Source organism: Nitrospira lenta (assembly GCF_900403705.1).
Lineage (GTDB): Bacteria > Nitrospirota > Nitrospiria > Nitrospirales > Nitrospiraceae > Nitrospira_D > Nitrospira_D lenta.
The window spans coordinates 171637-402322 of the sequence record NZ_OUNR01000012.1 but is presented as its reverse complement, the minus strand read 5'-3'; the positions used below and the strand labels follow the sequence as shown (position 1 = coordinate 402322).

The 230686-nt window shown below is 58.0% G+C and carries 216 protein-coding genes, 1 tRNA gene and 6 pseudogenes (2 of these 223 running past the window's edge); 84 read left to right on the top strand and 139 right to left on the bottom strand.

Annotation, left to right across the window (positions count from 1 at the left end; genetic code table 11):
* The 22 genes from fabG to NITLEN_RS08140 all read right to left on the bottom strand — a co-directional run.
* A protein-coding gene (fabG, locus tag NITLEN_RS08250; RefSeq protein WP_121989399.1) for a 3-oxoacyl-ACP reductase FabG crosses the window boundary here: on the bottom strand, positions 1 to 603 show its 5' portion. 123 nt of this gene lie to the left of the window's left edge; 603 of the gene's 726 nt are visible here — the first part of the coding sequence; it begins with the start codon at positions 601 to 603; the stop codon falls past the left edge of the window.
* Positions 603 to 989 (bottom strand): hotdog family protein, encoded by a 387-nt coding sequence (locus NITLEN_RS08245; protein ID WP_121989118.1) that lies wholly within the window; start codon positions 987 to 989, stop codon positions 603 to 605. Before NITLEN_RS08245 ends, fabG begins: the two co-directional genes overlap by 1 nt.
* 41 nt (positions 990 to 1030) lie before the next feature.
* Positions 1031 to 1831 (bottom strand): beta-ketoacyl synthase chain length factor, encoded by an 801-nt coding sequence (locus NITLEN_RS08240; protein WP_121989117.1) that lies wholly within the window; start codon positions 1829 to 1831, stop codon positions 1031 to 1033.
* Positions 1831 to 3042 (bottom strand): beta-ketoacyl-[acyl-carrier-protein] synthase family protein, encoded by a 1212-nt coding sequence (locus tag NITLEN_RS08235; protein WP_219999414.1) that lies wholly within the window; start codon positions 3040 to 3042, stop codon positions 1831 to 1833. The genes NITLEN_RS08240 and NITLEN_RS08235 overlap by 1 nt, the downstream gene beginning before the upstream one ends.
* Before the next feature lie 119 nt (positions 3043 to 3161).
* Positions 3162 to 5495, bottom strand: coding sequence for an MMPL family transporter (locus NITLEN_RS08230; RefSeq protein ID WP_121989116.1), 2334 nt, complete (start codon positions 5493 to 5495; stop codon positions 3162 to 3164).
* On the bottom strand, positions 5492 to 6112 hold the full coding sequence (locus NITLEN_RS08225; RefSeq protein ID WP_121989115.1) for a LolA-related protein: 621 nt from the start codon (positions 6110 to 6112) through the stop codon (positions 5492 to 5494). The genes NITLEN_RS08230 and NITLEN_RS08225 overlap by 4 nt, the downstream gene beginning before the upstream one ends.
* Entirely contained in the window at positions 6087 to 6983 is an 897-nt protein-coding gene (locus NITLEN_RS08220; protein ID WP_121989114.1) for a lysophospholipid acyltransferase family protein, read from the bottom strand. The genes NITLEN_RS08225 and NITLEN_RS08220 overlap by 26 nt, the downstream gene beginning before the upstream one ends.
* Positions 6980 to 7306 carry an ApeI family dehydratase gene (locus NITLEN_RS08215; protein ID WP_121989113.1) on the bottom strand — a complete coding sequence of 109 codons (327 nt, stop codon included), beginning with the start codon at positions 7304 to 7306 and terminating at the stop codon, positions 6980 to 6982. Before NITLEN_RS08215 ends, NITLEN_RS08220 begins: the two co-directional genes overlap by 4 nt.
* Entirely contained in the window at positions 7296 to 8642 is a 1347-nt protein-coding gene (locus NITLEN_RS08210) for an AMP-binding protein (protein WP_121989112.1), read from the bottom strand. Before NITLEN_RS08210 ends, NITLEN_RS08215 begins: the two co-directional genes overlap by 11 nt.
* Before the next feature lie 183 nt (positions 8643 to 8825).
* Positions 8826 to 9098: a phosphopantetheine-binding protein gene (locus NITLEN_RS08200; protein ID WP_121989110.1), complete on the bottom strand. Its 273-nt coding sequence runs from the start codon at positions 9096 to 9098 to the stop codon at positions 8826 to 8828.
* A complete protein-coding gene (locus NITLEN_RS08195) occupies positions 9095 to 9898 on the bottom strand; it encodes a class I SAM-dependent methyltransferase (protein ID WP_121989109.1) in 804 nt (267 codons plus the stop codon). Before NITLEN_RS08195 ends, NITLEN_RS08200 begins: the two co-directional genes overlap by 4 nt.
* Before the next feature lie 79 nt (positions 9899 to 9977).
* On the bottom strand, positions 9978 to 11930 hold the full coding sequence (locus NITLEN_RS08190; RefSeq protein ID WP_484192426.1) for an Lnb N-terminal periplasmic domain-containing protein: 1953 nt from the start codon (positions 11928 to 11930) through the stop codon (positions 9978 to 9980).
* Positions 11931 to 11941: 11 nt separating this feature from the next.
* Complete coding sequence (locus NITLEN_RS08185) at positions 11942 to 12454, bottom strand: DUF3015 domain-containing protein (protein ID WP_121989108.1); 513 nt, start codon at positions 12452 to 12454, stop codon at positions 11942 to 11944.
* Positions 12455 to 12705: 251 nt separating this feature from the next.
* Positions 12706 to 13377 (bottom strand): outer membrane beta-barrel protein, encoded by a 672-nt coding sequence (locus NITLEN_RS08180; RefSeq protein ID WP_121989107.1) that lies wholly within the window; start codon positions 13375 to 13377, stop codon positions 12706 to 12708.
* A 185-nt stretch (positions 13378 to 13562) separates the two neighbouring features.
* Positions 13563 to 13904 (bottom strand): TRL-like family protein, encoded by a 342-nt coding sequence (locus tag NITLEN_RS08175; RefSeq protein ID WP_121989106.1) that lies wholly within the window; start codon positions 13902 to 13904, stop codon positions 13563 to 13565.
* A 129-nt stretch (positions 13905 to 14033) separates the two neighbouring features.
* On the bottom strand, positions 14034 to 15179 hold the full coding sequence (locus tag NITLEN_RS08170; RefSeq protein WP_121989105.1) for a M48 family metallopeptidase: 1146 nt from the start codon (positions 15177 to 15179) through the stop codon (positions 14034 to 14036).
* A 201-nt stretch (positions 15180 to 15380) separates the two neighbouring features.
* Complete coding sequence (locus NITLEN_RS08165) at positions 15381 to 16064, bottom strand: TIGR00266 family protein (RefSeq protein WP_121989104.1); 684 nt, start codon at positions 16062 to 16064, stop codon at positions 15381 to 15383.
* Between the two features lie 113 nt (positions 16065 to 16177).
* The gene (locus tag NITLEN_RS08160; RefSeq protein WP_121989103.1) at positions 16178 to 16708 is read right to left on the bottom strand and encodes a DUF3106 domain-containing protein; all 531 of its coding nucleotides are present in this window, start codon (positions 16706 to 16708) and stop codon (positions 16178 to 16180) included.
* A complete protein-coding gene (locus NITLEN_RS08155; RefSeq protein ID WP_146216139.1) occupies positions 16705 to 17043 on the bottom strand; it encodes a hypothetical protein in 339 nt (112 codons plus the stop codon). Before NITLEN_RS08155 ends, NITLEN_RS08160 begins: the two co-directional genes overlap by 4 nt.
* The gene (locus NITLEN_RS08150) at positions 17027 to 17380 is read right to left on the bottom strand and encodes a hypothetical protein (protein ID WP_121989101.1); all 354 of its coding nucleotides are present in this window, start codon (positions 17378 to 17380) and stop codon (positions 17027 to 17029) included. The genes NITLEN_RS08155 and NITLEN_RS08150 overlap by 17 nt, the downstream gene beginning before the upstream one ends.
* Positions 17377 to 17988 (bottom strand): RNA polymerase sigma factor, encoded by a 612-nt coding sequence (locus tag NITLEN_RS08145; RefSeq protein ID WP_121989100.1) that lies wholly within the window; start codon positions 17986 to 17988, stop codon positions 17377 to 17379. The genes NITLEN_RS08150 and NITLEN_RS08145 overlap by 4 nt, the downstream gene beginning before the upstream one ends.
* 227 nt (positions 17989 to 18215) lie before the next feature.
* Positions 18216 to 23207: a hypothetical protein gene (locus tag NITLEN_RS08140; RefSeq protein ID WP_121989099.1), complete on the bottom strand. Its 4992-nt coding sequence runs from the start codon at positions 23205 to 23207 to the stop codon at positions 18216 to 18218.
* A 486-nt stretch (positions 23208 to 23693) separates the two neighbouring features.
* Here NITLEN_RS08140 and NITLEN_RS08135 point away from each other — a divergent pair, with 486 nt between their 5' ends.
* The 3 genes from NITLEN_RS08135 to NITLEN_RS08125 are packed head-to-tail and all read left to right on the top strand — an operon-like array spanning position 23694 to position 25827.
* The gene (locus NITLEN_RS08135) at positions 23694 to 24029 is read left to right on the top strand and encodes a hypothetical protein (protein WP_146216138.1); all 336 of its coding nucleotides are present in this window, start codon (positions 23694 to 23696) and stop codon (positions 24027 to 24029) included.
* On the top strand, positions 24026 to 24862 hold the full coding sequence (locus tag NITLEN_RS08130) for an HDOD domain-containing protein (protein WP_121989097.1): 837 nt from the start codon (positions 24026 to 24028) through the stop codon (positions 24860 to 24862). Before NITLEN_RS08135 ends, NITLEN_RS08130 begins: the two co-directional genes overlap by 4 nt.
* Complete coding sequence (locus NITLEN_RS08125; RefSeq protein ID WP_121989096.1) at positions 24859 to 25827, top strand: GGDEF domain-containing protein; 969 nt, start codon at positions 24859 to 24861, stop codon at positions 25825 to 25827. The genes NITLEN_RS08130 and NITLEN_RS08125 overlap by 4 nt, the downstream gene beginning before the upstream one ends.
* A gap of 80 nt (positions 25828 to 25907) precedes the next feature.
* Here NITLEN_RS08125 and NITLEN_RS08120 read toward each other — a convergent pair whose 3' ends face one another.
* Positions 25908 to 26297, bottom strand: a complete 390-nt coding sequence (locus NITLEN_RS08120; RefSeq protein WP_121989095.1) for a hypothetical protein — start codon at positions 26295 to 26297, stop codon at positions 25908 to 25910.
* Positions 26298 to 26903: 606 nt separating this feature from the next.
* Here NITLEN_RS08120 and NITLEN_RS08110 point away from each other — a divergent pair.
* The 5 genes from NITLEN_RS08110 (at position 26904) to NITLEN_RS08090 (ending at position 34769) form a co-directional block, all read left to right on the top strand.
* On the top strand, positions 26904 to 27644 hold the full coding sequence (locus NITLEN_RS08110; protein ID WP_121989093.1) for a hypothetical protein: 741 nt from the start codon (positions 26904 to 26906) through the stop codon (positions 27642 to 27644).
* Positions 27645 to 27844: 200 nt separating this feature from the next.
* Positions 27845 to 29404, top strand: coding sequence for a secretin N-terminal domain-containing protein (locus tag NITLEN_RS08105; protein ID WP_121989092.1), 1560 nt, complete (start codon positions 27845 to 27847; stop codon positions 29402 to 29404).
* Between the two features lie 89 nt (positions 29405 to 29493).
* A complete protein-coding gene (locus tag NITLEN_RS08100; RefSeq protein ID WP_181416723.1) occupies positions 29494 to 29841 on the top strand; it encodes a PilZ domain-containing protein in 348 nt (115 codons plus the stop codon).
* 112 nt (positions 29842 to 29953) lie between these two features.
* Positions 29954 to 32635, top strand: coding sequence for an MGH1-like glycoside hydrolase domain-containing protein (locus tag NITLEN_RS08095; protein ID WP_121989090.1), 2682 nt, complete (start codon positions 29954 to 29956; stop codon positions 32633 to 32635).
* 25 nt (positions 32636 to 32660) lie between these two features.
* On the top strand, positions 32661 to 34769 hold the full coding sequence (locus NITLEN_RS08090; protein ID WP_121989089.1) for an amylo-alpha-1,6-glucosidase: 2109 nt from the start codon (positions 32661 to 32663) through the stop codon (positions 34767 to 34769).
* A gap of 113 nt (positions 34770 to 34882) precedes the next feature.
* Here NITLEN_RS08090 and NITLEN_RS08085 read toward each other — a convergent pair whose 3' ends face one another.
* From NITLEN_RS08085 to NITLEN_RS08070, 4 genes are all read right to left on the bottom strand, one after another.
* Complete coding sequence (locus tag NITLEN_RS08085) at positions 34883 to 35161, bottom strand: hypothetical protein (RefSeq protein ID WP_121989088.1); 279 nt, start codon at positions 35159 to 35161, stop codon at positions 34883 to 34885.
* A 201-nt stretch (positions 35162 to 35362) separates the two neighbouring features.
* Positions 35363 to 35728 carry a hypothetical protein gene (locus NITLEN_RS08080; RefSeq protein WP_121989087.1) on the bottom strand — a complete coding sequence of 122 codons (366 nt, stop codon included), beginning with the start codon at positions 35726 to 35728 and terminating at the stop codon, positions 35363 to 35365.
* A gap of 290 nt (positions 35729 to 36018) precedes the next feature.
* Positions 36019 to 36564, bottom strand: coding sequence for a hypothetical protein (locus tag NITLEN_RS08075; protein ID WP_121989086.1), 546 nt, complete (start codon positions 36562 to 36564; stop codon positions 36019 to 36021).
* A gap of 170 nt (positions 36565 to 36734) precedes the next feature.
* Positions 36735 to 37088 (bottom strand): hypothetical protein, encoded by a 354-nt coding sequence (locus NITLEN_RS08070; RefSeq protein WP_121989085.1) that lies wholly within the window; start codon positions 37086 to 37088, stop codon positions 36735 to 36737.
* Positions 37089 to 37482: 394 nt separating this feature from the next.
* Between NITLEN_RS08070 and NITLEN_RS17880 the strand changes: the two genes are divergently transcribed.
* From NITLEN_RS17880 to NITLEN_RS08050, 4 genes are all read left to right on the top strand, one after another.
* A complete protein-coding gene (locus tag NITLEN_RS17880) occupies positions 37483 to 37914 on the top strand; it encodes a TSCPD domain-containing protein (protein WP_146216137.1) in 432 nt (143 codons plus the stop codon).
* Positions 37911 to 38498 carry a terminase small subunit gene (locus NITLEN_RS08060; protein ID WP_181416722.1) on the top strand — a complete coding sequence of 196 codons (588 nt, stop codon included), beginning with the start codon at positions 37911 to 37913 and terminating at the stop codon, positions 38496 to 38498. The genes NITLEN_RS17880 and NITLEN_RS08060 overlap by 4 nt, the downstream gene beginning before the upstream one ends.
* 66 nt (positions 38499 to 38564) lie before the next feature.
* Positions 38565 to 39005 carry a hypothetical protein gene (locus NITLEN_RS08055; RefSeq protein WP_121989082.1) on the top strand — a complete coding sequence of 147 codons (441 nt, stop codon included), beginning with the start codon at positions 38565 to 38567 and terminating at the stop codon, positions 39003 to 39005.
* 27 nt (positions 39006 to 39032) lie between these two features.
* A complete protein-coding gene (locus NITLEN_RS08050; RefSeq protein WP_121989081.1) occupies positions 39033 to 39473 on the top strand; it encodes a hypothetical protein in 441 nt (146 codons plus the stop codon).
* A 132-nt stretch (positions 39474 to 39605) separates the two neighbouring features.
* Here the strand turns inward: NITLEN_RS08050 and NITLEN_RS08045 are convergent, their stop codons facing one another.
* The 10 genes from NITLEN_RS08045 to NITLEN_RS18095 all read right to left on the bottom strand — a co-directional run bounded on the left by NITLEN_RS08045 (position 39606) and on the right by NITLEN_RS18095 (position 46799).
* Complete coding sequence (locus tag NITLEN_RS08045) at positions 39606 to 40235, bottom strand: hypothetical protein (protein ID WP_121989080.1); 630 nt, start codon at positions 40233 to 40235, stop codon at positions 39606 to 39608.
* A gap of 186 nt (positions 40236 to 40421) precedes the next feature.
* A complete protein-coding gene (locus tag NITLEN_RS18100) occupies positions 40422 to 40562 on the bottom strand; it encodes a hypothetical protein (RefSeq protein WP_181416721.1) in 141 nt (46 codons plus the stop codon).
* Positions 40563 to 41136: 574 nt separating this feature from the next.
* Positions 41137 to 42051 carry a HEPN domain-containing protein gene (locus NITLEN_RS08035; RefSeq protein ID WP_121989078.1) on the bottom strand — a complete coding sequence of 305 codons (915 nt, stop codon included), beginning with the start codon at positions 42049 to 42051 and terminating at the stop codon, positions 41137 to 41139.
* 6 nt (positions 42052 to 42057) lie between these two features.
* Entirely contained in the window at positions 42058 to 42759 is a 702-nt protein-coding gene (locus tag NITLEN_RS08030) for a thermonuclease family protein (RefSeq protein ID WP_181416720.1), read from the bottom strand.
* A gap of 44 nt (positions 42760 to 42803) precedes the next feature.
* Positions 42804 to 43214, bottom strand: coding sequence for a hypothetical protein (locus NITLEN_RS08025; RefSeq protein WP_121989076.1), 411 nt, complete (start codon positions 43212 to 43214; stop codon positions 42804 to 42806).
* Between the two features lie 228 nt (positions 43215 to 43442).
* Positions 43443 to 44147: an Abi-alpha family protein gene (locus tag NITLEN_RS08020; protein WP_121989075.1), complete on the bottom strand. Its 705-nt coding sequence runs from the start codon at positions 44145 to 44147 to the stop codon at positions 43443 to 43445.
* A 29-nt stretch (positions 44148 to 44176) separates the two neighbouring features.
* Positions 44177 to 45445 carry a Y-family DNA polymerase gene (locus NITLEN_RS08015; RefSeq protein ID WP_121989074.1) on the bottom strand — a complete coding sequence of 423 codons (1269 nt, stop codon included), beginning with the start codon at positions 45443 to 45445 and terminating at the stop codon, positions 44177 to 44179.
* Between the two features lie 9 nt (positions 45446 to 45454).
* Entirely contained in the window at positions 45455 to 45880 is a 426-nt protein-coding gene (locus NITLEN_RS08010; RefSeq protein WP_121989073.1) for a LexA family protein, read from the bottom strand.
* A 39-nt stretch (positions 45881 to 45919) separates the two neighbouring features.
* Positions 45920 to 46594 (bottom strand): SOS response-associated peptidase, encoded by a 675-nt coding sequence (locus tag NITLEN_RS08005; protein ID WP_121989072.1) that lies wholly within the window; start codon positions 46592 to 46594, stop codon positions 45920 to 45922.
* Between the two features lie 37 nt (positions 46595 to 46631).
* Positions 46632 to 46799 carry a hypothetical protein gene (locus tag NITLEN_RS18095; RefSeq protein WP_181416765.1) on the bottom strand — a complete coding sequence of 56 codons (168 nt, stop codon included), beginning with the start codon at positions 46797 to 46799 and terminating at the stop codon, positions 46632 to 46634.
* 614 nt (positions 46800 to 47413) lie between these two features.
* Here NITLEN_RS18095 and NITLEN_RS08000 point away from each other — a divergent pair.
* From NITLEN_RS08000 to NITLEN_RS18845, 7 genes and pseudogenes are all read left to right on the top strand, one after another.
* Entirely contained in the window at positions 47414 to 48043 is a 630-nt protein-coding gene (locus NITLEN_RS08000; protein ID WP_121989071.1) for a recombinase family protein, read from the top strand.
* A 139-nt stretch (positions 48044 to 48182) separates the two neighbouring features.
* Positions 48183 to 48908 (top strand): hypothetical protein, encoded by a 726-nt coding sequence (locus NITLEN_RS07995; RefSeq protein ID WP_121989070.1) that lies wholly within the window; start codon positions 48183 to 48185, stop codon positions 48906 to 48908.
* A 187-nt stretch (positions 48909 to 49095) separates the two neighbouring features.
* The gene (locus NITLEN_RS18855; RefSeq protein WP_121989069.1) at positions 49096 to 49323 is read left to right on the top strand and encodes a MerR family transcriptional regulator; all 228 of its coding nucleotides are present in this window, start codon (positions 49096 to 49098) and stop codon (positions 49321 to 49323) included.
* 302 nt (positions 49324 to 49625) lie between these two features.
* Positions 49626 to 50582 (top strand): hypothetical protein, encoded by a 957-nt coding sequence (locus NITLEN_RS07980; RefSeq protein ID WP_121989067.1) that lies wholly within the window; start codon positions 49626 to 49628, stop codon positions 50580 to 50582.
* Positions 50569 to 51888, top strand: coding sequence for a replicative DNA helicase (dnaB, locus tag NITLEN_RS07975; RefSeq protein WP_121989066.1), 1320 nt, complete (start codon positions 50569 to 50571; stop codon positions 51886 to 51888). Before NITLEN_RS07980 ends, dnaB begins: the two co-directional genes overlap by 14 nt.
* Positions 51885 to 52154: a helix-turn-helix domain-containing protein gene (locus tag NITLEN_RS18850; RefSeq protein WP_121989065.1), complete on the top strand. Its 270-nt coding sequence runs from the start codon at positions 51885 to 51887 to the stop codon at positions 52152 to 52154. The genes dnaB and NITLEN_RS18850 overlap by 4 nt, the downstream gene beginning before the upstream one ends.
* Positions 52155 to 52177: 23 nt before the next feature.
* Positions 52178 to 53182, top strand: a pseudogene (locus tag NITLEN_RS18845) (tyrosine-type recombinase/integrase); the annotation flags it as partial.
* A 221-nt stretch (positions 53183 to 53403) separates the two neighbouring features.
* On the opposite strand, the gene NITLEN_RS07960 reads toward NITLEN_RS18845, so the two are convergent.
* A tRNA-His gene (locus NITLEN_RS07960) sits at positions 53404 to 53480 on the bottom strand.
* Positions 53481 to 53562: 82 nt separating this feature from the next.
* Positions 53563 to 54276 carry an orotidine-5'-phosphate decarboxylase gene (pyrF, locus tag NITLEN_RS07955; RefSeq protein ID WP_121989064.1) on the bottom strand — a complete coding sequence of 238 codons (714 nt, stop codon included), beginning with the start codon at positions 54274 to 54276 and terminating at the stop codon, positions 53563 to 53565.
* Between the two features lie 88 nt (positions 54277 to 54364).
* Between pyrF and rpsT the strand changes: the two genes are divergently transcribed.
* Complete coding sequence (rpsT, locus tag NITLEN_RS07950; protein WP_121989063.1) at positions 54365 to 54643, top strand: 30S ribosomal protein S20; 279 nt, start codon at positions 54365 to 54367, stop codon at positions 54641 to 54643.
* On the opposite strand, the gene holA is transcribed toward rpsT, so the two are convergent.
* From holA to NITLEN_RS07930, 4 genes are all read right to left on the bottom strand, one after another.
* On the bottom strand, positions 54615 to 55724 hold the full coding sequence (holA, locus tag NITLEN_RS07945) for a DNA polymerase III subunit delta (RefSeq protein WP_121989062.1): 1110 nt from the start codon (positions 55722 to 55724) through the stop codon (positions 54615 to 54617). The genes rpsT and holA overlap by 29 nt on opposite strands.
* Positions 55725 to 55742: 18 nt before the next feature.
* Complete coding sequence (gene lptE, locus NITLEN_RS07940) at positions 55743 to 56363, bottom strand: LPS assembly lipoprotein LptE (protein WP_181416719.1); 621 nt, start codon at positions 56361 to 56363, stop codon at positions 55743 to 55745.
* A 29-nt stretch (positions 56364 to 56392) separates the two neighbouring features.
* Positions 56393 to 58828, bottom strand: a complete 2436-nt coding sequence (leuS, locus tag NITLEN_RS07935; protein WP_121989060.1) for a leucine--tRNA ligase — start codon at positions 58826 to 58828, stop codon at positions 56393 to 56395.
* A gap of 127 nt (positions 58829 to 58955) precedes the next feature.
* Positions 58956 to 59684: an outer membrane beta-barrel protein gene (locus NITLEN_RS07930; protein WP_121989059.1), complete on the bottom strand. Its 729-nt coding sequence runs from the start codon at positions 59682 to 59684 to the stop codon at positions 58956 to 58958.
* A 144-nt stretch (positions 59685 to 59828) separates the two neighbouring features.
* On the opposite strand from NITLEN_RS07930, the gene NITLEN_RS07925 reads away from it, so the two are divergent.
* The gene (locus NITLEN_RS07925; RefSeq protein WP_219999413.1) at positions 59829 to 60476 is read left to right on the top strand and encodes a class I SAM-dependent methyltransferase; all 648 of its coding nucleotides are present in this window, start codon (positions 59829 to 59831) and stop codon (positions 60474 to 60476) included.
* On the opposite strand, the gene NITLEN_RS07920 is transcribed toward NITLEN_RS07925, so the two are convergent.
* Positions 60466 to 61152 (bottom strand): HAD family hydrolase, encoded by a 687-nt coding sequence (locus NITLEN_RS07920; protein ID WP_121989058.1) that lies wholly within the window; start codon positions 61150 to 61152, stop codon positions 60466 to 60468. The two genes, NITLEN_RS07925 and NITLEN_RS07920, sit on opposite strands and share 11 nt — an antisense overlap.
* A gap of 74 nt (positions 61153 to 61226) precedes the next feature.
* Here NITLEN_RS07920 and der point away from each other — a divergent pair, with 74 nt between their 5' ends.
* The 5 genes from der to NITLEN_RS07895 all read left to right on the top strand — a co-directional run bounded on the left by der (position 61227) and on the right by NITLEN_RS07895 (position 66623).
* Positions 61227 to 62594, top strand: a complete 1368-nt coding sequence (gene der, locus NITLEN_RS07915; RefSeq protein ID WP_245924409.1) for a ribosome biogenesis GTPase Der — start codon at positions 61227 to 61229, stop codon at positions 62592 to 62594.
* 155 nt (positions 62595 to 62749) lie between these two features.
* Complete coding sequence (locus tag NITLEN_RS07910) at positions 62750 to 63721, top strand: hypothetical protein (protein ID WP_146216136.1); 972 nt, start codon at positions 62750 to 62752, stop codon at positions 63719 to 63721.
* Positions 63722 to 63785: 64 nt separating this feature from the next.
* The gene (locus NITLEN_RS07905) at positions 63786 to 64427 is read left to right on the top strand and encodes an RNA polymerase sigma factor (RefSeq protein WP_121989056.1); all 642 of its coding nucleotides are present in this window, start codon (positions 63786 to 63788) and stop codon (positions 64425 to 64427) included.
* 2 nt (positions 64428 to 64429) lie between these two features.
* Positions 64430 to 64729: an anti-sigma factor family protein gene (locus NITLEN_RS07900; protein WP_121989055.1), complete on the top strand. Its 300-nt coding sequence runs from the start codon at positions 64430 to 64432 to the stop codon at positions 64727 to 64729.
* A 172-nt stretch (positions 64730 to 64901) separates the two neighbouring features.
* Positions 64902 to 66623 (top strand): tetratricopeptide repeat protein, encoded by a 1722-nt coding sequence (locus NITLEN_RS07895; protein ID WP_121989054.1) that lies wholly within the window; start codon positions 64902 to 64904, stop codon positions 66621 to 66623.
* 201 nt (positions 66624 to 66824) lie between these two features.
* Here NITLEN_RS07895 and NITLEN_RS07890 read toward each other — a convergent pair whose 3' ends face one another.
* Entirely contained in the window at positions 66825 to 68195 is a 1371-nt protein-coding gene (locus NITLEN_RS07890; protein ID WP_121989053.1) for a M20/M25/M40 family metallo-hydrolase, read from the bottom strand.
* 105 nt (positions 68196 to 68300) lie between these two features.
* Between NITLEN_RS07890 and NITLEN_RS07885 the strand changes: the two genes are divergently transcribed.
* The 5 genes from NITLEN_RS07885 to NITLEN_RS07865 all read left to right on the top strand — a co-directional run bounded on the left by NITLEN_RS07885 (position 68301) and on the right by NITLEN_RS07865 (position 72929).
* Positions 68301 to 68765: a hypothetical protein gene (locus NITLEN_RS07885; RefSeq protein ID WP_121989052.1), complete on the top strand. Its 465-nt coding sequence runs from the start codon at positions 68301 to 68303 to the stop codon at positions 68763 to 68765.
* 124 nt (positions 68766 to 68889) lie between these two features.
* Positions 68890 to 69453 (top strand): LemA family protein, encoded by a 564-nt coding sequence (locus tag NITLEN_RS07880; RefSeq protein WP_121989051.1) that lies wholly within the window; start codon positions 68890 to 68892, stop codon positions 69451 to 69453.
* Between the two features lie 32 nt (positions 69454 to 69485).
* Positions 69486 to 71249: a DUF2207 domain-containing protein gene (locus NITLEN_RS07875; protein WP_121989050.1), complete on the top strand. Its 1764-nt coding sequence runs from the start codon at positions 69486 to 69488 to the stop codon at positions 71247 to 71249.
* Positions 71250 to 71268: 19 nt separating this feature from the next.
* The gene (locus NITLEN_RS07870) at positions 71269 to 72198 is read left to right on the top strand and encodes an NAD(P)-dependent oxidoreductase (RefSeq protein WP_121989049.1); all 930 of its coding nucleotides are present in this window, start codon (positions 71269 to 71271) and stop codon (positions 72196 to 72198) included.
* Positions 72195 to 72929: a hypothetical protein gene (locus NITLEN_RS07865; RefSeq protein WP_121989048.1), complete on the top strand. Its 735-nt coding sequence runs from the start codon at positions 72195 to 72197 to the stop codon at positions 72927 to 72929. Before NITLEN_RS07870 ends, NITLEN_RS07865 begins: the two co-directional genes overlap by 4 nt.
* A gap of 206 nt (positions 72930 to 73135) precedes the next feature.
* Here NITLEN_RS07865 and NITLEN_RS07860 read toward each other — a convergent pair whose 3' ends face one another.
* Positions 73136 to 74344: an outer membrane beta-barrel protein gene (locus tag NITLEN_RS07860; RefSeq protein ID WP_121989047.1), complete on the bottom strand. Its 1209-nt coding sequence runs from the start codon at positions 74342 to 74344 to the stop codon at positions 73136 to 73138.
* 407 nt (positions 74345 to 74751) lie between these two features.
* Positions 74752 to 75237, bottom strand: coding sequence for an Lcl C-terminal domain-containing protein (locus tag NITLEN_RS07855; protein ID WP_121989046.1), 486 nt, complete (start codon positions 75235 to 75237; stop codon positions 74752 to 74754).
* Positions 75238 to 75397: 160 nt separating this feature from the next.
* Between NITLEN_RS07855 and NITLEN_RS07850 the strand changes: the two genes are divergently transcribed.
* A complete protein-coding gene (locus NITLEN_RS07850; RefSeq protein ID WP_181416718.1) occupies positions 75398 to 75997 on the top strand; it encodes an acetate uptake transporter in 600 nt (199 codons plus the stop codon).
* 46 nt (positions 75998 to 76043) lie between these two features.
* On the opposite strand, the gene NITLEN_RS07845 is transcribed toward NITLEN_RS07850, so the two are convergent.
* From NITLEN_RS07845 to NITLEN_RS07815, 7 genes are all read right to left on the bottom strand, one after another.
* Positions 76044 to 76796, bottom strand: coding sequence for a zinc ribbon domain-containing protein (locus NITLEN_RS07845; protein WP_146216135.1), 753 nt, complete (start codon positions 76794 to 76796; stop codon positions 76044 to 76046).
* An 87-nt stretch (positions 76797 to 76883) separates the two neighbouring features.
* On the bottom strand, positions 76884 to 77810 hold the full coding sequence (locus NITLEN_RS07840; RefSeq protein ID WP_121989043.1) for a site-2 protease family protein: 927 nt from the start codon (positions 77808 to 77810) through the stop codon (positions 76884 to 76886).
* A 177-nt stretch (positions 77811 to 77987) separates the two neighbouring features.
* On the bottom strand, positions 77988 to 78833 hold the full coding sequence (locus NITLEN_RS07835; protein ID WP_181416717.1) for an MBL fold metallo-hydrolase: 846 nt from the start codon (positions 78831 to 78833) through the stop codon (positions 77988 to 77990).
* A 118-nt stretch (positions 78834 to 78951) separates the two neighbouring features.
* Positions 78952 to 80427: a M16 family metallopeptidase gene (locus NITLEN_RS07830; RefSeq protein ID WP_121989041.1), complete on the bottom strand. Its 1476-nt coding sequence runs from the start codon at positions 80425 to 80427 to the stop codon at positions 78952 to 78954.
* Positions 80424 to 82022, bottom strand: a complete 1599-nt coding sequence (locus NITLEN_RS07825; protein WP_121989040.1) for a M16 family metallopeptidase — start codon at positions 82020 to 82022, stop codon at positions 80424 to 80426. Before NITLEN_RS07825 ends, NITLEN_RS07830 begins: the two co-directional genes overlap by 4 nt.
* Positions 82019 to 82666: an HAD family hydrolase gene (locus tag NITLEN_RS07820; RefSeq protein WP_121989039.1), complete on the bottom strand. Its 648-nt coding sequence runs from the start codon at positions 82664 to 82666 to the stop codon at positions 82019 to 82021. Before NITLEN_RS07820 ends, NITLEN_RS07825 begins: the two co-directional genes overlap by 4 nt.
* The gene (locus tag NITLEN_RS07815) at positions 82663 to 83277 is read right to left on the bottom strand and encodes a hypothetical protein (RefSeq protein WP_121989038.1); all 615 of its coding nucleotides are present in this window, start codon (positions 83275 to 83277) and stop codon (positions 82663 to 82665) included. The genes NITLEN_RS07820 and NITLEN_RS07815 overlap by 4 nt, the downstream gene beginning before the upstream one ends.
* A gap of 225 nt (positions 83278 to 83502) precedes the next feature.
* Between NITLEN_RS07815 and NITLEN_RS07810 the strand changes: the two genes are divergently transcribed.
* Genes NITLEN_RS07810 through NITLEN_RS07800 form a run of 3 tightly spaced genes read left to right on the top strand, consistent with a single transcriptional unit; the run spans position 83503 to position 84881 of the window.
* Positions 83503 to 83913: a guanyl-specific ribonuclease gene (locus tag NITLEN_RS07810; RefSeq protein ID WP_121989037.1), complete on the top strand. Its 411-nt coding sequence runs from the start codon at positions 83503 to 83505 to the stop codon at positions 83911 to 83913.
* Between the two features lie 15 nt (positions 83914 to 83928).
* A complete protein-coding gene (locus NITLEN_RS07805; protein ID WP_121989036.1) occupies positions 83929 to 84483 on the top strand; it encodes a barstar family protein in 555 nt (184 codons plus the stop codon).
* Positions 84480 to 84881, top strand: coding sequence for a YidB family protein (locus tag NITLEN_RS07800; RefSeq protein ID WP_121989035.1), 402 nt, complete (start codon positions 84480 to 84482; stop codon positions 84879 to 84881). The genes NITLEN_RS07805 and NITLEN_RS07800 overlap by 4 nt, the downstream gene beginning before the upstream one ends.
* Before the next feature lie 31 nt (positions 84882 to 84912).
* On the opposite strand, the gene NITLEN_RS07795 is transcribed toward NITLEN_RS07800, so the two are convergent.
* Entirely contained in the window at positions 84913 to 85176 is a 264-nt protein-coding gene (locus tag NITLEN_RS07795; protein ID WP_121989034.1) for a hypothetical protein, read from the bottom strand.
* Positions 85177 to 85440: 264 nt separating this feature from the next.
* Here NITLEN_RS07795 and hemL point away from each other — a divergent pair, with 264 nt between their 5' ends.
* Positions 85441 to 86724: a glutamate-1-semialdehyde 2,1-aminomutase gene (gene hemL, locus NITLEN_RS07790; RefSeq protein ID WP_121989033.1), complete on the top strand. Its 1284-nt coding sequence runs from the start codon at positions 85441 to 85443 to the stop codon at positions 86722 to 86724.
* A 219-nt stretch (positions 86725 to 86943) separates the two neighbouring features.
* Here hemL and NITLEN_RS07785 read toward each other — a convergent pair whose 3' ends face one another.
* Positions 86944 to 87174, bottom strand: a complete 231-nt coding sequence (locus tag NITLEN_RS07785) for a hypothetical protein (RefSeq protein ID WP_146216134.1) — start codon at positions 87172 to 87174, stop codon at positions 86944 to 86946.
* 136 nt (positions 87175 to 87310) lie between these two features.
* On the opposite strand from NITLEN_RS07785, the gene NITLEN_RS07780 reads away from it, so the two are divergent.
* Together NITLEN_RS07780 and NITLEN_RS07775 are read left to right on the top strand one after the other, a co-directional pair.
* Positions 87311 to 87853: a thermonuclease family protein gene (locus NITLEN_RS07780; protein WP_181416716.1), complete on the top strand. Its 543-nt coding sequence runs from the start codon at positions 87311 to 87313 to the stop codon at positions 87851 to 87853.
* 251 nt (positions 87854 to 88104) lie between these two features.
* Positions 88105 to 88755, top strand: coding sequence for a multidrug transporter (locus NITLEN_RS07775; protein WP_146216133.1), 651 nt, complete (start codon positions 88105 to 88107; stop codon positions 88753 to 88755).
* Positions 88756 to 88996: 241 nt separating this feature from the next.
* On the opposite strand, the gene NITLEN_RS07770 is transcribed toward NITLEN_RS07775, so the two are convergent.
* Together NITLEN_RS07770 and NITLEN_RS07765 are read right to left on the bottom strand one after the other, a co-directional pair.
* Positions 88997 to 89410: an acyl-CoA thioesterase gene (locus NITLEN_RS07770; protein WP_121989029.1), complete on the bottom strand. Its 414-nt coding sequence runs from the start codon at positions 89408 to 89410 to the stop codon at positions 88997 to 88999.
* A gap of 5 nt (positions 89411 to 89415) precedes the next feature.
* Positions 89416 to 90672, bottom strand: coding sequence for a TIGR02710 family CRISPR-associated CARF protein (locus tag NITLEN_RS07765; RefSeq protein WP_121989028.1), 1257 nt, complete (start codon positions 90670 to 90672; stop codon positions 89416 to 89418).
* Positions 90673 to 90821: 149 nt separating this feature from the next.
* Between NITLEN_RS07765 and NITLEN_RS07760 the strand changes: the two genes are divergently transcribed.
* The 5 genes from NITLEN_RS07760 to NITLEN_RS07740 are packed head-to-tail and all read left to right on the top strand — an operon-like array spanning position 90822 to position 94569.
* Positions 90822 to 91256: an NfeD family protein gene (locus tag NITLEN_RS07760; RefSeq protein ID WP_121989027.1), complete on the top strand. Its 435-nt coding sequence runs from the start codon at positions 90822 to 90824 to the stop codon at positions 91254 to 91256.
* 40 nt (positions 91257 to 91296) lie between these two features.
* Positions 91297 to 92235, top strand: coding sequence for an SPFH domain-containing protein (locus tag NITLEN_RS07755; protein WP_219999429.1), 939 nt, complete (start codon positions 91297 to 91299; stop codon positions 92233 to 92235).
* Positions 92236 to 92289: 54 nt separating this feature from the next.
* On the top strand, positions 92290 to 92868 hold the full coding sequence (locus NITLEN_RS07750) for a D-sedoheptulose-7-phosphate isomerase (protein WP_121989025.1): 579 nt from the start codon (positions 92290 to 92292) through the stop codon (positions 92866 to 92868).
* A complete protein-coding gene (locus tag NITLEN_RS07745) occupies positions 92852 to 93844 on the top strand; it encodes a GSU2086 family protein (protein WP_219999412.1) in 993 nt (330 codons plus the stop codon). The genes NITLEN_RS07750 and NITLEN_RS07745 overlap by 17 nt, the downstream gene beginning before the upstream one ends.
* A 56-nt stretch (positions 93845 to 93900) precedes the next feature.
* The gene (locus tag NITLEN_RS07740; RefSeq protein ID WP_121989023.1) at positions 93901 to 94569 is read left to right on the top strand and encodes a SprT-like domain-containing protein; all 669 of its coding nucleotides are present in this window, start codon (positions 93901 to 93903) and stop codon (positions 94567 to 94569) included.
* Here the strand turns inward: NITLEN_RS07740 and NITLEN_RS07735 are convergent.
* Together NITLEN_RS07735 and NITLEN_RS07730 are read right to left on the bottom strand one after the other, a co-directional pair.
* Positions 94566 to 97247: a PAS domain S-box protein gene (locus NITLEN_RS07735; RefSeq protein WP_121989022.1), complete on the bottom strand. Its 2682-nt coding sequence runs from the start codon at positions 97245 to 97247 to the stop codon at positions 94566 to 94568. The two genes, NITLEN_RS07740 and NITLEN_RS07735, sit on opposite strands and share 4 nt — an antisense overlap.
* Complete coding sequence (locus NITLEN_RS07730; protein WP_121989021.1) at positions 97247 to 101599, bottom strand: response regulator; 4353 nt, start codon at positions 101597 to 101599, stop codon at positions 97247 to 97249. The genes NITLEN_RS07735 and NITLEN_RS07730 overlap by 1 nt, the downstream gene beginning before the upstream one ends.
* A gap of 168 nt (positions 101600 to 101767) precedes the next feature.
* Between NITLEN_RS07730 and rfaE2 the strand changes: the two genes are divergently transcribed.
* From rfaE2 to NITLEN_RS07710, 4 genes are all read left to right on the top strand, one after another.
* A complete protein-coding gene (rfaE2, locus tag NITLEN_RS07725) occupies positions 101768 to 102250 on the top strand; it encodes a D-glycero-beta-D-manno-heptose 1-phosphate adenylyltransferase (RefSeq protein WP_121989020.1) in 483 nt (160 codons plus the stop codon).
* Positions 102251 to 102298: 48 nt separating this feature from the next.
* Entirely contained in the window at positions 102299 to 105727 is a 3429-nt protein-coding gene (gene mfd / locus NITLEN_RS07720) for a transcription-repair coupling factor (RefSeq protein ID WP_121989019.1), read from the top strand.
* A gap of 43 nt (positions 105728 to 105770) precedes the next feature.
* Complete coding sequence (locus NITLEN_RS07715) at positions 105771 to 106640, top strand: peptidylprolyl isomerase (RefSeq protein WP_181416715.1); 870 nt, start codon at positions 105771 to 105773, stop codon at positions 106638 to 106640.
* A gap of 82 nt (positions 106641 to 106722) precedes the next feature.
* Positions 106723 to 107688, top strand: coding sequence for a peptidylprolyl isomerase (locus tag NITLEN_RS07710; RefSeq protein WP_181416714.1), 966 nt, complete (start codon positions 106723 to 106725; stop codon positions 107686 to 107688).
* On the opposite strand, the gene yihA is transcribed toward NITLEN_RS07710, so the two are convergent.
* Positions 107678 to 108280: a ribosome biogenesis GTP-binding protein YihA/YsxC gene (yihA, locus tag NITLEN_RS07705; RefSeq protein WP_121989016.1), complete on the bottom strand. Its 603-nt coding sequence runs from the start codon at positions 108278 to 108280 to the stop codon at positions 107678 to 107680. The genes NITLEN_RS07710 and yihA overlap by 11 nt on opposite strands.
* Before the next feature lie 81 nt (positions 108281 to 108361).
* Between yihA and mtgA the strand changes: the two genes are divergently transcribed.
* Positions 108362 to 109096 carry a monofunctional biosynthetic peptidoglycan transglycosylase gene (mtgA, locus tag NITLEN_RS07700; RefSeq protein WP_121989015.1) on the top strand — a complete coding sequence of 245 codons (735 nt, stop codon included), beginning with the start codon at positions 108362 to 108364 and terminating at the stop codon, positions 109094 to 109096.
* A gap of 34 nt (positions 109097 to 109130) precedes the next feature.
* On the opposite strand, the gene NITLEN_RS07695 is transcribed toward mtgA, so the two are convergent.
* From NITLEN_RS07695 to NITLEN_RS07655, 9 genes are all read right to left on the bottom strand, one after another.
* Positions 109131 to 109562 (bottom strand): VOC family protein, encoded by a 432-nt coding sequence (locus NITLEN_RS07695; protein ID WP_121989014.1) that lies wholly within the window; start codon positions 109560 to 109562, stop codon positions 109131 to 109133.
* On the bottom strand, positions 109559 to 110440 hold the full coding sequence (locus NITLEN_RS07690) for an isoaspartyl peptidase/L-asparaginase family protein (RefSeq protein ID WP_121989013.1): 882 nt from the start codon (positions 110438 to 110440) through the stop codon (positions 109559 to 109561). Before NITLEN_RS07690 ends, NITLEN_RS07695 begins: the two co-directional genes overlap by 4 nt.
* Before the next feature lie 50 nt (positions 110441 to 110490).
* Positions 110491 to 111057, bottom strand: a complete 567-nt coding sequence (locus tag NITLEN_RS07685; protein ID WP_121989012.1) for a hypothetical protein — start codon at positions 111055 to 111057, stop codon at positions 110491 to 110493.
* Positions 111058 to 111173: 116 nt separating this feature from the next.
* Positions 111174 to 111626: a D-aminoacyl-tRNA deacylase gene (gene dtd / locus NITLEN_RS07680; RefSeq protein ID WP_121989011.1), complete on the bottom strand. Its 453-nt coding sequence runs from the start codon at positions 111624 to 111626 to the stop codon at positions 111174 to 111176.
* Positions 111627 to 111629: 3 nt separating this feature from the next.
* The gene (locus tag NITLEN_RS07675; protein ID WP_181416713.1) at positions 111630 to 112154 is read right to left on the bottom strand and encodes a methylated-DNA--[protein]-cysteine S-methyltransferase; all 525 of its coding nucleotides are present in this window, start codon (positions 112152 to 112154) and stop codon (positions 111630 to 111632) included.
* Positions 112155 to 112162: 8 nt separating this feature from the next.
* Positions 112163 to 113779, bottom strand: a complete 1617-nt coding sequence (gene murJ, locus NITLEN_RS07670; protein WP_181416712.1) for a murein biosynthesis integral membrane protein MurJ — start codon at positions 113777 to 113779, stop codon at positions 112163 to 112165.
* A gap of 37 nt (positions 113780 to 113816) precedes the next feature.
* Positions 113817 to 114491, bottom strand: coding sequence for a TPM domain-containing protein (locus NITLEN_RS07665; RefSeq protein ID WP_121989008.1), 675 nt, complete (start codon positions 114489 to 114491; stop codon positions 113817 to 113819).
* On the bottom strand, positions 114478 to 115368 hold the full coding sequence (locus tag NITLEN_RS07660; RefSeq protein ID WP_219999411.1) for a TPM domain-containing protein: 891 nt from the start codon (positions 115366 to 115368) through the stop codon (positions 114478 to 114480). Before NITLEN_RS07660 ends, NITLEN_RS07665 begins: the two co-directional genes overlap by 14 nt.
* A gap of 14 nt (positions 115369 to 115382) precedes the next feature.
* The gene (locus NITLEN_RS07655) at positions 115383 to 115988 is read right to left on the bottom strand and encodes a LemA family protein (protein ID WP_121989007.1); all 606 of its coding nucleotides are present in this window, start codon (positions 115986 to 115988) and stop codon (positions 115383 to 115385) included.
* Positions 115989 to 116087: 99 nt separating this feature from the next.
* Between NITLEN_RS07655 and NITLEN_RS07650 the strand changes: the two genes are divergently transcribed.
* Positions 116088 to 116393 (top strand): hypothetical protein, encoded by a 306-nt coding sequence (locus NITLEN_RS07650; protein WP_121989006.1) that lies wholly within the window; start codon positions 116088 to 116090, stop codon positions 116391 to 116393.
* A gap of 56 nt (positions 116394 to 116449) precedes the next feature.
* Here the strand turns inward: NITLEN_RS07650 and NITLEN_RS07645 are convergent, their stop codons facing one another.
* Positions 116450 to 116974, bottom strand: coding sequence for a PilZ domain-containing protein (locus NITLEN_RS07645; RefSeq protein WP_121989005.1), 525 nt, complete (start codon positions 116972 to 116974; stop codon positions 116450 to 116452).
* Positions 116975 to 117222: 248 nt separating this feature from the next.
* Here NITLEN_RS07645 and NITLEN_RS07640 point away from each other — a divergent pair, with 248 nt between their 5' ends.
* The gene (locus NITLEN_RS07640; protein ID WP_121989004.1) at positions 117223 to 118143 is read left to right on the top strand and encodes a tetratricopeptide repeat protein; all 921 of its coding nucleotides are present in this window, start codon (positions 117223 to 117225) and stop codon (positions 118141 to 118143) included.
* 72 nt (positions 118144 to 118215) lie between these two features.
* Here the strand turns inward: NITLEN_RS07640 and NITLEN_RS07635 are convergent, their stop codons facing one another.
* The 33 genes and pseudogenes from NITLEN_RS07635 to NITLEN_RS18400 all read right to left on the bottom strand — a co-directional run bounded on the left by NITLEN_RS07635 (position 118216) and on the right by NITLEN_RS18400 (position 158613).
* Complete coding sequence (locus tag NITLEN_RS07635) at positions 118216 to 119475, bottom strand: BaiN/RdsA family NAD(P)/FAD-dependent oxidoreductase (RefSeq protein WP_121989003.1); 1260 nt, start codon at positions 119473 to 119475, stop codon at positions 118216 to 118218.
* Positions 119476 to 119654: 179 nt separating this feature from the next.
* Entirely contained in the window at positions 119655 to 120110 is a 456-nt protein-coding gene (locus NITLEN_RS07630; protein WP_121989002.1) for an arsenate reductase ArsC, read from the bottom strand.
* A 5-nt stretch (positions 120111 to 120115) separates the two neighbouring features.
* Positions 120116 to 120583: an ArsI/CadI family heavy metal resistance metalloenzyme gene (locus NITLEN_RS07625; RefSeq protein ID WP_121989001.1), complete on the bottom strand. Its 468-nt coding sequence runs from the start codon at positions 120581 to 120583 to the stop codon at positions 120116 to 120118.
* 38 nt (positions 120584 to 120621) lie between these two features.
* Positions 120622 to 121734: an ACR3 family arsenite efflux transporter gene (gene arsB, locus NITLEN_RS07620; RefSeq protein ID WP_245924408.1), complete on the bottom strand. Its 1113-nt coding sequence runs from the start codon at positions 121732 to 121734 to the stop codon at positions 120622 to 120624.
* A 57-nt stretch (positions 121735 to 121791) separates the two neighbouring features.
* Complete coding sequence (locus tag NITLEN_RS07615; RefSeq protein ID WP_121989393.1) at positions 121792 to 122106, bottom strand: ArsR/SmtB family transcription factor; 315 nt, start codon at positions 122104 to 122106, stop codon at positions 121792 to 121794.
* 1022 nt (positions 122107 to 123128) lie between these two features.
* Positions 123129 to 124353: pseudogene (locus tag NITLEN_RS07610) on the bottom strand (BaiN/RdsA family NAD(P)/FAD-dependent oxidoreductase).
* A 263-nt stretch (positions 124354 to 124616) separates the two neighbouring features.
* The gene (locus NITLEN_RS07605) at positions 124617 to 125984 is read right to left on the bottom strand and encodes a deoxyguanosinetriphosphate triphosphohydrolase (RefSeq protein WP_219999409.1); all 1368 of its coding nucleotides are present in this window, start codon (positions 125982 to 125984) and stop codon (positions 124617 to 124619) included.
* A 50-nt stretch (positions 125985 to 126034) separates the two neighbouring features.
* Positions 126035 to 126496 (bottom strand): hypothetical protein, encoded by a 462-nt coding sequence (locus tag NITLEN_RS07600; protein ID WP_121988998.1) that lies wholly within the window; start codon positions 126494 to 126496, stop codon positions 126035 to 126037.
* A 39-nt stretch (positions 126497 to 126535) separates the two neighbouring features.
* A complete protein-coding gene (gene brxL / locus NITLEN_RS07595) occupies positions 126536 to 128584 on the bottom strand; it encodes a protease Lon-related BREX system protein BrxL (RefSeq protein ID WP_181416710.1) in 2049 nt (682 codons plus the stop codon).
* Positions 128574 to 131204, bottom strand: coding sequence for a BREX-1 system phosphatase PglZ type A (gene pglZ / locus NITLEN_RS07590; RefSeq protein WP_121988997.1), 2631 nt, complete (start codon positions 131202 to 131204; stop codon positions 128574 to 128576). The genes brxL and pglZ overlap by 11 nt, the downstream gene beginning before the upstream one ends.
* The gene (gene pglX, locus NITLEN_RS07585) at positions 131204 to 134737 is read right to left on the bottom strand and encodes a BREX-1 system adenine-specific DNA-methyltransferase PglX (RefSeq protein WP_121988996.1); all 3534 of its coding nucleotides are present in this window, start codon (positions 134735 to 134737) and stop codon (positions 131204 to 131206) included. Before pglX ends, pglZ begins: the two co-directional genes overlap by 1 nt.
* Positions 134738 to 134760: 23 nt before the next feature.
* Positions 134761 to 138342 carry a BREX system P-loop protein BrxC gene (gene brxC / locus NITLEN_RS07580; RefSeq protein WP_121988995.1) on the bottom strand — a complete coding sequence of 1194 codons (3582 nt, stop codon included), beginning with the start codon at positions 138340 to 138342 and terminating at the stop codon, positions 134761 to 134763.
* 12 nt (positions 138343 to 138354) lie between these two features.
* Entirely contained in the window at positions 138355 to 138969 is a 615-nt protein-coding gene (locus NITLEN_RS07575; RefSeq protein WP_121988994.1) for a DUF1788 domain-containing protein, read from the bottom strand.
* On the bottom strand, positions 138966 to 139580 hold the full coding sequence (locus NITLEN_RS07570; protein ID WP_219999408.1) for a DUF1819 family protein: 615 nt from the start codon (positions 139578 to 139580) through the stop codon (positions 138966 to 138968). Before NITLEN_RS07570 ends, NITLEN_RS07575 begins: the two co-directional genes overlap by 4 nt.
* Positions 139581 to 139764: 184 nt before the next feature.
* Positions 139765 to 143178, bottom strand: coding sequence for a TM0106 family RecB-like putative nuclease (locus NITLEN_RS07565; RefSeq protein WP_121988993.1), 3414 nt, complete (start codon positions 143176 to 143178; stop codon positions 139765 to 139767).
* Positions 143179 to 143234: 56 nt separating this feature from the next.
* Positions 143235 to 143657 carry a hypothetical protein gene (locus tag NITLEN_RS07560; protein ID WP_121988992.1) on the bottom strand — a complete coding sequence of 141 codons (423 nt, stop codon included), beginning with the start codon at positions 143655 to 143657 and terminating at the stop codon, positions 143235 to 143237.
* Positions 143658 to 143694: 37 nt separating this feature from the next.
* Entirely contained in the window at positions 143695 to 144174 is a 480-nt protein-coding gene (locus NITLEN_RS07555) for a protein-tyrosine phosphatase family protein (RefSeq protein WP_121988991.1), read from the bottom strand.
* Between the two features lie 54 nt (positions 144175 to 144228).
* Positions 144229 to 144453, bottom strand: a complete 225-nt coding sequence (locus tag NITLEN_RS07550; protein ID WP_121988990.1) for a hypothetical protein — start codon at positions 144451 to 144453, stop codon at positions 144229 to 144231.
* 23 nt (positions 144454 to 144476) lie between these two features.
* On the bottom strand, positions 144477 to 144908 hold the full coding sequence (locus NITLEN_RS07545; protein ID WP_219999407.1) for a hypothetical protein: 432 nt from the start codon (positions 144906 to 144908) through the stop codon (positions 144477 to 144479).
* A 20-nt stretch (positions 144909 to 144928) separates the two neighbouring features.
* Positions 144929 to 145618 carry a vWA domain-containing protein gene (locus tag NITLEN_RS07540; protein WP_121988989.1) on the bottom strand — a complete coding sequence of 230 codons (690 nt, stop codon included), beginning with the start codon at positions 145616 to 145618 and terminating at the stop codon, positions 144929 to 144931.
* A gap of 172 nt (positions 145619 to 145790) precedes the next feature.
* A complete protein-coding gene (locus NITLEN_RS07535) occupies positions 145791 to 146774 on the bottom strand; it encodes a helix-turn-helix transcriptional regulator (RefSeq protein WP_121988988.1) in 984 nt (327 codons plus the stop codon).
* A 64-nt stretch (positions 146775 to 146838) separates the two neighbouring features.
* The gene (locus NITLEN_RS07530) at positions 146839 to 147972 is read right to left on the bottom strand and encodes a hypothetical protein (RefSeq protein ID WP_121988987.1); all 1134 of its coding nucleotides are present in this window, start codon (positions 147970 to 147972) and stop codon (positions 146839 to 146841) included.
* Positions 147973 to 148408: 436 nt separating this feature from the next.
* Complete coding sequence (locus NITLEN_RS18840) at positions 148409 to 148690, bottom strand: antitoxin Xre/MbcA/ParS toxin-binding domain-containing protein (protein WP_425464143.1); 282 nt, start codon at positions 148688 to 148690, stop codon at positions 148409 to 148411.
* Between the two features lie 460 nt (positions 148691 to 149150).
* Positions 149151 to 149792 carry a TnsD family Tn7-like transposition protein gene (locus NITLEN_RS07520; RefSeq protein WP_121988985.1) on the bottom strand — a complete coding sequence of 214 codons (642 nt, stop codon included), beginning with the start codon at positions 149790 to 149792 and terminating at the stop codon, positions 149151 to 149153.
* An 11-nt stretch (positions 149793 to 149803) separates the two neighbouring features.
* Positions 149804 to 150085: a hypothetical protein gene (locus NITLEN_RS17875; protein ID WP_146216132.1), complete on the bottom strand. Its 282-nt coding sequence runs from the start codon at positions 150083 to 150085 to the stop codon at positions 149804 to 149806.
* Between the two features lie 45 nt (positions 150086 to 150130).
* Complete coding sequence (locus NITLEN_RS07515) at positions 150131 to 151429, bottom strand: TnsD family Tn7-like transposition protein (protein ID WP_245924407.1); 1299 nt, start codon at positions 151427 to 151429, stop codon at positions 150131 to 150133.
* A 132-nt stretch (positions 151430 to 151561) separates the two neighbouring features.
* A pseudogene (locus NITLEN_RS18835) lies at positions 151562 to 152005 on the bottom strand (TniQ family protein); the annotation flags it as partial.
* 13 nt (positions 152006 to 152018) lie between these two features.
* Positions 152019 to 153335 carry a TnsD family Tn7-like transposition protein gene (locus NITLEN_RS07510; protein WP_245924406.1) on the bottom strand — a complete coding sequence of 439 codons (1317 nt, stop codon included), beginning with the start codon at positions 153333 to 153335 and terminating at the stop codon, positions 152019 to 152021.
* Positions 153336 to 153485: 150 nt separating this feature from the next.
* Positions 153486 to 153950 (bottom strand): annotated as a pseudogene (locus NITLEN_RS18830) (TniQ family protein); the annotation flags it as partial.
* Between the two features lie 165 nt (positions 153951 to 154115).
* Complete coding sequence (locus NITLEN_RS18085) at positions 154116 to 154268, bottom strand: hypothetical protein (RefSeq protein WP_181416708.1); 153 nt, start codon at positions 154266 to 154268, stop codon at positions 154116 to 154118.
* Positions 154265 to 155848: an ATP-binding protein gene (locus tag NITLEN_RS07505; protein WP_121988982.1), complete on the bottom strand. Its 1584-nt coding sequence runs from the start codon at positions 155846 to 155848 to the stop codon at positions 154265 to 154267. The genes NITLEN_RS18085 and NITLEN_RS07505 overlap by 4 nt, the downstream gene beginning before the upstream one ends.
* Positions 155826 to 158048 (bottom strand): DDE-type integrase/transposase/recombinase, encoded by a 2223-nt coding sequence (locus NITLEN_RS07500; protein ID WP_121988981.1) that lies wholly within the window; start codon positions 158046 to 158048, stop codon positions 155826 to 155828. Before NITLEN_RS07500 ends, NITLEN_RS07505 begins: the two co-directional genes overlap by 23 nt.
* Positions 158049 to 158064: 16 nt before the next feature.
* Entirely contained in the window at positions 158065 to 158613 is a 549-nt protein-coding gene (locus NITLEN_RS18400) for a TnsA endonuclease C-terminal domain-containing protein (RefSeq protein WP_425464142.1), read from the bottom strand.
* Between NITLEN_RS18400 and NITLEN_RS18395 the strand changes: the two genes are divergently transcribed.
* Positions 158587 to 158775, top strand: a complete 189-nt coding sequence (locus NITLEN_RS18395) for a hypothetical protein (RefSeq protein ID WP_245924428.1) — start codon at positions 158587 to 158589, stop codon at positions 158773 to 158775. The two genes, NITLEN_RS18400 and NITLEN_RS18395, sit on opposite strands and share 27 nt — an antisense overlap.
* A gap of 450 nt (positions 158776 to 159225) precedes the next feature.
* A complete protein-coding gene (locus tag NITLEN_RS07490; RefSeq protein WP_121988979.1) occupies positions 159226 to 159750 on the top strand; it encodes a helix-turn-helix domain-containing protein in 525 nt (174 codons plus the stop codon).
* Between the two features lie 214 nt (positions 159751 to 159964).
* Here the strand turns inward: NITLEN_RS07490 and NITLEN_RS07485 are convergent, their stop codons facing one another.
* Positions 159965 to 161560, bottom strand: a complete 1596-nt coding sequence (locus tag NITLEN_RS07485; protein WP_121988978.1) for a GmrSD restriction endonuclease domain-containing protein — start codon at positions 161558 to 161560, stop codon at positions 159965 to 159967.
* 848 nt (positions 161561 to 162408) lie between these two features.
* On the opposite strand from NITLEN_RS07485, the gene NITLEN_RS18080 reads away from it, so the two are divergent.
* Entirely contained in the window at positions 162409 to 162579 is a 171-nt protein-coding gene (locus NITLEN_RS18080; RefSeq protein WP_181416706.1) for a hypothetical protein, read from the top strand.
* Between the two features lie 88 nt (positions 162580 to 162667).
* On the opposite strand, the gene xth is transcribed toward NITLEN_RS18080, so the two are convergent.
* From xth to NITLEN_RS07470, 3 genes are all read right to left on the bottom strand, one after another.
* On the bottom strand, positions 162668 to 163441 hold the full coding sequence (xth, locus tag NITLEN_RS07480; RefSeq protein WP_121988977.1) for an exodeoxyribonuclease III: 774 nt from the start codon (positions 163439 to 163441) through the stop codon (positions 162668 to 162670).
* A 174-nt stretch (positions 163442 to 163615) separates the two neighbouring features.
* A complete protein-coding gene (locus tag NITLEN_RS07475; RefSeq protein ID WP_121988976.1) occupies positions 163616 to 164008 on the bottom strand; it encodes a hypothetical protein in 393 nt (130 codons plus the stop codon).
* Between the two features lie 150 nt (positions 164009 to 164158).
* Positions 164159 to 164992: a mechanosensitive ion channel family protein gene (locus NITLEN_RS07470; protein WP_181416705.1), complete on the bottom strand. Its 834-nt coding sequence runs from the start codon at positions 164990 to 164992 to the stop codon at positions 164159 to 164161.
* A gap of 90 nt (positions 164993 to 165082) precedes the next feature.
* Here NITLEN_RS07470 and NITLEN_RS07465 point away from each other — a divergent pair, with 90 nt between their 5' ends.
* Positions 165083 to 166630 (top strand): HDOD domain-containing protein, encoded by a 1548-nt coding sequence (locus NITLEN_RS07465; protein WP_181416704.1) that lies wholly within the window; start codon positions 165083 to 165085, stop codon positions 166628 to 166630.
* A gap of 21 nt (positions 166631 to 166651) precedes the next feature.
* Here NITLEN_RS07465 and NITLEN_RS07460 read toward each other — a convergent pair whose 3' ends face one another.
* Genes NITLEN_RS07460 through NITLEN_RS07445 form a run of 4 tightly spaced genes read right to left on the bottom strand, consistent with a single transcriptional unit; the run spans position 166652 to position 169426 of the window.
* Positions 166652 to 167083 (bottom strand): hypothetical protein, encoded by a 432-nt coding sequence (locus tag NITLEN_RS07460; RefSeq protein ID WP_121988973.1) that lies wholly within the window; start codon positions 167081 to 167083, stop codon positions 166652 to 166654.
* A complete protein-coding gene (locus NITLEN_RS07455) occupies positions 167080 to 167316 on the bottom strand; it encodes a hypothetical protein (protein ID WP_181416703.1) in 237 nt (78 codons plus the stop codon). Before NITLEN_RS07455 ends, NITLEN_RS07460 begins: the two co-directional genes overlap by 4 nt.
* 32 nt (positions 167317 to 167348) lie before the next feature.
* Complete coding sequence (locus NITLEN_RS07450; protein WP_121988971.1) at positions 167349 to 168038, bottom strand: tetratricopeptide repeat protein; 690 nt, start codon at positions 168036 to 168038, stop codon at positions 167349 to 167351.
* The gene (locus tag NITLEN_RS07445; RefSeq protein WP_121988970.1) at positions 168035 to 169426 is read right to left on the bottom strand and encodes a dihydrolipoyl dehydrogenase family protein; all 1392 of its coding nucleotides are present in this window, start codon (positions 169424 to 169426) and stop codon (positions 168035 to 168037) included. Before NITLEN_RS07445 ends, NITLEN_RS07450 begins: the two co-directional genes overlap by 4 nt.
* A gap of 39 nt (positions 169427 to 169465) precedes the next feature.
* On the opposite strand from NITLEN_RS07445, the pseudogene NITLEN_RS18655 reads away from it, so the two are divergent.
* Together NITLEN_RS18655 and NITLEN_RS07435 are read left to right on the top strand one after the other, a co-directional pair.
* Positions 169466 to 169666: pseudogene (locus tag NITLEN_RS18655) on the top strand (DUF1653 domain-containing protein); the annotation flags it as partial.
* 133 nt (positions 169667 to 169799) lie between these two features.
* Positions 169800 to 170414 (top strand): CBS domain-containing protein, encoded by a 615-nt coding sequence (locus tag NITLEN_RS07435; protein ID WP_121988968.1) that lies wholly within the window; start codon positions 169800 to 169802, stop codon positions 170412 to 170414.
* 81 nt (positions 170415 to 170495) lie between these two features.
* On the opposite strand, the gene NITLEN_RS07430 is transcribed toward NITLEN_RS07435, so the two are convergent.
* Positions 170496 to 170966, bottom strand: a complete 471-nt coding sequence (locus tag NITLEN_RS07430) for an MEKHLA domain-containing protein (protein WP_121988967.1) — start codon at positions 170964 to 170966, stop codon at positions 170496 to 170498.
* 403 nt (positions 170967 to 171369) lie between these two features.
* Between NITLEN_RS07430 and leuC the strand changes: the two genes are divergently transcribed.
* The 3 genes from leuC to NITLEN_RS07415 are packed head-to-tail and all read left to right on the top strand — an operon-like array spanning position 171370 to position 173778.
* On the top strand, positions 171370 to 172773 hold the full coding sequence (gene leuC, locus NITLEN_RS07425) for a 3-isopropylmalate dehydratase large subunit (protein ID WP_121988966.1): 1404 nt from the start codon (positions 171370 to 171372) through the stop codon (positions 172771 to 172773).
* Positions 172774 to 172781: 8 nt separating this feature from the next.
* Positions 172782 to 173405, top strand: a complete 624-nt coding sequence (leuD, locus tag NITLEN_RS07420; RefSeq protein WP_121988965.1) for a 3-isopropylmalate dehydratase small subunit — start codon at positions 172782 to 172784, stop codon at positions 173403 to 173405.
* A gap of 16 nt (positions 173406 to 173421) precedes the next feature.
* On the top strand, positions 173422 to 173778 hold the full coding sequence (locus NITLEN_RS07415) for a hypothetical protein (protein WP_121988964.1): 357 nt from the start codon (positions 173422 to 173424) through the stop codon (positions 173776 to 173778).
* Positions 173779 to 173793: 15 nt separating this feature from the next.
* Here NITLEN_RS07415 and corA read toward each other — a convergent pair whose 3' ends face one another.
* Positions 173794 to 174849, bottom strand: coding sequence for a magnesium/cobalt transporter CorA (gene corA / locus NITLEN_RS07410; RefSeq protein ID WP_121988963.1), 1056 nt, complete (start codon positions 174847 to 174849; stop codon positions 173794 to 173796).
* 91 nt (positions 174850 to 174940) lie between these two features.
* Here corA and NITLEN_RS07405 point away from each other — a divergent pair, with 91 nt between their 5' ends.
* Positions 174941 to 175735 (top strand): 3'(2'),5'-bisphosphate nucleotidase CysQ, encoded by a 795-nt coding sequence (locus tag NITLEN_RS07405; RefSeq protein WP_181416702.1) that lies wholly within the window; start codon positions 174941 to 174943, stop codon positions 175733 to 175735.
* Positions 175736 to 175756: 21 nt separating this feature from the next.
* Positions 175757 to 176620: an NAD(P)-dependent oxidoreductase gene (locus NITLEN_RS07400; protein ID WP_121988962.1), complete on the top strand. Its 864-nt coding sequence runs from the start codon at positions 175757 to 175759 to the stop codon at positions 176618 to 176620.
* Here the strand turns inward: NITLEN_RS07400 and NITLEN_RS07395 are convergent.
* Positions 176617 to 177087: a hypothetical protein gene (locus tag NITLEN_RS07395; protein ID WP_121988961.1), complete on the bottom strand. Its 471-nt coding sequence runs from the start codon at positions 177085 to 177087 to the stop codon at positions 176617 to 176619. The two genes, NITLEN_RS07400 and NITLEN_RS07395, sit on opposite strands and share 4 nt — an antisense overlap.
* Before the next feature lie 88 nt (positions 177088 to 177175).
* Positions 177176 to 178441, bottom strand: coding sequence for a pyridoxal phosphate-dependent aminotransferase (locus NITLEN_RS07390; RefSeq protein ID WP_245924405.1), 1266 nt, complete (start codon positions 178439 to 178441; stop codon positions 177176 to 177178).
* A gap of 186 nt (positions 178442 to 178627) precedes the next feature.
* Here NITLEN_RS07390 and NITLEN_RS07385 point away from each other — a divergent pair, with 186 nt between their 5' ends.
* Positions 178628 to 178987, top strand: a complete 360-nt coding sequence (locus NITLEN_RS07385; RefSeq protein WP_181416701.1) for a PilZ domain-containing protein — start codon at positions 178628 to 178630, stop codon at positions 178985 to 178987.
* 56 nt (positions 178988 to 179043) lie between these two features.
* On the opposite strand, the gene NITLEN_RS07380 is transcribed toward NITLEN_RS07385, so the two are convergent.
* Positions 179044 to 179640: a lytic transglycosylase domain-containing protein gene (locus tag NITLEN_RS07380; RefSeq protein ID WP_245924404.1), complete on the bottom strand. Its 597-nt coding sequence runs from the start codon at positions 179638 to 179640 to the stop codon at positions 179044 to 179046.
* Positions 179641 to 179853: 213 nt separating this feature from the next.
* Entirely contained in the window at positions 179854 to 180477 is a 624-nt protein-coding gene (gene msrA / locus NITLEN_RS07375; RefSeq protein WP_121988958.1) for a peptide-methionine (S)-S-oxide reductase MsrA, read from the bottom strand.
* A gap of 99 nt (positions 180478 to 180576) precedes the next feature.
* Between msrA and NITLEN_RS07370 the strand changes: the two genes are divergently transcribed.
* The gene (locus NITLEN_RS07370) at positions 180577 to 181047 is read left to right on the top strand and encodes an LEA/WHy family protein (protein WP_121988957.1); all 471 of its coding nucleotides are present in this window, start codon (positions 180577 to 180579) and stop codon (positions 181045 to 181047) included.
* Between the two features lie 7 nt (positions 181048 to 181054).
* Here the strand turns inward: NITLEN_RS07370 and NITLEN_RS07365 are convergent, their stop codons facing one another.
* The 7 genes and pseudogenes from NITLEN_RS07365 to traT all read right to left on the bottom strand — a co-directional run.
* Positions 181055 to 181597 (bottom strand): SLOG cluster 4 domain-containing protein, encoded by a 543-nt coding sequence (locus NITLEN_RS07365; protein ID WP_121988956.1) that lies wholly within the window; start codon positions 181595 to 181597, stop codon positions 181055 to 181057.
* A 242-nt stretch (positions 181598 to 181839) separates the two neighbouring features.
* Positions 181840 to 183552 (bottom strand): tetratricopeptide repeat protein, encoded by a 1713-nt coding sequence (locus tag NITLEN_RS07360; RefSeq protein ID WP_146216130.1) that lies wholly within the window; start codon positions 183550 to 183552, stop codon positions 181840 to 181842.
* On the bottom strand, positions 183512 to 183868 hold the full coding sequence (locus tag NITLEN_RS07355) for a hypothetical protein (RefSeq protein WP_146216129.1): 357 nt from the start codon (positions 183866 to 183868) through the stop codon (positions 183512 to 183514). Before NITLEN_RS07355 ends, NITLEN_RS07360 begins: the two co-directional genes overlap by 41 nt.
* Before the next feature lie 26 nt (positions 183869 to 183894).
* Positions 183895 to 184596 (bottom strand): hypothetical protein, encoded by a 702-nt coding sequence (locus NITLEN_RS07350; RefSeq protein ID WP_121988953.1) that lies wholly within the window; start codon positions 184594 to 184596, stop codon positions 183895 to 183897.
* 221 nt (positions 184597 to 184817) lie between these two features.
* The gene (locus NITLEN_RS07345) at positions 184818 to 186161 is read right to left on the bottom strand and encodes a TldD/PmbA family protein (protein WP_121988952.1); all 1344 of its coding nucleotides are present in this window, start codon (positions 186159 to 186161) and stop codon (positions 184818 to 184820) included.
* Positions 186158 to 187615, bottom strand: coding sequence for a TldD/PmbA family protein (locus tag NITLEN_RS07340; RefSeq protein ID WP_121988951.1), 1458 nt, complete (start codon positions 187613 to 187615; stop codon positions 186158 to 186160). The genes NITLEN_RS07345 and NITLEN_RS07340 overlap by 4 nt, the downstream gene beginning before the upstream one ends.
* A gap of 104 nt (positions 187616 to 187719) precedes the next feature.
* Positions 187720 to 188202, bottom strand: a pseudogene (traT, locus tag NITLEN_RS07335) (complement resistance protein TraT); the annotation flags it as partial.
* 300 nt (positions 188203 to 188502) lie between these two features.
* Between traT and NITLEN_RS07330 the strand changes: the two are divergent.
* From NITLEN_RS07330 to NITLEN_RS07290, 9 genes are all read left to right on the top strand, one after another.
* Entirely contained in the window at positions 188503 to 189582 is a 1080-nt protein-coding gene (locus NITLEN_RS07330) for an adenosine deaminase (protein WP_121988949.1), read from the top strand.
* 274 nt (positions 189583 to 189856) lie between these two features.
* On the top strand, positions 189857 to 191416 hold the full coding sequence (xdhA, locus tag NITLEN_RS07325; protein ID WP_181416700.1) for a xanthine dehydrogenase small subunit: 1560 nt from the start codon (positions 189857 to 189859) through the stop codon (positions 191414 to 191416).
* Positions 191409 to 193736, top strand: coding sequence for a xanthine dehydrogenase molybdopterin binding subunit (xdhB, locus tag NITLEN_RS07320; protein ID WP_121988947.1), 2328 nt, complete (start codon positions 191409 to 191411; stop codon positions 193734 to 193736). The genes xdhA and xdhB overlap by 8 nt, the downstream gene beginning before the upstream one ends.
* A 270-nt stretch (positions 193737 to 194006) precedes the next feature.
* Entirely contained in the window at positions 194007 to 195167 is a 1161-nt protein-coding gene (gene xdhC / locus NITLEN_RS07315; protein ID WP_146216128.1) for a xanthine dehydrogenase accessory protein XdhC, read from the top strand.
* Between the two features lie 87 nt (positions 195168 to 195254).
* A complete protein-coding gene (locus NITLEN_RS07310) occupies positions 195255 to 196547 on the top strand; it encodes a glycosyltransferase family 4 protein (RefSeq protein WP_121988945.1) in 1293 nt (430 codons plus the stop codon).
* Between the two features lie 62 nt (positions 196548 to 196609).
* Positions 196610 to 198112 carry a cytochrome P450 gene (locus NITLEN_RS07305; RefSeq protein ID WP_121988944.1) on the top strand — a complete coding sequence of 501 codons (1503 nt, stop codon included), beginning with the start codon at positions 196610 to 196612 and terminating at the stop codon, positions 198110 to 198112.
* 193 nt (positions 198113 to 198305) lie between these two features.
* Positions 198306 to 198650: a transcriptional regulator gene (locus NITLEN_RS07300; protein ID WP_121988943.1), complete on the top strand. Its 345-nt coding sequence runs from the start codon at positions 198306 to 198308 to the stop codon at positions 198648 to 198650.
* A gap of 22 nt (positions 198651 to 198672) precedes the next feature.
* Complete coding sequence (locus NITLEN_RS07295; RefSeq protein WP_121988942.1) at positions 198673 to 198897, top strand: outer membrane protein assembly factor BamD; 225 nt, start codon at positions 198673 to 198675, stop codon at positions 198895 to 198897.
* Between the two features lie 135 nt (positions 198898 to 199032).
* On the top strand, positions 199033 to 199362 hold the full coding sequence (locus NITLEN_RS07290) for a PilZ domain-containing protein (protein ID WP_181416698.1): 330 nt from the start codon (positions 199033 to 199035) through the stop codon (positions 199360 to 199362).
* Here the strand turns inward: NITLEN_RS07290 and NITLEN_RS07285 are convergent.
* The 4 genes from NITLEN_RS07285 to ettA all read right to left on the bottom strand — a co-directional run bounded on the left by NITLEN_RS07285 (position 199332) and on the right by ettA (position 204164).
* A complete protein-coding gene (locus NITLEN_RS07285) occupies positions 199332 to 200150 on the bottom strand; it encodes a DUF1295 domain-containing protein (protein ID WP_121988940.1) in 819 nt (272 codons plus the stop codon). The two genes, NITLEN_RS07290 and NITLEN_RS07285, sit on opposite strands and share 31 nt — an antisense overlap.
* A gap of 7 nt (positions 200151 to 200157) precedes the next feature.
* Positions 200158 to 201051 (bottom strand): SDR family oxidoreductase, encoded by an 894-nt coding sequence (locus NITLEN_RS07280; protein ID WP_121988939.1) that lies wholly within the window; start codon positions 201049 to 201051, stop codon positions 200158 to 200160.
* Positions 201052 to 201158: 107 nt separating this feature from the next.
* The gene (locus tag NITLEN_RS07275) at positions 201159 to 202388 is read right to left on the bottom strand and encodes a patatin-like phospholipase family protein (RefSeq protein WP_121988938.1); all 1230 of its coding nucleotides are present in this window, start codon (positions 202386 to 202388) and stop codon (positions 201159 to 201161) included.
* Positions 202389 to 202481: 93 nt separating this feature from the next.
* The gene (gene ettA, locus NITLEN_RS07270; protein ID WP_121988937.1) at positions 202482 to 204164 is read right to left on the bottom strand and encodes an energy-dependent translational throttle protein EttA; all 1683 of its coding nucleotides are present in this window, start codon (positions 204162 to 204164) and stop codon (positions 202482 to 202484) included.
* Positions 204165 to 204379: 215 nt separating this feature from the next.
* On the opposite strand from ettA, the gene NITLEN_RS07265 reads away from it, so the two are divergent.
* Positions 204380 to 205117: a lipid-binding SYLF domain-containing protein gene (locus tag NITLEN_RS07265; RefSeq protein ID WP_219999404.1), complete on the top strand. Its 738-nt coding sequence runs from the start codon at positions 204380 to 204382 to the stop codon at positions 205115 to 205117.
* An 11-nt stretch (positions 205118 to 205128) separates the two neighbouring features.
* Here NITLEN_RS07265 and NITLEN_RS18075 read toward each other — a convergent pair whose 3' ends face one another.
* The 7 genes from NITLEN_RS18075 to NITLEN_RS07235 form a co-directional block, all read right to left on the bottom strand.
* Positions 205129 to 205296, bottom strand: a complete 168-nt coding sequence (locus NITLEN_RS18075; protein WP_181416697.1) for a hypothetical protein — start codon at positions 205294 to 205296, stop codon at positions 205129 to 205131.
* 17 nt (positions 205297 to 205313) lie between these two features.
* Positions 205314 to 206063: an alpha/beta hydrolase gene (locus NITLEN_RS07260; protein ID WP_121988936.1), complete on the bottom strand. Its 750-nt coding sequence runs from the start codon at positions 206061 to 206063 to the stop codon at positions 205314 to 205316.
* Positions 206060 to 206779 carry an alpha/beta hydrolase gene (locus NITLEN_RS07255; protein WP_121988935.1) on the bottom strand — a complete coding sequence of 240 codons (720 nt, stop codon included), beginning with the start codon at positions 206777 to 206779 and terminating at the stop codon, positions 206060 to 206062. Before NITLEN_RS07255 ends, NITLEN_RS07260 begins: the two co-directional genes overlap by 4 nt.
* Positions 206780 to 206789: 10 nt before the next feature.
* Positions 206790 to 210023 (bottom strand): hypothetical protein, encoded by a 3234-nt coding sequence (locus NITLEN_RS07250; RefSeq protein WP_121988934.1) that lies wholly within the window; start codon positions 210021 to 210023, stop codon positions 206790 to 206792.
* A 111-nt stretch (positions 210024 to 210134) separates the two neighbouring features.
* Positions 210135 to 211652: a PQQ-dependent sugar dehydrogenase gene (locus NITLEN_RS07245; RefSeq protein WP_121988933.1), complete on the bottom strand. Its 1518-nt coding sequence runs from the start codon at positions 211650 to 211652 to the stop codon at positions 210135 to 210137.
* Positions 211653 to 211766: 114 nt separating this feature from the next.
* Entirely contained in the window at positions 211767 to 213242 is a 1476-nt protein-coding gene (locus tag NITLEN_RS07240) for a protein adenylyltransferase SelO (RefSeq protein ID WP_121988932.1), read from the bottom strand.
* Positions 213242 to 213613 carry a Na-translocating system protein MpsC family protein gene (locus tag NITLEN_RS07235; protein ID WP_121988931.1) on the bottom strand — a complete coding sequence of 124 codons (372 nt, stop codon included), beginning with the start codon at positions 213611 to 213613 and terminating at the stop codon, positions 213242 to 213244. Before NITLEN_RS07235 ends, NITLEN_RS07240 begins: the two co-directional genes overlap by 1 nt.
* A gap of 374 nt (positions 213614 to 213987) precedes the next feature.
* Here NITLEN_RS07235 and NITLEN_RS07230 point away from each other — a divergent pair, with 374 nt between their 5' ends.
* The 7 genes from NITLEN_RS07230 to hchA all read left to right on the top strand — a co-directional run bounded on the left by NITLEN_RS07230 (position 213988) and on the right by hchA (position 224309).
* Positions 213988 to 215676, top strand: coding sequence for an NADH-quinone oxidoreductase subunit 5 family protein (locus NITLEN_RS07230; RefSeq protein ID WP_121988930.1), 1689 nt, complete (start codon positions 213988 to 213990; stop codon positions 215674 to 215676).
* A gap of 241 nt (positions 215677 to 215917) precedes the next feature.
* Positions 215918 to 217630 (top strand): NADH-quinone oxidoreductase subunit 5 family protein, encoded by a 1713-nt coding sequence (locus NITLEN_RS07225; protein WP_121988929.1) that lies wholly within the window; start codon positions 215918 to 215920, stop codon positions 217628 to 217630.
* Complete coding sequence (locus NITLEN_RS07220) at positions 217627 to 218958, top strand: proton-conducting transporter transmembrane domain-containing protein (RefSeq protein ID WP_121988928.1); 1332 nt, start codon at positions 217627 to 217629, stop codon at positions 218956 to 218958. Before NITLEN_RS07225 ends, NITLEN_RS07220 begins: the two co-directional genes overlap by 4 nt.
* Entirely contained in the window at positions 218946 to 222158 is a 3213-nt protein-coding gene (locus NITLEN_RS07215) for a DUF2309 domain-containing protein (protein WP_121988927.1), read from the top strand. The genes NITLEN_RS07220 and NITLEN_RS07215 overlap by 13 nt, the downstream gene beginning before the upstream one ends.
* A gap of 197 nt (positions 222159 to 222355) precedes the next feature.
* Complete coding sequence (locus NITLEN_RS07210; RefSeq protein ID WP_121988926.1) at positions 222356 to 222697, top strand: P-II family nitrogen regulator; 342 nt, start codon at positions 222356 to 222358, stop codon at positions 222695 to 222697.
* A 272-nt stretch (positions 222698 to 222969) separates the two neighbouring features.
* Entirely contained in the window at positions 222970 to 223239 is a 270-nt protein-coding gene (locus NITLEN_RS07205) for a hypothetical protein (protein WP_121988925.1), read from the top strand.
* A 191-nt stretch (positions 223240 to 223430) separates the two neighbouring features.
* Complete coding sequence (gene hchA / locus NITLEN_RS07200) at positions 223431 to 224309, top strand: glyoxalase III HchA (protein ID WP_121988924.1); 879 nt, start codon at positions 223431 to 223433, stop codon at positions 224307 to 224309.
* 98 nt (positions 224310 to 224407) lie between these two features.
* On the opposite strand, the gene NITLEN_RS07195 is transcribed toward hchA, so the two are convergent.
* The 3 genes from NITLEN_RS07195 to NITLEN_RS07185 form a co-directional block, all read right to left on the bottom strand.
* On the bottom strand, positions 224408 to 225100 hold the full coding sequence (locus NITLEN_RS07195) for an alpha/beta hydrolase (protein ID WP_121988923.1): 693 nt from the start codon (positions 225098 to 225100) through the stop codon (positions 224408 to 224410).
* Positions 225101 to 225266: 166 nt separating this feature from the next.
* Entirely contained in the window at positions 225267 to 226304 is a 1038-nt protein-coding gene (locus NITLEN_RS07190; RefSeq protein ID WP_121988922.1) for a tetratricopeptide repeat protein, read from the bottom strand.
* A gap of 13 nt (positions 226305 to 226317) precedes the next feature.
* Positions 226318 to 227805, bottom strand: a complete 1488-nt coding sequence (locus tag NITLEN_RS07185) for an FAD-dependent thymidylate synthase (RefSeq protein ID WP_219999403.1) — start codon at positions 227803 to 227805, stop codon at positions 226318 to 226320.
* Positions 227806 to 227948: 143 nt separating this feature from the next.
* Between NITLEN_RS07185 and hisS the strand changes: the two genes are divergently transcribed.
* From hisS to dnaA, 4 genes are all read left to right on the top strand, one after another.
* On the top strand, positions 227949 to 229211 hold the full coding sequence (gene hisS / locus NITLEN_RS07180) for a histidine--tRNA ligase (RefSeq protein WP_121988921.1): 1263 nt from the start codon (positions 227949 to 227951) through the stop codon (positions 229209 to 229211).
* Positions 229212 to 229320: 109 nt separating this feature from the next.
* Positions 229321 to 229641, top strand: coding sequence for a DsrE family protein (locus NITLEN_RS07175; RefSeq protein ID WP_121988920.1), 321 nt, complete (start codon positions 229321 to 229323; stop codon positions 229639 to 229641).
* Positions 229642 to 229662: 21 nt separating this feature from the next.
* On the top strand, positions 229663 to 230004 hold the full coding sequence (locus tag NITLEN_RS07170) for a DsrE family protein (RefSeq protein WP_121988919.1): 342 nt from the start codon (positions 229663 to 229665) through the stop codon (positions 230002 to 230004).
* Positions 230005 to 230600: 596 nt separating this feature from the next.
* Positions 230601 to 230686, top strand: the start of a protein-coding gene (gene dnaA / locus NITLEN_RS07165) for a chromosomal replication initiator protein DnaA (protein ID WP_425464141.1). Its footprint extends 1249 nt past the window's final position; 86 of the gene's 1335 nt are visible here — the first part of the coding sequence; its start codon is at positions 230601 to 230603; its stop codon lies off the right edge, out of view.

Here is a 230686-nt window from a genome sequence, read left to right as displayed (position 1 = left end):
CGCATCGACCTGCTCCGGCTTGAAGGACTGTCTCGTCGCCGATGACTCGATCAAGCCGGGCGCGACGACATTCACGGTGATCCCTCTGGACGCCAGCTCGATCGCCAGCGACTTGCTGGCTCCGTGCAGGCCGGCCTTCGCCGCCGCATAATTCGTCTGGCCGCGATTCCCAGTCACGCCGGCCAGCGACGAAATCGAGACAATCCTGCCCCAGCGGGTGCCGATCATCGGCAACAACAGCGGCTGGGTGACGTGGAAGAATCCGTTCAGCGACAGGTCCACAACCTTCATCCACTGCGTTGCGGTCATCCCGGCCATGGGGGCATCCTCATGGATGCCAGCGTTATTGACGAGCACCTGGATAGGGCCGTCGGCGAGAAGCGTCTGCAAGGCTTGTCCGGTAGCCACACCATCGACAATATCGAAAGTCGCTACCGTCGCCGCTCCTCCTCCGGCTATGACCTTCTCTGCCACCCGCTTCGCCGATTCGCTGTGCCGATAGGCATGCACGATAACTGCATAGCCGTCCGCGGCGAGCCGCTCGCAGATCGCGGCACCGATCTCGCCGCTGCCTCCCGTGACCAATGCGCGCTTCTTTGCCATCATGCCACCGCCTTGATAAAGATCGACGCGCGGCCTTCGATGATCGCCCGACTGTCGAGCAGCACCGTGAAACGATACATATAACTCTGATCTCCCTCCACCAGGCGTGTCGCTTCCACGATCAGATCGGCTGCAGTGTCATCGAGCCGCTCCACCTCGAAGGTGACGTCCCGGACGCTGCCGACATACCCGATCCGTCCTTCCGTCTTCCGATCATGATCGAGCAGTCCCACATGCACACCCATCGCCTGGGCGGCGTACTCCAAACCAACCGCCACCGAAAGGCGGCCACGGAAGCGGAGCGGATGGTTTGGGTCCCGGTGCGTGGCCGTCCGGCAGCGGATTGTCGTCTCGTCCCAGGCCTCCACCGTATCGAGCAGACGCATGGACCCGCCATGCGGAAGCAGCCGGCCGATCTCGTCTTTCGTCAGCGGCGGCAGGACTCAACCTCTACGGTCACCCGTTGATCGTCCAACCAGTTGAGATTGATCGTGGCGCGGCGTTCCATGGCAAGCGCCTGCAACACCGGCAGCAGGCGGGCAGCCGGATTATCGAGCCTGAGCCGTTCGAATTCATGACTGAATGCACTGCTGACATCATGGCCGGCGGCGGTCGTCAATCTCACCGTGGCCCTCGCGGGCGCCTGTTCCGCCAGCGGCGTGAAGACCACGGCCGCGGCAAACGCCGAGGCGATCGGCCGGGCGCCGTTGAGCGGCGCCGGCGCCGGCAAATCATAGGCGACAAAGAGAACCGGACGCGCTTCGACGCAGGCATAGGTGACGGCCTCCAACAGCCCCGCCGCGCAGGAATCGTCATAACAGGACAACGCCGTCGAGGACTGCTGGCAACTCGTCGCAATGCCCCAATAGCCGGCGGCGGTATTGTGGACCGACTGATGGAACAGCGTCGGTGAGACCACCCGCTCGGCGGTCGCCAGCGCCCGGCACAGTTTATCGAGCACATCCATCTCGCCGCCGGACGAGGCAAAGACGGTCGCGACGTCATGAGGATCCAGCCCGGATTGCGCCATGGCTTCCTGCGCCACCTGCACCGCCCACCGGACACAATCGCTGCTCCGCCGCCGCTCATTCGCCGGGAGAAGCGATGCGTCAGGATCCGGCACTTTCGCGGGATCGAACGGCCTGGTACCGGCCAACACCTCGCGCCCAATCAGCCAGCCTTCGAGGCCGGCCGCGAGCAGTCCGACGCCGAGAATCCCGACCCGCATCACAAGACCCCCAAGACGAGGCTGCAGTTATTACCGCCGAACCCGAAAATATTGCTCACCACGCGCCGGATCGGGCGGTCCTCGTTCTCGCGGAGAATGCGGCTGCGCAACGCCGGATCGACCCGCTCGCAATTGAGCGTGCCGGGGATGAATCCCTGCTTCACGCACAGCGCCGCAATCAAGGCTTCCGTGATCCCCGCCGCTCCTAACGCATGTCCGGTCCAGCCTTTCGTCGAACTGCAGGCGGGCCCGTCACCGAAAATAGAGTACACCGCTTTATCCTCAACCGCATCGTTGGCCCGGGTCGCGGTGCCGTGCAGGTTGATGTAGTCGATGTCGGACGGCTGCAACCCGGCGCGATCCAACGACTGGCGAATGGCCCGAATCGCCCCGGCGCCTTCCGGATGCGGATGCGACATGTGGTACCCGTCGGAGCTTTCGCCGTACCCCAGCAATGCAACGGCCCCTTTCCGCCCTACCCGCTCGCTCGACTCCAATAACGCATAGCCTGCCGCTTCGCCCAGCGAAAGCCCGTCGCGATCTTCATCGCAGGGCCGGCAAGGACTGGTCGACAGCAGCTGCAGAGAGGAAAATCCGTGCAGCGTCGTATGGCACAGACTATCGACTCCTCCGACGATGGCCGCATCGCACAGACCCGCCTGGAGAAAGCGGGCGGCCGTCGCAAAGACTTTGGCGCTCGACGAACAAGCCGTCGAGATGACCATGGCCGGCCCCTGCAGGCCCACGCAAGCCCGCACGAAATGGCCTAACGAAAACATGTTGTGCGTATAGCGATACCGCGAGCTGTACCAGGGCGGCAACGAACCGGTGAGAGGATCACGATCCCGGTAGGCATGTTCCGTCTCCAGAATGCCCGAGGTGCTGGTGCCCATGACCACCGCGATCCGGTCGGCTCCGTAGCGTTGGATCGCTTCCGCCACCGCGACCATGAACCCGTCCTGTTGCAGGCCCAGCCAGGCCAGCCGATTGTTCCGGCATTCAAATTGTTCTAAATCCGCGCCGAGAGAAAAATCTTCCAGCCCTGCGACCCGCCCGATGTAGGTTTTAAGCAGCGCATCCTCGAAATCGCACGGCTTCAGCCCTGAACGGCGCTCGCGCAAGGCCTGGGAGACCGCGCCGACCCCGCGCCCATTCGCCGTGACCAGCGTGTAGGCGGATAACGTTAATGGAGTCATCCGTCGATTAGACATGGCCGAGGCCTCGTTCACCACGACAATCCCGATAAACAGCCGCGACCGCGGCGATCCAACGACGCCCATTCGCCGTGACCAGTGTGTAGGCCGAGAGTGTTAATGGAGTCCTCGGTCGATTAGACATGTGCGACTGGCTCCTGCTCCGCCATCATGCCTGCAAACAACAGGCAGCAGAACGACCCGATCGCCGCCGTCATCCCGATCGCATGCAATACAGGGATCGTCGAGCAGGCCAACACGCCGAACACGAGAATCGTCGTGGTGCTGCACACCAGCAAGCCGTACAGCGTCCTGGCGCGTTCCTCGCCCGTGCCCTCCGGCCGGTTGAAAAATAGCGCGTAGTCGAGTCCGAGCCCGATGACCAACAGGAAGGTGGCGACGTGAAAAAGCGAAAGCGATTCGCCCGCCGCATTCACGAGGGCGGCGACCACCACCAGCGCGCTCATCATGGGTAATAGGACCGGCCGCAAGATGCTGATCGACTTCAGCCCAGCCGCCAGCATGACGGCAATCACCAGCAGCCCCCAGGCCACGATCGCCAGGGTTCGGTCTCGATAGGCCGTCATCAACCGGTTGGACTCCTCCTTGAGATCCACGTAGGCCACACCAGGCGCATGCCATCCGGCGACGATTTCACCGAGGCGTGCCCTATCCGCCACACCCCGCAGCGGCACCACGGCAGACCATTGCTCCTGCTGTTCAATCAACAAGGACTCCAGCTTCAGCCCTACGGCGGTACCGTTGAAGGTGGCGCGATCGATCAGCGGTTGCGTCCGCGCGGCCTCAATAGAATCAAGAAACGGCGTAAACAGTCCGGGCGCGAACGGCAGCCCCGATAGCGCGGTCCGGAGATTCTGTTCCAGCGCACTCCGTTCAGGAAGAGCCTGCTGCCTGGCCTGCTGACTGCGGCGGCTCGGCAGATACGAAGACACCAGGTCATAGCCCGCCACCAGCTCGCCGGTTCGCAGTTGGTCCAGTTGCGCCATCACAGCTTCCCCGCGTTGGAGTACGTCCTCTTCCGTTCCCCCCTCAATGACGAGCAGATCGCGGACATCCGGCACCCCCAAGTCGTGGCGGAGCTGCAGATCGAGCCGCTTGCTCACTTCCGACACCGGACTCAGGCTCCCGAGATCCGTTTGCCACAGAGGTGTATCAGACCATAACAGCATGAATGTGGCAAGAACGACTGACCCCGGCACCAGCCACTTGAACCGAGTGAGCCGTGCCACCGCCGGGACGATCCCGCGCGGTACCGCACGAGGAACAAACGCGGGCGGAACACAGACCGGCAACACATACCGGGTCACCAAGGCCGCCGCGATGAGCCCAACGACCGCAAAAATGCCCAACTGCGCCAAGGCAGGAAATCCGGACAGGAGCAGCGAGGAAAATCCGATCACGGTCGTCAGAACACCCAGTCGCATCGTCGGCCAAATCGCCCGGATCACCGCCGGCGCGGAACCACGCACATTCACATGGCTGAACAGATGGATCGGATAATCGTCGACGATGCCGAGCAGGGTGATGCCGAAGCCAAGCGTGATGCCGTGAATAAAGCCGAACCAACTATTGACGGCCAGCACGCCCGCGACGATGCCGGTCGACAGCGGGATCGCGCTCAGCAGCACCAACGTCACCGACCGGTAGCTCGCATAGAGCAAGAGCACGACGAGCGTGGACGCGGCGGTTGAGAGCCACCAGATCTCCGCTTCGATGGTCTGCTTGATCTCCACGGCAAACACACCGGGACCGCTCATGAGCAAACGAAGAGACGCCGGCCGGCCGGGCAAATCCTCGAACGCCTTGCGGATATCGCGCTGGATCGCCGCCTGCGCATCGGCGTCAAACCCTGTCGCTTTGGTTTCCACGACCAGCAGGGCCTTCGTCTGATCCTCCGACATCCAGACACCGCGATGTTTCGCCGGTCCCTCCTGCCCCGCCCAGTCTTTCAGGATGCCCAGAAAGACTCCCGTCGGATCTTCCGGAATCGTCGCTTTCATCATGGGCGCCAGCGGGGAACGAAGATCATCGAGCCGCTGCTCGAGCGAGTGTCGCAGGGATTCGACGGAGAAAGCCTCCGGAGTTACCTGCCGGCTCAACAGATAGCGCGACCGGAACAGCAGGTCCTGATCCGGTTTCGACAAAGCCTGCGCGCCGTTTCCGATGACGTTGAAATGCCCGGTTGCGCGAAGTTGCGTGCCGAGCTCTCGACTGGCCTGAGCCAGATCGTCCGGCTCTCCACCTTCGATAGCCAGCAACATGAGCCGGCCGGCAATCCCGGTGCGCACTTGCGTGAGGAGCAACCGTTGGGTCGCCGTCGTGCCTTCCGGCAACAGGTCAGCCAGCTCGCTATGCACGTTCACCCGCGTGGTTATCAGCCACAGCCCGCAGGCCATCGCCAGGATCCAGAGACCCATCACACTGAACCGCACACCGAACGGCCGGCTCATCGAGCCGCTCCATGGAGGAGCGTCATGACCGACCGGTCTCCGTCGGGGGAACGGATGGCGATCGTGGCGACGCGGCCCTCCGAACCGGTGAAAAGAATGTAGTCCACCATCGACCGTCCCGCCTGCTCACGCGGGCGCAGCAGCAGCGTCCACTGCCGGCGGGTGCCCTCCAGCGTGGCTTCATACACCTTCTGCAGGCGAGCCGCGTCGCCCGTAAAACTCGCGCGGAAGGCGTCGACAAAACTGCGGAGCGCGGGATAGTCTTCGAGCGAGATCGTCCGCTTGATTCCTTTCCGCTCGCTCTCAAACAACACCCGATCTCCTTCGATCACGTACCGCTCGCGAAACGGCTGGGTGATCGCTTTCTCCATCGTCGCCGGCGGGGTGAATCGCAACTGGCCCTTCACGATCAACGGTTCGGTCAATAAGGAGGAGTACGTGGCTTCTTCAAACGCCATGGAAGGTTCGCGCTGTTCCTTGAGCAGCGCCACCAGCCCGTCGACCGTCCATGGCGCAGGGGGAGCATCGACCGCTGCCGGGGCGACGCTGCCGAGCAGGAGCACGAGCAGGAACGAAAAACTGGTCGCGGCCTTACGAAGAGGCTTGCCAAAAATCATAAAAATTAAACCAATTATCCGGCGCGTCATGACTGTAATGTGCCAGTCGATCCGCATAGTGTTGTGTCCATCGCCGCACATCCTCGTGCCGATGGTCTGCGGACAACCGGACGGACTCACTCAGCAATTCTAGATGGATGTCATACCGGTTGCCTCCTCGGTAGAGTCCGAAAAACAACACGATCGGCGCGCGCACGGCATGCGCCAGCCGCACCGGTCCGCTCGGGAACGCCGCGCCCTCGCCGAGAAACTCACAGCGCACCGATTGATCTTCCACCATCAGCCGGTCGCCCATAATACCGACGACCCCGCCGCCAGCCAGGCATTCCTGCACCTGGAGCATCGTATCCACCCCGCCGACTTGAATCACCGTCTCGGCCACGGCGGGGTTCAGTTCCTGTATCAAGGCGCGGATCAACGGCGCATTCTGCTCGTCCATCAGCACTTTGACGGCAATCTGTTCGCGCGATAGACCGACCGCGCGCACGACTTCGAAACTACCGAGATGCGACCCGAGCAAAAGACATCCGCTTCCCTTCGCCAAGGCGCTATCCAGCACGTCAAGTCCATGAATGCGAATATCGAACAAATCAAACCGGCCCCGCAGACAATACACTCGGTCCAGAATGGTTGCGGCGAACGAGTGATAGTGACGGAAGAGCGCCGGCCAGCCAGGAGCATGGCCCTGGAGATGTTCGTAATAGCGGCGCAGGGCCCGGTTCGCCTGCGGTGAGCCACAGAGATAGTACAGACAAATCGGATAGAGCAGCGCCCGGGCAACCGGCCGCCCCAACGCCTGCGCCACCCAGGCCATGAGACGGATGACCCGACGGTTGCCGCGCTCCTGTTGCTGTTTCCAGCCAGGCGTCATGACAGCAGCGGCCGGGCGTCGGCCGGAAGGCGGAACCGGATCGATCCGGCAGCCACAGTTCGATGGCCGACCCGGCAGGTAAAGGCAGCGGTCGTGGAATCCTCCTGCGCGATATCGATCGTCAGCGGCTCGCCCGGCGACAGCGGCGACGACAGCTTGACCGACGGCAGCCCGGTGACGATCAGGGCTTGCCCGTAATGCTCCCGCAGGGTCTCGATGACTTCGTCCATCACCAGCACGCCGGGGACGACCGGATGGCCGGGGAAATGACCGGGCAGCGCCGGATGATCCGGACCGATCGAGACGACACGCTTATGCGTCATGCGATGCCCCTCCGGCCTGTTGCGCCGCAAGCTTCAGCAAGGCCTCGCGCGGCAACTTGCCCGTGTCATTGCGGGGCAGGCGCGGCACGAGCAGAAGCGGACGGGGGAGAAACACGGGATCGATGCGCGTGCGCAAGGCCTGCTGAACTTCCTCCACGGTTTTTCCCGGCGCCACCACGCAGGCGATCAGCCGGGTCACGAGATCCGCTCCCTCATCGGGCAGGAAAAAGACTCCGTCCTGTACGCCCTCGACCTCCAGCAGTTTTTGGTTCAGATCGCCGAGCGCAACGCGATGGCCCGCGATATTGATCTGATCGGCTTCCCGGCCATGCACGAGGAACTGACCGTCGGCATCGACGGTGATACGGTCCGGAACGCGGACCGGAACCGGAAGATAGTCGGCCTGTACCGTCCACACCGTATGGTCTTGCGCCAGACGCACCCCGTCCAGCGGCCACCACCGATCATCGGCGGTCGTCCGCCGCTCAGCCACGCTGCCCGCTTCGGCAAACCCGAAAATTTCATGCACCTCCGTCTGGAAATGCCGTTCGGCTGCTTGCGCCAGACTTCGCGCAAGCGGCGCGGTCGCAGAGAGAATCAATCCGACCGGCGGCACGCGCAGGCCTTCGGCCACACAGGCCCGGAGATGCAACGGCGTCGTCACAAGTAGGCGCGTCCCCGTCACCTCGGCCAAGACGTCACGGATGTCGGCCGGAAAGAGCGGACGCCCCGCATGCATGACCAGCCCATGCACGATCGGCAGCATGACGGATGCTTCCAGCCCGAACATATGCTGGTGCGGCACGGTCGCCACTACCGCAGCAGGTTCGCCGGCCTTCAGGCCAAGTCTGGTTCCCGTCGCCCGGGCGACAGCCGTCAAGGCTCCCCAGGTTTTCTTGTTTGGCATCGGCTGGCCAGTGCTGCCTGAGGTAAACGCGATCGCCGCGACCTGGTCGAGTGGGATATGCGGCATCCGCTTCGGCCATCCGGCGAGACTACCCTGCCGCCGAGGAACCACGGACTCGATCCCCTCAACCGGCTCATTCGGATTTGTCAGGCAATAGCTCTCAGGATAGTCGCCGGCAATCCGGCGAAGCGTCTGGGGCGCCCGGCTCTGAGGCAGCAACGTCACCTGCCCCCGCAGCATCGCCGCGGCGAACCCGACAAGGAATTCATACCGGCTGGACAACAGATTGAGGACAGCAGGGCGATCAGGCAACGAATCGGCCAGGCGGGAAACATCGGACAGGAATTGACGGGCCGTGCGCGGCCCGTCGATTTCCCGGGCCAGGACCTCGTCAGGATTGTAGGGGCCGATCAGTGGAGCGTCGTGCATGGCACCACATGATTCACTTCGTACGATTCTTCTCGATCGCGTTCGAGCGCGCGCGCAGAGAAGAACAGATCGCGTTGATCTCCAGGTCGCTCGATTTCAATTGATGGCCGTACATTTAGGAAATACCCAGCGAGAGATCCAGGACATTGATCGAATGGCACATCCAGCATGACACCGTATCATTCACTTGGTACGGTTCTTCTCAATCGCGTTGGCCAGCGCGCGCAGAGAAGAAAAGATCGCCTTGATCTCCGGGTCGCTCGATTTCAATTGATAGCCGTATGTTTGAGAAATGGCCAGCGAGAGCTCCAGCGCATCGATGGAATCGAGCCCAAGCCCGTCACCGAACAACGCGGCGTCCGGTTGAATGGTCGCCGGATCGACCTTGAGCTTGAGGGTCTGAACGATCAAGGCCGCTAAATCCTGTTCCAACGATGAGCGGCTTGAATCAGTCATACAGTCTTCTCGGCTTTCACCGCGCGATAGTCCCGCAAGAGCCCGTTAAAGATTTCGTGCAACGAGGCGTCAACAAACCCCATTTCGCCCAGCGCGCTCAGGATCGTCTCCGACGGCACGCAATACTCGGTGGTATCCCACCAATACTCCATCAGCGTTTTCATGTCGCGGTTGCCGGTCGAAGCCGCGAAGACGATGCCCATCATGGTCTTGATATAGAACCGGGACAACGACAAAAGAAACGGCGACCGCGGACGACAGATGTCCAGCAACAGCACGATCCCGCCGGGCTTTAAGACCCGGCGATACTCCGAAAATGCCGTCTTGAGATCGGAGACATGGCGGAGGGCGTACCCCATGCTCAGAAAATCGAACGTCCGATCGGGAAACGGCAACTGCTCGCCGATGCCCCGTACGAAATTCCGACAGGGTCCCTTCTGCGCTTCTCGCAACATCCCGATACTGGGATCCAACCCGATGACCGAACCGGAAGGACCGACGATCGCCCGCGCGCATTGCGCAACTAATCCGGGCCCACAGGCGACGTCCAGCACGTGCATACCGGGCTTGAGCCCGGCTTCACGCAACGCCTTCCGCCGATACCAAAGACCCGATCCGAAGCCGGTCGCTTTATCGATATTGCGATACTGATAGGCCGTGCGATTGAACAGCTCATTCAAGAATACTTGCCGTTCACCCTCCTCGGCATAGTAGCGACGCAACGGCGGGTGCGGCGCCACCGGCACCATGGGGACGCGGGCAACGGACGATTCACCCTGTGGCTCTGTCGCGGACATCATCGCGGGTCTCCGATCCCTCTCTCGGGCATTCTTGTAGCAGGACTATTTCGAGCGGGCAAGAGGGAGGCCCCGAGACAAATCAAAAGAAGGCTTGAATGGAGAACACCACGTCGTTATCTCGGTCTCGATGGTTATACTCGACACGCAATGCCCAGTCCTGGCTCAGGGTATACCGCGACCCGACAAACCAGCGGAGATCCTCGGACTTGTCCCCCAAGGCATAGCGGAGATACGTGCCCGACAGCATCAGCTTCCACCGATCGGTGAGATCACTCAGTACACCGACCGTTCCGCCGCCGCCAACGCGATGGTGTTCGTCATACGCCTTGCTGTAATTGGCCTCCGCTTCGGCAAACGCGAAATAGACTTCCCGCTTGAACAGGCTGGATTCCATGGCGGCACCGATGCCGCCGCTGGCCACGCCATTGCTGCAGAGCTGACAGCCGTTATGCCGGATCGTGTTCATCCCGACATTGACTTTCCAGGAGGGCGATCGTGAAAGCCCATCGATCGGCGCAAGAGAGGTAATATTGATCAGTCCGAAGCGTTCGACGCGCGCCTGCGACTGGTCGTGATAGTGACGAACACTGATTGATACCGCCTCGATTTGTGCATCAGGGGTATACCCGGGCTCGGGGTCGAGCAGGTCATGGTATGCGCCACGGAAGCTCACTTCTTCAAATGCTCTGTGATTTCGCCACCCTGCTCCGACACCGATGCGGCTGGTCCCATGCCCAAGATCCGGCTGGGTCACATAGGGTTCAATCCGTACCGCCGATGGAGTGACTTTCAGTTCACTCCTGGCTCTCAGAATGGTCCTATTTTTCTCTCGATACGGAACCCCCTCCTCCCCTGCTCCGGCACTGTGCTGAAGGAGATAGTCCGAAGCCGCCTCCAAGATAAAGGCTTGCCGTTCACTGTGAAGCGATTGAAATCCGTCCTCCCTGATCTCGGCAGGATTTCTGATCGCACGATCGAGCCACCCACGCTCATCGCCGGTCATCGACGCGCGCTTGCGACGCACGAGCGTACTGCGGGATGGCCGGGAAGTCACCTCTCCGACAAGTCCCGACTCCCGCAGAAGCCGAACCGTATCGACGGGAATCGTATAGGCGGGAAACGCATCCAGCAGATGGACAGATGGTTCAGCCGCCTCTATCAAGGAAAGGATATGGTAGGCGCAGTTTTCACCGAAAAAGTAATAGTCGAAATAGGCATTCCCCAACTCCCAGGTGTGCATCAAGAGGCGGGTCACCTGCCGTTCCGTCAAATTCAACCGGTATTCCCAGATGTCTCGATTGTCGATATCCCGATATTCCTGCACCTTGAGGTAATACGGAATGGTGGAGAAATATCCGGGATACATGCCGACAAGCCCTTTAACCGCGTACTCGAGGCCGGCATTAGGCGGGAGCTGGGCCGCATAGTTGATGGTATAGGCCAGAATTCTCGTCTGCGGCGTCTGATCCTTGCCATCGACTCGTAAAAATGTATGGCCGAACATGGACGAGGGATTGTTCATGAACCCCGTCGGAAAGATAAGGCTGATCGCCTCGGCATTGAACTCGTCGAACCAATTTTTGAACCGCTCACAAGGCAACGGCGGCAGACGAGCGTCATCAAACAGCAGGCGTTCTTTCAGCCAGTGGTATCGGGCCACGAATGCGCATTGCGCGGGCTGCTTCGAGCGACCGACGACCTCGTCGACAAAAAAATGAGTCAGCGTGGCGGCAAGCTCGGCCTGCGGGTTGGTTTTCCCTTGCGGAGCAAGAAAGAACCCCGGATCGTCCTGCATACTCTCTACTCCACCGAGCCACGTCCGGCGGTAATGGAGGAGGACCTGCCACTCACGCTCCTCCGCGAGGCGCAGGATTGCGGCACGGCTCAGCAATTCGTTCAGATAAGACTGGTCGCCGAGTGGGCTGCTGATTCCGTGAGAGGGAACAAGGCACGTGAGGAAGGTGAGCAGGAAAATGACCGGGAAGATTCTGAAAAAGCCGTGAGGTCCCAGTCGTTGCAACCAGAACCTCACGGAGACAACAACTAGTTGACGGAAACCTTAGCCAGCATCGGATGCGTGGCCACCGCGTCATTCAAGGCCTTCACGAGTGCAATCGGAGAGGTCTCGCCTGCTGAAACGAGGGAGGCATACTTCTCCTGAGTCATCGCGAAGAACGCCGGCTGCTGCGCCGCCGGAATACCCATCAGCGTCGCCAAGGACGCCAGATGTTCCCCCTGTCCCTGAGCCATATCTTGTGCCAAATTTTCAAAGTTCAGCGCCGCAAATACGTTAACCTTCTCCTGCGCCCAGAACTTGCCGTCATTGGTACAGCCGGATGTTCCACTGCTGATCCCAAACGTCTGGGTGCCGAACGACCCGTTCGTGGTCGCTTCCATCGTTTGGACGCCAACCGTCTTCTGGTTAGGATAATTCTGCCAGGCAAGCTTTCCAAGGCCGCAACCCGGTCCCGTATCTGGATTTGCCGCCATCGCCAGCCCCGCCTGCATTCCCAGGAAGGCCACTGCCAATGATGCGAGAATCAATTTCTTCAGCATACGTTCTCCTCCTTTGTGAATGAGTGCATGCTCCCACCTTACGGGAGATATGTATAAATATAATCCAACCGGAAATAGATGTCTCAAAAAAAATCGATTCACCGACCGGCCGCTGAAAACCATTGATAGACCCGATCGCCTGCAAAGCGGCCCCTCTGTTCTGCACAAAGCAATCCACTCCGCGTATGGCGGCAGCACGACCAACTGATCGTAGAATTTTCTTGTCGATGGGATCACACGGCGGCTCAGGGCTAGAAGCTCCAGCCAATTCCTCCAACGGCGTAGTTGGTTTGGTAGTCGAGGGCCACTCCTTTCCAATGGAACCCCGTCACTAGATGTTTGTATTCGACAAATAGAAACGTTCTGGCGCTGACATCCCACTGAACCCCCGCCAAAAACTGATAGGCAAACCCCGGAGTCGAATCAATGTCCCGATTGGCGCGTCCGGGGAAATCTGCCCGATGGAGCACTCCTCCTGAATATCCTATTCCCACTCCTCCGTAAGGCCGTACAGCCCCCGTTGGCCGCCGGACGATGAGATTGACCATGCTATTCAGCACGGTCAAATGCGCTCCGCCTTCGGCGCCGCTGCTATTGGAGGCCGATAACTTTCCCGTCGTCCCGAAATATTCCAACTCGATTCCAACTATGCGCTCGGTAAATTGCGGAAACAGCCCGACTCTGGCGCCTCCCCCGACTTGATTTCTGGCATTCACGACACTCACATTTTGCCCCGCCAGAGTCATTCCGTGAATGTCAGGAAATCCACCCGCCAGAAACACACTCACATACACATCAGCGGACTCTGCCGCCCACACTCGTGAGAGCTCTACCACGCCGCCCAGCAAAGACAGGCCCCCGATCACTCCTCCCGCGAGGATGACCCTGAACAGCGCCGGCATTCTATGAATCGACAATTTCATCCATACACCATGCGGGTTTCAGGCTCTCTCTCCGGCACAAGCGAACCATCTGCACACAGCCTACGCACAGCCATTCCTCTCGCGTCAACCAGATGGAGCCAGGACAGAAGGTAAAAAAAAGCGTGGATGGCAACCCGCCACCCACGCTTCGAGGCCCTTGCCCTCATGACCGGACTTGCGCCCGATTAGTTCCCCTTGACGACGGTGCAGACTTCAACGAAGAATCCCATGATACTCTTGATATACTGTTCGGTATAGACCGCCTTCTTGATGCCCCCTTGATTCATCGCCGCCTCGACAGAGGTATCGCCAGTTGCAACGATTCCCATGATGCTCGTCCCGCAGGCTTTGCCAACCTTCGTCGGAGTTGCACCGTTGTCATGCAAGATTCCACCGGACGTTGTTTCCATAAATATCCACGCCGTTGGCGTCATCCCCGCAGGCTGCGTGTAGCCGCCCACTCCGGCACAAGCCGACAACATCCCTGCGAATACCACTACGCTCAGCGACATCAATACTCTTTTCATGAAATCCCCCTTAGATTGAGTTAAGAACCAGACGATACCGTATGCACCCTATGCCACACTCGGCAAGTTCACCTAGGAACCGAGCAAGAATATAGAATTCACCTTGCAAATTGTCAATAATTCGACGCTTCACGGAATCGCAACGGGTGAACCTCCGAGCGCATCCTGCACGGTTTTCCACTCAAAGGTGAAGGGCTCCGACGTCCGCTTCGGTAACGCGGCGAGCTCGGCTTGCAATCGGTCCGCCCGCGCGCGGCTCATCGGATGCGTCGAGAACCACTCGATACGGCCCTCGTCCTTCTCCGAAAGCTTCTCAAAGAACGTAATCATGCCGCGAGGATCGATCTTCGCGCGATACACCAACTGCAACCCGGTGAGATCGGCTTCCATTTCCTGCGCGCGGTCGAACTTCAGCGTCAGCAATTCGACACCGACTTGGCGCATCAATCCGATGAGCCCCTGCTGGTCGCCGACAATGATCGCGACCACCGTCATCACGCCCAAGCTTTTCACAATCCGCTCCATCCCGTGGCGCTGCAACACGTGGTTGAGCTCATGCCCCAACACGCCCGCTACTTCCTCTCCGCTGTCCGCTTTCTTCATCAACCCAGTAAAGACGACCACGTAGCCGCCCGGCAGCGCAAACGCATTGACGACATCGCTCTTCACCACGGTCACCTGAAACTTATAGGGATTGTCCGGAATCTGCTCCGCCAAGCGCTGCGTCATCTCCTCGACAGCCTTGACGGCAGGGCCCTCTTTCATCACGTCCTGATGACTGAGAAAATCCTTGTAGGCGGCTTCGCCGAGCTTCTGCTCCCACTCGACTGGAATCCGACTGACCGCCATCTCCACCAGCAGATCGGCTCCGAACCAAAGCCCCACCACTACGGCCAGGATAGACCCGCCGACAGAAGCCCACATGACGCGATGCCGGTGGCGGACCTGCCGCACTCGCTCCGCGGCCTGCTCGAACGGCTGACTCAAGTGGTCCGGCGCCGCTTCACGAAAGGCTCGAATGAGGTCGGGATGTTTGAGGTATAGCGTGCGCGCCTGCCCACCCTCCCCCCATTTCAAGACGAGATGATCATGATCCAGCCCACCGGCAGACACCGTCAGCCCCGTAAACAGGACTCGCTCAGATGGAGCAGCCGGTTCTGTCAGCTCATGGGTAATCGTGAGCCCATCGCCTTCAATTTGGACAAGACAGGGGGCACCGCTGGCGGGGAACTCCTCACCGAAACAGAGGGCGTTGGGAGAAAACGTAGTGGCCATTTAGAGGTTATCCGGCTGCTCGAAATGGTCTCGAACGAGGCCGCAAGCGAACAGCAACCGGAGGCGTGACTGTTTCCACCCGCCCGTTCCAAACTGCCAAGACAGCTCGTTCCTCATATGGAGTCCGTTGAGGATTGGATCAAGCCGAGAATACAGCGCGGGAGTCTGGCGGGTGAGATAGTTGCCATTGTCAGCCGCCGGTTATTCCGACACCGGGATGAATTGCCTGATCCAAGACCCAAAGCCGCCCGGGTTCCGGCTCTGGATATAGACGATCCCCGGTCCACGGAAACGGCATACCAGCCCTTCGCCGGACGTGAAGCTGGCAACCCAACCGGACGCGGCTTTCTCGATGTTGTACGAGGTCGTCGCGGACCAGGCTACGAGATGGCTGTTGTCCACGATGTATTCCTGATCCGGCCTGAGTTCGATCTTATGAATAGCGCCGAAGCTATTCATCGCCAGCATTCCCTTGCCGCCAATCTTCAAAATGAAAAATCCTTCGCCGCCCAGAAGTCCGCGGCTCAAACTCTGCATTTTGCTTTCGATGTTGATGCCCTCGGCGCCCGCCAGGAACCCATCTTTCTGCACCATGTATTCGTTCACACCGTCGAGCTCCAGAATGACGACTTCGCCCGGCACCGTCGGCGCCAGCAAGACCTCGCCCGGCCCGCGGCTGGCCCGCAAGGTCTGGAAAAAGAACTTTTCCCCCGTCAACAGCTTGCGCGAGAGCGCCCCAAGAAAGCCGCCCTCCATCTTACTTTCGACGTCCACGGTCGGCGAAGAACCCACCATCGCGCCCGATTCGGCTTTGATGTGCTCCCCGGCCGCCAACTCGACACGCACCATCGGGAACGCCCCCGGATAAAGAATTTCGCTTTTCATCGATTGATCTCCTGAAATAGACGCGCAGTCTGGACATGCTCCAGAGACAAGACTCACCGCTGAGTGATTCTGTGGAATGCGTGCGACACTGTCAAGCACACATCAGAAATCGCTTAGCGATTAGGACGGAATGGCCGGTCGCGGTGCGGAAATTGATTTGAGGGTGGAGCAGACCCGTCGGCCCCGAAGTTCTTTTTGAACTGTCGGCGAAGCGCGCGCCGTTCATCGGGCGTCATATTCTTCCAGCGCTGGCGCATGTCCTGGCGCTCCTCAGGCGGCAACGACCGAAACCACTGGCGCGCGTTGCGAATCGCCTCGCGCTTTTCCGGCGGCAACTCACGAAATCGCTGGAACCGTTCTCGCAATCGCTGTTGATCGTCCGGGGACATCTGCCGCCACTCCTGGAACCGCTGCCGTGCCTCGGTCCGCTCTTCGGGATTCATGTCCGCCCACTGCCGCGCGCCGTTGCGCAAGCGTTCCTGACGATCCACCGGCAACTGATCCCAGTCCTGATTGAATTTCTGCAACAGCTGTTGCTCCTGCTGATTCAGTTGGCTCCACGGCACGCCTTGGACTTCAGCCTGGGCCCAGGACGCAAGGCTCCAGCCAAACAACAGCATAATATTGAGGACCAGTCCTATCATCGCTTCATCTCTTGCATGGCATCGATTGGACGAGCATTGTGCTGATCGGCCCCTTCACGGGTTTCCCGTCGATTCGTTCGCGGCATGTCTTGCGTCGGCCCAGGTCGCTGGCCCTTTGGCGAAGTCACCGCCTCGGCACTGGATAAATCAGCGGCATGAAACGGATCCACCCATCGGCCATCGCCCGTGTGCCAGTTCCCTAAAAATTCCAGGAAGTCCGCATCCGGCACTGGCATGACCTCAGGCGGCGCGGCAGCCGCCGATACCGCCATCCACAGCAGCGCGCAGCACATCCACCAACCAAGGCCCGCATGCCTGCTACCCTGTCTGGTCATCGTCGGCCAGCCAATGGAAAAACTCGAGATCTTCGGCTAGCTCGACATTCTCGACAGAGGTGACGAGCTCGAAATCATCCAATGGTACGGCCGCATGCTGAGGAGGCGCCGCCGGTTGCGTCCAGAGCAGCAGGGCCAGCGCCGCGAACGAGGCGACGGCCAGGCCGGAAGCCCAGATACGCCAGGAAGACCGGCGCGCGCGCGCATCCAACGCGGCTAGCCGTCCCTGCTGCAGTCGGAGGGCCGTCGCATGATCCACCTCGCCGAGGGCGCGATCCAATACGCCCTTGGCCTGGCCGACAAACTCATGGTCGCTGTGCTGCAGATCCTGACTCATGGCCAATGCTGTCCTAATTGTGCTCGAAGCGTGTGAATGGCGCGAAAATAGTGCGTCTTCACACTCCCTTCGGAACAACCCATCGCCGCCGCCGTTTGCGCCACATCGAGTTCTTCCCAGGCCCGCAGTAAGAACGCTTGCTGCTGTCGGAGAGGCAGCGTTCGCAAGGCCGCATCGAGCGCCGACGAAGCCTCTTTGACCTTTAGTTGGTGGTCTGCCGCCGGAGTCGTCGTATCAGCGATCGCGTCCAATGGATCGCCGGCCTCCTCGCTGTCCTCATCACGGCCCAGCCAAAGATGCCAGCGGGACCGAACTTTTGTCCGCCGATACCAATCGCGAATCTTGGATTGTAAAATCCGATGAAACAACGGCCCCCATTCGGCTTCGTCGCGCGTACCATACCGCTCGACCAGTTTGAGCATGGCCTCCTGCACAAGATCGAGCGCTTCGTCATCGTGTCCCGTGGCGATCTGTGCCATCCGAAACGCGCGGCGTTCGACCCCGGCTAAAAATCGATCAAGCGCCCGTGTCTCCTCCAGAGTCGAGATCCTCCCACCGAGATAACATTGACCGCTGTGGGCCGGTGTCAGGCGGCGAGCGAGTGCCATTCGCAGCTCCTCACCTCGATGCTGACGGAACACGATCCTGCGCCGTACAACTGATTGTCATGAGATCGGCTCTCCAGGTCAAGGCGTGCATTCCATGCGACTCCCGGTTCGAAAGAGCCGCCTCCTGATATAAACGTCTTGAGGAGCCGTGGGTTGACACCGATGGGGGACATAACCGCGGTAGCCAGCAGAATCTCGACTGTGCGGTAAGACCTGAAACCGTGAGGTTACTTCGACTTCGGAGCGGTTTTGGCACTTGCAACCGCAGGCTGGTTGGAAGGAATAGAGACGACGACGTCCTGCTGCGGGTCCGCATCTTGGTCCTTGCCATCGTGTCCCACGCTATACATGACCCCTCGCTTGAGATTGACCAACATCGGGAGGCCCGTATAGGGATCATAGAAGCGCTGACCGGCTTTGGCGATCCGCGCGAGGAGATCGGCGTCCTGCGGACCCCGCCGCAACCAAGCTTGCAGACTCGCCAGACGGAGATGCGCATCGGTATCGATGACCAGACCATTGTAATGATCCCAGGCCGGAAGCGGATCGATACCGATAATATTTTCTATCGGATTGGTCACATAGTCCATGACACCGGTCGCCGGATGCTTGATATACGCGGAGCGCTTTGGCATGGCGCCATACCGGCCTTCTCCGGCAGCTTTATAGGACGATTCGTAGTATTCAGCGTAGTCGTTGAATCGCCGTTGTTTCGGCAACGGCAGCATGCTGGCCACGCTGACATGGAGCGGCACGTCCTCACTCCGGTCAGTATCGAGTTGCGACTCGTACGATTTGGCCGCCAAGACCAACTGACTTTGCATCGGCCACCGCATCGACGACTCAACCGGATCGAGCGGACGAAGCATCTTGGTGATCTGCGGAAGCGTCTTCCCATCGAAGTCCGGCTTGCCCAGCAGTCCTGAGGCAACCGCAATATCATCGTTGATCGCTTGTAGAGCCATCACCTTGACGGGAAGGGTCTTCGCCTGGCTCAGCGTGGTCCGCCAAGCTTCCATATCCCCCTCCAGCCGTTCAACTCCGGCGTCAGGATTTGCCCCTTGACTAAACCCTTCCGCCACATGCAGCCGATGTGCGAAGAGAATCGCCGCACAGGGTGGCGTCACCGCCTGCCCATACCCCCAATCCTCGAACGGCATCTTGAGCCATTGCCGATACCGGCCGAGGGACACATTCGCCTGGCTCGTCCAGTCTTTCAGGCTGTCCGCTCGGACCTTGAACTGCCCAGCCGGATCCGCCGACCGATACCAATCCTGCGCCACGCTCGCCGACGCGTTCTTCTGATTGGCTCCGGTCACGCCCTCATTTTCACCATAGCAGACCGCGGCCATCCCTCCATCCTTGGCGTCAGATTTTCGTTCGTACCCAGCCTGAACCGGATCCGCCGTCGCCCCTGCCTCAAATCCGAGCAAGAGCAGATATCCGTTTTTTCCGGAGTCCGTCATGACACGTTGCGGGGGCGTCGTCAGACTTTGAAATGCCGGGCTCGGCTTTTCTTCCATCACCAGCCAGGTCAAACCCACTGCCCCAATGGCCATTGCCACAATCGCCACGGACAACACCCCCAGCCCCACAATCGACGCCACGAGTGCACGCGTCGTCGAGAAGCAGGAACCTATGAGCACCGACAACCCAATACGGACGCGTGCCAGCTTCGCGCTCAACCGAGGACGTGGTTTGGGAGCAACCGTTCGCTCAGCCGTCTGGATTCGCGTATGACGCCCCGATGACTGAAAGAGCACATCGACGGCCGACGCGGCCGCCGACGGTGCGGAGGCTGCCGGGCTTTCGTCATCTGGCACAGGAGAGGCCTGCGGCATCAGATGGACAGGCTCGGCTACAACCGGATCGATGAACCGAATGGCCTCGCCGGTTCGAATCCACTCTTCTTTATCCTGAACAGTCGGAGGAGTCGGCACCACTGTCTCGATTGCCTCGATGACCATCGAATCCGCCTGGGATACCGAATCAGCAGGAGCTGCCGGCAAATCGTCAAGCGGTAGTATGACGGCCGGAACTTCAGAGGCCGGCTCGATCGAATGTTTTCGTTTCTTGGCCGAAGGACGATGAGTTTGAACGGCCACTTCACCGGTCTTCCACTGCGACAGCGGCCCATCTTCAGCCGGAGGCATCTGTGCCGATGAGGGATTCGCCGCGAGCTCCGCGGAACTCGGCGCCGTTGACGGCTCTCGTAACGTTGTGGCCTCCGAAGCGCCCTCTTGGCTTTCAGAAGCACGCTCCGAAGATCTTGACTCAGCAGAAGTTGCAGGAATCGTGTTGGTCACCACCGACAGTTGATCGACCAGCGTCTGCAGGACCGGCAACAACTCCTGCGGCAACACTGGCGGAACCGATTCCGAAGAAAGAGAGGGCGCAAGAGCTGGCGCTGCACTCAAAACTGGCGCGTCCAGCTCGATCGATTCTTGAGCGACAGACGCCGGCTCGACCTGGGACACGATTCGAAACTCCTCGGAATGTACCAATGCATGGTCATCGGCCAGTACCGAGCTCACAGCCGATGGTACGTCTGCCGGTGGTATAGCGGATACCGTTGGATGGTGCGCCTGCAGCTCCTCGCCAATTGCTGGCGTCCCTTCTTCGGCGCGAATGGAATCCTTGAAACGGAACGCAGGCTCCGCCGACTCAACGGGAACCGCCTCCAGAGACCGAGATTCTTCGATGCGAACATCCAGCGAGACTGCCGGGGCTTCGACCGGAGCAAGAACTTGCGGAACATCGTGAGCGACGGCTGCATCAAGAATATCGATGGGCGCAACCGGCATCGCCGGAGGCTCCCCCAATGGGTCGCCTGAATCCATGGCAATGTCAGCGGATGAAATCGGGGCAGGCGTATCTTGGACCTGGTCCCAAGATATCGGCGAGACTGCCGGCTCGGCCAGACTGACAGATGCGGACACTGATTCTGAAATCTCCACAGAAACGACTGCGTCCGTTCGTTCATCCGTATAGACAGGAGCTACCGCCGGCTCTTCCGGAACAACGACATTCTCAGGCAGCTCGACAGGCACAACCCTACACTCTTCCAGAACCTCATCGGGTGCGCTCGGAGCACTATCAGCGAATGGAATCGTAACGGACGCGTGGTGGGCCTGCTCCTCAGGCATCCGTGAGATCACCGGCTCTACATCACTTGCAGACATTGGCACCGATTCCGACATCACCTCCAAGGAGATAGCCGGCGTCTGTTCCTCGTAGAGGATAGGCCTGTCTACAGCCTCCTGGGATATGGCTGGTGCCGCAAACTCAGATGGTTCACCCGGCGATGAATAATGGAGGGAGTCGTGCGGGGCCGGAGACGACGAGCCAAATGTCCAGGCACTGTTGAAAATTGAGGCCCACGAAAACTCCCCGATCTTTGGACTCGGCTCGGGAGCAGCGAGGCTCTCCGGCGAAAACGGAACATCGCCGGTCGGAGCGGACAGCGTGTCGTGCGACGCTAGGCTGCCAAGCTCGGGAGAAGGCGCGATAGCCTCCGCGGAAATCTGATCGCTGACGTCAGGGGGAGATACTTCCTGTCGTTGAATCAGAAGTGAATCCGGAGTCGCTTCTGGCAGAACGATAGGCTCCTGCGTGAATTCTTCAACACGAATCGGCGACTCCTGTGCCTGCTCCCATGGCATAGGTAAAGGCACAGACTCAGCCAGTCCATCCGACCGCTGTTCCTCCAAGTCAGAAATTGTCTGAGCTGGCTCCGGTGCCGGTGAATACGAACTCGCCGGCTCAGTAGCCGCCATGTCCGGTGCTGACCAAGCCACATCCGGTGAATATTCTTCGGTTGTGGCTAACGACAGCGTTGTGCCCATCCCCGCCAATACGGAAGACTCTTCTTCTTGCGCCCCACCTGACTCATCAGAAGACATGACCTTGATTGGTGAATCTTCCTGCGCCCCCGAAACGATGGACTCTGCGCTCTGAAAATCCGCCGAGAGAGATTCCCTGTCCGGTTGAGGACTCGCAACGGTTGCTTCCTGAACCTGCTCGCAAGGCAATGAAGCAGCGAGAGTATCCGATATGGGACTCGACACCGTAGCAGACACATCCGATTGAGAAGACTGCACCGCTTCAGCTACATGAGTCATCTCATTCGAACTGGTGGGCACAAAATCTTGGGGTATTGGCAAAGAAGCCACGCCCCATTCCACATCCGGCGAGACACGAACCGCCCCCACTGTCTCCTCATGCATTGGCGAAAGACTGGTGGGCGCTGCGTCCTGAAGCGCAATCGGAGATGAGCTCTCACTGCTTGAAATCGGGAGCGAGAGACTCAAACTCGATTCCACCGGAACTCGATCAAAAGAAGCGCCCTCTGGAGCAGAAATCTCCTCCGCAAGCGGAACAGCCTCCGATGCGGCGGGTAATTCAGCTGTCGATTCAAGCGGACCCACTGTCGATGAAGCGAACTGATCTGAAATATCAGGTTGTACGCTCTGGGCTGACAATACCGAAGTATCGGCTGATACATCATCCCACGGCATGACGCCGGAAACCGGGTCAGCCAGCAAGGTCGATGGACTCGGCGCTGCGGATTCCGATGACTCAACCGCCATAGGCGGTGCTAGGGCGTCATCCTGGGTCAAGCTCGGCGCAATCGCCACACGGGCGATTAACTCTCCTGTCTGTGCATCGAAATGGGATGCGAGACGGAATGCAGGAGGACTAGCCGGAGCTAGCTCACGAATCTTGGCATACAGTTCAGTCGGCAAGGCAGGGCGATCAGGGTCAGGGTCTTCGATGAGAATGTCGATCGCCTTGGCAAACTCTTCGGACGCGGCGAGTGCATCTCCCTTTTCCTGGTAGACCGATCCCAATTTCTCAATGAAGGGGACACACCGGGGACCGGCTGCGAGATACTCGCGGAGTAACGATTCCGCCAGCCAGTAGTCTTGTCGTTCAAGCGCCTCGTTCGCCAATGATTCGAAGGCCTGCCTCGCCGGGAGCAGGCTCCCCAATCGAAGATGAAGGGTGGCAAACAGCCGCCGCGCCTCCATATTCGCAGGATCGAGCGCCAGCAATTCTTTCAGCGCGGCTGACGACCGGCCATACTTCCCCGCATTCATTTGGGTAATGGCATCTTCGAGAAGAGCGGACTTCTTGCTGTATCCGATCACACCCCGCTTGTGACTACGGGATGGAACCTTCTTGTCGGCTTTGAGCGGAATTTTCTTATCAGCACGCACGATAGTAACTCTAGCAGATCACAACAGGGTTATAAGCCGTACTGGTGGCTGATTTGGACCAATCGAATATTCTCGCCGATTATTCCGCACCTGGGAGCCAAACCGCCCACGAGACTGCAAGCTAGGTGCCCCCCTCTACTTCAAATGTTCCTGCGCACAACCCGTTGAATTACTGACACCTGGCCAAAGGTCTCTCTCTTCGGCTCTTGATCAATTCACCATTTTTGAACGGAATGGCGGAATTCTGTTACGGCGATCGAGATGACGAGTTCCTGCCGACTCCATCCTTAATTCATCAAATCATGCACCAAACATCGTCCCTCCAAAGTCCCTCTAAAACACAAGAAGCAGTGCAAACCTTCAGAAATGGAGCACAAGATCCGATAAGAGAGGCACGGAGTGGATGTGTCTCATTCCTCTCTCTTGCTTCCTTGCCCTGAGAGGACGGGAGTGTTGTGACGATATTGGAACTCGGAGAATTTTCTGATGAAACGAGTGATACTGACCGAATTATTACCGGGAATGGTCCTCGCGAAGCCGGTCACGAACTCCGCGGGACTGCCGGTCGTTGCTGAAGGGGCCATCCTGGATGACGTGATGATCGCGCGGTTCAAGAAGCTGGACCTCCCATCCGTCTTTGTTGAGGGCGAGGCTGGCTCGGCCGGAGGCAAAACGCTGGCGGAGCTGGAGGTTGAGCTGGAACATCGCTTTCGGCACGTAGGCCAAGATCCGCTTCAACAGACCATTCTCGCGGCTCTGCGAGAACATCTTCACAGTACCCATGGAACAGCCGATCTTGAGAAAGGGGCGCCTGCATCATGAGTCCATCAGCGGCGACCGACTTTCGAAACCGCATTGAACAACTTGGCGACTTGCCGACGTTACCGCACGTCGTGCAAAAGCTCGCCTCCATGATCGGACGGCCAAACGTGTCCGCAGAGGAGATCGGCTCCCTGATCGAGAAAGACCAGGTCCTCGCGGCAAAGGTGTTGCGGCTAGCCAATTCACCTTTTTACGGATTTCCCTCACGCATCGCGTCGGTTCCCCACGCCGTCGTCGTGTTGGGACTCAACGTAGTCAAAGGGTTGACCCTCTGTGCGACTGCGCACGACATCATGAAAGATGCCGGGCTGGATCAGCTCTGGCGACATTCATTGGGGGTCGCCATTACCGCACAACTCCTGGGTAAACGGTTGGAGATGAAGAATGTCGAAGAAGTCTTCGTTGCGGGATTGCTTCATGACATCGGTAAAGTCATTCTGTATGTGAAATGGCCGGATGTGGGGAAAAAGATCAAGACCGCCAATCCATCCGGCGATCGCCCGATGATGCTCGTTGAACAAGATCTGTATGAAGTATCTCACGCCGATGTCGGCGGCTGGCTGGCCAACGCCTGGCATCTGCCTGCCACATTGCGCGAACCGATTCTCTTCCACCACCAACCGGGAGCGGCACAGGATGCCCAGCTGCAAACAGCCGTCGTACACGTCGCGGACGTGCTGGTCAAAGGGATGGCCTGCGGACACCCCGGCGACGAATGGGTTCCGCCCCTCTCCCGGCAGGCCTGGGATTTGGTCGGGCTCGATACGGAATCGCTGGCAGGCTGCATCTCCAGAGCTTCAGAAGAATTCCTTGCGATCGATGACTACCTATGACGAAGCCCACGGCAACCCAGCGCGTCCTGATACTTCACAACGATCCTGGCGAAATCGCCATCCTTTCCGGCATCCTCACCAAAGCCGGCTTTCAGGTAGCTGGCGGAGATCTCACCACCATCGCGCTGCACGAGCTTGTCCACAATCCCCCCCACGTCATCCTGGCAGCTGAAGGAACGAGCGGCCGATCGGTAGAATCTCTCACCCGACATCTTAAGAACGATCCCTTTCTCGGACGACTGCCATTGATCGTGTTGATTCGTGACATTCGCCTCAACGATGTCGACTGGGGCAGCGTCGACGTCGATGACTATATCTGCCTCCCCTATCGCCCGGATGAAATCGTCCACCGCGTGCGTCTCTGTTTAAGTCGGTTGACCCGGTCGCTGGACGCCAACCCGCTCACCCGACTTCCCGGCAACACGAGTATCCTATTCGAAACGACCGCCCGCATTGAGAGCGGCAAACCCTTCGCGTTGGCGTATCTTGATGTCGACAATTTCAAGTCGTTCAATGACCGGTATGGATACGGTCGGGGGGACGAGGTACTGGTGGTAGCCTGTCGTATTCTCACGACAGTCGTCGGTGAACGTGCCGGAATAGAAGGGTTCGTGGGCCATGTGGGCGGCGATGACTTTGTCTTTATGAGCCACCCCGATCATATCGACGCGATTTGCGAAACCGTGATTAAACGGTTCGACCTAGTGATTCCTGATTTTTACGATCGCGACGATCGGCTGCAAGGCTATATCGATTCCGTCGACCGAAAAGGGAACCACGAACAATTCCCCATGATGAGCTTATCGATTGCGGTCGTGACAAACAGCCACCACCCGATCGATCATCCCGGCGATGTCAGCAAGATCGCATCTGAGCTGAAAAAGCTCGCGAAAGCCCACAAGGGAAGCGTGTTTGTAAAGGACCAGCGCGGAACCGACGCCGTCGCAAAGGATGAGGCCGCTTAGCTCAAATCAGCGGGCCTGCATCCGATGTTTCGAGTACTAGTGATTGGATCGAGACAATGGCGAGAAGGCACAGCGACACGTTACTGGCAGGGCTCGAACTCATCACAATCCTCGATGGTAAAGCGCGAACCTACTTCATAGACATACCCGGACGGATAGGTCGTCCCGCCTTCCTGATTCGCGGCGCTCTTACATAATACTTTTCCACAACGCAGACAGTGCTGAACACCTTCCCATGATGGATCTCCGGCAAGATGTTGAACCGGCTGACCGACTTCGGAAAAGTCTTGAGGAAGGAGGACTTTTCGAACTTCCGCGACCAACCGGTGGGCATGATCTGCCGACTCCAGCTCGGAATCTTCCAACACCAGAACTAAAAGTCCGAGTGCTCGAACAGGATCCCCATTGGCTTCCTCAAGAAGCCGGTGGGCAAACGCCTGAACTTTTGTTTGAAGCCGCTGAGAGTCCATGATTTATGCCTTCGTATTTTCCACGTTCCTCTATCTATCGGGTGATTACAGACAATCCATGAGCCCAATTCATCCGAGCACGCCATCTGGTCACGAATTTTCTTGTCGAGCACAAGATCGCAGGTTCCGTGCCACTGGTTCATCTAGAATGCCCCTGCTTGCTCGAATGCTCCTCTTCCTCACTTACTTCCCCTACTGAACGCCATCGTACCCCCCGTATACCCAACGCGATTTCTTTTATACCTAGGGTCGTTTGGGAGTGCAGGATAGAGCCATAATAATCAAAGAGATGTATTGACTGGCCGCCACATATGGACAATGATGGCCCGGCTATATATGAGTAGTGTGCGTTGCACCCTCACATGGCACACATGCATGTCTGACCGTTCCAACAGATTGAGCCGCTCAGCCGATTGGCTCAATCCCTCATTTGATTTCTCTGTTGTTCTTATTCGGACACTTGATTCCCAATTCTTGGCTCTGCGGCACGGCTATGACCAAATGATCCCGTCAGTCCATATGAGCGCAGATGTGGACTCCGAATCCAGAAATGCCGAACATCGCAGCGTCTTACCGAATTGACCATTTACCCAAGGGAGGATGTCCATGGACACAGCGCACACTGATCTCCTGCAGGATTTTTCTCTCGTCACAAAAAGTTTTGAGCACCTGGGGCAACGGCTCTCGGAAGTGGCCGAGCAAGTCAGAACCACCGGCGTGCTTCCGTCGGAAAGTTTGATTGAGGAAATCGCCGCGTCCCGCCGGAACTTCACCGACCTCAGAGCTCGGGCGATCGAACTCGTCGGCCTGATGTCGGAAACTCCGAATGCCGCCGCAGAAGAGATCGGGTCGATGAAGGAGCTTGAGGCGCTGCTGCAAATGGCCGCAGAAGCCCAACGCAAACGCGCGCAACAAGAAAAGGCGCGCATGCGAGCATTGACCGTGCTGGATCGACTGCTCTCACTCGTACACCGTGACCAACCGGACTTCGCGCCGCTCAGCGAGAGCCAAGCCAAATCACGCGCCTTGCGTGAGGCCATTCACGACCACGCTGGCCCTGAGCTCCATCCGGACGTCACCGCGCTGGCTCAAGGTCGCCACCCTTTAGCCGAACTCCTCACACTTATCGAAGGATACAGTGACCTTGATGATGATCTCTGGCTCTTGCTCAAACATGCCGTGGCTGAAAACTTCGGAAAGTCATTGGCGATGAGCGCGGCACGCGGCAAGCTCTGCCCCTCGCCCACGAGGATGAATCCTGAGCACCAGCCAGATGAGTTTCGTAATGGAACAATAGCCTCTGCGGTGCCAGCCACCTTCACCGACGGAGAAAGCGGGCCCCACTGACGGTTGCGGCCACACAGCACGAACCAAACAAGACACTCCTTCTCAAGCCGAGAGATCATTGCGCCATATAGCCCTCCATCTTCTTACCGGCAATCTCGCTGTTCAAAACCCCCGCTCCGGTTGTCTCACCCGCCTTCGTGTGATAGCTTGCATGTCAAAGGGATCCCCCTTCCATTGACCCACTCTCTTATTGAGGCTGCGTGCTGACTGATCGATCGTTGCATGCGCACCGGCGCATTCCCTTAAAATATTCATGGCTTGTGGTGGCAGCAGTGCTCTCTGCTGGGCCGTTTCCCACGATAAGCCACGCAGAAACCGCTGCGTCCGCTTCCAATAAAATCACCCTCGACTTCAACGAGGTTGAGATTCCTGTTTTTGTTCGCTTCATCAGTGAATTGACCGGCAAAAATTTCGTCTTGGACGAGGCGATCAAGAAGTTGGGCGGAAAGATTTCGGTGTTCTCGCCGACCAAAGTCACACCGGATCAGGCCTACAGCATGTTTGTGGCGGCTCTGGAGGTCAGCCGGATTGCCGTCGTTCCCAAGGGCAGCGTCTATCAGATCGTGCCGATGGGAGAACTCCCTCCTGAGCGCGGCGTCTACGTCTATAAACTCAAGCATGCCAACGCAACCGATCTGGCGGCGGTCCTGACCAACCTCGTCGCCCGATCCCAAACGGTCGCGCAAACAGCCCCCGGTGCCAGGCCGCCCCTGCGCCCCCTGACGGAATTTGAAGCTCCCGTCCAAGTGTTTGCCGACAAAGCCACCAATTCCATCGTAGTCAGCGCCACCAAATCGGCCTATAGCCGGATCCAATCGGTCATTCGTGATTTGGACACCCGCAGAAAACAAGTCTTCGTTGAGGCCGTGATCCTGGAAGTGCAGGTTGATCGCCTCCGACAGATCGGAACCGATCCCTTGCAGGTCATCGGCGCCGGCAAATCAGGTGCGATGCAAGGCATTGCAGGGTTCAATCGCGCTCCGGAAGACCTAGCCGCCATCGCTCAAACCATCAGCGGCGTGGCCTCAGGTGGTTCCGTCACCGTTCTCAACACCATCAACGTCCGGGCGTTTCTCAACTTGCTGATGAGCCTCACCGACACAAATATACTTTCGACCCCGCAGGTATTGGCCGCCGATAACCAGAAAGCCAAAATCGTCGTCGGTGAAAACCGTCCGTTTCCGACCGGGCAAGCTCAAGGCATCACCGGAGGAACGTTGGTGACCATTGAGCGCAAAGACGTCGGCGTCACACTGGAATTGACCCCGCAGGTCCTGGAAGATGATCTGATCCGCCTGGAACTCAAGCAGGAAATCACTGCCATCGCCGAGAATGTTGCCCAGACGATCGGATCGGGCACCGCGTCCATCCCGGTCGGCCCTACGACCACCAAACGCTCAATGGAAACCACCACCATTGCAAGGGACAACCAAACCATCGTGGTGGGAGGACTCGTTCGAGACAACGTTACGCTCAGCGAACGGAAGGTGCCGTTCTTCGGAGACATTCCATGGCTGGGGTGGCTCTTCCGCTACCAAAGCAAACAGACAGAAAAACTCAACCTGCTCGTCTTCCTCACCCCGCATCTGATCCGTGACGAAAACGATATTGCCGAGCTGAGCCAACGGAAAGCGAAAGAACTCACGATCATTCAGCGCGATAACCGGATCGAAGAACCCACGCGTTTAAAACAAGACGTCATCGAACGCCTTGAGCAACCTGCGCCAATCCCCATCGAACCTGCTCACAAGACCCCCTGACCGACGGAGCCTTCCCCAGGCCCCTCCTCTGAGGGGTAGTAGACCGCTGTATGAACCGCTACCCTGTTGAGGATCACACAGGGTACCACATGATTCACGCTCTCCAGGCCCGCTCCACGGATCGCTTTCCCGTCACCTACCCCGTCGTGTTTGGTGGTGCTCCTTTTGTCGGCGAAGGCATCTTGACGGACCTGTCCGCTTCCGGCTGCGCGATCGCCTGCGATCGCACCGTCCTCTCCGGCAGCTATGTGCGACTCCATGTCTTGATGCCTGATCAAGCACCCTCCCTGGCGATTGAACTCGGCAAAATCCGCTGGGTCAAAGGCTGCATGTTCGGCGTTGAATTCATCCGCCTTCCCATACGTGCCCATCAGCAACTCGACCAGGTCATCTGGACTCGCTTCCTCCGCTCCCTTGACCGCCCCGCGTTCACCTGAGCGATCGCCCAGGCCGCCGATTGACGGCCGGTAGTATTGGGGATTAGGTTACTACAGTAATTTTCGAAATCGACCGACTCTAGCTTCATACTGTTGTGACCGAAGGAGTCGTATGGCCTCATCTCCCCAGCCCCCGCCGAGTTCCTCATCTCCGCTCCTCGCCGAGCAACACCGCCTTGATGAAGACACCCAGCGTCAGCGCCATTGGAAACGCTGGGGCCCCTATTTAAGTGAACGAGCCTGGGGCACCGTACGCGAAGATTACAGCCCACACGGCACCGCGTGGGAATCCTTCCCGCACGATCATGCCAGATCACGAGCCTACCGCTGGAACGAGGACGGAATCGCGGGCATCTGCGACCGCCATCAAATGATCTGTTTCGCCGTCGCCCTCTGGAACGGACAGGACCCTATTTTGAAGGAGCGCCTCTTCGGCCTCACCAGTAATGAAGGCAACCACGGGGAAGATGTCAAAGAGTACTACTTCTACCTCGATTCCACACCGACGCACTCCTACATGAAATATCTCTACAAGTATCCGCAGACCGCGTTCCCTTACGCCCGGTTAGTAGAAGAGAACCGACGACGTGGCCGCCAGGCTCTCGAATTTGAGTTAGTCGACAGCGGAATTTTTGACGACAATCGCTACTTTGATGTGTTCGTGGAATACGCCAAGGCAACGGTAGAAGATCTCTGCATCAGAATTCAGATCGTCAATCGCGGGCCTGAGGCCGCCACGCTCACCGTGTTGCCGACCATGTGGTTTCGCAACACCTGGTCTTGGGGATCGGATATTCGCCGCCCGAGACTGAAACAGGGCCAGCCAACCAACCAAATGAGCGTGATCGAAACGAATCACGACTACTATGGCAAACGGCGATTGCTCTGCGAGGGGCAACCACCGCTCCTCTTCACGGAAAACGAAACGAATACCCGGCGTCTCTATGGCGACCAGGATGGCGCCAAGTATGTGAAAGACAGCTTTCATGACTACGTGGTGGCCGGAGAGAAAGATACCGTTAATCCGGACCAGATTGGCACCAAAGCCGCCGCCCACTATGCATTCACTCTCGCGCCTGGCGCGACGAAGACAATCCGCCTGCGCTTTACCAACGAAGAGCAGACTCCGGAGTTCACCAAGCAGGACTTCGATGCGGTCTTTGATGCACGACTTCGGGAAGCCAATGAGTTCTACGACAGCCTCGCCCCGGCCACGCTCTCGGAGGATGCGCGCCAGGTGCAACGCCAAGCCTTCGCCGGTCTGCTCTGGAACAAACAGTTCTATCATTACGATGTCAATCGCTGGCTGAAAGGCGATGCCAGCATGCCGGAACCTCCCCGCGAACGCCTCAAAGGCCGCAACGTCGACTGGACTCATCTCTATAACGGTGACGTGCTCTCGATGCCGGATAAGTGGGAGTATCCCTGGTACGCCGCGTGGGATCTGGCGTTCCACTGCATTCCGCTCGCACTCGTCGACCCAACCTTTGCCAAAGAACAGCTCGTGCTGATGCTGCGCGAATGGTACATGCATCCGAACGGACAGATTCCGGCCTACGAGTGGGCGTTGGGCGATGTGAATCCGCCGGTCCATGCCTGGGCGGTCTGGCGCGTGTACAAGATCGACAAGAAACGCCACGGCGTCGGCGACCGACGCTTTTTAGAACGCTGTTTTCACAAGCTGCTGTTGAACTTCACTTGGTGGGTCAATCGCAAAGATGCCGATGGGAAGAATATTTTCCAAGGGGGATTCCTGGGCCTCGATAATATCGGGGTCTTCGATCGCAGCGCCCCGCTGCCGACCGGCGGCCGCATCGAGCAATCGGATGCCACTAGCTGGATGGCGATGTATTGTCTGAACATGCTCACCATGGCGTTGGAGCTCGCCCGTGACAACCGCACGTACGAGGATGTAGCCAGCAAATTCTTTGAACACTTTGTCTATATCTGCCGCGCCATGAACAACATCGGTGGAGAAAAAATCGAACTCTGGGATCGTGAGGACGGATTCTTCTACGACGTGCTGCATCTGCCGAACGGTGAGACCCGACACATGAAGGTCCGTTCCATGGTCGGGCTGATCCCGCTCTTCGCCGTCGAGACTCTTGACTCGGAATTGATCGACAGCCTGCCGCGCTTCAAGCATCGCATGCAGTGGTTTATCGAGAACCGGCCGGACTTTGCGCAACATATCGAGATCCGATCGTATGAGGGAGGCGTTCGACGCTTTCTTTCGCTCGTCGGCCGCGATCGATTACGGTCCGTGCTCGGGTACCTGCTCGACGAAGAGGAGTTTCTCTCGCCCTACGGCATCCGCGCACTCTCGCGGTATCACCGCGACCACCCGTATGTGCTGAACGTCATGGGCCATGAGCATCGCGTGGACTATGAGCCGGCGGAATCGAGCACCGGACTGTTTGGCGGCAACTCCAACTGGCGCGGACCGGTCTGGTTCCCCGTCAATTATCTCTTGATTGAATCACTGCAGAAATTTCATTACTTCCTCGGCGACCACTACAAGGTGGAGTACCCGACCGGGTCCGGCCACCACGCCACGCTGAGCCAGGTCGCCGCAGAACTCTCCCGCCGTCTCACGCACATCTTTCTGAAAGATGCCGCAGGAAAGCGGCCGGTATTCGGCGGAACGACACGATTCCAAAACGGCCAGCACTGGCAAAATCACATCCCCTTCTATGAATATTTCCATGGCGACAACGGCGCCGGCATCGGGGCAAGTCACCAGACGGGATGGACGGGATTGGTGGCGAAGTTGATTCAACAATCGGGAGAGTGACGCCGCTGACGGCTAGGAGCCTGACGTGAACATCGACAGCCACGATTGCCAGAGCCTGGACCGCACACTCAGCCTCGAATGGCTCGAAACGAATGGGCGGGGCGGCTTCTCGTCCGGCACCGTCGCCGGGGCCAACACCCGCCGGTACCACGCACTCTTGCTGACCGCGCGCAAACCACCAAGCGAACGGTTCGTGCTGGTGAATCAGGTGGAAGAGTGGCTCGATCTCGACGGGCAATCCTTTCCGCTCTCCACCAACTGCTATTCCGGCGCGATCCATCCGTCCGGCTATCTGTGTTGTACGGGATTCACGACCGATCCCTGGCCAACCTGGACATTTGAGTGCCGCAACACAACGATCCAACGTGAGGTCTTCACGGTCCACGGACGTGATCTCGTCATCGTTCGATGGAGATTGCTGGGCAAAAAAGCGCAGCGAGCGATGCTTCGCGTCAGACCGAAACTCACCGGGCGCGACTACCACGCCACGCATCACGAAAATGGACAGCTCTCGACGGAAGCTTCGGTCGAGACAGGGACCGTCACCTGGCGGCCCTATTCCACGCTCCCTCCCATACGAGCCTTCCATACCGGCGACTATCGCCATGCCCCGGAGTGGTTTCGCCAGGTCGAATTCCCCGTCGAGCAGCAACGCGGGCTCGACCATAGTGAAGACTGGTGGTCACCGGGAGAGTTTGCGCTCATGCTCGCATCGGGAACCGTTCAAGCCCTGGCGTTCACGAGTGAAGACGTCGGACAAATCAATGTTCCCGCTCTTGCCAAGCGTGAGCTGACCCGGCGCACATCGCTCACACAGAACGCGCCAACGGCTGACTCTCTAGCCGGCAAACTCTGGCGTGTCACAGAGTCCTATCTGTCCGAGCGGGGTCACCAGCAGACAATGATTGCCGGCTATCCGTGGTTCACCGACTGGGGGCGTGATACCTTCATCTCGTTGCCGGGGCTCTGCCTCGTGACCGGTCAAGTGGAAATCGCCTGGCAGATCATCGCCGCATTTGCCGCCCACGTCTCAGAAGGCATGATCCCGAATCGCTTTCCCGACGCCGGCGAGCAGCCGGAGTACAATACGATCGACGCGTCACTCTGGTTCATCCATGCCATTGATCGCTACTTCACCGCATCCCGGGATGACGCCCGTGTCCGCGACACAGCCTGGCCTGCCGTCAAACAGATTCTCGATGGCTATCGGCGCGGCACACGTTACGGGATTCGAATGGATGAAGACGGCTTGATCACCGGAGGAATTCCTGGCTCCCAGCTGACCTGGATGGATGCCAAGGTTGGTGACTGGGTTGTCACCCCGCGGCATGGCAAACCGGTCGAAATTCAAGCCTTGTGGGTGTACGCCTTGGGGGTTGGAGAAACCCTCGCCCGTCTGTTCGGCGAGGCATCGTACGCCGATCAATGCCGAACAGACCGGCAACGAGCCGTTGCAACATTTCAGCAACGCTTCTGGTACGAACAAGGCGGCTACCTGTACGACGTCATCGATGGGCCAGAAGGCAACGACACCTCCTTAAGGCCCAATCAACTCTACGCCATCGCACTGGGCCATGATCTGGTCCCGCGTGATCGCGCACAACAGATCCTTCAACTCGTGAAGAAACAGCTCATCACTCCGGTCGGGCTTCGCACGTTATCACCGGACGATCCGCGCTATCGTCCCCGTTATGAAGGGGGGGTGCTGGAACGAGACAGCGCCTATCATCAAGGCACCGTCTGGCCGTTCCTCCTGGGTCCGCTAGTGACGGCCTGGATCAAGAGTTTTGGACGGAACGCCAAATCCCGCACGGAAGCGAGAAGATTTTTGAATGGCCTCGACGCTCATCTCAGCGAGGGCTGCCTCGGACAGGTCTCCGAGATTTTTGATGCCGAGGCGCCGCATCATCCACGCGGGTGTTTCGCTCAGGCCTGGTCGGTTGCGGAGCCGTTGCGCTCACTGATCGACGATCTTGGAAGCTCCGTGAAAGAACGGCAATCCCCGGCGAGACCGAGCGCCATTCGGCAACGACAAGTCTCGCCTTCTCCACCTGTCGCTCCAAAAGCAAACCGTTCGACCAAGGCCCCGAAGAAGCCGGCCACGAAATCCCGGTCAACCCGTTCGGCTACGTAAGCTTACCGCCAACCATCGCTCTGCCTGTCGGTGAAAGAGAATGGCGCACGACGAGCGGAGTCCTGCCGTAAGACGACACGCCTGCCCGTGCCGCCTTACGACAATGCCCTGATTTAGCGGCGATTGGCTTGATCGCGGCGGCAGCTTTCCTCGGCCAGCATCCGTTGACCATTGGAGGCGTCCTTGGGAATACGCGCCATACAGGCATTCAGATTGTCTTCGACCGCGCCGGCAGCAACTCGCTCGATATTCTTTGTCGTGCCAAACACCGCCCCGCTCCCGGATGTTCCTGTTGTTCCCGCTGTTCCCATTGCGCCATCGCTTGCACAGCCACCAAGCAGCAGTCCCACCACTGCAATCACACCACGCAGGCCGAGTGAACGATCTGACATAACAATACCTCCTCAATATGAACTGTACATAAAGCAGTAGTCTCGCCATCCTACTGTGCCAGCGTGGGAAGAACAAGCCAACTCGCCAGAAAGACAGGCATTCAGGCTGGTTGGGGCAAGAGATCTGCATCTCAATGGCCGGACTAGGATGGCGCACCACCCGTAGCCCGGCCACGCCAGATCACGCTCCGTCAGTCGCCGTTATTGCGGCGAGGCATTGACCTTGGTTCCCTCCGTTACCGGCGGTTCGATCTTAATGTTCGGTCCCTGCACTGTGGGCAAAACTCCCGCGCCGGGTTTCTCCATGATCCGCTCGTTATTGCGATTGATCGACAGGCTCTGCTTGGAATGGCTATCATCAAATGCGGCGGCGTTCACAAGCGACCCTGCCCCCGTCGCATTGGTCTGACCGGGATCGTTGGCGAGGGATTGCCCTTTGACCGGATCGATCGCTTTGCCCATCGGATAGCCTGGATGCTTCGGCAGCATATCGGGATTGGCAAACGCCGGCGAAATGGCCAGCAGCAGGACCACGGATGCAGCCACAAGAATACGTGAGGTTTTCATGATGCAACCTCCTTGATGATGGTGGGAGACACAACAACGCCCTCGAAGGGTGGACCTCGGCGAGGGCGCTCAGCAGCGGACAAAAAGAGGGGATGCGTGAACAGCGGTGAGAGGGCTACCCCGGCTTCATACGGCACCTCCGGGCTCATTCAGCATAGCCCCCGAAAAAAGACACCGTCAAGCAGGCGCAAACCGGCTCTCAATGGGCACTTGGCGAGAAACAAGTCCGGTAGGGGAACGCCCGCTAAGGCAGGAGGACACCGCGCGCGGGAGTGGCATCGACAGCGAGATCACTCCTGCAATGCGCTCTTTCGGAGCAGTGCGCGCATCTTCCAGAACGAGAGAGCCGGCTCGTTGACGTCCGGATGCTCCAAGTCGATCTGAATATTATGGAGCGGCGGTGTTGTGCTGAGCGATTGAGTGACCGGGTACCAACAATCGTACTTAAGCCCCCATCGATCCCGATAACTCAATCGGAGATAGCCATGGCTCTGCGGCTTCGCCCGCAACGGGGTATCCGGCCCCAACACGAGCGAGGCCGCGTGCTTCTGATAGCGCGGGCCCTGTGGATACACTTTCTTCACTGAAAAGCTGCCTTCCCACCCCCCGAGATGCAAAACACAGTCGTAGGCCACCCCGCGCCCAACATTTTCGAGCTGCGGAATGAGCGTGAGGATATTCCCTGCGGTCATCGCAGACATATTGGTGACCCGGAGGATAGGCTGTTGCGCACGGAAATCGTCGCGTGTTTGAGCCGAAAACACCTGCCACAAATAGTACGCAGCTCCGCCGGTAATGAACAGCACAAGGAACCCGGCCCACCAGATCCACTCCATATCCACTCTCTGTCCTCGAAATATGCCGCGTGCGGCTGAATCGGAGAGAAGCTACGTTCTAGCGAGAGAAGAGTCAACTGGGAGGAAGCGCGGGAATATCAGGAATGGGCGCGCGCCAGGGCCTTTTCAGTAAAAAACCCTGGCGGCGGTGATGTAGTCGGGTTGTATCGTTACTGGACTTCGACTGTGATGGTCTGTGTGGCGGAGACGAGCTTGTGATCCTTGTTCGCGCCAGTCACCGTGATCTGGTGCTTGCCCTTGCTCACCCCTTTGAACGTTCCGGGAAAGCCCTTCTGATATTGATTATCCAGGTACACGTGGGCGTGGCCCATCTCGGATCCCTTGGTCATTTCATACTTCAACTCAAAGGTATCGCCGACCGTATCGCCGTCCTTCGGAGACGTGATCACGATCTTCGATCCGTCCTCGATCGGCGCATCTGCCGCAAACACTGGCGCGCCGCCGAGTACACCCACCAGCGCAATACCGAGTCCTATCATTCCGATACGTCCTACCATCTGCATCACGACCTCCTTGTTTAAACCGTCCCAAATAACCCTTACACTCTACCACCCTATCACTCCATACGGAACAATGGCGTGGACAGATTCCTTTCGCACGCGCAAACCCCACGAGGGTACGTGCCAGCGAAGGAGCGTATCCCACGCATCCGTTACCGAACTGACGCATCGGGGTATCGGCCAATCGTCAACAGCCTATGAGGAAACGAGATGGGGTGAGTGACGGGTTTCGAATTTTATGTGACCATCAAGCCAATCAACAAGATCAAGCACTTAGCTCGGCAGATCGAGGCAAAAGCAGGCAAGAAATACGCGAATCCGCAACCAGCCGCAACCAGAAATCTAAGTCTCAGGACGGTACTACAGATACGGCGGCTTCTGGCGAGGAGCTGCCGTCATGAGCCAACGTCTCGTTCTCCCCGCTCGTCGACGACACGTCATCCAGAAAGTTCGCATCTCCGGGCAGCGGACGCTCTACCTCAGCGTGCATGACGATCCTCAACCAGCCGAAATCTTCCTCAGGCTCAAAGGTCCGGACTGCACTTCTGAGTTGATTGGCCTCTACGACGTCATTGCCCGCCTGATGAGCGTAGCCCTGCAGTACGGCGCTCCGCTTGAAAAGGTCGGCGATCTCCTCGCTGGAGCCAAATTTGATCCATGCGGCCCTGTGTCCGGGCACGATCGCCTGAAGCATTGTTCGAGTGTCCCGGATTTGATCGGCCGGCATCTGCTGGTTGAGTATTGCGGACATGATGAGTTGGCCCATGCTCAGGTTTCGAATGGGTCATCTTCCATACACCAAAAGATACATCGGGAGGTGCCGGAGTGAGTAAGTTGACATCCAAACAGGAACGCTTTTGTCAGGAGATCGTGATTGGCCAGAAGCTGACCGAGGCATACCGAGTGGCCTATGTGCCCAAACAGATGAGCAAGAAAACGATCAACGAAAAGGCATGCCGTTTGGCAAAGATGGGCAAGATTCGGACAAGGATCACAGAACTTCGTGCACCAGTGGTGGCACAAGTGCAAGAGACCATGGCAAATCGACTCACAGAGTTGGCCTGTGCGATGTTCCTTGATCCCGCCGATTGTTTCGATAACTTTGGCCATCCGTTGTCCCTTCGGGCGATGCCCGAGCATGCTCGCCGAGCGATTGCGGCCTATGAAGTCGATCCAGTAAGTCTTGTCACGAGGATCAGGTTTGTCGATAAGCAGAGCGCGATTATGAACTACTCGAAGCTGGTGGGAGATATTCCGCGAGAGAAGATGAAACAGTCTCCGTCCGCTCCTCCGGCACAGTTCGATCTCTCGAAGCTGACCGATGAGGAATTTAAAGAGTTCATGCGGATAAGGAAGAAGGCGATGGTCGGGCCACGGATGGAGCCTAAACAAATAGGACACGGCGACTCATGATCTCGAAGGTGTCAGGTCAGGACATCACATAGTAAGTCGGGCAGTTTATTAACCAAGGAGGCGCGTATGAGTTCATATGGAATCGGGCAAGGGGTTGAACGAGGCGTGGGAATGGTAACCGATATGTTCATTCGAGGCATGCAGATGAAACAGCAAGACAAATACATCGAGCAACAGAGGGAAATGCACCTCGATCGTCTTGCTGTCCAACAGGGCTGGCAGATGGGTCAAAATGAATGGAATCGGGGCCCATCCGGACTGGGACCGAGTTATGAGGACGCGGAGCAGGCGGCCCAACTGACGGCCACCCGGCCACGCATCCCCTCGTCTCAACCCATCGAGACGCCTGGGAAGCTGGGGATTCCGCTATCGAGATTTGAGGTTGGTCAGGCATCGACACCAGCTCCGAGACCTTCCCCAGCAGCCAAACCACCGATGGTGAGCCCTGCCGCCCTGTTGGCATCGCCCCCCTTCATGCGTCGACCACGCATGAGAACGGGATATTAGGCTCGCTTCCAAAGGACACGAGGAGTTATGGAAGCCGCGATCGACCTGGCACACTATCTTTCAGAGCAAACGCTCATGCCCATGTATGAGGTCATGGAGATCTACCAAACCGGGGCACCGTGGCCGATCATCTTCAAGGAATTGGAGCGCACGGCGCAAGAAGATGCCCAGGCCTCAGGCTGTCCGGTAGAAACCACTCGAAAGGCGCTCAATCAGCTCTGTGATATTGAAGGCGCACAACTCAAGGCACTGGCGAAGGATGCCGAGCGAGCCGTGGTCCAGCTCGAACACACCGTTCCATTCTTCGAGCTTCCCAAGTTCCGCACGATCCTTGACCAGCACCCCTTCATTCAAGACATGTGGCAGTATTCTGCGCGAGTCGCGGTACGGGTGGGCGGAACGGAGACATCGAAAGTGTTCGCGGTCTACCTATCGCTGCTTCAATATGCGTGGGAGCATCCAGAATAGGCACGGGGCGTCTGCCGAGAGTAGGAAGCCGTGAGGACGTTGAAGTGAGGAAGCCTGCGGGGATTCCACGGTGAAAACCAAGCGGCCAGGGCATAACAAGACGCGACAAGCCAAGGCAGTGAGAGAATCTCGCTAATAGCAGTCCGTATAGGTGTAGCTTCCCACCTGGGACGACGTACAGTTGACGGAAGGCTTCACGACAGACCCAGCACTGCGGCGTCGTGCCTCTTCGCGTAACCCATCCTCAAGCGCATCATTCACTAGCACCTCGACTTCCTCGTCTGACATCGTGGGGTATTCGTGACGGTACTTTAGCCGAAATACCGGACGTTTTGCCGCGATGTACTGCTCACGATACTGCCGGCCTGCTTCATAGGCTTTTTCATACATCTTCTTTCTGGCCGGCGTCATCCATTCTGGTTCCTGCGGAACTTGCGGTTGCTGAGTGGCCGGCTGTCTAGCCGCTTGAGGAGGCGCTGGAGCGGTCGCTGGCGGCATCACTAACGCGGCTGCCCCTCCCTCAGCGTCCGATTCCGCTGGTGCAGGACCAGCATTCAAATACTTGGATCCGACAGGTCCAGGCTGCAAGGCAAAGGCGTCCGGATCGTTAAACTGCGGCTGGGCTGTCATATCGGGCATGGGAAACGGAGCCGTATAGGCCTGCTTGCGAATGGCTTGCCTAGATTGGTCTTCCTTGGTCAATCCACCATCAGTGGCACACCCGCTTAGGAACAGAATGGTCAACACAAGCGCAAAACGCATGGTGCATCTCCGTGTACCTCGAGTAGCTCTCTACTGATCACCTTATCTGTATATCAGGCGCTTTGTCGCTGTACGGCTGCATCGTCTCCCCGAGATTCGGCACGTCCTCCTCGCTCGGCGGGAAGACTTGATCTCGAATCATCTCCATCGCTTCGTGCGGATACATCCCCTGCTGTTCCAGGAAGGTCAGGCTGTCGCTGGCTCTTTGTGCTGATCGAGGACGTACTGATTCAGCCGTCCCTCGGCCTTCAATGCCCGGAACATGTTTGGGCGATGCTGCTTGAGGTGGTCGTGAATCTGCCATCCGAGACTATTGAGACCGTTCATCGAGTACCTCTCGTCAAGAAACGCAAGGTCGAATGAAGCGAGTCACCCATTCTTCTAACTCATCCCAACTCCGGGGAAAGAGGTGCTGCCCTAAGCCCTCAAAGGGAATAAACACACGGAAACCCAGGTACGAGTACTCTCCAAGAGGCCCAACCAACACACGCTTCCCCTCGCGTTGCTTTAGCTGCAAGGCCTGTATGAATGGTTTCCCTTCGTGATTTTCGCTGATGCAATCGGAAGAGAGCGTATCTCGGCCTTCGAGTTGTATATCCGCTCCCTGGCGAGTGAACCTTCCCGCTCGTCGACCGTATACAAACCCCGACCAATAACTCAGCCACGCAAAGCGGCCGGAGGTGAGGAGATAGATCACGTCGTATTGGATCTGGGGCGGAAGGTCAAAATTCTCCATGTAATCGTGACCCGTCACCCTCAGGTAGGTCCCACTGACTGAACCGGGGAAGGTGTCAGCCGATTGAGAAGCATCTTTTGCATCCTGTGAGGTGATCCGTCGAACTGCCATCGTCAAAGCCCTTCTATTCGCCAACCTCGAACGTAGGTATTGGTCGGGCTAGTCTCACTTAAATGCCAAGCCGTTCAGATAGGAGTCTCTTCCAGCTCCGTCAATATTTTCAATAGTTGAATTGTCGTTGAGGATGGTTAATAGAGACCTGCGGAGAAGCGTTTCAGAATTCAACGTGAACTCGTTGAATTTCTGATCGCTGATCTTGGTCACCTTGAATCCATGGACGAGCTTCGATCTTATATCGTAGCAAGCCTTGACCAATTTGAATGTTTCCTTTGCCTTGGATCGATCAGATTCCAAAAAGAAGGCTACTCTTTGGGCCAACTGAAATGTCACCTCACCTGTATCAGAAGTGCCAAAGAGGCTTTCCATTGCGAGCCACATGAGAAGAGAGCGGAATTCTACAGTTGGATCGGAGAGCGCTTTTGTTATAAGCAGAGCAGCTGTATGAATTGCCTTCCCACGTGATACGGCATCAAGAGCCTTGAGTGTCTTACTTACGCCTACCAGGTCCTCTGAGCTAAGCTCACTTTGTGCAGCTTCCCCTGATCCGTAGGTAGGGCCGTAAGTATGAATTGCAGCGGTAATCCACGCGATGTCATGCATCTCAGCGACAACAACTGTGGTGAAGGTCAGTGCTGTTGGGCGAACAAGCCAGAACGCTAAATGGGCAAGCCGTATTCGTTGCTCGGAGTCGTCGTGTTCGGACCAGACTGGAGCTTGCCCCAATCCTTGCGAAGGTGATTTCTCCGAGCAATACTCTATAGCTATGCAGTGATGGCAACCATCCGCCACTATCGTTTCTCCAACTTGCTCCCGAAGACCGTCGATCACATCGGGTATTGCGGTGCAATCAGGGGCCGCCTGTAATGAAACCCCCTCACTCAGCTGATACGGCAGAGCAAGGCTTTTGGGAATGACCCCATGCGGGTGCATTAATGCAAAGGCTACCCACGATTTAGACATAAACCCTCACGGACAGTTCCCTGCTAATCGATATCCCGCCTCTTCCGCTGCTTCGATACTCTCAAATGTGACTCGGTTTCCGGCCGACACCTTGCCATAGCCGGGACAATCAGCCCGGTGAAAGATATGGCTGCGCCTGTTACCAATCACCGAAGATGCGAGAGATTCAGTTGAAGCGGACTCGAGAGCCCGAGAAACTGTCTGACCAGGACAATCGAAGTCAGACACGTCTGGCACCTGTTTCCGCTGAAGTTTACGATACACCCACGGCGGAATAGGAACCGGATCCTTCCAGAGACCGCGCTTCGCGTCTCGAGCTTCTTCCTCAAGTTGCTTCAGCGATTCATCGGAGGAATGACGACAGTACCACCAAGCCAGTCCGGCTTTGACCAATTCCTTGTTGAGGTGAGTACCATCCGATAAGAACACGTCGCCGATCGTGCGGCCATACTTATCGGCGCCATGAGCCAAAACCCTTACTTCCTGCTTGGCAAGGAAATCCTCGGCAAACTGTTTCGCCCGCCGGCCATAATCCTGCCCCTTCTCTGGAGTATCGATGCCATTGAGGCGAATCCGTTCAGTTTGGCCATCATGCAGCACGTCGATCGTATCGCCATCGATAACCCCAACTACACGGCCGGCGAATTCTCCCGCGAACGCGGGAACAGCGAGAAGGACCGTGAGAATGATCACCAAGGCAAAACGCATAGACCGCATGCTAACAGGCTTGTTTTGTCCTGGCGAGGGCCTTACTACCGAGGGGCAAATCGGATGAGCATACGGAAGACGACAAACTCCGACGGGCTGACCGGTGCCATGCCGACTTCGCAGATCAGGAACCCGTTGTCGAGGTCGGTCTGCATCGTGGTGGGGTGATCGCACCGGAGGAAGAAGGCTTCCTGTGCAGACCGTCCTTTGAGCTGATCTTTCGCCCAACGCATCACAAGATGCCCGCGCAAAGTCGCTGTGAGCTGCGCTCGGGTCTCGGACGTATTCTCCTCATAGACGACCCCAGCTAGCTCACGTTCACAGATTTGCTCTAGCGAGGCCCGGACCAGTTCCCGCGTGACGGCAGGCATGTCCGGGGCGCCAGGATCAATCTCGTCGATATAGATGCCGGGAGCTACGGGGGCGCTAGTGGGGAACATCGAGGCATTCGACATAGCTGGTTCTCCTTGTGTGAGGTTCCTACAAGGATCTCAGCAACCCGCGTGCCGAACGTGGGGAGGGTGTCACAAGGGGGAAAGTGGGGAGTTTGTGGGGTAATTTATGGGGTAAGTGAGGAAGGTTAGGTGAAGGTGTGGTATCGGGGAAGATACGAGAGCTCAGAGAAGGATACAGAGGGCCTCAGATACTTAGAGCAAGCAGGAAGTGCCAAGCAACCAATCAGCCTAATTGTTTCGCTTCTTGGGAGAGTGTTTTGGCGACCGCTTCATCTTCTTCGGACCTCTGCACATCTGAATAAATCTCAGACCGAGAACTGTAAGCTTCAACGGCTGAAGGTCATCCACAAAGCTCGAAGGTGTCGCCCAAAAAGGAGCATCGTCCCCTTCACGACCGTCACGACATAGTTTAAGTCGTGATAGGTTTTCAGTCGCTATCACGAACCGCTGGTGACTGAGACCGAGCAATAGTTTCAATTGCCCGCTGTTATGTCGCGCATAATCAAGACCACGCTCTTCCTCAAGCATCCAAATATAGAGCCTATCGAGAATTTGTGCGTCATCCACGCTCAGCTGGGATAGGATATGAGGGAAACTTGGATGAACCGCATCCCCTGCTGTTGATGAAGCGAGAAGGCCTGCCCACTTCTCAATCAGTTCATCCTCTGTTTCAAGTGAAACGTACTCAAGTATCGGAAGTGCGACCTTTTCATTTAGCGTCCGCTTCTTTATGCCAGCCTTCTTAATTTGGCGATCTGCTTCGAGTAACGCACGGACTACACGCACTCTACCTCGTATTTGCAGCTCTGTGGCTTTAAGCTGCCCTTTCACCTTTACGATAGGCTCATAATAGAGTTTCGTGACCTCGCGAAATTCTCTCGTCCCCCGCTCGAAAGCCTCAAATATCCTACCAATACCGAGTAGGTCATCCATCGTAATCCATTGCTCCGATATGGCGAAAACTAGGCCGTCACGATCGGCAATGCAGCCCAATCCGTCGTATAGGCTGGCGAACGGTGTTGAAACTGTGCCTTCCAGCGCTTGGTGATCCCACTCGAAGCATAGTGGAGGGTACCGGCGCCCCACCGATCATTGACCGCATCGAGCGCGGACATGAGCCGCTTGGACTTTACTCTGTCTTGAGCATCGAACAGGTCGGCTTGTGTCTGACTGGCAGGCACCAGACTTGTGAGTATCACTCCGGCCTTCTTGTAGTTGTAGCCCTCTTTGTAGATGGCGCGGATTCCCCGAAGCGACGACTTGATGAGGTCCGCCGTGGAGTCCGTCGCAACGGAAAGATTCAGCGTCACGGAGTTACTGTACTGCGGCCCTTCCTTGAACTCGTTTGTAGTAAGGGACACCGTCATCACCGTCCCGGCCAGTCGTCCGCGTCTTAATTTCTCCGCTACACGAGATGCATAAGACGACACCGCTTCTTCCATTTCGGCTAGGGTGCTGATGGGGTGCCCAAACGACCGAGAACATGTCAGGCTCTGCTTCGGGGCGGGGCATTCCTCCAGGTCTAAGCAGGAGACACCTCGGAGCTCCATTACTAGCCTCAAGCCCACGATACCCAGATGTTTCCTGATCCACTGTTCATCAACCTCGCGCAACTGAAGGGCCGTCTTGATGCCGTGCTGATTCAGGAGTCTGGTGTGATTCCGCCCGATCCCCCACACATCTTCAACCGGCACCCGGCCGAGCAACGCGTCACGGTCAGAGCAGGCCAGCAAATCAAAGACCCCTCCCGTGTCTGGTGTTCGCTTCGCGATTCGGTTGGCGATCTTCGCCAAGGTCTTGGTCTCCGCAATGCCGATGGAGACCGGGAGACCGGTCCAGCGTTTGACCGTGGCCCGAATGGTACGCCCGTAGTCAGTGAGGTTTCGCGACGTAAAGCCGGTCAGGCTCAGGAACGCTTCGTCGATCGAATAGATTTCGAGATCCGGGCAGAACTGCTCTAGGGTCTCCATGACCCGTTGCGACATATCGCCGTAGAGCGTGTAGTTCGAGGAAAACACCTGCACCTGATGGGCTCGAATGAGGGGGCGAATCTGGAACTCTGGAACCCCCATCGCAATGCCCAGCGCTTTCGCCTCATTCGATCGAGCCACTACACAGCCGTCATTATTCGACAGCACGATAATGGGCTTCCCCTCTAAGCGAGGCGCAAAGACCCGTTCACAGGAGGCATAGAAATTATTGCAATCGACGAGGGCAAAGATGGGGGGCATGGAGGACCACTAAAGCGCGTGGATCACGTTGGTGACGACGCCCCAAATCTCAAAGGATTGTTGGGCCTGAATCTCAATAGGCTGATAGTCTTTATTGTCCGGGAGCAGGCGGAGCACATTGTCCCGCTTATAGAGGCGTTTGACGGTTAATTCTCCGTCCAGTGAGGCTACGATCACATTTCCATCAACGGCTTCGAGTGACTTATCGACGACCAAGAGGTCCCCGTTGTGAATCCCCGCCCCCAACATCGAGTTGCCGGTGACTTTGACAAAGAACGTCGCAGCCGGGTGCTTAATGAGCTTCCGGTTGAGATCGAGCTTACCCTCGATATAGTCGTCAGCGGGAGAAGGAAACCCTGCCGGGAGTCGCCCTAGGAATATCGGCAGCTTGTAACGGGTCGAAAGATCGGGGGCGTAGATCGCGTCAACGTGCATCGGGCATCCTCACAGCCAGGCCAAGGTGCAGTCTACTCCCTACACCGAGACCGGCTCAAGGCACTGCGGCACATCATTTCGAGGGTTATTGACCAGTGTACTCACGGGGTAGGCGATCGACTCCTCTCCCGAATACGGACGCAGGAGCGCCTTGAGCGGTTCCACCTGTTGAAACCCAGGGTCAAGCCACTGCTCATAGGCCGTGGGCGGGAGAATCACCGGCATCCGATTGTGGATCGGCGCCATCAGCGCATTCGGTTCCGTGGTGATAATCGTACACGTCTCAAGCGGGTCCCCTTCCGTGGGCTGCCAGTGTTCCCACAATCCCGCAAAGGCAAAGGGCTCCTTGCTCTCTAGTCCGATCCACATCGGTTGTTTCATGCGCCCCTGCACCTGCCATTCATAGAATCCCGTTGCCACAACCAGACAGCGGCGCTTTTTGAAGGCAGACCGAAAGGAGGGCTTCTCTGCAACAGTCTCTCCTTTCGCATTGATGCACTGATTCCCGATCTTGGGATCCTTAGCCCAGGACGGAATGAGCCCCCAGCGGAGCATGACAAGAGTGCGCGTGGTGGTGTCGGGATCAATGCGGACAGCCGCAATGGGCTGAGACGGCGCGATGTTGTAGCGAGAGGTGAACAAAGGTGGAGGGGTGACGCCAAATTGTTGGGCAATCACCTGAGGAGAAGCGGTTTGGGTGAAGCGTCCGCACATCTCTACCCTTGTGCGCCATCGCTAACTATCCGGATAGTTAGGAAGACAGGTCTTTTTCTTTGGCCTTCTTCCATCGAGCCTGAACGGCCTTCCTGGCGCTTTCACTACGCTCTTCTGCGGTAAGCTTTGCAGCCCTGGCGGGTCCGCCCTTCTTGCCGCCCTTTCTGCCGAGGGCAACGGCTGCGGGGTCTTTTCGCTTTTTCATACTCACCACGTACCTGAGCGCTCACGAAATGTCAATCGACCATTTGTTGACTTATACGTGAACGCTCACGTATAAAGAAAACGTAACCAAGCGGACCAACTCGAAAGCGAAAGGAGACACCATGCCGAACGAACCGGCCACTTCAGAGACGACACCCCGACCCAAGACATGCAGAGTTTCACTCACGTTGGACGAGAAAACGATCACTCTCTTGGACGCGTGGCACACACAGATAACCTGGACCCCTACCCGCACGCGAGCAGTAGCTGCCCTGATTGGAATTGCATTGGGAGACTCCCGATGGGGCAAAAGCTCTCCCGGATTTGGTGCGGCTTGGACTCCCACCCCTGGCTATGAATCGGTAGCAGACAATCGCCCACAAGATGATCTCGTAAATGAGGGCGCTGCTGAAGCTGGCCCGAAACTGCCAAGTCGAAAGACTTCAACGGGGCAAATCCTCCAGCTGATCCGCCCTCTCCGCACATAATAGGAGGATGAAAGTCCGTGTTTACATTACCCCGAAGAAAGTCCACTCAGAAGTCCGCTGAAATGAAGAGATCTCATCAGCCGAATTTCTATGTAGAAAGCATGTGCATTGGAAATGGGGGTACGCGATGAAAGACGGCAAAACCAAGCGAGCTGCAATCTATGCGAGAGTTTCAACGGACGGCCAGACTACCGAGAATCAACTCCGCGAACTTCACCTCGTTGCCGAGCGAAACGGCTGGCCCATTGTCCATGAGTTCATCGACCAGGGCATCAGTGGCGCCAAAGGCCGGGATCAACGGCCGGCCTTCGATGCCTTATGGAAAGGAGCGGTCCGAAGAGAGTTCGATGTGGTGATGGTGTGGGCGGTCGATCGATTGGGACGGTCTCTAACTCATTTGGTGAATTTCCTTTCAGAGATTCATGCGAAGAAGGTTGATTTGTTCATCTATCAGCAAGGCATCGACAGCACGACTCCGGGAGGAAAAGCACTCTTCGGCATGATGGGAGTATTCGCAGAATTTGAGCGCTCGATGATCCAAGAACGCGTCAAAGCCGGCATCAAGCGAGTCAGAGCGAAGGGTCAACGGTGGGGACGTAAAACGATTGAGGAAACTGACCCCGACATCTGCACACGAATTCTTGAGCTTCGGCAGAAAGGTCTCGGGATGGGAGCTATCGGCAAGCAGGTAGGGGTGAGTTCTCGAACCGTGTGGCGGTTTCTGCGAGGAGTAGAAGCCTCGTCACAAGTCGCATGACAAAACACCTTGCGCCATTCGTCCAGGGATGGTAGCTACGTCCAAGCAGGCAACGCTTCGGCTGATCTCCGAAGCGGCGGCGCAATCCTGGGCGCCGCGCCTCCGCTCTTCCAATCCAGGAGCCTCGCCAGGGGAGGATATGACCGTGCAATCGCACAAGGCGGATCCGCCTAAAGAACTCATTCTCCAAGCTCTCTACTTTGAGAGTCTAAAGCGGATTACAAACCTGACAGAACAGGAACAAGAAAAGCTCCAGCGAGATCTTCAGTACGCTAAAGCTGGGCATCATTTCTGGGAGTTGGGATTAGGAGGACGGCGTCCTAGGACTAGACGAGTTTTATATTTACCAGCAGAACTTGACCGTATTCGATGCGTGATTACAGTCAAATCCCCAGGAGAGCATCTTCCTGATAAGCGCCTTGGTGACGCACGCGACTTCTCAGGTTATTTCCCGCTTCACGATCCTGCAACTCTTGTCCTGGCCATCGATCCCTCTGCCCGTGAACGCGATATCCTCAGTGGAGTAAAGGAGGCCGTTCAAGGAATCAAGAAACGCAGTGGAAAGCCTCGTTCATCAGGTGGAGGGCGAAAACACTCGATCCACAGAATGATAGAAGCCCTAATGGCCCATAATGATCACCGATTAAAACGAAACCCGCTCTCACCACGCCAGCTGGGTGAACTTGCCCGAACATTTCAGCCAATTCCTACAGACAAGAAAGGCCGAGCCGCAGAGTATTTCATGTTGGAAGATCGCGGTACTAAACTATTGCAACTCGCCAAGCATATGCTTGAGACCGCCCGAAAAGGGCCCTCAGCATGGGTTACTGCCTTCCCCTGCGTTAACCAACAGCCTCTCCCTTAATCACCCGACTCCTAAACTCTCCCGGCCATCTCAGAATCGGCAATCTCTTTGCCCCACAAAGCATTTTCGCCTACCTGAATAACATCGAGTAATTTCCGCAGGAACCTTTCGCCAGAATCGATGGAATCTGGATGCTATCTGAATGGGCTTGCTGTATGGAGCAGGCTAACAACGAGGGAGGTTCACGATGAGTTCACCCATTATGACGACGGCCGAAGTTGCACGGCTGCTTGATGTTGTCCCGAATACGATACGCGGATACGAGTCAGCTGGATTACTTCCAGCCGATCGAACTGCAACTGGCGTTCGCGTCTTTCGTCGCCCTGACGTCGAAGCATTCGCCAAGAGGCGTTCTGCAATGCACGCAGTCACATCGGATAGACGAAGTGCGACTGGACCCAAAAAGGAGCAGTAATAAAAACGCCGTGCCCGAGCGCTAACTCGAACACGGCAGAACGGAGCAAACAATGGTGGCAGCAATCTTATCTCAAGAAGTAACTGATCTCAACTCTCCGGAACTCGGCGACCTCGATAGACCGCCCGAAATCATTCTCCGAATAGGTCTAAGTGGGATCAATTCTATCCAGATCCTCGCTGACGAGTCGGCAACCGAAGATCGTCTGCGCGAGTGCCTCATGGCTGCCCATCCGATTCTAGAACAGCTACTCACAACCGTGAATTCGCTCGACCTCGAACCTGTCAGAGCAAGGAACTGAAATGGCTGCCCGCTTCAGAAAAATCGATCCTCGAATCTGGACTGATGAAAAGTTCCGCCAATTGACCGGCGAGCAACAACGCATTGCGCTCTACATCCTCACCGCTCAGTCCAACCGGATCGGCCTCTTCTCTTTCTCTCCCGGCAAAGCCTGCGAAGATTTGGGAACATTACCCGCAACGTTCCGCAAAGGTTTCGAGAAGGTCTGTCTGGCCTTGAAATGGGAGTGGGATTCAGAAGCCCGAGTGCTCTATCTCCCAACCTGGTGGCGATATAACCAACCCGAGAGTGCTAATAATGTCGTGGGCAACCTCAAAGATCTCGACGATCTTCCCGCAACGCCCCTCTTCGCCAGATTCGCGGCTAACACTACCTACCTCTTAGATGCTGTCAAAGAAACGTTCCTCCAAACCCTCGCCAAGTGGTACCCCCACCCCTCCCCCAAGCCCTCCCCTAACCCCTTACCCAACCCCTCGCCAACTCAGGAGCAGGAGCAGGAGCAGGAACAAGAGCAGGAGACGCCTCCGGCGGTCGAACGCGAGTTTGAGGATTTCTGGGAGATCTACCCGAAGAGGAACGGGAAGCGAGTAGGCAAGCCGGAGGCGCTAAGAAAGTTCCACGCCCTCAATCCTGAAGATCGTCGCCTCGTTCTTGTCGCTACTCACCACTACGCCAGCAGTGAACTGGTCCAGAGGGGCGTCGGCATCAAGGACCCTCACCGCTTCTTGCAGAACGGCAAGGAAGACCAACCGTGGAGAGACTGGATCACCCCGGAAGAGTCTACGAACGGCCAGGGCCAGGCGCCGACCTGCTCAAAGCGCATCCAAGGCCCAGGCGATCGCTTCGGGCAGGACTGTGGCAAGCCAGCCAGCCCAGAGAGCCGACCGAACGAGCCTCGCTGCGTTGACCATCTCAGGCCTGCACTCAAATCAGAATTGGTGACTCATGCCACTCACTGACCTCCCTCGTATCCAGCCTCACGATCTCGACGCCGAGCAGGCGATCCTTGGAGCCGTCCTGATCAACGCAACCGCCCTCGCACACGCTCAGGAAATTCTGAAGGCCGGCGACTTCTATGATTCCAGGCACCGGGACATTTTCGAAGCCATGACCGATCTTGCCGGAACAAGCGTACTCATCGATCTCCTGACAGTCGGAGATTGGCTTGATCGTCACGGGCGTTTGGATCGCATCGGCGGGCGAGGTTCGTTGGCCGAAGTGCTGACCACTGTAAGCTCAGCAGCCAATATCACCCATCACGCCCGTATCGTCAGTGATCATGCCATTCGACGCAGGCTGATCAAACGCAGCACAACACTCGTCCAAATGGCTTACGAGAAAGCTCCGACCGAAGACCTACTGAGAGAAGTTGAGCGCGGCGCGTCAGAAATCGCGGCCGGACGGGATGACCGCACCTGGCAATCAGGGGCCGACATCGCCCGCGAAACTGCCGACTACGTTGATCGTGCCCGCAAACAGGGAAAGGCTCTGATCGGAATTCCTACTGGCTTTGCAACGATTGATACGCTGTTAGGCGGGTGGCAGCGGTCAGACCTGGTGATTATCGCAGCCCGCCCAAGCATGGGGAAAACCAGCCTCGCGATCGGGTCAGCCCTCGCGGCAGCTCATGCAGGCTACAACGTGGGGATATTGTCCTTAGAGATGTCGAGTCAACAAATAGGCCTTCGAGTGATTGGGATGGCCGCGTCAATCGATGTGCATACCCTCAAGACAGGAACGCTCCGCCAGGAGGAATGGTGGCACTTCGCCAACACCGCCCAAGAGTTCGAACAGCTACCGTTCTGGGCAGACGATTCCACAGTACTCACCGTGGAGCAAGTCGCGGCAAAAGCCCGGCATCTCAAGGCTACGAAAGGGCTAGATCTTCTGGTTGTTGATTATCTGCAACTCCTTTTGCTCCCTGGCGCCGAGACTCGGCAGCAGGGCATAGCCGATGCGTCCAGGAGACTCAAGCTCTTGGCAAAGGAGTTGGATATTCCTGTGCTCGCACTCTCCCAACTCTCCCGAGCCTGCGAACAGCGCCCCGACAAACGCCCGATGTTAGCCGACCTTCGGGACTCCGGCGCCATTGAGCAAGATGCTGACGTGGTTCTGTTTCTCTACCGGCACGAAGTCTATGTTCCCGACACCGATGAAAAAGGGGTCGCCGAGGTCCTCATCCGGAAGCATCGTAACGGGCCGATCGGTGACCGGCGCCTAAAATTTATCGATCGGTTCGCACGGTTTGAGGATATCGAGCCGTGAAATCGCCGACTCACGTTCAACCGAGCTTTCTAGATCTCAAGACGCTGGCAGCGTACTCAAGCTGCTCTGTGCGATGGCTTCGAGATCGCTTGGTTGACCGTATGTACCCATTGCCCCATTACCGAGTAGGCGGGAAATTGCTGGTGAAACGTGACGAGTTCGACCGATGGATGGAGGCCCAGCGAGTTACCCATCCTTCAGACCAACTGACCGAAATCGTTGAGAGTGTTGTGGCGCAAATCTGTCCACCTCGACGAGTCGCTTGACAAATTCACGAGGAGTCTCAACCATGGCGGCCATGGGAGTCAAAGTTCGAGAACGAAACGGAGCCTGGTGGATCTACATCGACCACCGCGGCATGCGCAAAGCCAAACGGATTGGCACGGGCGCAGCCGGCAAGAAGGCCGCGACTCAGGTCGCCCAACAGATCCAGGCACGTCTCGCAATAGGACACGCCGCGTTTGAGACTCAGCAGTCGGGCGAGACGTTTGACAGCTATTCCTCGATGTTTCTCTCCCGGATCGAACAGACCCGCAAGCACACAACGCACGCCGACTATCGCAAGATTGTTGATCGAGATCTGCTCCCCGTCTTCCGCGGAGTGGACATGCAGGAGATTACCCGTGAGAAGGTCAAAGCCTTGGCGATGGGATGCCTCCAGAAAGGGCAATCCCCGAAGACGGTGCAGAACATCATCCGCTGTCTCAGCAGCCTGCTCAGTCACGCGGTCGAAGATGGTCTGATCACCGTAAACACGGCGCTGAAGCCTGGGAAGTTCCTGCCGAAGATCAGCAAACGCCGGAAGGTCGATCCCTTGACCCGCGAGGAAGTGAGCGTGTTGCTCAGCACGACGAAGGACAGGCTCCCGCGTTATTTCCCGCTCTTTCTCTGCGCCGTCCGGACCGGCATGCGGATGGGCGAACTCCTGGCGCTCCAGTGGGGCGACATCGATTGGCAAAGCCGATTTATCGAGGTACAGCGCAACTACACCCATTGGAAGCTGACCACGCCAAAGAATGGCGAAAGTCGCCGGGTGGATATGTCCAGGGAACTGATGCAGACCCTCAAGGATCTCCGCACCGAACAACAGATTGAGGCCGCCGCCAACGGGGTGAACGACATTCCTGAATGGGTCTTTGCGAGCGAGACGGGAGGGCTACTGCATCCGCACAATCTTCGTGACCGCGTGTTCTATGGCTTGCTCACCAAGGCCAAGCTGCGAAAAGTCCGGTTCCATGATCTCCGCCACACGTTCGCGAGTCTGCTCCTGCAAAACGGGGAGAGCCCGGTCTACGTGAAAGATCAGATGGGCCATTGCTCAATCCAAGTGACGGTGGATCTCTACGGCCACTTGATCCCAGGCGGGAACAAACAAGCCGTAGACCGCTTAGATCTCCCGGTGGAGAAGCCCACTCTGGCTGTCGAATCCGCAACCCCCGCGCAACCACGCTCACCCATTCCTGGGCTGGCCTCGACGGATCGCCTAGAGATTCCAGTAGTTACGAAAAGAAAAGATGGGGTGAGTGACGGGTTTCGAACCCGCGACCTCCGGATCCACAATCCAGCGCTCTAACCAACTGAGCTACACCCACCATCTGGAAGGAATTGAATCGGTACGCAGCGGAAGGATCTTAGCAAAGAGCAGTGACGCGCCGCAACTCAGTCCTGCCCGGCCTACGGGCGTGCGTCGAACGCCGTTTGCATCTCACTCACAATCTCGGTCACCGTGGCCACCGGATCGACAGCGTCCCGGATCGGCCGTCCGATGACGAGATAGTCCGCCCCGGCAGCGATCGTCTGGGTCGGCGTTGTTGCACGGGCATGGTCGTCCACTCCCTTTCCTGCCGGACGTACCCCGGGCGTAACAATGAGAAACCGGGGGCCGACCTTCTGACGGATGGCCGCCGGCTCTTCTCCTGACGCAACGACCCCGTCACAGCCGACTTCTGACGCCAGCAGCGCGCGCGCCGTCACAAGATCCTGCACGCTTCGCTGAATCCCCATATCGCGGAGATCGTGACTGTCGAAATTTGTCAGCACGGTGACCGCCAATAATTTCAAATCCGACCCTTCACGCCCCTGCACCGCCGCCGCCAGGGCCTTGCGATTCGCATGGATCGTGAGAAAGTCGACGCCCATGGCGGCGACCTTGGCCGTGGCCCGGCGAACGGTTTCTTCGATATCGAGAAACTTCAGGTCGAGAAACACCCGCATGTTTCGATCAAGCACCCGCTTGATCATGTCCGGACCGGCGGCAGTATACAGCTCCAGTCCGACCTTCACGAAGGAGATATGCCCTTGGAGCTGGTCCAGAAGGCGCTCGGCTTCGACGACCGACGGAACGTCGAGTGCGAATATCAAACGGTCACGCGCAATGATCTTTGCCATAGGATTCCTTTTGAAGGGGTTGGCCGATTGTTGACGGCTCATGGTCCCCTATGTTACATAGTTTGCTCTTTTTTTGGAGGAATAGACAATGCCTGTGATCCACAAGTCCACTCTTCGCAGTGCCCGTCAGGCCGAACGCCGCCGTGATCGGAACAAAGCCACGTTGAGCGCGGTCAAGACCCTGATCAAGAAAGTGCAGTCGGCCGTGGCCGACAAGAAGGCGGACGACGCCAAGACGGCCTTGCGTGCGGCCACCTCGGCCCTCGGCAAAGCCGTGACCAAGGGCGCCCTGAAGCCCAACACCGCGTCCCGCCGTATCTCCCGCTTGACCCAACACGTCAACGGCCTGTCCGGTTCCCGCTCGTAATTGTTCTGACGTTCGAAACCACTCGCGCCGAGCCCCGCCCTGTCGGGGCCGGTGGTCGGTGCGGGGGGGTTACGTGCGCCTGCTGGACAGACCGGCAGAGCCGCAACAATACCCGCTCCATCGTCATCCTGGGCTGTCCAGCGCTGCCTCCTTTGAGTTGTCCGTCGGCTTCCCAAAACCATCGCAGCGCATCCCGCACATGTGCATCTGACAGGCGGCCCAGGAACGTCTTGACCTGCATCGGATCCATGCGCAAGGTCCTCGCGGCCTCCCCCTCACGCCCTCCCTCACGAAGCAATTCTTTCATTTTCCAAATCCGGCGATACTGCCAGGCCAAAGACCCGAGAATGCGCAGCGGCGCCTCACCGGCCTCAAGGTTTCTGGCGAGAATCGAGAGCACTCGCCCACGCTGGCCCTCCGCAATCGCCATGGTCAAATCAAACACCGACGCGCCAGGTTCAACGCCACGCAGTTGGTAGACATCGGCAACCGTCGCCATACGGTCGGTCGTGATATAGGCCGCGAGCTTTTCGAGTTCCCGCCGGACGGCGTACAACGATCCGCCTGACGTCTCCTTGAGCACCTCCACAGCCTTCTCATCCAACCGCAATCCCAGCCGTTGCGCATCCCGGCTTATCCACGGCCCTAAGTGCATTTCCCGCAATGGTGAGCAGTCGACGGTCACCGCGGCGCGCGCGAGCGCCTGGGAAAACTTCAGCCGCCCGTCCAACTTGGTACTGACAAAAATCACGGTGGTCGCCTGCACCGGAGCGGCAAGGTAAGGCAGCAGCACTTCCGCTTCACGGGCAGAGATTTTTTCAGCGCCTTTCACCAGGACGACCCGGCATTCAGCAAACACCGGCACTTCCAATGCACAGGTCAGAATGTCGCTCCCGGCCGCCTCATCGCCATAGAACACATCGAAATTAAAATCTCCGCCCTCTCCGAGCAGCGCGGTCTTGAGTGTGGCCACGGCCTCATCGCGCAGAAGATCCTCTTCCCCCACTACGAGATACACGGGCGCTGGAGGCGACTGCCGCAACGCGGCGGAGAGTTGCAATGGACTGAGCGCGGTTCCCATAAGATCCTTGAAAATACTCTACTTGGCGACCGGCACGGTGGAGGGGGCTTCAGCCGCAGACTTGGCTCCTATGCCGGCCTCCAGGTGCAAGAGAAACCGTGACGCAAGATCTTCTGCGGCGAACCGGCCGGCTTGCTCCAGCGCGCGGGTTTGCAACACGCGATTAAATTGCAGATCGGGGGTAATATAGAACTCGGATGAGCCCTTCGAAATCTGCGTCCAGACCAGCTTTTTCGTTCGGGTTTCCTCGATTTTCACAGCGACTGTCACTTCCGCCCGGCTTTCCAGCGTTGTCGCCGATCCCGTCTGATTTCCAGGCGTCGGCGTCAGGCTGAAGCTTAACGTCGGGATACTGACAGACAAGATCTGCCCGGTCAGAACGAGATCCGCCGCCTCGTTGTCCGGAACCACCTGAGTCCCGCTGCCGGACGAAAATTCCCGCCGCAGATAGTTCGTGTAGCGCGTTTCAAGATTCGGCTCAAAACTGTTATTCACCAATGTGCGAATGACCAATCGCGGGGTCGGCTGATCAGAGGCCCGTACCGTCGATCCGCCGATGGTCGGACCGGCTCCCTCTACCCGAAACTGATACCCGCACCCTACCAGCATGAGGAGGCAGCCCGCCGTCACGAGCGGCACTCCCCATCGCCTTATGGTACGGAATTGCGTCATATGACGAAGTTCACGAGCTTCTTCTCGACGTAAATCACTTTTTTCGGCTCGTTGCCTTGCAGCCATTCCGCCACTGTTTCACGAGCAGCTCGCTCTACCGTATCGCGCGCGGTATCTGCTGCCACCTCGATCTTGCCACGAAGCTTCCCGTTCACCTGGACGGGGATCGTCAGCCGGTCGCTCACCGTCAACGCCGGATCAAACTGCGGCCAGGGTTGCTGAGACACGCTCGGCGCATGACCGAGAATAGCCCACAGCTCCTCCGCCACATGCGGTGCAAAGGGCGACAGCAGCAACACAAACGGCTCGAGCAAGGCCCGTGGGCGCGGTTCGGCCTTGGTCATCTCATTGGTGAACACCATCATTTGCGCAATGGCGGTGTTGAACCGGAGTTCGTCGATATCCTCCGAGACTTTCTTGATGGTCTGATGCAACAGCCGTTGATGCTCAAGACTGGGCGATGCCGACACCACCGACGCAGACAGCCCGCCCTCTTCCGTCACGATCAATCGCCAAGTCCGCTCTAAAAAACGAGTCACCCCTTCAACCCCGCGCGTACTCCAGGGCTTCATCGCTTCCAACGGCCCCATGAACATTTCATAGAGCCGCACCGCGTCGGCGCCGAACTGGTCCATCATATCGTCTGGATTGACGACATTCCCGCGGGACTTGGACATCTTCTGATTGTCTTCGCCCAAGACAATACCTTGATGCACCAGCTTCTTAAACGGTTCCGGCGTGCTCACCACCCCGATGTCGAAGAGCACCTTGTGCCAGAAGCGTGCATAGAGCAGATGCAGCACGGCATGTTCACTGCCGCCGACGTAGAGATCGACCGGCAGCCAATAGCGCTCCATCGCCGGGTCCACCAATTGCTTCGCATTCTTTGGATCGGCGAAGCGGAGATAGTACCAGCAGGAACCGGCCCACTGCGGCATCGTATTCGTTTCACGCCGGGCCGGTTTCCCTGTGTGAGGATCGGTCGTCACCAGCCACTCTTCCAAGTTCGCCAGTGGACTTTCTCCACTGCCTGACGGTTTGAAATTGCTGGTCTCTGGCAAGATCAACGGCAGCTGTTCCTCCGGCAACGGGTGTGACTCCCCATCCACCCACACAATCGGGAACGGCTCTCCCCAATAACGCTGCCGGGCAAAGAGCCAATCGCGCAACTTATAGTTGATCGCCTTCTTTCCCTTACCCTGTTGCTCCAGCCAGGCCGTGATCGCCGGAATCGCCTCCGCCGGTTTCATCCCGTTCAGAGACAAGGACCCGTCCGGCATGGCCGAGTTCACGACCGTGCCGCGATCCGTCGCGACAAAGGCCGCCTCCTGAACCTGACCACCTTGAATCACTTCGCGAATAGGCAACTGATAGGTCTTAGCAAAGGCCCAATCCCGCTCATCATGCGCCGGAACCGCCATGATCGCGCCGGTGCCGTAGCTCATGAGAACGTAATCCGCCAGCCAGACCGGCAACCGTTCGCCGTTCACCGGGTTGATCGCATACCCGCCCGTGAACACGCCGGTCTTTTCCTTGTCCAGTTCCTGCCGCTGTAAATCGCTCTTTCTGGAGGCCGCATCGCGATAGGCCACGACGGCGGCCTTCTGGGAGGCGCTGGTTACCACATCCACCAGCGGATGCTCGGGCGCCAACACCATATAGGTCGCACCGAAGAGCGTATCGGGCCTGGTGGTAAAGACCCGAATCGTTCCACGGGTATCGGCCAGGGCAAAATCCACTTCCGCGCCGATCGACCGACCGATCCAATTCTTCTGCATTTCGAGCGTACTGGCAGGCCATTCCACCAGCTTCAAATCTTCGAGGAGCCGATCGGCATAGGCAGTAATCTTCAAGACCCACTGACGCATGGGTTTGCGAACGACGTCGAACCCGCCGACCTCGCTTTTGCCGTCGACGATTTCTTCGTTCGCCAGCACCGTGCCAAGCGCCGGACACCAATTGACCGGGACTTCGGCGACATAAGCCAGCCCACGCTTATAGAGTTGAAGAAAGATCCATTGCGTCCAGCGATAGTAATCGGGATCGGTGGTGCTGAGCTCCCGCTCCCAATCATAGGACAACCCCACCCGCTTCATCTGCCGTTTGAACGTCGCGATGTTTTGCGCGGTCGTGAGGGCCGGATGCACGCCGGTCTTCACCGCATATTGCTCGGCCGGCAGACCGAAGGCATCCCAGCCCATCGGATGGAGCACATTGAATCCCCGCATGCGTTTGTAGCGAGAAACGATATCCGTCGCGGTGTAGCCTTCCAGATGCCCGACATGAAGCCCGGACCCGGAAGGATAGGGAAACATATCGAGGCAATAAAACTTCGGTTTGGTCGTGTCCTGGTGGGCGCGAAACGGGCGATGCTCTTCCCAATAGGCCTGCCACTTCACTTCCAGCGCGTGATGATCGTACCCTTTTGCCATGACTCTCCGGGGGGATTAAAAAATCGTGGAACTCTAGCACAGACCGGCAGGGGCAACAACAATGGGAAGAGGAGTGTGGAGCGGGTGGGGGCCGGCAGGACCCGATTCGCCGGCCCCCGAAGAAACGCTAGAAATGGTAGCCGATGCCGAACACAAAGTGGTGGAGCGTCGCAATCGCGTTGATACCAAAATGACCGACGTCCGCCTGGCCGGGAAGGTCCAGACGGGCATAATTGAATTTCCATTCTCCGAACATCGAAACATGATCGGTCAGTCGATAACGCAGTCCGACTTGGGTATTGAGACCGATCCCCGTATAAGACTGCGAATACGCCGTCCCGCTCGCGGCCGAGGTCAGCTGTTGCTGATGCAACATCATCAAACCAGGCCCGACCCCCGCATAGGGCTCAAAGGCCCCAGCCTGATACCGCACCATCAGGAGAGGCGACACCACGATCAACCGATTCGTCGCGCCTCCCTCTTCCACGGTCACATTCCCGCTTCCCGGCACCGCAAGCGTCAATCGCTGCTGAGGCCGATGGGGAGACGTCACAAATCCTTCCAGTTCGACACCCAACCACGAGACCGACTCAAAATAGTGCCCCACTTTCACACCGTACATCACCGAATTGTTCAAATTGACATTGGAAACCGATGTCCCGGTTGCCAACCCCGAGTACGTGGGATCGTTTGCCCGGCCGCGCGTGGTATCCTGAGCCAGAGTAAAGCCGAGCTGCCCGGCGACATACGTTTCTGCCTGGACAACCGACGTGAACAACATCGTCGACACCGCGAGTCCGAGAGTAAACCACCGTGGCACCCCGAGTACCTGCCGCCACTGTTGAATATCCATCATGCTCCACCTCCGTCGTGATCCTGTTGAATCCCACAGCCACAATCGATCTAATGAATTGCACTGATAGGTTGAGTATATGGCCCAGGTGACAACCTGCCTACCGTGCAGAGGGAGGGAACCGGCTCCTACAAAGGGGGTACTCCGATGAATATCTTTATGGGTTTTTACGCCAATCGACTCTTTCCCCGCCTTATGGACCGAGTCATGAGTGGGCTTGAATTCCAGCGGTTGCGAGCCGATTTACTCAAAAACGTCGCCGGCGAAGTCCTGGAAATTGGACTGGGCACCGGTCTCAATCTGGCTTGCTACCCACCCCGAGTCCTACGGCTCCGAGCCGTCGATCCGGTACCATTGCTGCCTGTTCGCGTCGCGGAACGGAGGGCCGCCGTGGCCTTTCCTGTCGAGATCACCTATCTCAGCGCAGAACGGCTTCCCTATGAAGATGGGATCTTCGACCATGTCGTGAGCACCTGGACGCTCTGTACGATTCCTGATCCCGTACAGGCCCTACAAGAGGTACGACGCGTGCTGAAGCCGACCGGCCAGTTTCTGTTCATCGAGCATGGCCGGAGCGACGATGCTCGGACAGCCGCTTGGCAGGACCGGCTAAATCCGATTCAGAACGTCATCGGCTGTGGCTGCAATCTGAATCGGCGGATCGATCAGCTGATTCGCGAGGCAGGACTGCGCATTCTGCAACTCGATCGCTTTGCAATGGAGGGAGTACCGCGAATCGGGGGAGAACTATACCGCGGAATTGCTCGGGCGGACCGGGCGGGCCTCAGCGCCTAGCCGGAAACGGATGACCATCGAGCAGCGCCGTCATATGCTCGATCGAGGGGAAGATGCTCGATGCTTCGGCAGGCCGTTGCGAGCTGGATTTGGCGCTGTGGACGATCTGAGCCAGACCGAACCGCAGTGCCGCACGGAGACACCCCTCGTCATCATCCACAAAGAGTGCGCGCGTTGGATCAAACCCGACAAGCTTCTGGCAGGCAGGCCAATATTCCGAACGCATTTTGAGATAGCCGACCTCGGCCGCATCGACGATCCGATCCACATAGCGATCCAGTCCGGTTTTGGCCGTTTTGACCGCGACCCCTGACGCATGCGCATTGGTGAGGATCGTGATCCGCTTTCCACGCCGACGAACTTCCGTGAGGAACGGCTCCGCCCCGGGAAGAAATCCGATCAGACCATCCAACTCCTTGTGCATCGCCACCACATCGATCCCCACCCGTTCGGTCCAATAGTGGAGATCGGTCCAGGCCAATTCCCCTTCCACCGATCGATACATCGCCATCAAACGATCGCGCGATGCTTCAAACGGAAGACCATGAAGGGTCGCATAGCGGCGCGGCAACTCTTCTTCGAAAAAGAAGTTATCGAAATGCCGGTCCAGCAACGTGCCGTCCATATCGAGCAGCACGTCATCGATTTCAGCCCAATTGACGCCAAATTGCCTCATTGATCCGGAAGTGTACCTGACACCGGTTGTGTTTGCCAAAATTCATGTGATACGGTCGCGGACCTATGAAAAAGATGCGTGATTCGCCAACGAAGACCAAAACCCTGCCGTTCAGCTCTGCGGCGCCGATGCCGCTGGTCGCCATCATCGGCCGGCCGAACGTGGGGAAATCGACTCTGTTCAATAAGATCCTCGGGGTCAAAACCGCCATCGTGGACGACGTCCCCGGCGTGACCCGCGATCGCAACTATGCAGATGCAACCTATCTCGACCGCAAATTCCGGCTGGTCGACACCGGCGGACTCGATCTCTCCTCCTCCGACGGCATGCTGACCTTGATTCGCCGGCAATCCGAACTGGCCATCGCCGAAGCCGACATCCTCATGTTCATCCTAGATGGCCGGGCGGGTTTAACGCCGCCGGATCACGAGGTCGTAAAGCTCCTGCGCGGCGTAACCAAGCCGATCTTTTACGTGATCAACAAGATTGATACCCCGAAAGCCGAACCGCTCATTGCCGATTTTTATCAATTGGGCAAGTCCGAGCTCCACGCCGTCTCCGCCGAACATGGCATCGGCGTATCCGAATTACTGGACGACCTCTACCCGCTATTACCCCCGGCGGATGAGACCACGGAACTCACGCAACTCCCGCGGATCGCGCTCGTGGGCCGCCCAAACGTGGGCAAGTCCACATTGACCAATGCCGTCCTGGGTGAAGAACGCGTCGTCGTCAGCGATATGCCCGGCACCACACGCGACCCGATCGATTCGCTCGTCGTACACGGCGACCAGCGCTATATTTTCACGGATACGGCCGGCATCCGCCGCCGCGGCCGCATCGAGCCGGGGCTCGAAGGATATAGCGTCATGCGCTCACTGAGAGCCATCGGCCGTTCTGATGTGGCCGTCCTGCTGCTCGACGCGGTAGAAGGCGTCACGGAACAGGACACGAAAATCGCCGGGGCGGTACTCAAGCAGGGACGCGCCTGCATGCTGCTCGTGAACAAGTGGGATCTCCGGGCCAACGATGCCGAGGCCCGCCAGGAATATGAGCGCGAACTCCATCGGCGTTTTCCATTCCTGACCTGGGCGCCCGTCCTCTTTGGATCCGCCGCTCAACCCGATTCACTGCATCAGCTCTTCCCCAACATCAACACGGTCTATGCATCGTTCAATAAACGCGTGCCGACCGGAGCGCTCAATCAATGGCTCCAAAAAATCCTGGAGTCGCATCCCCTCCCGGTTCGAAAAGGCAAACCCTCGAAAACGTCGAAGGCTGCATTCATCACCCAAGTGGCGACGAAGCCACCTTCGTTCGCCTTGTTTTGCGGACACCCACAAGACGTGGGCCCGTCGTATATTGGATTTCTCGAACACCAGCTCCGGGACGCCTACGGATTTTCCGGCACGCCGCTGCGCTTGCTCATCCGCAAGAAATGACGGCGCCCTTCGCGAATATTCTCTAAGCGGTTCACCTCGTAACATTACGAGGCGAATGGGTTTGAACTTGACTCGTTCACACCCTCATGTTATTCGCAGACTGGCTGGATCGAGCCTTGAACGGCTCATTGTCTGAAACACACGACCCTGCGATCATGACGCCACCATCGCCTATCTTCCGCCTCACCCTCCTCTGCGCCGCTCTCAGCGGACTCTTGCCGCTAGGATTCCCCGCGTCAAGTGTCGCGCAAACCTTCCCGGACACCCAACCGGATCCGGCTGCTGCGACCGATCACGACGAAACCAGTCCATCGATCGCCTTGAAAGGTTCGGTCTGGCGGGCGAAGCCCGGCATTGTATTTTTGAAAACTCCCGTCGGGTTACTCACCCTCAGTTCAAAAACCACGCTCAAGGACATGCGCGCCTCGCAGCGCGTCTCATTCTGGATTCACGAATCCAGCATGGCCGTTGAAATCCGCAAGCGGGCCGACGATTCTCTCGTCCATCGCTATCTGACCGGCCCCGTGGTGAAGGGCTCAGATGGTACGAAAGAATTGACCCGCTGGACTCCGGACGGTGACATGCCGTTTCCCTACGGCACGCATGAGTCGCAACTCTCCGCACTCCGTGACGGCGATCCGGTCACCGTGGAAGTCGACGGCACCGGCACGATCATCGGCGTGCACGACCTTCAATTCGATTTGCAGATCGGCCAAGTGCCCCCCAGTGGATCGGACGCGCATGTGCTCCTGAGCGGGACCGTATCCAAACTCAAATCGAATTTCATTTTCTTTAAAACACCGGTCGGCGTCATCAACGTCAATGCCAAGATCGGGATCAAAAACGCCAAGGTCGGCCAGACCATGACCCTGCATGTTCATCACCACTCAGTCGTGGCCGACTTGACCCCACCCAATGGAGCGGCCCCGATACGCCGGTTCATCACCGGCCCGCTCGAATTCTCGACACCGGACCGCACCGAGGTACGGTTCTGGACCCCTGCCGGCGAACAAACGTTCCCGACCGATCGCGGGAAATCCGCTCTAGCCGGAGCCAAAGAAGGCAGTCCGATCACCGTTGAGCTCAATGGCGACGGGGCGGTTGTCGACTTCTATCACTCTGACTAAGCTCCAAGCCGGCTGTCACTCTTGACAGGGTTTTCGCTCTCTCCGTAGACTCTCACCCACCAGCATGAAAACACTCGCTCACGCCCCAAAACCCACGCCGGTCTCACGCAATGAGGCGCGTACCGCTGCGAGCTTCGATACGCTATATCGAGACCATGTCGATCAGATGTACCGCTTTGCGACCAGACTCTGCGGAGAACCCGAAGCGGCAAAGGATCTGGTCCAGGAAACGTTTCTCAATGCCTACCGGGGCTATCAGACATTCCGCGGAGACGCGCAGGTCTCGACCTGGCTCTATGCCATTGCAGCACGGGCCTGCTCGCGCATGCGCCGCAAGCGGAAAGGCGCGCCCGACCGGGAATTGTCGCTGGAAGAATTTATCCCGACCTCGGAAGGGGAGTTTCGCCTGCAGATTCCGGTGGACGGGCTCAGCCCGGAAGAGGCGCTGCAGAATAAAGAACTGCGCCAGGCGCTCGATCAGGCGATTGCCAAACTGCCCAAGAAATATCGCATGGTGCTGGTACTGCGCGACATGGAAGGCTTGAGCGCCAAAGAAGTCGGCAGTATCGTCGGGCTCAACGAGCGCGCCGTGAAATCCCGGCTGCACCGGGCACGCTTGTTTGTCCGGCGCGAGCTCAGCGCTCAGGGGATTGCCGCATCCGAACCCTCGCACAACGGCCACTCGTTCACGCAAGGAGGACGCTAGCCATGGCCAAACGGACGCCGACCCGATCCGTTCAGCGGAAACCCGCCCGCCCCCACCGTCACGGGAAAGGACGCTGTGTGGCCATCCTAAAAAAGCTCTCCGCCTATATCGACGATGAATTGCCCGGCACGCTGTGCGATGAATTGCGGAAACACCTCGGCGCCTGCCCCAACTGCGAAGAATTCGTCGCCTCGCTCAGACAAACGGTCGCCCTCTGCCAACACCGACCGACCCCGGCCCTCTCACAAGCCGAACGAGCCCGCATGCGAACCGACATTCTCCGAGCTGCGCGGCCGCGCTAACGCCGCCACGCTTTTCACGATTCCTGAATGGGTCAAACATGGCCCACTCAGCACGGCTGCCGTCACCGATAAACAGCGGGAAGTCCGCTCCCCTGGCCTCTTTCAGATTCGTCCGACGTCATGCTACAGTATCCTTCTTTAGCCCTTATTATGTTCGTTCAGGAAATAGGTGATGATGATGCATGGTCGTATCCGCAATACCTTTCGCGCGCCCATCCTGTTCACGCTGATGACCGCCCTCTTGGCAGGATGGTCTGGAATGGAGACCGCCTTCGCGGCCTCCTCGCACAAATCCAAACCGGCCCGCCAGGCCAACACCCCAGCTGCCGATGCCGCCCTTCGTTATACCGAGGCCCTCGCCAAGGGAGATCGCGTCACGGTCGGACAGTTGGACTTTGCCTGTCAATTTCGCCTGGTAGCGGCCGCGCCATCGAAAGTGAAGGCCTACCCGCCGGCGACCGACCCTTCATATGAATCCTGTTGGGAGAATCTGAAGACCGCCCATGCGCCTGCGTTGAAACGCACCGATGTGGGAATGACGGTGCTCTGGCCGAGCACCGGCCCGCTGGTCTTCTTCGGAGACGAACTCGCGCGCACGCCGGCATCGGCCTTCGTCATGGAAGAGCTTGGAATTTCCCCTCCGGGCAGCGGACTCCGTGTCGCCGTCACCAAGAGCCAACCCCTGCCCGCCGGCTCCTTCCGATTGAACGCCAATGGAAAGATCCTGGCCGTGCCCACGACACTCGTCCTATTGAACATACAGTACCAGGATCCCCTGACCTCACCGGTCACCTATGCCGAAGGGACGGTCAAGTGGACGAACACCATCAAGCGGGCGCGCAAATCGCTGAAGTCCGTCACAACTCAATGGGTCGTCTTCACGGGACTGAAGAAACATGGCTTCCCGGGTGACACCGCCGTATTCAATCTGCCGGTCGTCACCGAACCGACCGTCGCGGGAATGGTCGCGGAGAAAATTCCGTTCACGACGGAGATCAGCCGGCCGCTGCCGCAATCTATGGTGTGGTGGGGACCGGGCGATCAGCCGGGGACGCTCACCGCAGCCGCGGCGCGAGCCGCCACGTTTCCTGAGTTGCGCGACCGGGTGGCCCTGCTCAACCGCGTGCTGATTATCGATCCGAATCAACCGGACGCGCTGACCGTGCTCACTCGAAATCTCTACGCAGTCCTCCTGCGCGAGGGCAACAACGGGCATAATCTCACGATCCGAGACCCGGCCCTGACCCTGGTCGCCAACGAGTTCTATTGGAACATCTATGCGCAATCCACTCGGACAGACTTGTCCAACGGGATGGAAATGGGCGGCTTCTCTCAGCCGACGCCGGCCGATTTCCTGTTCCGCATGCTGCCGGCTCTGGAAGCTCTCGCCAAAGTCCGACCGGAACAACTCGATAACCGGTTCCGATTGGGCGTCGCCTATCGCTGGAACAACGACCAGCAGGCTGCCATCGAGACTCACGAAGCGCTGGTAAAAGAAATCCCCGATACCAGAAAGTCCGCCAAGGCCGAAGCCTTGTTGCAACTCGCCTGGTCTCGTCTGCACAAGTCCGCGTGGAACAGAATCCTGCACGATCCTGAAATCAACCGGGCCTATGCCGATGCAGAGGCCTCGCTGGCGGTGGCCGACCTGCCGCTCGACAAATTCCTGGCGGAATACACGATGGCCTACAGCATGATTTTCATGCCCAACTACGGGGACAAGGCCACGCTGCTACACCACGTCACGGAAGCCAAACGCTGGTTCGATGAAGTACCGGGAAAGACCGACGAAGTCTGGCGGTATTTCCTCCATTCCGAATTGCTCAAAGCCGTGCTGGACGCCGATCCCATGTTCCAACCGATTCTGGCCACGGCGGAAGAGAAAAAGAACTAGCTCATCGCCCTATCGGGAGCAGGCGTTGAACCGATTCAACGCCTGCTCCCGGACTCATCCCGCCCTTAGATCCGCCGCCGACCGAACGATGTCCTTCCGTTCGGCCGCAGATGTCGCCCCTCTCTATTCTTTCGAAATCTGCTTTCCATAAACTCATCCCAAACGCTCGGTCATCGAATGAAGGGACTAACCGGCTGCGCCCTATCTCTTCCCCATCTTCGCCAGCTCTTCAAAATAATGCGCGAAGGCGGTCATCCCGCTGGCAGCCTGCCCCCAATCAAAGTATTCATTCGGCGCATGGTACCCGTGTTCGGGAAGACTGAGGCCCATGAAGAGGATCGGGACCTTCCAAGCCTTTTGCATCGTCACCACGGCCCCAATCGAACCGCCCTCGCGAATGAACGCCGGCTCTTTGCCGAATCCCGCCTTCGCCGCCCGCTTCACCGCCTCGACGTACGGCCCTTCGAAGAGGCCCTGGAACGGCTGCAACATGCCCTCTGCCTCGACCTTGACGTTGGGATTCAGCTTGGCAACGAATTTCTTCAGCAGCGCAAAAACCTTCTCAGGCGTCTGATTGGGCACCAGTCGCATGCTGACCTTCAGTTCTCCGTAACCCGGCACGACTGTCTTGACGCCGGGGCCATGATAGCCGCCGGTCAGCCCATGCACTTCAAACGTCGGAGCCGCCCAGATACGGCGCATGATCTCGGCAGGGTCCTGCGTGCGCAGCGTCTGAAATCCGTACGCCTGCTTGAACTTGGAGACTTGGAAGCCTGACTTGAGAAAACTCTTGATCTCCGCCTTCGTCGGCTCCACCACGTCGTTGTAAAATCCTGGAATTTTCACCTTGCCGGTTTTGGCATCCACGCAGGCGGAGGCCACTTCCATCAATTCCGCCAGCGGATTGCGAGCGGCGCCACCAGTGACACCCGAATGAGCATCCTTCGCTCCTGTCTTGAGGGTCAACCGTGCGCCGATCAATCCGCGCAGCCCGTAGGGCATGGCCGGTTTGCCTTTGGCGATCCAAATCGTATCCGACACCACGACGGAATCGGGCCGTGGAATCGCGAGACGATTGTGGAGACCCGCGGCGAAATGCGGACTGCCGATCTCTTCCTCCAACTCCCACAGAAAACGAATATTGATGGGAACGCCCTGTTCGATCGCATACCAGGCCCCAAGCAACGCCGACAGCGCCGGACCTTTATCGTCTGTCGCCCCGCGGCCATGATAGATCCCGTTATCCTTGCGAAAGGCGAAGGGCGATTCTTTCCATTCCGGTTCCTGCGCCGGCTGCACGTCGAGATGGTTGTAGATGGTGACGGTCGGGTAGTCCGCTCCCGTTGTCCAGCCTCCGGAAATGATGGGATAGCCGCCTGTTTCGACGACCTGCGCCTCGGCGCCAAGGCTCTTCAAATATTGCACGGCCAGCGTAGCGACACGCGGCATCTCCCCCGCCCTGGCCGGATCCATGCTGATAGACGGCACCTCCACCAATTGTCCGAGAAGATTTTCAAATCGCGGGCGGCTGTCGGCAATATATTTTTTGAGCTGCTGCTTATTCCCAGTCATGCATCCCTCCCCATGTTCTGAGCGCGGATTATAGCCTCGGGCTGCGTGAAGCGAAAGACGGACGCGGAGCGGTTCATACGTAAACAATGGTAGAATGCGCGCGCCATGCGATCCGACAGACCATTCCTCCACCAGCTCAGGGCCGTCACACTTCTGGCTGTCATAGGATTCCCGGCAATCATCCTGGCAGAGGAGCCGATTCCCATTCAGCAGATCCTGGAAGAGCCCAGAATCTATCACCTGCGCCAGGTCACGCTCCAAGGCACCGCGCGGGACGTGCAGCCGCTCGATCCGTATAAGCTTCCCAATGACACCCCTTGTTACGGCGCGTACCTCTTTAAGCTCGAAGACGACACAGGCGTCATGTCCGTGGCCGTGCTCGGTCTTTGCGGAAGGCCGCTCATCCGTGACCCGGAAATCGAGGACGGCCAACGGGTCGAAGTGAGCGCCACCATTCAAGCGCCCAGCCACGGCGGCTACTACTTGAGTTTTCAAGGGCTCAAGGTCGTCACGGAGCAAGAAGACTTCGTGCAAGCGGTGGCCACAAGAATTCTTCCCATCCTCGAATAGGCCTGCCCGCCAAGACGGCGGACAGCGGCGGATTACTTTACAGCCCACACCCTTACGGATATAGTTTTATGACCGTGTGCTGAGCAATCGCTCACGCTACCGCGCGTAAACAAGGAGAAGTCTCATGGCCTGGATTACGTTGATCGTGCTGGCCGGATTGGTGCTGCTGGTCATCAGCGTGTACAACTCACTGATCCGATTGAAAGTCCAGTCGGAGAATGCCTGGGCCGATATCGACGTGCAGTTGAAGCGGCGATACGACCTCATTCCCAATCTGGTCGAAACGGTGAAGGGCTATGCGGGGCACGAGAAGCAGACGCTCGAAGCCGTCATCACGGCCCGCAACCGGGCCATGGCCGCCACTGCTCCGGCCGCCAAAGCAGAGGCCGAGGGCCTGCTCGCCCAGTCGCTGAAATCACTCTTTGCGCTGGCCGAAGCCTATCCGCAACTCCGGGCCGTGGAAAGCTTCACCCAACTTCAGGGCTCGCTCAACCAGATCGAAGACGCCGTTCAGAATGCCCGCCGGTACTACAACGCCGTCGTGCGCGATCTGAACACCAAGATTCAGGAGTTCCCCTCCAACCTCATCGCCGGCTTCTTCAGTTTCAAACTGAAAGAGTTTTTTGAACTCGTCGATGTGACAGAGCGGGCGGTGCCGAAAGTCAGTTTCGATCAGGCTTCCCGCTGATTGCCCCTGTGGAGCGACGAGCTCTTTCCCCTATGCGCGCACGATACGTCATTCGCCTAGGCCTCCTGCTCTTTGCGTGGCTGTTGACTGGCGAACACGCCGGCGCCCGCTCGCTCGTCATCGAGCAGTTCCATGCTGACATTCAGGTGCTCCCCAGCGGCGACCTTGTGGTGACGGAAACGATCCGGCCGCGTTTCACCGGAGCCTGGAACGGATTGAAACGCGACATCCCGGTCGAATATCGAACGCCACAGGGATTCAATTACACGCTGTTGCTGGACCTGCTCAGCGCGACGGACGAGCACCAGGCTCCGCTCAAAATCGACAGCGGTCGCGACCGGCATTATCGAAGCTTCAAGATCTGGCTTCCCGGCGCACAGGACACGACCAAGACGCTGATCCTGACCTATCGAGTCGCCAACGGACTCAAATATTTCGAAGACCATGACGAGCTCTATTGGAACGTGACCGGCGACGAATGGGACGTGCCGATCGAATCGGCCACCGCCAGCGTATCGTTGCCCCCTAATGCGACCGGCATCAAAGCCCTCGCCTTCAGCGGCGCGTACGGCGCGCGCGAACAGCAGGCCGACATCCGCATTGAAGACTCCACGATCCACTATCAGATGAAGCGACCGCTGGGATTCCGCGAAGGCCTGACCGCCGTCGTAGGATGGGATAAAGGGCTAGTCGACGAACCGGGTCTGCTGCAACGGACACACCTGTTTCTTCGTTACAACTGGCCCTTGGCCCTGCCCGTCGGCGTCTTCGTCGCGATGTGGTATCTCTGGTATACCCGAGGCCGAGACCCGCGTCTGCACCCCCTCATCGTCAGCTACGAGCCCCCCGACCGGCTGACGCCCGCCGAACTCGGAACCCTGGTGGACAACTCGCCTGACCTTCGTGACATCACCGCCACGCTGGTCGATCTGGCCGTCCGGGGCTATGTGCGGATCGAAGAACGGCAAGAGCCCAAGCTCCTCGGATTGTGGTCGAACACCGAGTACCATTTGCATCGCCTTCAACCCCCGTCCGCCTGGGACGGATTAAAAGCCCATGAGATCTCGATTCTGAGAGGGATCTTCCCGGCCGGACCACACACCGATGACCCGGAAGAAACCGTGACGTTGTCGGCCCTGGCCAATCGCTTTTACGCGCGCCTGGACGGCATCAAGTCCTCACTGTTCGACCAGCTCGTCACCCGCGGTTACTACGTGCGCCGGCCCGACCGGGTCAAGCAGGCCTACACAATCGGCGGAATTGTCGTGACCGTCGTCATCTTATTCGGAAGCGCCTGGTTGAGCGGACGAATCGGCCTAGCCTTTCAAACCGGAGCCGCCGCGGGTCTCCTGTCGGGTCTCATCATCGTCGGATTCGGCCGGATCATGCCGGCTCGGACGCTGCGCGGCACCAGAGCCTTGGAGAAAGTGCTGGGCTTCGAAGAGTTCCTGAGTCGCGTCGAATCCGATCGTATGGACCGTCTTGTCAAAACGCCCGAGATGTTCGAGAAATTCCTCCCCTTTGCCATGGCCTTGGGTGTGGAAAAGAATTGGACCAATGCCTTCGACGGCATTTACATGCAGCCGCCTACCTGGTATCAAGGAGCCAACTTTGCCGAGTTCCGCCCACGAAACCTGACCGGCAACTTGTCGCAACTGTCCGCGGCAGCCGGTACAGCCATGACCTCTGCGCCGCGCAGTTCCGGCGGCTCCGGGTTCAGCAGCAGCGGGAGCAGCGGCTCATCCGGCGGGTCTTCGGGCGGCGGCTTCGGCGGTGGCGGCGGCAGCGGGTTCTAACGGTTCGATTCTCCTCTGTATGCAGCAGATTGCTCCGAATCACAGTCGTATCGGATGGATCGGCACCGGCGTGATGGGTGCCTCGATGTGCGGCCATCTACAGCAAGCCAGCTATCCCATCACACTCTATTCCCGCACCAAAGCCAAGGCGCAGCCACTCCTCGACCGCGGCGCGTCCTGGGCGGACAGCCCGCGCGCGGTCGCCGACCGATCGACGGTCATTGTCACCATGGTCGGATTTCCTCGCGATGTGCGGGAAGTCTACTTCGGGCCTCAGGGAATTTTAGCGGGAGCCAGACCAGGCTCAATCCTGATCGATATGACCACGACCGAACCGGCGCTGAGTCGGGAGATCGATGCCGCCGCGTCCGCTCAAGGACTCCAGGCGATCGACGCGCCGGTATCAGGCGGAGACGTCGGGGCCAGAAACGCAACCCTCTCCGTCATGGCGGGCGGGAACCCTAAGACGGTTGAATGGCTGCACCCGCTCTTCGAATGCTTGGGCAAGAAGATCGTCTACCAAGGCGGGGCGGGAGCCGGGCAACAGACGAAGCTGTGCAACCAAATCGTGATTGCCGGGACGATGGTGGGAGTCTGTGAAAGTCTGCTGTACGGATTCAACGCGGGACTGGATCTGACGCAGATGCTCGACTCGATTCGTGGAGGCGCCGCCGCCTGCTGGACGCTGGATAATCTGGCTCCCAAAATCCTGCAGCGCAACTTCGATCCGGGATTTTTCGTCGAGCACTTCGTGAAAGACATGGGCATTGCACTGGACGAGGCCGCGCGCATGAACCTCCCGTTGCCCGGGCTGGCTTTGGCACAGGAGCTCTACCACCGCGTGCAGGCACTCGGCCATGGCCGTTGCGGAACCCATGCGCTCATGCTCGCGCTGGAAGACCTTTCCCGCACACCCATCACCATGTCCCCCTCCCGAAAGGCTCTATGACATCCCTTCGATGGCTGTTCCCCATTCTTTTCGCGATTCTCTCAGCCTGCTCAGCCAGCAAGGGATTCGACCGGGCAGGAATCCAGGAATCCCTGCACCAGCAGCTGGACTTCGCCGGCGGGCGTGAGGCCACACACCCAACGACCATCAATCCATCGCTCGCAGAATCGCTCCACCTCGGCATCTATTTCATCCGGAGAGAATTTCCCGCCAGGCACTCCATTCAAACAATGGAGTGGCTCAGCGCGGACAAAGACGCCGTAGTCCAACACCTGGCTCCGCTGCGGAAAGACAAGATTGTTCGCGAAGTGACCGTGCTTGCGGAGCCGACCGCATTGACGCTGACCCGCCAGGAATTGCGGCAGGCCTCCGCACGATTCGGCATCGACGTGCTCTTGCTTGTCGATGGCGTCGGCGCAGTGGATCGGTATAACAATGCCTATGCCCTTCTCTACCCGACGGTGCTCGGCGCCTGGCTGGCTCCCGGCACCGTGATCGATGCGCTCTTCATCCTCACCAGCAGGCTCTGGGATCTGCGGACCGACCAGCTACTCGACCAACAGACCGCTGAAGGTCAGGCCCATCGCACCGGAGCCGTGGTGCTGATGGACAATACGGAGACACTGAAGGAAGCCAAAGGCCGGGCAATCGATATCTTCGGGGAAATAGCGGTCAGTCACTTGCGATCGCTTACGGCCAAGCAAGCCGGCAACTCATCCTCTCTACGATAAATCAAACGGCCAGAGAAGGCCCGCAGCGGAAGAGGCTGGGCGGAAGCCAACCACAAGATTTCCTGGCTGCTCCCTCTTCTCCGAAACAACCTGCCGCATGTAGACCCAGAGATAGTGCCCTTCCTCCACATGTAAGGGACCTAGACCTCATTCAGAAATTGCCGGTGCGGCACCGTCCCCGTCTCGGCTAGGGAAACAGAAGAATTTTATGGTGAGTCGAGCGTCCAGATCAGACCAACGATCAGCATCTGTTGCGCCGGCGCCAGCCCGATGACTCCCGGCGCTATTTCATTGCGCCTGAAAAATCCCCCGCCGGAGCCGGTCGATTCGTCGTAGCGATATTCGAGCCGTGCCCTCATGTTCGTCCACTTGTAGGGCACCTTATATTCCGCTGTGGCCGTGACCGATTTGATCAACTGCTCCGAACCGGTCATCAGGCCGCTCCTGTCCCAATAGACTTCCGGCCTGAGCGCCACGCTCCAGGGACCGCCGATGTGCCACCGCATCGGCACGGCAGCTCCCATATAAAAGACACGGGGATTTCCCGGCGCGGCCATTTCCTGGGTTCCGACCTGATACTCGCCCAGGAGCGTCAGGTCGTCGTTGACCTTCCATTCCAGAAGGGAATCCGAGAATGACCGCCAATACCGGAGCGACGTGTCCGACTGGTCCGGGCCATAGTAGATCGTTTCCTTGATGGTCCAGGAGGCACTGGGTTTGTAGGCGACGTGGACGCCGTAACTCGGAACACTGTTGGTGTTTTGCAGGTGAAAATACTCATTGATGATGAAGACGGCCCCGCTCCACTTCTCGTTGAAGGCATATTGCGCGTTCGCTCCGAACATCAGGTACGGGGAATAGTCCGCGACCCATGAGCGGGTGTAATTGAAGTTATCCTTGGCATAGAGGGAGTCGTTGCCGATGAAGCTGTTGAACAGACCGGCTTGCAGCACCAGGCCATTGCCAACCGGAGCGAGGTAGGACACATTCGCGCGCCCGAAGTGCCGTAAGGCATCGGCCCCCTGCACCTTGGGAAGGTTCACTCCGAATCCAAAGTCCTTGGCATCCTGGCCCCCATGACCCAGCAATTCCATCCCCCAACGTGACTGGTCGGTGGCATCTTTTCTGACATAGATTCCGCCCATATTGAGGTCGAGTTCATTGACCCTGGGGGTGGTACCACGAGTGCGGAACACATGGTTTTCCGGAAAGTTGAAATTCAGCGAGTAGCCCAGGTCTATGAACCCCCCATAGTGCCAGTCCGGTGATCGCGGCTTCTCCTGATCCATGGCTGCGGATGCCCGACCCGTAGTCCGCTCCTCAGAGGTGAGTCCGACGACTTGAGCAAGGACGGGAGTCGCCAGCGTTCCTATCGCCAATATCAATAATTGAATGATCCACCGCGCCGCTCTCATGTCCTCAGACCTTCCACTCGCTCCAACGGCGGTCCTCTCGTGATGCGGCGCTGAGCTCGTCACGCGTTGACTCGCATGCTGTCGATGGCCGTCCCTCACAGCAAGTCCAGTGCAACCGATGTCATCGCGCCGTCCTCCCTTCTCACTAACCGCCTAACATCCTGTTTCTCGCAGCTCGTCCTTTGTCATGTCGAGAACGTAGCAAACTTCATATCAGAACGGTGTTACACCGGACCCTGAGCATGTGACGGCGCGATACCAATCGAGATGGAAACCGATCGAACAACGGGGGGAAACGCGTTGCCAAAGAACGACGTGAATCGACGGGCGAGGTGAGAAGTTCTCGTTCTGATTCACGGGACGCGAGCCATGCACTGGAAGTGTGACCCTGTGTGAATGACGGTCGGTTACTTGCGAGACGCTCCCATGACGCACCACATCCGTCGCGTGCCGGACTTCTGGTCCGTGACCGGTTCGCCGCTGAAGAAGCTGACCTGCCAGGCCACGATGTCGTCGGTCGGGTGCGGCGTCGAGGTCCAATAGATCTCCGAGTTGATATGGGAGAAGGGATGTCCGGCCGGTAAGGCCGGATCATGCTGGGACAGATCGATCAGCGTCTTGAGTTCGTCGATCGTGGGCCCACGCCAGCCCGATTGTCCGCCGACGGTCTTCGTGGCGCAGCGTTCGTTCGAACGGCTCCACACATCGTGTTCGCGATCCGGCTCCTGCTCCCAAACCAATCCGGTCTGACCGTCTGCGACGGCAGCCCCGTCGAGAACCAGCGTGAATCGCCCCTCCCGCTGCTCGGCAAAACCCTGATCCGCCATGAGCGCCAGCCCAAGTCCGGCTCCGATCAGCCACACCTTCGTCGGGATGAATCTGTTCTCTGTCATGGGATGCCTCCGCAACGTTCAGCCCTCCACGCGCATCGATGCGAGCAGTCTGCCGAAGCTGGCTTGTCTTTTCAATAGCCCCTGTTGCATGCTGGGGCCGTTTTGGCCCTGGCCAACGCAGCGGAGCAACGCGGACACCGACAACCGAGGGAGCATATCTATGAGTGACCTAGAGCATCACCGGCGCATCGACGTCTTGGCGATCGGCCTGTTCGGGCTCGCGGTCGGAGCCCTCACACTGGGTGTGGCTCAACTCGGCGGCATTTCCGATTCGAACAAGGTCGGCACACTGGTGATCGCCATGATCTTCGGCGGGATCGTGCAGATTCTCGCCGGCATCACCGATATCCGCTATCACGAGCAACTTGGCGGGACCGCCCTCACGATGTATGGATTCTTCTGGCTGACCGTCTCTATCGCCAAGTTGGTCAGCGAAGGCACGTCGTTCCATCTGGACATGGTGCTCTTTGCCCCGATCAACTTCGTCTATGCCGCCTTCTCAGCAGTCATGGTCTATCTGACGGCGTACCGCAACACCACGCTCTGTATGCTCCACATCATCATCACGATCACCTTCTCCTCCACCGTCCTGGCCATACTCAACCTCATCGGCGAAACCATCCCTGGGCTGCTCCACATCGTCGTCGGCATGATGGCGTTCTATCACGCCGTCGCCAGTTTGACCCAGGCCTTCACCGGACACCAGCTCGTGCCGTTGGGACCGCCCCTGCTTCATCGGGACAGGCTGATCTCTAAATAACTGATTGGGGGGATCGGTCGGAGACGCGGCGGACAACAACCCTGCTTCACTCCCGTTGCCGCTGATAGTGGCGCGCCAGAATGATCCCGCCCCAGACGAAAGACGCGAGCATCAGCAAAATTCCAATGTTGTAGGTAAGGTGGGCCAAGCGGTGATCCCACTCCAGCAGACCCGTCATCGTCAGCAGGTTGTTCCAATCATGGCCATCGGTCTCTTTGCCGGTCACGCCCCCCAATAGCATCAAGTTCAAATCGCGCGCATCATTGATATAGGGCGCCACGTCCATGATACTTTCGGCCGTCCACCAGAGCGCGACCGACGCGCCGAACGGATCGCGAGTCTGGACGAGAAACGTGCCGAGACAAATCAACGGCATGAGCACCTGACCGAGGCTCCCGCCGAGAATCATCATGAAACGGCCGAACGGACTAAAGATCAGGTGTCCGGCTTCGTGAAACGGCAGATTGATAAGATGGAGAAATGATTCGCCGGTGTAATTGGTTTCCAGCGGCGTCATGATGAAGATCCGGCCCCACCAGAGGAGCCCGAGAAAAACGACCGCCCGCCCGTACAACGTCATCGAGTCGGTCGTCGTATCGCTCTCCAACAGCCACTGTGCGGCCGTCACTCGCCAGGACGGCGTAGACCGTACCGATACATCGGACCGGTCAGTTCGGCGAATAGGCAGCGGCCGGTACTTCGCGAAAATGATTCCGCACCTAGCGCACTCCGTCTCGTTTTCAGACCGATCAGCCTGACACTTGGGGCAGACTTCAGTCCGTGCCTCGATCGACTCCATGTCCGCATGCTAGGGCCAACCGGACGATCCGACAAGAATTTGCCGAAAATCGCCATCGTGAAGCCGGACCCCAGTCCCGGCTCTTCCTCAGCGGACGACGATAGGAAACGGCGTGAAGATGAGGATGAAGAGAAGGACCGTCGCCCGTCCAAGCCAGGTTCGCGTCGAACCCAACGGCGACGTCGGATCGGGAATCGGCGGATGACCGACTCCAAGCAATGTTGCAAGGAACACCCACAGCCACCAGCCTTGCCAGCCGAGATAGCCCAGAACGATCAGGGCGGGAATGACCCAGAATGCGATGGTTCGTTGCCTCTGACCCCAAAGCGCGTAGGCGACATGGCCCCCGTCCAGTTGTCCGATAGGAATCAGGTTTAAACAGGTCACGAAGAGCCCGAACCAGGCCGCCTCTGCGATCGGATGCAGACTGACACTTGCTCCTCGCGGCAAATCTCCCAGTACGAACGACACACACCAATCAATGAGCATGGATCGTCCGACATAGAAGGGGCTACCCGAATTGATCCCCACTTCCACCTGGGACCAGTGCAATCCGACGACGAGCGCCACGAGCGCCACGACAAATCCGGCCAACGGCCCAGAGATCCCGATATCGAACAGGGCCTTCCGCTCTACGATTTGACCACGGACACGAATGATCGCGCCGAAGGTGCCCACTAGCAGCGGCAACCCCGGAATGAACAGCGGAAGCGACGCCGGAACGCGATGCCGCTTCGAATAAACATAGTGCGCCAGCTCATGGGTGACGAGAATCAGGAGCAGCGTCGCCGCAAAGGGAATCCCGTTGACCAGTTCACCGGGCCGCTCGATGAGCAACTCCCAGGCACCGCGAAACGGATGAAACCGGTTGGGGTGATCTTGATAGGCGCCGGCCCACAGCGTGGTAAAAACCGTCAGGCAGAACAAGCCGATCGGCAGGAGGTAGCGCGAAAATGTCGACTCTTCGAATTCATCTGCATCGTCGGCGGCTTCATTCTGCTGATCGCCGTTCATGCGCTCTCCTAGCAGGATACTGAAAAAGTCCGCCAGCAGCGTTCTCGCTTCGCGCCGATGCTCAACGTACCGCCGCGTACGCCTCGCCTCTTCGCTCGCTGCGGCCTTGCCCGCGGAACGGCGCGTCTCGGCGCGCCGGGGTTGGGCGGGTGAGAACCGCGACCTTTTTGAGCATCCCTATGGTACAGACGCGTAGAAAGGATTATGCGCCAATTCTTCTTCGACGGTGGTCGCGGGACCATGCCCCGGCAATAAACCGTACGCCGGCGGGAGGCCGAGCACGGTCGTCCGAACAGATGCTAAATGGGTCTGATAGAGCGTGCTGGGGTTTGAGCGCCCGATCGATCCCGCGAACAACGTATCGCCGACAAAACACAGCGGCGTCTGTGCATCATCCACCCGATAGCAGATCCCTCCGGCGGTATGGCCCGGCGCCATCAAACAATGGACGGCCAAGCGGCCAACGGCAATGGTCTGACCGTGAACCGGCGTCATCAACTGCGACTGCGGCGGCCGCCAACTGAGAAGCTCGACATCCTCGGCTCCCAGATAGACCGGGGCCGGATGGGATTGGAGAATCTGTTCGATGCCATCGGCATGATCCGCATGACCGTGGGTGAGGCAAATCCCGACAAGCCTCACGCGCTGCCGAGACAGAAATTCGATCATCGCCGGCGCATTGTAGGCTGTATCGATCAGCAGCGCCTCACCGTCATCGTGCACGACATAGCCCTGCACGCCATACCCATTAATCGAACCGTGGATCGTCTCCACCCAGGTGGGCTGGCGCTGGGCAACCGGCTCCCATTGCTCCAGCGCGATCTGCATGAGGGGTTCGGCCCGCAGGCCTAATCCCATGGCCAAGGCCCGTACTTCCGTGCGATCGCGCGGGCGATCACCGCGCTCTAGCGCGGTGATATCGCTACCAGGCAAACCTGTCATCTTCGACAGGTCGACCACAGATATTCCCTGGCCGATACGGGACTTTTTCAGAATGTCGCAGAGTTCGTCTTCGAGCGGCATGTCACACGACCATTCCATCTAATTATATGTGCTTACTTTCCGAGCCGGCGGTTCCGGCTGTCTTCACCGCGCGCGGGGCGCGAGCAAAAGAACGCCTCCACCACCGGCTACTCCCTCTTCACCCTTCCGGACTCAGCTTGATTTCTTTCACTTCACCGAATGTCGAGAGCACTTTCGGCAGCATGTCGCCGGAGCCGACGGCGACGATCTTCAATCGGTCTGGATGCAGATGCTTCTTCGCCGCCGCCAACACATCTTCCTTGGTCAGCGCGATCACTTTCTCTCGGACCTGTTGAAGAAAGTCCTTGGGCAATCCGTCGTTCTCCAGTTCCACTAACCGGCTGACGATCGCCGAGGGGCTGCTGAACGAAAACACGAAGGAATTCACGTAGGCCTCTTTCGCCTCCGCCAACTCCTGATCGGTGACCGGTTCCGTCCGCATCCGTTCGATGTTGGCGATGAACCGGCTCACTACTTCCTGCGTGGAAACCAGCTTCGTCTCCGCCCGCATGAGCCAGACCCCTTGATCGTGCACGCCGGCCATTAACCGGCTGCCGACCGAGTAGGCCAGCCCGCGCTTCGTGCGCACGTCATTGAAGAGCCGGCTCCGGAACGAACTCCCGCCCAAGATATCGTTGGCGATCGCCAGGGCCACGTAGTCCGGATCATTTTCACGGATTGTGAGATGACCGACCCGTAGATGCGTCTGCGAGGTCTCTTTGTTGACGAACCGGATGGCCGGCGTCGCGCGCTGACTCTCCGGCACATCGGCAATCTTCAGTTCCGGCACCGGTCCCTTGGCCCAGTCTCCGAACACCTCGCGCAACGCTGCCAACATCTCCCCTTTCTGGAAATCACCGGTCACGCCCAAAATAATGCCGTTGGGATGGATCGTGTTTCGGTGAAAGGCCGCGAGATCGTCCCGGGTGATGCCGGTGACCGACGCGATGGATGTTTCACGGGCGGACGGATGGTCCGGACCGTACAGCAATTTCATGAATTCTCGGCCCACGACGGAGCCGGGATTGTCCTGACGGCGGCGGATCGCCTCAATCGCTTGCAATTTCGCAATCTCAACCCGCGCCGGGTCGAAGGCCGGCGTTCGGAGCAGACCGGAGAAAATTCGGAGCCCGCGCTTCAGATCCTTCTTCAGCACGTCGAGCGACGCGGAGCCGGACTCATGACCGATCGACACACTGACATCCCCTGCGAAGTACTCTAATTCTTCATCCACTTGTTCCGGCGTGAGCCCGCCGCCGCCGCCCGTCCGCATGAGGGCGCCCGTAAGCGCTGCGAGGCCGACCTTATCCGCTGGATCAAGCCAGGTGCCGGTTTTCATCGTAGCCGTCACCGTGATGAGCGGCAGTTCATGGTCTTCCAGGAGATACACGACCATGCCGTTGTCGAACACCACGCGATCCGGCTCCGGCGGAGTAAACTCGACCGGCTTGAAGGTCATCGTCCGCGGATCGCTCAGAGCCGGCCCGCCGGCGCAGGCAATCACAGCCGAACATGCGAGCACGACCGCCACGCCGAAGAGCCCTAATACGCCCGTCCTTCTCGTTTCCTGCCTCTCGATTCCTGCCCCGTTCATCGTGCCACCTCATTCCCTGCCGTCAGATTCTTCTCGCGCGCGTACTTGACGAGCGTGCCGACGGTTCGGTTGGACTTCGTGAAATACTGCTTGGCGACCCGCTGAATATCCGCCGGCGTGACGGCGGCGATCCGGTCTCGGGATTTCAACACATGCCGCCAATCACCGGCTACCGTCTGGAACAGCGCCAGCTGCGACGCGAGTCCGCTGTTCGAGCGCAGAGCCCGCACCAGATCCGCGTCGATATTGTTGACGATTTTCTGTAGCTCTTTCGCCGGGACCGGCTCGGTCTTGAGCCGTTCTAATTCGGCATAAATCGCGGCTTCTACCTCCGCCGTCGTATGGGGCGCCAGCGGCGTGGCGGTGAGAATAAAGAGATTCGGAGCGCGGACGCCGGGATAATTGGCATCGGATCCAACCGACGCGGCCAGCCGTTTCTCCCTGACCAGGATGGTCTGCAGGCGGGACGTCAGCCCGTCGGTCAGGATTTCATCGATCACGTCGAACACCTCGTCGTCAGGATGGCCCAATCCCGGCTTGTGATACCCAATCGCCACAATCGGTTCGGCATCGAATTCGACCTCGACGCGGCGCTCGCCCCGCTGCTCCGGCTCCACCGTCATGATCTCGGGCGTGGCGGTCGCGGCCGGAATCTTCCCGAACGTCCGCTCGATCAAGGCAATGACCTCTTTCGGATTGATATCCCCCACGAGGGCGATTGTCGCGTTATTCGGACCGTAATAGGTCTTGAAGAAAGCTTCGGTCGCCTCCGGAGTCAGCGACAGGATATCCGACCCCCACCCGATGGTCGGCACCCCATAGGGATGCGCTCGGAAGGCCGCCGAGGTAAAGGTTTCGAACAGTAGCCCGTTCGGACTGTCGTCGTTGCGCAGGCGGCGTTCTTCCATCACCACGCCGCGCTCTTTGTAGAATTCGCGCAGGACCGGATTCGCCATCCGGTCTGCCTCGATCGCTGCCCAGACCGGCAGCCGGTTGGCCGGGAGGTTGATCGTATAGCGGGTAAGATCTTTTCCGGTGGAGGCGTTGAGCCCCACGCCGCCGTGGCGCTGGTAGAGCAAGGCCATCTCGTTGCCGACGACATACTGGCCTGCTTGTGCTTGCAGGTCCGTTACCTGTTTCTGTAGAGCGTCCAGCGCGGCCTGCTCCTCCGGCGTCACCGCAGAGCCCTTCTTGGCCAACTCGCGCTGCCGCTGATCGAGGAGGGTCCCCACACGGGACAGCTCGGCGAGCGTCAGTTTCTCTTTATCAAAATCTTTCGTCCCGACGGTCCGTGTGCCTTTGAACGCCATGTGCTCATATAGGTGGGCCAAGCCGGTCTGGCCAACCTGCTCGTTCACTCCGCCTACCCCGAATGTAATATTAATCGAGACCACCGGCGTTTGATGGCGCTCGACCATGAGGACGGTCAGGCCATTCGCCAGCTTGTGTTCGATCACCCGGTCGGCAAGACTCGGCCCCTCGGCGAACGACGGGCTCGGAGCCGGACTCAGGCTGCACACCAGCACCACGACGAGGGCCAGCGTTCGCTTCGCGAGAAACCCGCCGGGAGTAAACCGTGACGCATGAATGATCATGTAAATATCTCCATCAGTTGTTCCGGTCGTTCGATGAACCAATCAGGCTGACAGGCCGCCATCTTCTCCCGATTCCCCATCCCATAGCCGACGGCGCAGACCCGTATGCCGGCGTTGTGGCCACCGTTGATGTCGTTGGTACTGTCGCCGACCAAAATAGCCCGCTCCTTGGGGACTTTCACCTGCTCAAGCAGGTGCAACAGCATACCAGGCTCCGGTTTCAGACCAAACCCGCTGTCTCCCCCAACGACCCAGGGGAAATACCCCGCCCCCAACCCATTGAGAATGACGCGCGTGTATTCGATCGATTTGTTCGTCGCCACGGCTTTGTGCTTGTTGGAGAAATGCTGCAACATCGGCTCGATCCCGGGAAAGAAGACCGTGCGGTCCAGACAATGCTCGAGATAGTGCCGGCGAAAAACCGCGAGCGCCTCGTCAAAACTCACCCGGTTGCTCTCACCGACGGCCAACCGCAGGAGTTTCTTGACCCCATCGCCGACGAATCCGAAAATTTCTTCCAGCGGCCGTTCCGGCAGTCCCAACTCAACCAGCGTGAGGTTGACCGAATGGGCAATGTCCCACTTCGACTCGATCAACGTGCCGTCCAAATCAAAAATCAACAAATCAACCGGAGTCTTCGTCATGGTTTGACCTTTCGCAATGTCTCTCCCAGAGCCGCCAGGATACCGCGCTTCTCGGTATCGGTTTCTTTCACCTCCGCTTCGCGCACTAAATCGATCATCCGCTTTAACCCGATATGTGGCGGAATCACCGGCTCCACGATCCGCCACTTGCTTCGAACGGCCTTTACACGAAACCGGACTTCTTCAGTGATCGCGTCAGGCACAAACGCCGCCGTTTCCAAATACACCGAGCCAAGAACCGTAAACGTGGTCGGAATGACCACTTCGAGCTTGTTGACCACTTCCCATTTCCGGTAATCCTCCGGCACCGTAACGTCTTGAATCACCACGACCCGCCCCCACAACGGCTCTTCCGTCCAGTCAATGTAGGGAACCAGCGTCTCGAACGACATGGCGTCCATGCGGGCACCCTTCTTGTCCAACCCCACATAGCGCTTGACGATCGCGGTCGGAGATTGATCGAGCGATCCGCTCTGGGCCAGCGCCGACACAGGGCTGCACAGCAAGACAAGCAACACGATGAGCGCCGATGAGCGCCGCAGGAACGGACGGTCTTCTCGGGTAGTGCACAGGTTCAACACAATGTTCGCTCCTCGCATGGCGCTCGTCATGCGTCCCTCATGGCATCACGATGGAGTCGGATCGTTCTGATGTGATATCGCGATCGGATGACAACCCGCCCTGGATTCATACTGTGAACAATTCGCTCGTATTCTATCCTACGCACGGAGTGACCGCAAAGCGATCGCATCGCCCTCGACGCGGGAGGTTTGACCTCACAAAATGCGCATGCTACCGTCGATTTGTCATTGCGACGGATGAACAGGACGCTCCGAATGCCCTTCCCCCTGATCCGGCGTTTCTCACAGTGCCTTGTGACAGCCCTCCTGCTGGGGCTGGTGATCTGTGCCGGACTGAGTGCGGGAACCGGCCTGGCAGAACCTTTCCTTCAATCGCCGCCGGCGGTGACGCAGGATCACGGCGCCGCCGCCATGGCGCCGCTCAAAGCCCAGGATCTGCTCAAGCGTTTGCAGGAACGCGACGGAGCCCCACTGCCCGGCTATATCGGCGGGCGGGACTTTCAGAACCGAGAGCGCCGGTTGCCGCGCGGCCGCTATCGCGAATATGACGTGAACCCCAAGATCCGGGGCCGTTCGCGTGATGCGGAGCGGCTGGTGATCGAACAACACACCGGCAAAGCCTACTATACAGACGACCACTACCGAACCTTCACACCTCTTAATTAGGACACGGATCATTCCATGGCATCACCACGCACCTTGATGAGTTATCTCCAGACTCCGATGGCCCCCTGGTCTTCCTTGCTCGTTATTCCAGCCGGCACGACGGCCGCCGCATTGGCCAAAGCCCCGGCTGGGTTCGCGTTGCGCGTGATCCACGGGAAAAAATGCTCGGCCCCGGCCGGCCTATTCACAGAATTCGCGCGCGCCTTAGAATTCCCCGACTATTTCGGTCATAACTGGGACGCGATGGAAGAATGCCTGGCTGATTTGGAATGGCTGCCGGCCAAGGGCTATGTGCTGCTCCTCACCGATGCCCAAGCCGTCTTGGCCGACGACGAGGACGAGTACGAAACGCTGCTCGAGATTCTGAGCGATGCCGGGGAAGCCTGGAGTCAAGGCCAGGCAAGCGGGGGGTCTAAGGCCATTGCCTTTCATACGCTCTTTGCGGTATCACACCAGGAAGCACCTAAGAGAAAACATTGGGGGATTGAGCCGGCGCCGATGCCGGATCTCCACCCCCCGACGAAAGGACGATCGTCTCGTCCTTCAAAGAATGGGAGGGCACCGCAATGAGTCTGATGGATCAACTGGGGCAAGCGGTCGGCGGCATGCTGGGCGGAAGCAGCAACCAAAATCCTTTAATGCAGGCTTTGACCGGGTTGCTTGGGCCGAACAGTTCGGTCGGAGGGCTCGCGGGACTGGTCCAAACCTTCCAAAAGAACGGCCTGGGCGAGATCGTGAACTCCTGGGTAAGCACCGGCAAGAATCTTCCTGTAACGCCCCAGCAAATTCAACAGGGCCTCGGCGGCGATCTCCTCAAACAACTGGCGACCGCAGCCGGGGTCTCGACCGATGCCGCCGGCGCCCAACTTGCGGGACTCTTACCGGATCTCGTGGACAAACTGACGCCAACGGGAAAGATTGAAGCCGGCGGACTCGATCAACTGCTGAAGATGATGCAGGGGAAATAGAACACGAGCGGGAAACAGAAGGCTGGAGAAACTATAACCCGGCTTTCCGCGAAAGATTCCGCAGTCCGCTCAAGAGGTGGGCTGCGGAACGCACGACATACCCGCTAACTTCTTGAGCCGTTGTCCCCTGAATGCCGTTGCCACGAGCGAATCCCGTCTCACTCCACCCGTTGCGAACCTGGATCCGATGTGACGGACAGATCCCATGGGTCTCCCGCCGATCCTCGAAAGGAGCTTTTTCACCAAAGACTCCGGCTAATCCTTCATGCCGGCACCACGAACACACCACCGTCATAATCTCTCCTCATTGTTCTGGTACACCGCTACTTAACAAACAGCAAATTTTGGGCCGGGATATCCCATACCGTTACCCTCTATATTTCCCAATGATTCGCCTCACATTGGCTATAGCTGCATGGGGCCGATCGTATCTAAATAGATAGGGCCGTATCTCATGAGACACTTTTGGGAACGAGATGAGGCAATGGAGGACACCTGCGCCCATCCAGTGGAGCTTTCTTGACCGGTGCAGAGGAGCATGCTAGGGTGCGCCCCCGTCATGAAAACCACACGATCAGCCCAACTCTTTGCCGCAGCGCAACAGCTCATTCCCGGTGGGGTCAATAGCCCCGTCCGAGCCTTCCGCTCTGTCGGGGGACAACCCCGGTTCATCAAGCGCGCCAAGGGAGCCAAGCTCTACGACGTCGACGGCAACACGTATCTCGACTATGTCCTCTCCTGGGGCCCAATGATCCTGGGGCATGCCGCCCCGGCCGTGATCCGGACCATTAAGAAAGCCGCCGACAACGGCACCAGTTATGGCGCACCCACGGAATTGGAAGTCACCCTCGCCCGCATGATCCGGGACGCCTTCCCGTCAATGGAGAAAGTGCGTCTCGTCAGTTCCGGAACCGAAGCCGTAATGAGCGCCATTCGTGTCGCCCGCGGCTTCACGAAGCGGGACAGCATCCTGAAATTCGAAGGCTGCTATCACGGGCACAGCGACTATTTGCTGGCCAAAGCCGGTTCGGGCCTGGCGACATTGGGCATTCCTGATTCACCCGGCGTGCCGGCTGACTTTGCCAAACACACTCTGACAGCCCCCTACAACGACATCGACACCGTGCGACGAATGGTGACCAAACATCGCAAAGACCTGGCCTGCATTATCCTGGAGCCGATCGCAGGCAATATGGGCGTCGTGCCGCCGGCGCCGGAATTCCTCTCCACTCTTCGCCGACTGACGGCAGAGAATGGCATTCTTCTCGTGTTTGACGAAGTGATTTCAGGATTTCGCGTAAACTACGGCGGCGCGCAGGCGCTTTACGGCATCACGCCGGATCTCACCATCCTCGGAAAAATCATCGGCGGAGGACTGCCGGTCGGCGCGTACGGCGGACGGGAAGAGATCATGAATCTGATCGCTCCGTCAGGGCCTGTCTATCAGGCAGGCACGCTGTCAGGAAATCCGTTGGCCGTCTCGGCGGGAATCGAAACGTTGAAGCAGCTGAAGAAAAAAGGCATCTACAAGAATCTCGAAGCGCAATCTGCGGCCCTGGCGAAGGGGATCGGCGACGCGGCGAAGAAAGCCGGCATCCCACTCATCCAGACCCGCGTGGGCTCCATGCTCACCGCCTTTTTTACATCAAGTCCTGTGAGCGATTGGAATACCGTGAAGCAGGCGGATACGGCGCGTTACGGGAAATACTTCCACAAAATGCTGGACCAGGGTATCTATCTCGCACCATCACAATTCGAAGCTTCGTTCCTCTCCACCGCCCACACGACCCAAGATATCGACAAGACCATCCGCGCCGCACATACCGCTTTCAAGAATTTATAGCGAATAGCTGATGGCCTATGGCCAGATGCTTTTTGAAGAGATGCTTGTCGCCGAGGATACGTTTCGTATCGCGAGGGATACACTTATTATCAAGTGGGAAGCTGTTCAAAACGGCTGTCCAGCAAGGCCGCAGCCACACTTAAGAGCGAGGCGTACTCTGAGTACGTTGAGCTCTTAAGTGTGGCGAGAACGCCGCTGGCGGGCGCTTTCAACAGCTTCTTATTCGTCGTCCTCGTCCTCCATGTCTAATACCTCCTGCCGCTTCTGCTCTTCCATCGCGTTATGCAGGAGCATCCGGATAAACATCGAATAGAGCGAGCCTTTTTCCAAGGTCCCTCCTGGAGGAATGGCGATTTTGTTTTCCTTAATCATGCGATCCAACCAGATTTTTTGATCCGGCGCGATCAAGATTGGAAGCTCGATCAGCCCCACCCGTCCCATCATATCCATCGTATAACCTCCGTGATTCGTGGTTCGTGAAACGTGGGCATTCCAGCACGCCGTTTTAATCATTGTCAACCGCGTGGCATGCGCCATGCTTCAGTCCTCAACCATGCGCCAGATCCTACCTTCTGTCATGATGGCCATGGTTCTCAGCGGAGCGACTGCCGGGTGGAACCTGGTTCACGCGTCCCGACTCACTGCATCCGATGGAGAGTCGACCATCCAAAAGAATTGCGATCTTTGTTGGTCGCCCGCGGTCAACGAATCTTCTCCTCCTTCGACGCTGCAGCCGCATCGCCAACACCATCCATCAGGGAGCCGTCCCCATCGATTACCTAAAGGCCGGTACAAAATCACGCCATACCAGAAACAGGCGCAGTCCTCGGCCCTAGGCCGAATCTCCGGGAGAAGGATTCCCGCCAACCAACCCATCCACACCATCGATGGCGATACGCTGCGCATGGGAGCCGAACGCATCAGGCTCCGCGGTATCGACACACCGGAGCTCACCGAACCGCGCGGGCCAGAAGCCCGGCAACGGTTGGAACAACTCCTCAAAGAAGGCCCCATCCGCATCGTCCCCCATGGTCAAGATGTCTATGGCCGCACCGTTGCTGATGTGTTTGTAAGCGGAAGAAATGTGGCGGACGTGCTCAGAAGTGAAGGGTTCGCAAAGGCCGGCTAGCGCCAATGCCTGTTGCCATACATGGGCGCACGAACTGCGCCGATCCTTGACTTATTGCACATCACACGAGACATTCATCTGCAAGCACTGCTTGATCGAACCCTGCATTGATTTTCCCCGCACGGTGATCAATAAAACTATTTTCGTAGGCCACGATGGACCATCAGAACCCTTCGAACAGCACGATACCGGCATCGATCCGTCTACAGCCGAGCCGCATCACGCTCGTCCTCGCAGCGGTGGCTTCCTGCTTGGTGCTCCTGAGTTTCACCAGTCAATTCCTCCGATATGGACTAGGGCATGACTACCTGTACGGGCTGCTGCCCATAACAGAGGAGCTCTTCCACGTCGACCGCGAGCAGAACATCTCGACCCTGTTTTCTGTCACCCTTCTGCTCTGCTCGGGCTCCCTGCTGGTCCTGATTGCTCTGATGAAACGACAACGGCAAGACCCTGATGTCTCAAAATGGATGATCCTTGCCGGGGGATTTTTCTACTTGGCAACTGATGAGGGCTGGTCACTTCATGAACGGCTGATTGAACCGGTACGCGGCCTGCTGGGACACGGTGACCTGGGGATTTTCTATTTCGCCTGGATCATTCCTGCGATGGCAGGGGTAGCGCTACTTGGAGTGCTGTTCCTGGGATTCCTTTTCCGCCTTCCGTCATCCACACGGAGGTCCTTCATCATCGCCGGAGCGCTCTACCTTGGCGGGGCCATAGGCATCGAAATGCTGGGCGGGCGATATGCCGAATTACATGGGCTTAAAAATCTGACCTATCAATTGTTCGCCCATCTCGAAGAAAGCCTGGAGATGGCGGGAATCATCCTCTTCATTCATACACTGCTTCACTATCTCGCCGAGCAGTATCCTGAAATCCGGTTACTAACGCATCAATAAAGCCCCTAAATCCCCTTGCAGAGCCAGGCCACATGGCCCCAGAAATCCCAGCAACAGGCTTCTCTTACGACGGAAGACAGACCCGTGAGTCGCGAGCGGAAGGCGCTGGACGAAGAAGAACGCGGCTTCGATGAGTTATGGCTTCTTTTTATGCTTATCTGATGGGTTCTCTGAGAACAACAGCCAGCCGAGGACGATGAATCCGATGGCGACGCCGGTGACGGCGAGCCAGGTTCCGAGCTTATCCATGTAGTAATGACTCCTTATCGGCTCCGGTCTGTAGTACGGCGACGACCGCCTTATCAAGACGTTTCACCTTGCCCCGTCCATCCGTCGAGGCCAGTCGAGCTGATCCTTCCACAATCACGCGCCCGCTCGCCTTTTCTTTCACCACATGAGCGAAGGTCATGGAAGCGGCACTCAGATCTGAAACGACGGTATCGACGAGCAACGTGTCGCCGTACCGCGCGGGAGACCGATAGTCCAGTTCCGCGCGCACAACCACAAACACCGTCCCTGCCTTCATCAGACCGGACACCGACAGCCCCCGCTCTTCAAGATAGTGTGTCCGCGCCCGTTCAAAATACTTCAGATAGTTGGCGTAATACACCACTCCGCCGCAATCCGTATCCTCATAGTAGATTTTGACTTCCATGGAGGTTAGAGCGCGAGCGTGGGGAACTTCGGCAACGAGGCCTCTGTTACCCCGGTCAGCTTCAAGACGATGTCGTATAGCTGTTGCACCCGTTCGGCCTTGACCGGCTCAAAACCGTGGCCGAGCACGCCATGATTCGCGGCGTCAAGCAGCGGTTTCATGATCGGCCACTCGTGCAGGAATGCGTGCCCCAGTGGATCGCCCAGCTCCGCGAGCGCGCGGAACTGGCTCGGCAACGGCATGCTGTACTTCCCGTCAACATCGTTCAACCAGGATGTCCGGCAGGCGTCCTGAAGTATCTGCGGGAGCTGCTCAGGCTGCACATCCCACGTCTTGATCTTGTGCTGTTTGAACAGCTGCCGCTGCGCAAACGATTCGAGCGCGCGCATCAAAGCAATCATCGCCGCTTCCGGATCATGAACCACATGGAGGCGACGATTCACATGCGCGAGCAGATCGAGGCTCAGCGAATCTTTGACCGCGGCGGGATCGAGCACGAGACGTTCAAGGAAGCCAGCATTGGCTTTGATCCCCGGCAAGACCGCTTTCAGTCCCGGCGGTCCGCCCCAGAGCGACGCCATTTCTAAGGCCTTCGCGGCGGTCTTCAATTTGTCCCAGGCCTGCCGATAATGAAATCGTTCCCAAAATTCATAGCCCTCGGCGAGATCGGCGAAGGCGCGATAGGTCGGTTTCTGCCCGCCGCTCACTCGCGATTCGATCTCCCGAAACTGTCTGGCCGCGGCCTGATACATCCCACGATTAAACAGCTCAGCGGCCTCATGCCGTGAGACCAATGCCACATCGTCCCAAAGATTGCCCTGTGCCCAGCGCATCGACCGGCCATTGAGTGGAATCGGTTCACTCTCCTCGCCCTCGCGCCACGGCAGCAGGGCTACCGTTCGCGAACTGATCGGGAGGGTCACCAGCGTCAGCGCACCAGCCATGGCCGGAGTGGCGCCGGTGAGATCGAGTACCAGATCGCCCGAGTGGACATCCCACGCCTTCAGCAAATCCGGCAGCGCGCCGGCCAGCACACGGTGGCAGGCAGCCACATCGATCGTATCGGCCAGTGTGACCCAATCCCATCGTCTGGGCATATGCTCAATGTGCGGTTGAACAGCCGACTCCACCAACCCCTTCGCGGACTCCGGCAACACAAAGCAGAGCGCCTCCGGCTGGAGCCGATTGATGGCATAGACGGTCGCCGCCGCATCGTCAGTAAACGCGACCAGCAACACCTTCGTGGGTTGTTCGTGAGCCATTGCGCGCGGACTATAGCATCGGCCAGAGAGGTGATCAATTCCCGGTCAGGCCATGCCCGTTCTGCTTGACGGTCTCTGGAAACCGGCTTAGACTTTCCTCCATTACTCATGCCTCTGCGCTCGCTCACCGCTCAAGACGAGGTTCTGCAATGATCTGGTGGTACTGGCTCTTGCTCGGGTTGCTCCTGTTGGGCGCCGAGATGATGACCCCCGGGGGATTCTACATTCTCTTTTTCGGCCTCGCCGCCCTGGTCGTCGGAGCGCTCGCGTGGCTGGAACTCGTCCCGGGAGAGTCCGTCCAATGGCTGCTCTTCTCCGGCATCGCCATCGCCTCATTACTGCTGTTTCGCGGCCCTCTGCTGGCGCGTATCCATACCGCGGAAGGGAACCACCCCGACGTTGATTCGATGATAGGCGAAATCGCCATACCCGTAGACACCCTGGCCGCCGGAGCCATCGGAAAAGTCGAGCTCAGGGGCACCACCTGGTCAGCGAAGAATGCCGCCCTGACCCCGTTGCTCAAGGGACAACGCAGCAAAGTCACCGGCATAGACGGTCTGACGCTCTTGATTACCGGCGAGTAACAGGAACCTTTCACGTGAGGACAACATTATGGATGGTGGTATGAGCGGCGGATTTCTAGTCACCCTGTTGTTGGCCCTGTTCGTCATCTACGTCTTCGCAAAAACCGCCGTCGTCGTCCCGCAACAAAGCGCCTATGTCGTCGAGCGTCTCGGCAAATATTCAGCGACGCTGGATGCCGGCTTCCACATCCTGCTGCCCTTCATCGACAACATCCGTTACAAACATTCGCTCAAAGAAACCGCGATCGATATCCCCGAGCAGGTCTGCATCACCCGCGATAACGTCCAGGTCTCGGTGGACGGCATCCTCTACCTCAAGGTTTTGCATCCCCAGCGTGCCTCCTATGGCATCAGCGATTACGGATTCGCCTTGATCCAGCTGGCCCAAACCACCCTGCGAAGCGAGGTCGGAAAAATCGAGCTTGATCGCACGTTCGAGGAACGGACCAACATCAATATCCAAGTCGTCAATGAGCTCGACAAAGCCTCGGATCCCTGGGGCGTCAAAGTCCTGCGCTACGAGATCAAGAACATCACGCCCCCGAAAGACGTGCTCAATGCGATGGAAAAGCAGATGCGAGCGGAGCGGGAAAAGCGCGCCGTCATCCTCACCTCGGAAGGCGAACGCGACGCCGCCATCAATCAAGCCGAGGGTGAAAAGCAACAAGTCATCAAGGCCTCGGAAGCAAAGAAGCAGCAGCAGATCAATGAAGCCGAAGGCGCCGCCTCGGCCATTCTCGCGATCGCCCAAGCGACCGCCGAAGGACTCCGCAAGGTGGCCGAGACCATTCAAATGCCCGGCGGTCAGGAAGCCGTGCAGCTCCGTGTGGCGGAACAATACATCACCAAATTCGGCGAGCTGGCCAAGACCACCAACACCCTCATTCTCCCGGCAACCGTCTCCGACGTGGGCTCCATGATCGCGCTGGCGATGAGCGCGATCAAGCAGGGCTCACCGACCCTGCCGCCGAAAGCATAGCGCCATAGGACCTGCGTTGACAGTCTCACTGCGCTTGCCTAGAATCGCCGGCAGATGAAAGATTTGATCCTCAAGGCCTTCTCCGATAGCGCGGCCGTCAAACAACAATTTGCGCGCGACCACGCCGACCGCATCGCTCACGTCACCGCGCTGATGGTGACGGCGTTTCGCGAAGGACGTAAAGTCCTGCTCTTCGGCAATGGCGGCAGCGCCACGGACGCCGCGCATATCGCGGCGGAATTCGTCGGCCGCTACAAGCGCGAGCGCGCGCCGTTGCCGGCCATCGCCCTCGCCACGGACATCGCCGCGATCACCTGCATCGCCAACGACTACGGCTTCGACGAACTCTTCGCCCGACAGGTGCGGGCCCACGGCCAGAAGGGCGATATCGCCATCGGCATCAGCACTAGCGGCAATTCGCCGAACGTGTTGAAAGGCGTCGCGGCCGCGCGCGAATGCGGCCTGATCACCGTGGCCTGGACCGGCGGCACCGGCGGCAAACTCGCCCCCCTCGTCGATCATGCGTTCGTCGTCCCTTCGACCGTCACGGCGCGCATCCAGGAAAGCCATATCACGCTCGGTCATGTCTTGTGCGAACTCGTAGAGGAAACACTCCTTGGCACCGCGTCCTAACCGGACTCCCCCGCAACGTCCCCCGCGTCCGTTGATTCCTCCGATCGATGTCTCGGATCTGACCACCTATCCGCTAAAAAAGCGGCACAGTAAAGTGCGGGTCGCCGACTTCGCCAGGCCCTGGACCCGCGGAGGCTCGTTCGAGCAATTCTTCGCATCGCTGCCCGATCTGCTCGCCGTAAAAACGGTGCGCGCCGTGGCGGCCGCCATCGCGACGGCCCATCGCCAACGACGCCCGGTCATCATCGGTATCGGCGCCCATGTGATCAAGGTAGGTCTCGCGCCGCTGCTCGTCGACCTCATGGAACGCGGCATCATCACGGCCGTGGCCATGAACGGAGCCGGCATCATCCACGATTTCGAGCTGGCGCTCATGGGGCACACGTCCGAAGAAGTGGACGCCGAGATCGACGAAGGCCGCTTCGGCATGGCCGAAGACACCGGACGCATCCTGAACGAGGCCATCACCCTGGGCGCACAACATGGTCAGGGGCTCGGAGAGGCCGTCGGGCACTACATCAATCGCTATCAAGGTCAGTTTCCCAACCGCGCGACCAGCATCCTCGCCACCGGCGCAAAGCTGGGGCTTCCCGTCACCGTGCACGTCGCCATTGGAACGGATATCATTCACATGCATCCGGCCGCAGACGGCGCCGCCATCGGAGCCACCTCTCTATTGGATTTTCGCCGGCTGGCCGCGGTAGTCGCCGGCATGGAAGGAGGGGTCTACCTGAACGTGGGGTCGGCCGTCATTCTGCCGGAAGTGTTTTTGAAAACAGTCTCGTTAGGACGCAATCTGGGCAATCCGCTGACCAAGATCACCACGGTGAATATGGATTTCCTCTCGCACTATCGGCCCCTGACCAATGTGGTACGGCGCCCGACTCAAAAAGGCGGCAAGGGCTATGCGCTGACCGGTCACCATGAAATCATGCTCCCGCTCTTGGCCGCGGCGGTGCTGGAGCAAATCCGTTAGCACCGGTTTCCTGGACTCGTCACCGGCCCACCTGCAACGTACGGAGCTGCATCGCCATGACGCTCTCTGTTGAACAATTACAGACTGAGTGGCGCCGCTTAAACGAGCGCTACTTTGAAGGGCTGCTGCCGCCGATCCCCGTGGTATGGAGTCGCCGCCTCACCTCGTCGGTCGGCATGTTCGTCAGCCGAGGCGGCCCGCGCCCGCGGGCATTCGATGACGCGATGCCGAATCGGACGACGCGGGAGATACGCTTGTCCGAACCCTTGATGGCACGCTTGGCTGAACGAACCCCCTACGCCGGGCAGGAACTGCTCAATACCTTAGCCCATGAAATGATTCATCAATGGCAATTCGACATCCTGAAACGGAAGCCGAACCATGGCCCTGATTTTGTCCGAAAAATGACCGATATGAACCGGAGCGGGCTGGTCGCGATTACGATCTACCACTCGCTGCACAAAGAAGTGCTGGCGCTGGCTCAGTTTGCGTGGCGCTGCAAGAATTGCGGAAGGGTGTATCGCCGTCAGCGCAAGACCATTCAGCCACGACGGCATCTCTGCGGAACCTGCCGGGGAGCGTTGCAGGAATTGCCGATCCTATCTCGCACCGTCGCCGCACCTCCGCCGACCCTTCATAGCCCCACAGCACAGTTGCAGCCTATGCCGAGCCAATTATCCCTGGGTTGGGGAGCTCCACTGGCACCGCACACGGATACTCGCTAGGCGGCTTGCTCGGAACGCCCGTCCGAGTCAGTGCCAGGGTGATCCAGATGGGTCCACGCAACCACCTGATTGCCACAACCCCGGTATTCCAGCCGGTCAAAGCTGAGACTCTTGGATATCGCGATGCCACGCCCGTGAGAATCCACCAGATTCGCCAGATCGAGGTTCAGATACTTCGCCCAGTCAAATCCCTCTCCGTCATCGACGATAGAAATCCGTAATTCCTTCTCGCTCCGGTCCATTGCCACCCGCACGCGCTTCGACGCGTGGATAGGGAGCGCCAGTCTCCGTGCCACTTCATCATCCAAGCGGCCTTCTTCCAGCAGCGCGGTTTTTTCTTGATAGGAGATACCCAGGTTGCCATGCTCGACGCCATTCACCAGCAACTCCACCAAACCCAATTGCGTACGCGACGGGTCCGGATATGCATAGGCCAGAAGCTCCGCCAGATGTTTGGCCTCCGTCGCCGTCCGCAATTCAAACTGCCCCTGCCGAAGCAGGCGCATCGTGTGCGCGGCGGTCCGCTTGCGATCGGTAATGTCTTCCATCACTGCCAAATACCGCACCCCGTGATCCGTCTCCAGGGGCCAGACGGATACCTGCACCCAACAAAGGGCCGATCCGGCAGCGGCCAGCCGGCATTCTTCACTGATCGGAACCATGCCCTCACGCAAGCCCGCCCAAGCATCGTCAATCTGTCGCCGGTCTTCGTGGCACACCCACTCCCGCCAGGACAGGTTCGGCGAGGCTCCGGCAGGCCACACTCCGCCCTGCTCCAACAGCTGGTCCAACGCCCGGTTGCGGTACACGCACTGCCCCTCGTGGTTCAGTTCGAACAAACTCAGCGGCAGCAGCTCCGACAACATACGAAAATACACGGCGCCTTCCTCAAGCTGTTTCAACATGGCCTTGCGCGCACTGATGTCCCGAATGAACGCGCTGAAGAGCACCGTGTGCTCCAGCTTGACCGGGATTATGAACAACTCGACCGGGAACTCCTCCGCCGTCCGCCGAATCGCGGTGATTTCGACTTGCTGATTCAGCCGCGGTCCGGCATTCGTCGCCAAATAGTTGGCCAATCCCACCCGATGCGCCTCACGAAGTGACGGAGGCACGATCAGCTCAGCCAGGTCCCGCCCCACCGCGTCTCGCTCCGACCATCCAAAAACTTCCTCGGCTCTCGGATTCCAGCCGCAGATCCGACCCGCCTCGTCCATGGTCACGATCGCGTCCATAGCGCCATTGATGACCGCACGAAGGCGCATCTCGCTCTCTTGAACGTTCCGCTCTGCGGCCTTCCGCGCCGTGATATCCCGCACAATGCCGGTGAAGCAGCGCTGGCCATCGAGCTCCATCTCGCTGACCCCCAAATCCATGGGAAAGATCGATCCATCGCGCCGTCGGCCGACCACTTCACGGCCCTGACCGATGACCTTGGCCACTCCCGTGTGGAGAAACGCCGAGAGATATCCGTCATGCTCGGACCGATACGGCTCCGGCATCAGCATGCTGACATTGCGTCCCATCGCCTCGTCCGCGGAATAGCCGAAGAGTTTTTCGGCGGCAGGATTGAACGAGAGAATACACCCGGCTTGATCGATGCTGATAATGCCGTCAATGGCATGCGTGACCACTGCGCCGAGCTGCGCGTCACGGTCCCGCAACAGGCGTTGCGCCCGCGCCGCCTTCTCCTGTTCACGGTGCTGACTGTGCTTCACCCACACAATGGGCCCCAACATGAGGACAAATCCCGCAGTGCCAACCAGCACAATCTTCGCCAGCAAGTTCCGGATGCTGGCCAGCATATTGGCCCGATCGGCTCGAACGAGTACGCCCCATTGCAAAGTCGCGAGCGAACGCACACCCTGCATTCGGGCATACCCGGTCACCACTGGAACGTTTCGGATGCGATGCGTCTCTTCGACATACCCCGGACGGCTCGTGGCCACTTTGACGGCCGATGGCAGGCCCAGTTCACGCAGATTGATGGCCAAATTATCCCGGTCATCAAGCGTCAGCAGCAAATTCCCATCAGCATCCAAGATCCGATACCGCACGGTTCCGAAGTTCTGGGTTTGGGAGGCGAACTGCTTCACCGTCTCCTCCACCAGCTGATTCCACAGGCCCGCATCGACCTCCGACATGATGACTCCGTGAAACGCGCCGAGATCGCCATGAATCGGCGCAGAAAACACGACACTCTGCAATTGCCCGCGTGCCATCGCCTGGCTCGTCTTCTTGACCGTTTCAGCGTACACCCGGGGGATATGCCACACCGCTTGGAACCACGACGCGTCCCGAACGTCTCGCCCGATCCAGGCCTGGTCGGTGGAGGCGATGACCCGGCCGGTTCTGTCCGCGACGGCCAGACGCGCGTACACGGGGTAGGCGCGCTGCACCGCGCGCAAGTGCTCAACGATCCGGGCGGCATCGGAACCGCGCACTTGCGGGGCCGTGGCCAATAGCTCGATGTCTCCGTCCCGCTCCCGGAGCATCGCATCCAGCTTGCCCGCCACTTCCGTTGCGCCCAGTGCGAGACTCTCGCCGCCCCGCGCCACTAATTCCTGCTCGACCATCCATACCCCGCTCAGACCCAACAGGCCGGCGCCGATCACGGCGACGACAAGGCCGAACGTACCTTGCGACGCCACCGTGTGCCACTGCCGATAGAATGCCATTACGCGGCCTCCCTGAGATCCCGCTCCAACTGTTCCCGGACTCGATGAAACTCCAACTCCAACTCGGTCAGCAGTTCGGGAACGACCGCCAGCCCCTGAGCCGCCCCGGCCACCACGCGGTCACAAAGCCGCGCCAGGCCCAACGCCCCCAGATTCGATGCGCTGCCCTTCAAACTATGCGCGATCCGTTGCACCTCTTCGGCGCTCCCTTTGCGACAGGCGGTACCTAACAGCGCCAACTTGTCCGGCGTGTCGGCCAGGAAGTGCCTCACGAGTCTGGTCAAAAACCCTGGATCGTCCTCATCGCTCAACACCCTGAGCCCGTCGAATACCAGCGGATCAATCGTGGCCCCCTCATACGGCGCCGCCTCCGGAACACGGACTGGAACAGCCGGCCGCCGCCAACGCTCAAACACCGCCGCCAACGATTCAGTCGTGATCGGTTTCGTCACATAGTCGTCCATCCCGGCCCGCAGGCAGCGCTCCCGATCGCCCTGCATGGCGTTCGCGGTCATGGCAATGACGATGGTATGCCGAGCCCCGGCCTCGCGCCGGCGAATGTCCGCGGCCGCTTCGAAGCCGTCCATTTCCGGCATCTGGCAATCCATGAACACCAAGTCATACGCAAGACGCGAGAGCGCCTCGACCGCTTCACGGCCGTTGGCCACGACATCCACGCGATGCCCCAGCCGCTCGAACATCCGAACGGCGACCTTCTGATTGATGATGTTGTCTTCAGCGAGCAAAATCTTCATCCCCGACGATGTCACGGCCTCGGCAAGCGTGTGCCGGGTCACCAACTCTTGGTTCGGCGGCATCCGCTCGCCGGCGGACGAGACAGCCGGTTGCTCCGACACCATGGCCAGACAGCGCACGAGCTGGCTTTCTCTGATCGGCTTGGTGAGATAGGCTGAGATCCCCATCGCCTTGGCCGCTTTCGCATCGCCTCGCCTTCCGACCGAGGTCAACAGGATCACACGCAGCGCCCCTTTCGTCGCAATCACGGATTGCGCCAGTTGCAGTCCGTCGGACTTCGCCAGATCGGCATCGATGATGGCGGCGTCATAGAACAGGCCGCTGCGCGCTTGTTCGTGAAGATGCGGAAGGACATCCGAATGGTCGCTGATGACCGTGGACTCCACTTCCCATTTCTTCATGAGCAGGGCGAGAATCCGGCAATTGATCGGCTTGTCGTCGACGATCAACACGCGTTTCCCCCGCACCGAGAGCGCTTCCGGCACAACCGGATCACCCGCTGCGCCTTGCAGTTCAAAGCGGGCAGTGAACCAGAACGTACTGCCGGCTCCCGGCTGGCTGGCCACGCCGATCTCTCCCCCCATCAGCTCGACCAGGCGTTTACAAATCGCCAGCCCTAATCCGGTTCCTCCGTATTTTCTCGTCGTGGAGCCATCGGCCTGACTGAACGCTTGGAACAACCGAGCCTGCTGGGCCTCCGACAGGCCGATCCCGGTGTCCGTGACATCGAACCGGACGAAGACCGCGCCGGCTTGCTGAGAAGCAAGCCGGACCTGCACGACGACATCTCCCTGCTCGGTAAACTTAATGGCGTTCCCCACCAGATTGGTCAGCACCTGGCGCACTCGTCCGGGATCGCCGCGCAACGCCGTGAGCACGTCGGCGTGAAAGAGGCACGCCAGATTCAACTGTTTGGATGAGGCCCGTTCCGCAAGCAGGTCCAGCGAATCCTCGACGGCGTGCCGCAGGTCGAACTCGATAATCTCGAGATTCAGCTTGCCCGCTTCGATCTTTGAGAAATCCAGAATGTCATTGATGATCGTCAGCAGATGATCGCCGCAACTCCGCACGGCTTCGCCATACTCCCGTTGCTCCGCCGTCAACTCCGTGTCGAGCAGCAACCCCGTCATCCCGATGACGCCGTTCATCGGCGTCCGGATCTCGTGACTCATCGTCGCCAGAAACGCGGACTTGGCTTCAGTAGCGGCGCGCGCCTGGCCCAAGGCTTCATCAAGGTCGTAATTGCTGCGTTCCAACTGCTGCGCATAGGACGACAGGGCTTGCTCCGATTCCTTGCGCTGAGAGATATCCCGGATGAAGGCGCTGAACACCACCGTGTCATCCAGGCGCAAATGCGCGATAGAGAGTTCGGCCGGAAACATCCGCCCGTCACGATGGCACGCCTGGACTTCCACCAGCCTCCCGAGAATGCTCACCTGGCCCGTCTTGAGATACCGTGCCAGCCCGGCTCGATGCGCATCCCGATGATCGGCGGGAATGATGGTGTCGGCAAGATCTTTGCCGATCGCTTCGTGCGCCTGCCAGCCGAAGAGCAGCTCCGCTTGCGCATTCCACTCCGTGATGATCCCGTCCGGATCCATCGTGACGATCGCATCCAGCGCCGTATCGATGATGAGGCGCGTCCGGCTCTCAGTTTCTCGCAGCGCGGCTTCCACCTCCGCCCGTTCCAGAAAGAGCCCGATCTGGCCTCCGATCGTCGCGAGCGTCCGCAAGAGGTCCGCGTCGCGCGGATGGATCTCCCGGCTGAAGAACTCCATGATGCCGAACACGCTGGCCCGCAGCCAGACGGGAAACACGCAGCCGGCATGCAGCCCGTTTAGCGAGGCAGCCGCCGTGCGGACAAAGGCGCGATCCCGCAAGACATCCGGCTCCCACAGCGGCTCGCCGCGCGCCCAGCACCGGCCGGGAAATCCGACATCGGACGAAAAGGTCTCGCGACGGCTGGCCTCAAAAAACTCTTCCACAAGAGAGGGCTGCGCGCTCCATGTCTGCGTACAGCGGAGCAGGCGCGTCTTTTCCTGGACCAGCCAAAATGTGCCCACCTGCCATTCGAGGCTCGACCCGATGACACGCAGCAGTTCGGGAATCGCCTGCTCGACTGTTGACGCTTCGGCAAGGACTTTCGCGACCGCATGCTGGAGGGCTTGGCGACGCTGCGCATACTTCTGATCCGTGATGTCGCGCGTGACGCTCAGCACCGACGGACTGGCGCCCTGAGCGCCGGGCAACAACACCGACGTCATCTCAAACCAGCGCGATTGCCCCGACAATCCCAGCAGCCGCCCGCTGGTCAACACCCCTCGTCCCTGAAGGGCGGCGGCATGGGCATCCTCATATGCGCGGCGATCGTCCTCATGCACCCATTGCGCGATATCCCGCCCCAATATTTCCTCGGGGAACGCGGCGTCGAAGAGCGCGCAGCCGGCAGGATTGATTTGGAGCACCCGCCGATCGCGGTCGGTGACTAAGACGCCTTCCGGCTCCACTTCAAGAATGGTCTGCAGCCAGTGCTCGTTCGCGCGCGCACGCGCGCGCTCCTCCTGAGCATCCTGCCACTCGACTTGAGCACGGCGGGTGATATAGACCAACCAGCCGATGAGAGGCCCTACAATCAACACCGCCGCCGCGCCCACGGTCCAAAAAAACCGATGGACCGGCGCCACCACCTCCGCTCGATCCACCCGCAAGAGCACCGTCCACTTGGGGCTCTCCACATCACCATCGTGCCGTCGCAGGCGGGCATAGCCGGTCAGCACCGGTACGTGGCGGACTAGATGCTCCTCCTCAACGTAGCCTGACTCACCCGACGCCGCGAGCCGAACCGAGGGAAGGTTCCTCCGTACCAGGTTGACCTGCCCACTGCGGGAGACATCCGAATCAATGAACACCACGCCGTCTTCCCGGAGGACTTTGTATTCGACCGTGTGAAAGAACGATGTCCGCCGTTGGAACGGACCAATCGCCTCGGTCACGAGTTTCTCCAACTGTTCAGCGCTCACCCGCGTCGTCACCACCCCGCGAATCGATTGGCGCTCGACATCAACCCGATGATCCACGATCGGAGCCGAGAAGGAAACCGTCTCTGCGCCGTGACTGACTTCGTCTGGTGCGATATCCCCGATGTAGAACCCGGCGTGCCGCTGTCGCACCGCCTGAAACCAATGGCTGGCACGGACATTGAGCCGGCGCGCCTGAAGGTCCGTGGTTTCGGTCATATGGCCATCCGGATCAGCGACTCCGATCCAAAGATATTGCGGATAGGCTTGATGGAAGGTCGTCAAAATATGGTGTCGTGCAACCGACGTTCCGCCGCTGATCGCCAGCGACTCCGAAAGAAACTGCGCATCGCCGATCCGTTCTTTCAGCAGGAGATCAAGTTTGTCGGCCACTTCCGCCGCCATGATCGACACCGTTTCTCCAGATGCCGCCACGGTTCGTCGCTCCAGCCAGGTCACCCCCACAACCACCGACACGAGCGTCGCGACCGTGATGACCCCGATCAGGGTGACCTGATAGCCGTGCTTGAAGATATTGCGTCCGGTACCGAACGAAAGCCTGTGATCGCTGGCCGACATTCCTTGCCTCTTGAACCCGTTCCGATGCCCCGCGCAGGGATCTCCCCTGCTCCCGGTTAGCGTCTGTATCGGGTCGTTCTTTCACGAACTTAAGGAATTCAGCAGAAAATCCATGTATCCGATAGTCCTGCTTCCCATCGGCTGACGCGACAGGTATGATGGCAGGCGATGCCATCTAAGATTGTGACCAAAGAACAATTGGTTGACCAACTCCAAACTCTGCGAGCCGGCGGTTCCCGTATCGTGTTCACCAACGGCTGTTTTGATCTCATGCATATCGGCCATACCCGCTACCTACAGGCGGCCAAAGCCCTGGGGGACCTCCTGGTGGTAGGGGTCAACAGCGATGAGTCCGTTCGGAGCTTACACAAAGCGCCGGACCGGCCGATTGTGCCCGACGCCCAACGGGCGGAGGTCCTCGCGGCGTTGGAATGTGTCGATTTCGTTGTGGTATTTTCCGAATCCGATCCCAAGGCGCTCATTACGATGGTTCAACCGGATGTGCTGGTCAAAGGCGGTGACTGGTCGCTGGATCGCATCATCGGACGGGACGTTGTGGAAGCGCGCGGAGGCCTGGTCCGAACCATTCCCCTGGTCCCCGGTTTCTCTACAACGGCATTGATTCACCGTATTCGCTCAGTCTCAGCTTAATCCGTGTCACATACACCGTCTCCCTCAGATCAATGGCTCGCCCCGCTCGTGTCCGCACTCAAGCAGACCTCGGCGCGCCCTTGCGTCACGGGCTTGCACGGATCGACTGCGGCGTTCGTGCTCACGAGCCTGACTCACGCCCCCTCCCTGGCTTCGTACCGGAACCGTCCCTGGATCGTCGTCACGGCCAATAATGAAGCCGCCGAGCGCCTCTTTGACGACCTGCAATTTTGCCATCAGCTCATCGGCGCGTCAGGCGACCGGCTGACGCTCTTTCCCCAATGGGAAACACTGCCGTACGAGGCCACGGCGCCCCATGTCGGGTTGATTGCGCACCGCATGCAGACGCTGCATCGCCTGCAATCCACCCCGGAGACCACCCTCGTGACGTCGGTCGCCGCTCTGATGCATCGCCTCTTGCCGAAAGACACCTGGACCCACGCCACGCTCCAGCTGGAGCGCAATGGTACGGTCGAGCGGGACACGTTGCTGGCAAAACTGCTGCGCCTGGGCTACCGGCGCGTCTCGGTCGTGGAGATTCCCGGTGAGTTCAGCATTCGAGGCGGCCTGGTGGATATTTTTTCGACTGCCTACCCCGATCCGCTCCGCGTGGAGTTTCTCGGCGATTCGATCGAAGCTCTCCGGTTGTTCGATGCCTCCACGCAGACATCGATCCGTCAGGTCGACGAAGCCATCATCTTGCCGGCGCGGGAATATCTCCGTCCTGAGGACAGCTCGGACGCCTATGCCCCGATCGCCCCGGATGCGGAATGGCGCGCGCCGGACCTATATCCGCACATGGGGACGCTCTTCGACTATCTGCCGAAAGAGCCGATTCTCATCTTCGACCAACCGGCCACACTCCAGGCCACCTGCGCCGCGCTCTGGGAGAAGATCGAAGATGGCTATCTGCGCCACGGAGAACGGGACGAAGCCAATCCCTATCCCAGCCCCGAGCGGCTCTTCCAAACCTGGGATGAAATCGAAATCGGCGCCGTCGGCTGGTCGACCATTGCGTTAGAGCCGCTGACTCCGCCTGACGACTCCTGGACTCCGATCGTGCCGTTCCCGGCTCAGATTCCGGCCAGCGCGGGACTGGGAATTCGCGGCACCCCGTTCAGCCAAACCCTCACGATCCTCGACCAACTACGCGACGGACATCGCGTGGTGCTCATCGCGCGCAGCCATGGGCAGGTCGAGCGCCTCCTAGCCCTTCTCCGCGAACACGACCTGCCTGCCATGGAATGGTCCGCCGCGGCGTGGACGAAACGTGACAGCGGGAAACCGCCGATCGCCGTCGTCCACGGCAACTTGTCGGCAGGATGGTTGTCTGAAACGTTTCGCCTCGCGCTCCTCACGGAGGAAGAACTCTTTGCCAAAGGCACGCGCCATAAGACGCAGCCGAAAAGCAAAACCGCGACGTTCCTCTCTTCACTGGAAGATCTGAATGTGGGCGACTATGTCGTCCACGTCCAACATGGCATCGGCCGCTACCTCGGCCTCAAGCGGCTGACGGTGCAGGAATTCGAGAGCGATTTTCTGATTCTGGAATTCGCCGGAGCCGACACGCTGTATGTTCCGCTCGACCGCCTCAGCCAGGTCCAACGCTACAGCGGCGCCGACGGACATGTGCCCCGGCTCGATCGCCTGGGCGGCACCAGCTGGGCCAAAACCACCGCCCGGGTCAAAAAAGACATCGAGGAAATGGCCCAGGACCTCATCGATCTCTATGCCAATCGCGAGTTGGTCAAGCGGGACGGATACGGGGGGGCCAGCACGCTGTACCACGAATTCGAGGCGGCATTCGAATATGAAGAGACGCCAGACCAATTGAAGGCGATCCAGGACATTGCCAGAGATCTGGAGTCGGGGAAACCGATGGACCGGCTGGTCTGCGGCGACGTCGGCTACGGCAAGACGGAAGTGGCGATGCGGGCGGCGTTTAAGGCGATCGAGAGCGGGCGCCAGGTCGCCGTGCTCGTCCCCACCACGCTGCTCGCCCATCAGCATTATGAAAATTTTGCCGAGCGGTTTGCGCCCTTCCCGACGAAAGTCGCCGTGCTCTCCCGCATGCAGCCCCCCAAAGACACGAAAGCCACGTTGAAGGATCTCGCCGCGGGCGTCATTGACGTGATCATCGGCACCCACCGGCTGTTGCAAAAGAGCGTGGTCTTCCACAATCTCGGCCTCGTCATCATCGACGAAGAGCAGTGGTTCGGCGTCAAGCATAAGGAACGGCTGAAACAACTGCGGACGCAGGTCGATGTGCTCACTCTCACCGCTACGCCGATTCCTCGCACGCTGCAAATGGCGATGGCGAGCGTGCGGGACCTGTCGATCATCGACACACCGCCGGCCAGCCGGCTGGCGATTCGCACGGCCGTCATCAAGTCCAGCGACAAGGCCGTGCGCGACGCGATGCTGCGTGAGCTGGGCCGCGGCGGCCAAATCTATTTCGTCCACAACCGGGTGGAAACCATGTCGGCGACCGGCGCGTGGCTCCAGCAATTGGTTCCGGAAGCGCGAATGGTGATGGCCCACGGGCAGATGGATCCCAAATTGCTGGAAGCGGTGATGCTGAAGTTCGTCAAGCACGAAGTCGATGTGCTCATCGCCTCGGCCATCATTCAGTCGGGCATCGACGTACCGAACGCCAATACCATCATCGTGAATCGAGCCGACACATTCGGGCTGGCCCAGCTCTATCAACTACGCGGACGCGTGGGCCGCGGCGGAGAACAGGCCTACGCCTATTTGCTGATCCCCGATGAAGGCCGCCTCACGGAGGACGCGCAGAAGCGGTTGATGGCGATTCAACAGTTTACGGAACTGGGGTCGGGTTTTCGGATCGCCGCCGCGGATCTTGAAATCCGCGGAGCCGGCAATCTGCTGGGCAAAGCACAGTCCGGCCACATCGCCGCCATCGGCCTAGATCTCTACCTCAGAATGGTTGAGGAAGCCGTGCAACGCCTCAAGGGGCATACGGTCGAAGAAGAACCGGATCCTACGCTGCGCGTCCCGGTCTCGGCCTTCATTCCGGAAACGTATGTGGACGATCCGCACCATCGCCTCTCATGGTACAAGCGCCTGACCGCCTGCAAGCAAGTCGGCGAACTAGCGCTCCTCCATGGAGAAATCCAAGACCGGTACGGACTCCCGCCGGAACCGGTGGAGCGGCTCCTCGAAGTGATGCAGCTGCGGGTGCTGGCCAAACTGCTCCACATTACCGCCATCGACGTCACCCATCAGTCGGCGATCGTCACACTCGGCCCCAAGGCCGCGATCCCTGAACCGGCTGTCCATGCCATGATGGATCGGCTGAAAAAGCGGCTGCGCTTCCTCTCCCCGCAGGCTTTTGAGATCCAGATGCCGCATGACGACTGGGGTTCGACCTTTGCCGAACTCAACACAACCTTGCAAAGCCTGGGACACTGTGATACCAACAAATCAACGACACGACCGATATCGAGCGCCTAAACCGCACCGCGCACTCGTACTGATTGGAAATAGAACCTCGTCCATGCATAATTTTCGCTCCTCACTCGCCCTCGCCGCTCTGCTTTCCGGATCCCTGTGGATCCTCCCCGGCTGCACCCCGCCGCAGGAAGAGCCGGTTCTGGCCCTCGTCAATGGCCGTGCGATCACGCAATATGAGTTTGATGTGCGCTGGAACGAACTGTCCGAAGCCACCCGGGGCAAGTACGATAAGGACGGCGGCAAGCGACGGTTTCTCGATGAGTTGATCACTCGCGAACTGCTGATGCAGGAAGCCCGCCGTCAAGGACTGGATCAAAACGATTCTATCCGCGACCGCGCGCAACGCTATAAAGAACAACTCGTACTGGACGAACTGCTGAAAGATCGCCTGAAAGCCAAAGTCGAGCTCTCCCAGGCCGAGTTAGACGCCTACTACGAAAAGCACGCCCACCAGCTGCTGGCCCCGCTCAAAGTCCAAGTCTCGCAGATGTTGCTGAATAATTATCCGGCGGCCAAAGATTTGAAAAAACAGATCGAAGCCGGCGGCGATTTCGCCAAGTTCGCGCAACGCTATTCCCTCGACGACAAGACCAAAGCCAAAGGCGGCGACCTCGGCCCCTATCGGAAAGGCCTCCTCAATCCCGATGTCGATGCCATTGTCCAAACGCTCAGGCACGGCGTAATCAGTGAACCCGTCAAGACCGACGCGGGCTACTATCTCGTCAAGGTCAGTCCGCTGGAAAAAGAAACCATCCAGGCGGATCTCGCGACCCGGGAGCGGCTGCGCCAGGAATTGCTGGCGGACAAACGCCGGAAACAGTTTGAAGAAGTGATTGCGGATATCCGCACCAAGGCGACCGTCCGCCTGGCCGACGCCTCCCGCTATATCACCGAAGACATCGGAAAACCCTAGGGCCCACGCTTCCGTCTCCTCAAGACCCCTTCATTTCGTGTACAATCCCCGCTGGTCTGCCCCGCACTCACCGAGGAGCATCGTGCCCGTGCATCTGAATCCGGTTTCCCGCACAATCGTCCCTGTCACGTTCGGACTGCTGTTCGCTCTGCTCTGGTTCAGACCGGCTCCCTCGGCCTTCTCCGCCACTCAGCTGGAGGACCGCATTGTGGCGGTGGTGAATACCGACCTCATCCTGCAATCCGACGTCAAACGCGAGCTGGCCCCCGAACAAGAGCGCATTCGCCAGCAATATCACGGCGACGAATTGAGCCAACGGCTGAAGACGGCCGAATACATGGCGCTGACGAAAATGATCGAGCGGCGGCTGCAACTGCAGGAGGCCAAAGCCAAGAGCGTCGATGTCTCGGATCATGAAGTGAAGCAAGCTCTCCAGCAGATGAAGCAGCAGGGCGAGAAGATCAATGAGAAGGATCCGCTCAGCCTGAGGAACATCCGCGATCAGCTCACGCTTCTCAAAGTCGTCGACCGGGAAGTGCGGAGCGGCGTCATGGTCGGAGACGCAGAGATGAAGCGGTACTACAAGGAACACCAGACGCGCTTCGCGCTCCCCGAAGAATACACCCTGAGCCAGATCTTGATTCAGCCCCGCTCGGCCGACGGCACCGCGGAAGCGCTGGAGAAAGCGCGGATCGTGATGACGGAATTGAAACAGGGTGAAAAATTTGAGGATGCCGCGTTGCGCTATTCAGACGGGCCGAACGCCTCGCGCGGCGGCCGGCTCGGGCTGGTCCGGCAGGGAGAACTCCTCCCAACCATTGAGCGCGCGATTGCGCCGCTGGTGCCGGGAGGGATCTCAGAGATCATCGAAACCTCCGAGGGCTATCATATCGTTCGAGTCGATGACCGGACGCCGAAACAATTCCGTCCGTTCGATGAAGTGAAGTTCGAAATTCAGGCGCTGGTGTTTCAGCAAAAAAGCGAGGACGTCTTCCAATCCTGGCTGGTGAATTTAAAAAACAAGGCGTACATCGAAATTAAGTTTTGACAAGATCCCGCAAGACGCCCCAAAGATGATCCCGCCCCTCCCCGGTCACGACTGAATAGGGAATGAGCTGTTGCCCTTCCGGCAATCCGAGGTCACGGTGAGTTTGACGGAGCGTCCGTACCCGTTCACTCGGCTTGAGCTTGTCCACCTTGGTCGCCACAATGACCGGCTCACGTCCGATGGATTGCAACCAGGCCACCGTCTGACGATCCTGTTCCGTCACGACCCGGCATTCCACCAATAAGACGACGGCGATCAATGACGGCTGCTCCGCCACGTAGGATTCGATCAGCGGCCCCCACTCCGCACGAATGGACTTCGAGACCTTCGCAAATCCGTAGCCCGGAAGATCCACCAGATAAAATTTCGCCAGCCCCGGATCTGAGGTGGCAATCTGAAAGAGGTTCACCGCTCTCGTTTTACCAGGCGTTCGGCTGACTTTGGCAAGCCCTCTCCGGTTGAGCAGAGAATTAATCAACGAGGACTTCCCGACGTTCGATCGTCCCGCAACGGCAATCTCCAGCAACTCCCCTTGAGGAAATTGTTCTGCCGATGCGCAACTTTTGATAAACTCAGAGGAAAGAATTTTCATAGTGATACCGCAACTCCGTGACTTACCCGTCATGAACCGCTACACAGTAGCAGAATGACGGGCGAGTAACATCCTCTTCTTATGCCCAAAGCCAAAAAACAACGGACCATCGCCAGGGCGCTGCTCTGGACGGCCTTACTCCTCGGCCTCCCGCTGGGACTCCTCGCCTTGACCTGGCTGTTGACGTTGCCGGATGTGGCGCTCCTGGCCAAAACCAATCCAGGCCCGACCGCGTTGATGGAACATCGGCAGGTCTTAGCCCAGAGTCAGCGGCATCCTGCCCCGCGCCAGTGGACCTGGGTTCCCCTCACCCGCATCTCCCGCCATCTGCAACATGCGGCCGTCGCGGCGGAAGATGCGTCGTTTTTCATTCACGAAGGATTTGACTGGGAGGGGATCAAGGACGCCGCCATCCACAATCTTGAAGCCGGAGAACTGAAACGGGGCGGCAGCACGATCACGCAGCAACTCGCGAAGAACCTGTATCTGTCGGCCGAGCGCTCGCTTTTTCGGAAAGCCCGCGAAGCACTGATCACCAGGTCACTGGAGCATCATCTGACCAAGGAGCGCATCCTCGAACTCTATCTCAATGTCGCGGAATGGGGAAACGGGGTTTACGGCGCCGAGGCGGCGGCACGCCATCACTTTGGGAAATCAGCCCAGGATCTCTCCGCTGAGGAGGCGGCATGGCTGGCAGCCATTCTGCCATCTCCACGCCGCTACGACCCGCTCCGGAAGACGGCCTTCTTGAGCAAGCGGCATCAGCGCATCATGAAAGGCATGAACAGGATCCCCACCTCTGCTCCGGCGCACTGACGCGAGACGGAGACCGATCCGGCAAAGACGACCGTTACTCAGAATCGCCAACGGCAGGGACTTCGCGCTCGCCGAAGATTGCAGACTCATGCGTGTACTGTTTGAATTCGAGCAGATTGCGTGAGGGGTCTTCAAGAAAGAAGGTGCGATGCTCGATGCGCGTGCCGGGAAATCGTACGCGCGGCTGTTGATAGAACCGAAGCCCCTGCTGCCGGGCTCGTTCGGCCACGGCCTCCCAGTCTGCTTGCTCAAGAAAGACCAGTCCAAAGTGGCGTGGATAAACCCCTTGCTGCACCGGAGTCTCGTCCGGCTCCAGATGTCCGATCAGCTGGTTCCCGGCCAACCCTAAGGTAATGGCGTTCGCCGATTCGCGCCCGAGGGTACAGCCCAGCCCCTCGACATAAAACTGTTTGGTGGCGACAAGGTCGTGAACGGGAAACGCGAGATGAAAAAGGCTGCGGCTCATCGGAAGCTGTCCTTCACCAGGGGGCGTCGCTTCCCATCCCACCAGCCGGCGGCCATGCGCGGGGTGACATGGGTAATGGCGAATCGGCCGTCCGGAGCCAGCACGAGAGAGCCGGCGGCACCGTTGATGCGTCGGACCAACTTCTTCAGCACCTGTGTCGCCGCTGAAGCCGGACGCTCGCCCTGGGCCAGGCGATCGCAGATTTCTTTTGCCACCGCAATGCGGATGATCCCCTCGCCCAACCCAGTCATCGACACCGCCCCGCTTTCGTTGTCGGCATAGACGCCGCAGCCGATAATCGGGGTATCGCCGACACGCCCCGGCAACATCAGATCAATACCCCCGGTGGACGCACCGGCCGCGACCGTCCCGGCTTGGTCGAGTGCCACTGCGCCGACGGTCTCCTTCCCGGCTCGCTTCCGCAACGTCGATCCGCCCGCCATCATCGCCCGGTAGAGTTCCAACGTTTTCGGAGACCAGGTCTTCGTCATCGTCGTTTGTCGCGCGGCGTGACCGGAGGGTCGACGGAGCTGCCGTTCCAACCCGCAATGCCGGGCAAACGCCGACGCCGGTTTCCCGACGAGCATGACGTGCGTCGTCTGCTCCATCACCAATCGCGCGGCTGAAATCGGATGGACAATGCCTTCGACCGACGCAACCGCCCCGGCCTGCAGACCCTGTCCTTCCATAATCGACGCATCCATGCGTCGCACTCCGTCGAGCTGCACATGGGAACCTCGGCCTGCGTTGAACAGTCCGCTCTGCTCCAACACGCAGATCGCCTGCTCGACAACGGTCAGCGCCGGCGCACCACGATCCAACAGATGGTAACCGATTTCTAACGCTGCGGTGAGACAGCCGGCCTGAGCCGCGGTCATGCGCCGAAGGCCGGCGCCTCCATGGACCAGGAGAACGGGGCGGGAAGATTTCAATTGAGCAGCAAGCCCTTCACGCGCTGATAACCGGGGTCGCTCATGCGCTCGAGATCGGACCGGACAAACCCCAGCCCGGTCACACAGAGTTCAAAATTATCGGAGAGCTTTCGGAACAGGGGAGGGTCGATCTCAGCCCCATGATCGCCGAATTCGGCGACGATCCCGTACGAGCGCTTGCCGGTCTTCATATAGTCCACGAGAAAATCCTTGTGATAGATCAACCCGGCCGTTTTCAGCCGCCGCAAATATTCGGGAAACAGTCCGGCCATAAACAGGGTAAAGTCCCCGATATGCCGATGCACCTCTCGCTCGCGTTCGAACGATTGGGCATCCAGCATGACTTCGGACTCGAATAACAGATCCACCACCGTGTCGGCCGGCTGATCCTGGCTGGTGCGAATTTTATACAGATTATCCGTGTGCGTGAAATCGACGAGGAGATTGGATACGTACCCGGCCACGTTGCTGTCGGGCCATCCGAGGCGTTCGGTGAAACTCCGCTCGGTCAGCGCTCCGAAGAGCTGTCGGAGAGGATGTTGTGGAGGAACCGCCGTCCCCATCTCCACCTCCTTGAGTAATCTAAAGACGCATGCCTTCAGTATAGCAGAGTCGGTGTTCCCGGATCGCGTTCTGCCTGTTCTATCGGTTTCGCTTTAACAGACTTGAGGGTGCGTCATCAAGAAAGTTTCTCACGGCTATCCAGCACAAAGGTCACCGGCCCGTCATTCTCCAATCGCACCCGCATGTGCGCGGCGAACCGTCCGGTTTCCACCGGAGTACCTGCTGCCCGCAGATCGACAGCCACTTGCTCATACAAGCGCTTGGCTTCTGCCGGAGACGCGGCCTCTTCAAAACTAGGGCGGCGGCCGTTGGTCGTAGAGCCTAGCAATGTAAATTGCGAGACCAGTAGGACTGAGCCTCCGATGTCTACTAGCGACCGGTTCATCTTCCCCTGCGCATCAGAAAAGATCCGGAACGTACGGAGCTTCTCAACGAGATAACGGCAATCCGTTTCCTCATCGCCTTTGGCCACACCGACGAACACCAGCAATCCCGTTCCGATCTGCCCGACCACCGTCCCGCCCACCTCAACCGACGCGCTGGTGACCCGCTGCAATATCGCCTTCATCGATCAGGTCCGCCCCCGCTGCAGTTGGGTCAGCGTGCCTTCAAGGGTCAGGAGCTTGCGTTTGGTCGGCAATCCGCCGGAGAACCCACCCAACGTCGCATCGTGGGCCACAATGCGATGGCACGGAACGAGAATAGGCAATGGGTTCGCTCCTACCGCATTGCCGACTGCACGGGCATATTGCCGGCCTCCGACGCGGAGCGCGACCCATTGATAGGACCGGAGCTTGCCGTAGGGGACCCGCAAGAGTGCCCGCCACACCTGTCGTTGAAACGCGGTGCCTCGCGAGAGGTCCAATGGCACATCAAAGGTCCGCCGTGTACCCGCAAGATAGTCCAGCAACTGCGCCTGCGCTCTATCCAGTTGTAGAGACGGTTCCATGACCAGCGCATCGGGAGCCTGCTCAAGGAGAACGGCGATCGCCCGCTGCTTCGAGGTCTGCGGCAACGCGATACCGTCGACCCCTTTGCCGGTTTCAGCAATCCCCATCCAGCCCCACTGTGATTTGAACAAGATCGCTCGTCGCATGCGCATCCTTACCGGCCGGCTACTCGACCGAGTTTTCTTCGGACCATGCCCCACACCACATCCAATTCGTCGGATTTCAACAGGACATGAACGCCCAGATAGCCTCCCACGCTGCCTCCGATCGCAACGGTCAGCAACACCGACTTTTCAATCCACTCACCGGGATGCGTCCAGAGCGAGGCGCTCGCGGCCCAGAAACAGATCGCGATCAACGGGAGACACGCGAGCACGACTCTGATGGACGATCGCCCCACGGATCCCCACTCCACGCCGCCCAGCCGGCGATTCAAGACGACGATCAAGATACTGCCGTTTATCATGGCCGCGAGTGCCGTCGCCAACGCCAAACCGGCCGCGCCAAGCATCGGCATCAGCACCAGCGAGAGCAGGATATTCGCCGCCACGGCCACCGCAGCAGAAATCGCAGGAAGCGTCGTATCCTGCATGGAATAAAATGCCGCCACAATGATTCGCACCCCGCCAAATGCCCAGAGGCCGACGGCATAACACAACACAGCCAGCGCCGTCTCCGTCGTATCCTGGGCCGTGAACGTCCCATGCTCAAAAAACAAATGCACGATCGGGGTGCGTAACAGGATCAAGCCGGCCATCGCCGGCAGGATAATGAAGAGAATCATCCGCAACCCAAATCCGAACGTCGTCCGTAATTCGTCCATCGCACCCCGCGCAGCCTGGGCAGAGAGGGTCGGAAGAATCGCCGTCGCCAGGGCCACGCCAAAGATGCCGAGTGGAAACTGGATCAGCCGCATCCCGTAAAACAGATAGGTGGGGCCCCCTACATAGAACGAGGCGAGAATCGTGCTCACGGTCAGATTGATTTGCGTCACCGACAGGCCCAGAAGCGAGGGAACCATCAAACGGCCGATCCGCCTGACACCGGGATGCCCCGGGTCGAACCGCCAGCCGAACAGAAACCCCCGGCGAGCCAATCCCGGCAGTTGCATCGCAAACTGCGCCGCGCCGCCCGCAACCACCCCGATGGCCACACCGACAATCGGCTCCGGCAGATGCGGCGACAGAAACAGCGCGCATCCGATCATGAACACGTTCAGAAACAGCGGCGAGAACGCGGGGGCCGCAAACGCCCGCAGCGAATTCAGGATCCCCATCGCTAACGCCGCAAGACTGATAAACAGCAAATAGGGAAACATCACGCGGGAGAGGACAATCGCCAGCGTGAGCTTGGCCGGATTGTCATGAAAGCCCGGCGCGAGATACCACACGATGACAGGCGTCACGGCAATCCCGACAAGCACGGTCCCTGTCACGATCGTCAGGAGCGTCGTGAAGACGGCACTGGCCAATTCCCAGGCTTCGCGCTTGGTTTTCTCTTGGTGATATTCGGTGAACACGGGAATGAAGGCCGCCGACATGGAGCCTTCGGCGAACAGCTCGCGCAACAGACTGGGAACCCGGAACGCGACATAAAAGGCATCCGCCGCCGCCGTCGCGCCGAAGAGGCCGGCCATGACCATGTCCCGGATAAATCCGAGAATCCGGCTGGCGAAGGTGCCGATGCCGATGATGCCGGCGGCTTTCACCACTGACCGTTGATCGCTTGTCGCAGGGGGTACGGCGGTAGAAGGTGCGCGTGACTCGGACATGGATGCGGATTCTAGCGGAACAACGGCGAGGCGTCTATCACAGGAACGATTGCCGTTCGTCGATAACCTGGTCCGGCAATTCGTTGGGGTTGTCGCCAGGTCGCGCAGGACACGCATCGGCCAGCGCCGCTCCGCAGGCGGCAATGGCCTCTGTCAGTCCTTCGACGATGTCGTCGCCCCGCAGGCGCTCGACGGCGGCTTGCACCACCTGCTTCCACCGTTCTGCCGACACCAATCCCGCTAACGAGCGATCCGGCAGCACATAGATCTGCCGCTCTAACATCGACAGCATGATCAGCACACCCGTCCGCTCCCGCGTCTGTGCGATCGCATGCTGGGCAAAGGCCCGTTCGGCTCGTAACGCGACCTTGTGCCGCAAGCGAGCCGGTGCGGTCAGCAGGCGGATGACCGGCGGCAACGTTCCACTCCAGCTCCCACCCGCATAGGCGAGCATGACGGCAAGAACCAGCCACGCCGCATTCGAGGTAGGCCATCCCCAGGGAAGCCAGGAAACCTCGACGGCCAACAGCGCGGCCAACATGGTGAGCGCGGTGATCAGCCCCGCCCAATGTCGAGCGTCGCGATAGAGACCGGAGCGCGCGACAATCATCGGCACAATCTCCGCGCTGGTCTGCTGTTCAGCGGCATGGACCGCCCGCCGGATTCGCTCTCGATCTGCGTCCGACAACGCCGCCGCTTTACCAGTCGCCACTCGCGCCTCCTCCCCCGAAATCTCCACCCCCGCCGCTGAATCCTCCGCCCCCACCCCCGAACGAGCCACCGCCCCAGCCCCCGCCTCGACTGCTGTACGAGGTCCAATCATCAACACCATAACCCCGCCGGCCCGACATCGCACTACCGAACACCACCACAAGCAGCAAGGTGACCACGCCCGTGACGATAGCCGGGATCAGCCAAGGGGACAACCACACAGAGAGTCCCGCGCCGGCCAGAGCGCCGACCAGACGATTCACATTTGAGAAGGCCAAGCCAAAGACGACGCCGACAATCAGGGCCATCAGAATCTGACCGACGGTGTCCCCGCCGCCTGCAGACACCGCCGGCCTCTCCGGCGCCTGATAGGTCCCTTCAATGGTCTTCAGAATCGCGGCGACCCCAGCGACAATCCCACCCGGCAAATCTCCGGAACGGAACCGCGGAACAATCTCGTTGCGAATAATCTGTGCCGATTTGGCATCCGTCAAGGTCCCTTCAAGACCATAGCCCACTTCGATTCGGACTCTGCGCTCCTTCAACGCCACCAGCAGCAACGCCCCGTTGTCCGTTCCCTTCTGACCGAGCTTCCACGTGGTGGCGACGCGGTGGGCAAACGGTTCGAGCGGTTCGCCTTCGAGCGACGGCAGCGTAAGCACCACCACTTGATTGCCACTGCTCGTCTCGTGCGCCTGGAGATCAGCCGTCAGCCGATCGACATCACTGGCCGATAAGGCATGCGCCAGATCCATCACGCGCCCGGTCAGCGGCGGCACATCGAGCGGCCAGGCCAAACCCGGGGTCAGGAGCATCGCAAGAAAGACAAAGAGCCGCGCCGGCTTGCGCCAGACACGGCTCATGTTGATGAGAGGCATCGCGTTGATCGGGTTCAGTTAAACTTCACCTCTGGCGGCTTGGCCACAGCCTTTTCGTCCGCCACAGTGAAGTTCGGCTTCTCTTCCATATGGAGAAGGAACTTCGCCGTTAAGTTGGTCGGGAAAAAGCGGACCATTTTGTTGTACTCCGCCACCCGATCGATATAGCGCTTGCGCGCGACGGTAATGCGGTTCTCCGTTCCCTCCAGCTGGCTCTGCAAATCTCGGAAACTTTGATCGGCTTTCAAGTTCGGATAGTTCTCGGCGACGGCAATGAGCCGCCCCAGCGCGGTGGTGAGTCCGGCCTGAGCCTTCTGGAACTGTTCAAAGGCGGCCGGATCCTTCAGCGTCTCCGGTGTAACCTGGATACCGGTTGCCTGGGCCCGTGCCTGCACGACACCTTCCAGCGTCTCCTTTTCATGCTCGGCATAGCCCTTCACCGTGGCGACCAAGTTGGGGATCAGATCGGCCCGGCGTTGATACTGATTGATGACCTCGCTCCAGGCCGCTTTGGTATCTTCGTCCACCCCCTGGAGATCGTTATAGCCGCAGCCCGACATCAAGCCTGCGAACAGGATCACGAGGCCGGCGGCCAGATTCATCGCAGATGCACGTCTCATACACTCCTCCTTTACACGACTCAGTCCGGACTGTAGTCCAGTCCGAGGATCATGCTACCATGGCGATAGTCATTAAGATATGTGAGTCAAGAGGTCTCAATGTCGCTGGAGTCGTCGTCTCATCTACCGGGCGGGTTTCAAGTGCGACACCGCTCGCTGGGCATTTATCAAGGCAGCGCGATCGAGTTAGCCTTCTGGCACCCGTCCTCTGGAATGCCGGAATATGGTCTCTGCCGGTTCTCCACGGAGATGAAGGCCCAGGCTCTTGTCGATTTTCTCTGCTCGCCGATGTGCGGGGAACCGATGGATCGAGGCGACCTGATCGTCGAGCCCTACGATCTCACCGAACACACCCGCTTGCTCGACGAACACCCGCTCCCCTCGGCTTGGGAAACGCCGACCTAGAGCAGGCACGCCCGGTCTCAGGATTCCGTTGAATACGTGTGCGCGGGAGAAATTCGCTAGCGGGCGGCCGCAGAGGCCACCGCTTTGGACAACACCGTCGAGGTCGTCCCGGCGTTGGATTGAATGAAGGCGAGCAGTTGCTTGTTGTCCTGCGCCTTCCGCAGAAATTTGAAGGCAATGCCTCGGGAACTGATCGATCGGACCATCGCCGCCACTTCGATCGGAGATTCCTGATCCGAGATCGCAATTTCGAGGTAGAAGATATCGTCGATGTGAACCTGTGCGTCGCTCTTGATGATACAGCCGCCCATCGACAGGTCCATCACAATCCCTTCGCCCCGAACCTTACCTCCTGAAAAAGAGAGAAACAGCCGGACCGGAATCCGGAGATGCTCGCGGCGATCGATGGCATGCTTCGGCTCAACAAGCCCGATCCGGCACGCCAAGAACCGATAACTGCACTCCTGGCAGTGGAAAGGCGAAATCCAAATCCATGACGCGACATGTTCCCGCGGCGACCGAGGGAGCGATCGTAAGACCGTGCCCTTCTGGCATTGTGGACATGTAAGCTGATGCGGCATGCTGAACCAGTCCCCTTACAACTCTGTTCTACAAACACATTTGCCCACAACTCACTATAAATGTGTTTGGCCGTCAGTCAAGCTGAATACCAAGTTCAGCAGCTTGTTCATGCGCCGACCGCCGCTCCTCCGTCTCGCACCCGATGCCCGCTCTCAATCTTTACGAGGCGAGACACTTCAACAATCGTAAATATTCTTGGACGATTCCATACCCCGTGCAAATATCGCAGGAGTGCTAAGGAGGGCTTGTGTACCGTCGCGATATTTCATCCACCTTGTGGATCCTGGCTGTGCTGCTAGGAGCGTTTGTCTTCTACCACCTCTGGGCCCAACCCGCGCCACTATCGGTGCCCACACCAACCTCGTTGCCCGCGACGACGCTCGATGCCACGCCCAATTTTCCTCCGGCCCTGGTTGAGCCAGCTCCGCCGCAAGACATCCCTCGGGCCCGGCTCATCGAATTCGGCGAGGCTCCGAGCCCTGCCCTCCAGAAAATTAGGGACGCCCTTGATCGAAATGAATACGCTGACGTAGAGTCGGCACTGCGTGCGCTCGGCAAGGCGCTGCGCCCCACACCCCGTGACAAAGCCTACATGGCGGCACTGTGGAACAACCTTGGGGTTCAACAGGAAAAGAACGGCGGGATCGAGGTCTCCGTCAAGGATTTCAAACGAGCGGCCGCCTTGGCGCCGCGCAATCCAACTGCCCTCTTAAATCTCACGCAAGCATATTGGGGACTCCGGCATCCATCCCTCACGCCGCAATTTCTCGAAGGGGTGATCCAGGTCGTACCGGAAGATCCGTTTCCGCATCTGGCGCTCGCTGAACTGCTGATAGACAAGGGGCGGCCTCTGGATGCCGGCCCGCATCTGAAGCGGGCCAGAACACGAATCCACCATGATTCCAATCTCACAGCTCTGCTTGAGAAGTTGGAAAGCACCACCGCGCAGGAGGTTCTCAGGGCACAACAGGCGAAGCCCCTCGTCCCCACGACGAAATCGTCCGAGCAGGCGACGAGGCACGAACACCTTCCGTCCCAAGCAGACAACGCGACACCGGCGTCCGTAGAACATACGGAGCCTGCCTCCGCTGCGGAACTGCCGCCTCCTGCCAATCCCGCGAGCGACGTGCCCCTACCGGTTCCCGCTCCGGCTGCGACTACACCCTAACGATATCACCCCTGTTACAACTCCAAACAGACCGCGTCACGCATAGCGGCTTGCTTCGGTGCCAGCGGTCTCCTAGACCTGTGGCCGCCGGACCGCTTGCCCGGCGAGATGTCCCGTGGCCCAGGCCCATTGAAAATTGAACCCGCCGATACGCCCATCGCAATCGAGAATTTCTCCAACCAGATAGAGACCTGGCACCAGCTTCGATTCCATCGTGCGAAAATTTACTTCTTCCAACGGCACCCCGCCGGCGGTCACCTCTGCATAGTTCCAGCCCCGGTCCTGTACGATAGGGAACAGAAACTTCGTCTGAAGAGACAGGAGATGGTCCCGATCATTTTTCGGTAGTTGCGCAATGGCCGCCTGGCTATCGCAACCGGCATGCTGAATGAGAAAGTCGGTGAATCGCTGCGGTAGCCGCTGGGCAAGTGTCTTCCCGAGAGAACGACGGGGATGCTCTCTCGTCTGCTCCATAAACCACTGCCGTACCTGCTCCTGATTCTGCCCAGGCCAAAAATTACCGAAGACCTCGGCCGATTCGCCCTGCTCCTGTGCCACACACCAGAACCGGCTGGCATCCATCACGACGGGCCCGCTGATCCCGAAATGCGTCCAGAGCAAACTGCCGATCCGCGCATCGACCATCTTCCCCTTCACAACCGTGGTGAGTTCGACCTCCTGCGAGAGACCGGAGAGATGCTTGTGAAACATGCGGTCATCCAGCACGAGCGGCACAAGCGCCGGAACCGTCGGCGTGACTTGGTGCCCCAGACTCCTGGCCAGCTCATAGCCAAACCCATCGCTCCCCGACTTGGGGATCGATCGGCCTCCGGTGGCCAGAATCACCCGACTCGCCGTCACAGCTCCATGACTATGGTGGACGACAAATCCCGCCCCCGAATCAGGAAGGCGGTCGATCTTGGCCACTCGATGGTCTGGAAGAATAGCCACGCCTAGTTCGCGACAGCGCTCAACAAGCGCGTTCAGTACGGTTCGTGACGTATTCGTGACGGGAAACAACTTACCGGTCTCTTCTCGCTTGAGTTCAACACCCATCGAGGCAAACCACGTGATCGCCGATTCAACCGGCCATGCCGCGAGCACGTTCTTGATAATACGGCGATTGCCGAAGAAGTCGGTCGGCGCCACGACCTCATGCGTGACATTGCAGCGGCCCCCGCCGGACACAAGAATTTTTGCGCCGATCGTCTTGGCCCCATCGAGGAGAACAATGGATCGTGTGTCTGAAGGTCCGGCTGCTTCTCCGGAAAAAATCGCGGCGGCGAGGCCGGCGGCACCCGCACCGATGATGACAATATCGGCCGTGGCCATCGAATTCATTCCTGGACCGGACATGAAAATATTGGAGACCGTCAGAGCCGTTGAATGCCACAGGGGACGCGCCGCGCACGGCAACTCTAACAGGATTGACGACACCGGTCGAGCAATCGACAGAAGACCCTATCGAGAAATCTCACCGGGCCGTAGCCATCAAATCCCTACCCTGCACGTTATCGACTCTGGAGGTTTCCTGGATGCTCGGAAGTCGCAACCAACTGTTCTACCCGCTCTTTGAGGAAGTAGAACACACGGTCGAACGCCGCTTGCGTGTCTGCTTCGTTCCCCAGCACCTTGGCAGGATCGGGCGTGCTCCAATGGAGCTTGGTCGGTTGGCCGGGAAAGATAGGACAGGTCTCGCCGGCAGCCTGATCACAGACCGTAATAACAAGATCCAGGGGGTGAGCGGTAAACTCGTTCCAGGATTTGCTGTAGGGCTGGCCGGGATCAATGCCATGGCGCCTGAGTGTTTCTAGAGATCGCGGATGTACATACCCCGTTGGAAAGCTCCCGGCACTCCAGGCTTGGAACCGTCCCTGCCCCAGTTCATTCAAGAGGGCCTCGGCCATGATCGAGCGGCACGAGTTGCCGGTACAGAGAATGAGCACCTTGGTAGGGTCTGTCGGCATGAGATTCAACGCCCTCCCTTGCTGCTTGAGGACTTCAGACTGATGAGCTGCGCCGGCATGTCAGGAACACAGCAAGCCCCGTCAGTATCGCCTGCGCTTTCCGAAAAAAGATGGGCATCCTCCATCGTACGATAGGTTTCCCAGGGAATACCGGCCGGATCTTGGACCCAGGATTTATCCGATCGCGCGTAGCAGCAGGTCGTAGCCCCCTCCTCCAGGACCGTCATATCCGCCCTCTCAAGACGGCTGCGCAACTCATTCAGTTCACTCTCCTCCTCGACCTGGATACCGAGATGATCAACGCCCTTCTTGTTCGCGCGGGTAGAAATTGCAAAGTTGACGCACGGGTCGTCGAGCATCCACTTCGCATAATCCGGCTTGGTCTTCACTGGAACCGCGCCAAACAAACTGCTGTAGAAACGGATCGCCTCATCGAGGCTGTCGACTCCGATATGGATATGAAAACGTTTCATAGTCTTCTCCTCTCGACGTGCAGCCGACGCCACGATATTCAGGCAGTCCCTCGTTCAACCAGCTCTTCCGGAAACCAGTGCCGCGTGCGGTTGCAAACCTGGCAGACAGACAGCATGACCGGCACTTCGACCAGTACGCCTACCACGGTCGCCAACGCCGCGCCCGATTCAGGTCCGAATAAGGCGATGGCCGTCGCCACCGCCAACTCGAAGAAATTGCTCGCTCCGATGAGGGCCCCAGGCGCCGCCACCGCATACGGAACTCGTAACCACCGCATCAGCCCATAGGTCAGAGACGCATTCATATAGACCTGGCAAAGGATTGGAATGGCAATCAAGGCGACGTGCCAGGGTTTGGCCAGAATATTGTCAGCTTGAAACGCAAAGATACATACAAGCGTCAAGAGCAGCGCTACGATCGTCACCGGGCCAAAGCGCGGCAGAAAATCTTGTTCGAACCAATGTTTTCCATAGCGGGCGATCAGCCACGTCCGAACCAAGGTCCCCGTAGCCAGCGGGATCACAATAAAAGCCACCACGGAGTACATCAGGATGCTAAACGGAACGGTCAGCGAAGATGTCCCGCTCACCAAGAACCCGATGATTGGAGCAAACAGGAGCAGCATAATCAGGTCGTTGACGGTCACCTGAACCAAGGTGTAGGCCGCATCGCCGTCGGTCAAATAGCTCCAGACGAAGACCATGGCGGTGCAGGGCGCGGCGGCCAAGATGATACAGCCGGCGATGTATTGATCGGCTTCCGTCGGCGTCATCCAGCCCCCGAACACGAACCGAAAGAACAGCCACGCAAAGAACGCCATGGAGAAGGGCTTAACGAGCCAATTGACGACAAGCGTGACGAAGAGCCCTTGCGGCCGGCGACCGACGTTTCGCAAAGCCGTGAGATCGACTTTCATCATCATGGGAATAATCATGAGCCAGATGAGGACAGCGATGGGAAGGTTGATATGGCTTCCCTTCCCGAGTTCCCAACTCCGGAACATGTTCACCAAAGATGGGAATGCCTTCCCGACAAGGACTCCAGTAAGAATGCAGAGTCCAACCCAGACGGTCAGATAACGCTCAAAGATGTTCAGTCGTTTCTCCGAGGAAACCAAGACTGGAGACGCAGGATTCATAACATGGGCCATCCGCGTAACACCCTTCATAGCATCAAAAAATATTGATACATAAGATCAAAAAATACGCTACTCGCATTTCTTCGATGAACCAGGCATCGCAGTGGCTTTTTTGAGTTCGCCAACGAAGTCTTCAAGATCTTCCAATCCTTCGCTATTCAGCGAGTAATACATCCACCGCCCTTCCGGACGGTCGCGAATGAAGCCCGCCTCCTTGAGTACTCTGAGATGAAACGACAGCCTGGACTGCCCAGTCTGGAGCGCGTCCGTCAATTCGCAAACACATTGCTCTCCTTGCTTGAGCCTGTTGAGAATCTCCAGCCGCGTCTGATCGGACAAAGCATGAAAGAGGACAGCTGCTTTGATTCGTTGCTTCGTGGACATCGCGGACACCATACATCAATAATTATTGATTGATCAACTCTTGGCGATTCATCCCGATAGATGCTTTCACAAAAACTCTCTGCGATCGCCATAGTTGGGTCGAAAAAAGTTTGTTAGCGGTGAGAAAGTTGTGAACTGGCCGCCCCCTAACCCGTTGATTTCTCATACAGCCCCTTGCTCGAAATGGAGCATAAAGTTTGAAACTGGGAAATCCGCAAATTTCAGTGGCAGACCCCGGCTTGGTAATAAAGTTGTGAACTGAGGCTCGTACTTCCCCGTAGGCGGCTCCCGCTTTAGCCTACGACTAGATGCGGACGCCTGGGCGATTGAGGGAATACGCCCTAGACATGCGCCTTTGCAGCTGCGTTCTTGATAGGAGAGCGTACGTCTGGACGCCGCCCGCTCGCTCTCCCCGACCGGAGGCGCGATCTCGGCAATGGGAGGCCCCACCGCCACTTGCCAACGCAGGGGGCAATCTGGACCTCGAAAACTTACATCTCATCTGGTACGGGTCCAACAACCTCAATCTCCCATGGACCCTCAACTCGATTTCCACTCGATGGGATTCGAGCCCTCACTGTGTAATGCCCTCCATGACGAAGCCGATGGAACGGCTCATAAATACCCTCTGCATTATCACCCACGTGATGTCGCTGCGCCGCTGATCTGGTCCTTCGAACGCACGTCCTTCGACATCACGAAGTCGTTGACTAGGCTGTCCTGACCTCGGATCGGATATTTGTGGGCTAAGTGGAAACTGTGACGCAGATACGGATACTTTTTTTGGGGAAGAGGGGTTCCATGATCAGCGATTTGGGCCGACAGATCGGCGTCAGGGAAGCACCCTGCTCCACATGGAAAAGAAAGTACGTGCCTCGGGGTGTGCGCGAGCTCGGGACCTTTACTTCTCGATTCAGCCTCTCAAGGCAGGCATTTAGGATACCCGGTGCGCGAGTACCCATGACGTTGGAAGATGTGACTCTTCGGAGCTTTCTTTTGACAGACCTGTCCGCAATTCTGTCCTAAATCGGCAGCCCGCGCGCCAATCCAGCCAGCCGGCCCGTCGTCCAGGCCCATTGAAAATTGAAGCCCCCGATGCGGCCATCGCAATCGAGGAGCTCCCCGACAAGATAGAGCCCAGGGACTAGCTTTGACTCCATCGTCCGAAAGTTCACTTCTTCCAGGGGAATTCCACCGGCCGTGACTTCAGCATAGTTCCAACCACGATCCTGCGCGATGGGCAAGGGAAACTTCGTCAGCAGGGCGACGAGATGATCTCTGTCTTTCCGTGGAAGCTGTGCGCTCGCCGTCTGACCATCGCACCCTGCATACTGACAGAACGATTCGGCGAATCGCTGAGGAAACCGCTGCGCGAGTGTCTTAACCAGGGTGCGACGAGGATGGGCCAGCGACTCCGCTAAGAACCATTCCCGAACAGCTTCCTGGCTATGACCTGGGACAAAGTTGCAATTGACCACCACGGGGTCGTGCTGCGCACGAGCCAGGCACCAGAACCGGCTGGCATCCATCACCACCGGACCACTGATGCCAAAATGGGTCCAGAGTAAGCTGCCAGTTCGTTGATCGACTTTCAGCCCCTTTACCATCGTCGTTAATTCGACCTCCTGAGAGAGGCCGGAGAGGGTCTTGTGGAACATGCGGTCGTTCAGCACAAGTGGGACCAGCGCCGGCACCGTTCTCGTCACCTGATGCCCCAGCCCGCGCGCCAGCTCATAGCCAACTCCATCGCTTCCCGATTTGGGAATCGACCGGCCACCCGTTGCCAGTATTACCCGCTTGGCGTGAAGGGTCCCCTGACTGTGCTGCAAGATAAAACCCCCTTCAGGGGATGTTTCAAGACTGCTCACCCGATGGTCCGGTTGAATGCGGATACCGAGGTCATGACAACGGGTGACGAGCGCGGTGAGGACCGTTCGGGCTTTGTCAGTCACGGGAAAGAGCTTGCCGGTTTCTTCGCATTTGAGTTCGACCCCCATTGAAGCAAACCATGCAATGGTGTCCTTCACGGAAAATGCGGCGATTGCCGAAGAAGTCGTTTGGTGAGACTTCGTCATGAGTAACGTTGCAGCGGCCACCTCCTGAGACGAGAATCTTCGCGCCAACTGATTTGGCTCCATCCAAGATGGCCACCTGCAGGGGAAGACCCGCGAGCGCCGCCCCTTCCGCTGCGAAGATACCCGTGGCGAAGCCCGCCGCTCCAGCCCCGACAATACATACATCAACCATCGACGGTTGCACGTGTGCCACACCTCAACGGAACAATTCGGCAACGGTTCATACTATGGTCCTGAATGGGAGTTACTTATATCGGGAGAGATTTAGACCTGACCTTAAAAGCTAACGTTGCCTGATGAGCTTGATGTCGATTGATCGAGCCCTCCGAAGTCCTCGGGACCTTTACCGCAATGCAATCGTCACAATAGTCCTTTCCTATATTTGCCTTTAACAAGTCGTATACTCGCTTCGGCACTGTGTGAGACATACCTTTCCTATCCTGTTGGAAGCGAGATTCCGGTCAGCTGCTTGAAGAGAGAGACTGCAAACGAGTCTGTCATGCCAGATATAAAATCCGTGACTTTCAGTATCCTGAGATACTGATCTGGCGGGGTACCGGGGGCCTCACGAAACTGTGCTGGAAGAAGATGGAAGACAATTTGGCTTCTTACAGAAGCCTGTTTAAGGCCTTTTCTCGAAACGTCATTCGTAGCGCCTAAGAAGGCGTCTAACAAACCTCCAAGCACTTGAAAACCTGCTGCCTCGATTTCCAGGACTTCTCGAGCCTTGTAAATTTTCTCCTTCGAAATCTTTATGATGCGATCAAGTGGTTCCGCGCTCGGAATACAATCAACAAGACTTGTATCCAACTGACCATTGAGGATTCGTTCCGAATGTTTCTCAAAGCATGTTACCGATTGATCAATGAGATAACCGATCGCTTTGGCGCGAAGATAACCAATTTGGTCTTCTTCGGTGTCTATCTCTCTCCATTTAGTCGGAGCGTCACCTGCATCGAAGATGGCAAGTAGAAGATCTTTCCCTTGCTCGACTGACACATGCTTTAATCGACAACCATCTTCAAGATCATTTACTCGGTAGCAGATATCATCCGCAGCTTCGACGAGATAGGCTAGGGGATGCCTAACCCATACCGCTTCGTCATCAAGCCGCTTCGTCAATCCAACGGCCTCAGCAATGTCGCCAAAGCATCTCTTGTCAGCATCAAAGAAGCCGTGCTTCTTCCAACTGACTCCATTGAGGGAGCCACCCCGCAAATAGGATCCTCTTGGATATTTGGTAAAGGCAGCTAATGTGGCCGACGTCAACTGCAGTCCAGGATTATGAGCGCTCTGCAACCGCGTTAATATCCGGAATCCCTGGGCATTACCTTCAAACTTTGTAAAGTCAGATTTCTCAGCAGGGGTTAAATCGTTAATAGCAGCTTGGCCAGATTCGGTATTAGAAAACCACTCAGCTATTGCTGATTCGCCCGTATGCCCAAAGGGAGGATTCCCTATATCGTGAGCCAAACAGGCGGCGGCGACTATGCTTCCGATATCACCTGGCGATATACCATCTGGCAGACACCGTTGAGCCTCAAGTCGTATGCCAAGTTCTGTCCCAAGAGACCGTCCAACGCATGACACCTCAAGGCTATGAGTCAGTCGGGTTCGAACAAAATCACTCTTTGCCAAAGGGAAGACCTGAGCTTTATCTTGAAGCCTTCGGAATGCAGATGAATACACAATGCGATCAAAGTCTCGCTGGAAGACAGACCTCCCAATCGTGACATCCTGTCCAGTGGGCCGACCCTGCCTAGCGGGAGAGAGCAATTGTCCCCATGTCATTTTAGAAACCATACAGCTGCGCCCTCTCATTACGCGGAAAACCTTTTGTACTTCTTCCGTATCTAATTCTTCTGCAGACCGCTTTGAAGCAGGAAAGTCTTAATGCTGAAAAACTGTTTGGCGATACCTGGCGCTTTATCGAGGTTGTCTTGATTGAAGTGATACTGTCCTTCATTACCCAGCGTCACTAAGCGAAGAGTCTTCAACTGAAATAAGTCGTCTCCTGGGATCCAATACCCTCGTCGGCATGATTTATGGAGAAGGATGGCCCCCCATCCAAGATGATTGGTTTTTACTGGTTCGGAGTTAATAACCCGGGCCACTATGTCTTGATGGATTCCCCACCAGCCCTTTTCCAAATTGGACTCATGGGCAAGCAAAAGCAGTGCGATCTCTTTTTCCGCAGCAAAATATTTCGCGACACGGTCTTCAGCTATCTTCACTCCGGCATCTACGAGTTCCTTCTTAAACTTCCCCACTAGATCGTCAGACCGCAATGAATCAAAGATTTCCCCCAAGCTCATACAAGCCTCGTCACTCAGAATCTATGAGACAGTGCCATTTCATTCGACTCCCAATGCCTTAAACACGGCATCCGTGGGGTCTGCGTAGAAGCTTGTCTGGAATTTAGCGAATAGCTCGCCGGGAATCGTCGGTATATCACGCACACTGGCCATGGGGAGCAGGATGCGCTTCGCCCCGGAGTCGAAGGCCATCTGAAGAGACTCAGCCAGATTTTCAACCGGAATCACATTGCCACCAAGGCTCATGCTACCGAGGACAACCATCTGAGATTGGATGGGCTTTCCAAAGACTGCCGAACACAGCGCAACAAATGCAGCGAGGGTCAATGCATTGGTGGGGCCGGTATTGTGCAGCTCCACAATGTGAAGGTGATAGTCATGGTCACCGGCTTTAATTGAGGCGCTGACACGCGAGGCATTCGCTCTAAAGAAGTCGAAACCGACTTTGATGGCTTCTTTCGCTCCACTGTTCGATCCCAGGCCGGAAGTCTTCAGCGCCCCATTTCCCGCCGTCACCTGAGTTTCCAGTCGATACAACCCTAAGTGACCACCGCTCCCAGTGGCGACGGTGTGTAACGCTCCTGGACTCATCGGACCATCTGGGATCAGTGTGCCTCCGCCCTGTTCGGGCACACTGATAAATTTCTCTTGCAGCGTTTCCAGGTCGATGTAGCTAAAATGCACATCGAAGAATTCCATTCCGCCGATCTTCTTCAGCTGCTCCTTTACCCGCCGCCGTGTTTCTAAGGCATATTCTAGGCATCGACGAACGGCGTCCTTGTTGTATTCTTCATTGGGATACAGCAGCTTCAAGAGCCCTGAGACGGTGTGCTTAACAGCGATCGTATCTCGTTGATTGAGATCTCTACCCAGCTTGAAATACTTGCTGATGGCATCGCCAAATGTTCGCTTGCGCATCTCGCGCATCCATTCGGCGAGGTAATCCACGATCATGCCGTACTGGTTGGTGAAGAATTCCGGCCGCATCTTGGGAATTTCCCAGCCTGGGACATAGGCATGGAACCGGTCAAAGAAGGCGCTGTCGATCATGTCATCGGGGAAGGGGGCCAGGAGATGACTGGTCTTGACCAATGTGTCCACGGACTGATTGATGTTCCCGACAAACACCATAGAAGCGTAGGCATTGATGGCATCCCGTCCACGAGAGAAGGATCCTGAGGCCATGTAATCCTTCATGATCTGGACACCATCTTTTTCTTTAAAGGTAATCCCAGCGACCTCATCAAATGCCACGACATCCCAGACGCCGACGAGTCCAACGGTCCGTCGCGCCATGTTGTAGAACAGATTCGCGACGGTCGTTTGGCCACCAGAGACAAGAATGCTATTGGGACTGATTTCCTTGTAGATATGACTCTTGCCGGTTCCTCGTGGCCCGAGTTCGCAGAGGTTGTAGTTATTCTCCACCAAAGGGATCATGCGGGCCAACAAGTGCCACTTCACGCGTTCGCTGAAGTTCGTTGGCTCCATACCCGTTGACCGCAACAAGACGTCAATCCACTGTTCTTCTGTGAACGCCCGCCGCCCTTGAAAGAGCTCCTCCATATCCATGTTCGGCATCTGGATCGGCTTCAAGTCCTGAATGACGAACGGTGAGCCCTTCTGGTTCTCCTCATAGAAATACTGCAGGGTCACAATGCACCAGATGCCTCCCACGAGCAGCTTCTCAAACTTTTTGACGTAGCTGGTGCTGACCTCAACCCCTTTCACACCAAGATTCGCGAGTAGGGCTTCATAGACGTCTCGTTTTTCATTCAGCGTCACAGTTATCTTGTCGATGACTTTGAGACTTCCACGCTCACGAATGATGGACTTGACCTTCTCCGCTTCATCGGGACGCACATAGTTCTCGGCCAGAATATTCTTTACCGTAACGAGTCCTTCTTTGATGATGGTCTCATCGGTGGATGCACAGTAGGTGCCCAGGAGGTACTCCAACACGTATACGGGGACATTCGCCCCCTCTTTGACCAACTTGGTCAGATCTTTGCGAACGACCTTGCCGGCGAAATGCCGATTGAGGAGATCGTCGAGGCTGGTATCGATCGCGTTGTTGTCAGAAGTCATCGGCAAACACCCTATCAATAGTCACCGGTACACTCTGTTGCTCAATTCCAGTGTCGGCATCCCGAAGGACGAGCCGATATGCGGTATTCTTGTGATACTGATGATCTTGCAGCACTACGTGAATCCACTTCTTACGGTCATCCATCTTATCTGAGGTGCTATCAAACGTCACGGTCTCGACATTCGTGACGGCGTGATCTCCCTCGTAGATCGCCACCTTCAGCGTTATCGGCTTCACCCGTTCGCTCACTGGCTCCGCTTGGATCAGTTCGAAGCGATGACGGTTCGTTGTGACTTTGTGGCTGGCTCCCAACACATGCACGGTTACGGACTTGACCTTGGTGTCTTCGCGAGTGGACTTATCTTTCTTGTGTTTGACCGTGATTACCGGCACGACAATTTCTTGCAACATGGCTCCCCCGTGCACGAAACGAGCACCGCCAGTGAAGTGAAAACGATTGGCGGCCTTGGGAATCCAGAATTCCATTCCACCTTCCGCACCAGCAGTGACTGCGGTTTTGCCATGCCACACGGACTCATGATCAGGGAGGTTGTGCCCTATTACATAACGCTTTTTGGCTCGCACGGTCCCGTTTGGCATCTGATCCAGTTTGCTCTTTTCGGGTTCACCGGGCGAAGATTCTGTGAAAAGGAACCCGTGATCCGCCGTAATGACCACATGGTTGCCATTCAGGCTGTTGATAACATAGGCCACTAGTGAAGTCAGTTCATCGATCGCGGTTCGTACCGCGTCAAATGTCTTCTCCTCTGTCGCAGCTTTATCACCAATCGCATCGACAGTGTCGTGGTAAATGTAGACAACCCGTTTCCCACTCACAAGTTCACGGCCTTGCTCCTTCTTCATCGCCACCAACTCGCTGGCTTTGCAGGCCATCCCCTCAACCGATTCTAGGACTTCCCCTCGCAGTTCGGTTGAGGAGGTGGACTTCCCATCGACCAAGACGTCTCCATTTGGCTTAAACGCTAGCGTGTTGTAGGGCAGCAAGCTCGCCATCCCAAGGGCGGTGTATGAGGGCAAGACACCAAGCTGCGAAGCCAACGTCGCTTCAAAGCGGTATGTGCCATTGAGCTCTTGCGTGAGCTCCTGGGCCGCCTCGTAACGGAACGCATCACTGATGATGACATACACCTTCCGGTTCTCCGCTTCCTCCAGGCGAGGACGCACCTGACGATTGAAGAACTCCTGCTGGTTGGGAATCTGGTCGAGCTGCCACGTGCTAAGAAGTTGGGCAGTGCCTTGGGGAGCAAGAAATTGTCCCCAGGCTAATGCAAGCGTCGGCACATACCAATTCGTATAGCAATCCTCGATCAGCTCCCGCAATGGCTTCAGAATGTTCCAGCCTTGTGCCTCCGCATGATCAGCGGCCTCGCAGAAATGGCGATACAGCTGGTCAAATCGGAATAACTCTCCCTCGTAAGCCCGATAGAGAGCCGTCGCATTGGGAAAGGCGAATCCATCCCGATGCTGGTTCCTCAGGGCAAAAGAATCAGCGGCGGCAACCAGCGCGTCATACACAGCATGAAGCGCCTTACGCGGAACCACCAGGGAACCGTTCACCATGAGCGAGGCCCAGTGTCCAGCTTGCCTGCGGGTTGCGATTGATCGCACTTCATCGGGGTTGATCATGTCCGCCGTCTGATGCACACGCTCACGCAGACGGCTGGCAATCCCCCGTTCCACCACAAGGAACGTCATCACATCGAGCAAATCTGTGATCTCCAAGCCGAGCAAGTAATCTTCTACGTGAATCAGGGCCGCCACTTCCTCGGAGAGTCGGTCATAACTACTGCCTTTGCTGCTGCTGTCGCGCCATTGCCCAAGGCAGACGACGGCATTCGACCGACCCTGTGTCGGGAGAATCAAATGCAGAAGCGCACTTGGCGGAGTGGCCTTCAGATGATGCATATAGTCGGTCACGAAGAGTCTGAGGAGAAGATTCTTAAGTGTCGGAGTCTCTTCGGAATAGCCGAACGTGGTCTTGGCCATCTCCCAGAAAGGCTGGTCTAACTCAAACTTCTCGATCTGCTCCCAAGTGGCCGGTTCCGTCTGCAAGTCAATCTCATCGCCGTTGTCAGTATAGGCATGGTAGAGCGTACGGACGATGTTGAACCATTCCGGCTGCTCTGCCTTCACGACCGTGGCGATCATTTTTCGGTCCAGGTCGCTGGCTATATCATTAGGCTCAACCAAGCTCTTCAGCTTCTGGAGCCGTTCTTTGTTGTCAAAAAACTTTCGCCGGTCAGCTAAATGCTGACGAAGGTGGAGGTTCTTCAAGCCAAGCTCATTGAGAAGAATCGAAGCGCGATCGGCCCTGAAGTTGCGGCTGTAGAGACGAACATCGAGAAGCCAATCGTTCTCGTAATCAGGTTCCTCACTGGGGGAATAGAGAAGATACCGCCCTATGGGGTCCTCCCGCTCCACGCGAATCTTCACTTCGAGCGCACCTAGTTCGTTGAGCTGGATGATGTTCACCCCGTTGAGGTTCAGCGCAGGCAGAATAGTCTGGAACTCTTTGTCGGGGTCGTTCCAGAAGACAATCCTGGCACCCTCTTCCTTATACATGCGGTTGAGAGTGTCGTGAATTTGACGAGTGTCCATCAATCCTCGTCCGTTCCGCCAGCCACAGCTTTGACCTCGGCGAGGAGATCGCCGAACTTCCCGTAGTTGACCTTCACCCCGTCGTCGAGATCCAACGTGATCCGCTGATCGGCATAGTGCCGCAGCTTCTCGTCAAATACCCGGAGTTCAGTTTGGTGCTTCAGAAGCTTGTCTCGTTCCTTTTCCAGTGTCTTACGTTGGGAAGTGGAAGCTGCCTTCTGGGTGTCAGAAGCCAGTTGTTCAATACGAGCGGCCAGCTTGCCTTGTAAAGGGATGACATATTCCGTGCGCATACGGGCCAGAGTGCCGTCCTGGTACCGGTGCAAATAGACCAAGCATTGGAACGCTCGCTCCTTGCCGCTGGAGAAGAGCCAATAGATCGGACGCTTCTTGTAGGTCTGGAGGTGGTCCTTGTAGAAATCGGCCAGAAAGTATTTGCGCAGATTCTTGCCGAGCGATTCCTCGATGAAGTGCAGATTAGCCTCTAGCGTGGCCTCGCCGAACGTGCCCCGAAGAAAATCTTCGGTGCGGACTGCGATATCGTCCTCGAACCACTCGCCATCGAGCACGGGTATGATGCCGTCCCCGTCGGGAGCGAATGTGAGCATGTCGAACGGCTGACCGACCTTCGCCAGATATTCGGCCAGGGAATCGCCCACGTTAGCGAGAATGAGGCCTGGCTTGTCTAGCGAATAGCGGCCCATCATGCAGCCAACGGCATAGGAAAGGAAGGCTGCGACGTCCTTCTTTTGGTCAGCGCGGGCGAGGGTGATTTCGCTCTCAGGCACCTCAGGAGTTAACTCATCTTGCATGCCGTAGGCGTCAATCCATAGCCGGTTGTTCTCCGTCTCCAGCTCCTGCATTCGACGGATGGAGGTGGCGCAGTTGTCGCGCCACGCCTCCCAACTCACAGCCAGCGTCACGCCTTTCGTCCCTGCCCGCAGCAACGGCAGGTCGCGGAAATCCCATGAGGTTTCGAAGTTATTCCAGTCCATCCGCGCTTCATTGAGCAGGATCTCGACAACTGCATCCAGCCTTTCCCAGCTTTCTCGCAGTGCAATAGGAAGGTTGTTAATTTGCTGAATCTCAATATTCAATGTTGGAGCGAGAGCAGCCAACACAGCTCGGGCGATTTTAGTATTGCAGAACGACAGCAACTGGAATTCTTCGGCCCTCTTCGAGGAGAAAATCGAGCTTCCGGCTACATCGAATATGAAACCGGCAGGGAAGTATCGAAATGCGGGGAAGCCAACACCTATTTTTGAGAAGGAAACGGAAGGCCGGAAGTAGAACTCTTGATTCTTAGCCACAAAATTCGGATTTCCTTTGAGATACGTATACTTATCTACGATGGCCCTCTTGATCGCTTCTCCGTTGTTTTGCCAGTTAACGACGAAGGTCTGATTGCCCCACCATTTTCTGAATCCACCACCTTTGTTGTAAGGGAACCAACGGTACTCACCTGATTCTGTTTCTGCGCGTGAATTCAAGCTGAAGCCGATGCTCAAAAGGTTAACTTCATGCCACAGCCGGACGAAGCGTGCGTTGTGTGTCGTTGCGAGACCCTGGCGTGCTGTGAAGCTGTCTCCCAGAGTTGGGTGTTCAGAGAAAAGATGTCTAATCTTCGCAGAAAGAGAATAGGCGATTGGGCTAGTAGGAATGCTTCTGAAGTCTGCGGCGGCGGCTTTGTAGAGCCATCCGCAGGCGGGGTTTCGGATTGCTTCGAGCGCTTTTGGGGGTTGCTCGTCTGCTCCGTAAAAAGGGGACAGATCAATAAAGCTCCCCTTCTGATCCATTTGGCATCCACGCTTCAAAGTGAAAGCGCAGATTGAGACAAACGCTGAGTCAAAGAAAGCGTGCAACTCCGGACGCACGAGACTTGTAATTACACACGATTCAAGGAGGCGATTACGGAGCTTCTCGAATGATCCAAGAAACATCCAAGTAAAAGGCGTCATAAGCCCAATAATCCCACCATTTAAATTCAGGCCCAAAGATCGTTCAACGAACATAGAAAACAAGTCTTCCCTATAATCAGCGAAGTTTTCTTTAGCGAATTTCTTCAGGACTTCATTCAAACCCTTCCATCCCATATACGGTGGATTTGCGACGACGACGTGATACCGCTCGCAGAGCATCTCCGCCTGTTCGAGGACTCGAAGGACTTTCCCGTGAGTCTCGCGGAGAAAGAGTTGTCCACCGAGGTCTTTAGCCTCGATGGCAGAACGGGCGAAGGTGATGTTTTGTTCGTCGAGGCAGGGCTGAATGAGCGAACCAAAGGTGGTGGCCTCCTCGAATTGATGGAGAAGCCGCAGCATGGGCTCATTGAAGAGATTGCCGAGGTCGAGCGCTGCGATGTAGTCGCGGAGTTCGCCTTCGTCGAAGTGAATGTTTTGCAAGGCAAGAATGCGGGGCTGAACAAGAGTGCCGGGTTGGAAGAAGCGGTGCGTTTTAGCGCGAGCCTTGAAGACGAGGGCCAGCTCGGCGAGCTGCGCCGCGCGGGGGCAGATCTCCAGGCCGTAGACATTGTGCTTCAGGATAAGCACGGGGATCTCACTGGGTACGTAGCCTTCTTCCTCGTAGATACGGAAGAGCAGGTCGAAGGCATAGGTGAGCATGTGCCCGCTTCCGCAGGCAGGATCCAGTAGGCGGATGTCCTCGGGCTTGGTGATCTTCAGAAAGTCGGTCTCGGCTTCGCCCTCAATGTAGTAGGGCATGTGCTCACGGAGCCGGGAGCCGGGGCGGTTCAGCAGCCAGAGGCGGCCGAGGGAGTTCTCAACGAGGTAGCGGACGATCCAGTGCGGGGTGAAGAGCTGGGTAACGGCAGGGATGTCCTCCGTTGGCACGGCGCTCTTGCGGGCCATCACTTCGTCTTTGCGCTCAGAGATGTAGAACTGGTAGAGCCAGCCGATGATCTCGACCTCCTGCCAGTCTTCCTCATCGATATCAGTGACAAGCTTTCGGATCAGCGAGTCGGTGTGGAGCAGGTTATCGGGCAGGAGGAGTTCCGTTTCGTCGCCGATCCACTCAAAGAGAAACGGCATCGCCGTATACAGGGCGTTGCACTGAGCAAGCAGCAGCATCCGGTACAGCTCGGCTTCTTTGCTGCCTTCCAGTTTCAGCTCAATAACCTTGTGCTTGTCCAACCCTGGCAGATCAAGATGCTCGGCTTGTTCCAGAATCTCAGGGATCGACTTCGACGCGTCGGGATGGCTCAGTACCCGGTAGCCGTGGTCAAGATAGCCATGTAATTCCATGTACCGGATGGCAACCAGGCGGTTAAACCAGGTATAGGCAATCGCATCCATGGTCTGCCAGAAGCCGTATTCGGCAATCCGTTCTTCCAAGGCCTTGCGTTTGCTCGCAATAGCGCGAGGAAAAGCGCGGCCTCCGATGATGGCCACATCGCCGTTCTCGGTGATGGGTTCGATCTTCTTATCAGTCAGGCCATAGAAGGCAGCGCGGTCTGTCACGGCCTGAATGAAATCCCGGCGCGCTTGCGGGGCGTAGGTCTTGAGCTTGGTGCGGTTCATATTGCCAATCTCATATTCTCTTCTCAGCGGATCTCGATGCGTTCGTCCTTAGTGAGTGCCTGCTCCAACTCCGATCGCAGCGTCTTAAGAAATGCTTCGACATCCGCCTGCGTTTCCAAATAGGGAGATGCGACCAGCTTGGCTGGCTCCACTACCCGTTTCTTTTTGAGTATAGGCTTGGGCTGCTCTCCTTTTTCCTTGGGCTGCTCTGTGGCTTTCCGAACAGATTCTTCTATCCGATAGGTTGCAAGATCGAATTCTTTCAGAGCCTCCGTCTCTATTTGTGTGATGTGAGCCAGACTCTCTTCAGACTGGACTGCGCCCTTAAGTTCTTCGAGTGGCCTCATGCAGGCAACGCGAAGTCCTGCGTCTCCCTTGGCTGCCTCAATATCCCTGGTGACTGTGACGAGATGCACGTCAATCTTGGCAAGAGCCTGCTGGCGAGCTGCAGCCACGAGGGCGCTATTAACGGTACTGACTGTGGCAATGAGCCCCTCGGTCTCTTTGATCAGGCTATAAGGACTCGATGCGTTCAGGATTTGCTGCATCCGTTTGAGCGCCACTCCGGCCTGCGCATCCCTCTCAAGCTCAAGGCGATTTCGCTGAAAACGGCCATACGCCTTCCGTAGCCTTTCCCACGTGGGCTTTTGGTGTTCGTAGAACTGTTCGAGATTGGTAAAGTGATCGGCGAAATCAAGAAGTTCATTCTTCTGTTCGTTGAGTTGCTGGATGAACTTATAGCTGTTATCGGAAGCGAGCAGCTTTTTTACAGCTAGGAGGCCATCTGCGATGTGGTCTCTACCGGGGTAATCGCCGGTCTCCGCCAACGGCCTGTAGCTCATCAAGGATGACTGCCAACTCTTGAGCTTGTTTTGCAGAAAGGCAAACAGAGCATCCTCGCCATCAGGCCCCATCTCATGAAACAATTCTTTCCCCAGCGTACGGGCGTCTTGAATAGCCTTTGGGTCGGTGGTTTGCCGCTTGAGGATCACGATCTTTCGACGTTTCGCAGGGGTCGTGATGGCGTCGTAGGCCTTATCGAGCGGGATTAGCGTCCCATCCATCATGAGACTGATTTCGCCCAGCACCACGAGACGGGCAATCAGCATCACCACTTCGTCTTCCGGCCACCCATATGGACGTAGCGAGTACCGCTTGTCGATCATGTCCTGGAGCACGATCTGCTTATTATTGCCTGACATCAGGGCGACATAATGGCGTAGGTCTTCTATCGCCTGCTTGTTGCCCTCCTCGGTTGCCATGATCAGCGTCTGCTGACCGATGTCGTTACTCCGAATGATGGCCTGAATTTCCTTTAATGGCTCCTGAGACAGCCGCTTCAGGTACCCCATCTTATTGAAGGTATTCTTGACGAGATACCCCAGTGATTCGTCAAGTGCGGCCAATGGCGTGGAGGCTTTCAGCTTCAAGGGCTGGCCGGCAGCATAGAAGTCGGCTCCGGCGAACATCTCGCCTAAGAGTGTGACTAGACGGGCTCGGCGGTCTTGGTTGTTTCCGGATAGGTCGCGGAGAATACGCTTCGCCGACTCTGGAAGTGTGCCATCATTCTTATGGCGAACATACTTCTCGGTCTGGAGGTATGTCCGGAGCTCGCGGCCCAGAGTCTCGTCATTGCCCAAGCGGACCAGAATACTGCCGCCTTCGGTTGAGCTGTCCAGAAGGCATTTGGCATTGTCGTACAACCCGTATTCATCATTCAGCGGCGTAATAACCGAGAGCTGCAATACGCCGTCGAGACGATTTCCAACCGGAAGCAAATCGCAGAAGCGATTGAAGGCAAAATCCATCTTGTTCTCGGCATGGCGATGCTTTCTCTGTTCTTTCAAGACATCGTTGTAAATGAGTTCTCCAAGGAGCTTGGCTTCCTCGCCACTACTGAGTTCGACATTCTTGATCTCCCGATTGATGTCCCGTTCTTCGTTGGTCAGGAAGAAATACACATCACCACTTCGATTAATGAGCGTTTCCTTTTCGAGACGCTGGAGGCTCCCTTCGATCTTGCGACGAAGCGCCAGTCGGTCGGCATCAATTTCGGTGATGCACAGGGTCACCAGGTTATCGACGTTCCCCTTGATCTCCTCGACATAGCGAATGAGAAACAATACCTGCAGAAGACTAATATCGAACGGATGCTCCAGACTCGGATTGTCCTTGGCTTGATCGATGGTCTTCTTGACGACGGTATCAAGAAAGCTTTCGATCGAAGGGTAGAACCGATAGAGCGGGACCAGGATGCCGACCTCTTCGAGGGCAACCTGCTTGCCAGCCGACTGAAACGCATCGAGGATCGATCGTTCGCCACGGGATAGGTGGAGACCGGTGGCCCCCGCTCTTCGGATCGCCTCAAAAATCTTTTGGACGAGCTGAAACTGATACGGCACGAATGGATAGTTCTGGACGAAATCCTCGCCATCCTTGATGTTCTTGAAGGTCATTCCGCAATTGGTGAACGTGAGCTGATTCTTGAGGATGTCTCCTTTTTTGCGGAAGACTTCCTGCAGGTCGCTTTTCACCTCCTCGCGTTTGGCCAGGAGGCGAGACTGGATCACTTCATCAACGTTGGCACTTGAGAGCGAGAGGCGCGTCCGGAAGCGTCCCTGAATCTTCGAGAAGTCGTTGGCCTTGCTCTGTTTCATTTCACCCAGCACAGCATCGATATCTTCTTGGGAAGTGACGACCACCCATGCCCGGCCCTTACAGATGGTTCCCAGCTCTTCTGTGATGGTCTGAAGGTTGAGCATCAGGTGGGAATCTGTCCCGATGAACTGCCCCACTTCATCGACCAGGAAAATAAGACGATGCTCTTCCCCTTTCGAGTCCAGATACTCCTTGACCCATTTACAGAGGTTTTCGACGGTTAAGGCAAAACTGCCTTCCGCCCCATCGACCCACTTCTCCGCCGACTCTTTGCTCATCTTGAGCGTTTCGCCGAGCGCCTTTACGATTTCGTCCCGGTGAAAATGGTATGCATCACGGTCTGCCGTCCACTCGCTACCCGTCGCCTTGCGAAAGGCGTCGTGGAACTGTGCGAGCTTGCCTCTCCCTTCCAGATGACGTTCCAGGTGTGCGATCTGAGGATGATCACCGCAATAGCCTTGCATCTCGTTCAAGACCTTGAGGAACACGGCAAGAATGGCATCGCGCCCAATACGGTGGTCGGCCTTGCTGTCAATGTTGAACAGGATGACATCGGTATTCGAGGCGACCGCTCGCTTGATGTCACCAAACAACATGGCATCTTTGATCTTGCTCTCGAAGAACTCGACCGCCCGCTTGCTCTGTCCCTGATGCGTATGGGTCTTGTTCTGCAAGAGGTAGGACAGAACCTTAATAAAGTGTGATTTACCGGAGCCGAAGAAGCCTGACACCCACACGCCAATCTTCCCTGCGACATCGGGATCTTGGGGATGCTTGATCGCGTCACCATATGTCGAGAAAAAGCGGCGGAGATGCTGATCAAGCTCTCTTGTTACAACGAATTCGTCCAACTCCTGCCAGACGGACGATTCGTCCAACTGATCCGCCTTGACGACTCCATTGATGGAGCGAAACAGGTCTCGCTCGAAGAGATTCTGAATGTTCATAGTCAGCCTCTGTTAGGGCACTAATCTGAAGGCGCGGTAATAATGTTCCGGCTTCTTGCTTTTTGCTACACCGTCAACGTGTGCGGACAGGCTCAGCTTCCCAAACAGTCTGAGGGTCAGTTGATCGTACTTTCCTGGATAAAAGAGCACGAGAGGAATGGGTCCCATCACATTCTGCAGATTGCTGAGCAAGCCGCTGGTTCGGAGCAGCGGATACACGCTTCCAACACCTGACACCAGGACAAGTTTGTTCTGATCCGGCCTAGCCACTTCACAAAAGATCGATGCTAGCTTCTCAGGATGGAGGGGGCCAGCCAACGCCGCCTTGAGCGCTTCGTCACCCTTCTCCCGTTGTATCTGAAGTGCCTTCTCAAGCAGTTTCCGTTGCTTGAGGTGATCCAACACTAGATCGAACAGGTTGATGTGTGTGAAACGAAGCTCTGGTTTTTGTTTGGGAATGTGGTCTACTAAGAAACGAAGGTGAGTTCGTACTCGGAGTTCCTCTTCGGGCGGATAGTCGAAGATGTAGAAAGATATCTCGTTCCCGATGCCGCTGCCGCTCAGGAAGTCATCGGAGATGATCCGCGGAAGAATCTTGTTAAGCCGATCGGTCAGCAGATCACTCACGGAGACACCTGAATGCAACGCAGCACATACTCTTCACGTTGGTTCCGCAAATAGCCAAGCACTTCGGAGGCAATATGGACTGGTTGAAGCCGTAGCGTTCGTGTGCTGTCCAGAAATCCTGCCTGCGCAAGTGCTTGGTACACTGACGACCGCAAGCGTCTCCTCGTCGAGTCGTTCCAGAGCGGCATCATAGAGTCACGGCCTCGACAGTCATTCAGATACTCTTCCCAGAGAGTTGGCGAGAGTTTTGAGGCGAAGAGGCGGTATTGTTCCCTGACGACCAAATCTAAGAAGTCTCCGAGCAAGGCACTGTGCTTAATGGCGGCGGCGAGACACGCGTGCGTAGCCACGGTCTTTGATCCATCACGAACGAGCCGCCAGAGGTCGGCATTCATTAACTCCAGCCGCTGACGGATCAGTCTCCCTATTCGCCTCGCTGTCTCAAGATTACGGGTTTGGAGTGCATTCTGCTTATAAAGAGTCTCATGCCATTCTTCTGGCGCGACGCCTCGGAGAAGCAGATCAGCAATAATCCGGCTCTCTGGAACTTTTAATGCTCCAGCTGTCAGCTCAGCGCCATAATGCCTAACTGGTTGTGTAATAACGAGCACTCCAAACTCTCCACAAAAGTTTGCCGAGAATAACCCTTTTTGAGGGGGAAATCATCCAGACTAAGGAGGGGGCGGCGCTGTAATAGATGCTGTTAGGGACTCAGACCTTTCACTCCCCCTGCAGGCTCCTTTCGAATTTATCCCCGCTTGATCCGAACCCGCCTTGCACACGACTACACGGTAATTAGTCGACTACTTTGCAAAACAGATTGAGTAACATCATTTCATCCAGAGAACCTGGAGTAGCGCGAGCAATCCGGGGGTCGGCCACTACCACTGCCAGACATTGGGCACGGGAGATGGCGACATTCACCCGGTTGCGATCCAGAATGAAGGCCAGCCCCCGCGAACCATATTCCCCGTAGCTGGAGCAGAGGGACAGGATGCAAACCGAGGCCTCCTGTCCTTGAAACTTGTCGACACTTCCGACGCGGGCGCCTTGGGGAAGAGCGGCTTGTAGGGCGCGCACCTGAGCGTTGTAGGGCGCAATAAAGAGAAAGTCTTCCAGTGCCAAGGGCTTCGTGGAGCCATCCTTGGCCGTATAGAGACGCCCGCAGAGCTCATCGTAAACCGCCTTGACCCGTTCAACTTCCTCGTCGCTCTGCTGAATATTTCCATCATGCTCGACCCCGCTGAAAACGATCCCGTTTTCGCTCGTGATGAGATCGGTTGCGCCAAGTGGGGCTACGATCTTCTGCCTGGCACAGTCTGGATGGGACACCAGTCGTTTCTCGTAGCTACTTTCAGAGATGAATCGGCAGACGGATGGGTGCATCCGGCGGGACTCGCCCAGGAACAGGCCGTACTCCGGAGGCACCACCGCATGGAACAGAGGCGCATCGGGCAGGCTGGCGACGGTATCCTTCAGGGCAAATTGCAGCACAGAGAGTCCGGCATCACCGGGATGCGAGCCCTGAATAGGCTGTTCGAGCTGCATTTGATCGCCAAGGAGCACAAGATTCTTGGCACATCGCGCCATAGCGACTGCATTGGCGAGAGAAACCTGTCCGGCTTCATCGATGAACAGGAAGTCGAGCACACCTTCCCACTCGGGCCGAGTGAAGAGCCAGGCCGTTCCCCCCACGATGCCTTCTGTGTATGCCCCACGCGCCTCACCTGTATCTTTGACGTATTTGAGACTCAGGTTAGAAGAAAACAACGGGCCTTCCGCCTCCCCTCCAACCTTGATTCCCTGCAAACTCCTGCCGGTTTCTCGTGCTGCGTCGCCGCAGGCCATGAGAAGATTCACCACTGCCTTATGACTATTGGATGCGACGCCGATCTTCTTTCCGGCAATGAGAAGGGACAAAATGACCTGCGAGGCGGTAAACGTCTTGCCCGTACCGGGAGGCCCTTGGATAACCAGGCACCCGCCGGACATTGAACCAGCAACCCGGATGGCGGCCTGGGTCGTGGATTCATCGGCTTTTTTCAACAACATCGCGGGTGGCTGACGGTTGAAGAGTGCGGCCACCGAGGGATGGAGCTGGTTCGACAAGTGTCGCGTGGCCACATCAGCCAGCGCATCCTGAATAGTCTTCGCAGAGACATATTCGTCGGGAAGCAGTGACCCTCCCGACGGGAACGTGCCTGCAAGCTTCTCGTTCAGCCCCTTCTTGCCTATCTTGAGTTCCAGATTACCAGCAGAGATATCCAACGCTGATAGTGTGAGCTTTGCCTCCAAGTTGTGCGTGAACATCACTCTGGACTTATCACTGGCTGCAAGTTTGCACTCCTGCGATGGATCGAATCGGTAGGCTTGCACCAGCGATTGTTTGTCGGGCATCGGGGATCCCACGGCTTGCACGCCATCGATACAAGCAGGATCGTCACGGAGCACGTCTGAAGTGGCAGCCGCACGGTCGAACATTCGCCACCACATGGGCTTTTCTTCCCGCCGATGAAAATCGATCAAGTTAGCGAGCGCCACCGAAACCGCGTCCTCCCCCTTACGGAGCTTCGCCGCGGTATCCAGTCGAGCGACGATCTCAGGCGGCAACTGCTGCGGTGGCGTTGCTGGCGCTGATACAGAAGCCGAATGGACCGCAGCAATCTTGTATTCACCCGCGACCTTCCTCAGCCATTGCAGTAGCTCCGCCGTGGATTTGCAGTCGTCCTCGTTGTAGTCACGGATACCCTTTAGAATGGGGCTCTTGCTCCAATCTCCTGGCTGCCTGCTCTCGATCCAGCGGGCGTACTGCACGATCGAGTCAGCGGCGGTAGCGACCTCTGTCGTGCGCTTCGGTCGGTAGAGCCGCTCCACTGACTTGATAGAATAACTGTCCTCCCCGATACGTAGACCGTGGCGGACAACCTGATAGAGATCTACAAACACCTCGTTCCGGAGCAACTCATCCACCTCGTCCTGGCGGGTGTCATGGTAGGTGCTCAACCGCCTCACTGCGCCAACCTCATAAGCAGCGTAATGGTAGATGTGCATGCCCGGATTCGTCTTCCATCGCTTGAATACCCAGTCCACAAAGCCTTCGAATGCGCACTTCTCTTCATTACGGTCGTGTGCCCACCAGTCCGTAAAGTCCCACGACCCTGGCTGACCTTTGCGCGTGCAGACCCCGAACAAATATTCCAATCCACCAGGAACCAGGGGGTATCCCTCCATGTCGAAAAAGACATCTGCCGGGTGATCGGGGGGCAATGCCGCAAGACCTACCGGTTCGCCGTTCGTTCCGGCTTGAGGCAAGATCTCGAAGCGCGGTGGAGCCTCGGGCTTGGCTACCCGGTCGATGCGCGTCTGGCGTTGGAGGCGCGCCTGCGCGACGAGCTTCTCCATTGAGTCCTTGTCGAGTTTGGGAACTGTTTTGCCTGACGCTGCGGCGAGGTCCCCCACCGTGGTGATCCCCGCCCGCTTGAGCTTCTTGATCTGGCCGACCGTGATTCCGGCAACCAGGACGAGGTGGTCCTGCCCGTTGAACAATTTCTCCGCATGGGATGTCCACCGGCCATGATCAGCCCGTGGAAGTGGCTCAGGGCAATCGGCCATTTTCCCGGTGAAGCCGTCCTGCATGGCAAGAAAACTCGCCTTGAGGTGGCGGTAGTAATGAATAAAGTCTTCGACCCGGAACTCAACCCGCTCCTTGGTGCCAAGAATGATCCCGAATTTCTCCGGCATCGGGGCACCGGTCGCATCGGCCAACATTTCTGAATAGCAGCAGAGCTGAACGGCATAATAGGGCTTGGGCGAGCGAGCCAGCTTCGTGTCCCACACCTGATAGCGTCCGGAATCATCCAGCATCAAAAAGTCGGCAAACCCGGCGAATGACCCGCTTTCCAGCGCTGCCTGATAGAGAATGGGAGTCTTCGCACTGATGGCGGACAACGTCTGCTCCCGGGCACCGGCGGGATCGTTCCTGGAAATCTCGATTAAGGCGGCATCCGACGACTTGAGGTCATCAAGCACCGCCCGTTCGTGCTCTTCGCCGGTTTGGGCGATCAGTTGTTCATCCTCCGTGGCCTCATCCGGCGTTACCGCACCGGGATTCTCCAGGCAGTACCGGTCCATCCAGGACGAGAACGGCGAGGCCAGATAGCGAACAAGATCGCTCGGCGAGTACAACAGTTGTCCTGAAGTCCGTTTCATTCAACCCTCTTCTGTCTGATCCGGCACGAGACGGTAGGTCGAGATAGTTTTAGCGGTCACTCTTTGCCCTGCCTGTCACGGTAGTCCAAAGAATCGTGAAATGTGCCGCTGCCTCCTCGCTGACCATCGCGATCGGGCCAGTTCGGTTCGCCGTAGCGGAGCAGTTCATTGAGCGGGCGGCCGGGATATTTCTGATCGAACTGCTGACGATCGTAAGTCGTGCACGAGTACCAGCGATCGCTGCACAGAGTGTCGTCCTTGCCGGTTACGCCCAATTCATCCATCGGGCGGTTCATGGGATCCAGGGATTTCGGCGGAGAACTCTCGCGGGAACGATTGCCTTGCGCGTGAACTGTGGCAAGTGGCAGCAAGAGAACAAGTATCAGAAGGCTGATATTCATCGAGAACATAGCGGGTTCCTTCTTATTGACCTGCGCACCATTCGCATCACAATACTCTTCTTCAGATTTAGAAAACATTCCCCTTTCGAGAGTCCCGCCGATCTGCCATCACAAGCTAGATGCTGATCCTTGTGACGAAGTCCCTCTGCTGCGGCGTCTCGACCGCACCCGCGATGTGTCGCCTGACCCACTCGATGGCCAACTCACCCGGCAGATTGAGCAGCCTTCTCGCCAAACATGCGGCGAAGAGTCCGGTCCTTCCGATGCCGGCCGAGCAATGGATGGCCAGGTGGCGACCATCTTGCGCTTCGCTCACAGTGGCGTCGAGAGCGACGCGAAGCGCCTGCGCGTCCGGAATGCCGAAGTCCACGATCGGAAGATGTACGACCGTGAAGCCGTCCCGGATATAGAGCGCCCTCAGGTCTCTGTGTGCCTTTGCCTGACACTCCCGGTCTTCGGCCAGGAGCACGATCACTGAAACGTGATGATTCCGGTAGGCTTCATAGATCACGCCCTCCGGGTCGTATTTTCCAAACGGCATCGGGCTTCGCAAAATCCGCCCAGGCTGCCCGAATGGCAATTCCGTAATGAGCATGGCACATTGTCCTTTCTAAAAAACCGTCTCGACTCGCGGCCACCGGTTCATTGTTCAACAGGGATGCTTACCGGATTTGCGATTCAATTCCTGTTGATCCATCTGCTTGCGCATATTTTCGACATCCAACCACTGCTGCCGCTGGCGAAAGTAATCGTATTGCTGGACGCTTCCACGAGGCGCTTGCACGTTGCCTTTTGAGTCGTACAAGTTCCCTGCCCCTACTGCCGTACCCGTAATAGCGCTGCCGATGAGGATGCCAAAGATAAAGTGTTTCATGGGACCTCCGATGTGGTCTGTTTCTATTTGCCTTCGATTCTCCATCCTTGCCCATAGGGATTATTCGGCGAATCGGGCCTGAACGGATTCCCCGCGCCAAATTGGTTGTTGAGCGAGTCGGGTGAAAAGGGCGAGCCGTAGCGGCCGAACTGGTTGCTCGTCGAGTCTGCATCGAATGGATTGGCGCTCAGCTTGCCGCGATAATTTCCCTGCTGATCATAGAGTTTGGGCGCATCTGTGGCGAAAGGATTGGTCACCGAACGGTTGCTGAAGGGACTGCCGTAGGGGCTGAAGGGATTGTTCACCCCGTCGGGCTTGAAAGGACTGCCGGCCCCGAAGGGGTTGGACGTGGAGTCCTGGTCAAAGGGGTTCGCACTGAGGTTCCCGAGGTCTTCCGCCTGGAGCGAAGCCGGCATCCAGAGCAGGACGACGATCAGAGAGCCGAGGGTCTTCATGGCGATCTCCTTTCTCCCGGTCAGTTCAGCCACGACGGCTGATCCTGGTCACCGGACGACGGTGCCGGCGAGGGCGGCGTCTCGTTGGGCCTAAACGCATCGGCTGCCGGTTGCCCGTCGTCGCGGCGGTAGCGGGCGGTGGCCTCGCTCAGTTGATCGAAGGTGTGATCGACCGTACTGCGGCAGAAGGAGATCAGTCCGTCTCCCGCAATACCGAGATCGCGGCCAGCGGCCCAGACGTCGTGATCGGCGCCGAGATAGAGAAATGTCCAGCCCTGTTTCTCATAACCCTTGATAAGGTTGAACACCTGCTTCCTGGTGTATTCCTGCGACGCATTCTCCTCCCCGTCGGTGAGAATGACGCAGAGTTTCTTGGCCTCAGCCGGCGCTTCCTGTCTGGCCAGAGACAAGGTGTGCCCGATAGCGTCGTAGAGCGGCGTACCGTCCTGTGGGCGATAGGTTTCCACATCCAGGTCCTGCACGGCTGACACCGGCACAGCCCGGTAGCGCACGTCGGTCTTGCTGGCATTGAAAAGCGTGAGGGTGAAGCGCGTCTCGACCGGTTCCCGCTTGAGGGTGGCGAGATACTGATTAAACCCGGCGAGGGCCGCGCCTTTGCACGATTGCATGGAGCCGCTTTCATCGAGAATGAGGGTGACGTAGAGCGGTTGGGCTGCGTGATTCGGCTGTTGGGGCACCGGCTTGTCCATGGTGGAAACCTCCTTCTGATTAGGTGGCGCGAAGCCCCATCCTATTCGAGGAGCGTGACAGCGCAGGTCACTCCGCAGATCGTAGGTAGATTGACGCTCTGAGCTTGGTTTTCAAGGAGTTTTGCACGCCGACGGCCTTCAGCCGGTCAGGCAATGGTGACATCCGAGGTCACTATTGAGCGAGGAGTTTCGTCGCTTCGTCTTTCACGGCTTGCTGCAGCCGCTCGGGCTTGAGGACCTGCACGCCGCTCCCGAAGCTGAGGATCCAGCCAAGCAACTCGCGGGTGTCGGCCACTTGGAGCGTCATGAGGAGCTGACCGGTCTTGAGCGGCGTCACTTGCTGGCTGGGATGCCAGGTCCGGTCCTTTACCCAGGCGGCGGTGCCTTTGTCGAACTTCAGCTCGACCGTAATTCGCTCGCCCCGCATGACGACAAGCGCGTCTTCTACGTAGGCCTCAAGATCGAAGTGCAACGGCATTTGATAGGGATGGTCGGTGGGGGTGAGAGCTTTGATCCGCTCGACCGCGAACATCCGCACGTCTTTCCGCCAGTGGCAATAGGCAATCAGATAAAGACCGCCGTCCACATAGCGCAAGCGATAGGGGTCCACTTCCCGTCTGGTAGTCGCATTGCGACCGGCGGAGAAATACCGCATCTGGACGGTGTGCCGATGAGCGATGGCCTGCGACAGGATATCGATCGTCTCCCGATGATGCCTGTAGTTCTTGTGCGGCCCCAGACCAACGGAGAACCATTGGTCCAAGCGTTGGAGATACTCGGTGGCTCCAGCCGGAATGGCCGCGGAAATCTTGGTCAACGCTGAGTTTAAAGAAGTCTGAATCAAGGTGCCTTGGAGCGGGCTTAACAGACGGCGGCTGAAAGCCAGGGCCATCAATTCCGTCGGTGAGAGACGAAGGGCTGGAATGTTTTTGAATCCGTCCAGGAGACGCCAGCGGACTTCGCCATCGACACGCTCGATCAGGAGCGGAAAATGCGAGGCTTCGAGAGCGGCGAGATCACGGCGGACCGTTCGAGGATGGCGCGTCAAATCGGCAGGGATCGCCTCAACCAACTCGGCAAGAGTTAGTCCGTTCCGTGCAACACCCAGGCGTTGCAACAGATGCCATTGCCTGGTGACCTGATCATTTCGTGGCATGGTTCTCCTTCAAACGCTGGGCTCGTACCATGCCACAATCTGACCATCTAGAACATCCCTGCTTTCAGGTGGATTTTGGAGATCGGAGCGGATCAAGGGCGTCTGCTTGCTGATAAGCCCAGCTGAACCATTGGTCTGCTTCGCTGCCCGGTTGGATCGTTCCATGTTTCGTAACCACTGCTTCTTTCACCGCGGCGAGGTAGGTACGAAGTTGTTGAGCTTTCGCCCAGCTCTCCGCTTCGTTGAACAGAGCCTGCCGTCTACGTTGCTTTTCTTGTTGTCGTTGCTCTTCTTCCTCACGGCGCCGCTGAGCTTCCTGCCGAAGTCGTGCTTCTTCCTCTTGTTTGAGACGTCTGGCTTTGAGAGCTTCAGCAACCTTCAACAGGCCGACGAGAAAGTTATTGAGGGTAGTTTCCAGCCGCGCAGTCTTCCCATCACTCCAAGACTTTTGCACCCCATCCACCCATTCATTGATCTTCAGGGTGAGGATACCCGTCGCCACATATCGATATTCGTGTCGAGGATAGCTCCAAGGACTCGACCGACGTTTCGGATCCTGCGGGAGTTCAATCCGCTGAAATTTCTCTTCGAGACCAAACTCGACAGGCTCATCATTGATTCGGACCCCAAGTGTCTTCCTATACCCCTCCTGGTTGCCAACTGGATACCCGCGGGTTTCCAATGCGCAGAAGAGCGTATTCATGATTCTGAGTGCACGGGAGAGGGCTTGAGGACTGACCCGAATGTTGAGTTGCCGGAGCGTGCCGGATTGAATGGCGCCATACTCATCGACAGAGGCAGATCGCCAGGTGGTGAGTTGGCCGCTAATCAGCCGGTGGGTCTTGCCGAGGCGTTCAGGCACCTCGATGGTCTGTCCAGGCGCTTGTTCAGCAGCGATCCTCTGAGCAACGTCCTCAGAAAACGTCATCTCAGCCCGAATGGTTCGATGGATCGTTACCTGCTGTTTGCTGGGATCTTGGCTAGGAGGGAGGGCCGTTTGCTTAACAGTTTTGCCCGTCTCTTTTCTCCGCCAGTAGCCGCGCCCTGGGTAGGGAACATTCAGTTTCTTGCAGATCTTCGCGAGCGCCACGTCTGAAATCCCATACTCCTTGGCCACCTTGGTCATCGGTGTGGCCCAGACTTGGTCGTACAGCGCTTCGCGAGATACTTGGGCCCCCTTAGAATGCTCTCCAAACATGATTTGCCCTCCTGGGTTACCCGAGGTCTTACCGAAGAGGATTAGTTTCGTATAACTGTCAGGGAAACACGAGCGCGGCAAAGGGGAACGGTAGTCCGAGCCAGCTAGTTAAATTGCGAAATCGTAGAGATGAAGATCAGATGGCGAGCTGTTTGTGGCCGGGACTCGACTAGAGAATTTTCAAATAGACCATTACTAAGCCCCGTCATTTACCCGAATTGACCGGTCAAGAAACATGAAATACGCACCCCTATCTAGCGGGACATGAAACCTTCCTCGTAAGACCTGAAAACCAACTCATTTCCATATTTCACTTCGTGATAAATGGCCTTAAATCACTAAGGCCAGACCCAGTTCGAGTACATGACCTGCTCACCGAGTATAGAAGTGCGAAGCACGATTCTGGGAACGGGCAAACCGATCCCCTTGGCACACGTTAACTTTGCTTTTCGTGTTCAATCTGTTTGAGAAGGTTCTGTACGCGCGCATTACCGGCTTTGGTCCCAAGTAGGAAAAGTGGAGTCTTGTTCTTGAGGCGAGAGTTAGGTCGCGTGAGCCAGACATTCGCTTTGGACTCTGTTCCAAATGCCTCAACTGCCTCCTGCTGAATATAAAACGCGTCTTGTGTTGCTTGTGCGCTCCTCTTGACGGTTTTCCGCTTTCCCGCGGGTTTCTCGGCAGATTTCCTTGTCTTAGTGGGCTCCGAGTCGGCGTACATCGGCGGCAACCCTGTGGTAAGAAAGAAAAGCTCATCGACGAATATTTGCTGCGTCCGAGGCGGCAATGTGGGCAACACAACCTCGAGCCAGTGGAGCATGGCCTTGTTCGTGAGCTTTTTGCGCCCACTATACTTGTGGACGGCTTGGCTATATGCCTGCATAGGACCCAGGGTCATTTCGTCTCTCCTCTCATGAGCCGGCCCAGAATTTTTTCACACCCGCCATCACAGTGGGCTCGGTATCAACACCCTCATCGTCCATTCAGTGATCATGTCCTATACATGACTTTTCACCCGCCACTCACAGCGCCGTGGCTCACGCGGTAAAGAACGGCGTGGCTTCCCGTGCTCCGTCCTAACCGGCAGCAGAGCCCCCACAGCCGCATCTACAGAGTCTCGGCTCTATCATACGAAGACGGATGTCCTCCAGAAAACGGGCACGGTTTTGTCTCCGGATTTGTCACCAACCCCCTTCGCTTGCATCAAAGAGCCCCTGTTGCCCACACGCTGATGGCACCGGGGGATGTCGTGACCATGACTCAGCCGCCTTACCGGCTACCTCTTTTTCCCTCCCCTCATACCAGGCCGCTCGCCTCAGTTGAAAAGCCTGGCGTGTTTCTACTGCCGTCTGGATTGCCTGGCGTGTCTGCGGAAGCCGATCCAAATAGGGTGCTATCCATCGAGCATAGCCCGAGTGAGTGATGAGCCGATGTCGACTGATCCACTGCGGTGGGCCTTGATGCGCGTTCAACTGTGCGGCCGTCCGAGTAATTGCCCCAGCCACCTGGCGATCACGAGCAGACCAGTCCAGACGCGGAGCCCAGTCCCGAGTCCCCCCGATCTCTCGCAATCCACGCTGGGCAAGCTGTTGCCACTGCACCCGCTTTTGCTCACAGTCCTTCGGTTTCGCGTTCTTCAGCTCCCTGAGAAAAGCTTGTTCGACCTGTTTGGGACCAGCATGATACTGATCAATCGCTCGACCGATTTCACTGGAGAGCGTCCCGGTCCCTCCATGGCTAATCCGGCGTTGCAACTTGTCCTTCTGAGCCCCAGTGATCGAGATCCGCACGGAGACGGTCTTTGGGTCTGCCCTGTTCATCATGCTCCTCTATACTACGGGTTTGTGGTCGTCACTCGTTCCCCCTGAGCCAGCAAGACTTCCAACAGTCGTCGCCGATCGAATGGAGCAAGGGCGAGGAAATTGATCCATCGCTCTCTCGGTTGTCGGGATGGCCGAGGGGCCCTGGCTCGCAGACGGACGGCGCCCTGATGGCGAGCCTGGGACCACCACCGACGCCGGTGGGACTCGGTGAGAAAGCGGCGCGGCTTCCCGCGATTCGTCCCAACCGGGAGCACCGCACCACAGCCATACCCGCAGGGTGTCGGACCCGTCATCGGCTGCCTCCTAGAAAAACGCGCACGGTTTTCTGGCCAGTCTTTTCACCAGCCCCCTCCCTCTGCTCCAAACAGACCCTGTTGCCCATCGCGGACCGCCTCTCCGTGAATCCGCTGAAACAGCTCGCCTGACCGTGGATTGGTCGGGTTTCCCACTGACACCCCTTTGGCCAATGCACCGTGCTGAATCCTCCAGGTCTCTCGCCTCACCCGAAACGCCTCGCGAGACTCCACCGCAGACTGGATGGCCTGCCGCGTCTTTGGGAGCCGGCCAAGATTAAGAACGATCCATCGGCCATGACCCGAGGCCGTCACGAGCCGATGAGTACTGATCCACTGGGGAATCCCCTGCTCCCCCTTGATCTGGATCCCGGTCTTCGTGATCGCCGCGGCAAGCTGTCGATCTCGTATCGCCCAATCAAGCCGAGGAGCCCATGTCCGTGTGAAGCCACGTGCACGTGTGGTTCTCCGCTTAGTCTCGAGCCAGGCCTGGTCCCATCGAAACAACCAGGCGTAGAGCCGACGGCAACGCCGCTCCTGACTCATGGTCCGGCGATGTCGTTGTGCCAATTGCTCCCACTGGGTTCGCCGGCGCTCACGTTCTGTGACAGACCCTCTCCCCTGCTGCAGTTGACGGCCAGGCTTTCGCGAAGACCTCGACAGGGGCAGCAACCCGAGGCGACGCGCTTCCTGCCACAGTGTCACGCTCGAAATGCCGAGGCGGGTTGCGAGTTCTTGACGGCTCACACGCCGATCTTGCCAGCCTTTCCGAAGCACCCACTCCCAATACAGCCCGTAGGCTTCCACACGGTCATATTGATACGCTGCCAGAGGCCCCCAATCAGGCCCTACGCGGGAATAGCTGAAGCCACACCCGCAGAGAAAGGTTCCGATCGGCCGGCCATCCTGCCGACGCGTTCGCACCTCATGCTGGACCACCGCACGGTGGTTGACATGTGGCGCGACCGGATTGAGACACGGCCAGGGACTGGTTCCAAACCAATCGGGACGGTCAGGCGCCAGTAGAAACTCTTCAACTGTCAAGCCCAGAAAATGAATCAACAAGAGATGAAACACAGGCGGTAGCGCTCGCTCGTGAGCCGAAAGGAGAGCCCGAATGCCTCGTCCCGTACTGAGCGGCTTCCCATGGCCTTCCAGGCTTCGGAGCCAGCTTATCGGATGCATCTGTGAAAAGGCGGACCAAAATGGATGCCAGGTAAGGCGTTTGCGATACGTGCCCCATCCTCGTTCCGCCATGAGAAAACGGTATTTCTCGGAATAGGTAAAGTGAGCGGCCACGCTTCCATGCTGGAGAAGCCACTGGACGTCCTTCGCCACGGCCACACGGGAATCTCTTCCTAGCGTATATAGCTTGAGAGGGCGTGGAATGGCCGTAGGAATGGCTGATTCCGCGGTAATGAATTCATGTCCCCCGGTCCTCGGAACTAAGCTGTTCTCAAACCAAACCTCATGCTTGGGACACACTTCCACTCCAGGGACCTGCGGAAGACGCTGCCAGTAGGTTTCACCAAGACTTTCTCGATCCTCTTTAACACAAGTCGGACAATACCGCAGGAATTCTGGCATAGCGATGGTATTGCGGCGGCCTATGAATAAGCTAGAGAATGCTGCACGCCCATGTCGCAGCTTCTCTAATTGCTGTCGGACTCGTGGACTGACGAACGGCACATAGCATGGGTACAAGGTATGCCCTTTCAGAAGATCGTCAGCAGTCATACAGTAACCCGGTGGCATGAAATGAACGATCTCGTGAAGGTCAGCGACTGATCCGAGCAGGCTTGCGATGCGTGATCCAAAGATTTTACAACTCAGACCGTGATGCAATCGCATCATAGCTCTGTAGCGCTCCCATACACTCATCCAAAGTTCTTCCCGATAGGGACGAGGAAAGCTACCCATCAGGGCATCAAGCTTAGAAGGCATTGGTCTGAAGTTGTTTGACGACTTGTTGCACTACCGGCAGCTTCCAAGTCTTATATGACATTCGCAGCTCTTGCCATGTCGTCATATTATTAAGTACACAGACACCTCCGGATTCTCCCGCAACCCGTACAGCCCACTGAATGCGACGGATCGCATTGCCCTCGCGCTTCTCCGATAGCTGAGCCAAGACAGCCATTGTGCTCGGAACATGTATCCTATGCTTTTGGGGAATACGACGCAGTCCCGCTTCATGGTACAGTCTGGTTGTCGTAATCCGCTTCAGCATCCCCTCGCCGACAAGCTTGGCGTATGCCTCTTTAATACGCCCCTCCCAGGTGCGATCTATCAGAGGCCAATCTCTCTTCTGTTGGCTGGGTCGCTTCATGAGTTTTGGCGGTAAATGTGTTGTCATCCAAGGCCGGTCGTGCCTCCATAACGCGGCATAGCTTGGGGGCGCTTCTCTTGAAAGGAAAGATCTTGGTTTTCCGTGATGCTGCTGAAGAAGGGTTAAGAACACCTTTCGATGAAAGGCTAAATTTGGCGCACGGCGTCGCCTTCTAGGAGGGGGAAAGCTCGTGATTCCCCCTTGCGGCGCCACGCTCCTTGGTAGGGACAGTTGTAAGCGCTGGGCCTCATGTCTGAGATGCCCCCTATCGACGCCGAGCTGCTTTGCAATCGCGACTAGCGATAAAGTCCGCTCCTCCCATAATTGGCGCAACTTCGAGTCCCATGTAGCACCATGATGAACAATATGCCGGCTGTAGACACGACCTGGACCATCAGGATGGGTAGCCCGATACACCATACCGCACTTACAGCTGAAGACCCATCGATCGCCCCACTTTCGCTCTTTTCTGCGTTTCTTAACGACCATTTTGGCATAATGCCCAGCGGCTCGATTGGGACATCGCCAAGGACCTTTCAGTTCATTTTCACGCTGTTCAGCAACGTGCGAATAGATCTCGTCGAGCTTAGAAGATTTATAAACCGGCTTCATGCTGAAGAACTCTTCTACGGATCGGTCTAACAGCTGAAGTACAAGGAGATGCCGGATGAGATCCGGTCTGCGTCGTCCTTCATCTGTTTTAAACAGCCCTCGGATCCCATTAACCAAGTTTTTGATGGGCACGCCGATCAATGATAGGAGCGTGGGAGAGAAGTACTGCTGGGCTTTCTCTACTAGTGCTGTAGCCTGAAAGTGCCCGGTGCGAGTCACGAAGCCGGCTTTTCCCAAAATTGTGCCGTATGCAGTTTTTACTGTGTCGTGACTGACTAGCATCTCCGGATGCCCTAACAACCATTCCATGTCCTTAGCTAGTCGGAGCAGTATGTGATGATCTTTCTGATTCGTGTCTAGCACTCGCGGGTTGTCGGCTAGTGTATGACTATTGAGGCTCCACGCTTCTTCACGCCGCAGCAGCATGGCACGGGCTGAGGTCTCCTCGAGAAACACACAGTGGACAGGACACACCAAGCACCCTGGCGCTTGATGTAACCGTCGCCAGTAGGTCTCTCCCCGCTTTGTTCGATCTATCCGGCTGCAGATGGGGCAATACCGAAGTAATGGTACTTTCCCAGAAGCGTAACTTGACTCTATTAAACGGCTTGGATAAAGGGCGAGTTCTTCGCTCATTAGTTGGGTGGTCCTCTCCTGCCAACCGTCATGCGCAAAGAAGCAGTACAGTTCAAGGAGTGTGTGGTTTCTTATGATCGTCTCGATGCTCAGCCCATGCCCCGGTGGTAGAACGCTCATGAACCGATGGAGATGCCGTGGCATAGTCGGATGAAGCGTACCTACATGAACTCCGAACAGCTCTATCATCACCTGTCTGATTGTTTTATACGGCATTCTCTCGGCGTACCGAGCACAGAGGCTCATCACTGTCTCTTCCTCGTATGGGAACGGGATACAGGTCACCATCATGGCTGTGTTTCCTCCGGCATATTTTCAGGTCTGGCAAGATGCTTGTTGAGCGCTTCAGTCGGCGGTACGCCCTTCGCCGACCCTTCAGTGATTAACCGTTGAAGATGCCCACGGCAGGACTGGGGCGGCTTTCGTGCGGATCTGCGCCGTTTCGGCGATCTCTTAATCTTGTGCTGGCATCTTCTTCCTGGGTGATGACAATGGACTGTGACTTCCGCTGACTTGGTCATTGGCTTTGCAGTGCTCACCGAGCGAGGCGCCATCCGCTTCCACGACAGCAATAGCCGTCCCCTGCCGCACACATCCGATCATCATGGCTGGGCCTCCTTCTGATCAGTGGATGGCTTCGCCACATGGTCTTTGAGCGCCTCGGTCGCTGATACCCCATTGGCCGACCCTTCGCTGACCAATCTCTGGAGTTGTCCGGTGCACGTCTGACGCTGCTTGCAGGGCGACTTGCGTCGCCTCGAAGTCGCTTCACCTAAGGCCTGCGGCTTCTGTTTGCGGCCTGTTGAAGCTGTCCTCTTGCTCGCTGGCTTTGCCTTGTCGATGGAGTGCTTGCGTTGTGGCGCCGTGACGTCATCTGCTTCGGCCACAGCAAGTGCAGTCCCCTGACTGTTTTTTAGCTCTTCGCGCTGTTCGCCCGTGAGCATATCGGACAGATCCTGTAGCAACGGATTATTCCAATCCCGCGCCTTGAGGGCTTCAAGAGTACCGCGACTCAGCGGGCAGTGGTGGGCTGCAGCCTCGGTCAGAGACCGCAGCGTCACACTCTCGGTTTCTTCCGCGATGGCATCTTCCTGGGCAAAGCGAAAAATGCGTAGCGCGAGGTCCATCACACCTCCAGACAGTTCATACAGTGTCTGACTGAACTCCTTGCCAAAGCGCGCCGGTTTCTGAATGACCTGACAACTCCATAGTGCCTTCACGAATTTGTCCCATTCCTCATCACACATCATCGGCACCCATTCGAAATGGCCTTCGCCCTCCGACCGGCGTACTTGGTGATAGCGCGCCAAAACCAGCTCATCCGCCGCATAGGTGCCCACGACCAGCACCGGGACCCCGATCGTGTTCTCAAGCCCCACGAGAAAATTTAGGATGACCCTCCGACCATCCACCAGGGCGTCCAAAAGGTTTTGGATTTCATCGATAACGAGGAGCCCCACCCCGTGCTGCAACGCGAGTTCCGCCATGACTACCAAAAGCTCATTCTTCGTCAGTCTTTTGTAGTGCTGGAAATAATTCGTCTTTCTGCCGTCCTTGCGGACGAAGAGGCGATCCAATTCAGCCAGAAACTGCAGACACAGACCACGAACAGATCCTTCCGGTGGACAATCAAGTTTGACCGCCACACGCTGTTGGAACGGAAAGGGTCTTCCTTGAAACTCACTGTGATAGAGCACAGGCGTGAACAGAGATAGGCATCGCTGCACCGTCCGGCTTTTTCCAGTCCCGGGAAATCCTCGTACCAGTAAATGATTTGCTACAGGGTCCTGTGGGGACAGGTCGGCCACCCAATCCTCCATGAATTGGGCGCTACGCTTTTTGACCTCTTTCGTGAACCCGGGCAGAAACGGTGTCAGCTCAACATAGCGTTGATAGAGCATCTGCTCAATCGCGCGGTACAAACGCACGGCCTCTGTGGTGGGAATGAAGAGCCGTTTTATGGCTATCCCAAGGTGATGGACTCGCTCATGAGCGGGTTTTTGCCGGATATCAGGAGGCAGCATAGGAGGAAGGCTGAGGTGTTGTATCACCTCGTCGTCTGTTCGCAGACGGCCGAGCCCTCGGGCCAAGGGGTTAGCGTCATACCACGCCATGCCGAGGTCGGGATACTGGTGGAGATGCTTCGCAAAGGACGGCAACTGATCACACACGGGACATTCGGCCATCACGACCTCCTTTCCACACACGATTGAAGGTTCCTAAGAGGCGTTTGCGACGGGTCGAGAGGGGCGGGGCAGTGGGGGCAGATGCGCCCCGACGGGTTGACCTAGCGGCGTGGTTGGGCTTTACTCCATGCTGCGCTCTGGCACTGGCCACGCGGCGCCGACGTTTCCCCGCCTGCCAGGTCTGTCGAATTCCGCGAACCTGGGCAGCCGCAGAAGGGGCTCGACGCAGCTTGGCGGCTCGCGCGCCAGCGGTCTTCACAATCTTGGTGGCCAGCGTCTGGTAGGCGAGCGTACCCTGATCATCTCGTGTTCGGGCCAGCGTCGTTTGACGACGCTCTTCCCTGAGAAGCGCCCTCACCTCGGCCCAACTCCGCCCTGCAAATCGATCGCTCGAGCCTTTGATCTCGCATTTCACAAACTCACGCCCAGCGTCGCGTAAGAGATAGACGACGTCAACCAATCGGTGATCGAAAGCAATCGAGACAGAGAATGTGCCGCGATGTTTTGCTCGAAACCGCATGGTATGGAAGAACGCGCCCGTACTCCCGTAATACAGCTTGCCGAAATACACGCCCTGTTCGGTCATCCTGGCCGTCGCCACTGGCAGCAGTTTGTGACGGATCACCTCCTGTGGCAGCATCCTCATGACCCCCGACCGTCGCGTGACCCCCCATCGCCAAATGCGAATCGGGTACGGCTGGAGACCATCGCGACGCATGTCCGGAGTGATGGGATAATTGCGCCGGCGACGAAAGTTGTTATGGTACAGGGTCGCAGTGATGAGGAGCGTGTTGAGCTCCTTCAATGTCAGCGCGGTCTTTAAGCGTGGATCCTCCTCACCCGGTGTGCGACGCCCGCGCGACGCTCCCGGCAAGGAATTCAGTAGCCGTTGTCGAATGGTCCGAATCGTCCGCTCAATAAAGCCTTTGAGATCTGGGCGGTACGGCGCCGTCGTTTGGACATTGATTCCAAACACCTTGGCTAGATGATCGCCCATTTTGCCCCTCAGCGGGCCGCGATCAGTGAGGATGGCATCAGGGAGGTGACGGAACGGCCATTCATGCTCGGCGATGGTGATGCCGTGCTGTCGGCAGTATTCAACCTTGTCACAGGTGGCGAGTTCAAAAGCGGTTTTAATACTCTCGTAACTTTCTTCCTCCAACGTGGCATAGGCAATCAGAATAGCTCCCGTGAAGACGTCTCCAATCGCATAGATTTTGGGGGCGCCGAGAATCTGCAGCGAATCGTCCCCATCGATAATGAACAGTTCGGTCTTGACTGTAGATCGGATGAGGTTGTCTGGTTCAGTGTCCTCATCACCTTCCCTGATATAAACGCGAGAATCCATCCCATCTCCCATCCACAGAGAGTTGGGCCCAAAGGCGAGATGGCGGGTATCACGATCTCGGACCTTGGCGGCTCTCGCCGCCATCACGGCTCCCATACGCTGCTCGGCTGACCGTTCTGGATCATGATAGTGATTGAAGTAGTACCGAAACTGATCTTCCGTTGGACGGTGATCTTGAGGCAGTAACTTGGGTACCCGTGTGCCATCGTGGTTCAATTCAAAACCACAGGACCATTCAGCCCCTGACATGGCAATGAAAATGTCATGAAGGGACGGCTTCGTCTTCTTGTCATATTTCTCTTCGAGCCAACACTGAAACACTTCGCGTATGGCCTTCGTTGGTTCGTGAGACCGCGAGGCCTTCGGTGGACGCCTTCTCTCATTCACCGCAATCTCTCGCGGCTGACCCTTGGCTCCACATTGATCATAGTCCGCCAAGAGTGCGTTCGGCGTTTGCCCGCATTTCAAATAGCGCGTCAATAACCGATAGCCTGTTCGGTGGGGAACCACTGACTTGAGGAGCCTCGACCGACAGGCATCATCCAGAATCTTGGGATTCGTAAAGACTTCTCTTACCCGTCTCCAGCGTCGGTCTCTCACCCGACGAAGTGTCTTGCGGATTTGGTGGTCTGGCATATTGGCGTAGGGGGCCTGCATCGGATCATGATCAAGAATCTTCACCACACCGCGGTCGAGCGCAGCCTGCAGCTCTTCCACGTCGTACCGCTTCAGCGTCAAGCGCTTCGCGGCTAAGACAATACAGATCCATTCGCTCCGGTCTGTGGACAACCGCAGCACCCGTTCTCTTCTCTCATCCTCCCACTCGATCACAATGTTTTCTGAGATCTCCATTTGTCCTCCTTTGTGACTACAGCAGGAAATCGTCTTGTGCGTCGTCCAGCACAATGAGGGGATTGGTCGGAATGATGCGGATATGCATGTCGACCAGAAGGAGACGATTCGCAATGAGATAGCGCACCATCGCCAGGGCGGTTCCTTCAGGAAGTCGCATTCGTGCGTCACACCAATCCGTCACATCACAACACCGATCATGGGACCGCCTCAACATGGGTATCAACACACGCTGGATCCGATCGAGTTCAACGCCGGCCAATGGATACAGTGATAACGGTCTTCTATAGGGATGGACCCATTCGATGTTTGCGACATAAGCGAGAGGGATTTGGCTGTGGAGGATGAGTTTCCAGTCAATCCCCCGCTGATGCCAATACGCGCGTTCGATCTCAAGGCTTCGCAGTTGAGTCGGCTCCGAAAGTGCCTCTTCGTATTTAAGGGCCCGCACGTGAGGCTCAACCCGGTGACGAGTCCGCACGGTATAGAGAAAGTCCGATGTGACCGGTCGGTAACGAGCGCGCTTGCGGTCCCAGGGATGAGACAGGTGGGACCGGCGGGCGATCGCCAGGGTCGTTTGGAGCGGGAGCGGAAACTGCTCCCGAATGTCGACGACGTCACGAGCCCAATCGAGTATCAGAAATACGTGATACTCGAGATCACTCAGGAGATGATGGACGCGGTCGGTGGTCCATCCCAAGGGACGGTGGGACCGACCATGCGATGAAAAGCTCCAAATGCGGACTCCTGGTTGAAAGACTTTCTTCTTACAGCCAAGTGTTGTGAACCGCGACGCACGAAGACGCAATCGTCTTTGTCGCAACGGAAAGTGACGGCCCCGCCGCTTGCTCCTCGATGCCGCTTGCCACCGATGCTTTCCACGTACTCGAGTTCGCCTTGGCATACGCACCTCCTTCTGGATATAGGTTTGACAACCTGCACATCTGTTCCGTACAAACAATACCGAGCCTGACATTAACGGCGCGCAGAATGACAATTTGTCTTAGGGCACCACTGACATTTTCCCATCTGACCATGAAGACTTTTGATTCATGCCGCGCCGCAGGGCCGCAACAACCTGTCCATCACATGCCGCATTATCTTATGCACGTATGTGCTTGTGTCAACTGCATGATTGTGCTAGACCTTGCACATTTGTGTTCTAGAGGAGGGTCTTATGACGATTGAGGATGAAGGAGGCTGGGGCTATACATTCAAGGGATTTGGACGGCACCTCAGGAAGGCCATCAACGATAAAGGCTTCAAGCAAGAGACATTGGCGGATCGGATTGGAATATCGATTCGCGCCTTGAGCTTGTATCTCTCAGGAGAACGGATACCTCGCGCCGATGTACTCACGAAGATGGCGAGAGAGCTTGGCGTGACAATCGACTATCTCTGCGTGGGAACCCAACCTGGGCTAGGTGTATATAAAGACGAAATCCGTGGAATTGCTGGACTGCTTGGGAACTTGTCCCCTAGAGAGTTGAAACCGGTGGAAGACTTCACTCGCGCCTACGTGCATGGAGATATCCAAATTCGCGACCACCTGGAGCAGCTTGCCAAGATGGCCTGGCTGCTGACCCAGGACCGTCTCGAATATAACCACAGGCTACTTCAGTTGTATGGGAAGCCGTCTCCGGAAGGGTCACAGAAGGACCATAGGGAAACAAAGAACAAAGGCAAGAAACGCCTTTCATGACGAGGGTAGACCTAAACCACTTGTTCCTCCTAGTAGCACAATTGGAAATTCAGTCATTTCCCTCAAAGATGGAATGCGATGGTAACCACCTTGCCAATGAGGCTCTGGGCGAGGCTTTGCGCGATTTCTCGTCTACAAACTCCGTCAATAGGTAGCCTAACTCTGTCCAGAGAAAATATTTCTTCGGTGCCAAAGCGGGATTTGATTTGCCCGCCTAAGTCAGGATGAGGTCCTCGACGTGTTTCGATATAAGTGGACCGCGGGCCGCAAGGAAATCGCCGTACGAACTCTTGGCATAATCGAAGGACGAGGGTAGAGGCAGAAGGTTTGACGCAAACACTGCGTCGCACTCTTTCCCAAGAGAAGCCACGATAGCGGGAATGTACTTTGCGGGCGAGTTATCCGATATCGTCTTGTTCGATGCAGCGGTCAACATGATGATGTTGCCCAGAACATTCGACGTTTCACCTTCACCCAGCGCCTTAAGGTATGCCCGCGGGTACACATGGTGGTATTCCTTCTTGTTATAGGAGGACAGTGCGTGCTCGACGTCCACGACCATCCCGTTGGGTAGGTTTCTAGGTGCAGCTGCCGCTAGTGCCAGGATGTATGCACGGGAGCGGGAGACATTGCTCTTGAATTGTGTCTTTGCCCATTCAGCAGCTATTGGGATAGTGCCGAATTGTTCAGGGTCGCCGACGCCTTCCAAGACATAGCGTCGGACTATTTCTAGGTCACGGGAAACAAAGTTCTCGCCGCCGACCTTGTACCGCTCACCGAACGACGCGCGCCAGAACCACTGACGTAGGCGAGCTGACTGCTCGGCCGAGAGGTGTTTTGTGTCGCGGAAAAGGTAGGTCGTGATTATTAAGACGGCCTCGTAGGAGAGAAAGTCCCAACTGTGAATTTTGAACTGAGTGCTTAACGCGTCAACTGCGTGCTTGAGCGCCGATTCAGTACGCACGGCAAGTGCTTCAATCTCAGGAGTGGTCAGCTTGCGAAGGTCTCGGAGGGCCTTGTCTTGAATCGAATCAAGTTGGACTGCCGAGACTGCTTTGAGGATCGTGGATCTCTCCGTCTCCCCATAGCCTTTTGATTCTATCGACGCAAGGATTCCACCGACTTTCTCATTCAGGTCGAAGTCCTCTGCCCAAGTAGCAGCAACCATCAAGTCATAGGTAGACAGTCGAGTACCAGAACTATTGATGCGCTCGAAGATGGGGCATACCTCATCAATAGTAAGATCCTTGAGCGTGACAACCGGAAGCTTGTACTGGGTAAACGCCGCGATTAGGTCGTCCAGCCGCTGCTGTAACTGGGCGGCATTTGGCAGAGCCAAGAGCGAGGTCCGATAATTCAGAAGGCTTGTCGTCTGGAAGAGCTTACGCAGCGGGAAGACATCGGGCCTTCCAGCGCCGGGCTTGAGTTCGAGGAATGTTTCGTTGGCGAGGTCGTACCCAGCCATGTAGCCTGGCGCGTTCTCCGGCGCTCCCAAGCATGAGTAGATGACCGTAAGTCGCTGCTGTCCGTCCAAGACGTAGTTGGTTGGCGTTATCTCGTCAGTCTTCGGTAATTGAAAGACTCCGATGTCGCGGGCTGCGTTAAGTTTGTCGACAGTCTTCCAAAGCAAAATGCTGCCAATCGGATAACCGTTTGCCACTGAGTCCAGTAGTTCGAGTGCCTGCTCGTCCTTCCAGACGAATTTGCGCTGGAACTGTGGGATCTTGACTTCACCCTTCTTGATATCGGCGATCAGTTGATTGAAGTACGCCGTCTCTGTAGTGAGTTTCGTCGAAATGTCTGACTTCATATCGTTTCTCTTCCCTGGAATACAGATGAAGGCATGACCGAGGCGAACGGTTGGTGCTTACGACGCCCAACTAATGAGTATACTGACCGGCATAGTACGCCGAGACAAACTGCAATTGGTGCGAGATTGTCGCGTGCCTTCAATCACTTGTCAATGTTTACCAGAGCGCGAGGTCGGCGTATTCGTATTATGGATCGGCATAGTGCCAGTATAGCTGCGGGGAGTTGAAACACTGGATCAACGCATCCTCGGGGCTACGCACTCCTCTTCCACCTCGATTCAGAATATGCGATGAGATCATAGGCCCAGGCATGGGCCGCCCGATCCGGCGACAGCCGGACAGGCAGAGGTTCCCCCAGGTAAGTAACACGGCGGTCATGTGATTAATGGACAGGGTGATCAATCTATTCTGAATCGAGGTTCTGCGGGCTTCTGCATTGAGCTTTTTATAAGCTTTATGGACACAGGAATTGCATTTTAGTGTGGTCCATTAAATTCCTGCTCCGCGGGTCGGCTCCACTATTTAATGAGTTCTTCCCAGCCGCTCTTGTTCTCAAGCTTTATCACCAAGTCTGGCGTAATTATTCCTAAGTCTTGGACTTTGTCACCGCTAACACCAGCCTTTTTTAGGGTCACACTTTATTACTAATGGTCAAACATTATTCCCAAGTGTCAAACATTATCACTGCCAACAAGTTGCCCCGGCGGCAATACCCCCCCACACATTCAATCAAAGATTAGACACTTTTAACTACCTGTTAACACAGGGTTAATCTGATGGTGTTAAGTTTCTTCCCGAACGTTGATGAGACGCTTGCCCTCGGAAATAGCAAGAGGAGGACAGATCGATGAATTGTCAAAAATGCAAAGGATTGATGATCGAGGAACAGCGACCGGAGCTCGCACCGGAATCCGTCGTGCATCGATGCATCAACTGCGGATTGGTCTTGGATTCATTGATACAACGAAACCGGCTGAGCAGCCGGCTCAGAAAAGATTCGTTCATGCGGGCTGCTTAAAGATTGCACTAGTGATCTGCTCCCATCTGGTGGCGGGGAGGACTTGCCCTGCTACCGGATCGGGCGGGTGTGGACGTCGCGCACGCGGTTAGACCGAGAACTCTGCCCAGATAAACGTATGATCTGATGGGTCTTTCGCTCGCCGCGGCTCGACGTCCACGTCAACCCTTGTACACTGTTCCGCCAGTGGTGCCGTCGCTAAGATATGGTCGATCCGCCAGCCTTTATTCGCCTCTAATGAACTGGGCGCCCGGTAATCCCAAAACGTATATTGCCGGCGATCCGGGTAGAGCTTCACAAACACGTCCTGAAAACCCCACGCTAGTGTTCGCTCGTAAACCTTCCGCGCATCCTCGTGATAGCAGACATGCTTGAGATGCTTCTCCGGACTGTGCACGTCCATGGGGCGCGGCGCAATATTCATATCACCACACCAGATGGCCGGTTTGGTGGGAGACAGATGTTTCTCGAAATACTGTCTCAGCCGCTCATACCACCCCAGCTTGTATTGATACTTGGGTGAATCGATTTCAAAACCTTGCGGCACATAGGTGTTGACGATAGGAATCCCGTCGATGACGACTCTGAGCAGCCGGGCATCCTCTGATTCACCGCCATCGTCGAATCCGTGGAATACCGCTTCCGGCGGCTTGCGGCTCAAGATGGCCACGCCATTATAGGATTTCATCCCGCGAAACGTGATGTGGTAACCGGAGGGGGCCAGAGCCAACAGCGGAAACTCGCTGTCCTGCACTTTGGTTTCTTGTAAGCACAACACGTCGGGCTTCTGTTGCGCAAGCCAATCCAGCACGATCGGCAGCCGTTTGCGAAGCGAGTTGACGTTGAACGTGGCGATTTTCATAGTGTGGACGATTAACCGGCGGGGATGCTAGCAGAAGCGGGAGACAGGAACAAGCAGGCCTATTTTCCAAGTCTCAAGACACGGGTGTTTATCATTTGATGATTCCAGGCTGAAGATAAAACGGCCCCTGGCAGTTGCCAGGGGCCGTCATGGCCCGAAATCATTCAGCGACGGCTACTTCCCCAACGAACCGAGTGCGTCCTTCATCTCCTGCCCGGCAGCTTTCGCATCGCTACCCATTTGCTGCCCGGCGGCCTTCATATCCTGCGCTTGGGTTTTCACCGCATCGCCTTGACCTTTCACTTCTTCGTGCTTGGCTTTCATCTTCTCTTTCATGGCTGCCCGCTTGGCCTTCGCCTCTTCGCGTTCCGCCTTCATCTTGCTCTTCATGTCCTCTTTATGGGCCTTCACATCGGCCTTCATCTTATCCTTCTCGGCTTTCGCGTCGGACTTCAACTGATCTTTCATGGCCCCTAGTTCATTTGTCATCGTCTCATCCGCGAGAACCAATGAACCAGCTCCGAATAAATAGACGGCAGCGATTGCAGCCATTACGATATGTCGCATCCTATCCTCCTGCATGTCAGAGTGTGTAAATAAACGGGCATTTACCTAGGCGAGGCTCTCCATATCCTGCCCTGGAATGGCGCTGGTGTCAAACACGGATATTGTAAGGAGACCCTCGCAAGGCTCCATCGCCAGGGTCCTCCTATGGCGTCAGACTACCGCCTGATTCATCTCAATCAGGTAGCGCCGAAGGATGGCTTGCTCCACTCGCGAGCGACCCCGATCGGGAGCCGGAAATCGAAGCACTAACTGAATCTTCCCCGGCTCGGGGAGTTGAATGGTAATACGAGGTTCCGGCGAGGGAGCCTCCAAAAGGTTGGCCTGTTCCAGCAGTTTCATCTGTCGCGCGGCTTCTTCCATGAACGGGCCGCACTCGGTCTTCGCGGCCATCAGCAACGCCTGTTCCGCTCGCTGCCATTCTCCTTCCGACCTCAAGGGCACGACGAGTGTATAGAGGCCATACTCCTGTCCTGGGTTTTCCTTGACGAGCGCATTCGTAAACAGAAGACTATTCGGAAACACCGTTATTCGTCCGGTATACAAGTGCGACGATTGGCCGGGGCCGATCTCCAGCAATTTCGTGGCAAACATATCGTGATCCAGCACCACCCCGCGGTGTCCGGCAATTTGGATGCGGTCACCAACGCCATACACCTTGCCGCCCACGCGCAATGCCGCTCCACTCAAGCAGAGAATCAATTCCTTTGTGGCCAAGACCAACGCCGCCGCCAACGCCACAATCGAGACGGCGAAGGCCTCCAGTTCATGCGCCCAGATGACGACGAAACCGATCAGGATGACAAAGACCATCGAGTTTCTAGTCGTCACGACCCAGCGGCGCTTGTCCTCCATCGACAAGGCATGGTTGCGCGAAATGCCCCGCACGACCAGCGTCCGGATCAGAATGACCGACACCAGCAGGATCAATGACTTGAGCCCATCCAAGAAGACGGAACTATCAACGGTGATCCAGCTCAACTGCATGCCCGTCATTCTCCGTCTTTTCTTCTATACCGGTTAAGGTTCATTGCCCTTTATCCGATACAACTCATGGGATTTTTTGGAAGGAGCTCCATGTCATCGTCACCCACCACGTCGGAGTCGGCCCTGGCCGAATCCCTTCGTCCCCGCCTGCACAACACCTTACAGCCGCTCCTGAATCAGGCTAGTCCTTGCTTACCAGCCCTGGAGAAAACCTGCCAGAAAATTCTCAGTCTGACCGGGGGACTTACCGGAGCCGACCGCCTCGCTCAAATTATCAGTCGTGATCCGGCCTTATCCTGCCGAGTCCTCCAGATCTCGAACAGCATTGCCTACAGTCCGCAACAAGTCATCACATCGATTCCCCACGCCGTCAGCTGGCTCGGTCTGGATACGGTCCGTTCCATTGTCACCGCTTCCCAGCTGGTCGAACAACTCAGTCAATGGCCCAATCAGCAGCGAATTGTCAGCGGAGTCATCGCGCGGGCTCTCGTCGCAGCCGTGCATGCCAATGAACTGGGCATGGCGCTCGAGTATCCCTCGTTGAGCCAGCTCTTCAGCGCCACCTTGCTCTACTCAATCGGTGACCTCGCCATCGCCAGTCAATCGCAGGATCTGTACGCCTCGTACCGCAAAATCCCGCTGACCGCCAAAACACCCGCGGCGCGCCTCCTCGAAGAAACGCAACTCTTTGGAGCCCCCCGCCTCCGGATCGCGCAAGCCCTCGGACAGATGTGGGCGCTGCCCCCTTTTGTCGTGGAGTTGTTTGCAATCGAATGGCATCCGAGCCAGGAACGATGGGGCTCCGGTCAGGAGATGTTCAAGGGCCTGGTCATCGGCTGCTCTTCATTGATCGACGTCATGACCGGCCCTCCCTCCCCGGCCATCATGGAGGCCGTCAAGCGAGGCCTCCTCGCGGGGAGCGGCCTGCCGTCACACCTGTTTGGCGACATCCTGGGGTGCGCATTGGATCGAGGCAAACAGTTGATCCATTCAGCAGGCCTGCCGTTTGATCTCTGGGAAGATCCCGTCGAGCAAGAACCCAGCGGCCTGATTCCCGTACCGCCGCCGGTAGAAATCTCTCCCGTCACGGCGATGCCACAGAAGCGAGGGCCCAGTGCGATCGAGACGAATCCTCTCGAAACGCTGCAAACCCTGCAAACCGCGTTGCGCGAGGCCAAGGATATCAATACGCTCCTGAGTACGCTGGTGCAGGCCCTGCACCGGGACGGCGGTTTTAGCCGGGTGGCCCTGGCCCTGCTGAACCCGAACAATACCGATCATTTGGTGGGACGATTGTTACTCGGCGTGGAAGAACCGGCTCTCTATCTCGACAGTTTGTCCGGCTCGCTGACCAAGGATCACCCGCACTTCTTGCAGCTCATGAAGCGGTCCGATGCGGTCTGGATCGAAGATTTCGCCCTCCCGCTAGGCAACCCCATCAATCCGAAATTTCTCCGCACGTGGCACCCTGGATCGGCCATCATCGCGCCCCTCCGCGTCGGAACCAGGCCCATCGGCATGCTGTATTGCGATAACGGTCCAATCCCCCGACAGGTGCAGCAAAAGGACTACCACGCCTTTCAGCTGTTCTTCGGCCAGACGACGCTGAGTATCAATCGGTTGGCGGGAATACTCTAGACATGGCGCGAACCCGAACGGTTATCGCGCCATCAACGTTTCGCGGGTACCCGGCACGCACTCTTCACGTTTCCAGGCCTTCAAGACTTTCTGCTCATCGAACGTCAGCGTATACCGATAGCAATACAGCGTCGGTTTCGGCCCCTCTCCCGGTTTGCCCAAAAGCGCGCCGACCGACTCGCCTGCGCCGCTGAGCCCAGGAGAGGCAATGGACTCCAGCTCTTTATCTCCCATCGAGACCCGATAGGTCCAGACACTGTCTCCTCCCAGCGCCGGCGTCTTGGCCGTGTGCGGAGCGCCCAACTTCTCGCGCACATCCTCCTGCGTCAATCGATCCACGCCCTTCTTGAAGTAGAGATCGCGCCAGGGACCGCCGCAGGCGGCACTCATCATCGCCAAAGCAATGACAAGCCCGCAGGCTGTCGCGCGAATGGCTAGGATATGACGAATCATGATTGGGAATTCAGTTGCTGCATGCGCTTAATCGAGCAGTAGAGGGCATAGCCCTGCGCCAACATGCCGGTGGTCAGAAGACCCAGCGCCGTGTTCAGCCAATGAGAAGTGGGATCGTCGAGCCCGCGCATTCCGAATACAAATCCGAGGGCAATCGCGACGATGCCGACCGCCCGGGCGATCATGCCCTGCATCCGCCAATTGATCTCTGTCTTGTGCCCCGGCTCCCTCATGGATATACGCTACACTGGAGAGGAAGAAGACTTCAACTCCGCCGTTGTCTGATCGCCGACAACCGTTCCTCCAGCGGCGCCGCGTCGGCCTCGCGATGTAATTTCCGCAAGACGCCGATGAGTTCGCTCAGGCTTTTCTCCACATCCCGATGCGTCTCTCCCAGCGCCGTCTCTCGAATGGTCAACGCGCGACGATAGAGCGGCTCCGCCTTCTCCGGCACCCCTTGCGACACATAGACCAACCCCAGATTGTGCAGGGTGAGGGCGACGTCGGGATGATCCGGACCATGGAGACGCTCTTTGATCGCGAGTGCCCGCATGAGCAAGGGTGCCGCGTCCGTATATTGCCCATGCATCCGATGCAGGACGCCAAGGTTATTCAACGTCGCCGCCACATCGACATGATTCTCTCCGTGCGCATCCTGATAGATCTTCAACGCCTGAAGATAGGCCGGCTCCGCTTCCACATACTTGCCCTGCGCCGTCAAGGCTTGCGCCTCGCTCGAGAGCGCAACGGCCACGTGCCGATCCTTCAGCCCATACTGGGACTCGGCTTTTTTGACGGCTGCGGCAAAGATCTGCTCCGCCGCAGAGTAGTCCCCCTTCTGCAAGGCTCGCTGACCGGCCGCCATGGCGGATTCCCAGGTTTGTTGTTCGCAAGAGAGCATCACCGCCGCCACAAGGACCAGCGTGGACACACGCAGTGAGAATCGGCGACTCATGACTGTCGCATCTGCTCGACAATGGATTCAGCCGGATAGGTCACGATCTCGGCCAACGTCGGATGGTAGTGCGGAATTTGAAGAAGATCGTGCACGGTCCCCCGGTAATACATCACCGCCAGTAGCTCATGAATCAGTTCCCCGGATTCTGGCCCGACAATTTCGGCACCCAGCACCGTCCCATTTGCGCGGTCGGCCATCAATTTCACAAACCCCTGGGTACTCCCAAGACACATGGCCTTTCCATGGTCGGCGAACGGATAGGCCCCGGTGAGATAGGAGAGGCCGCGCGCCCGGCAGGCTTTTTCCGTCAGGCCCACCGCAGCGACTTGGGGTTCGGTAAAGATCACTTCCGCCGCCAGCCGATCGTCGAAATGTCTGGGAGGATCGCCGGGATGGCAGGCATTCCATCCGGCCAACTCACCTTGTTGAATCGCAATGTGCACCACATCGTGAAGCTCCGTGACGTCCCCGACGGCAAAGATGTGGGGCTGCGAGGTCCGCATGCCGGCATCCACGACCACGCGGCCGGCATCCACGGTCACCTGGGCGGCCGACAGGTTCAGGCCGGCGATGTTCGGAGCCCGGCCAAGCGCGTTGAGCACCAGATCGCCGGTCAGAAGCTCTTCCTTCCCCTTGTGCATGACAGACACCGCCATCTTGTTTCCATCTCTCCGTACACGAAGCGCCTGCGTATCGGTCATGACCCGCAGGCCTTCGGCGGCGAGGGCCTGTCCGAGTGCGACCCCGACATCGGCATCAAGATGGGACAGAACATGAGGCGCCCGCTGCACAAGAGTGACCGGCGTGCCGATCCGCGCAAAGAACTGGGCCAATTCCAATCCGACGGGGCCGGCTCCCAATACGATAAGCGACTCCGGCTGCTCTCGTCGATCCAGCAAACTATCGCTGGTGACACAGCCCGTCTCGGTCAGCCCCGGAATGACCTTCTCGCGCGGAACCGAGCCGGTGGCAATGATGAAAGACTTCGCGGATAGGCAAGTCGAACCGACCTGCAGCCGATAGGGGGAAAGAAAGGTCGCCGGAGCTTCGTAGAGCACAAAGGCCGGATCGCGCAACTGTTGAATCCGGTAGTCGGCGAACTCCCGGACCAAGCGATCCTTTCGATCGACAATGGCCGGGAGGCTGGCGCGCACCTCGACCGGCGACAGACCGAATTCAGGAGCCCGCCGCATCACAGCGGCAATCTCAGCCGATCGCAAAATCGCCTTCGTCGGCATGCAGCCCCGCAGAATGCATAGTCCGCCGAGCGGGCCCTGATCAACGATCGCCACATCCGCCCCCGTCTCACGGGCTGTTCGCGCCGCCGCATAACCGGCGGAGCCGCCGCCGATCACGACCACATCATGTGTCCGTTGAGTTGTCATACGCCTTCCATTTATAGTCGTGGCAAGAAAGGATACACCATGATCCAGCCGGGCCGCTATCGACACTACAAGGGAAACGACTACGAAGTCGTCGGTGTGGCAAAGCACTCCGAAACGGAAGAGGAGGTCGTTGTCTACCACGCGCTCTACGGAGAGAAAGGGCTCTGGGTGAGACCGCTTGCCATGTTTCTTGACACCGTGACGGTCGAGGGGCAACCGCAACCCCGGTTCCAATTCGTGGCGGAAGGCCCCATTCCACCCAAAACGTACCCCCCCCCGTTCCGCCCTTATCCTCACGGTCCTCAACTACTCAGCGTTCGCAGCTTAAGTATTTCCCGCAGTCCGCCGATACCACGAGCGAGGAGAGACTTCCATGGCAGTGGTCCAACCCATCACCGGAGTTACCGACACCTACCCAGTCAGACCCGTGACGCCCGGAACACCGCTGATCGACGCCGTCGATAGCCAAGCTGGCAAGGATCACCGCAATCCGGCCGGGGATCGAACGAAGTTGGCGGCGCACCAGGCCTATCAAGAACAGACGAAGCAAACGCGGCTTCCGAAGCCGGCTATCCTAGCCAGAGATTTGATGACCACCCCGGTCATCACCTTGCCCTCCGACGCGACGCTTGTCGAAGCCTGGACCTTAATGACGCGCCGATCATTCCGTCATCTGCCGATTTCCTCTGTCCATGGCACGCTGGTGGGAATGGTCTCGGATCGGGATCTGATCCGCCACGCTCCCGATCTCGTCATTGCCGGTATTCAGAGCACCGCAGCCCATCGGCCCTTGGCAGAGATCATGAGCCCTCGCGTGCTTTCCGCCACACCCACGACCGACATTCGAGAAATCGCCCGGGTCATGATGGATGAACGAGTCGGAGCTTTGCCGATCCTAGATGCCAATCGCCAGCCGGTCGGCATTATCTCCAAACAGGACTTACTCCGGGGGCTGGCCAACCACGGCCCTATAGAACTCTGGACCTAGCCGCTCGTTCCGCCCCTTCCACACCCTGCACGCCGCGCACTCGCAGACGCGCCTCCCGAGACTCGATCTGACTGAGCGACGCTACTCCACCGCCGTCCAACGAGCGAATGCCGCGGCCTGGCCCACTCGAACACCCTGGCCATCGACGACGTTCCACACCGTGGCATCTTCGACCAGAAACCGCTTACCCGTAGAAGAGATTCTGATTCCCCGATAACCGGAATAAAATCCCTGCCGCTCAGCCACTGCCAACATGCGGGCGCGCTCATCCCGGTTCATGGGCTCTGCGGTGAGGCGAGAGGGCGTGCTCGTCAATTGGGACCACGACAGCTCCCACAGGTCGAGCGCCTGCTGATTGCCGTAATTCAAGAGAGGATCGACCTCCGTACCGTGCGACACCACCACGAAGGGCGCAGAAAACAGCGTGTCCGCCTGCGCGTCCGGTGAGCCGGTTCGGCTCAGCAAATCTCGCCCCGTCCAGCGATGAAAGCTATCCAGGAGAAGCTGTGACCAGGTGACTAGAAAGCGGTGGGAGACATCATCTATCGACATACCCTGCTGCTATCATGTCTGAACGGGCAAGACAAGCGAAGGAGATCAGGGCTTGGCGGAATTGGCCTTGCGGGGGGTCGGTTTTGGGAGGAGACGGTATTCGACGAGCCGACAGCTACAAAACGCGACCTGCCGGGTGTCGGTGGTCACCCGCACGATAATGGAGTGGCAAAAGACACAGCCTAACGAGCGGGTATCCCGAGCAATCGTCCAACGGGGGATAGAGATATGATCGGGGTTGAGTATGTGGTCATCCATCATAATTCCCTATCGGCAGTCCGGAAAAATTCTGAAGTCTCCGCCTATGGCGATATCGTGCGCCCCTCCCTGGCATGCCGCCGGATCCCTATGTATAATGACGCTCCTTTCCACTCCACCGGCACCGGTTCGTGAGGAGCACGTCATGGCAGGCAAGACATTATTCGACAAGATTTGGGATACGCATCTCGTACGGGAAGAACCGGACGGAACGACACTGTTGTATATCGACCGACAGCTGGTCCATGAAGTCACCTCGCCGCAGGCCTTCGAAGGACTGAAACTGGCGGGGCGCCGGCCGCGTCGCCCCGCCGCGACGCTCGCGGTCCCGGACCACAATGTTCCGACGACGGACCGCCGTCTCGGGATTGCCGACGCCATCAGCGCCAAACAAATTCAGACACTGGAAGACAATTGCCGGGACTTCAGTATTACGCTGTTCGGCATGAACGACATCCGCCAGGGCGTCGTCCACGTCATCGGCCCGGAACAAGGATTTACGCTCCCCGGCACGACGATCGTCTGCGGCGACTCACACACCTCCACTCACGGCGCGTTCGGCGCACTGGCCTTCGGCATCGGCACCAGCGAAGTCGAGCACGTACTGGCGACGCAATGCCTGGTCCAGAAGCGGCCCAAGACGATGGAGATCCGCGTCGACGGCGTTCTGTCGGATCGCTGCTCCGCCAAAGACATCATTCTCGCCATCATCGGCAAGATCGGCACGGCCGGCGGGACCGGATATGTCATCGAATATACGGGGTCGGCCATTCGCGCCTTAAGCATGGAAGGCCGCATGACCCTGTGCAACATGTCGATCGAAGGCGGAGCCCGCGCCGGCATGGTCGCGCCCGATGAAAAGACCGTTGCCTATATCAAGGGGCGGCCCTTGGCCCCGAAAGGCGCGCTGTTCGAGCAGGCCGTGCAGGCCTGGGAGCAATTGAAGACGGATTCGGATGCCAAGTACGACGCCACGCTGGTCATGCGCGCCGAGGATATCGCCCCGCAAGTCAGCTGGGGAACCAGCCCCGGTATGGTGCTCGGGGTAGACCAGCGGGTTCCGGACCCGGCCACGATGACCGACGACAATACCCGCAAGGCCACCGAGCGCGCGCTGGAATACATGGGACTCGCCGCCAACATGCCGATTGCGGACATCAAGATCGACACGGTCTTTATCGGGTCCTGCACGAATTCACGCATTGAAGACTTGCGTCTTGCCGCGTCGCTGGCCAAAGGCAAACACGTCGCCAAGACCGTGCATGCGATGGTGGTCCCTGGCTCCGGTCTCGTCAAACAGCAGGCCGAACAGGAAGGCCTCGATACAATCTTCCGCGAAGCCGGATTTGAGTGGCGGGAGGCCGGCTGCAGCATGTGCCTGGCGATGAACGCCGATGTGCTGAAACCGGGCGAACGGTGCGCCTCGACCAGCAATCGAAATTTCGAAGGGCGGCAGGGAGCGGGCGGACGCACACATCTGGTCTCTCCCGCCATGGCCGTTGCAGCCGCCGTCGAGGGACACTTTATCGATATTCGTCATTGGAGTTAGAGGACGCCATGCAAGCCTTTACCATGCTCACCGGCTTAGTCGCCCCCTTGGACCGGGTCAACGTCGATACGGACCAGATTATTCCAAAGCAGTACTTGAAGACGATCAAGCGCACGGGACTGCGCGAGGGATTGTTCTTCGACTGGAAGAAACAGAAAGATGGGTCGCCGGATCCGCAGTTCTTCCTGAATCAAGCCCGCTACCAAAGCGCCACGATTCTCTTGACCCGCGATAACTTCGGTTGCGGCTCTTCCCGAGAACATGCCCCCTGGGCCCTGCTCGATCAGGGATTTCGCTGCGTGATCGCACCGAGCTTCGCGGACATCTTCTACAATAATTGTTTTCAGAACGGCATCCTGCCCGTCGTCCTCACCGCCGACGAAGTCCTGGCGATGATGCACGACGTGCTGGCGACGCCGGGCTACCAGCTAACGGTGGATCTCGGCAAGCAAACCGTCACGACGCCAGGCGGCAAGACCTGCACCTTCGCGATCGACCCGTTCCGCAAAGACTGCCTGTATCGCGGACTCGATTCCATCGGCCTGACGCTGCAACACGAGTCCGCCATTTCCGCCTACGAACAGAAACGGAAAACCGAGGCGCCATGGCTGTTCACCGATATTTCATCATGAATCGAGGATCTGTCTCATGAAGTTCTTGCGCCCCAGATTCCTGTTGACCCTACTTCTCTTTCTCGGTGCGGCCTATCTCCTCATCGCCTTCAATCTGAGTTACTCCGACGGAAGTCGCGCGGGCTACATTCAGAAATTCTCTCAAAAGGGATGGGTCTGCAAGACCTATGAGGGTGAGCTGGCCATGACCACCGTGCCGGGTGTCGCGCCGGTACTCTGGAGCTTCACCGTCCAGGATGGACAGGTGGCCGCCGAACTTGAAAAAGTGCTGGGCAAGCGCGTGGTCCTCCACTACAAAGAATACCGCTACCTCCCCACGACCTGCTTCGGAGAAACCGACTATTTTGTGGATCGGATCGAAATCCAGGAATAGGCCGGCGGCGCGGCGCTAGAGCCAGCGCCGTTGCCGGAACGCCATCAACATCCCCGCGGCAATCAATCCCATCACTCCCAACACGGCCGGATACCCCCACTCTGACTGCAGCTCCGGCATGTGTTCGAAGTTCATGCCGTAAATGCTCGCGATAAAGCTCAGCGGCATGAAAATCGTCGTGATGACCGTCAAGACGCGCATGACCGCATTGAGGCGGTAACTGACGCTGGATAAATAAATATCGAGGCTGGCCGACACCATTTCACGGAGCGTCTCGATAGTATCGACGATCTGCACGACATGATCGTACACATCCCTGAAGAAGACTTTGGTCGGTTCATGCAGAAAGGGGCAATCGGAACGGGAAAAAGCATTCGTCGCTTCCCGAAGCGGCCACACGGCCCGGCGAAGAAAGAGCAGCTGCCGTTTGAGGGCATACACCTCTCTCAGCGTGTCCGGCTTCGGATCCGCCACCACTTTTTCTTGTAGTAATTCAATTTTCTCGCCCAGCGATTCGAGGACCAGAAAATACTGATCCACGATGGCATCCACCAAGGCATACATCAGATAGTCGGCGCCGTTCTGCCGAAGACGGCCCTTGCCGCCGCGCAACCGGTCTCGCACCGGCTTAAAGACATCGGTGCCATTCTCCTGAAACGAGAGGACGAAGTTCCGCCCGAGGACGAAACTGACCTGCTCGACCAGCAGGTCGTGCGTCTCCGTGACAGACAATACCTTCATGACCAGAAACAGGTAGGACTCATAGTCATCGAGCTTCGGGCGTTGATCGGTATTGGCAATATCCTCAAGCAACAGAGGATGGAGTGAGAATTGCGCGCCGATGGCTTCGAGCAGGTCGAGCTTGTGCACCCCTCCGATATCCACCCAAATAACAGACTCATCGACGGGCGGCCGCAACTCTTCCGGATTGGTCACCGTCCGCTCATCGCAACGCGCGCCGGCATAATCGAACACCGTCATGGTCACGGTGTCGGCTTTTTTCTCACCGATGTGGACCAGCGTCCCCGGCGGCAATCCGGTTTTTCTTGAGCGCTTTTGGACAAGTTTCATAGGTACTCAGCTTGTACGCAGATTCTCTCGGGAGGTCAAGGGATCGAACGAACCGGCTTCCAATCGCCGCGCGACCTTGCTACTCTGCACCATGGCTTGGGAACAGGAATATCGAGTCCTCACGACGGCAATACGCGACGCCGGCGACGCCGCCTTGCGGCTGGCCGCCGACGGCTTTCAGATCTACACCAAACCGGACGATTCTCCGGTCACCTCGGCCGACCATGCCGTCAATGACATCCTCATGGATCGGTTGCTCGGACACTTTCCGCATGACGGATGGCTGTCTGAAGAAACCCCCGATACCGCTGTCCGGCTGACCAAACCCCGCGTCTGGGTCATCGATCCCATCGACGGAACGAAAGCCTTCATCCGGCACGAACCGGAATATTGCATCTCCGTGGCGTTGCTGGAAGGTACGCAGCCGGTGCTGGCGGCGATCTTCAATCCATCGACCAACGAGCTCTATACCGCGATCCGCGGCCAGGGCCTCCATCTGAATGGCGCACCGGCGCCACACCACGAATCGAAGACCGACCAACTGCCGACGATCGCGCTCAGTCCGTGGGAACTCCATGTCGGGCGTTTCAGATCGATCGAGTCGCAAATGGTGAGCCGCCCGATGCGCTCCATTGCCTGGGCGCTGGCGCTGGCGGCCCGTGGGACGATTCACGGGGTCATCACCTTCGAGCCGGAAAATGAGTGGGATGTGGCAGCGGGAATGCTCTTGCTCGAAGAAGCCGGCGGATCAGCGCACGACGGCGCGGGGCAGCCGCTCCACTACAACCAACCGCGCCCCCGTTTTGAAGGATTCATCGCAACCGTGCAAGGATTTCCCGATCGCCTCATCACGCAGGTGCGGCAACTCCCAAGATCGGCCCACTGACGCAGGAAAGACCAGGGCCTCATGCGTGTCACAATTTTAGGGATTGGCTTACTGGGACGAGCCGTCGCAGAACGGCTCCACGACTCAGGGCATGCCGTCACAGTCTATAACCGCACGGCTTCCAAGACCGATCCTCTCCGCGCACACGGCATCACGGTGGCGGCGACCGCTGCTGAGGCAGTGGCGTCCACGGACTGTACGCTGCTCTACTTGACTGATGCGGCCGCCATTCATGCTGTGCTGTTCCCGCCTGCCGCGCCGGTGGATCTCCGCAGTCGAACTATAATTCAAATGGGAACCATCAGCCCGGACGAAAGCCGGGCATTCCAACGCTCGGTGTCCGCCGGCGGAGGAGACTATTTTGAAGCGCCTGTCCTCGGCAGCCTCGCCGAAGCCAAGGCCGGCACATTGATCATTATGGGCGGAGGCACAGCTGACCAGCTCCGCCGCTGGGAGCCGGTGTTCTCGTCCTTAACGCCGGCACCATTCCTCATCGGGCCCATCGGACAGGCCGCAGCCCTCAAGCTCGCGCTGAATCATTTGATTGCCGCAGAACTGTCCGCTTTCGCCCTGAGTCTGGGTCTCATTCAACGAGCCGGCATTTCCGTCGACCAATTCATGACGATTCTCAAATCAAGCGCGCTGTTTGCGCCGGCCTTCGAGAAAAAACTTCCCCGCCTGCTGGCGCGCCAGTACGACAAGCCGAACTTTCCCACCAGCCATTTACTCAAAGACGTGAACCTGTTTGCCGATGACGCGCGACACCATGGACTGAATATAGCCGGGCTGACAGGCGTGCGCGCCCTTCTCGAGCACGCGATCCAGACGGGACAACGGGATGCGGACTATTCGGCACTATTTGAATCGATTAACCCAAGAGATTAAGGAGCGGGAGGCGTATCACTGGCAGCCACACTGGAAATCCTCCGCGTGAGGTGGAACGTCCCCCCCTTCGCCGTCGGAGCTCGATCATCGCCGATGCGCGTGTACCACCAGCGGCCGTCGCCTTCGGAAAGATCCGGGCTTAATTCCACGACAAAGAGACCTTCTCGATCATTCTCTTCCTGTAGCCAGATTCCTTCCCAATGCAAGCCATTGAGCGCGACGGTTCGAAACTGCCCCTTCTTCCACCCGTACGTCCCGTTCCCTGCCTCATCGAGCGTGAGTAGCACCACCGCCATCTCTTCATAATCCCATTCGCCGGCAAGCACACGACGATCACTCGAATCCCCAGTGACCGATCCCGCAAGCGACGAGCTCGTCATCAGGCGTGAGGAGTGTGGACTACCGCATGCCGCCAGCAGCAGCAGCGGCACGATCAGCGCGCAGACCCGAGATTGCACCAGACGCATATACCGATAGACTCCCTGATGTTTTACCCTATCTACCATGCAGCGGCACGAGGAACAAGCGCTTCGATACAATCAGAACGTCTCCACCTTATAGATGGAGTGTCGCTAAACGCCGGCACGCCTCATCGAAATCAGATTCGGTTTTCGCATAGCTGAACCGCACGAACCGCGCGCCTTCAGGCCCTGAGAAGAAGGCTTCCCCTGGAACAGCGGCCACACCGGCCATGTCCAGCAGCGCCATCGCGCGTGCCTTGCCGGTGCTCCCCGGAAGCCGGGTCGCATCCGCCAGCACGTAGTAGGCGCCCTGAGGAACAGACGGCGTGAGCCCTGCCCGCAAGAGTGCCTCGCAAAAACGATCCCGTTTCCGTTGATACTCCCGGGCCATCTCCTGATAGAAGGAATCCGGCAGCTCGTGAATGCCGGCCGCCACACCCATTTGCAACGGCGCCGGCGCGCAGACATATAACAGATCGTTCATCGCCCCGATGAGCTGCGCCCATCGCTCCGCCGCGACGCTGTAGCCGATGCGCCACCCGGTAATGCTGAATGTCTTGGAGTAGCCTCCGATTGTGATCGTCCGTTCGGCCATGTCCGGCAAGGTCGCGAGGCTGACATGTTGCCGGCCGTCATACAGCATGTATTCGTAAATTTCATCGGTGAATACGAACAGATCGTAGCGCGTGGCGATCGCGGCAATCCCTTCCAGCTCGGTACGTGAAAAGACTTTTCCCGACGGATTGCCGGGGCTATTGACCACAATCGCTCTGGTGCGGTTTGTGACGGCTCGCTCCACCTCGGCGAGCGAGAAGGTCCAATCGGGCGGGTGCATCCGCACCGGCACCGGAACGGTGTCGACCGATTGCAGCGCCGTCGCATGGTACTGGTAGTAGGGTTCGAAGAGAATGACTTCATCACCGGGGTTCAGAAGAGCGGCGCAGGCACAATGAAACGATCCCGTTGCCCCGGCGCTCACCGTGATGTTGCGCTCAGGATCGGCCTGAATGCCATTGAAGCGAGCCAGTTTCTTGGCCAGTGCCTGCCGTAGTTCGGCCAACCCGTCGAATCGCGTATAGGTGTTGAACCCCTGGTCCATGGCGCGCTTGGCGCCCGCCAAGACCGGCAAAGGAACGGCCGTGTCGCAGACCCCTTGGGCCATATTGACCCCCTTGGCCTGTACACAGGCCTGGGTCATGGCTCGGATTTCTGACGGTCCGAGCTGCGCCATCTTGAGATTCCCTGTTCGTTTCATCACGACTTCTCCCCTCCCACATCCCAATCCCATCTTTTTCGCAGAGACCCGGGCGAAGGTCAACTGCTTGTCGAGCTCATCCCTCACCGCTATGGTTGATGGCATGATCGTTACTTCTTAGTTGTTTGTACTTGCATTCGATGGTTTCTCTGGTACACATTCGCAGTGACCTTCAGGGCTTTTCGAAGGCATGGCTGTCCCCCGTCCGAACTACACCATCTGAGGAAGGCGGAAAAAGAGAACGCGCGGTACAGTCTAGGCGTGAGGAATATCTGAGAGGATATGAAGGCCATGGAAGTACGACCACAACCGCCCGCGAGCCAGGACTCGGCAAGCGATCACCACAAGGATCGACGAGGAAGACGGCTGCCGCTCTCCTGCCGTCTCTTCTTCTTCGGCGAAGACGATTTTGAGGGTGAAGCCGTGCTGCTGGATATTTCCGCCAGTGGCTGCCGAGCAAGTTCGTCAATCCCACTCGAGATCGGCATGATCGTGAGACTGTCTCTTTTCCTGCCCGACCATCCATGGCCGCTACGCATCAATCAGGCCATCGTCCGCTGGATCGACTGCAAAGAGTTCGGATTGGAGTTCGTCGACATTACCATGGCCCAACGGGAGCGGCTGCGTGCATTGGTGATCAAAGCGCGATAGCGCTCGACGGCCGGCCGCTCACCGCACCGCTCTTTCTCCGATTTCAGAGAGGTCCTCTACGAAGCAACGGACTGCGACGCTGAAGGAGACGTGGCTGAGTGATCCGGCGGCGGCAATTGGGGGCTCTTGGATCGATACCGTTCATAGTACTTGAGTACTTTACGCACATAGTGTCGAGTTTCGCGGATGCGTGGAATCCGGCCGCCTTTCACCCGATGCACTCCGGCATTGTAGGCGGCCAGCGTCAGCGAGAGATCCCCGTCATAGAGATTGAGAAGATGACGCAACTGCTTCGCGCCACCGCCGATATTCTGGATGGGGTCGTGGAGGTTGCCCACACGTAAGGTCGCAGCGGTCTCGGGAGTCAATTGCATCAGTCCGACCGCCCCCTTCCGAGAGACCGCGTCGGGACGAAAGTCAGACTCCGTCTTAATAACGGCATGCAAGAGCGCCGGATCTAGCCGATATCGCTTGGCATAGAATGCGATCGCCCGACGGATTTCTTGTGTGTCGTATCGCGGACGACCATCGAAATCCGACTTCGTAGGAACGGGGATTGCCCCGACCATGACGACGGCCAACAGCAGCACACCCGCGCTGCGGAGACAGGCAGCGGAAAGGCGACATCGTTGTATGGAAATTGAAATAGTCACGCAGTAACCTGGTCGACCCATTCAGCAGGGGTGAACCCGGGTTACCGGACTATCTCCTCAAGAGCCGTGCCGTCCTAATGACCTCACAACCTGCTGATGTATCTCAGAACTGCGGCTGGCACGCGGTGTGTCCCTGATAATGCTGCCCACTTTGGACAGAGACGACCACTTTTTGGCAAGTGAACGACCTCAAACATTGCGCACCAGCACGCGCTACGGCTTGCCCCAGACTTCTTCCAACCGCTGCGTCCGGCCGCAATTGAATTTATAGAACTTGTAGCGCACGGGGTTCTTTTTATAGAAATCCTGGTGATACTCTTCGGCCGGGTAAAACGTCGTGGCGGCCACAATCTGCGTCACGATCGGACTGTGAAATTTCTTCGACTCTTCAAGGCGTTTTCTCGAGGCCTCCGCCAATTTCTGCTCCTCGGGAGTCGAGGGAAATATCGCGGCCCGATACTGATTGCCATGGTCACAGAATTGCGCGTTCGAGGTCAGCGGATCCACATTGCGCCAGAACGCATCCAAGAGCTTTTCGTAACTCACTTTGGCGGGATCGTAGGTCACCTCGACCGACTCCGCGTGCCCGGTCCCGCCCGCGGATACCTGCTCATACGTCGGATTGGCTATCGTCCCATCCATATAGCCGGAGACCGCCGCCGACACACCCTCGACTTTCTCAAAGGCTTCTTCCATGCACCAGAAACATCCGCCGGCAAAATAGGCCTTGGCCGGAGCGGTCGCGGCCGAGCGCTCCGGCTGGATCAGACTGAGGCTCAATCCTATGACGAGGATCACCCCTGCTAATACGGCTTGTCCGAAATTCCGTCTTGTCATTGCGAAGACCCTCCTCTGTGGTCAGTCGAGGCTGACACGACACTCTCACAGTGTACTACGGCGCTCGGCTTCCGATGGATTTTCGGGTATGATCTCCTCATGTCTCTCTCGAAACTTCTGCTCTGTATGGCAACCCTCGCTGCGCTGTCCGGTTGCGCCTCCTGGTTTGTGAAGGGAGAAATACCGGATGTGCTGGTCGCCAATATCACTCCTCTGGATAGCACACCGTTTGAGCAGCGGCTCAAGATCGATCTCCGCATCCGGAACCCGAACGACTACGAGCTACAGGTGACCGGCATGGACATCCGATTGGATTTGAATGGAAAACGGTTGGCTCGCGGCCTCGGGAACCAGGCGTTCACCGTTCCGCGTTTGAGCGACAGCGTGGTGACGATTGAAACGACGACGTCTACCCTGGATGTCGTGCGACAGGTGCTCGGGTTACGAAAAGTCCAGGCCCTGAGTTACGAGATCAGCGGCGTGCTGTATCTGAAAGATGGCCGGCTCCCCTTCGAAAATAGCGGGGTGCTGATGGAAAAAGGCGAGCTCTCCGGCATTCTCACTCCCTAACCGATGCTCATAACGCCAGATCGTCGTACTCCACCGGTTCTTCTGGTTTTGGTCGGCGTTTGCCACCCCCCATCTGCTTCATGATGAGTTCGATCGCCTCTTCCGGTGACGATGCGGCAGACACCAACCGCTTGCCGAGCTTGCGAAAGAAAGCCACATCGGCCGGAGACGCCTCCACAAGAATGACCGGCTTCCCGGCCTTCACTGCCAGCGCCACCTCGGACACGGTTCCCGACCCGCCCAGTCCACAGGCCACGACGACATCGCTGGTGAGCACATTGATATTGTTCCGGCCGCTGCCCATTTCCGTGATAATCGGCACATCCACGTGACGGGACACCTTGTCTTTGGCCGTGGGCATGATCCCAACCGTCAGACTCCCTCCCACTCGCTTGGCCCCTTCGCAGGCGGCGTCCATCACGCCGACATCCCGACCGCCGGTGAGCACCACCCAGCCGCGCCGGGCGATAAACTCACCGAGCACCCGCGCATTATCCAAATCTTTCTTCTTGGCCTTGGCCGGCCCCATCACACCCACTATGAATCGCATCGCTCCTCCACTCCGGACGGCTCGATTACACTCGTGATACGCTCAGTATGACATCGGCAGAGATCCAGGCCGACTTGACCTCTTCCTCGATCATACACCTACAATAAACCTCACGCTCTTCCACTCCGAACTACCCGACTCAAATCGTGAGGCCGTCAAGGGGACATCGGGGAAGATCCAATGGATCCAGACGACTTGAACTTGTCCCTCAATCACACGCTCTCGTACTCCAAACTGCCCGACTAGAATCGTGAGGCCGTCAGAGTGACGTCTGCATAAGTCCAGGCCGATTTGAACTGCCCCTCGACCTTGTCCGCATCGCTCCCCTTATGCTGAGCACGCAGGCTCTGGGTCAATCCCCAGAGACTCCACCCGTTCTGCGGGTGACGCCGAAGATCCTCCCGATAGACTTGTTCGGCCTCTGACGGACGGCCGGCCGTCAGCAACGCCGCCCCCAGATAGTGCCGCACGGGAATCGGCCAATAGGGAGGTTCCGCATAAGGCAGCGACTCTTCCAGTGCGACCCCTTCACGCAGAATCTTGATGGCCTCCTCATACTTCTGGCGGCGCGCGGCAATGTCTCCCGCCAGCAACCGCTCGGCGATTTTTAACATGGTCCGCGCGGTCTTGTCCTCAAGGCTGCGGTCCCGGCGGAACTGCTTCGCCAGGCCAGCCAGCACAAAATGCTCGCCTTCAGCCCCCGGAATCCTGCCCACTGCCGCTGATGCCAGTCCCCGCCCGAGCCGCCACATACCTTCGTGCACCCGTAGTCCCTTCGATGGAACCGGCTCGCGCAGCAGCTCCTCCCACCGGCCGAAACGGATCAACGAAAACAACGGCGCCGGAAGATAGAATTCTTTCCACTTCTCCTTCCGCGCTTCGGTTTCGGTAATGGTTCCCGTCAACTCTCGAGCAATCTTCAACGCCTCGGACTGGCGCCCTTCCATCATCAGCGACGCCCAGAGAAAATGCAGATTATGCGCGAAGTAGCCGTCCGCATAGCCTCCATTCGTCGGCCGGCCCGCCAGGTACTCTTTGTCGACATGGACCGCGCGGGCGTTGCCTTCCGCCGCCTCGTGATATTTGCCGAGGCGGAGATAGATATGCGCCGGCATGTGCACCAGATGCCCCGCTCCCGGCATAAGGCCAGGCAACCGTTCGGCACAGGCCAACGCCCGCTCCGGTTTCGGCGACGCTTCGACGACATGGATATAGTAGTGGCACGCCCCGGGATGATCGGGATGTCCGGCGAGAACCGTTTCCAACGTCGAGACCATCTCATCGGTCCCAGGATGCGGACGTCCGTCGGACGCCCAGAAATCCCACGGCCGCAGATCCATCAACGCTTCGGCAAAGAGAACCCCGGCATCCGGATCATTCGGCGATTGCTGCCAGACGGTCCGCATCGCCGCGGCATAGGCCTTATCGAGCGCGACACGAGAACCGCCTTTTGCACTGTATCGTTTTCCAAGCGCCTCAATGTACCGCTGCTCGGCGGGACTGGAGTGGCCGATCTGTGCCCGGGCTTTTTGCAGCGCCTCCCCCGCCCGCCGTTCATCGGTCTTGGCCATCGGCGCATTGATATTCGGCCCCAAGGCCAGTGCAATCCCCCAATAAGCCATCGCGGCGGTCGGGTCGAGGCGGGCTGCTGCTTCGAACGAACGAATCGCCTCTTCATGATTGAACGCGTAAACCAAGCGCAAGCCCTGATCGAAATAGTGCTGGGCCTGTTCGGATGTCGTGGTAATCGGGTGGCGAAGCGTTCCGAGATCGGTGAACAGCGGGACGGAATCCGCCGCCTCAGCAGCGCCGCCCCCCGACAGCAAAAGCGCGAGGCAGAACCGGGCAGCACGACTCAGTCGGCTCACCGAGCGGCGAGAACGAGGGACGAATCCGGCTGCATGCGGTTGAGGGCTAGTCCGTGCGGTGGTCAATGTTGCGAATAAGAACGGCACGTCCGCTGTCATCCAAAAACGCTTCGACCCTGTCGCCGACATGAGCCGGCCGGTCGATGCGGGTATTTTCATCCAACGCCACACGGCGTTCCGAACCATCCGAAAGGCTCAGGACATACGCACCGCCTTCCAGCAACAGCACCGCCCCCTGTAGAGACGCACCTGCCGGCTGCGCGAGCCGTACCTGCCCCTCGGACTGAACGCCCAACGTTCCCCGGACAATACCGACCCCGAGGGACTCTTCGTGAGTGCCCGCCGTTGAAAGGCAGCCGGTCAGCATACACAACAGTCCGCTTACGATCACCGCTCTACGCACGGATCCACCTCATACACACCATGTTGTTACAAATTCAGAGACGGCTCGCGAGATACTTTCCGTGACGCAGACAGCTCTTTCCCCCCGGATTTTGCCCGCATGACCCGGGCTTTCTTCACGGACGGCGCGGCCTGTGCCGCCGCCATGACCATCGGCAGCTGTTGTGCTTCCAATTCTTGCCCCAAATAGATCAAGACCTGCTGCTGTGAGCCCACCATCGATTTCAATTCTTGCAACTGTACCGACAGGCGGGCCACCTCTTGCTGATGCGCCAACAACTCCACGCGCAATGCGACCACTTCATCGAGAGGATGTGACTCAGCAACACGGGGCACCGAACGAGCGGCCGATGCAGGAATGGGCTCCCGACCCTGTTCATCGGACTGAATGCGCGGAATCGTCGCATCCAGAAGGGCGTTCCATCTGGCCAGGCGATCGTCGGAGAGATAGACCTTCTCCGCAACAGGCTGAGACGGTGACGCCGCCGATTCGGCGGTCGAATTGAGCGGGGCGTTCTCGGCCTGCCGGCGATTCATCGGAGGACTAATCGACCGACCCAGCCGGTGAAACTGCGCCACCATATCGGCAATCCCGCGCGCGCAGGTTGCTCCGGACTCCATAACCAGTTGGATGAAAGACCGCTGCTTCGGGCGTGCCGCGGACATCTGCTCGGGAGAAGGAATGCGCGCGATCAGGTTAATGGGCTGGTCGCTATATCGACGGGACATGACGGAACCTCCTCTATCAACTTCACCACCCAGACCGCAGAACATCGTGGAGGCAGGTTGCGACGATCTGACTGGAGGGATTCGAACATCGTGCGGGCTCGAACGGGAACCGACAATATCTCCGAGCCACTACGTACTTGTCTACTCCGACCATGCGGGTGAGTCAATCATTTTTCCAAACATGGTGTACCCACGCACGTCACAATCAAAGCGTCTGAGGCCTAAAATCTGGTGACGCTGGAGAAGTGAAACTCCGGCAGGACCACGGCGGGCACGAGCATCTTTCCCGTTTCAGAAGTCACCGCTTCCATCGGCGCCGTCCAGGATTCGACCTGTTGGAACGCCCGCAGAGGACTCTCGTGAAACCGGAAATTTTTCACCGCGGAGACAATCTCCCCCTTCTCTACCAGGAATGTTCCATCCCGCGTCATGCCGGTCAATGTCAGATCGGTGGGATTCACCGTGCGCAGATACCAGAAATTCGTCACGAGGATCGCCCGGTCGGTCGATTTGATGAGTTGCGCCAAAGAACTGGCCGACGATCCCTCGATCGAAAGGCGCGGCGCCTCGATTGTCGGAATTGGCATGATCTGCTGCGCCTGGGCGGCAAATCGATCATAGGCCAATTGCTGCAAGACGCCTTGATGAATCCATGCCGATGCCGTAGACGGAAGCCCTTCAGCCGTAAAGCCAACCCCGAGTAGATCGGCGTGCCCCGGACAATTCTCCAACGAGAGCCGTTTATCCAGGATCCGCTTCTTCAGTCTGCCGGCAAACGGACTCGTGCCTTTCAGATACGACTTGGCATCCAGCATCCAGATGATCCACGACCACAAACCAGCCACCGCCGCCGGTTCGAGAATAACCCGATAGCGGCCGGGAGGCAGTTCCTGCGGCTCAGCCCCCACCGTCGCCTTATGGATCGCCGACAGCGTGCGCTCCTGGACTTTCAACCGATCGATGGAACGATGCGCCGCCGAGGCCCACCCGGTCGCGTCGCCGGCTTGCACGGTAATGCTGAATCGCGCTTCCGTACGCTCTTCAAACGCCAGGAGCCCGGTGTCCGCCGCGACGCCGACCGATGCGCGGGCTGATGAGACAATGCCCGCAGCCGACATATTTTCCATACGGCATTGGCCGATCGCTTCGTTGGCATATTCCAAACGAACTGACGGACCGGCTTTTACGGTCTCACTACGCACCGTCGGACAAGAATTGTAGGCTTGCGGTCCGGCAGGCGGCAGATACTCCGGGTCTTCGGGAGAGACCCGTGCGATCGTCTCGGCCCGTTTGACGGTCCCGCGCAGCGACCCGGCGGTGAAATCCGTCGTCGTGGCCGTGCCCTGCCTGGCGCCGAATGCCACCGTGACCGTCACGCCTCCCCGTCGCGTGTTGACGTTCTGAGTCACCTGGTTGTTGGCGAATCGCGTCGTCCCGCTATCCTGATCATGCAAGGCCACCAGCGCATGGTCCGCCGTCGAACAGTTGAGGACCTGCTCGGCGATAAACTGAAACTCCTCGCGGGTGGTCATCTTCGGCCAAGGCTTGGCGCCGGTGACGGTCATGATCGTCCCTCACCTCGAATGACCTGAATGTTGCGGAAACGCGCATGCGATGCGGCGTGCGTCATCCAGCCGGACTGGCCTGGCTGGCCCTTGCCGCAGGTGATGAAGCCATACCGTTGACGATGCGACCGGTCGGCCACTCCGTCGCAACTGTTCCAAAATTCCGGCGTGATGCCGTGATAGATCACGTCGCGCAGCATGTGGGTCCGCCGTCCGTTTTCGATCAGCCAGAATGCATCTCCGCCGAACTGAAAATTGTAGCGCCGCTGATCGATGCTATAGGAGCCGTGGCCTTCGATATAAATCCCGCGCTGCACATCCGCCAGGAGTTGATCGAGGGTCGCCCGGCCCGGCTCCAGTCCGATATTGGCGATGCGCACGATCGGGACCGTCCCCCAGCTATCGGCGCGATTCGACCCGCGCGAGCGCGCGTCGCCAATTTTCGGCGCGACCTCTCTATTCGTGCAGTACCCCACGAAGAGCCCGTCGCGCACAATGTCCCATTTCTGGCAAGCCACGCCGTCATCATCGTACCCGGTGGCCGCCAACGTTTCCGGCTCGGTATTGTCCGCCGCCAGCGTGACGTGCGGAGATCCGTACCGAAACCTGCCCAGCTTATCCGTCGTCAGAAAGCTGGTCCCGGCATAGTTCGCTTCATACCCGAGCGCCCGATCCAGCTCGGTGGGATGGCCGCACGACTCGTGCATCGTGAGGGAGAGATGTTCCGGGTCCAGCACGAGATCGTAGGCCCCCGCATCTACGGCGGGCGCGCGCACCTTTTCGACCGCCTCGCGCGCCACGCGTGGCGCCTGCGTCAAAAAGCCGGCCTCCTCGATGAGTTCATACCCGCGCCGCAACTGCGGCGTATTGAACGATCGACTGGCGAATCGCCCGTCGTGGAGCGCCGTCGCCGCACACTCTCCGCTCGATGCGAGGAGATCAAACTCAAGCCGCGTCCCCTCCGTGGACGCAAACAGCTTGCGGTCTCGCCGCGCCCACAGCTCGGCCGTGCTGCGGACGACCCCGGATTGCGCCTGAAGCGATTCCATCGTGGCAAGAAGGAGCTCGGTCTTGTGCTGGAGCGGAACGGTGAACGGATCGATCCGAACCGGCGTCACAACACGATCGCGATGGACCGGCTCTGCTGCCAACCGAACCTTGTCGATGGCGACCGAGGCGGATCCTTTGGCAATCTCGATCGCCAGCTCGGCGACTCGCGGAACCTCTTCAAGGGAAAGGATCGAACTGGCCGCGAAGCCCCATCCTCCGTGATAGAGCACCCGCACTCCGAAACCGACATCGTCCGTATCCCGAATTGATGCGATCCGCCGGTCTTCGCCTCTGATCGTCTGAGCGGTGCTGTGCACGATGCGGATGTCGCCGTAGTCGGCGCCGGATGACGTGATGCGCTTCAGCGCGAGCTCAGCAAAATCATCCCACGTGGGAGCGCTCATCGCGTGACCGCCTTTGAGAGGAGTGAGCAATCTCGAATGAGGTCAGTATAACAGGATCAGAGGAGCGTACGCAGAGGGTCAGAAGGGACCTGAGCGATGACCGACTAGAACAGTCCGGCAATACCGGTGTTGACCTTGTCCTGAATGATCGGCGTCGCTTCAGGACTGTCGATATCTTTTTGTCGAACGTGTCCCACCATACGCATCTGCCGCACTTTGGGGCTGCTCGTTGCCTGCCCCGTGAGTGGCTGACCGATTGTCTTGCCGATTTTGCGATCAGTGATCTGCACGTCGGTGACACACAAATACGTCACGCCATCTTCTTTCAGAGTCTGTTGCATCTGCCTACCGGGAAAACCGCCTCCCCCGGCCATGGCCTGCCTCATCATGGCGTTGATGTCCGGCATTCCTCCACCCATGCCCATCATACCCGCACCCATTCCACCCCCTGACATATCACCGGCAGAGGCCATCGTCGTACCGCCACTGCTGATGTCGGCCCCGGCTTTGGCCACACTTTCCGGTGTGACACCATCTGCTGCTTTGTGGCAGTACATGACCTTGGCCTGGATCCAATAGTTCGCCTGCTCAGGATCCCGGCTGGAAGGCCGTCCTCACGCAGTTCGGCTTGCAGCCGTTCCGGGCCATACGTCTGGAGGGGCCGCACATGCGCAGCTAGGATCGCCACTTCCATCCGCGCTTCAGCGAGATCGCGTTTGAGCCAAGACCGCTCCGCTTCCAGATCCGTCACGGGCCGTCGGTGAGGGCGCACCTTAAACCGGACAGATGATGTGCTATCTACACTACAACTCACATTTGCTAGGTCAACAATCTGACCCATGATAGCCTCCTCCCCATCGCTCTCTGTTTCCCATCGAGGGACATCCATGAACGAAGAATTGCTGCAGCTGGCACAACGGATGCCCAAAGCCGAGTTGCATCTGCATATCGAAGGCAGTCTGGAACCGGAAATGGTGTTCCGTCTCGCCTTGCGCAATGGCGTTCGGTTGAATTATCCCAACGTAAACTCGCTGCGTGCCGCGTACGCCTTCAATAATCTCCAGGAATTTCTGAATATCTACTACACCGGTATGTCAGTACTGTTGAAGGAAGAGGATTTTTTCGATCTCACGTGGACGTATCTGACACGGGTGCATCAGGACAATGTGGTGCATGTGGAGATGTTTTTTGATTCTCAGGCGCATCTGGAGCGCGGCATTCCGATTGACGTTCAGATCAGCGGCATTCGCCGTGCGTTGCAGAATGGCAAGGAGCAGTTGGGCATCAGCTCCAAGCTGATTCTGTCTTTTCTACGTCACCTGTCTGAAGAGCACGCCTTTGAAACCCTGAAGCTCGCCAAGCCGTTTCTGGATCAGCTAGATGGCTTCGGCCTGGATTCCACAGAAATCGGCAATCCGCCGGAAAAGTTTGCACGAGTGTTCGCCAGGTGTAGGGAATTAGGTTTTAAAATCACCGCCCATGCCGGTGAGGAAGGCCCGCCGGACTATGTCTATCAGGCACTAGACCTGCTGCGCGTGGATCGCATTGATCACGGCAACCGCTCGCTGGATGATGCTGTGCTGGTGCACCGCCTAACCGATGAAGGCAAAACCCTCACCGTCTGCCCTCTGTCCAATCTCAAGCTCTGTGTGGTGAAGGACATGGATCAGCACCCAATACTGACAATGCTCAAACGGGGTCTCAAAGCGACCGTCAACTCAGACGATCCTGCCTATTTCGGCGGGTATGTGAACGACAATTACCGCGCACTCATTGAACACCTGCCAGTCACCCGCGAAGACCTCTACCAACTGGCCCGCAATTCCTTTGAAGGCGCCTGGATCACTGAAGAAGAGAAGACCAAGCACCTGCATGAACTCAACCGAGTGTTCGCGCAAACAGACCCTTTATCAACTGGAGGGGAAATTTCATGTAATCGCACCGGGAAAATTCCAGGAGGTCGTTGACACAGGTGCTTATCCACGGCCTTGAGTAGCACAACGCCTCCATCGGTGCTGGCACGGGTCTGATCGAATCGGGCCCCGTTCTCCATCTTGGGATGGAATTCGAACGTCAGTTCTGGTATGCACTCTGTCTCCATCGAGGGTCCTCTAGAGTGTACGTAGAAGCGTTTCGACACCGCTCCTATTAGCACAGTAGGAGCCTCGGTGGATTTTTTTATTATCAGAGTCGTGGATTATTCAGGTTAAACCAGAGTTCGCCTTCAAGTCTATGAACGACATGCTGGACAAGACTTCATTCGATAGTAGTGATGATGGGGCCATCCATTTTGTTCTGGGCGGGGAAGTCCAAACGTTGGCCCATGTTGATCCATCCATGACCATCCTTCGGTATCTGCGCGAAATAGGGAACCGGACCGGGACGAAAGAGGCCTGTGGCGAAGGCGGTTGCGGCGCATGCACGGTGGTGCTGGCAGGCTTGGACGATAGCGGACAGCTTTGCTATCGCACCATCAATTCCTGCCTTCACCCATTACCTCAATTGGATGGCCAGGCGCTTCTCACGGTAGAAGACCTGAAAGCGACCGATGGTCAACTCCATCCTGTACAACAAGCACTGGTTGAGGCACATGCGTCGCAATGCGGATTTTGTACACCGGGCATTGTCATGACCCTCTTCGCGCTTTACCAATCGGGGGAACACCTCGTAAGAGAAGATATCGTCAATGCGTTGGCCGGGAATCTTTGTCGCTGTACCGGCTATCGGTCAATCATTGATGCGGCCTTGTGTCTGTTTGATGCCGATCAACCGACCGGCGGGCCGGGCAAACAGCGGGCGAACCAACGTCTCGGGTCATCCGGACGGGTGGATACGGATGAACGACATCTTCGTGAATTATTACGTTCCCTCAAAAGACCTCACCGACTGCAGATACGAGGAAGTTCGACCACGGGTACAACAAACCATTGTCTGGTACCTGTGGATCTGGCCGAACTTTCCGGCATGCTTCAACAGTATGAAAACGCTGTTTTACTTGCAGGTGGCACCGAGATTGGCCCATTGGTTGCTCAGAACCGGCACAATAATGAAACAGTGATCTTCATCGGAAAGGTCAAAGAACTCCGTGGCGCCGTGATTTCCGATTCAGGCATCACCATCGGTGCGGCGACCACGCTGACGGAGGCCTGTCCCGTCATCGCCCGGTATTATCCCGCGTTTGGAGAACTATTGCTGCGCATCGGTTCTCCTGCCATTCGAAATCTAGCGACCATCGGTGGGAACCTTGCCGGCCGGTCGCCCCTCAGTGATACCGCTCCGGCGTTCATTGCCCTGGACAGCATGATGGTGTTACGTGCCGGCAGCAGGCAACGCACCTTGTCAGTGGAAGCCTATTTCACAGGTGGGATACAGGATGTTCTTGCCTCCGGTGAGTTGATCGAATCCATTTTCCTCCCGCTTCCTCAGAAATCGGGTACATTCTCTGCCTACAAAATTACCAAACGGCACGGTTGTGATATTGCCGCAATCAATGCCGCCTTCTATATGGAACTGAAGGACAATCGGGTACACCAGGTACGTGTGTGCTATGGCGGCATGTCCCCCTATGTGAAACGGGCCACCCATTGTGAACGCGCGTTGGCTGGCCGACCCTGGACCGCCGACACAGTAGTAACGGCATCGCACGCGTTAGAGAAGGATTTTGAGCCGACGAGCGATGTGCGTGCATCCGCAGCCTATCGAACGTTGGTCGCCAAAAATCTCCTGCGACGATGGTTTCTTGAGTCAACCCTTCGGCCAGAATCCTTGCAAGTCACGGCTTACCAAAGGACATATGAGTAACCCTGAGCTGTCAGGTGGTGTCGGGACTTCCAGGATGCACGATAGTGCCCATTTGCATGTGACCGGTAAGGCGAATTACGTCGACGACCTGCCGGTGCCCGCGATGACGCTCTATGCTGCGATTGGAGTGAGCCGATACGCTCATGCGCGCGTCACCACTCTTGACCTGGACCGGGTCAGGCAGTCTCCTGGGGTTATGTCCGTCATGGCAGCACAGGATATTCCGGGAGAGAATCTCCTCAGCTTCATCCAGGCGGATGAGCCCGTCTTTGCTTCGACGCACGTTGCGTGTGTCGGGCAGCCGATATTCGCCGTCGCCGCTCAATCGTTCAAGCAAGCACAAATGGCGGTCAATTTAGCGGCGGTGGAGTATGAACCCCTGGCGCCGGTCCTTACGGTCGAACAAGCGCTGGCTATAGACTCCTTTGTCCTGCCATCCATGCGTCTTTCCCGTGGAGACGCCACCCAGGCGATCGAAGCAGCCACCCACCGCCTGGAAGGACAACTCAAGGTAGGGGGCCAAGAACACTTCTACCTCGAATGCCAGGTAGCGCTGGCGATTCCAAATGATGACGGAGGGTTGTGTGTTCACAGCGCCACCCAGTACCCCTCGTATGTCCAGCAGGCCGTGGCCAGGGTGTTGGGGTTGACACGAATCAGTGATGTGACGGTGATGTGTCGTCGCATGGGCGGGGCCTTTGGGGGCAAGGAGACTCAGTCGACTCTCACCGCCTGCGTCGCGGCCTTACTCGCCGCGGAAACCGGGCAGGCCGTGAAATGCAGACTCACCCGGCAGGAAGATATGGTGATAACCGGCAAACGGCATGATTTCATAGCCCAGTATCAGGTGGGCTTTGACGATGAGGGCAAAATCGAGGGGTACAGTCTGGAGCTGTCCTCACGGTGCGGAATGTCTGCTGATCTCTCAGGACCTGTCAACGATCGTGCCATCCTCCACAGCGACAATTGTTACTTTTTACCTCATGTGTCCATTGTCTCTCACCGCTGCAAAACCAATACGGTATCGAATACGGCCTTTCGGGGATTTGGCGCCCCTCAAGGGATCTGGGTGATGGAACAGGTTATTGACGAGATTGCCCGTTACCTCGGTCAAGATTCGAACGAGATACGCAAACGCAACTTTTACGAACCGGGCCAACGCGATATCACGCCTTATGGCATGCGTGTCGAGGGCCGCCTATTGCCTGAGATCGTCTCCCGTCTGGAAACCGATGCCGGGTATGGAAAACGTCGCGCTGAAATCGACGACTTCAACCGTCACAATCCTATCCTCAAACGCGGGTTGGCGTTGACTCCGGTGAAATTTGGCATTTCGTTTACTCAAACCCATTTGAACCAGGCCGGTGCGCTCATCCACCTGTACGCTGACGGCAGTGTCTATCTCAATCATGGCGGGGCAGAGATGGGCCAGGGACTGTACACCAAAGTCGCTCAGACTGTCGCCGAAGAATTGCAGGTCGATCTGGAGCGCATCACGATTTCTGCTGCGGATACCAGCAAGGTCCCGAATGCATCAGCCACGGCGGCATCGGTTGGGTCAGACCTTAATGGAAAGGCAGCTCAAGCGGCTGCCCGTGTAATCAAATTGCGCCTGGTCGAATTCGCTGCGAAGTATTTCGACGTCCGGCCGGACGAGGTCGTCTTTATGAACAACCGGGTATCGATTGGATCACAACAGATCTCTTTCCAGGAGCTAATAGCACTCGCCTATAAAGAGCGGATCTCGTTGTCGGCGACGGGGTTTTATCGCACGCCGGAAATCGGATTCGACCGGAACAACTTCACCGGCCGACCCTTTTTGTACTTTTCCTATGGCGCAGCGGTCTCCGAAGTCGTAATCGATACCCTGACAGGAGAGAGTACATTGCTGAGGGTCGATCTCTTGCACGATTGTGGGAAATCGCTGAACCCCGCCATCGACCGCGGGCAGATTGAAGGGGCATTTCTTCAAGGGGCAGGGTGGCTCACGATGGAGGAACTCATTTGGAATGATGCGGGGATCCTGCAAACCAATGCCCCGTCCTCCTACAAAATTCCGGCGTGCAGTGATTGTCCTCAACATTTCAATGTGACGTTGCTCAATACCGCGCCTAACCAGGAAGACAGCGTGTTTTCCTCCAAGGCGGTGGGAGAGCCGCCGTTCATGCTGGCCATCTCAGTCTTTCAGGCTATCAAGGACGCCATTGTCGCTGCAGCCGGCCACGTTCGTCGAAGCCCCCGTCTGGATGCACCGGCCACTCCCGAACGTATTCTCAATGCCATACAGGATTTGCATTCGCATAATCAGCAGAGCTGTTGAAAAACTCGACATATGTGAGAGGCGTTTCATGGTCCAACATGTAACGGTTTTCAATCAGGGAGAGGGGATATTCAAAAAGGCCCAGGCTGATAGCCCTCCCAGCCCCGGCGTGAAGCAACTTTTCTCGTGGCAAGGCGAACCCGCTTGGACAGGCGGATCATTCAGAGAGCCACATGAACGCACCCGACGGGAAGAGCATCACGTGTGTGCGCCGGAAGGCGGGCAAGGGGCGAGGACGCCGCTGGCGGGTCCTTCGGCAAGACTCAGGTCATGCTTGCTTGTTCAACAGCCTGCTATGGGAGTTTCCGTACGCCTGTGATTGACTGGATCCCTATTCTTCAAACACTACTCGGCCGACAGGTGGCCTGTGTTCTAGTGTTGCTCGTACAGGCTAAAGGGTCAACGCCTCGTGACGTGGGCGCGAGGATGATCGTCACCCAGTCCAAGTCTTTTGGTTCAATCGGAGGCGGCACCCTTGAATATCGCGTGATTGAAGAAGCCCGCCGGCTATTGAAAAGCGGCAGCGACCAGAAGCCTGTGCGCCATCTTCGGACCTGGCATTTGGGTGCGGATGCTGGTCAATGTTGCGGAGGGGAATGTACGTTACTACTGGAGACAGTCCCTCCACTCAACCATGCATGGCTTGATCAATTGCAACACTATCAGGACAGCGCCCCTTGTGTCATGGTGACCTCTCTCAACGCGAGTGCATTGTCAGCCTATGACGGCAAACTGATCATTACAGAATATTTAGCCGGAGATGTTATTAAAGAAAGTCTGGCAGACGATCAGGAAATAATTGCCCCACTTGTCCGCACGCTTCTGGCCTCGCCAGGTAAAGCCGCCTATTCCCTACAGCTCGTTTACCGCAAGCCTGGCGACACACCCCCTGCCTACTTATTGGAGCGGTATGGCCCCGACATGTTCCGCCTGGTGTTGTTTGGTGCCGGTCATGTAGGAAAAGCCATCATCAGAGTCATGAGTGGATTGCCCTGTCACATCACCTGGATAGATGGACGCCCCGATATGTTTCCCGCCACAGTCCCGCATAATGTGACAACAATTGTGTCGGACACACATGACCGGATCATTGCTGACGCCCAACCAGGAACCTTCTTTCTGGTCATGACCCACAGCCACCCGCTCGATCTGGACCTCTGCGAGCATATCTTGAGGCGTGGAGATTTTGCGTATCTGGGACTGATCGGCTCAAAAACCAAACGGGAGCGTTTTACTAAACGGCTTATCCAAAAGGGACTGGGGCAGGGGGTGGTCAGGCGTCTCACCTGTCCAATCGGTATTCGGGACATTCCTGATAAAGATCCCGGTGTCATCGCTGTTGCCGTGGCGGCACAGATTCTCCAACAACGGAATACCATAGCACCTGTGACGGACACGGCCGTCACGTTGGCGACCTTAGTAAAGGTTTGACGGAACCGATATGTCAAACATCATTATCATTGCCCTTGATCCTTTCAAAAAGTTTACAACCGGGTTCCGATTCGTCGCGATGGCTGTATGACCAAAAAACTCAAAATTTGTCTCTGCACAACCTTTTATCCTCCTTACAATGCCGATGCAGACGGTTGGTATGTCCAACGCCTCGCCAACGGGCTGGCCAGGCGCGGCCATGAGGTCACGGTCTTACACAATCCGGATGCGTATGAAGCGTTGGCAGGGGAACACATCACTGCACAGTATGAAGATCATCCCGCTATCACCATCAAAAAAATCACTTCGCCTTTGCGACTCCTGAGTTTATTGGCCATTCATCAAACCGGAAGGCCGTATGGGCAAAAAGCCGCGCTCCAAGAATGCTTCAAGGAACCTTTTGATGTCATTCATTACTACAATGTTTCCCTGTTGGGCGGGCCGCAAATTTTCAGCTACGGTAAAAGCCGAATTAAAATCGGGGGGCTGAATGATCATTGGTTGGTCTGTCCCATGCATTTACTTTGGAAGTATACTGGGGCAGTATGTGAGAAACCTCAATGCTTTACCTGCAGCCTGCATTATGGGAGACCGCCTCAACTGTGGCGTCACACCAGTCTCATGGAAGACATGACCAGGCATATTGATATGTTCCTTGGACCAAGCCTTTTTACTATCCACAAACACCTGGAGCGGGGATTTAAGAAGCGCATGGTTCACCTGCCGCCCTTGTATACCATCCCGGAAAAGACCCCGGCGGTCGAGAATCCTCTACCCCTGGATCGCCCATTTTTTTTCTGCGTGGGACGACTGGAATCCTACAAAGGGTTTCAGGATGTCATCCCCATGTTCCGCAACTTTCCGGATCATGGCCTCGTCATTTGCGGCCAGGGCAGTTACAGCACACATCTGCAATCTCTGGCCGAAGGCATGTTGAATGTGCATTTTACCGGCCCACTATCTCAGGACCGGATACAACAGTTATATGAAAACGCCGTGGCAACCATTGTTCCTTCACGCTGCTATCAGACCTTCTGTCATGTCACGGCGGAGTCCTTTTCCGCCGGAACCCCCGTCATTGCGTATAGGCAAAGCGCCGTTGAAGAAATCATTTCCGAACATGGCGGCGGGATCTTGTACACGAAGTCGGAGGAACTTCACGACGCCATCACCACGATGATTACTGATGACCGGACAAAACACCATTTGAAGACAGAAGCCTCTCGGGCTTACAGACAGGAGTATTCAGAAGAAGTCTATGTGCAACGTTACTTATCGGTCGTGGGAGAACTCTTGTCACAGAAACATCGGTACGGAGAAATACGTGACTATGATGCAGCCACCAGGACCTTTGCTGACCGAAAGATATTCGGCATATAGCTTACACCGCCAATCTTTCCTCTCACACCACTCCCAATGGATTTTCTGAATTCCACCTCGTCATGAAAATGCTCATTGAGACCGCCATTGTTTTCATTCCCATCGCCCCATTTGTAAACTTATATCGCTACTCTGGCTTTCTTCGTCGACTCAGCCTGTTTCCTCGTCTGTTCGGGATTCTCAGCTTCGGCATCATCGCCTACCTGACGTTGTCTGTCCTGCTCACCTGGTATCTTCCCCGATATTCCGCCTTTGTGATGATCATGGCTGCCCCACTGGTGTTGTACCTCTTTTACTGGCGAGCCAGGCCAACGTTCGGTTCTAGCAGAGGCCTCCCTCCCGGTTCTCTCCAATTAGCGCCTTCAGGACCATGGATTGATTATTTGTATTATCAGAAAGCGGCAGACAAATATGGTCCTATCTTCAAAATGAATAACTTTGTCCAACCAATGATCTGCCTGACCGGCATTCAATTGGGCAATAAGTTTTTGAAAGATCATGAAGAATCCACGACTACGCCGCCCATGCCCTTCAACAGTTATATTCCAGGCGGGTTCATGCGTTACATGGCGCCCGCCGTACATATGGAATACCGGAGTAAAATGAAAGGCCTTTTTGCGGATTCTGCCTTTCTTGAGAAAAGAGCCGCATCGGTCGAAAGGATTATCAGAACAAGGTGCATCACGATGGCGGAGAATTCCAAAGCCCTCCATCCCGTTCCCCATTTGCAACAGATGGCCTTCTCCATTTTTGTCGAACTGTTTCTGGGGCTGACCGCTCAGGATCCGGAATTCGAACATCTGCAAAATTTGTACAAACAGATTGATTATCGCCACGCTCTCTTCTCCTCAAGAAGAACAACGGAAAATGCTCTGTGTGAAATTGAGCAATTATTTCTCACCTACGGACTTGCCAGGGACACCTTTTTCAGGAGTTTTCTGGGGGATGCCGGCCACAATTGTTCGACCCATGCACAGGACAAAACGTTACTGCGGAATTTTATCTATCTGCTGCAAACGTCATGGATAGATGTCTCGGATCTTTTCGTCTGGATTTTCAAACTGCTCAGTGACAACCCGCAATGGATGAACACCCTTCGGAAGGATCTTCAGTCACAAGATGAAGGCACAATCCAATCTGCCCATAAGTTGGCAAATGGTATTGTGCTTGAGACGTTGCGACTGGAGCAAAGCGAATATCTCATGCGCAAGGCACTTCATGACATTCAGTTCGAAGGTTTTGTGATTCCCAAAGGCTGGTTGGTACGGATCGGCATTCGTGAGAGCCACCGCGACAAGGAAATCTTTGACGATCCCAATGCATTCAACCCTGATCGCTTTTGCACATCGCCTTACGGATCCAAGCAGTATTCTCCTTTTGGTATTCAACAGAAATCATGCGTGGGCAAAGGATTGACCTTATGGATCGCCCAGAGATTTGTTCTGGAGTTAGCCCGCGGTTTCACGTGGGAGGTAGTTCAGGATGGCCCCAGGGAATTAGGCTATTTTCATTGGCGACCCAGTTCTAAGCTTCGTGTACACATGACCCGATATTCACAGGTGTGACCACTGGTGAGATTTCTTGACCAGGACACAACAATAGTTGGAGTTATAGTCGGAAGTTGTGGAACGGAGTGTAAAGGTGGCGTACCTTTCCGGGTGATCACAAACCCATGATGCCGGCTGACAGGCCGGGCATCGACTATGGCTTCATCGACACTTCTTGAGCTTCAACGCCTGCCCGTCTATCATAACCCCCATGCTTCCTCCTGAACGCACCCCGCGCCAACGCATGATCGACTTGCTGATCGGCACGCGCCTAGCCACGCACCAGTTGGCTCAGATGCTCGGCATTCCCGAACGGCACGTCGAGGATCACCTCGAACACGTCGTGAAATCCATCGCCCATGACAAAACCCGCTGCTTCATCCTGGAACCATCCCGCTGTCAGGATTGTGAGTTCGTGTTTCGCGACCGACGGCGGCTCACCAGGCCCAGTCGCTGTCCCCAATGCCACAGTGAGGATATCGCCGCGCCGCGTTATGGCATCGATCTCGTAGGACCACCCGTCGGCCAGAAAGACAACCGCACCGCAACTGAATAGGGTGCGACAAGAAAGGACAAGGATGACAGCGACACGCTTCCTGCTCGGTGCCCTCTACTGCGGTCTGCTGCTGGGATGCTCTGGCGACAAGGCGAAAGAGCTGCTGGAAACCGCCGAGTTTGAAGAACGGCAGATGAACCTGCCGCACGCCAAGCAGCTGTACGACGACGTGGTCCGCCTCTACCCCTCCAGCAAGCAGGCGGAAATCGCTCGTGCTCGGCTGGCGCAAATGAATACCAGCCCATAATCGGCTCGGCCCACAATTCGCTCCCCCCTTCAGAGGCTCCCGCTCCCCCCCTTTTGAGGCACGCCGAATCGTCGTGCGGCGCGTACACTCAGACCAATGACTCAGCACCGCACTCACCCCGGTAAGGAGGCCCTCATGGTCAAGACGTACAGTGTCCGCAGCGCGACCCGCATTCCGACCCAATGCACCTTTTTATATTTCTGGAACGGCACGCTCGAACAGGGGAAGGTCTGGGATCTCTCAGAATCCGGGTGGCGGACTAGCATGAAACATCCCATCCCTGCTGGATCGGAAACGACGGTCTACCTGGCTCTGCCGGATCACGACGTCTACCGATACATGATTGTGAACGTGGCGACGGTCTGCTGGTCGGACGGGAATACGGCCGGTTGGAAAGTGTCGCACATCGACGAAGCCGCCAAGAACCGGCTCGATCAGTTTCTGAACGGCGCCGAAGAAGACTGACTCGTCTTCGGCCACCAGGGAATGAACGCGTTCGTGCTGTCCTGATAGCGGCGATAGTCGTCGCCGCGTGTTCGCAGGGCCTGTTCCTCCGCCCAGGGAATACCGGTGATCCTGACCAGCGCTACGCCCATCACCACCGGACCGATCCACGTCAGCCACCAACCGGGGATCCCGATGGCCATCACCACATAGGCCCACCAGTGAACCCATTCGAAAAAGTAGTTCGGGTGGCGTGAGTAGAACCAGAGTCCGTCACGACAGACCCGGTCGTGATTCCAGGGTTTCGCGCGAAATCCGGCCAACTGCCGGTCCGCGAGGGATTCCCCGGTGATACCGATCATCCAGAGGATCACACCGGCCAACTCCCACAAGCCGAACGGCGGTCGTGGATTCTGCATGACGGCCAGAAAGGGAAGGGAGAAGAGCACGACGGCGGCGGCTTGCAGCTGAAAGTACCCGAACATCCTGAGCGGCTCGTCCAAGCGCCATACCAACCGCAATCGCTGATACCGCTGATCTTCGGCTTTGCCGATCACCCGATGGAGAAGGAGGTATCCGCCCAGGCGCAGACCATAGGCCGACACCATGACGACCAAGAGAAGTTTCCGTTCGATCTCACCGGTCGCAAAATAAGCATAGTCCGCCACGACAGCGACCAGGCCAAAACACCAGCCCACATCCGCGAGCGAGGTGTTGCGCCGGACCCGCTCGATCAGCCACAGCACCACCATCCAGCCGGCCATCGCAATCCAGGCCCACAGGAGCAGCGTGAGTGGATCATACGCCATTGAGACCTCACGAACACACGCGTGACGACGTCAGCGGATAGTCCCACACCTCAGTACCAGGAGTCGTGGAAGTCATCAGCCATGAGCGCAAGCCGGGGATCGGAAACGAGAGGAGTCGCTGGATTTTATCGCAACACATCGACAAATCCGGCGGCCGTTGCGGCCCGCGATACGCGGTCACTGATCCTGGCTGAAGGCGCGACGCCAGCTCGGGATACTTCATCGCCAGCGCCTCACCGATCTCCATTCGGGACAGCCGTTCGGCTCCTCCAAGATGATACAGACCGGATCTCTTCAGGCCAATCAGTTCCCACACCGCACGCGCGACGACCGCCGCCGGCACCGGACAGCGAAACTCATCCGTAAACAACGTGAGATCGTGCCCCTGTCCAGCGCTTCGACGCATGTCTTCCACGAAACTCCGATCGCCGGTCGCCGAGGTCCCGGCCGTCAGTGCCAGACGGATCACCGTGTGCCGGGGATTGCTCAAGACAATCTTCTCAGCGACTGCTTTGGTCTCACCATACCGGTTGATGGGATTGATCCGGTCCGTTTCAACATACCAGCCTTGCCGGCCATCGAACACTTGATCGCTCGAAAAGAATAGCAACGGCACCTCGCTTGCGAGCGAGGCGAGTAAGGCCGTCGCGCCGACGTTGATTTTCGTCGCCAGCTCAGGGTCTTGCTCACAGACGGCCGGACGGCTGATCGCAGCACAGTGAATCACCGCTGTAGGCTGATGCTCCTGCCACAAACGGCGGACCGCCGTCTCGTCCGTGAGATCCACATCTTGCCTAGTCAGGCCGCGCGCATCCCAATCGAGCGCCCAACGCGATGCGGTCCGCATGAGATAGCTCCCGACCAATCCTCCCGCGCCGGTAATCCATACGACCGGCTTCATTGAGCACCTCCCAATCGACGTGCTGCGTCATGCGTAGACGGAATCATCTCCATGAGCCGATACTCCGTGCTTTCGATCACGACGATGTAACGCAACGACATAGCCTCTCACCGATTCGTCACAATCCCGCTCCCGAGATTGCGCAAGAATACCGGACCAGCCCCTTCATCTTGAAGAGTACGGAGACTTTGCGCAACGAGCTGACGGGCAGCACGGATCAAGGCCTCCTGATCGGCCTGCTCCAATCCGAGGTTCGTCTTGATCCTGGTGACCTTGGCGCCCAGCGGATCGGTGTCCGGCAACTGCCGTAGCGCGAGATGCCAGAATGTGCAGACACTCTGGCTCCCGTTCACTGTGAACGTGCTGAACATGGCGCGATCCTGTTGCGCTGCGGCGATCCCGACGCCTTCCAATACTTCACGGCGCTGACTTTTCAACAAGACAGTGGAAGCGGACAAGGGTTGATCCTGCTCGCCGGCGATGCGTGGCGTGGCATCCACGGAAATGATCAAGCAGCCCTCGGGAAATTTCGCGGTGATCGGCGCGCCCTGATCGGCGTTCCGCAGAAGGTTCACCAGCGTCTTCACGCCCAGATTGTCGACGGGGCCGCCGTCATAGGCTAAGACGGTGGGGCGTATGGTCGAGCTGGAAGAGGATGCGTTGCCATACAAAGGGACCGGATTGAACACCCCGGGATACGCGGCCGACATGTACACCGCTCGAGCCACGCCAAAGGACGACAGCGGAGAGGCCAGCCCGGCAAAGCTCTCATCGGAAATCACAAAGGGCTCGCCCGTCAGGGCATCGGTGGCATTCAAGAGGAGTTTAGGCCGGTCAGGATTCAAGTCGGCAAAGGTCGCGTTGTGGAAGAGCTGTTCGTCCAGCACTTGCACGACGGTGTCCGACTTGGTCGCATCGGTGAACCAGTAGGTGAGCAAGTTACCGGGCGACAAGAAGCGACCGCGCATATCGCGCTGAAAGTCGTGGCCCATCCGTTCCAGAAAGCCGTTGGAAAAATCGATGTCACGATAGCCGTCGAGCGCGTAGTAGGCCGCGGGGAGTGCGCCGCCCGAAACAGCGGAGAGCATGTCTACCTGTTGCAACAATCCGAGCCGGTGCAATTCCCGAAGTATCGCCCCGCCGAACACGGCGGCTCGACTGCCCCCGCCGGAAATGGCCAGGCCGATGAATCGCCCGTCACGCAGGGTTTCGTGATCGAGTGCTTGATTGGCGTGGGTGGGAGAAGAAACAACCGGTGCGGAGGGACTTGGCGTGGCCGAAACACAGCCTCCGAGTCCAAGGAGGAGAAGCATGAGAATGGCCGACGAGGCATTCATCGCCTCGTCGACCTCAAGACCATATGATTGTGCGTAGAGCGAACCATCCTTCTAGCAATACGGACTCGCCGGCCGTTCGGATGGGAGCCGAGATTAGTTGCGCGTCAACTTGCGATACCTGATCCGGTGCGGCTGATCGGCTTCTTTGCCCAACCGCCGCTTGCGGTCCGCTTCGTAGTCGCTGTAATTCCCCTCGAACCACACGACTTTGCTGTCGCCCTCGAAGGCCAGAATGTGGGTCGCCAAACGGTCGAGGAACCACCGGTCGTGACTGCTGACGACCGCGCAACCGGCGAAGCTCTCCAACCCCTCTTCGAGCGCGCGTAGCGTATTCACATCGAGATCGTTCGTCGGCTCGTCGAGGATGATGAGGTTGGCTCCTTCTTTCAGCATGCGGGCCAGATGCACGCGATTGCGTTCGCCGCCGGACAGCTCCTTCACTTTCTTCTGCTGATCGGTCCCGGCAAAGTTGAATCGTCCGCAATAACCCCGGGCATTCACTTCCACCTTCCCGAGCTTGATCGTGTCCTGGCCGTCGGAGATGATCTCATACACGGTCTTGTTGCCGTCGAGGCTGCGATCCTGATCCACGTAGCCGAGCTTCACCGTGTCGCCGATCTTGATGCTGCCGGAATCCGGTTTCTCTTTGCCGAGAATCATCTTGAACATGGTGGTCTTGCCGGCGCCGTTCGGACCGATCACGCCGACAATGCCGCCCTTGGGCAGGCTGAAATTCACATTCTCATAGAGCACCTTGTCGCCGAACGCCTTGCCGATTCCATTGGCTTCGATGACCACATCGCCCAAGCGCGGTCCCGGCGGAATGTAGATTTCGAGATCGTCCGCGACCTGGTCCTGTTTTTGATTGACGAGTTCCTCATACCGGTTCAGACGCGCCTTGCCCTTCGACTGCCGCGCCTTGGGCGACATGCGGATCCATTCCAACTCGTGCTCGAGAGTTTTCTTCCGCTTCGATTCGGCCTTCTCTTCCTTTTCCAGCCGGTCCTTCTTCTGCTCCAGCCAGGAAGTGTAATTGCCCTGGAACGGAATCCCGTGACCGCGATCGAGTTCCAGGATCCAGCCGGCCACGTTGTCGAGGAAGTAGCGATCGTGCGTCACGGCGATGACCGTGCCCTTATACTGCTGCAAATGCTGCTCCAGCCATTGCACGGATTCGGCATCGAGGTGGTTCGTCGGCTCGTCGAGTAACAGAATATCAGGCTCCTGAATCATGAGACGGCAGAGCGCCACGCGGCGCTTCTCGCCGCCGGAGAGCACCCCGACCTTCGCATCCGCCGGTGGACAGCGGAGCGCGTCCATGGCGACCTCGAGTTCGTTTTCCAACTCCCAGCCATTGGCCGCCTCGATCTTTTCCTGAATCTGCGCCTGCTTGTCGATCAGTTTTTCCATCGTATCGGGATCGGCCGACCCGATCTGATTGCTGACGTCTTCATATTCCTTGAGCAGCGCGACCAGTTCCTTCTTCCCCTCTTCGACCACTTCCTTGACGGTCTTGTTCGGATCGAGCTGTGGCTCCTGTTCGAGCAAGCCGATGCTGTAGCCTTTCGAACGGGTAATTTCACCGGTGTAATTGGGATCCACGCCGGCAATGATCTTGAGCAACGAGCTTTTGCCCGATCCGTTCAAGCCGAGCACGCCGATCTTCGCGCCGTAGTAAAACCCGAGATAGATCTCGCGCAGCACCTGCTTCTTCGGCGGGAACACCTTGCCGACATTGACGAGGGAGAAAATGACTTGTTTATCGTTGGTTGCCATGGGCCCTACCTTCCTCCTTTGCCCGAATTACGACGCAAACCCGCACCATATCAGACAACCCTTTTTTATCACAAGCAACCGGCGTCTCGCGCACTTCCCAACACACCGGAATCTCAGGACACCGACCGGCAAAGGCGGTTGCATAGCATCCAGCGGAAGACCACAATGCATCGAGAGACTGATCGCAAGCGGACTTTCAACATGGGAGTGGCCCGATGATGCACCGGATTCCGTTCTTCGCCCTGATTCTGACCCTGTTGTTCGGATCAGCGGTGGGACCAACGAGCGCGATGGCCTCTTCGGACGAGCGCGAACTCACGGAGTTGGTCGACCGATCGAAGACCACGCTGGAGAGCTTCATGGCTGACCCGAACATGGCCTGGTTTCGAGACCATATCAAGGACGCCAAAGGCGTCTTCATCGTGCCGCGGATGTGGAAAGGCGCGTTCTTCTTCGGAGGGGAAGGCGGGACCGGCGTGTTTCTCGTCAAGAACGCAACCGGCGATGAATGGAGCGATGCGGCGTTCTATACGATGGGGACGGCCAGCGTCGGGTTTCAATTCGGAGTCCAAGCGTCGGAGATCGTCTTGTTGGCCATGACGCAACGCGGCGTCGAATCCATGCTCTCCAATACGTTCAAGCTCGGGGCCGATGTCGCCGTTGCTGCCGGTCCGATCGGCGCCGGAGTCGAGGGCGCCTCCGCCGCGCTGAGCACGGATCTGATCACCTTCGCCAGAGCGAAGGGCCTCTTCGGCGGCATCTCGCTCGAAGGCGCGGTCATCACCGTGCGGGATGAGTCCAATCGCCTGTATTATGGGAAAGCGGTCAGGCCGGTCGATATTCTGATGATGCGGACGGTCTCCAACCCTCTGTCGGCTGGTTTACGGGGCGCCCTGGCCCGGGCCGCAGCGGGGAAATCACCGAGTCAGGCGGACGCTCCCGCTTCAAACTAGGGACGGCTCGTTCAGATCCCCAACTCCTCAGACAACCTCACTTCCGACTCGTCGACGATCTCTTCCAGGCACGTGAAGCAGGAGAAGGGGAATTGATTGACGGGGATCGCGCAGACTTCGCCGACGGGGGATTCATCCAACGCCGGTCCGCCGCATTCTTTATGGATCAGGGTCAGCATCGTGATTCCTTTTACGGTTATCCTAGTACCAGCTTATGAAACTGCTCGACCTGCTCCGGGCTGCTGAGCCGATGGTCGCCGGGAATCAGGTTGAGGTCGATCGGAAACCCCGGGGCTTTGGCCAGCAGCAGCCGGGCGAACTCTCGGCTCCCTTCGGGAAGAATGACTGAATCCTGTAGCCCATGCAGAATGGTCGTGTGTACCGGCCTAAGCCGGTCAAACGTAGCCTGCCAGTAGGCCTCGCTTTCCTCGACCCACTTCCATGACAGCGCCCAATCCTTGTGCAGCGGGTCGTCATCCCACGGCATCCAGCCGGTGCTCTGCCAGGCCTGTCGTCGCTCCGGGGCAATCTGCGTTGCGCGAACGCCCATCATATTGAACGCCGGGGCGATGAGAATGAGCCGGTCGACGAGCTCGAACTCTTGCGCGATCAGCCAGGCAATCCAGCCACCGAGTGAATTGCCGACGATTGTCGTTGGCGGCCCATCTTTGAGAAGAGTACAAACGCTGCGCGCATCGGCGATCCAATCGGACAGAGTGTAGTCCGTGAACCGTCCCTCCGAATCGCCGAACCCGCGCACATCGTAGCAGCAGAATCCCCAGCCCTGCTCCTCGCACCATTGCGCGAGAGCCTTGCTCTTATTCCCCCAGCGCTTGGAGAGAAAACCGGTGATGAAGAGAACTTGACGATCCTTCCCCATCGCGCGATCGCCGCGGATCAGCTTGCCGTCAATGCCTGTACGTCCGAATGAGTGGAGGTCGCTCATGTAGAAGTGGCCGCCTTGGTGATGAACGGCCCCAGCCGTTGCAGCACCACTCTCGGAATCTCATGCCCTCCGCGGAAATTGTGCCATTCAACGGACAGTCCCGCATGGGCCAGCGTGTCGCGCAACCGTTCTGCCCCGGCGTAGGGCAGAATCTCGTCCTGCACTCCGTGGCTCTGAAAGACCGGCAGGCCTTTGCGCTTCGGCAAGAGTGGCCCCCAGATCGGTTGCGCCAGTAACGTTCCGGAGAGCTGGACCAGGCCGGCATAGGGCCGATCGGTATGGAGCATCAGATCGCAGGAGAGCATGGCGCCTTGCGAGAATCCGCCCAGCACCGTCTTCTTCGGATCGGCGTCGAACCTCTGCTCGATCTCTTTCAAGAAACTCAGCATCGTCTCACGCACCGGCGCCAGACCTTTGGGAATATCCTGCGAGAGGTCGCGCACCCGTCCGGCCGCCCGATCCTGGGCAAGGCGCGCCATGTCGATCAGCCACCAAGCCCGCGCGTTACCGGGTCCGAAGCTCAGCGAGAGTGGGCCTTCGGGAAACACAAACCTCGTACCGGCCGGCACACTCAAGGCATCGGCCAGCGGCACCAGATCGTCGCCCGGCGCACCGAAGCCATGGAGCAGCAGGACAAGAGGCCCGCGCCCTCCACCCTTACCGTCCGTACCACCCGTGATTCGTGTCCGCAACCCGCTGATTTGCTCTTCACGCATGTGCTATCCGTTATTTCATGTACAAGTATTGCAGCAGCGCCACCAGACCATAGAGAGAGGACTCGACTACCGGCTGCTGGTACAGCGGAACGAACGCGCCCTGCTCGTTCGCCTCGACCTCGTCGATGATGAACTGGACCTGCTTCATCCGGACATCGCGATCCTGCCCGACTCCCAGAGCCTGGACCATCTGGCGGCTCAACCCGGTCAGCATGGCGGCCTTCGCCTTGCTCGCCGCCTGATACAAAAGGAGCGCCGCCAGCAGAGCCAGCAGAATGTTCAACGCCCAGGAGAACAGGAGCAGTATGGGATAATTCCAGATATCGAAATAGTCGTTGCGGCCGGCGATCATGATCAACAGCGCAATGAAGGGATACCGGATCAGGCGGTTCACGACTTCGGTCCGCTGCCCGATCAGATCCACCACCGCCAGATACTTCAGCTTCTCGAACTCCGCCTTCTGCGCCTCGCCCAGGCCATAATCGCGGAGATACTCTTCCTGCACCCGATCGGACCAGCCGCCGGTCGAGGCGGTGACCCATCCGATCCAGCGCCGACACAACATCACCGCGTCGAAGACAGCCAGATTGAGCAACACTACCAGCACAACGCTCACAAGCGTCAGAACCCAATCGACGGTGCAACTCAAATGTCCCCGGCAAGGGTGGATCATCTCCTCGTCGAGCACCCAGTGCCCCAGCGGCCACATGACCGCTAAGTAGAGAAAGAACAACAGGAGCGTGCGAGCCGCCCGCTGCGCGGGCTTGCCGGCCTCGCGATACCAGGACCAGGCCTGATCCACCGTCGTCGCCGTCATCGTCGCAGCCGGATGAGACACCCGCTTGAGGTTGGTCCAGAAGGTCCCGGGTGAAAACCGCTTGCCGGCGGACTCATCGTGAAACAGGAAATCTTGGCCGATCAGGTCGCTGTTCTTCGCCAGATCGCGCATGCCCTTGGCCAGCAGGATGAGGCAGAGGATTACCACCAGAAAGCGAAGCAATTCGCTCGGCCAGATGCTGATGCCGTCGGTCCATGAAAACGGCTCGCCTTCGTCATGCCCGGCGAGGAGCCTCGTCGCGCCGCCGGAGGCCAGGAAAACCGCGAAGGCCGCCAGAATCAGGATTCCCAGCACTGCCAGCAGCTTCGGATTGCGCGTGACCCAAAGCCAGATCCGCTGATTGCTCCAGGCCACAATCGTGCCAGCTAACAAAACGATCACGAGACTGGCCCCGATCACCGTATTGTCAAACCCGACCCCTTGCTTCAGCTGCCCGTACTGTTCGGTATGGGCAAGATCCGACCGCAGGGGATGAACCGTCCGCAGGCCTTCTCGGTCGACCACGCTCAGGTCCACCGCCCCGTTTCGGCCCACTTCAAAAATCCTCGGATGCGACCCTGCATCGTAGAGCCGATCGTCCGGCGTCAGCGCCGCGTGGTACGCCGATGTGCAGGGCCCTCTCTGAGGCTGATGGCCCTTGAGTTCGCAGGTAACCTGTCCCACCGCCTGCAGCGTGGCGAAATACGCGGAGGTCTGATAACTGCTCCGGAACGGCGGGACGTCGCGCTGGAGCCCCCCTTCCAACTGCAACCCGAAGGGGGATGCGATGACCATGTTGCGTGTCGACTTGTACTCGCTCGGATGAAGATGGCGCGCATCCAGATCCAGCGTAAAAAAGATCGCGTGCGGGAAAAACGGACGGAGCGCCTTGATGATGAGCAGCGCATCGTAGGGATCCGTTCCCATGATCCCGATCGCTCTGGCGCCTTCGCCTTCGTCGTGGATGCGCGCGACCAGCGCACGCACATAGTCGAGCTGGCTGGTGCCCTCCGGACGGTCCCGCCACGTATCGCCGGCCTGATTGGCCGCTGTGGCCTTCGCCCGGGCGGCGCGCGCCGCGTCGTCGCCCGGCACTTCACCGTCCAGGCCGGCCAAATAACTGTAACGAAAGACGTTGAGCGTCAGCGCTTCATAGTCGGCAGGCCGCTGAATCTGCAGATCGACGGCCTGCGGAATGCTGGGACACAACCGCTTGATGTCCACCGGCACCTGGATCTGTTTCAGATCCTCTTCGGAGAACGTCGCCACCTTGGCGCAGGCGGCGGCGCGGAACTCGATCGGCAAGGCTCGTCCGTAAAAAGAATCCCATTCGCCGATGAGAATCACGGCATCCCAACCGAGCCGAACCTGCCGCCGGTCCAATTCAGCGATTAACGATTCGAACTGCCGGTCGTCCGAGCCGATATCATAGACCAGCCGGATGTTCGCGTCGGCCAGCCGGCGATAAAACTCATGTTCGCAATCGTCATAGGTCGCACAGGCCGCGCCTTTGCCGGACTCCGCTTTGAGCCCGTAGGCCAGCAGCCCTTTCATCGCGCTGGCCCAAGGCGAATACAGTTCGATCGACCCGTCGGCATTCGGCCACACCCCGAGCCCGTCATGCGGATTGCCGTACAGGGCCGCGGCCTCGTCCAGCAGTGTGCGATAGGCCGAAGAACTACGCGGGCCGATGATTTTGAAGGTGACCGCCTGCTGTATGGCGGGATTCAGCCGCACGAGCTTGCGCTTGTCGTCGGTAAAAAGGCACTCGCCCCTGCTCGCTTCCTGACAGGCCAGCCCTTGGGACAACGACGTCAAGGTCGCCAAAAAACCGCGGCTCAACGTTTCGTCGGGGAGCCAGACTACCAGGACACTGTCCGCGCGCAAGCCCGGCTCGCCGCAATTGCGAGTCTTTCTTAGCCGATACCATTCATAGGGAAGTCCTCGAACGGCTCCTTGCGGATCCCAATCGACAAATGAAAGATGGGTCTCATCTTCCGGCACATAACAGGCCGCGCCGAGGGCCGTACCGATGGCGTACCGGTCGCGAAGCCGCGTTTCCGCACTCTCTACGTAAGGCCCTCCGCCCGTCGTCGTCAGCAACACGGCGAGGCGCTGTCCGCCCGCCACCCGTTCAGCGATCGCCTCCCGAAGCGTGCTGAGCCGTTGGGCTAATGAGGAGGTCTTCCCGGATGCCGCTTGAGGCGTCCCCTTTTCCCGGATAGCCCGCTCGACCGCAGCCACCGGGTCTTCCCACAGCCGCGCCCGGACCAGCTGCTCGCCGGTGCTCTGCTTCATTTCCAGCCCGGTGCCGACCGGCCGCGAACTGCGCAGCGGTTCCTTCACCAACAACACGCCGGCAATAGCCAGCACGAGGGTGAGAGCTCCGGCTACAGCCAGTTTCGAGTCCCCGGGAGATTTTGCCACAGGTCACACTCCGCAAAAGATGACAGCCCCGCCACTCTACATCAGACAGAGGAGGAGACTGCAAGGAGTTTCCGGAGAACCGCGGCGAGGAGCTGAGCGGATGGGCCGCTCCTAGGGAACGACTCTGAAGATGCCGCCGGCGTTGGACACATAGATATATCCGTCGGCCCCCAGCATCATGCTGAGCAGCGCACCCTGGCCGCCGCTGTACGCCGTACTGGTGCTGCCCAGCTGCGTGAGATCGGCCCCGCTCAAGACCACCCGGCGGATTCGTCCATCGTTCCAGGCCGCGAAGAGAAGGTTATTGCGGTAGGCTGTCGGGTAGGCCGTGGAATTTTCCGGAATCGCGATGATCCCAGTAGGGGCAATCACGGAGACATAGGCGAGGATCGGGTCATGGAAGTTCGCATTGCCCACAATACCTCTGACTGTGGGCCATCCATAATTGCCGCCGGAAATGACACGATTGATTTCATCCGTATCCGACGGCCCGTTTTCAGTTTCCCACAGATGGCCGGTGTGGGGATGGAACGTGAACCCGTAGCTGTTGCGATGGCCCAGACTGAAAATTTTTTGCGCATTGGCGTTCGAGTTTGAAAAGAACGGGTTGTCGGACGGAGCGCTGCCGTCGGGATTGATCCGCAGGATCTTCCCGGCCAGCGTTGTCAGGCTCTGAGCATTCGCTGTATTTTCCGCATCGCCGATGACCACATAGAGCTTCCCGTCCGGCCCGAACTGAATGATGCCGCCATTGTGATTGCCGTTAGCCGGAAGATTGTCGAGGATGATCTGCTGGTTCGTACAGAACCCACCGGACTCGGTGTACCGGACCACCCGATTGCGCAAGGGGCCCGCGGCCGAATGATAGACGTACACAAAATGGTTCGTCGCAAAGTCCGGATCGAGAGTTAAGCCGAGCAGACCCTGCTCCCCGCTCGTGACGATCGCGATCTGGCAAAACTCCGTCGGCACAAGCTGCCATTGCTGATCGATGATGCGAATCTTCCCTGTCAGGCGTTCGTTGAAGAAGACGCGGCCGTCCGGCGCGAGCGAGAGGCCAACAGGAAAATTCAGACCCGACAGGACGGACTGGAGAGTCAAATCACCGGTCGGCGGCTGGCTGACCGAGAAGGCGAGCGTTTTCGTCGCTTCGGCATTCATCAGCTCATTGTGACTTTGATCGGCAAGGACGACCCGAACCGTATGGCTCGCCGAGGACAAACCAAAGATGTCGAAAGACACCGCTGATTTCCAATGGACGAAATGTGTGTGGACGCCGTTGTAGAGCACGCCATTGTCTGCGTCGATGCCAGCGCCGCTATAAAACATGTACGGCACCAGATCGCCGTCGAGATAGAAATGCAGATGGGTTTGACCTGGCGGGCCGACCGTGAAGAACTGCGTCGTGAACGAGACCGTGACGGGACCGACCGGGACCGTGGCGTTCTGCGCCGGGCTCGCCAACGTAACAGTTGCCGGATTTCCAGCTACCGGAGGCGGGGGGACCGAGGGAGCCGGTGAAGTCGAGCCGCCCCCGTCCTGCGTACAGGCGGCGAGCATCATCAGAAACCAGACTGAAACGAGCAGGCTCCTGCCGATCTGTGCCGTCGTCTGAACCTTCACGCTCATGCTCCTTGTACGCCGTGAGACCGCCCAGCGAACCCACCCATTCGATCAGCTGAGCGGCCGTCCTCTTGAACAGGCTTTCCGTAAAGCATAAAAAGTGCCCCGGAGAGATCCCTATTAGGACGAACAACTCACCGATAAATGCTTGCCCCAGTTGGGGGGCGCGGCGGCGTAAGCCTCCATGCTCGGCTGGTCGCTGTAGGGATCTTGCAACAGCGCCAGCAGGCGATCGACTTCTGAGTAGTCCTTCTGCTGTGCCTTCTCGATCGCGGTCTGGGCCAGATAGTTGCGCAACACGTACTTGGGGTTGATCCGGTCCATGCGTGCGCGCCGTTCCCCATCGTGGCTCTGCTCCTTGCGCAACCGTTCGGCATAGCGCTGGGCCCAGGCATTGAATGCCGCACGATCGAGAAAGAAATCACGGAGCGGTTCGTTGAGCGAGTCCGCCGCCGATGAAAAGGCTCCCAGCGCGCGGAAGCAATTTGTGTAATCGGCATGACTCTGCTGCATGAGGCCCAGCAAATCCTGTATCAACGCGGCATCGTCTTCCTGCTCCTGGCTCAACCCGGCCTTGGCCTGCATCAGTTCCATATAGCGGCGCTCGCAGAGAGGCGTGTAGGAATCCAGGGCGGCTTTCAGTGAGTCCTTCTCAGCCAATGGCAGCAGCGCCTGCGCCAGACAGCTCAGATTCCAGAGACCTATATACGGTTGTTGATTGAACGCATAGCGGCCGTTGTGATCGGAGTGGTTGCAGATGAAGCCGGGATCGTAGTCGTCGATAAACCCGAACGGTCCGTAGTCGAGTGTGATGCCGAGAATCGACATGTTATCGGTGTTCATCACGCCGTGGGCCCAGCCGACGGCCTGCCATTGAGCAATTAGCTTCGCCGTCCGCTCGACCACCTCCGTAAAGAACCGCGCGTACTTGTCGGAGACGTCGACCAGATGAGGATAGTGCTGCGCGATGACATAGTCGGCCAGAATTTTCAGCTGCTCATGCTGCTTGCGATAGTAGAAGACTTCGAAGGAGCCGAAGCGGACATGCGTCGGCGCCATGCGCAGCACGACGGCGCCGGTCTCCACCTGTTCACGATAGACCTGGTGATCGCTGCCGACGATGCACAGCGCCCGCGTCGTCGGAATGCCCAGGCCATGCATGGCTTCGCTGCAGAGATATTCGCGAATCGTGGAGCGCAACACGGCGCGACCGTCGCCGTCGCGCGAAAAGGGCGTCATGCCCGCGCCCTTGAGTTGCAGATCCCATTTCTCGCCCCGGTCATTCCAGACTTCACCCAGTAGGATCGCGCGGCCGTCGCCGAGCTGCGGAACATACGTGCCGAATTGATGGCCTGAATAGAGCATCGCCAGAGGCTCCATCCCCGGCACGAGAAGGCTTCCGCCGAACAGGCCGGCGAATTCCGGGCGCGCCGCTTCCGCCGGATCGAGATCGATGAGTTCCGCCGCCGCACGATTGAAGCTGATGAGATAGGGAGCCGACGAGAACGGTGTGGGGTTCAGCTTGGCATAGAACGATTCGGGCAGACGCGCATAGGTGTTATCGAACGAGAGGGTTTCCAATGTACGGCGAGCCACTATCGACCGAGCCCTTCCAGGTCCCGATCCACCGTAAAGACCAGCACCTTCTCGCCGATCTGGGCATTGATATCGGTAAAGAGCGCTAGCGATTTGGCCCCGGTGATGTCGTTCACCTGCTCGAAGAGCTTCTCGCGTCCCTGGGCAATGAGGGTTTGCCGGATTCGTTTGACCATGTCGACGCCTTCAGCGGTCTTGGCCAGTTGTCGCTCAGCCGGCGTCAGGACGCCTTTCAAGCGAACGACGACGAGATCGCGCACGATATAGGCCCGCACATCTTCCGGGCCCCGCCCCATGAACTCCTGTTCGAATTTGATGATGGCATTACGAATCGCCGATTCGATTTCGCCTTTGGTCAGTCCTCTGTTCATCGCGCAACCCTTCCACCCAGATGATAGAGGGTGATTATAGAGGGGCCGCCGAGGAGGCCACAAGAACAAAGCCGCTCCGTCTGGCCGAAAGAGACGGGAGGGCCCGAAGACCTAGATCGCGATGGGCATTGTACCCGCACTCTTGACTACCCCGCGACCGATACCGGATAAGAAACATCAGGATTCAGCTCGGGGTGTCGGTGCTCCTCCGCAAACGCACGGGACAGCCACACCATCGGGCTGACTCACATTCAGAGGCAGTAGGGTGATCGGCACGTTTCGGGCCGGTCGCAGTACAAGCCAACGGGGCGGTGCGTGAATCTGTCGTCGCGTGGCCCCGTTGGCTTTTTGTTTTCCGAAACCGTGAGGTGCCCGTGTACGCCATTCTGCTTCCGTTGCTCCCCCTCTTGACGACGCTCATCGTCGCCGTCGGCGACGAACGCTCACGCCGCGCCCGCGCGCAGCTCGCCATCTTCCCGATCGGCGCGGCATTCTGCGGCGCAATCGCCACCCTCTACATTGTCGCCACGCAGGGACCGATCAGCATTCGCTTTTACGATCCCAACTCAATGGCGTCGCTCACGTTTCCCATCGGCTTGCATATCGACCGGCTCAGCGCCGTCATGATGGTGCTGATCTCGGGGGTCGGCACGGTCATCTATGCCTATTCCATCGACTACATGTACCAGGACCCTCACGAACCGCGGTACCTCGCGCTCATCGGTCTGGCGCTCTTCGTCCTGCTCTGCCTGGTTTCCAGCGCGAACCTCATGATGCTGTTTCTCTTCTGGCAACTCCTGAGTTACCTGCTGTATCTCCTCGCCCATAACCATGCCCATGCGGGCACGCTGGGAGGAGCCTTCAAGACGTTCACGCTGTTGCGGGTCGGAGATATCGCGTTTCTGGCGGGAATCGTCCTGGCCCACGCCCTCTACGGAACGCTGGAGTTTCCGGCCTTGTTTGCCAAGGCGGCTGAATCATCCGTGACGCTGTCGCCCCTGCCGGGATGGGAGATCAGCGGAGCCACGGCCGTGACGCTGCTTCTGTTTATCGGCGGCATGAGTAAATCGGCGCAGTTCCCGTTCCACATCTGGCTCCCCCATTATCTCTATGCCCCGACGCCCGCGACGGCGCTGCTCCATGCCGGCATCATCAATGCCGGCGGGTATCTGATCAACCGGCTGGCGCCTTTGTTCGGGCTGAGTTCGACGACGTTGCATGTGGCGTTCGTGGTGGGGACACTAACGGCGATCGTGGGCGCCACCATGATGCTGGCGCAAAACGACATCAAGAAGACCCTCGGCTTCTCGACGGTCGGTCAGATGGGCTACATGATCATGGAGTGCGGCCTGGGCGCCTTCTCGCTCGCGGTCTTTCATTTGATTGCCCACGGACTGTTCAAGGCCACCATGTTCCTGAACAGCGGCAACGTGATCCACAAAGCCAGACAGGAAGCGCATTTCCCGCATGCGGACCGGCAGGAGGAAGAACAGGCATTTTCTCCCCTCACCTGGTCGACCGGATTCGCGACGACCTTGATGATTCCCCTGCTGATCCTGCTGGTCACCCACGGCGTGCTGCGCATTCCCTTGCTGGAATCCCAAGGCACCGTCATCTTCCTCTTCTTTATTTGGATCACCTCCTCGCAAGCCATTTTGACGCTCACCCGCCTGCGCGCGGTGCCCTCCTGGGAAGTATCGGGGGCCATGCTCGTCACGCTGCTCTTCGTTGTCTTCGTCTATTTGTTCGCCGTCGAATCGTTCACGGCCTTCCTGTATCCCAATCCCGCGGAAGTCGCGTCCTACTTTCAAGCCGCGGATCTTCCGAACTGGCTCTTCGACAGTATCGTGCTCATGGCCACGGTTATGACCGTCCTCAGCTGGTGCTATCTCTATCTGCGCGCCCATGGCCGGACCGTGTGGATGCCGGCCTGGGTGGAAGGCCTGCGGAGCCGCTTCTACGTTCTCTTCATGAACCAGTTGTACGTGGACGGGCTCTACGATCGATTCGGCCGGGCCATCGCACAGACCGCCAGCCGTCTCGACAATCGCGCGGAACGATGAGGCGGCGGATTCCCCTGAAGCGTCGTGGGCAGAACAGGCGAGAGCGACGGCAGGTCCGCCGGGGAAGATTCAAGCCGACTCGGTGCTTGACGATGGTCTAGACAACGTACTAATGATGGACGCCGAGAGGGCCCTCTGACGCGGTCTGTGACCGCCCGATGCCGGGTTCGCGCGAGGCGCGAGGGCGAGGGATAGAAGAGAGATCATCACGTTCCGGTGTTTCCGGTGTTATGGAGTACCCGTGTCGTTCGTGCTGCTCATCCCATTGCTATTACTCGCGGCTGCGTTGATCGTACTGATTGGCCCCGACGAGACGCGCGACCTTCGCGCGAAGATCGCCGCCTATCCGATCGGAGCGGCCTGTTGCGGCGCCATCGGAACCCTCTATGTCGTCGCCGTGCAGGGGCCCATTTCCATTCGCTTCTACGATCCGGGGTCGATGGCCGCGCTCATTTTCCCGATCGGCTTCTACATCGATCGGCTGAGCGCCATCATGATGACGTTGATCGCGGGCGTGAGCACCCTGATCTTCGTCTACTCGACCGGCTACATGTATCAGGATCGCCACATGCGCCGGTATCTGGCCCTGATCTGCTTCACGGACTTTGTGCTGATCTGCATGGTCTCCAGCGCCAATCTGATGATGCTGTTTCTCTTTTGGCAAATCCTGAGCTATCTGCTCTATCTCCTCGCGCACAATCATGAGCATACGGCGACGCTCAAGGGAGCCTTCAACACCTTTACGCTGTTGCGCGTCGCCGATGCCGCCTTTCTGGCTGGCATCGTCCTGGCCTACCGCGTCTACGGCACGCTGGAATTTCAAGAGCTCTTTGCGCGGGCCACGGAGAGTCCGGTCGTATTCTCGCTCTGGCCCGGGCTCGACATCAGCGCTGCGACGGCCGTCACCCTGCTCATCTTCGTCGGAGCCATGGGGAAATCCGCGCAGTTTCCGCTCCATTTCTGGCTGCCCCGGTCGCTCTATGCGCCGACACCCGTGCATGCCTTGCTCCATGCCGGGATCATCAATGCGGGCGGCTTCTTGATCAACAGGCTGGCGCCGCTCTTCGGACTCAGCTCGACGACACTGCATGTCGCCTTCGTCGTGGGCACTCTGACCGCGGTACTGGGCGCTACCATGATGCTGGCGCAGAACGACATCAAGAAAACGCTCGGCTTCTCGACCATCGGTCAGATGGGCTACATGATCATGGAGTGCGGCTTGGGCGCCTTTTCGCTGGCCGTATTTCATCTGATCGCCCACGGACTCTTCAAAGCCACCGTCTTCCTGAATTGCGGGAACGTCATTCACAAAGCCCGGCACGAGCCGCACATCCCCCATGTTGATCAGCAAGAAGAGGAAGAAAACTTCTCCCCGCTCACCTGGTCGACCGGATTCGTAACGACGCTGGTAATTCCCCTGGTCATTCTGCTGGTCACCCACGGAGTCCTACGCATCCCGCTGCTCGAATCGCAAGGCACGGTCATCTTCCTGTTCTTCATTTGGCTGACCTCGTCGCAGGCCATTTTGACCCTCACACGGCTACGCGCGATCGCCTCTTGGAAAGTGTCCTCCGCGATGCTCATGACGCTGCTCTTCGTCGTCTTCGTCTATTTATTCGCCGTCGAATCGTTCACGGCCTTCCTGTATCCCAATCCCGCGGAAGTCGCGTCCTATTTTCAAGCCGCGGACTTGCCCAACTGGATGTTCGACGGCATCGTCCTCATGGCCACGGTCATGACCGTCCTCAGCTGGTGCTATCTCTACATGCAGGCCCACGGCCGGACGATCTGGCTGCCGAAGTGGGCCGCACGCTGGGTTGAGAGCGGACGAAACGGATTATATGTCCTGTTTATGAATCGGTTGTACGCCGACGAACTCTATCAACTGCTGGGACGGACGGTCATGCGCATCGTCCATCGCTTCGATAAACGCGAACGCGGGTGGTCTCGATGATCGACGCAACCCTCATTCCCTGGATCCTTGCGGGCGTGCCCCTGCTGGGCGCGGCGTTAAGCCCGGCCTGGTGGGCCCACCCCCACCGGCTCATGACCTGGTCGGTCGGTGTCTGCGCCGTCAGCCTGGCGTCTGTCGCTGTATTCGCCGGCGCGCTGACGGCGCCGCCCGAAGGCCTGCTCCTGCTGTTTTTGCTTCCGCTCGCCGCTGGGGTGTCACTCCTGGGCCAACCGCATCACTTGGACCATCGCGCCTCCTGGGTTCTGACCCTGGTAGCGCTCAGCCTGGGACTCGGCGCGCTCGCAAGCCAGCCGGTCACTGCCAAACTGTTCCTGATCGCGATCCACGGTTTCGTCATCGTCTTGCTCTATCGCCATCACACGCCGCTCTGGCCCATTTCCTGGTGGGGCCTCGGGGCCTACACCCTCGGCGCCCTCTGTCTGGTACTGACGCTGGTCGCCGCCCCGCCGCTGTCGTCGATGGCGGCGCTGCTGGCCTGCACGATTCTTCTGCCCGTGGTGCCCTTTCACGACGGGCATCTCACCGCGTTGACCCGGCTGCCCGGTAATTTGCCGTCGTTCATGGTCCTGCTCTTTCCGGCGCTCGGCCTGCATGCCCTGGCCCCGCTCGCGCCGACATTGCCGGATCCCGTCGTTTGGGTGATGAGCGTCCTCGCCCTGGCCGGCGCCATCTATGGCGCCATCAAGGCGCTGGCCCAATCGCGCGTACGACTCCTGCTGGCCTACAGCAGTCTCTCGTTCTTTTCGATGCTCTGGTGGTGTGTCGTGACCACACGCACAGCCACCCCGCGCGCCGCCCTCTTCGTCGGCGCCGTCGGGCTCGTGATGTGCGGGCTCCTGTTGGCCTGGCAAATTATCCGCACGCGCTACGGAGACGACGTGGATCCGCAAGCCATCAGCGGGTTGGCCTCCACCATGCCCCAGTATGCCGTGCTGCTGTCACTGCTGGCACTGGCCGCCATGGGGCTGCCGCCGTTCGGCGTGTTCGCGGGCTTCATGGGTCTGTTGCTGTCGTCTACCGCAGCCTTTTCGACCGGCATTATTGTGCTGGTCTGTGCCTGGCTGGCGTCGTCCTGGTACATTTTGGATCTGGTCCAGAGGCTTCTGTTCGGCACGCGCCGCACCGACTTGCGCTACGCCGACTTGCTCCAGAGTGAGCTAGTGGCGCTGATCATCGTCGTCTTGACGCTACTCGCACTGGGCGTGACCCCGATCAGCCTGTTCGGATCGGATCAGACGACCGCCACAACCGGCGTTCACTCGGAACCCGCCGGCACCAACCCAGGATCGCTTGTATGGAACCGATAAACCCGGCGCTCGATATCGAATCCAGACGGATGGAGCTGCGCGGCGTGGTCCAACTCGCCGGTGAAGTGATTGCGCAGTACTGGCCGATGCGGACCTTCGTCCACCACAATCCGCTCCACAGCCTTGAATATCTCCCGTTTGAAGAGACGGCCCGGCGCGGCAAGCAATTCATGGGAGGGCATAGTTATCTTCCCGGCACGCTCTATCGCGAGTATCTGAAGACGGGCCGGATCGAGCTGGGCCATCTCGATGCCGCCTTGAAGTCGCTCGTTCTGGATCAGTCGGTCACGATCGGCTCGCGCCGGATCCCGCACGGCGACGTGTTGCGAGCCTGTCTCACGGATGGCCTCTGCGCCCTTGCGACGGAGCCGCTGGACGATCAACTCCACGATCCCGCGCAAGCCGTGATCGACATCGTGGCGGCGAGTCTGTCTTCCGAGTGGGCCTTCCCCGATCTCCGCAAGCGGATTCACCGCATTGTCGAAGGCGACCAAGCGGCCCTGGGCCGGTGGCTCACGCTGTCGCATTGGTGCGACGACACCTTCGGGACACAGATCGTCCAGCAGATCAACCATGAACTCATTAAGTGGTGCGAGGCCTTCCTGGATGAAGGCCATGCCACCTGGGCGATGCCGGGACGGGAAAAAGGACTCTACAACGCCTGGAGAGACCTGGCAGCTCAGGAATGGTCGCCCTGCGGCATCGCCGACAGCCGGAGAAAAATATCCCGCCTGCCCGACCATCCGGAGGACGCGCTGCGGCAAAGTCTGGACGCACTCGGCATTCCCGCTAATCTGCTCCAGGATTACTTGTCGCTGCAATTGACCGCGCTCCCCGGCTGGGCCGGCTTCATCAAGTGGCGCGCGGAAGAACGCGATTATCCCTGGCAGAAAGCCTATCCGGTCGGCCTCGTGAAATTTCTCGCCATCCGCATCTGGTACGCCAGCGAGTTGGTGCAGAAGACCTGCCGCGAAGAACTCGGCATTGAGGGGCGCTACGACGCCATCGTCGCCTATATGCGCGAGCACCCCGACGAATACTATCTGAGGAGACAGCGGGTCGCCGGGCGATTGCCCGCGCTATATGCCGAGGAAGTGGATCGGCTCCGGCATCACAAAGGAAACGGGTGGGGTCGTGTCATCGAGCGCTACGGGACGGACGTAGTCCCACGGCAGGAAATTGCCGCCCGACGCGGCGCCGCCAAGCAGTTGATCGCATTGGCTCGCTCCTTGGAACTGGATCCGGCCGTCTTAGCCGAAACGCCACACGCCGTGCTGAAGCAGCTCTTCGACTGGATGGAGTCATTTCCCGAGTCGGACCATGGACCGGTGTGGCTCAAAGCACTGGAGGCCGCCTACCAGCAGCGTCTGCTCGCCCAGTTGCGGACCACGCCGCAGCAGCGCACCCTGCCGGCGGACCAGCCCGGTACGAACCGCCCCTATTCGCAATCGGTCTATTGCATCGATGTGCGCTCCGAGCCGTTCCGCCGGCACCTGGAGTCTACCGGCCCGCACGAGACCTACGGCTTCGCCGGATTCTTCGCGGCCTTCATACGCTATCGCGCCTGGGGCAAGGAACACGACACCGAGCAGTTCCCCGTGATCATGCGCGCGAAGAACGAGGTGCGCGAAATCCCCCGGAGCTATCTCGATCACAAAGTGTCGAAACACGAAGCCCGCACCAAGTGGGTCCATGCCGGCCATACGCTGCTGCACGATTTGAAAGAAAATGTCGTGACCCCCTATGTCATGGTGGAATCGCTCGGCTGGTTCTACGGCCTGCCGATCTTCGGCAAGACCCTCCTGCCGTCGCTCTATCAGCGCTGGACCTCCTGGTTGCGGCGCCTGTTTGTCCCGGCCATCGCGACGACGCTGACCGTCGACAAGATGGCCCCGGCCGAAACCGCGGAGATGCTGGCGGCCGAACACCACGCCGTCGTCCGAAAAGTGCTGCATGAGCAGGGCGGATTGCGCAGCTCGCGCATCACCCCGGTCCTCGTCGAAACCCTGCGGCAACAAGCGCTGAACGGCCAGGCCGATCTGGACACGGTGCTCCTGGACGCGGCGAAACCCGCCGAGCTTTCGCCGGAGGTCTTGCGCACACTCGTCGATATCCTCCGGCGCCAGTACGACCTCACCGCGCGCGCAGCCTCTCGGCAGAAGGAACGGATCACCCGGACCGGGTTCACGCTGGAGGAACAGACCCTCACGGTCGATACGGCCCTGCGGATGATGGGGCTGACGAACAACCTGGCCCGGCTGGTCCTGATCTGCGCCCACGGCAGTACGTCGGAAAACAATCCCTATGAGTCGGCCCTGGACTGCGGCGCCTGCGGCGGCAACGAAGGCAAACCGAATGCCCGCGCCCTGGCCATGATGGCGAACAACCAAAAAGTGCGCGAGCGGCTGGCCAAGAATAAACTGGTGATTCCGCCCGACACCCACTTTCTGGCCGGCCAGATGGATACGACGACGGATGAAGTCCAACTGTTCGATCTGGAAGATGTGCCGCCCACCCATCGCGCCGACCTGGCGCGGCTCCAGGGAGATCTGAAGGAAGCCTCCACCCTGACGAGTCAGGAACGGTGTACACGTTTTCCTGACGTGGAGCAGCCGCTGGACGAGGGCGCCGCTGAATCGCACGTGCGGCAACGGAGTGTAGACTGGAGTCAGGTCAGGCCAGAGTGGGGCCTCTCGAGCAATACGGCGTTTGTGATCGGGCGCCGAGAACTGACGAGGGGACTCAACCTCGAAGGACGGGTGTTTCTGCAATCCTACGACGCGCGCCAGGATCCGAGCAGCCGGCTCCTGGAAGTGTTGTTGACCGGCCCGCAAGTCGTGGCGCAATGGATCAACATGGAGCATTATTTTTCCGCGGTCGACAACGACGTGTACGGCAGCGGCAGCAAGATCTACCATAACGTCGTGGGACGGATCGGAATCATGTCGGGCCCCTGGAGCGACCTCCGTCTGGGCTTGGCCAGACAAACGGTGATGAACGGCGACGTCCCCTACCACGAACCGATGCGGCTTCTGAGCATCGTGGAGGCGCCGCGCGACCGCATCGACAAACTGATCGAGCGGCACGAAATCCTGCGGCACTATTATCACAACGAGTGGGTACACCTCGTTGCCCTCGACCCCGATGACCAGCTGTGGTATCGGTATCGCCCCACGGGCGAATGGGTGCCGCTCGCGTAACGAGACCGTGCCTGCGCGGAAAGCACGTCGAACAACAGTTTTGGTAGAGCAAGCGTCATCAACACGAGGCTATTAAAAAAGCCGCCGCGAGCCAAGAGACCAGACGTACAATATTGATACGTTGATCTTTGAGCGATGCGAGAACGATGCTGGCGGGGGGTTCAACAGGCCCACGCAGCGAAGGAAGGAGGACTCAGATGGGCGCGTTGACATTGCATCCGATGAAAGAGATTCGTGTGATCGTCGCGGGAGAGCACCAGGCCTTTGTGACGGAGTTGCTGGATCGCGTCAAAGCGACCGGCTATACCATCATCGGCAACCTGGCCGGCAAGGGGCACCACGGCGTTCGGGAGGCCCATTTCATGTTCAGCGAGCAGGAAAGCCTCGAGATGATCATGACCGTCGTCCCGGAAGACAAGGTCGAGCCGATCCTCTCCGGCCTTCGGCCGCTGTTTGAAAAGCACTCCGGGGTCATGTTCGTCACGGATGTGTCGGTGAGCCGTCAGGAATATTTCGGGAAGAAGGCCAAAAGCGCCTAGTCGGAAGCTGACAATAGGTAGAACGCTCTGAGCGCCGTGAGAACGCCGCTGGCAGGCTTTCTCAACAACCGACTGAGACCGCCCTTGTCTTCCACGCCCTGACTTGTCTAGAATGGGCCCCTCTTTGATGGTTCTTGCAGGCTGTTCAAAAAGGCTGTCCAGCGAGGCCGCAGTGAGTGAGAGGCCGAGGCGTACTTCTCAGTACGTTGAGCATTGAACGATACGAGAACGAAGCTGGAAGGTTTTTTCAACAGCCTGCTTGGGAGTTTGCGATGAAGGGCTTACGCTTCGAACGCATCGGCAAGGGTCGCTACTACAACGTGGTCTTCCACATTGGAAGCACCTACATTCCCGTCAGCGACGATACGGTCGAAGAACTTCGGACCCAGAGCCTGCTGCCTGCCGAGCGCTTCCTCGATCTCCTCGTCGACCGCGTCGGCTACTCCTCCTACCTTAAAGATCAGATCCGCACAGAACTGAAATCCTCCGGCGATCCAGTCACTCAGATCACCGTCCTGCAAGGCGCGATTCGCGAACTGTAATCGGTCGCTGAAAATCCGACCTTCTCACTCCTCCAACCGTCGATGCCTCCGGACTCTCCCTGAGTCTTGAGTGAACCCTACTTTTTCATACCGGTGGCGAGAACCGTCTTGACAAGAGGCCGCCCTCATTGCAATTCTCTCGTTACGTGCCGACCTTAGCGACCGTACTTTTTACAGAGAAGGAGCACTGCATGACGACCGAACCATCCGATGACAAGCGCCCGACTCCCGATCCTGCCGAAGATAACGCTTTTTTTCCTTCGCCCTATTCCCTCGGGAAATTCACATCGGCTAAGTCCGATCTAGACGCGGCCGAGTACCCGAACGCCTACCGCGGCGGGAAGTGGAAAGTGTTGATGATCGCCACGGACGAACGTTACCTGCTCATGCAAAACGGCACGATGTTTTCGACCGGCAACCATCCTGTCGAAATGTTGCTGCCGATGTATCATTTGGACAAAGCAGGATTTACGATCGACATCGCGACGCTCTCGGGAAATCCCGTTAAGCTGGAACTCTGGGCGCTGCCGAAAGAGGACGCTGCGGTCCGGAGCATCTACGATAAGTATCGCCAGAAGCTGAAGAGCCCGTTGACCCTGTCGGACGTGATCGCACACCAGTTGGGCGATCATTCCGACTATATCGCCGTCTTTATACCCGGCGGCCACGGAGCCCTGGCCGGCATTCCATTCAGTCTGGACGTCAAGACAGTGTTGCAGTGGGCCGTGGCACGAGAGAAATACATCATCTCGCTATGCCATGGCCCGGCTGCGCTACTGGCGGCCGCCGTCGGCGAGACCAAGGACCGGTACCTCTTCAAGGGCTATAGTATCTGTGTCTTCCCTGACTCCATTGACGAGAAGACGCCGGACATCGGTTATATGCCTGGTAGACTGCCGTGGCTCATCGGTGAAAAATTGAGAGCGCTGGGGGTCACCATTCTTAACAGCGACATCACCGGTCAGACACACCAAGATCGGCGGTTGATCACGGGGGATAGTCCGTTCGCCTCCAACAATGTTGGGAAAGCAGCCGCGAAGGCTCTTCTTAACGAAGTCGGCGCCGGCTGAGACACACTACAATCCGATTGCAGCGATACTGATCCACGGTACGCGGAGATCCCGCTATCCGCTGCAATCGGTTGTCGTGCCTATCCGCATAGGCAACTCTATGCCAACGAGCGGACGGCGTCCTCGATGAGTGCGACGATTGCATCGGGATGCGATGCCAAGGACGCATGGCTTGCCCCCAGGGTGATGATCTTGCGCGGATTCATCCGCCCCGCCATGTGCGTCTGATTCTCCGGGTGGATCATCCGGTCCTCGCTGGACACCTGATACCAGCACGGCTTCTTCTTCCATGCAGGGACAGTGATCTTGTCGCCGAACGTGCCGGCCACCGGCGCTTTCTGCGTGACCGCCATCACCAAGGCTTCGTCCGGGGTCAGATCTTGGCAGAAGCTCTCGTGAAACTTGTCAGGCTTAATCCAGAGGTAACCATCGCTGTCTGGCGCTAGGTTGGCGATCGCCGCCGGAGGCTTGGCCTGGCTGATTCCACCGGGGCTCTCGCCGGCGTCAGGCGCAAAGGCCGCGATGTAGATGAGGCCGCTCACGTTCGGAAGATCGCCCATCTCGGTGATCACCGCGCCGCCGTACGAATGTCCGACCAACAGCACCGGGCCCTGTTGCTGCACTGCCATCTTGCGGGCGCGCGCAGCATCGTCGGCCAGCGAGGTCAACGGCAACTCGACCGCACGCAGCTGGTCGTATCCTTTGTGCGACAGTGCAAGGATGACCTTGCTCCAGTGTGCCGCACCACCCCAGAACCCATGCACGAATAATATAGTGGGTTTCGTCGTCATTGCGGTTTTCCTTTCCTATTCATGACCGTTCACGGACTCGAAATATACTCAAATATCCCATTCCGCACGGTCTTAGAAGAAGGAGATACCGGAGGCGTAGCCTCTGGGCTACGTTGAGGATCTGAACGATGCGAGAACTCAGCTGACGGACTTTTTCAGCATTCTGTTAGTCCGGCACCTGGCCTTCTTGGAACAGCTGATTCATGATCGCGTTGCGCATTTCGGGGTCGCGATAGTGCTTCACGGCTTTGGTGTAGTTTTCCATCGCGCTCTGGCGCTTGCCGCGGATGGCGTAAAGCTCGGCGATGCCGTGGTAGGCCCGGGGGTCTTCATCATTGCATTTCAATGCGCGGCTGAATAATTCCTGCGCGTCCTGGAACTGCCGCTTTCTGAGCGCGAGCCAGCCGAGCGCCGAGTGTGCCGATCCGAACTCGGGATTGGCTTCCTGCGCGTCACGATAGGATCGTTCGGCTAAATCCAACCGCCCGCGCGTTTCATAGAGCCCGCCCAACGCGAAGTGGACCTCGGCGTCTTTCGGATTCAGTTTCAGCGCCGTCTTGTACGACTGCACGGCGGGCTCCATCTTTCCCTGTTCCGCCAGGGCACAGGCGAGGTTGGCGTGGGCGATGTGATCGTCGGGGTTGAGCTTGATGACTTCGCGATACTGTGGAATGGCCATTTCAAGCCGGCCCTGCTCCTGGTAGGCCACGCCGAGATTGGTGCGGGCTGGAGCATACTCCGGCGCGAGCCGCACGGCTTCGCGATATTCTTTGATCGCCATTTCGAGATGATTCGCCCGCTCGTGGATCTGCGCGAGAAAGTAATGCGGGTAGGCCGACTCAGGGGCAAGTCTCGCCGCTTCTTTGTAGGACTTCATGGATTGTTCCGACTCGCCGGACTGGGCAAGGAACAACCCCATGATTAGATGGGCGTGGGCATTCTCCTGCTGCCGCCCGACGAAGGCTTCCACCCACTGCTTGACCTCGGCAATATCATCGGCTTCGTGCAGGCAGCGGGCATGCGCCTGCCAGGCCTCGGCGAACTGCCCGCGCACGAGATGCACGGCGTTCAGCGCAAAATGCGGGCGGGGATCTTTTTCGACTCCCGTTGGAAGATGGCGAGCCCAGGCGCGGGCCTCTTGCTCGGCAAGGTCCCATTGCCCGGCGAGGAGTGCGGTTTCACATGCGGTTTGATGATCAGGCATGGCGTATCGGAAATTATCTGGTCAAGGTGTCTTCGATATCGGGGGATGTGGCCTGGATGCGATTTCCTAACATAGGATACCGCGCGGCCAGCTTCTGTTTCATCAGCCAGGCGATGGTGCGATAGGACCAATGGCCCTTTACGCCGGAGCGGAGCTTGGCGATGTATTCCGCTTCGGCATAGTCCATCTTGAAGAGGCAGCGGACTTTGAACCCGAACGGAATGGCGTAGAGCGACCCTTCGGCGCTGGCCTTCTTGAGCTGTTCGATGTCGCTGCGCACGGCATCCATCGCCTGCCGGTATTCTGAATCCAACCCCGCCTGCACCAGCGGCGGCGGCACATCGTAGCCATGAATCGTCGTGAAGTTCTGCTGGATCTGCTGGCAGCGCCGGTGGCGATGCATATCGCGCCAGCCGCCGATGTCCATCAGGATGTCAAAGGTGAAGGCGTAGCCGCTGCGAAATTCCTTGATCAGTTCGTCGTACGGTCCCCGCTGATTCATCCCGACATCGATGGCATCCTGCTTCTGCTTGTCGGACCAGTCGCGGACGACGGCAAGGATCTTTCGGTAGGGCGCGTGCGACGCGCGATAGAGTAACGTCGTGACGATTTCATCGATCGGATCGTGGCCTTCAATTAGCTCGACCGATTCCTGTTCGCCCCAGGTCGAAGGCTGATCCAAACCCGTTCCCTTGAGCGCTTCTTTCGCGTACCGGCCCAGTTCTTGGTAGACCGATGCTTGATACTCGTTGGGCTTGGCATGGCGCGCGAGGGTCGGAGCCATGGGTTCGGTCATTCCCGCCGCCTGGCCGCTCAACTCGCCCCACAGGTTCATGGGGGCACGCTGGCAGGCATCCCTGAGATCATCCGCGATGAGGCGCAGCTCCGGCAATTGCGACGAGAGTAAGCGGGTGATCTGCTTTTCCAGCGTCCTGATGCTCACCACCTGCCCGACATTGGTCTTCGCGGCGAGCGGCAGGAGATAGCGCGTGACGTCGAATGCCCGCGCGGCAATCGTCCGCTGATAGTCCGCCGGCTTCATCGACTCGGGACACGGTTCGCGCTCGGTGAGAAACTGGATCAGCTGCGGATGCAGGAGACGATAGACTTCTGACAGGCTCCGCAAGATGCCTTCATAGGTGCCTTCGGTCTCGGACCCGCGCAAGGAGTCCGGGATATACCAGCTGCCGGAGGCAAAGTTTTGGTAACGGCTCGATTTCGCCTGCCCGTCCCACAGCGGTTCGTCCTCAAGACGGATAGCGGCGAGCTCAGAAATGTTTTCGAAACAGATGATGACATGGCCCAGGTCGGCGATCGATGCGTGACCGTAATCAAAATAAAATTGGTCCCAGAATTTTTCCGAGGAATGGCCATGGACCCACTTGATGCTGCTCTCGATGGAGTCGGGCGAGCGGCTGTACCGCGCCAGGGCATAGGCCGACTTCTCCGGTGGCATGGGCGCCACGGCGATCACACGCCGGCTGGACTGATCCTGACTCATCGACTTGAAACCTCACGAGGCTGCGGACAATCACGAGGGCCGAACTATACCCCCCGACTGCCTGAGGCGCAAGGCCGCTCCGTTGACTTGGCTCGGAATGCGCCGTTATAGTCCCGACGTTTTGCCTATGGTGAGGACCGACGATGATCAAGGGCATCAAGGGCGTAAAAGATCTGCTTCCGGAAGAGACCCCGCGTTGGCGCCTCATTGAAGAGAAGGCCCGGTTCTGGGCCTCGACGTTCGGCTTTCACGAAATCCGCGTGCCGATTTTCGAGGTGACCACGCTCTTTGCGCGCAGCATCGGCGCCTCGACGGACATCGTCGAAAAAGAAATGTACACGTTTCAGGACCGGGACGGGACGTCGCTGACCTTGCGCCCTGAAGGAACAGCCGGAACGGTCCGGGCCTACATCGAACACAACCGCGCAGCCGAACCGCTCCCTCAAAAATATTGCTATCTCGGACCGATGTTTCGCCACGAGCGGCCGCAAGCCGGGCGTTTGCGGCAATTTCACCAGTTCGGCGTGGAATCCTTCGGCATGGCCGATCCCCGGGCGGATGTTGAAACGATCGCCCTGCTCTGGCAGTTGCTGTCAGACCTACAGCTTCCCGCGCTGACGCTCGAAATCAACAATCTCGGGTATACGAGCGACCGGGAAGCCTATCGGCCGGTACTGGTGGCCTATCTCCGCCAGTATGAAAGCCAGCTCTGTGCTAATTGTGTGAGACGAATTGAGACGAATCCGTTGCGCGTATTGGATTGCAAGGTGCCGGCCTGCCGAGCCGCCACGGATGCTGCGCCGACGCTAGCCGGATCGATGGCAGAACCGGCCACAACGTATTTTACAAAGGTGTTAGAGGGACTTCAGGCAATCGGGATTCCCTACCAGTTGAATCATCGGCTGGTTCGGGGGTTGGATTATTACTGCTTGACCACGTTTGAAGTGACGACCACGAGTTTGGGTGCTCAGAACGCCGTAGGCGCCGGTGGACGCTACGACGGTCTGGTTGAGACGTTGGATGGTCCGAAGACGCCGGCGGTCGGCTTTGCGGTGGGCATCGAGCGAATCTCTTTGATGCTTCCTGAATCCCTCACGCCGCCTTCCGTTGGAAACAAGACGGTTTATGTAGCGGCCTTCGGCGAACGGGCCGCGCTTCACGGCTTGAAGATTCTTCAAGACCTCCGTCTGGCCGGTGTTCGAGCGGTGACGGATTTTCGCTCAGCAACGTTAAAAGCTCACCTTCGCCAGGCAGATCGTTTTACCTGTCGCTATACTCTGATTCTCGGTGACGATGAACTGGATAAGGGTTCCGCGATCCTTCGGAATATGGAGACGAAGGAGCAACAAGAGCTACCTTTCTCTACACTCGTCGCCTCTCTTCTACCTCAGGTTCTTACCTCCTAGTTCAGCCGTTTTTGCGGTTGACTTTCCCTTCAAAAATTCGTAGGCTCACCCCCTCTGGATAATTTTTACAAGTCGTTGATTAATTAATATAAATATCTGTGAATTACCTATGAATTCAAAGAAGCTCGGGCTGCTTCTTTCGGTCCCTCCGACCCATGCAAGTGTGGAGACCGTTTATCGTCTTTCACGCGCAGCTCTTCACCGCAATACCGAGGTGTATTTGTACCTCATCGATGAAGGGGTGAAGAACATTTCAGACGCCCGGTATCAAGAGTTGGCGACCAATGGGGTGAAGCTCTTTGCCTGTGCCTATGGATGCCAACAACATCACGTACCGACCGATGGGATCCATTCCAAGATCTCCTTATGCGGGCTGGTAGTCCTCTCCGGGATTATCGATGCCTGCGATCAATTTTTGGCGTTTACCTGATCTAAAGGTATCGACCCGGCGATGGCGAAGAAAATAGCCGTAGTAATCAGAGAAGATCCCCGTCAAACGCACCGTCCGGTGGAAGCGCTGCGTATTGCGCTCGGCCTTGTGGCAGGGACCCATGATACGACTGTGGTGCTGCTCAATGAGGCGGTTCGGCTGCTTTCAGAAGATCTCGATGACGTGATTGATATGGAAATTTTAGAAAAGTATCTCCCGTCAATCGAACAGCTTGAGATTCCATTCATCGTCCAAGCGGATGCCGATCGCTCATTGATACAACCTCAGTTTGCTGTCCAGTATCAGACGGCTGAATACATTCGACACTTTTTGACGGATGTCGACCGAACTCTCGTGTTTTGATTTGTTCAGAGGGATGCCGTGGCAGATTGTTTGTACATACTCCGTCAGCCGTCTAACGGGATTGAATCTAGTCTCTTTATCTCACAGGAGTCCGAATACGTTCTCCTTGAAGAAGGATTGCCGGCTTCTTCTACCAGTTTTGGCGAGCAGGTGCGAAAAGACGGTCTAAATGACTCCTCTCCTTCCGTCGGTTTAACGGATCTGGACCTCTTGGATTTGGTGTTTGCCCATACGAAGATTATCCTGCTCTGACTTCTTATTATCTTTACCAAGATAAGAAACTCGTAGGAGTAGTAGGAGTCGTAGTAGTGAGGAGAATAGTGGGAATAGCTCGTAGGTTGTTGCAAAGATAGAAAAATATAGTCTGGCTTCAGTCTGATGACTCTGTGGATTTCCTCTGCATGAACCTGCCGAGTGGGGTGGTATAGCGTGTGTGTAGAAGTGGATAAGCAAAATCCGACTCGACAACATACAGGGGTACATGATAGTCAGCGGTTCCTCTCAGGTGGTATTTTACTAGGAATTATGGAGAGAGCTATCTGGTTGTCCACAGGTGTGTATAAGCCTGTGCATAGGAATTCTGAAGGGTTATGAGTATCGACACGGTTTGGCAAGAGGCGCTTCACTTCATCCAGGGAAAGGTCCCCAAGCAGGTCTATGACACCTGGTTCACTCCAGTGCA

Coding starts and splice junctions, on each gene's coding strand:
- NITLEN_RS08245 (WP_121989118.1), bottom strand. CDS start 989: ATGCGTCTGCTCGATACGGTGGAGGCCTGGGACGAGACGACAATCCGC.
- NITLEN_RS08240 (WP_121989117.1), bottom strand. CDS start 1,831: ATGCGGGTCGGGATTCTCGGCGTCGGACTGCTCGCGGCCGGCCTCGAA.
- NITLEN_RS08235 (WP_219999414.1), bottom strand. CDS start 3,042: ATGTCTAATCGACGGATGACTCCATTAACGTTATCCGCCTACACGCTG.
- NITLEN_RS08230 (WP_121989116.1), bottom strand. CDS start 5,495: ATGAGCCGGCCGTTCGGTGTGCGGTTCAGTGTGATGGGTCTCTGGATC.
- NITLEN_RS08225 (WP_121989115.1), bottom strand. CDS start 6,112: ATGATTTTTGGCAAGCCTCTTCGTAAGGCCGCGACCAGTTTTTCGTTC.
- NITLEN_RS08220 (WP_121989114.1), bottom strand. CDS start 6,983: ATGACGCCTGGCTGGAAACAGCAACAGGAGCGCGGCAACCGTCGGGTC.
- NITLEN_RS08215 (WP_121989113.1), bottom strand. CDS start 7,306: ATGACGCATAAGCGTGTCGTCTCGATCGGTCCGGATCATCCGGCGCTG.
- NITLEN_RS08210 (WP_121989112.1), bottom strand. CDS start 8,642: ATGCACGACGCTCCACTGATCGGCCCCTACAATCCTGACGAGGTCCTG.
- NITLEN_RS08200 (WP_121989110.1), bottom strand. CDS start 9,098: ATGACTGATTCAAGCCGCTCATCGTTGGAACAGGATTTAGCGGCCTTG.
- NITLEN_RS08195 (WP_121989109.1), bottom strand. CDS start 9,898: ATGATGTCCGCGACAGAGCCACAGGGTGAATCGTCCGTTGCCCGCGTC.
- NITLEN_RS08185 (WP_121989108.1), bottom strand. CDS start 12,454: ATGCTGAAGAAATTGATTCTCGCATCATTGGCAGTGGCCTTCCTGGGA.
- NITLEN_RS08180 (WP_121989107.1), bottom strand. CDS start 13,377: ATGAAATTGTCGATTCATAGAATGCCGGCGCTGTTCAGGGTCATCCTC.
- NITLEN_RS08175 (WP_121989106.1), bottom strand. CDS start 13,904: ATGAAAAGAGTATTGATGTCGCTGAGCGTAGTGGTATTCGCAGGGATG.
- NITLEN_RS08170 (WP_121989105.1), bottom strand. CDS start 15,179: ATGGCCACTACGTTTTCTCCCAACGCCCTCTGTTTCGGTGAGGAGTTC.
- NITLEN_RS08165 (WP_121989104.1), bottom strand. CDS start 16,064: ATGAAAAGCGAAATTCTTTATCCGGGGGCGTTCCCGATGGTGCGTGTC.
- NITLEN_RS08160 (WP_121989103.1), bottom strand. CDS start 16,708: ATGATAGGACTGGTCCTCAATATTATGCTGTTGTTTGGCTGGAGCCTT.
- NITLEN_RS08155 (WP_146216139.1), bottom strand. CDS start 17,043: ATGACCAGACAGGGTAGCAGGCATGCGGGCCTTGGTTGGTGGATGTGC.
- NITLEN_RS08150 (WP_121989101.1), bottom strand. CDS start 17,380: ATGAGTCAGGATCTGCAGCACAGCGACCATGAGTTTGTCGGCCAGGCC.
- NITLEN_RS08145 (WP_121989100.1), bottom strand. CDS start 17,988: ATGGCACTCGCTCGCCGCCTGACACCGGCCCACAGCGGTCAATGTTAT.
- NITLEN_RS08135 (WP_146216138.1), top strand. CDS start 23,694: ATGAAACGAGTGATACTGACCGAATTATTACCGGGAATGGTCCTCGCG.
- NITLEN_RS08130 (WP_121989097.1), top strand. CDS start 24,026: ATGAGTCCATCAGCGGCGACCGACTTTCGAAACCGCATTGAACAACTT.
- NITLEN_RS08125 (WP_121989096.1), top strand. CDS start 24,859: ATGACGAAGCCCACGGCAACCCAGCGCGTCCTGATACTTCACAACGAT.
- NITLEN_RS08120 (WP_121989095.1), bottom strand. CDS start 26,297: ATGGACTCTCAGCGGCTTCAAACAAAAGTTCAGGCGTTTGCCCACCGG.
- NITLEN_RS08110 (WP_121989093.1), top strand. CDS start 26,904: ATGGACACAGCGCACACTGATCTCCTGCAGGATTTTTCTCTCGTCACA.
- NITLEN_RS08100 (WP_181416723.1), top strand. CDS start 29,494: ATGATTCACGCTCTCCAGGCCCGCTCCACGGATCGCTTTCCCGTCACC.
- NITLEN_RS08095 (WP_121989090.1), top strand. CDS start 29,954: ATGGCCTCATCTCCCCAGCCCCCGCCGAGTTCCTCATCTCCGCTCCTC.
- NITLEN_RS08085 (WP_121989088.1), bottom strand. CDS start 35,161: ATGTCAGATCGTTCACTCGGCCTGCGTGGTGTGATTGCAGTGGTGGGA.
- NITLEN_RS08080 (WP_121989087.1), bottom strand. CDS start 35,728: ATGAAAACCTCACGTATTCTTGTGGCTGCATCCGTGGTCCTGCTGCTG.
- NITLEN_RS08075 (WP_121989086.1), bottom strand. CDS start 36,564: ATGGAGTGGATCTGGTGGGCCGGGTTCCTTGTGCTGTTCATTACCGGC.
- NITLEN_RS08070 (WP_121989085.1), bottom strand. CDS start 37,088: ATGCAGATGGTAGGACGTATCGGAATGATAGGACTCGGTATTGCGCTG.
- NITLEN_RS17880 (WP_146216137.1), top strand. CDS start 37,483: ATGAGCCAACGTCTCGTTCTCCCCGCTCGTCGACGACACGTCATCCAG.
- NITLEN_RS08055 (WP_121989082.1), top strand. CDS start 38,565: ATGAGTTCATATGGAATCGGGCAAGGGGTTGAACGAGGCGTGGGAATG.
- NITLEN_RS08050 (WP_121989081.1), top strand. CDS start 39,033: ATGGAAGCCGCGATCGACCTGGCACACTATCTTTCAGAGCAAACGCTC.
- NITLEN_RS08045 (WP_121989080.1), bottom strand. CDS start 40,235: ATGCGTTTTGCGCTTGTGTTGACCATTCTGTTCCTAAGCGGGTGTGCC.
- NITLEN_RS18100 (WP_181416721.1), bottom strand. CDS start 40,562: ATGAACGGTCTCAATAGTCTCGGATGGCAGATTCACGACCACCTCAAG.
- NITLEN_RS08035 (WP_121989078.1), bottom strand. CDS start 42,051: ATGTCTAAATCGTGGGTAGCCTTTGCATTAATGCACCCGCATGGGGTC.
- NITLEN_RS08030 (WP_181416720.1), bottom strand. CDS start 42,759: ATGCGTTTTGCCTTGGTGATCATTCTCACGGTCCTTCTCGCTGTTCCC.
- NITLEN_RS08025 (WP_121989076.1), bottom strand. CDS start 43,214: ATGTCGAATGCCTCGATGTTCCCCACTAGCGCCCCCGTAGCTCCCGGC.
- NITLEN_RS08020 (WP_121989075.1), bottom strand. CDS start 44,147: ATGGATGACCTACTCGGTATTGGTAGGATATTTGAGGCTTTCGAGCGG.
- NITLEN_RS08015 (WP_121989074.1), bottom strand. CDS start 45,445: ATGCCCCCCATCTTTGCCCTCGTCGATTGCAATAATTTCTATGCCTCC.
- NITLEN_RS08010 (WP_121989073.1), bottom strand. CDS start 45,880: ATGCACGTTGACGCGATCTACGCCCCCGATCTTTCGACCCGTTACAAG.
- NITLEN_RS08005 (WP_121989072.1), bottom strand. CDS start 46,594: ATGTGCGGACGCTTCACCCAAACCGCTTCTCCTCAGGTGATTGCCCAA.
- NITLEN_RS18095 (WP_181416765.1), bottom strand. CDS start 46,799: ATGAAAAAGCGAAAAGACCCCGCAGCCGTTGCCCTCGGCAGAAAGGGC.
- NITLEN_RS08000 (WP_121989071.1), top strand. CDS start 47,414: ATGAAAGACGGCAAAACCAAGCGAGCTGCAATCTATGCGAGAGTTTCA.
- NITLEN_RS07995 (WP_121989070.1), top strand. CDS start 48,183: ATGACCGTGCAATCGCACAAGGCGGATCCGCCTAAAGAACTCATTCTC.
- NITLEN_RS18855 (WP_121989069.1), top strand. CDS start 49,096: ATGAGTTCACCCATTATGACGACGGCCGAAGTTGCACGGCTGCTTGAT.
- NITLEN_RS07980 (WP_121989067.1), top strand. CDS start 49,626: ATGGCTGCCCGCTTCAGAAAAATCGATCCTCGAATCTGGACTGATGAA.
- dnaB (WP_121989066.1), top strand. CDS start 50,569: ATGCCACTCACTGACCTCCCTCGTATCCAGCCTCACGATCTCGACGCC.
- pyrF (WP_121989064.1), bottom strand. CDS start 54,276: ATGGCAAAGATCATTGCGCGTGACCGTTTGATATTCGCACTCGACGTT.
- rpsT (WP_121989063.1), top strand. CDS start 54,365: ATGCCTGTGATCCACAAGTCCACTCTTCGCAGTGCCCGTCAGGCCGAA.
- holA (WP_121989062.1), bottom strand. CDS start 55,724: ATGGGAACCGCGCTCAGTCCATTGCAACTCTCCGCCGCGTTGCGGCAG.
- leuS (WP_121989060.1), bottom strand. CDS start 58,828: ATGGCAAAAGGGTACGATCATCACGCGCTGGAAGTGAAGTGGCAGGCC.
- NITLEN_RS07930 (WP_121989059.1), bottom strand. CDS start 59,684: ATGATGGATATTCAACAGTGGCGGCAGGTACTCGGGGTGCCACGGTGG.
- NITLEN_RS07925 (WP_219999413.1), top strand. CDS start 59,829: ATGAATATCTTTATGGGTTTTTACGCCAATCGACTCTTTCCCCGCCTT.
- NITLEN_RS07920 (WP_121989058.1), bottom strand. CDS start 61,152: ATGAGGCAATTTGGCGTCAATTGGGCTGAAATCGATGACGTGCTGCTC.
- der (WP_245924409.1), top strand. CDS start 61,227: ATGCGTGATTCGCCAACGAAGACCAAAACCCTGCCGTTCAGCTCTGCG.
- NITLEN_RS07910 (WP_146216136.1), top strand. CDS start 62,750: ATGACGCCACCATCGCCTATCTTCCGCCTCACCCTCCTCTGCGCCGCT.
- NITLEN_RS07905 (WP_121989056.1), top strand. CDS start 63,786: ATGAAAACACTCGCTCACGCCCCAAAACCCACGCCGGTCTCACGCAAT.
- NITLEN_RS07900 (WP_121989055.1), top strand. CDS start 64,430: ATGGCCAAACGGACGCCGACCCGATCCGTTCAGCGGAAACCCGCCCGC.
- NITLEN_RS07895 (WP_121989054.1), top strand. CDS start 64,902: ATGATGATGCATGGTCGTATCCGCAATACCTTTCGCGCGCCCATCCTG.
- NITLEN_RS07890 (WP_121989053.1), bottom strand. CDS start 68,195: ATGACTGGGAATAAGCAGCAGCTCAAAAAATATATTGCCGACAGCCGC.
- NITLEN_RS07885 (WP_121989052.1), top strand. CDS start 68,301: ATGCGATCCGACAGACCATTCCTCCACCAGCTCAGGGCCGTCACACTT.
- NITLEN_RS07880 (WP_121989051.1), top strand. CDS start 68,890: ATGGCCTGGATTACGTTGATCGTGCTGGCCGGATTGGTGCTGCTGGTC.
- NITLEN_RS07875 (WP_121989050.1), top strand. CDS start 69,486: ATGCGCGCACGATACGTCATTCGCCTAGGCCTCCTGCTCTTTGCGTGG.
- NITLEN_RS07870 (WP_121989049.1), top strand. CDS start 71,269: ATGCAGCAGATTGCTCCGAATCACAGTCGTATCGGATGGATCGGCACC.
- NITLEN_RS07865 (WP_121989048.1), top strand. CDS start 72,195: ATGACATCCCTTCGATGGCTGTTCCCCATTCTTTTCGCGATTCTCTCA.
- NITLEN_RS07860 (WP_121989047.1), bottom strand. CDS start 74,344: ATGAGAGCGGCGCGGTGGATCATTCAATTATTGATATTGGCGATAGGA.
- NITLEN_RS07855 (WP_121989046.1), bottom strand. CDS start 75,237: ATGACAGAGAACAGATTCATCCCGACGAAGGTGTGGCTGATCGGAGCC.
- NITLEN_RS07850 (WP_181416718.1), top strand. CDS start 75,398: ATGAGTGACCTAGAGCATCACCGGCGCATCGACGTCTTGGCGATCGGC.
- NITLEN_RS07845 (WP_146216135.1), bottom strand. CDS start 76,796: ATGGAGTCGATCGAGGCACGGACTGAAGTCTGCCCCAAGTGTCAGGCT.
- NITLEN_RS07840 (WP_121989043.1), bottom strand. CDS start 77,810: ATGAACGGCGATCAGCAGAATGAAGCCGCCGACGATGCAGATGAATTC.
- NITLEN_RS07835 (WP_181416717.1), bottom strand. CDS start 78,833: ATGCCGCTCGAAGACGAACTCTGCGACATTCTGAAAAAGTCCCGTATC.
- NITLEN_RS07830 (WP_121989041.1), bottom strand. CDS start 80,427: ATGAACGGGGCAGGAATCGAGAGGCAGGAAACGAGAAGGACGGGCGTA.
- NITLEN_RS07825 (WP_121989040.1), bottom strand. CDS start 82,022: ATGATCATTCATGCGTCACGGTTTACTCCCGGCGGGTTTCTCGCGAAG.
- NITLEN_RS07820 (WP_121989039.1), bottom strand. CDS start 82,666: ATGACGAAGACTCCGGTTGATTTGTTGATTTTTGATTTGGACGGCACG.
- NITLEN_RS07815 (WP_121989038.1), bottom strand. CDS start 83,277: ATGACGAGCGCCATGCGAGGAGCGAACATTGTGTTGAACCTGTGCACT.
- NITLEN_RS07810 (WP_121989037.1), top strand. CDS start 83,503: ATGCCCTTCCCCCTGATCCGGCGTTTCTCACAGTGCCTTGTGACAGCC.
- NITLEN_RS07805 (WP_121989036.1), top strand. CDS start 83,929: ATGGCATCACCACGCACCTTGATGAGTTATCTCCAGACTCCGATGGCC.
- NITLEN_RS07800 (WP_121989035.1), top strand. CDS start 84,480: ATGAGTCTGATGGATCAACTGGGGCAAGCGGTCGGCGGCATGCTGGGC.
- NITLEN_RS07795 (WP_121989034.1), bottom strand. CDS start 85,176: ATGACGGTGGTGTGTTCGTGGTGCCGGCATGAAGGATTAGCCGGAGTC.
- hemL (WP_121989033.1), top strand. CDS start 85,441: ATGAAAACCACACGATCAGCCCAACTCTTTGCCGCAGCGCAACAGCTC.
- NITLEN_RS07785 (WP_146216134.1), bottom strand. CDS start 87,174: ATGGATATGATGGGACGGGTGGGGCTGATCGAGCTTCCAATCTTGATC.
- NITLEN_RS07780 (WP_181416716.1), top strand. CDS start 87,311: ATGGTTCTCAGCGGAGCGACTGCCGGGTGGAACCTGGTTCACGCGTCC.
- NITLEN_RS07770 (WP_121989029.1), bottom strand. CDS start 89,410: ATGGAAGTCAAAATCTACTATGAGGATACGGATTGCGGCGGAGTGGTG.
- NITLEN_RS07765 (WP_121989028.1), bottom strand. CDS start 90,672: ATGGCTCACGAACAACCCACGAAGGTGTTGCTGGTCGCGTTTACTGAC.
- NITLEN_RS07760 (WP_121989027.1), top strand. CDS start 90,822: ATGATCTGGTGGTACTGGCTCTTGCTCGGGTTGCTCCTGTTGGGCGCC.
- NITLEN_RS07755 (WP_219999429.1), top strand. CDS start 91,297: ATGAGCGGCGGATTTCTAGTCACCCTGTTGTTGGCCCTGTTCGTCATC.
- NITLEN_RS07750 (WP_121989025.1), top strand. CDS start 92,290: ATGAAAGATTTGATCCTCAAGGCCTTCTCCGATAGCGCGGCCGTCAAA.
- NITLEN_RS07740 (WP_121989023.1), top strand. CDS start 93,901: ATGACGCTCTCTGTTGAACAATTACAGACTGAGTGGCGCCGCTTAAAC.
- NITLEN_RS07735 (WP_121989022.1), bottom strand. CDS start 97,247: ATGGCATTCTATCGGCAGTGGCACACGGTGGCGTCGCAAGGTACGTTC.
- NITLEN_RS07730 (WP_121989021.1), bottom strand. CDS start 101,599: ATGTCGGCCAGCGATCACAGGCTTTCGTTCGGTACCGGACGCAATATC.
- rfaE2 (WP_121989020.1), top strand. CDS start 101,768: ATGCCATCTAAGATTGTGACCAAAGAACAATTGGTTGACCAACTCCAA.
- NITLEN_RS07715 (WP_181416715.1), top strand. CDS start 105,771: ATGCATAATTTTCGCTCCTCACTCGCCCTCGCCGCTCTGCTTTCCGGA.
- yihA (WP_121989016.1), bottom strand. CDS start 108,280: ATGAAAATTCTTTCCTCTGAGTTTATCAAAAGTTGCGCATCGGCAGAA.
- mtgA (WP_121989015.1), top strand. CDS start 108,362: ATGCCCAAAGCCAAAAAACAACGGACCATCGCCAGGGCGCTGCTCTGG.
- NITLEN_RS07695 (WP_121989014.1), bottom strand. CDS start 109,562: ATGAGCCGCAGCCTTTTTCATCTCGCGTTTCCCGTTCACGACCTTGTC.
- NITLEN_RS07690 (WP_121989013.1), bottom strand. CDS start 110,440: ATGACCGCGGCTCAGGCCGGCTGTCTCACCGCAGCGTTAGAAATCGGT.
- NITLEN_RS07685 (WP_121989012.1), bottom strand. CDS start 111,057: ATGGGGACGGCGGTTCCTCCACAACATCCTCTCCGACAGCTCTTCGGA.
- dtd (WP_121989011.1), bottom strand. CDS start 111,626: ATGAAGGCGATATTGCAGCGGGTCACCAGCGCGTCGGTTGAGGTGGGC.
- NITLEN_RS07675 (WP_181416713.1), bottom strand. CDS start 112,154: ATGCGACGAGCGATCTTGTTCAAATCACAGTGGGGCTGGATGGGGATT.
- murJ (WP_181416712.1), bottom strand. CDS start 113,779: ATGTCCGAGTCACGCGCACCTTCTACCGCCGTACCCCCTGCGACAAGC.
- NITLEN_RS07660 (WP_219999411.1), bottom strand. CDS start 115,368: ATGCCTCTCATCAACATGAGCCGTGTCTGGCGCAAGCCGGCGCGGCTC.
- NITLEN_RS07655 (WP_121989007.1), bottom strand. CDS start 115,988: ATGAGACGTGCATCTGCGATGAATCTGGCCGCCGGCCTCGTGATCCTG.
- NITLEN_RS07650 (WP_121989006.1), top strand. CDS start 116,088: ATGTCGCTGGAGTCGTCGTCTCATCTACCGGGCGGGTTTCAAGTGCGA.
- NITLEN_RS07645 (WP_121989005.1), bottom strand. CDS start 116,974: ATGCCGCATCAGCTTACATGTCCACAATGCCAGAAGGGCACGGTCTTA.
- NITLEN_RS07635 (WP_121989003.1), bottom strand. CDS start 119,475: ATGGCCACGGCCGATATTGTCATCATCGGTGCGGGTGCCGCCGGCCTC.
- NITLEN_RS07630 (WP_121989002.1), bottom strand. CDS start 120,110: ATGCCGACAGACCCTACCAAGGTGCTCATTCTCTGTACCGGCAACTCG.
- NITLEN_RS07625 (WP_121989001.1), bottom strand. CDS start 120,583: ATGAAACGTTTTCATATCCATATCGGAGTCGACAGCCTCGATGAGGCG.
- arsB (WP_245924408.1), bottom strand. CDS start 121,734: ATGGCCCATGTTATGAATCCTGCGTCTCCAGTCTTGGTTTCCTCGGAG.
- NITLEN_RS07615 (WP_121989393.1), bottom strand. CDS start 122,106: ATGTCCACGAAGCAACGAATCAAAGCAGCTGTCCTCTTTCATGCTTTG.
- NITLEN_RS07605 (WP_219999409.1), bottom strand. CDS start 125,984: ATGGTTTCTAAAATGACATGGGGACAATTGCTCTCTCCCGCTAGGCAG.
- NITLEN_RS07600 (WP_121988998.1), bottom strand. CDS start 126,496: ATGAGCTTGGGGGAAATCTTTGATTCATTGCGGTCTGACGATCTAGTG.
- brxL (WP_181416710.1), bottom strand. CDS start 128,584: ATGACTTCTGACAACAACGCGATCGATACCAGCCTCGACGATCTCCTC.
- pglZ (WP_121988997.1), bottom strand. CDS start 131,204: ATGGACACTCGTCAAATTCACGACACTCTCAACCGCATGTATAAGGAA.
- pglX (WP_121988996.1), bottom strand. CDS start 134,737: ATGAACCGCACCAAGCTCAAGACCTACGCCCCGCAAGCGCGCCGGGAT.
- brxC (WP_121988995.1), bottom strand. CDS start 138,342: ATGAACATTCAGAATCTCTTCGAGCGAGACCTGTTTCGCTCCATCAAT.
- NITLEN_RS07565 (WP_121988993.1), bottom strand. CDS start 143,178: ATGAAACGGACTTCAGGACAACTGTTGTACTCGCCGAGCGATCTTGTT.
- NITLEN_RS07560 (WP_121988992.1), bottom strand. CDS start 143,657: ATGTTTTCTAAATCTGAAGAAGAGTATTGTGATGCGAATGGTGCGCAG.
- NITLEN_RS07555 (WP_121988991.1), bottom strand. CDS start 144,174: ATGCTCATTACGGAATTGCCATTCGGGCAGCCTGGGCGGATTTTGCGA.
- NITLEN_RS07550 (WP_121988990.1), bottom strand. CDS start 144,453: ATGAAACACTTTATCTTTGGCATCCTCATCGGCAGCGCTATTACGGGT.
- NITLEN_RS07545 (WP_219999407.1), bottom strand. CDS start 144,908: ATGAAGACCCTCGGCTCTCTGATCGTCGTCCTGCTCTGGATGCCGGCT.
- NITLEN_RS07540 (WP_121988989.1), bottom strand. CDS start 145,618: ATGGACAAGCCGGTGCCCCAACAGCCGAATCACGCAGCCCAACCGCTC.
- NITLEN_RS07535 (WP_121988988.1), bottom strand. CDS start 146,774: ATGCCACGAAATGATCAGGTCACCAGGCAATGGCATCTGTTGCAACGC.
- NITLEN_RS07530 (WP_121988987.1), bottom strand. CDS start 147,972: ATGTTTGGAGAGCATTCTAAGGGGGCCCAAGTATCTCGCGAAGCGCTG.
- NITLEN_RS18840 (WP_425464143.1), bottom strand. CDS start 148,690: ATGTACGCCGACTCGGAGCCCACTAAGACAAGGAAATCTGCCGAGAAA.
- NITLEN_RS07520 (WP_121988985.1), bottom strand. CDS start 149,792: ATGATGAACAGGGCAGACCCAAAGACCGTCTCCGTGCGGATCTCGATC.
- NITLEN_RS17875 (WP_146216132.1), bottom strand. CDS start 150,085: ATGACGGGTCCGACACCCTGCGGGTATGGCTGTGGTGCGGTGCTCCCG.
- NITLEN_RS07510 (WP_245924406.1), bottom strand. CDS start 153,335: ATGGAATGGTTGTTAGGGCATCCGGAGATGCTAGTCAGTCACGACACA.
- NITLEN_RS18085 (WP_181416708.1), bottom strand. CDS start 154,268: ATGATGATCGGATGTGTGCGGCAGGGGACGGCTATTGCTGTCGTGGAA.
- NITLEN_RS07505 (WP_121988982.1), bottom strand. CDS start 155,848: ATGGCCGAATGTCCCGTGTGTGATCAGTTGCCGTCCTTTGCGAAGCAT.
- NITLEN_RS07500 (WP_121988981.1), bottom strand. CDS start 158,048: ATGGAGATCTCAGAAAACATTGTGATCGAGTGGGAGGATGAGAGAAGA.
- NITLEN_RS18395 (WP_245924428.1), top strand. CDS start 158,587: ATGAGACAGGTGGGACCGGCGGGCGATCGCCAGGGTCGTTTGGAGCGG.
- NITLEN_RS07490 (WP_121988979.1), top strand. CDS start 159,226: ATGACGATTGAGGATGAAGGAGGCTGGGGCTATACATTCAAGGGATTT.
- NITLEN_RS07485 (WP_121988978.1), bottom strand. CDS start 161,560: ATGAAGTCAGACATTTCGACGAAACTCACTACAGAGACGGCGTACTTC.
- NITLEN_RS18080 (WP_181416706.1), top strand. CDS start 162,409: ATGAATTGTCAAAAATGCAAAGGATTGATGATCGAGGAACAGCGACCG.
- xth (WP_121988977.1), bottom strand. CDS start 163,441: ATGAAAATCGCCACGTTCAACGTCAACTCGCTTCGCAAACGGCTGCCG.
- NITLEN_RS07475 (WP_121988976.1), bottom strand. CDS start 164,008: ATGCGACATATCGTAATGGCTGCAATCGCTGCCGTCTATTTATTCGGA.
- NITLEN_RS07470 (WP_181416705.1), bottom strand. CDS start 164,992: ATGCAGTTGAGCTGGATCACCGTTGATAGTTCCGTCTTCTTGGATGGG.
- NITLEN_RS07465 (WP_181416704.1), top strand. CDS start 165,083: ATGTCATCGTCACCCACCACGTCGGAGTCGGCCCTGGCCGAATCCCTT.
- NITLEN_RS07460 (WP_121988973.1), bottom strand. CDS start 167,083: ATGATTCGTCATATCCTAGCCATTCGCGCGACAGCCTGCGGGCTTGTC.
- NITLEN_RS07455 (WP_181416703.1), bottom strand. CDS start 167,316: ATGAGGGAGCCGGGGCACAAGACAGAGATCAATTGGCGGATGCAGGGC.
- NITLEN_RS07450 (WP_121988971.1), bottom strand. CDS start 168,038: ATGAGTCGCCGATTCTCACTGCGTGTGTCCACGCTGGTCCTTGTGGCG.
- NITLEN_RS07445 (WP_121988970.1), bottom strand. CDS start 169,426: ATGACAACTCAACGGACACATGATGTGGTCGTGATCGGCGGCGGCTCC.
- NITLEN_RS07435 (WP_121988968.1), top strand. CDS start 169,800: ATGGCAGTGGTCCAACCCATCACCGGAGTTACCGACACCTACCCAGTC.
- NITLEN_RS07430 (WP_121988967.1), bottom strand. CDS start 170,966: ATGTCGATAGATGATGTCTCCCACCGCTTTCTAGTCACCTGGTCACAG.
- leuC (WP_121988966.1), top strand. CDS start 171,370: ATGGCAGGCAAGACATTATTCGACAAGATTTGGGATACGCATCTCGTA.
- leuD (WP_121988965.1), top strand. CDS start 172,782: ATGCAAGCCTTTACCATGCTCACCGGCTTAGTCGCCCCCTTGGACCGG.
- NITLEN_RS07415 (WP_121988964.1), top strand. CDS start 173,422: ATGAAGTTCTTGCGCCCCAGATTCCTGTTGACCCTACTTCTCTTTCTC.
- corA (WP_121988963.1), bottom strand. CDS start 174,849: ATGAAACTTGTCCAAAAGCGCTCAAGAAAAACCGGATTGCCGCCGGGG.
- NITLEN_RS07405 (WP_181416702.1), top strand. CDS start 174,941: ATGGCTTGGGAACAGGAATATCGAGTCCTCACGACGGCAATACGCGAC.
- NITLEN_RS07400 (WP_121988962.1), top strand. CDS start 175,757: ATGCGTGTCACAATTTTAGGGATTGGCTTACTGGGACGAGCCGTCGCA.
- NITLEN_RS07395 (WP_121988961.1), bottom strand. CDS start 177,087: ATGCGTCTGGTGCAATCTCGGGTCTGCGCGCTGATCGTGCCGCTGCTG.
- NITLEN_RS07390 (WP_245924405.1), bottom strand. CDS start 178,441: ATGCCATCAACCATAGCGGTGAGGGATGAGCTCGACAAGCAGTTGACC.
- NITLEN_RS07385 (WP_181416701.1), top strand. CDS start 178,628: ATGGAAGTACGACCACAACCGCCCGCGAGCCAGGACTCGGCAAGCGAT.
- msrA (WP_121988958.1), bottom strand. CDS start 180,477: ATGACAAGACGGAATTTCGGACAAGCCGTATTAGCAGGGGTGATCCTC.
- NITLEN_RS07370 (WP_121988957.1), top strand. CDS start 180,577: ATGTCTCTCTCGAAACTTCTGCTCTGTATGGCAACCCTCGCTGCGCTG.
- NITLEN_RS07365 (WP_121988956.1), bottom strand. CDS start 181,597: ATGCGATTCATAGTGGGTGTGATGGGGCCGGCCAAGGCCAAGAAGAAA.
- NITLEN_RS07350 (WP_121988953.1), bottom strand. CDS start 184,596: ATGTCCCGTCGATATAGCGACCAGCCCATTAACCTGATCGCGCGCATT.
- NITLEN_RS07345 (WP_121988952.1), bottom strand. CDS start 186,161: ATGACCGTCACCGGCGCCAAGCCTTGGCCGAAGATGACCACCCGCGAG.
- NITLEN_RS07340 (WP_121988951.1), bottom strand. CDS start 187,615: ATGAGCGCTCCCACGTGGGATGATTTTGCTGAGCTCGCGCTGAAGCGC.
- NITLEN_RS07330 (WP_121988949.1), top strand. CDS start 188,503: ATGAACGAAGAATTGCTGCAGCTGGCACAACGGATGCCCAAAGCCGAG.
- xdhA (WP_181416700.1), top strand. CDS start 189,857: ATGCTGGACAAGACTTCATTCGATAGTAGTGATGATGGGGCCATCCAT.
- xdhB (WP_121988947.1), top strand. CDS start 191,409: ATGAGTAACCCTGAGCTGTCAGGTGGTGTCGGGACTTCCAGGATGCAC.
- xdhC (WP_146216128.1), top strand. CDS start 194,007: ATGCTTGCTTGTTCAACAGCCTGCTATGGGAGTTTCCGTACGCCTGTG.
- NITLEN_RS07310 (WP_121988945.1), top strand. CDS start 195,255: ATGACCAAAAAACTCAAAATTTGTCTCTGCACAACCTTTTATCCTCCT.
- NITLEN_RS07305 (WP_121988944.1), top strand. CDS start 196,610: ATGAAAATGCTCATTGAGACCGCCATTGTTTTCATTCCCATCGCCCCA.
- NITLEN_RS07300 (WP_121988943.1), top strand. CDS start 198,306: ATGCTTCCTCCTGAACGCACCCCGCGCCAACGCATGATCGACTTGCTG.
- NITLEN_RS07295 (WP_121988942.1), top strand. CDS start 198,673: ATGACAGCGACACGCTTCCTGCTCGGTGCCCTCTACTGCGGTCTGCTG.
- NITLEN_RS07290 (WP_181416698.1), top strand. CDS start 199,033: ATGGTCAAGACGTACAGTGTCCGCAGCGCGACCCGCATTCCGACCCAA.
- NITLEN_RS07285 (WP_121988940.1), bottom strand. CDS start 200,150: ATGGCGTATGATCCACTCACGCTGCTCCTGTGGGCCTGGATTGCGATG.
- NITLEN_RS07280 (WP_121988939.1), bottom strand. CDS start 201,051: ATGAAGCCGGTCGTATGGATTACCGGCGCGGGAGGATTGGTCGGGAGC.
- NITLEN_RS07275 (WP_121988938.1), bottom strand. CDS start 202,388: ATGAATGCCTCGTCGGCCATTCTCATGCTTCTCCTCCTTGGACTCGGA.
- ettA (WP_121988937.1), bottom strand. CDS start 204,164: ATGGCAACCAACGATAAACAAGTCATTTTCTCCCTCGTCAATGTCGGC.
- NITLEN_RS07265 (WP_219999404.1), top strand. CDS start 204,380: ATGATGCACCGGATTCCGTTCTTCGCCCTGATTCTGACCCTGTTGTTC.
- NITLEN_RS18075 (WP_181416697.1), bottom strand. CDS start 205,296: ATGCTGACCCTGATCCATAAAGAATGCGGCGGACCGGCGTTGGATGAA.
- NITLEN_RS07260 (WP_121988936.1), bottom strand. CDS start 206,063: ATGAGCGACCTCCACTCATTCGGACGTACAGGCATTGACGGCAAGCTG.
- NITLEN_RS07255 (WP_121988935.1), bottom strand. CDS start 206,779: ATGCGTGAAGAGCAAATCAGCGGGTTGCGGACACGAATCACGGGTGGT.
- NITLEN_RS07245 (WP_121988933.1), bottom strand. CDS start 211,652: ATGAGCGTGAAGGTTCAGACGACGGCACAGATCGGCAGGAGCCTGCTC.
- NITLEN_RS07235 (WP_121988931.1), bottom strand. CDS start 213,613: ATGAACAGAGGACTGACCAAAGGCGAAATCGAATCGGCGATTCGTAAT.
- NITLEN_RS07220 (WP_121988928.1), top strand. CDS start 217,627: ATGATCGACGCAACCCTCATTCCCTGGATCCTTGCGGGCGTGCCCCTG.
- NITLEN_RS07215 (WP_121988927.1), top strand. CDS start 218,946: ATGGAACCGATAAACCCGGCGCTCGATATCGAATCCAGACGGATGGAG.
- NITLEN_RS07210 (WP_121988926.1), top strand. CDS start 222,356: ATGGGCGCGTTGACATTGCATCCGATGAAAGAGATTCGTGTGATCGTC.
- NITLEN_RS07205 (WP_121988925.1), top strand. CDS start 222,970: ATGAAGGGCTTACGCTTCGAACGCATCGGCAAGGGTCGCTACTACAAC.
- hchA (WP_121988924.1), top strand. CDS start 223,431: ATGACGACCGAACCATCCGATGACAAGCGCCCGACTCCCGATCCTGCC.
- NITLEN_RS07195 (WP_121988923.1), bottom strand. CDS start 225,100: ATGACGACGAAACCCACTATATTATTCGTGCATGGGTTCTGGGGTGGT.
- NITLEN_RS07190 (WP_121988922.1), bottom strand. CDS start 226,304: ATGCCTGATCATCAAACCGCATGTGAAACCGCACTCCTCGCCGGGCAA.
- NITLEN_RS07185 (WP_219999403.1), bottom strand. CDS start 227,805: ATGAGTCAGGATCAGTCCAGCCGGCGTGTGATCGCCGTGGCGCCCATG.
- hisS (WP_121988921.1), top strand. CDS start 227,949: ATGATCAAGGGCATCAAGGGCGTAAAAGATCTGCTTCCGGAAGAGACC.
- NITLEN_RS07175 (WP_121988920.1), top strand. CDS start 229,321: ATGAATTCAAAGAAGCTCGGGCTGCTTCTTTCGGTCCCTCCGACCCAT.
- NITLEN_RS07170 (WP_121988919.1), top strand. CDS start 229,663: ATGGCGAAGAAAATAGCCGTAGTAATCAGAGAAGATCCCCGTCAAACG.